At 67.7% G+C, this 219449-nt stretch carries 224 protein-coding genes, 1 tRNA gene, 1 other RNA gene, 1 pseudogene and 3 riboswitches (1 of these 230 running past the window's edge); of the genes and pseudogenes, 108 read left to right on the top strand and 119 right to left on the bottom strand.

The annotated features are described in order from the left end of the window. Positions 1 to 122: 122 nt before the first annotated feature. Genes carB through L1088_RS00040 form a run of 8 tightly spaced genes read left to right on the top strand, consistent with a single transcriptional unit; the run spans position 123 to position 8587 of the window. Positions 123 to 3230 (top strand): carbamoyl-phosphate synthase large subunit, encoded by a 3108-nt coding sequence (gene carB / locus L1088_RS00005; RefSeq protein ID WP_234553176.1) that lies wholly within the window; start codon positions 123 to 125, stop codon positions 3228 to 3230. Positions 3231 to 3255: 25 nt separating this feature from the next. Further along, complete coding sequence (locus tag L1088_RS00010; RefSeq protein WP_038046736.1) at positions 3256 to 3585, top strand: cyclic-di-AMP receptor; 330 nt, start codon at positions 3256 to 3258, stop codon at positions 3583 to 3585. Next, entirely contained in the window at positions 3582 to 4439 is an 858-nt protein-coding gene (locus L1088_RS00015) for a DsbA family protein (protein WP_234553177.1), read from the top strand. Before L1088_RS00010 ends, L1088_RS00015 begins: the two co-directional genes overlap by 4 nt. Positions 4440 to 4449: 10 nt before the next feature. After that, positions 4450 to 5214: a tRNA (adenine-N1)-methyltransferase gene (locus L1088_RS00020; RefSeq protein ID WP_234553178.1), complete on the top strand. Its 765-nt coding sequence runs from the start codon at positions 4450 to 4452 to the stop codon at positions 5212 to 5214. Then, positions 5199 to 6752: an Rqc2 family fibronectin-binding protein gene (locus tag L1088_RS00025; protein ID WP_234553179.1), complete on the top strand. Its 1554-nt coding sequence runs from the start codon at positions 5199 to 5201 to the stop codon at positions 6750 to 6752. The genes L1088_RS00020 and L1088_RS00025 overlap by 16 nt, the downstream gene beginning before the upstream one ends. A gap of 23 nt (positions 6753 to 6775) precedes the next feature. Next, entirely contained in the window at positions 6776 to 7126 is a 351-nt protein-coding gene (gene panD, locus L1088_RS00030; protein ID WP_234553481.1) for an aspartate 1-decarboxylase, read from the top strand. Beyond that, positions 7123 to 7971 (top strand): menaquinone biosynthesis prenyltransferase MqnP, encoded by an 849-nt coding sequence (gene mqnP / locus L1088_RS00035; protein WP_234553180.1) that lies wholly within the window; start codon positions 7123 to 7125, stop codon positions 7969 to 7971. The genes panD and mqnP overlap by 4 nt, the downstream gene beginning before the upstream one ends. A gap of 25 nt (positions 7972 to 7996) precedes the next feature. Continuing rightward, entirely contained in the window at positions 7997 to 8587 is a 591-nt protein-coding gene (locus L1088_RS00040; protein WP_234553181.1) for a TIGR01440 family protein, read from the top strand. Here L1088_RS00040 and L1088_RS00045 read toward each other — a convergent pair. The 8 genes from L1088_RS00045 to L1088_RS00085 are packed head-to-tail and all read right to left on the bottom strand — an operon-like array spanning position 8550 to position 16518. Further along, a complete protein-coding gene (locus tag L1088_RS00045; protein WP_234553182.1) occupies positions 8550 to 9608 on the bottom strand; it encodes a pyridoxal-phosphate-dependent aminotransferase family protein in 1059 nt (352 codons plus the stop codon). The genes L1088_RS00040 and L1088_RS00045 overlap by 38 nt on opposite strands. Positions 9609 to 9618: 10 nt before the next feature. Continuing rightward, positions 9619 to 10407 (bottom strand): NADH-quinone oxidoreductase subunit B family protein, encoded by a 789-nt coding sequence (locus L1088_RS00050; protein WP_234553183.1) that lies wholly within the window; start codon positions 10405 to 10407, stop codon positions 9619 to 9621. Between the two features lie 7 nt (positions 10408 to 10414). Continuing rightward, a complete protein-coding gene (locus L1088_RS00055) occupies positions 10415 to 11725 on the bottom strand; it encodes a hydrogenase large subunit (RefSeq protein ID WP_326490740.1) in 1311 nt (436 codons plus the stop codon). Then, positions 11713 to 13059 carry a proton-conducting transporter transmembrane domain-containing protein gene (locus tag L1088_RS00065; RefSeq protein WP_267960879.1) on the bottom strand — a complete coding sequence of 449 codons (1347 nt, stop codon included), beginning with the start codon at positions 13057 to 13059 and terminating at the stop codon, positions 11713 to 11715. The genes L1088_RS00055 and L1088_RS00065 overlap by 13 nt, the downstream gene beginning before the upstream one ends. Before the next feature lie 3 nt (positions 13060 to 13062). Further along, positions 13063 to 13695 carry a hypothetical protein gene (locus L1088_RS00070; RefSeq protein WP_234553184.1) on the bottom strand — a complete coding sequence of 211 codons (633 nt, stop codon included), beginning with the start codon at positions 13693 to 13695 and terminating at the stop codon, positions 13063 to 13065. Then, the gene (locus L1088_RS00075) at positions 13683 to 14537 is read right to left on the bottom strand and encodes a respiratory chain complex I subunit 1 family protein (RefSeq protein WP_234553185.1); all 855 of its coding nucleotides are present in this window, start codon (positions 14535 to 14537) and stop codon (positions 13683 to 13685) included. Before L1088_RS00075 ends, L1088_RS00070 begins: the two co-directional genes overlap by 13 nt. Beyond that, a complete protein-coding gene (locus L1088_RS00080; RefSeq protein WP_234553186.1) occupies positions 14534 to 16192 on the bottom strand; it encodes a proton-conducting transporter transmembrane domain-containing protein in 1659 nt (552 codons plus the stop codon). The genes L1088_RS00075 and L1088_RS00080 overlap by 4 nt, the downstream gene beginning before the upstream one ends. Continuing rightward, positions 16189 to 16518 carry an ArsR/SmtB family transcription factor gene (locus L1088_RS00085; protein ID WP_234553187.1) on the bottom strand — a complete coding sequence of 110 codons (330 nt, stop codon included), beginning with the start codon at positions 16516 to 16518 and terminating at the stop codon, positions 16189 to 16191. The genes L1088_RS00080 and L1088_RS00085 overlap by 4 nt, the downstream gene beginning before the upstream one ends. 107 nt (positions 16519 to 16625) lie before the next feature. Between L1088_RS00085 and L1088_RS00090 the strand changes: the two genes are divergently transcribed. Continuing rightward, positions 16626 to 17486 carry a hypothetical protein gene (locus L1088_RS00090; RefSeq protein WP_234553188.1) on the top strand — a complete coding sequence of 287 codons (861 nt, stop codon included), beginning with the start codon at positions 16626 to 16628 and terminating at the stop codon, positions 17484 to 17486. Here L1088_RS00090 and mscL read toward each other — a convergent pair. Further along, positions 17440 to 17820 carry a large conductance mechanosensitive channel protein MscL gene (gene mscL, locus L1088_RS00095; RefSeq protein ID WP_038042274.1) on the bottom strand — a complete coding sequence of 127 codons (381 nt, stop codon included), beginning with the start codon at positions 17818 to 17820 and terminating at the stop codon, positions 17440 to 17442. The two genes, L1088_RS00090 and mscL, sit on opposite strands and share 47 nt — an antisense overlap. A 142-nt stretch (positions 17821 to 17962) precedes the next feature. Between mscL and L1088_RS00100 the strand changes: the two genes are divergently transcribed. From L1088_RS00100 to csaB, 4 genes are all read left to right on the top strand, one after another. Further along, entirely contained in the window at positions 17963 to 19093 is a 1131-nt protein-coding gene (locus tag L1088_RS00100) for an ABC transporter ATP-binding protein (RefSeq protein ID WP_234553189.1), read from the top strand. Between the two features lie 131 nt (positions 19094 to 19224). Further along, positions 19225 to 19863, top strand: a complete 639-nt coding sequence (gene udk / locus L1088_RS00105) for a uridine kinase (protein WP_234553190.1) — start codon at positions 19225 to 19227, stop codon at positions 19861 to 19863. Next, positions 19860 to 21560, top strand: coding sequence for a DUF5693 family protein (locus L1088_RS00110; RefSeq protein ID WP_234553191.1), 1701 nt, complete (start codon positions 19860 to 19862; stop codon positions 21558 to 21560). The genes udk and L1088_RS00110 overlap by 4 nt, the downstream gene beginning before the upstream one ends. Continuing rightward, complete coding sequence (gene csaB / locus L1088_RS00115; protein ID WP_234553192.1) at positions 21545 to 22537, top strand: polysaccharide pyruvyl transferase CsaB; 993 nt, start codon at positions 21545 to 21547, stop codon at positions 22535 to 22537. The genes L1088_RS00110 and csaB overlap by 16 nt, the downstream gene beginning before the upstream one ends. On the opposite strand, the gene L1088_RS00120 is transcribed toward csaB, so the two are convergent. From L1088_RS00120 to miaA, 4 genes are read right to left on the bottom strand one after another with little or no spacing between them, the layout of a single operon-like run. Beyond that, positions 22512 to 23618, bottom strand: coding sequence for a hypothetical protein (locus L1088_RS00120; RefSeq protein WP_234553193.1), 1107 nt, complete (start codon positions 23616 to 23618; stop codon positions 22512 to 22514). The genes csaB and L1088_RS00120 overlap by 26 nt on opposite strands. A gap of 1 nt (position 23619) precedes the next feature. Then, positions 23620 to 24363 (bottom strand): 3'-5' exonuclease, encoded by a 744-nt coding sequence (locus L1088_RS00125; RefSeq protein WP_234553194.1) that lies wholly within the window; start codon positions 24361 to 24363, stop codon positions 23620 to 23622. Beyond that, a complete protein-coding gene (gene gatA, locus L1088_RS00130) occupies positions 24363 to 25778 on the bottom strand; it encodes an Asp-tRNA(Asn)/Glu-tRNA(Gln) amidotransferase subunit GatA (protein WP_038046786.1) in 1416 nt (471 codons plus the stop codon). The genes L1088_RS00125 and gatA overlap by 1 nt, the downstream gene beginning before the upstream one ends. A gap of 7 nt (positions 25779 to 25785) precedes the next feature. After that, positions 25786 to 26694, bottom strand: coding sequence for a tRNA (adenosine(37)-N6)-dimethylallyltransferase MiaA (miaA, locus tag L1088_RS00135; protein ID WP_234553195.1), 909 nt, complete (start codon positions 26692 to 26694; stop codon positions 25786 to 25788). Positions 26695 to 26712: 18 nt separating this feature from the next. On the opposite strand from miaA, the gene L1088_RS00140 reads away from it, so the two are divergent. Further along, positions 26713 to 27141 (top strand): Hsp20/alpha crystallin family protein, encoded by a 429-nt coding sequence (locus tag L1088_RS00140; protein ID WP_234553196.1) that lies wholly within the window; start codon positions 26713 to 26715, stop codon positions 27139 to 27141. Here the strand turns inward: L1088_RS00140 and L1088_RS00145 are convergent. From L1088_RS00145 to L1088_RS00155, 3 genes are all read right to left on the bottom strand, one after another. After that, positions 27135 to 27713 (bottom strand): thymidine kinase, encoded by a 579-nt coding sequence (locus L1088_RS00145; protein WP_234553197.1) that lies wholly within the window; start codon positions 27711 to 27713, stop codon positions 27135 to 27137. The genes L1088_RS00140 and L1088_RS00145 overlap by 7 nt on opposite strands. Positions 27714 to 27795: 82 nt before the next feature. Next, complete coding sequence (rpmE, locus tag L1088_RS00150; RefSeq protein ID WP_026234242.1) at positions 27796 to 28011, bottom strand: 50S ribosomal protein L31; 216 nt, start codon at positions 28009 to 28011, stop codon at positions 27796 to 27798. 161 nt (positions 28012 to 28172) lie between these two features. Then, positions 28173 to 28355 (bottom strand): hypothetical protein, encoded by a 183-nt coding sequence (locus tag L1088_RS00155; protein WP_234553198.1) that lies wholly within the window; start codon positions 28353 to 28355, stop codon positions 28173 to 28175. Between the two features lie 43 nt (positions 28356 to 28398). On the opposite strand from L1088_RS00155, the gene rnpB reads away from it, so the two are divergent. The 22 genes from rnpB (at position 28399) to L1088_RS00265 (ending at position 46974) form a co-directional block, all read left to right on the top strand. Next, positions 28399 to 28767: RNase P RNA component class A (gene rnpB / locus L1088_RS00160), an RNA gene on the top strand. A gap of 190 nt (positions 28768 to 28957) precedes the next feature. Then, entirely contained in the window at positions 28958 to 29392 is a 435-nt protein-coding gene (gene mraZ / locus L1088_RS00165; protein ID WP_038049470.1) for a division/cell wall cluster transcriptional repressor MraZ, read from the top strand. A 6-nt stretch (positions 29393 to 29398) separates the two neighbouring features. Then, the gene (rsmH, locus tag L1088_RS00170) at positions 29399 to 30259 is read left to right on the top strand and encodes a 16S rRNA (cytosine(1402)-N(4))-methyltransferase RsmH (protein WP_234553199.1); all 861 of its coding nucleotides are present in this window, start codon (positions 29399 to 29401) and stop codon (positions 30257 to 30259) included. Further along, positions 30256 to 30501, top strand: coding sequence for a hypothetical protein (locus tag L1088_RS00175; RefSeq protein WP_234553200.1), 246 nt, complete (start codon positions 30256 to 30258; stop codon positions 30499 to 30501). Before rsmH ends, L1088_RS00175 begins: the two co-directional genes overlap by 4 nt. After that, positions 30498 to 31817: a peptidoglycan D,D-transpeptidase FtsI family protein gene (locus L1088_RS00180; protein ID WP_234553483.1), complete on the top strand. Its 1320-nt coding sequence runs from the start codon at positions 30498 to 30500 to the stop codon at positions 31815 to 31817. Before L1088_RS00175 ends, L1088_RS00180 begins: the two co-directional genes overlap by 4 nt. After that, complete coding sequence (locus L1088_RS00185; RefSeq protein ID WP_234553201.1) at positions 31801 to 33111, top strand: UDP-N-acetylmuramoyl-tripeptide--D-alanyl-D-alanine ligase; 1311 nt, start codon at positions 31801 to 31803, stop codon at positions 33109 to 33111. The genes L1088_RS00180 and L1088_RS00185 overlap by 17 nt, the downstream gene beginning before the upstream one ends. Next, positions 33099 to 33800 carry a hypothetical protein gene (locus L1088_RS00190; RefSeq protein ID WP_234553202.1) on the top strand — a complete coding sequence of 234 codons (702 nt, stop codon included), beginning with the start codon at positions 33099 to 33101 and terminating at the stop codon, positions 33798 to 33800. The genes L1088_RS00185 and L1088_RS00190 overlap by 13 nt, the downstream gene beginning before the upstream one ends. Next, entirely contained in the window at positions 33791 to 34645 is an 855-nt protein-coding gene (locus L1088_RS00195) for a phospho-N-acetylmuramoyl-pentapeptide-transferase (protein ID WP_234553203.1), read from the top strand. Before L1088_RS00190 ends, L1088_RS00195 begins: the two co-directional genes overlap by 10 nt. Then, positions 34642 to 35892 carry a Mur ligase family protein gene (locus L1088_RS00200; protein ID WP_234553204.1) on the top strand — a complete coding sequence of 417 codons (1251 nt, stop codon included), beginning with the start codon at positions 34642 to 34644 and terminating at the stop codon, positions 35890 to 35892. The genes L1088_RS00195 and L1088_RS00200 overlap by 4 nt, the downstream gene beginning before the upstream one ends. Further along, positions 35874 to 36929: an FtsW/RodA/SpoVE family cell cycle protein gene (locus tag L1088_RS00205; protein ID WP_234553205.1), complete on the top strand. Its 1056-nt coding sequence runs from the start codon at positions 35874 to 35876 to the stop codon at positions 36927 to 36929. Before L1088_RS00200 ends, L1088_RS00205 begins: the two co-directional genes overlap by 19 nt. Further along, positions 36917 to 37936 carry a UDP-N-acetylglucosamine--N-acetylmuramyl-(pentapeptide) pyrophosphoryl-undecaprenol N-acetylglucosamine transferase gene (locus L1088_RS00210; protein ID WP_234553206.1) on the top strand — a complete coding sequence of 340 codons (1020 nt, stop codon included), beginning with the start codon at positions 36917 to 36919 and terminating at the stop codon, positions 37934 to 37936. Before L1088_RS00205 ends, L1088_RS00210 begins: the two co-directional genes overlap by 13 nt. Continuing rightward, complete coding sequence (locus tag L1088_RS00215) at positions 37933 to 39273, top strand: UDP-N-acetylmuramate--L-alanine ligase (protein ID WP_234553207.1); 1341 nt, start codon at positions 37933 to 37935, stop codon at positions 39271 to 39273. Before L1088_RS00210 ends, L1088_RS00215 begins: the two co-directional genes overlap by 4 nt. Then, entirely contained in the window at positions 39263 to 40060 is a 798-nt protein-coding gene (locus L1088_RS00220; RefSeq protein WP_234553208.1) for a UDP-N-acetylmuramate dehydrogenase, read from the top strand. The genes L1088_RS00215 and L1088_RS00220 overlap by 11 nt, the downstream gene beginning before the upstream one ends. A 33-nt stretch (positions 40061 to 40093) precedes the next feature. Then, positions 40094 to 40678, top strand: coding sequence for a cell division protein FtsQ/DivIB (locus L1088_RS00225; RefSeq protein ID WP_234553209.1), 585 nt, complete (start codon positions 40094 to 40096; stop codon positions 40676 to 40678). After that, entirely contained in the window at positions 40675 to 41925 is a 1251-nt protein-coding gene (ftsA, locus tag L1088_RS00230) for a cell division protein FtsA (RefSeq protein WP_038046817.1), read from the top strand. Before L1088_RS00225 ends, ftsA begins: the two co-directional genes overlap by 4 nt. A gap of 28 nt (positions 41926 to 41953) precedes the next feature. Next, the gene (gene ftsZ / locus L1088_RS00235; protein WP_234553210.1) at positions 41954 to 43009 is read left to right on the top strand and encodes a cell division protein FtsZ; all 1056 of its coding nucleotides are present in this window, start codon (positions 41954 to 41956) and stop codon (positions 43007 to 43009) included. Positions 43010 to 43042: 33 nt separating this feature from the next. Further along, entirely contained in the window at positions 43043 to 43543 is a 501-nt protein-coding gene (locus L1088_RS00240; RefSeq protein ID WP_234553211.1) for a crossover junction endodeoxyribonuclease RuvC, read from the top strand. 118 nt (positions 43544 to 43661) lie between these two features. Beyond that, positions 43662 to 44201: a hypothetical protein gene (locus L1088_RS00245; RefSeq protein ID WP_234553212.1), complete on the top strand. Its 540-nt coding sequence runs from the start codon at positions 43662 to 43664 to the stop codon at positions 44199 to 44201. Continuing rightward, the gene (locus L1088_RS00250) at positions 44198 to 44656 is read left to right on the top strand and encodes a DUF6992 family protein (protein ID WP_234553213.1); all 459 of its coding nucleotides are present in this window, start codon (positions 44198 to 44200) and stop codon (positions 44654 to 44656) included. The genes L1088_RS00245 and L1088_RS00250 overlap by 4 nt, the downstream gene beginning before the upstream one ends. Next, on the top strand, positions 44653 to 45318 hold the full coding sequence (locus L1088_RS00255; protein WP_234553214.1) for a DUF4397 domain-containing protein: 666 nt from the start codon (positions 44653 to 44655) through the stop codon (positions 45316 to 45318). Before L1088_RS00250 ends, L1088_RS00255 begins: the two co-directional genes overlap by 4 nt. Positions 45319 to 45367: 49 nt before the next feature. After that, positions 45368 to 46081, top strand: coding sequence for a methyltransferase domain-containing protein (locus L1088_RS00260; RefSeq protein WP_234553215.1), 714 nt, complete (start codon positions 45368 to 45370; stop codon positions 46079 to 46081). Between the two features lie 17 nt (positions 46082 to 46098). Further along, the gene (locus tag L1088_RS00265) at positions 46099 to 46974 is read left to right on the top strand and encodes a R2-like ligand-binding oxidase (protein ID WP_234553216.1); all 876 of its coding nucleotides are present in this window, start codon (positions 46099 to 46101) and stop codon (positions 46972 to 46974) included. Positions 46975 to 47023: 49 nt separating this feature from the next. On the opposite strand, the gene L1088_RS00270 is transcribed toward L1088_RS00265, so the two are convergent. From L1088_RS00270 to L1088_RS00280, 3 genes are read right to left on the bottom strand one after another with little or no spacing between them, the layout of a single operon-like run. Next, the gene (locus L1088_RS00270; protein ID WP_234553217.1) at positions 47024 to 47647 is read right to left on the bottom strand and encodes a response regulator transcription factor; all 624 of its coding nucleotides are present in this window, start codon (positions 47645 to 47647) and stop codon (positions 47024 to 47026) included. Beyond that, positions 47644 to 49332: a histidine kinase gene (locus L1088_RS12515; protein WP_234553218.1), complete on the bottom strand. Its 1689-nt coding sequence runs from the start codon at positions 49330 to 49332 to the stop codon at positions 47644 to 47646. Before L1088_RS12515 ends, L1088_RS00270 begins: the two co-directional genes overlap by 4 nt. Beyond that, entirely contained in the window at positions 49329 to 50165 is an 837-nt protein-coding gene (locus L1088_RS00280) for a PhnD/SsuA/transferrin family substrate-binding protein (RefSeq protein ID WP_234553219.1), read from the bottom strand. The genes L1088_RS12515 and L1088_RS00280 overlap by 4 nt, the downstream gene beginning before the upstream one ends. Positions 50166 to 50301: 136 nt before the next feature. Between L1088_RS00280 and L1088_RS00285 the strand changes: the two genes are divergently transcribed. From L1088_RS00285 to L1088_RS00310, 6 genes are all read left to right on the top strand, one after another. Beyond that, entirely contained in the window at positions 50302 to 51147 is an 846-nt protein-coding gene (locus tag L1088_RS00285; protein ID WP_234553220.1) for a 4Fe-4S dicluster domain-containing protein, read from the top strand. A 9-nt stretch (positions 51148 to 51156) separates the two neighbouring features. Then, positions 51157 to 54342, top strand: coding sequence for a molybdopterin-dependent oxidoreductase (locus tag L1088_RS00290; protein ID WP_234553221.1), 3186 nt, complete (start codon positions 51157 to 51159; stop codon positions 54340 to 54342). Between the two features lie 83 nt (positions 54343 to 54425). After that, positions 54426 to 54863, top strand: coding sequence for a hypothetical protein (locus L1088_RS00295; RefSeq protein ID WP_038042231.1), 438 nt, complete (start codon positions 54426 to 54428; stop codon positions 54861 to 54863). A 12-nt stretch (positions 54864 to 54875) separates the two neighbouring features. After that, positions 54876 to 55319, top strand: a complete 444-nt coding sequence (locus L1088_RS00300) for a hypothetical protein (protein WP_038042230.1) — start codon at positions 54876 to 54878, stop codon at positions 55317 to 55319. 13 nt (positions 55320 to 55332) lie between these two features. Then, positions 55333 to 55887, top strand: a complete 555-nt coding sequence (locus L1088_RS00305) for a DOMON domain-containing protein (RefSeq protein WP_234553222.1) — start codon at positions 55333 to 55335, stop codon at positions 55885 to 55887. A 102-nt stretch (positions 55888 to 55989) separates the two neighbouring features. Beyond that, on the top strand, positions 55990 to 57249 hold the full coding sequence (locus tag L1088_RS00310; protein WP_234553223.1) for a YeeE/YedE family protein: 1260 nt from the start codon (positions 55990 to 55992) through the stop codon (positions 57247 to 57249). Here the strand turns inward: L1088_RS00310 and L1088_RS00315 are convergent. The 3 genes from L1088_RS00315 to carH are packed head-to-tail and all read right to left on the bottom strand — an operon-like array spanning position 57184 to position 59468. Next, the gene (locus tag L1088_RS00315; protein WP_234553224.1) at positions 57184 to 58047 is read right to left on the bottom strand and encodes a complex I NDUFA9 subunit family protein; all 864 of its coding nucleotides are present in this window, start codon (positions 58045 to 58047) and stop codon (positions 57184 to 57186) included. The two genes, L1088_RS00310 and L1088_RS00315, sit on opposite strands and share 66 nt — an antisense overlap. Beyond that, positions 58048 to 58635, bottom strand: a complete 588-nt coding sequence (gene ldrP, locus L1088_RS00320; RefSeq protein ID WP_038046849.1) for a transcriptional regulator LdrP — start codon at positions 58633 to 58635, stop codon at positions 58048 to 58050. Then, complete coding sequence (gene carH, locus L1088_RS00325) at positions 58632 to 59468, bottom strand: HTH-type transcriptional repressor CarH (RefSeq protein WP_234553225.1); 837 nt, start codon at positions 59466 to 59468, stop codon at positions 58632 to 58634. Before carH ends, ldrP begins: the two co-directional genes overlap by 4 nt. Before the next feature lie 109 nt (positions 59469 to 59577). Between carH and L1088_RS00330 the strand changes: the two genes are divergently transcribed. The 9 genes from L1088_RS00330 (at position 59578) to fni (ending at position 68199) form a co-directional block, all read left to right on the top strand. Beyond that, positions 59578 to 60426 (top strand): phytoene/squalene synthase family protein, encoded by an 849-nt coding sequence (locus L1088_RS00330; protein ID WP_234553226.1) that lies wholly within the window; start codon positions 59578 to 59580, stop codon positions 60424 to 60426. Between the two features lie 25 nt (positions 60427 to 60451). After that, complete coding sequence (phr, locus tag L1088_RS00335; protein WP_234553227.1) at positions 60452 to 61711, top strand: deoxyribodipyrimidine photo-lyase; 1260 nt, start codon at positions 60452 to 60454, stop codon at positions 61709 to 61711. Between the two features lie 44 nt (positions 61712 to 61755). Continuing rightward, positions 61756 to 61935 (top strand): hypothetical protein, encoded by a 180-nt coding sequence (locus L1088_RS00340; RefSeq protein ID WP_234553228.1) that lies wholly within the window; start codon positions 61756 to 61758, stop codon positions 61933 to 61935. Between the two features lie 9 nt (positions 61936 to 61944). Further along, the gene (locus tag L1088_RS00345) at positions 61945 to 63108 is read left to right on the top strand and encodes a cytochrome P450 (RefSeq protein WP_234553229.1); all 1164 of its coding nucleotides are present in this window, start codon (positions 61945 to 61947) and stop codon (positions 63106 to 63108) included. Beyond that, entirely contained in the window at positions 63105 to 63806 is a 702-nt protein-coding gene (locus tag L1088_RS00350; protein ID WP_234553230.1) for a lycopene cyclase domain-containing protein, read from the top strand. Before L1088_RS00345 ends, L1088_RS00350 begins: the two co-directional genes overlap by 4 nt. Beyond that, a complete protein-coding gene (locus L1088_RS00355; protein WP_135342849.1) occupies positions 63803 to 64471 on the top strand; it encodes a lysophospholipid acyltransferase family protein in 669 nt (222 codons plus the stop codon). The genes L1088_RS00350 and L1088_RS00355 overlap by 4 nt, the downstream gene beginning before the upstream one ends. Continuing rightward, positions 64468 to 65499 carry a glycosyltransferase family 2 protein gene (locus tag L1088_RS00360; protein WP_234553231.1) on the top strand — a complete coding sequence of 344 codons (1032 nt, stop codon included), beginning with the start codon at positions 64468 to 64470 and terminating at the stop codon, positions 65497 to 65499. The genes L1088_RS00355 and L1088_RS00360 overlap by 4 nt, the downstream gene beginning before the upstream one ends. Before the next feature lie 175 nt (positions 65500 to 65674). Then, positions 65675 to 67195 (top strand): phytoene desaturase family protein, encoded by a 1521-nt coding sequence (gene crtI / locus L1088_RS00365; RefSeq protein ID WP_326490744.1) that lies wholly within the window; start codon positions 65675 to 65677, stop codon positions 67193 to 67195. Continuing rightward, positions 67192 to 68199 (top strand): type 2 isopentenyl-diphosphate Delta-isomerase, encoded by a 1008-nt coding sequence (gene fni / locus L1088_RS00370; protein ID WP_234553233.1) that lies wholly within the window; start codon positions 67192 to 67194, stop codon positions 68197 to 68199. Before crtI ends, fni begins: the two co-directional genes overlap by 4 nt. On the opposite strand, the gene L1088_RS00375 is transcribed toward fni, so the two are convergent. The 3 genes from L1088_RS00375 to L1088_RS00385 all read right to left on the bottom strand — a co-directional run bounded on the left by L1088_RS00375 (position 68106) and on the right by L1088_RS00385 (position 72562). Continuing rightward, positions 68106 to 69173 carry a YbgA family protein gene (locus L1088_RS00375; RefSeq protein ID WP_234553234.1) on the bottom strand — a complete coding sequence of 356 codons (1068 nt, stop codon included), beginning with the start codon at positions 69171 to 69173 and terminating at the stop codon, positions 68106 to 68108. The genes fni and L1088_RS00375 overlap by 94 nt on opposite strands. A gap of 308 nt (positions 69174 to 69481) precedes the next feature. Then, complete coding sequence (locus L1088_RS00380) at positions 69482 to 72067, bottom strand: arsenate reductase (azurin) large subunit (RefSeq protein WP_234553235.1); 2586 nt, start codon at positions 72065 to 72067, stop codon at positions 69482 to 69484. A 12-nt stretch (positions 72068 to 72079) separates the two neighbouring features. Beyond that, positions 72080 to 72562 carry an arsenate reductase (azurin) small subunit gene (locus L1088_RS00385; RefSeq protein WP_234553236.1) on the bottom strand — a complete coding sequence of 161 codons (483 nt, stop codon included), beginning with the start codon at positions 72560 to 72562 and terminating at the stop codon, positions 72080 to 72082. 167 nt (positions 72563 to 72729) lie between these two features. Here L1088_RS00385 and L1088_RS00390 point away from each other — a divergent pair, with 167 nt between their 5' ends. The 9 genes from L1088_RS00390 (at position 72730) to L1088_RS00430 (ending at position 81018) form a co-directional block, all read left to right on the top strand. Beyond that, positions 72730 to 73068, top strand: a complete 339-nt coding sequence (locus L1088_RS00390) for an ArsR/SmtB family transcription factor (protein WP_234553237.1) — start codon at positions 72730 to 72732, stop codon at positions 73066 to 73068. Positions 73069 to 73143: 75 nt separating this feature from the next. Next, a riboswitch (cyclic di-GMP riboswitch) is annotated at positions 73144 to 73227 on the top strand. A 72-nt stretch (positions 73228 to 73299) separates the two neighbouring features. Then, a riboswitch (cyclic di-GMP riboswitch) is annotated at positions 73300 to 73385 on the top strand. Positions 73386 to 73465: 80 nt separating this feature from the next. Then, the gene (locus tag L1088_RS00395) at positions 73466 to 73801 is read left to right on the top strand and encodes a hypothetical protein (protein ID WP_234553238.1); all 336 of its coding nucleotides are present in this window, start codon (positions 73466 to 73468) and stop codon (positions 73799 to 73801) included. Positions 73802 to 73940: 139 nt separating this feature from the next. Beyond that, a complete protein-coding gene (locus L1088_RS00400) occupies positions 73941 to 74549 on the top strand; it encodes a hypothetical protein (RefSeq protein ID WP_234553239.1) in 609 nt (202 codons plus the stop codon). 74 nt (positions 74550 to 74623) lie between these two features. Next, positions 74624 to 75361 carry a COG1470 family protein gene (locus L1088_RS00405; protein ID WP_234553240.1) on the top strand — a complete coding sequence of 246 codons (738 nt, stop codon included), beginning with the start codon at positions 74624 to 74626 and terminating at the stop codon, positions 75359 to 75361. Further along, a complete protein-coding gene (locus tag L1088_RS00410) occupies positions 75346 to 75927 on the top strand; it encodes a hypothetical protein (protein WP_234553241.1) in 582 nt (193 codons plus the stop codon). The genes L1088_RS00405 and L1088_RS00410 overlap by 16 nt, the downstream gene beginning before the upstream one ends. Before the next feature lies 1 nt (position 75928). After that, positions 75929 to 78382 (top strand): thioesterase domain-containing protein, encoded by a 2454-nt coding sequence (locus tag L1088_RS00415; RefSeq protein WP_234553242.1) that lies wholly within the window; start codon positions 75929 to 75931, stop codon positions 78380 to 78382. 19 nt (positions 78383 to 78401) lie between these two features. Beyond that, the gene (locus tag L1088_RS00420; protein WP_234553243.1) at positions 78402 to 79310 is read left to right on the top strand and encodes a DUF72 domain-containing protein; all 909 of its coding nucleotides are present in this window, start codon (positions 78402 to 78404) and stop codon (positions 79308 to 79310) included. Positions 79311 to 79334: 24 nt separating this feature from the next. Then, on the top strand, positions 79335 to 79994 hold the full coding sequence (gene mntR, locus L1088_RS00425; protein WP_234553244.1) for a manganese-dependent transcriptional regulator MntR: 660 nt from the start codon (positions 79335 to 79337) through the stop codon (positions 79992 to 79994). A 4-nt stretch (positions 79995 to 79998) separates the two neighbouring features. Beyond that, the gene (locus tag L1088_RS00430; protein WP_234553245.1) at positions 79999 to 81018 is read left to right on the top strand and encodes a threonine aldolase family protein; all 1020 of its coding nucleotides are present in this window, start codon (positions 79999 to 80001) and stop codon (positions 81016 to 81018) included. Here L1088_RS00430 and L1088_RS00435 read toward each other — a convergent pair. The 6 genes from L1088_RS00435 to L1088_RS00460 are packed head-to-tail and all read right to left on the bottom strand — an operon-like array spanning position 81003 to position 85914. Next, complete coding sequence (locus tag L1088_RS00435; protein WP_234553246.1) at positions 81003 to 82166, bottom strand: serine hydrolase domain-containing protein; 1164 nt, start codon at positions 82164 to 82166, stop codon at positions 81003 to 81005. The two genes, L1088_RS00430 and L1088_RS00435, sit on opposite strands and share 16 nt — an antisense overlap. A 23-nt stretch (positions 82167 to 82189) precedes the next feature. Further along, positions 82190 to 82927 (bottom strand): SDR family oxidoreductase, encoded by a 738-nt coding sequence (locus tag L1088_RS00440; RefSeq protein WP_234553247.1) that lies wholly within the window; start codon positions 82925 to 82927, stop codon positions 82190 to 82192. A 45-nt stretch (positions 82928 to 82972) separates the two neighbouring features. After that, a complete protein-coding gene (locus L1088_RS00445) occupies positions 82973 to 83308 on the bottom strand; it encodes a hypothetical protein (RefSeq protein WP_234553248.1) in 336 nt (111 codons plus the stop codon). Continuing rightward, a complete protein-coding gene (locus tag L1088_RS00450) occupies positions 83289 to 84041 on the bottom strand; it encodes an ABC transporter ATP-binding protein (protein WP_234553249.1) in 753 nt (250 codons plus the stop codon). The genes L1088_RS00445 and L1088_RS00450 overlap by 20 nt, the downstream gene beginning before the upstream one ends. After that, positions 84028 to 85056 carry a FecCD family ABC transporter permease gene (locus L1088_RS00455; RefSeq protein WP_234553250.1) on the bottom strand — a complete coding sequence of 343 codons (1029 nt, stop codon included), beginning with the start codon at positions 85054 to 85056 and terminating at the stop codon, positions 84028 to 84030. Before L1088_RS00455 ends, L1088_RS00450 begins: the two co-directional genes overlap by 14 nt. Before the next feature lie 3 nt (positions 85057 to 85059). Further along, complete coding sequence (locus L1088_RS00460; protein ID WP_234553251.1) at positions 85060 to 85914, bottom strand: ABC transporter substrate-binding protein; 855 nt, start codon at positions 85912 to 85914, stop codon at positions 85060 to 85062. A 131-nt stretch (positions 85915 to 86045) separates the two neighbouring features. Further along, a riboswitch (cobalamin riboswitch) is annotated at positions 86046 to 86204 on the bottom strand. Positions 86205 to 86324: 120 nt separating this feature from the next. On the opposite strand from L1088_RS00460, the gene L1088_RS00465 reads away from it, so the two are divergent. The 4 genes from L1088_RS00465 to L1088_RS00480 are packed head-to-tail and all read left to right on the top strand — an operon-like array spanning position 86325 to position 90680. Next, a complete protein-coding gene (locus L1088_RS00465) occupies positions 86325 to 87518 on the top strand; it encodes an ROK family transcriptional regulator (RefSeq protein WP_234553252.1) in 1194 nt (397 codons plus the stop codon). After that, positions 87475 to 88710 carry an ABC transporter substrate-binding protein gene (locus L1088_RS00470; protein WP_234553253.1) on the top strand — a complete coding sequence of 412 codons (1236 nt, stop codon included), beginning with the start codon at positions 87475 to 87477 and terminating at the stop codon, positions 88708 to 88710. Before L1088_RS00465 ends, L1088_RS00470 begins: the two co-directional genes overlap by 44 nt. Before the next feature lie 54 nt (positions 88711 to 88764). Further along, a complete protein-coding gene (locus L1088_RS00475) occupies positions 88765 to 89874 on the top strand; it encodes a carbohydrate ABC transporter permease (protein ID WP_234553254.1) in 1110 nt (369 codons plus the stop codon). Further along, on the top strand, positions 89874 to 90680 hold the full coding sequence (locus L1088_RS00480; protein ID WP_234553255.1) for a carbohydrate ABC transporter permease: 807 nt from the start codon (positions 89874 to 89876) through the stop codon (positions 90678 to 90680). The genes L1088_RS00475 and L1088_RS00480 overlap by 1 nt, the downstream gene beginning before the upstream one ends. 98 nt (positions 90681 to 90778) lie before the next feature. Here L1088_RS00480 and L1088_RS00485 read toward each other — a convergent pair whose 3' ends face one another. Beyond that, positions 90779 to 91378 (bottom strand): protoglobin domain-containing protein, encoded by a 600-nt coding sequence (locus L1088_RS00485; protein WP_038046921.1) that lies wholly within the window; start codon positions 91376 to 91378, stop codon positions 90779 to 90781. A gap of 44 nt (positions 91379 to 91422) precedes the next feature. On the opposite strand from L1088_RS00485, the gene L1088_RS00490 reads away from it, so the two are divergent. Then, positions 91423 to 92331, top strand: coding sequence for an NADPH:quinone oxidoreductase family protein (locus L1088_RS00490; RefSeq protein WP_234553256.1), 909 nt, complete (start codon positions 91423 to 91425; stop codon positions 92329 to 92331). Here the strand turns inward: L1088_RS00490 and L1088_RS00495 are convergent. Further along, a complete protein-coding gene (locus tag L1088_RS00495; protein WP_234553257.1) occupies positions 92328 to 93152 on the bottom strand; it encodes a Rossmann-fold NAD(P)-binding domain-containing protein in 825 nt (274 codons plus the stop codon). The genes L1088_RS00490 and L1088_RS00495 overlap by 4 nt on opposite strands. 9 nt (positions 93153 to 93161) lie before the next feature. Between L1088_RS00495 and L1088_RS00500 the strand changes: the two genes are divergently transcribed. Next, on the top strand, positions 93162 to 94064 hold the full coding sequence (locus tag L1088_RS00500) for an AEC family transporter (RefSeq protein ID WP_234553258.1): 903 nt from the start codon (positions 93162 to 93164) through the stop codon (positions 94062 to 94064). Here the strand turns inward: L1088_RS00500 and L1088_RS00505 are convergent. The 5 genes and pseudogenes from L1088_RS00505 to L1088_RS00525 form a co-directional block, all read right to left on the bottom strand. Next, positions 94023 to 94412: a hypothetical protein gene (locus tag L1088_RS00505; protein WP_234553259.1), complete on the bottom strand. Its 390-nt coding sequence runs from the start codon at positions 94410 to 94412 to the stop codon at positions 94023 to 94025. The genes L1088_RS00500 and L1088_RS00505 overlap by 42 nt on opposite strands. 65 nt (positions 94413 to 94477) lie before the next feature. After that, a pseudogene (locus L1088_RS00510) lies at positions 94478 to 95152 on the bottom strand (16S rRNA (uracil(1498)-N(3))-methyltransferase); the annotation flags it as partial. Positions 95153 to 95154: 2 nt separating this feature from the next. Then, the gene (locus L1088_RS00515) at positions 95155 to 95919 is read right to left on the bottom strand and encodes a 50S ribosomal protein L11 methyltransferase (protein WP_234553260.1); all 765 of its coding nucleotides are present in this window, start codon (positions 95917 to 95919) and stop codon (positions 95155 to 95157) included. Positions 95920 to 95923: 4 nt separating this feature from the next. Continuing rightward, the gene (locus tag L1088_RS00520; protein WP_038046940.1) at positions 95924 to 96520 is read right to left on the bottom strand and encodes a helix-turn-helix transcriptional regulator; all 597 of its coding nucleotides are present in this window, start codon (positions 96518 to 96520) and stop codon (positions 95924 to 95926) included. 1 nt (position 96521) lies between these two features. Beyond that, on the bottom strand, positions 96522 to 97574 hold the full coding sequence (locus L1088_RS00525) for an Mrp/NBP35 family ATP-binding protein (RefSeq protein ID WP_234553261.1): 1053 nt from the start codon (positions 97572 to 97574) through the stop codon (positions 96522 to 96524). Between the two features lie 82 nt (positions 97575 to 97656). Here L1088_RS00525 and L1088_RS00530 point away from each other — a divergent pair, with 82 nt between their 5' ends. Then, positions 97657 to 98262 carry a hypothetical protein gene (locus L1088_RS00530; RefSeq protein ID WP_234553262.1) on the top strand — a complete coding sequence of 202 codons (606 nt, stop codon included), beginning with the start codon at positions 97657 to 97659 and terminating at the stop codon, positions 98260 to 98262. Here the strand turns inward: L1088_RS00530 and L1088_RS00535 are convergent. Further along, positions 98232 to 98792: a Uma2 family endonuclease gene (locus tag L1088_RS00535; protein ID WP_234553263.1), complete on the bottom strand. Its 561-nt coding sequence runs from the start codon at positions 98790 to 98792 to the stop codon at positions 98232 to 98234. The two genes, L1088_RS00530 and L1088_RS00535, sit on opposite strands and share 31 nt — an antisense overlap. A gap of 42 nt (positions 98793 to 98834) precedes the next feature. On the opposite strand from L1088_RS00535, the gene L1088_RS00540 reads away from it, so the two are divergent. Beyond that, positions 98835 to 101423, top strand: coding sequence for a valine--tRNA ligase (locus tag L1088_RS00540; protein WP_234553264.1), 2589 nt, complete (start codon positions 98835 to 98837; stop codon positions 101421 to 101423). Here the strand turns inward: L1088_RS00540 and L1088_RS00545 are convergent. The 5 genes from L1088_RS00545 to trpC are packed head-to-tail and all read right to left on the bottom strand — an operon-like array spanning position 101407 to position 105775. After that, positions 101407 to 101970 carry a DUF6812 domain-containing protein gene (locus tag L1088_RS00545; protein WP_234553265.1) on the bottom strand — a complete coding sequence of 188 codons (564 nt, stop codon included), beginning with the start codon at positions 101968 to 101970 and terminating at the stop codon, positions 101407 to 101409. The two genes, L1088_RS00540 and L1088_RS00545, sit on opposite strands and share 17 nt — an antisense overlap. 12 nt (positions 101971 to 101982) lie before the next feature. Then, positions 101983 to 103977, bottom strand: coding sequence for a single-stranded-DNA-specific exonuclease RecJ (locus tag L1088_RS00550; RefSeq protein WP_234553266.1), 1995 nt, complete (start codon positions 103975 to 103977; stop codon positions 101983 to 101985). Beyond that, entirely contained in the window at positions 103974 to 104288 is a 315-nt protein-coding gene (locus L1088_RS00555) for a LapA family protein (RefSeq protein WP_038046959.1), read from the bottom strand. Before L1088_RS00555 ends, L1088_RS00550 begins: the two co-directional genes overlap by 4 nt. 19 nt (positions 104289 to 104307) lie before the next feature. Next, complete coding sequence (hisA, locus tag L1088_RS00560) at positions 104308 to 105006, bottom strand: 1-(5-phosphoribosyl)-5-[(5-phosphoribosylamino)methylideneamino]imidazole-4-carboxamide isomerase (protein WP_234553267.1); 699 nt, start codon at positions 105004 to 105006, stop codon at positions 104308 to 104310. Positions 105007 to 105010: 4 nt separating this feature from the next. Continuing rightward, on the bottom strand, positions 105011 to 105775 hold the full coding sequence (trpC, locus tag L1088_RS00565) for an indole-3-glycerol phosphate synthase TrpC (RefSeq protein ID WP_234553268.1): 765 nt from the start codon (positions 105773 to 105775) through the stop codon (positions 105011 to 105013). Between the two features lie 22 nt (positions 105776 to 105797). On the opposite strand from trpC, the gene L1088_RS00570 reads away from it, so the two are divergent. Next, positions 105798 to 106637 carry a patatin-like phospholipase family protein gene (locus L1088_RS00570; RefSeq protein WP_234553269.1) on the top strand — a complete coding sequence of 280 codons (840 nt, stop codon included), beginning with the start codon at positions 105798 to 105800 and terminating at the stop codon, positions 106635 to 106637. Here L1088_RS00570 and L1088_RS00575 read toward each other — a convergent pair. From L1088_RS00575 to L1088_RS00600, 6 genes are read right to left on the bottom strand one after another with little or no spacing between them, the layout of a single operon-like run. Then, positions 106600 to 107040 carry a hypothetical protein gene (locus tag L1088_RS00575; protein ID WP_234553270.1) on the bottom strand — a complete coding sequence of 147 codons (441 nt, stop codon included), beginning with the start codon at positions 107038 to 107040 and terminating at the stop codon, positions 106600 to 106602. The two genes, L1088_RS00570 and L1088_RS00575, sit on opposite strands and share 38 nt — an antisense overlap. Before the next feature lie 3 nt (positions 107041 to 107043). Further along, on the bottom strand, positions 107044 to 107787 hold the full coding sequence (locus L1088_RS00580) for an amino acid ABC transporter ATP-binding protein (protein WP_267960882.1): 744 nt from the start codon (positions 107785 to 107787) through the stop codon (positions 107044 to 107046). After that, positions 107784 to 109757 (bottom strand): TRAP transporter permease, encoded by a 1974-nt coding sequence (locus L1088_RS00585; RefSeq protein ID WP_234553271.1) that lies wholly within the window; start codon positions 109755 to 109757, stop codon positions 107784 to 107786. Before L1088_RS00585 ends, L1088_RS00580 begins: the two co-directional genes overlap by 4 nt. 54 nt (positions 109758 to 109811) lie before the next feature. Continuing rightward, positions 109812 to 110762, bottom strand: a complete 951-nt coding sequence (locus L1088_RS00590) for a TAXI family TRAP transporter solute-binding subunit (protein ID WP_234553272.1) — start codon at positions 110760 to 110762, stop codon at positions 109812 to 109814. A 60-nt stretch (positions 110763 to 110822) separates the two neighbouring features. Next, positions 110823 to 111611 carry an amino acid ABC transporter permease gene (locus tag L1088_RS00595; RefSeq protein WP_234553273.1) on the bottom strand — a complete coding sequence of 263 codons (789 nt, stop codon included), beginning with the start codon at positions 111609 to 111611 and terminating at the stop codon, positions 110823 to 110825. A 55-nt stretch (positions 111612 to 111666) separates the two neighbouring features. Beyond that, the gene (locus L1088_RS00600; protein WP_234553274.1) at positions 111667 to 112434 is read right to left on the bottom strand and encodes an ABC transporter substrate-binding protein; all 768 of its coding nucleotides are present in this window, start codon (positions 112432 to 112434) and stop codon (positions 111667 to 111669) included. 109 nt (positions 112435 to 112543) lie between these two features. On the opposite strand from L1088_RS00600, the gene L1088_RS00605 reads away from it, so the two are divergent. Then, complete coding sequence (locus L1088_RS00605; protein ID WP_234553275.1) at positions 112544 to 113281, top strand: cytochrome c; 738 nt, start codon at positions 112544 to 112546, stop codon at positions 113279 to 113281. A gap of 45 nt (positions 113282 to 113326) precedes the next feature. On the opposite strand, the gene glgP is transcribed toward L1088_RS00605, so the two are convergent. The 15 genes from glgP to ychF all read right to left on the bottom strand — a co-directional run bounded on the left by glgP (position 113327) and on the right by ychF (position 129892). Further along, entirely contained in the window at positions 113327 to 115783 is a 2457-nt protein-coding gene (gene glgP / locus L1088_RS00610; protein WP_234553276.1) for an alpha-glucan family phosphorylase, read from the bottom strand. 29 nt (positions 115784 to 115812) lie between these two features. Beyond that, positions 115813 to 117285: a TrkH family potassium uptake protein gene (locus tag L1088_RS00615; RefSeq protein WP_234553277.1), complete on the bottom strand. Its 1473-nt coding sequence runs from the start codon at positions 117283 to 117285 to the stop codon at positions 115813 to 115815. Next, positions 117257 to 118594, bottom strand: a complete 1338-nt coding sequence (gene trkA / locus L1088_RS00620; RefSeq protein ID WP_234553278.1) for a Trk system potassium transporter TrkA — start codon at positions 118592 to 118594, stop codon at positions 117257 to 117259. The genes L1088_RS00615 and trkA overlap by 29 nt, the downstream gene beginning before the upstream one ends. Positions 118595 to 118606: 12 nt before the next feature. Further along, entirely contained in the window at positions 118607 to 119911 is a 1305-nt protein-coding gene (gene rimO / locus L1088_RS00625; protein WP_234553279.1) for a 30S ribosomal protein S12 methylthiotransferase RimO, read from the bottom strand. 60 nt (positions 119912 to 119971) lie between these two features. After that, entirely contained in the window at positions 119972 to 120865 is an 894-nt protein-coding gene (locus L1088_RS00630) for a RodZ domain-containing protein (RefSeq protein WP_234553280.1), read from the bottom strand. Between the two features lie 4 nt (positions 120866 to 120869). Next, on the bottom strand, positions 120870 to 121715 hold the full coding sequence (locus L1088_RS00635; RefSeq protein WP_234553281.1) for a pseudouridine-5'-phosphate glycosidase: 846 nt from the start codon (positions 121713 to 121715) through the stop codon (positions 120870 to 120872). A 136-nt stretch (positions 121716 to 121851) separates the two neighbouring features. Further along, complete coding sequence (locus L1088_RS00640; protein WP_038046998.1) at positions 121852 to 122613, bottom strand: DUF4388 domain-containing protein; 762 nt, start codon at positions 122611 to 122613, stop codon at positions 121852 to 121854. After that, positions 122589 to 123377: a fructosamine kinase family protein gene (locus L1088_RS00645; RefSeq protein ID WP_234553282.1), complete on the bottom strand. Its 789-nt coding sequence runs from the start codon at positions 123375 to 123377 to the stop codon at positions 122589 to 122591. Before L1088_RS00645 ends, L1088_RS00640 begins: the two co-directional genes overlap by 25 nt. Further along, complete coding sequence (locus L1088_RS00650; protein WP_438948054.1) at positions 123340 to 123834, bottom strand: low molecular weight protein-tyrosine-phosphatase; 495 nt, start codon at positions 123832 to 123834, stop codon at positions 123340 to 123342. Before L1088_RS00650 ends, L1088_RS00645 begins: the two co-directional genes overlap by 38 nt. 18 nt (positions 123835 to 123852) lie before the next feature. After that, complete coding sequence (locus L1088_RS00655; protein ID WP_234553284.1) at positions 123853 to 125400, bottom strand: sensor histidine kinase; 1548 nt, start codon at positions 125398 to 125400, stop codon at positions 123853 to 123855. Beyond that, positions 125387 to 126121, bottom strand: coding sequence for an RNA methyltransferase (locus L1088_RS00660; protein ID WP_234553285.1), 735 nt, complete (start codon positions 126119 to 126121; stop codon positions 125387 to 125389). Before L1088_RS00660 ends, L1088_RS00655 begins: the two co-directional genes overlap by 14 nt. A gap of 10 nt (positions 126122 to 126131) precedes the next feature. Further along, on the bottom strand, positions 126132 to 128231 hold the full coding sequence (locus L1088_RS00665; protein ID WP_438948056.1) for a transglycosylase domain-containing protein: 2100 nt from the start codon (positions 128229 to 128231) through the stop codon (positions 126132 to 126134). 4 nt (positions 128232 to 128235) lie between these two features. Then, positions 128236 to 128613, bottom strand: a complete 378-nt coding sequence (locus L1088_RS00670; RefSeq protein WP_234553286.1) for a response regulator — start codon at positions 128611 to 128613, stop codon at positions 128236 to 128238. A gap of 43 nt (positions 128614 to 128656) precedes the next feature. Continuing rightward, positions 128657 to 128730, bottom strand: a tRNA-Gln gene (locus L1088_RS00675). 55 nt (positions 128731 to 128785) lie between these two features. Further along, entirely contained in the window at positions 128786 to 129892 is a 1107-nt protein-coding gene (ychF, locus tag L1088_RS00680) for a redox-regulated ATPase YchF (RefSeq protein WP_234553287.1), read from the bottom strand. A 73-nt stretch (positions 129893 to 129965) separates the two neighbouring features. On the opposite strand from ychF, the gene deoC reads away from it, so the two are divergent. Genes deoC through minC form a run of 7 tightly spaced genes read left to right on the top strand, consistent with a single transcriptional unit; the run spans position 129966 to position 135827 of the window. Then, positions 129966 to 130625 (top strand): deoxyribose-phosphate aldolase, encoded by a 660-nt coding sequence (gene deoC / locus L1088_RS00685; protein ID WP_038047013.1) that lies wholly within the window; start codon positions 129966 to 129968, stop codon positions 130623 to 130625. Further along, positions 130615 to 131754, top strand: a complete 1140-nt coding sequence (locus L1088_RS00690) for a phospholipase D-like domain-containing protein (RefSeq protein WP_234553288.1) — start codon at positions 130615 to 130617, stop codon at positions 131752 to 131754. Before deoC ends, L1088_RS00690 begins: the two co-directional genes overlap by 11 nt. Beyond that, the gene (locus L1088_RS00695) at positions 131730 to 132299 is read left to right on the top strand and encodes a Maf family protein (RefSeq protein WP_234553289.1); all 570 of its coding nucleotides are present in this window, start codon (positions 131730 to 131732) and stop codon (positions 132297 to 132299) included. Before L1088_RS00690 ends, L1088_RS00695 begins: the two co-directional genes overlap by 25 nt. Further along, a complete protein-coding gene (mreC, locus tag L1088_RS00700; protein ID WP_234553290.1) occupies positions 132296 to 133084 on the top strand; it encodes a rod shape-determining protein MreC in 789 nt (262 codons plus the stop codon). The genes L1088_RS00695 and mreC overlap by 4 nt, the downstream gene beginning before the upstream one ends. After that, positions 133081 to 133542 (top strand): rod shape-determining protein MreD, encoded by a 462-nt coding sequence (mreD, locus tag L1088_RS00705; RefSeq protein ID WP_234553291.1) that lies wholly within the window; start codon positions 133081 to 133083, stop codon positions 133540 to 133542. The genes mreC and mreD overlap by 4 nt, the downstream gene beginning before the upstream one ends. Next, positions 133539 to 135290: a penicillin-binding transpeptidase domain-containing protein gene (locus tag L1088_RS00710; protein ID WP_234553292.1), complete on the top strand. Its 1752-nt coding sequence runs from the start codon at positions 133539 to 133541 to the stop codon at positions 135288 to 135290. Before mreD ends, L1088_RS00710 begins: the two co-directional genes overlap by 4 nt. A gap of 9 nt (positions 135291 to 135299) precedes the next feature. Beyond that, positions 135300 to 135827: a septum site-determining protein MinC gene (minC, locus tag L1088_RS00715; RefSeq protein WP_234553293.1), complete on the top strand. Its 528-nt coding sequence runs from the start codon at positions 135300 to 135302 to the stop codon at positions 135825 to 135827. Here the strand turns inward: minC and L1088_RS00720 are convergent. The 9 genes from L1088_RS00720 to L1088_RS00760 all read right to left on the bottom strand — a co-directional run bounded on the left by L1088_RS00720 (position 135814) and on the right by L1088_RS00760 (position 142467). Beyond that, complete coding sequence (locus L1088_RS00720; RefSeq protein WP_234553294.1) at positions 135814 to 136251, bottom strand: DUF420 domain-containing protein; 438 nt, start codon at positions 136249 to 136251, stop codon at positions 135814 to 135816. The genes minC and L1088_RS00720 overlap by 14 nt on opposite strands. Beyond that, positions 136248 to 136523, bottom strand: a complete 276-nt coding sequence (locus tag L1088_RS00725) for a hypothetical protein (RefSeq protein ID WP_234553295.1) — start codon at positions 136521 to 136523, stop codon at positions 136248 to 136250. The genes L1088_RS00720 and L1088_RS00725 overlap by 4 nt, the downstream gene beginning before the upstream one ends. Positions 136524 to 136551: 28 nt before the next feature. After that, on the bottom strand, positions 136552 to 137124 hold the full coding sequence (locus L1088_RS00730; protein WP_234553296.1) for a hypothetical protein: 573 nt from the start codon (positions 137122 to 137124) through the stop codon (positions 136552 to 136554). 110 nt (positions 137125 to 137234) lie between these two features. Next, the gene (gene argJ / locus L1088_RS00735; RefSeq protein ID WP_234553297.1) at positions 137235 to 138380 is read right to left on the bottom strand and encodes a bifunctional glutamate N-acetyltransferase/amino-acid acetyltransferase ArgJ; all 1146 of its coding nucleotides are present in this window, start codon (positions 138378 to 138380) and stop codon (positions 137235 to 137237) included. Continuing rightward, a complete protein-coding gene (gene argC, locus L1088_RS00740; protein ID WP_234553486.1) occupies positions 138371 to 139408 on the bottom strand; it encodes an N-acetyl-gamma-glutamyl-phosphate reductase in 1038 nt (345 codons plus the stop codon). Before argC ends, argJ begins: the two co-directional genes overlap by 10 nt. Positions 139409 to 139433: 25 nt before the next feature. Further along, a complete protein-coding gene (argF, locus tag L1088_RS00745; RefSeq protein WP_234553298.1) occupies positions 139434 to 140339 on the bottom strand; it encodes an ornithine carbamoyltransferase in 906 nt (301 codons plus the stop codon). A gap of 53 nt (positions 140340 to 140392) precedes the next feature. After that, entirely contained in the window at positions 140393 to 141076 is a 684-nt protein-coding gene (gene bshB1 / locus L1088_RS00750; protein ID WP_234553299.1) for a bacillithiol biosynthesis deacetylase BshB1, read from the bottom strand. Next, positions 141069 to 141674 carry a glycerol-3-phosphate 1-O-acyltransferase PlsY gene (plsY, locus tag L1088_RS00755; RefSeq protein ID WP_234553300.1) on the bottom strand — a complete coding sequence of 202 codons (606 nt, stop codon included), beginning with the start codon at positions 141672 to 141674 and terminating at the stop codon, positions 141069 to 141071. The genes bshB1 and plsY overlap by 8 nt, the downstream gene beginning before the upstream one ends. A 10-nt stretch (positions 141675 to 141684) precedes the next feature. After that, positions 141685 to 142467 (bottom strand): ABC transporter permease, encoded by a 783-nt coding sequence (locus tag L1088_RS00760; RefSeq protein ID WP_234553301.1) that lies wholly within the window; start codon positions 142465 to 142467, stop codon positions 141685 to 141687. A 23-nt stretch (positions 142468 to 142490) separates the two neighbouring features. On the opposite strand from L1088_RS00760, the gene L1088_RS00765 reads away from it, so the two are divergent. Genes L1088_RS00765 through L1088_RS00775 form a run of 3 tightly spaced genes read left to right on the top strand, consistent with a single transcriptional unit; the run spans position 142491 to position 144797 of the window. Next, a complete protein-coding gene (locus tag L1088_RS00765; RefSeq protein ID WP_234553302.1) occupies positions 142491 to 143492 on the top strand; it encodes an ABC transporter ATP-binding protein in 1002 nt (333 codons plus the stop codon). Beyond that, a complete protein-coding gene (locus tag L1088_RS00770; protein WP_234553303.1) occupies positions 143489 to 144265 on the top strand; it encodes an ABC transporter permease in 777 nt (258 codons plus the stop codon). The genes L1088_RS00765 and L1088_RS00770 overlap by 4 nt, the downstream gene beginning before the upstream one ends. Before the next feature lie 7 nt (positions 144266 to 144272). Next, positions 144273 to 144797 (top strand): Uma2 family endonuclease, encoded by a 525-nt coding sequence (locus tag L1088_RS00775; RefSeq protein ID WP_234553304.1) that lies wholly within the window; start codon positions 144273 to 144275, stop codon positions 144795 to 144797. Here L1088_RS00775 and cimA read toward each other — a convergent pair. The 6 genes from cimA to L1088_RS00805 all read right to left on the bottom strand — a co-directional run bounded on the left by cimA (position 144778) and on the right by L1088_RS00805 (position 152426). Beyond that, the gene (gene cimA, locus L1088_RS00780; RefSeq protein WP_234553305.1) at positions 144778 to 146358 is read right to left on the bottom strand and encodes a citramalate synthase; all 1581 of its coding nucleotides are present in this window, start codon (positions 146356 to 146358) and stop codon (positions 144778 to 144780) included. The two genes, L1088_RS00775 and cimA, sit on opposite strands and share 20 nt — an antisense overlap. Positions 146359 to 146473: 115 nt before the next feature. Continuing rightward, positions 146474 to 148030 carry a 2-isopropylmalate synthase gene (locus tag L1088_RS00785; RefSeq protein WP_038047056.1) on the bottom strand — a complete coding sequence of 519 codons (1557 nt, stop codon included), beginning with the start codon at positions 148028 to 148030 and terminating at the stop codon, positions 146474 to 146476. Positions 148031 to 148086: 56 nt separating this feature from the next. Next, positions 148087 to 149100, bottom strand: coding sequence for a ketol-acid reductoisomerase (ilvC, locus tag L1088_RS00790; RefSeq protein WP_234553306.1), 1014 nt, complete (start codon positions 149098 to 149100; stop codon positions 148087 to 148089). Further along, positions 149097 to 149609 (bottom strand): acetolactate synthase small subunit, encoded by a 513-nt coding sequence (ilvN, locus tag L1088_RS00795; protein WP_038042849.1) that lies wholly within the window; start codon positions 149607 to 149609, stop codon positions 149097 to 149099. Before ilvN ends, ilvC begins: the two co-directional genes overlap by 4 nt. Then, positions 149606 to 151294 carry a biosynthetic-type acetolactate synthase large subunit gene (gene ilvB, locus L1088_RS00800; protein WP_234553307.1) on the bottom strand — a complete coding sequence of 563 codons (1689 nt, stop codon included), beginning with the start codon at positions 151292 to 151294 and terminating at the stop codon, positions 149606 to 149608. Before ilvB ends, ilvN begins: the two co-directional genes overlap by 4 nt. Positions 151295 to 151460: 166 nt before the next feature. After that, complete coding sequence (locus tag L1088_RS00805; RefSeq protein ID WP_234553308.1) at positions 151461 to 152426, bottom strand: YpdA family putative bacillithiol disulfide reductase; 966 nt, start codon at positions 152424 to 152426, stop codon at positions 151461 to 151463. 36 nt (positions 152427 to 152462) lie between these two features. Between L1088_RS00805 and L1088_RS00810 the strand changes: the two genes are divergently transcribed. The 3 genes from L1088_RS00810 (at position 152463) to L1088_RS00820 (ending at position 155311) form a co-directional block, all read left to right on the top strand. Beyond that, positions 152463 to 153206, top strand: coding sequence for a TerC family protein (locus L1088_RS00810; RefSeq protein ID WP_234553309.1), 744 nt, complete (start codon positions 152463 to 152465; stop codon positions 153204 to 153206). A gap of 21 nt (positions 153207 to 153227) precedes the next feature. Then, complete coding sequence (gene fumC / locus L1088_RS00815; protein WP_234553310.1) at positions 153228 to 154625, top strand: class II fumarate hydratase; 1398 nt, start codon at positions 153228 to 153230, stop codon at positions 154623 to 154625. Between the two features lie 71 nt (positions 154626 to 154696). Further along, on the top strand, positions 154697 to 155311 hold the full coding sequence (locus tag L1088_RS00820) for a superoxide dismutase (RefSeq protein WP_234553311.1): 615 nt from the start codon (positions 154697 to 154699) through the stop codon (positions 155309 to 155311). A gap of 36 nt (positions 155312 to 155347) precedes the next feature. Here L1088_RS00820 and mqnB read toward each other — a convergent pair whose 3' ends face one another. The 6 genes from mqnB to infC form a co-directional block, all read right to left on the bottom strand. Then, positions 155348 to 156001: a futalosine hydrolase gene (gene mqnB / locus L1088_RS00825; protein ID WP_234553312.1), complete on the bottom strand. Its 654-nt coding sequence runs from the start codon at positions 155999 to 156001 to the stop codon at positions 155348 to 155350. Next, a complete protein-coding gene (locus L1088_RS00830) occupies positions 156001 to 157662 on the bottom strand; it encodes a glycerol-3-phosphate acyltransferase (RefSeq protein ID WP_234553313.1) in 1662 nt (553 codons plus the stop codon). The genes mqnB and L1088_RS00830 overlap by 1 nt, the downstream gene beginning before the upstream one ends. After that, the gene (locus L1088_RS00835; RefSeq protein WP_234553314.1) at positions 157659 to 158123 is read right to left on the bottom strand and encodes a COG2426 family protein; all 465 of its coding nucleotides are present in this window, start codon (positions 158121 to 158123) and stop codon (positions 157659 to 157661) included. The genes L1088_RS00830 and L1088_RS00835 overlap by 4 nt, the downstream gene beginning before the upstream one ends. A gap of 70 nt (positions 158124 to 158193) precedes the next feature. Beyond that, positions 158194 to 158550: a 50S ribosomal protein L20 gene (gene rplT / locus L1088_RS00840; protein WP_234553315.1), complete on the bottom strand. Its 357-nt coding sequence runs from the start codon at positions 158548 to 158550 to the stop codon at positions 158194 to 158196. An 11-nt stretch (positions 158551 to 158561) separates the two neighbouring features. Then, positions 158562 to 158759: a 50S ribosomal protein L35 gene (rpmI, locus tag L1088_RS00845; RefSeq protein ID WP_234553316.1), complete on the bottom strand. Its 198-nt coding sequence runs from the start codon at positions 158757 to 158759 to the stop codon at positions 158562 to 158564. An 89-nt stretch (positions 158760 to 158848) separates the two neighbouring features. Beyond that, a complete protein-coding gene (gene infC, locus L1088_RS00850; RefSeq protein ID WP_234553487.1) occupies positions 158849 to 159364 on the bottom strand; it encodes a translation initiation factor IF-3 in 516 nt (171 codons plus the stop codon). A gap of 93 nt (positions 159365 to 159457) precedes the next feature. Here infC and L1088_RS00855 point away from each other — a divergent pair, with 93 nt between their 5' ends. The 4 genes from L1088_RS00855 to L1088_RS00870 all read left to right on the top strand — a co-directional run bounded on the left by L1088_RS00855 (position 159458) and on the right by L1088_RS00870 (position 162749). After that, on the top strand, positions 159458 to 160219 hold the full coding sequence (locus tag L1088_RS00855; protein ID WP_234553317.1) for an enoyl-CoA hydratase/isomerase family protein: 762 nt from the start codon (positions 159458 to 159460) through the stop codon (positions 160217 to 160219). Positions 160220 to 160269: 50 nt separating this feature from the next. Beyond that, complete coding sequence (locus L1088_RS00860; RefSeq protein WP_234553318.1) at positions 160270 to 161916, top strand: glutamine--tRNA ligase/YqeY domain fusion protein; 1647 nt, start codon at positions 160270 to 160272, stop codon at positions 161914 to 161916. Between the two features lie 160 nt (positions 161917 to 162076). Then, entirely contained in the window at positions 162077 to 162391 is a 315-nt protein-coding gene (locus tag L1088_RS00865; protein ID WP_234553319.1) for a nucleotidyltransferase family protein, read from the top strand. Next, a complete protein-coding gene (locus L1088_RS00870) occupies positions 162381 to 162749 on the top strand; it encodes a HepT-like ribonuclease domain-containing protein (protein WP_234553320.1) in 369 nt (122 codons plus the stop codon). The genes L1088_RS00865 and L1088_RS00870 overlap by 11 nt, the downstream gene beginning before the upstream one ends. Before the next feature lie 47 nt (positions 162750 to 162796). Here L1088_RS00870 and L1088_RS00875 read toward each other — a convergent pair whose 3' ends face one another. After that, positions 162797 to 163225: a hypothetical protein gene (locus tag L1088_RS00875; protein WP_234553321.1), complete on the bottom strand. Its 429-nt coding sequence runs from the start codon at positions 163223 to 163225 to the stop codon at positions 162797 to 162799. Next, complete coding sequence (locus L1088_RS00880; RefSeq protein ID WP_038047101.1) at positions 163218 to 163529, bottom strand: DUF3234 domain-containing protein; 312 nt, start codon at positions 163527 to 163529, stop codon at positions 163218 to 163220. Before L1088_RS00880 ends, L1088_RS00875 begins: the two co-directional genes overlap by 8 nt. A 17-nt stretch (positions 163530 to 163546) precedes the next feature. Between L1088_RS00880 and L1088_RS00885 the strand changes: the two genes are divergently transcribed. Further along, positions 163547 to 164254, top strand: a complete 708-nt coding sequence (locus tag L1088_RS00885; RefSeq protein WP_234553322.1) for a TlyA family RNA methyltransferase — start codon at positions 163547 to 163549, stop codon at positions 164252 to 164254. On the opposite strand, the gene L1088_RS00890 is transcribed toward L1088_RS00885, so the two are convergent. The 4 genes from L1088_RS00890 to L1088_RS00900 all read right to left on the bottom strand — a co-directional run bounded on the left by L1088_RS00890 (position 164241) and on the right by L1088_RS00900 (position 167392). After that, positions 164241 to 165236 carry an aspartate-semialdehyde dehydrogenase gene (locus L1088_RS00890; protein ID WP_234553323.1) on the bottom strand — a complete coding sequence of 332 codons (996 nt, stop codon included), beginning with the start codon at positions 165234 to 165236 and terminating at the stop codon, positions 164241 to 164243. The genes L1088_RS00885 and L1088_RS00890 overlap by 14 nt on opposite strands. 72 nt (positions 165237 to 165308) lie before the next feature. Beyond that, positions 165309 to 165530 (bottom strand): DUF4926 domain-containing protein, encoded by a 222-nt coding sequence (locus L1088_RS00895; RefSeq protein WP_038047110.1) that lies wholly within the window; start codon positions 165528 to 165530, stop codon positions 165309 to 165311. After that, a complete protein-coding gene (locus tag L1088_RS12520) occupies positions 165527 to 165853 on the bottom strand; it encodes a DUF6883 domain-containing protein (RefSeq protein ID WP_326490741.1) in 327 nt (108 codons plus the stop codon). Before L1088_RS12520 ends, L1088_RS00895 begins: the two co-directional genes overlap by 4 nt. A gap of 18 nt (positions 165854 to 165871) precedes the next feature. Continuing rightward, a complete protein-coding gene (locus tag L1088_RS00900) occupies positions 165872 to 167392 on the bottom strand; it encodes a glycine--tRNA ligase (protein ID WP_234553324.1) in 1521 nt (506 codons plus the stop codon). Positions 167393 to 167618: 226 nt separating this feature from the next. Here L1088_RS00900 and L1088_RS00905 point away from each other — a divergent pair, with 226 nt between their 5' ends. From L1088_RS00905 to L1088_RS00915, 3 genes are all read left to right on the top strand, one after another. Beyond that, the gene (locus tag L1088_RS00905) at positions 167619 to 169829 is read left to right on the top strand and encodes an ATP-dependent Clp protease ATP-binding subunit (RefSeq protein WP_038049508.1); all 2211 of its coding nucleotides are present in this window, start codon (positions 167619 to 167621) and stop codon (positions 169827 to 169829) included. Between the two features lie 61 nt (positions 169830 to 169890). Further along, positions 169891 to 171180: a DNA repair protein RadA gene (gene radA / locus L1088_RS00910; RefSeq protein ID WP_234553325.1), complete on the top strand. Its 1290-nt coding sequence runs from the start codon at positions 169891 to 169893 to the stop codon at positions 171178 to 171180. Further along, positions 171177 to 172184: a PIN/TRAM domain-containing protein gene (locus L1088_RS00915; protein WP_234553326.1), complete on the top strand. Its 1008-nt coding sequence runs from the start codon at positions 171177 to 171179 to the stop codon at positions 172182 to 172184. The genes radA and L1088_RS00915 overlap by 4 nt, the downstream gene beginning before the upstream one ends. 16 nt (positions 172185 to 172200) lie before the next feature. Here the strand turns inward: L1088_RS00915 and L1088_RS00920 are convergent, their stop codons facing one another. Next, positions 172201 to 172794, bottom strand: coding sequence for a hypothetical protein (locus tag L1088_RS00920; RefSeq protein WP_234553327.1), 594 nt, complete (start codon positions 172792 to 172794; stop codon positions 172201 to 172203). A 99-nt stretch (positions 172795 to 172893) separates the two neighbouring features. On the opposite strand from L1088_RS00920, the gene sucC reads away from it, so the two are divergent. Continuing rightward, positions 172894 to 174030, top strand: coding sequence for an ADP-forming succinate--CoA ligase subunit beta (sucC, locus tag L1088_RS00925; protein ID WP_038047126.1), 1137 nt, complete (start codon positions 172894 to 172896; stop codon positions 174028 to 174030). After that, a complete protein-coding gene (sucD, locus tag L1088_RS00930; protein ID WP_234553328.1) occupies positions 174027 to 174893 on the top strand; it encodes a succinate--CoA ligase subunit alpha in 867 nt (288 codons plus the stop codon). Before sucC ends, sucD begins: the two co-directional genes overlap by 4 nt. Positions 174894 to 174938: 45 nt before the next feature. Here the strand turns inward: sucD and malQ are convergent, their stop codons facing one another. The 5 genes from malQ to L1088_RS00955 all read right to left on the bottom strand — a co-directional run bounded on the left by malQ (position 174939) and on the right by L1088_RS00955 (position 181435). After that, positions 174939 to 176441, bottom strand: a complete 1503-nt coding sequence (gene malQ / locus L1088_RS00935; protein WP_234553329.1) for a 4-alpha-glucanotransferase — start codon at positions 176439 to 176441, stop codon at positions 174939 to 174941. A gap of 830 nt (positions 176442 to 177271) precedes the next feature. Beyond that, positions 177272 to 178144 (bottom strand): 3-hydroxybutyryl-CoA dehydrogenase, encoded by an 873-nt coding sequence (locus L1088_RS00940; RefSeq protein ID WP_234553330.1) that lies wholly within the window; start codon positions 178142 to 178144, stop codon positions 177272 to 177274. Positions 178145 to 178160: 16 nt separating this feature from the next. Next, entirely contained in the window at positions 178161 to 179021 is an 861-nt protein-coding gene (locus tag L1088_RS00945) for a DMT family transporter (protein ID WP_135259398.1), read from the bottom strand. Then, positions 179011 to 180231, bottom strand: a complete 1221-nt coding sequence (locus L1088_RS00950) for a M16 family metallopeptidase (protein ID WP_234553331.1) — start codon at positions 180229 to 180231, stop codon at positions 179011 to 179013. Before L1088_RS00950 ends, L1088_RS00945 begins: the two co-directional genes overlap by 11 nt. Further along, on the bottom strand, positions 180221 to 181435 hold the full coding sequence (locus tag L1088_RS00955; protein WP_234553332.1) for a M16 family metallopeptidase: 1215 nt from the start codon (positions 181433 to 181435) through the stop codon (positions 180221 to 180223). Before L1088_RS00955 ends, L1088_RS00950 begins: the two co-directional genes overlap by 11 nt. A gap of 15 nt (positions 181436 to 181450) precedes the next feature. On the opposite strand from L1088_RS00955, the gene recG reads away from it, so the two are divergent. Together recG and L1088_RS00965 are read left to right on the top strand one after the other, a co-directional pair. Then, complete coding sequence (gene recG, locus L1088_RS00960; protein WP_234553333.1) at positions 181451 to 183775, top strand: ATP-dependent DNA helicase RecG; 2325 nt, start codon at positions 181451 to 181453, stop codon at positions 183773 to 183775. A 53-nt stretch (positions 183776 to 183828) separates the two neighbouring features. Next, positions 183829 to 184614, top strand: coding sequence for a hypothetical protein (locus L1088_RS00965; RefSeq protein WP_038047153.1), 786 nt, complete (start codon positions 183829 to 183831; stop codon positions 184612 to 184614). Here the strand turns inward: L1088_RS00965 and L1088_RS00970 are convergent. From L1088_RS00970 to L1088_RS00990, 5 genes are all read right to left on the bottom strand, one after another. After that, on the bottom strand, positions 184568 to 185557 hold the full coding sequence (locus tag L1088_RS00970) for a pectin acetylesterase-family hydrolase (RefSeq protein WP_234553334.1): 990 nt from the start codon (positions 185555 to 185557) through the stop codon (positions 184568 to 184570). The genes L1088_RS00965 and L1088_RS00970 overlap by 47 nt on opposite strands. 118 nt (positions 185558 to 185675) lie before the next feature. Then, a complete protein-coding gene (locus tag L1088_RS00975; RefSeq protein WP_234553335.1) occupies positions 185676 to 186053 on the bottom strand; it encodes a CBS domain-containing protein in 378 nt (125 codons plus the stop codon). A gap of 141 nt (positions 186054 to 186194) precedes the next feature. Continuing rightward, positions 186195 to 189062 carry an AAA family ATPase gene (locus tag L1088_RS00980; RefSeq protein ID WP_234553336.1) on the bottom strand — a complete coding sequence of 956 codons (2868 nt, stop codon included), beginning with the start codon at positions 189060 to 189062 and terminating at the stop codon, positions 186195 to 186197. Beyond that, the gene (locus L1088_RS00985; RefSeq protein WP_234553337.1) at positions 189037 to 190164 is read right to left on the bottom strand and encodes a metallophosphoesterase family protein; all 1128 of its coding nucleotides are present in this window, start codon (positions 190162 to 190164) and stop codon (positions 189037 to 189039) included. The genes L1088_RS00980 and L1088_RS00985 overlap by 26 nt, the downstream gene beginning before the upstream one ends. Positions 190165 to 190222: 58 nt before the next feature. Continuing rightward, positions 190223 to 191239: a YibE/F family protein gene (locus tag L1088_RS00990; protein WP_234553338.1), complete on the bottom strand. Its 1017-nt coding sequence runs from the start codon at positions 191237 to 191239 to the stop codon at positions 190223 to 190225. 57 nt (positions 191240 to 191296) lie between these two features. Between L1088_RS00990 and L1088_RS00995 the strand changes: the two genes are divergently transcribed. Beyond that, the gene (locus L1088_RS00995; RefSeq protein WP_234553339.1) at positions 191297 to 191665 is read left to right on the top strand and encodes a zinc uptake transcriptional regulator; all 369 of its coding nucleotides are present in this window, start codon (positions 191297 to 191299) and stop codon (positions 191663 to 191665) included. Here the strand turns inward: L1088_RS00995 and L1088_RS01000 are convergent. From L1088_RS01000 to L1088_RS12390, 8 genes are all read right to left on the bottom strand, one after another. Continuing rightward, a complete protein-coding gene (locus tag L1088_RS01000; RefSeq protein WP_234553340.1) occupies positions 191662 to 192270 on the bottom strand; it encodes a DUF2202 domain-containing protein in 609 nt (202 codons plus the stop codon). The genes L1088_RS00995 and L1088_RS01000 overlap by 4 nt on opposite strands. A 92-nt stretch (positions 192271 to 192362) precedes the next feature. Next, entirely contained in the window at positions 192363 to 192761 is a 399-nt protein-coding gene (locus tag L1088_RS01005; RefSeq protein ID WP_234553341.1) for a DUF4258 domain-containing protein, read from the bottom strand. A gap of 56 nt (positions 192762 to 192817) precedes the next feature. Next, positions 192818 to 193432: a ComF family protein gene (locus L1088_RS01010; RefSeq protein ID WP_234553342.1), complete on the bottom strand. Its 615-nt coding sequence runs from the start codon at positions 193430 to 193432 to the stop codon at positions 192818 to 192820. Further along, positions 193413 to 194405 carry an S-methyl-5-thioribose-1-phosphate isomerase gene (gene mtnA, locus L1088_RS01015; protein WP_234553343.1) on the bottom strand — a complete coding sequence of 331 codons (993 nt, stop codon included), beginning with the start codon at positions 194403 to 194405 and terminating at the stop codon, positions 193413 to 193415. Before mtnA ends, L1088_RS01010 begins: the two co-directional genes overlap by 20 nt. A 10-nt stretch (positions 194406 to 194415) precedes the next feature. After that, on the bottom strand, positions 194416 to 195477 hold the full coding sequence (locus L1088_RS01020) for a PQQ-dependent sugar dehydrogenase (RefSeq protein ID WP_234553344.1): 1062 nt from the start codon (positions 195475 to 195477) through the stop codon (positions 194416 to 194418). Between the two features lie 101 nt (positions 195478 to 195578). Beyond that, positions 195579 to 196610, bottom strand: coding sequence for an L-threonine 3-dehydrogenase (gene tdh / locus L1088_RS01025; RefSeq protein WP_234553345.1), 1032 nt, complete (start codon positions 196608 to 196610; stop codon positions 195579 to 195581). 12 nt (positions 196611 to 196622) lie between these two features. Further along, positions 196623 to 199442 carry a translocation/assembly module TamB domain-containing protein gene (locus L1088_RS12525; RefSeq protein ID WP_326490742.1) on the bottom strand — a complete coding sequence of 940 codons (2820 nt, stop codon included), beginning with the start codon at positions 199440 to 199442 and terminating at the stop codon, positions 196623 to 196625. After that, a complete protein-coding gene (locus L1088_RS12390) occupies positions 199358 to 204619 on the bottom strand; it encodes a hypothetical protein (RefSeq protein WP_326490743.1) in 5262 nt (1753 codons plus the stop codon). Before L1088_RS12390 ends, L1088_RS12525 begins: the two co-directional genes overlap by 85 nt. A gap of 101 nt (positions 204620 to 204720) precedes the next feature. On the opposite strand from L1088_RS12390, the gene L1088_RS01040 reads away from it, so the two are divergent. Then, positions 204721 to 204981, top strand: a complete 261-nt coding sequence (locus L1088_RS01040) for an acylphosphatase (protein ID WP_234553346.1) — start codon at positions 204721 to 204723, stop codon at positions 204979 to 204981. On the opposite strand, the gene hflX is transcribed toward L1088_RS01040, so the two are convergent. Further along, positions 204969 to 206618 (bottom strand): GTPase HflX, encoded by a 1650-nt coding sequence (gene hflX / locus L1088_RS01045; protein ID WP_234553347.1) that lies wholly within the window; start codon positions 206616 to 206618, stop codon positions 204969 to 204971. The genes L1088_RS01040 and hflX overlap by 13 nt on opposite strands. Before the next feature lie 39 nt (positions 206619 to 206657). Between hflX and L1088_RS01050 the strand changes: the two genes are divergently transcribed. Continuing rightward, positions 206658 to 207242 carry a YdcF family protein gene (locus tag L1088_RS01050; RefSeq protein ID WP_438948055.1) on the top strand — a complete coding sequence of 195 codons (585 nt, stop codon included), beginning with the start codon at positions 206658 to 206660 and terminating at the stop codon, positions 207240 to 207242. Here the strand turns inward: L1088_RS01050 and L1088_RS01055 are convergent. From L1088_RS01055 to L1088_RS01065, 3 genes are read right to left on the bottom strand one after another with little or no spacing between them, the layout of a single operon-like run. Then, a complete protein-coding gene (locus L1088_RS01055) occupies positions 207184 to 207636 on the bottom strand; it encodes a DivIVA domain-containing protein (protein ID WP_234553349.1) in 453 nt (150 codons plus the stop codon). The genes L1088_RS01050 and L1088_RS01055 overlap by 59 nt on opposite strands. Positions 207637 to 207644: 8 nt before the next feature. After that, positions 207645 to 208280: a YggS family pyridoxal phosphate-dependent enzyme gene (locus tag L1088_RS01060; RefSeq protein WP_234553350.1), complete on the bottom strand. Its 636-nt coding sequence runs from the start codon at positions 208278 to 208280 to the stop codon at positions 207645 to 207647. A gap of 3 nt (positions 208281 to 208283) precedes the next feature. Then, positions 208284 to 209111: a purine-nucleoside phosphorylase gene (locus L1088_RS01065; protein ID WP_234553351.1), complete on the bottom strand. Its 828-nt coding sequence runs from the start codon at positions 209109 to 209111 to the stop codon at positions 208284 to 208286. 45 nt (positions 209112 to 209156) lie between these two features. Between L1088_RS01065 and L1088_RS01070 the strand changes: the two genes are divergently transcribed. The 4 genes from L1088_RS01070 to L1088_RS01085 all read left to right on the top strand — a co-directional run bounded on the left by L1088_RS01070 (position 209157) and on the right by L1088_RS01085 (position 212774). Beyond that, a complete protein-coding gene (locus L1088_RS01070; protein ID WP_234553352.1) occupies positions 209157 to 211622 on the top strand; it encodes a BamA/OMP85 family outer membrane protein in 2466 nt (821 codons plus the stop codon). A 158-nt stretch (positions 211623 to 211780) separates the two neighbouring features. After that, entirely contained in the window at positions 211781 to 212089 is a 309-nt protein-coding gene (locus tag L1088_RS01075) for a DUF503 domain-containing protein (protein ID WP_038047197.1), read from the top strand. 39 nt (positions 212090 to 212128) lie between these two features. After that, a complete protein-coding gene (locus tag L1088_RS01080) occupies positions 212129 to 212434 on the top strand; it encodes a nucleotidyltransferase family protein (protein WP_234553353.1) in 306 nt (101 codons plus the stop codon). After that, positions 212421 to 212774 carry a HepT-like ribonuclease domain-containing protein gene (locus tag L1088_RS01085; RefSeq protein WP_234553354.1) on the top strand — a complete coding sequence of 118 codons (354 nt, stop codon included), beginning with the start codon at positions 212421 to 212423 and terminating at the stop codon, positions 212772 to 212774. Before L1088_RS01080 ends, L1088_RS01085 begins: the two co-directional genes overlap by 14 nt. On the opposite strand, the gene L1088_RS01090 is transcribed toward L1088_RS01085, so the two are convergent. Next, on the bottom strand, positions 212771 to 213961 hold the full coding sequence (locus L1088_RS01090; RefSeq protein WP_234553355.1) for a thiolase family protein: 1191 nt from the start codon (positions 213959 to 213961) through the stop codon (positions 212771 to 212773). The genes L1088_RS01085 and L1088_RS01090 overlap by 4 nt on opposite strands. A 786-nt stretch (positions 213962 to 214747) precedes the next feature. On the opposite strand from L1088_RS01090, the gene L1088_RS01095 reads away from it, so the two are divergent. From L1088_RS01095 to L1088_RS01115, 5 genes are all read left to right on the top strand, one after another. Continuing rightward, positions 214748 to 215584 carry a hypothetical protein gene (locus L1088_RS01095; protein WP_234553356.1) on the top strand — a complete coding sequence of 279 codons (837 nt, stop codon included), beginning with the start codon at positions 214748 to 214750 and terminating at the stop codon, positions 215582 to 215584. Then, positions 215581 to 216018, top strand: a complete 438-nt coding sequence (locus L1088_RS01100; protein WP_234553357.1) for a GspH/FimT family pseudopilin — start codon at positions 215581 to 215583, stop codon at positions 216016 to 216018. Before L1088_RS01095 ends, L1088_RS01100 begins: the two co-directional genes overlap by 4 nt. Next, on the top strand, positions 216015 to 216461 hold the full coding sequence (locus L1088_RS01105) for a type II secretion system protein (RefSeq protein ID WP_234553358.1): 447 nt from the start codon (positions 216015 to 216017) through the stop codon (positions 216459 to 216461). The genes L1088_RS01100 and L1088_RS01105 overlap by 4 nt, the downstream gene beginning before the upstream one ends. Further along, positions 216458 to 217069 (top strand): prepilin-type N-terminal cleavage/methylation domain-containing protein, encoded by a 612-nt coding sequence (locus L1088_RS01110; RefSeq protein WP_234553359.1) that lies wholly within the window; start codon positions 216458 to 216460, stop codon positions 217067 to 217069. Before L1088_RS01105 ends, L1088_RS01110 begins: the two co-directional genes overlap by 4 nt. A gap of 222 nt (positions 217070 to 217291) precedes the next feature. Continuing rightward, on the top strand, positions 217292 to 217642 hold the full coding sequence (locus L1088_RS01115; protein WP_234553360.1) for a prepilin-type N-terminal cleavage/methylation domain-containing protein: 351 nt from the start codon (positions 217292 to 217294) through the stop codon (positions 217640 to 217642). A 75-nt stretch (positions 217643 to 217717) separates the two neighbouring features. On the opposite strand, the gene L1088_RS01120 is transcribed toward L1088_RS01115, so the two are convergent. Genes L1088_RS01120 through L1088_RS01130 form a run of 3 tightly spaced genes read right to left on the bottom strand, consistent with a single transcriptional unit; the run spans position 217718 to position 219369 of the window. After that, positions 217718 to 218245 (bottom strand): IS630 family transposase, encoded by a 528-nt coding sequence (locus L1088_RS01120; protein WP_234553361.1) that lies wholly within the window; start codon positions 218243 to 218245, stop codon positions 217718 to 217720. Beyond that, positions 218242 to 218790 (bottom strand): winged helix-turn-helix domain-containing protein, encoded by a 549-nt coding sequence (locus tag L1088_RS01125; RefSeq protein WP_234553362.1) that lies wholly within the window; start codon positions 218788 to 218790, stop codon positions 218242 to 218244. Before L1088_RS01125 ends, L1088_RS01120 begins: the two co-directional genes overlap by 4 nt. Before the next feature lie 27 nt (positions 218791 to 218817). Then, positions 218818 to 219369: a Uma2 family endonuclease gene (locus L1088_RS01130; protein WP_234553363.1), complete on the bottom strand. Its 552-nt coding sequence runs from the start codon at positions 219367 to 219369 to the stop codon at positions 218818 to 218820. Between the two features lie 47 nt (positions 219370 to 219416). Between L1088_RS01130 and L1088_RS01135 the strand changes: the two genes are divergently transcribed. Continuing rightward, positions 219417 to 219449, top strand: partial view of a CCDC90 family protein gene (locus L1088_RS01135; protein ID WP_234553364.1) — the 5' portion only. Its footprint extends 339 nt past the window's final position; only the first 33 of its 372 coding nucleotides appear in the window; the start codon lies at positions 219417 to 219419; its stop codon lies off the right edge, out of view.

A 219449-nucleotide genomic window follows, 5' to 3' on the forward strand; every position in this document is an offset into this window, starting at 1 on the left:
TACCAGATACGGGCTGCGCCCGCAAGGGGAGATTTACCACGAAACGGAGATGTGGGTAAAGTCCTGGTATTCTCCTTGGACAACCCGGGCCAAGTATGTTATCCTCGCCCATTGGGTGCGCGATGCCGCCGAGAAGAGACCTCAAGAAAATCCTCATCATCGGTTCCGGGCCCATCACCATCGGCCAGGCTGCGGAGTTCGACTACTCGGGCACCCAGGCGGTGAAGGCCCTCAGGGGAGCGGGGTACGAGGCCATCCTGGTGAACTCCAACCCCGCCACCATCATGACCGATCCCGAGCTGGCCGAACGCACCTACCTGGAGCCCCTCACCCTGGAGTACTTGGAAAAGGTTATCGCCAAGGAGCGCCCGGATGCCCTTCTCCCCACCTTGGGGGGGCAGACCGCCTTGAACCTCTCCATGGCCCTTCACGAGGAAGGGGTCCTTGCCCGCTACGGGGTGGAGCTTATCGGGGCCAAGGCCGAGGCCATCAGAAAGGGAGAGGACCGGGAGGAGTTCCAAAAGGCCATGCGCAAGATCGGCCTCGAGGTGCCTCGAGGCCAGATGGTGTCCAGCGTGGAGGAGGGCCTCCACTTCGCCCGGGAGGTGGGCTACCCTGTGGTGGTCCGCCCCTCCTTCACCCTGGGGGGCACCGGGGGCGGCATCGCGCGCAGCGAGGCGGAGCTCAGGGAGGTCCTGGGCCGGGGACTCCTCCTTTCCCCGGTACACACCGCCTTGGTGGAGGAATCGGTTCTGGGCTGGAAGGAGTTTGAGCTGGAGGTGATGCGGGACCATGCGGACACCGTGGTCATCATCACCAGCATCGAGAACGTGGACCCCATGGGGGTCCACACCGGGGACTCCATCACCGTGGCCCCCGCCCAGACCCTCTCCGACGCTGACTATCAGCGCATGCGGGACGCGGCCAAGGCGGTGATCCGGGAGATCGGGGTGGACACCGGGGGCTCCAACATCCAGTTCGCCGTGAACCCCAAGACGGGCCGTCAGGTGGTCATCGAGATGAACCCCCGGGTTTCCCGCTCCAGCGCCCTGGCCTCCAAGGCCACGGGCTTCCCCATCGCCAAGATCGCCGCCCTCTTGGCGGTGGGCTACCGCCTGGACGAGCTCCCCAACGACATCACCCGCAAGACCCCCGCCTCCTTTGAGCCCACCATCGACTACGTGGTGGTGAAGATCCCCCGCTTTGCCTTCGAGAAGTTCCAAGACCTTCCCAACACTCTGGGAGGTCTCAAGGACGAACTCGGCACCCAGATGCGCTCCGTGGGGGAGGTGATGGCCATCGGCCGCACCTTCAAGGAAGCCCTCCTGAAGGCCCTGAGGGGTCTGGAACGTGACGTCAGGGCCTTGGCCCAGGTGCGCACCGAGGACCTGGAGCGAAAGCTCTACCCCAACCCCGACCGCATTTACGCCGTCTTGGAACTCCTCCGGCGAGGAATGAGCGTGGAGGAGCTCCACCAGGCCACCCGCATCGACCCCTGGTTTTTGCATCAAATCCAGGAGATTGTGGAGGCCGAGGAGTGGCTCAGGTCCCACCCCCCCAAGGACCGGGAGGACTGGCGCTTTTACAAGGGCCTGGGCCTCACCGACGCCCGCATGGGGGAGCTTCTGGGTAAAGGGGAAAGGGAGGTTCGCAGGGAGCGGAAGGCCTTGGGCGTGGCCCCCGTGTACAAGACCGTGGACACCTGCGCTGCGGAGTTTGAGGCCTACACCCCCTACCACTACTCCACCTACGAGCTGGAGGACGAGGTCTGGCCCACCCAGAAGCCCAAGGTGGTGATCTTGGGCTCCGGGCCCATCCGCATCGGCCAGGGAGTGGAGTTCGACTACGCCACCGTGCACGCGGTCTGGGCCCTGAAGGAAGCGGGGTACGAAACCATCATGGTGAACTCCAACCCCGAAACGGTGTCCACGGATTACGACACCGCCGACCGCCTTTACTTTGAGCCCCTTACCCTGGAAGATGTCCTGAACCTGGTGGATCACGAGAAGCCCCTGGGGGTCATCGCCACCCTGGGCGGGCAGACGCCCCTAAAGCTGGCCAAGGGGTTGGAGGAGGCCGGGGTGAAGCTCCTCGGCACCCCCTTCGCCGCCATCCACCGGGCGGAGGACCGCGAGGAGTTCAACCGCCTCTGCCGGGAGCTTTCCATCCCCCAGCCCGAGGGAAGGGTGGCCGCCACCCCCGAGGAAGCCCTAAGGCTTGCGGAAGAGGTGGGCTACCCCCTCCTGGCCCGGCCCAGCTACGTGCTGGGGGGACGGGCCATGCGGGTTCTCTATAGCCAAGAGGAGCTGGTGCGCTACCTGGAGGAGGTCTACGAGCCCCTCCAGGAGAGGCCCTCTATCCTCCTGGACCGCTACCTGGAAGGGGCCGTGGAGCTGGACGTGGACGCCCTCTCAGATGGAGCGGAGGTGATGATCGCCGGGGTGATGGAGCACGTGGAGCGGGCCGGGGTCCACTCCGGGGACTCGGCCACGGTCCTTCCCCCGGTCCACCTCTCCCCTGAGGCCCTGAGCAAGGTGAAGGACTACACCCGCAAGCTGGCCCTGGCCCTGGGGGTGCGGGGGCTTCTCAACGTGCAGTACGCGGTGTTGGGGGAGGAGGTCTACATCCTCGAGGCCAACCCCCGCGCCAGCCGCACCGTGCCCTTCGTGTCCAAGGCCATCGGGGTGCCCCTGGCCAAGCTGGCGGCCCTCATCGCCGTGGGGAAGACGCTAAAGGAGCTCGGCGTCCAAAACCTGGACCCCGTGCCCCCCTACTACGCCGCCAAGGAGGTTCTCATCCCCTGGATCAAGTTCCCCGGGGTGATCCCCGTCCTGGGCCCGGAGATGCGCTCCACGGGAGAGAGCATGGGCATCGATGAAGACCCCTACCTGGCCTACTACAAGGCGGAGCTGGGGGCCGGGCAAAGGCTTCCCCTAACGGGCCGGGTGCGCTTCCTGGCGGACGGCTTGCCGGAAAAGGAGGCCGGGCGGCTGGAGGAGCTCCGCCAAGCGTACCTGGAAGCGGGCTTCACCCTGACCGAGGCGGACTACGACCTCCTCATCAGCCCCACCCCCCACCCCGAGCTGAGGCGGGCGGTGGAGCGGGGGCTTCCCTTCATCACCACCCTGGAGGGGGCCTGGTGGAGCCTAAAGGCCATCCTGAGGGCCCGGGAAAAGGGCATGGAAGCCCGCAGCCTCCAGGAGTGGCACGGGGTCCTGCGGGGAGCCTGAGCCCTAGGTGTAGAATGACGAGCAAATGAAGCTCATCGTGGCCATCGTGCAGGACACCGACGCCCCTGGGCTCACCAAGGCCCTCCTGGAACGGGGCTTGCAGTCCACCAAGCTGGCCTCCACCGGGGGCTTTCTCCGGGAGGGGAACACCACCTTGCTCATCGGCCTCGAGGACGAGCGGGTGGAGGAGGTCTTGGACCTCATCCGGGAAAAGTGCCGCACCCGCACCCGGCTGGTCACCCGGGGCTTCCCACTCTCCGAGGCCCCGGACCCCTTCCTGGCCCAGCCCGTGGAGGTGCAGGTGGGCGGAGCGGTGGTCTTCGTCCTGCCGGTGGAGGGGTTTTTCAAGGTATGAGGGCCCTGGTCCCCCTCCTCTTCCTGGGGCTTGCCCTGGCCCAGGTAGCCAAGCCGGTGGAGACCTTCCAGAAAGCCCTGGGATCCCTGCCTCCAGGGGGCAAGGTGGAGGTAGAAAGCCGAAACGGCCGCCTCCTGGCGGCCACCTACCAGGGCCCCAAGAACGCCGCTTTCCTGGCCCAGATGGTGGAGAAGGCCACGGGGGAAGCCTTTGGCCCTGCCCTCCTAGACTGGTACGCCAAGAACGCCAAGGCCCTCGAGGGCCAGCGCCTGGTGCTGAACCTGGGGGAGGCCTACACCCTGGAGCTCGCCCTCACCGAGCCTATGCGGGCCCGCATCGCCCCCAAGCAGGTGTCGGAAAGCGCCTTCGGCCAGGACCGGCTGGTCCTGGGAAAGGGAGGCCCCCTCTTAAGGGTCTTCTCCGACTTCCAGTGCCCCTACTGCCAGCGCCTGGCGCAGACGGTCCTTCCCCGGCTCAAGGCCCTGGCGGAAAAGGGAGAGGTGCGGGTGAGCTACCGCCACTTCCCCCTCAAGGAGATCCACCCCGAAGCCTTGCCCGCGGCCATGGCCTCCGAGTGCGCCCACCGCCAGGGGGCCTTCTGGGCCTACCACGACCGCCTCATGCAAGGCCGCCTTGGGGACTACCTGGGCCTAGCCCGATCCCTCGGGCTCGATGAAAAGGCTTTCTTGGCCTGCCTGCAGGACCCGAAGGTCAAGGAAGAAGTGGAGGGGGAGCGGGCTCTTGCCCTGCGCCTGGGCCTGCGGGGCACGCCCACGGTCTTTGCTGGGCCCTTCCGGGTGCCGAACCCCTTTGACCTAGAGCAGGTGCTGGACTACCTGGCCCTCGCCCGCTAAAGTGGGCGGGGTGGAGGGCGAGCTTTTTCTCCTCAAGGACGGCAAAGGCCGCGCCTTCCTGGTGCGCCTCCGAGCGGGTGGGGTCTTCCACCACCACCGGGGGACGGTCACCCACGACGCCATCGCCCAGGCAGGCCCTGGGGGGAGGGTCTACACCCACCTGGGCGAGCCCCTCTCCGTCCACCGCCCCACCCTGGAGGAGTACGTCCTGCACATGCGCCGAAGCGCCACCCCCACCTACCCTAAGGACGCCAGCGCCATCCTCACCCTCTTAGACCTCACCCCGGGGATGCGGGTCCTCGAGGCGGGCACGGGCTCAGGGGGCCTCACCCTCTTCCTGGCCCGGGCGGTGGGCAAGGAGGGGCTGGTGGAAAGCTACGAACGGCGCCCCCAGCACCTAGCCCAGGCGGAGCAAAACGTCCGCGCCTTCTGGCAGGTGGAAAACGTCCGCTTCCACCTTGGGGGCCTGGAGGAGGCCGAGCTGGCGCCTGAAAGCTTCCACGGGGTGGCCCTGGACCTCATGGAGCCCTGGAAGGTCTTGGAAAAGGCCACAAGCGCCCTCATGCCCGACCGCTTTCTGGTAGCCTACCTGCCCAACATCACCCAGGTGCTGGAGCTGGTACAAAGGGCAGAGGGCCTGCCCCTCAAGCTGGAGCGGGTCCTGGAGGTGGCCTGGCGGGAGTGGGAGGTCCGGCTTCCCGTGGCCCACCCCCGCTTCCAACAGGTGGGGCACACGGCCTTTTTGGTGGCCTTTAGGAAATGGAAGGGCTCCTGATCCACGCCCTGTTGCGGGAGCTCGCCCCCGAGCTCCCCGCCCAAAACCTGGGCCTGGCCTTCCCCGACGAGGGGAGCCTGGCCGTCCTCCTCAAAGGCCGCTCGGGGCGCATCTTCAACCTGGTCCTCCGTTACCGCCCCCCAAGCCCCAGCCTGGTCCTGGAGGAGGGCACCCTTCTCGGGGAGCCCAAAACCCCCTTCCAGCGCCAGCTTTGGGCCCGGGCGAAGGGGCCCCTGATGGAGGCAGAGCAGCTCAAGCTGGACCGGGTGGTCCTCCTCCGCTTCGCCGGGGAGAAGGGCTTCGTGGACACCCCCCCTTCCACCCTGGTCTTTGAGGCCACGGGCCGGAACGCCAACCTCCTCCTCCTGGACGAGGCGGGCCGCATCCTGGGGGTGGACCGGGTCATCACCCAAGAGGTGAACCGCTACCGGGAACTCAGGCCCGGCCTCCCCTACACCCCTCCCCCCCCTTACGAGAAGCTGGACCCCCGCACCCTGAAGGCGGAAGACCTCAGGCCCCTCCTGGGCCGGCCCCTCAAGGAGGTGGTGCGCCACGTGGACGGGGTGGGCCTCGAGCTCATGCGGGAGCTGGCCCGCCGGGCGGGCCTCACCCCGGAAACCCCCCTGGACGAGGCCGCCCTGGAAAGGGTCTTCCAGGCCCTTAAGGGCCTGGTGGAAGACCCCGCCCTGCGCACCGCCTTGACGGAGGAGCTCCGGGCGAAGTGGGCGGAGGAGGAGAAGGAGGCCCTGAGAAAGCCCCTCCTCGAGGCCCTGGAAAGGGAGCGGAAGACCCTTTTGGCCCGGCTCGCCGACTACCAAAGGGCCCTGGACCGCCTGGAGGAGGCGGCAGCGCTCCGCCAAAAGGCCGACCTCCTCCTGGCCCGGCTTAAGGAGGTGCCCAAGGGGGCCGAAAAGGTGGTGCTGGAAGGGTTCGACGGGAAGCCGGTGGAGGTTGCCCTGGACCCCACCCTCTCCCCCCAGGAGAACGCAAAGAAGCTCTACGAAAGGGCCCGGCGCCTGGAGGCGCTGGCAGAAAGGGCCCTGGACCTCATCCCCAAGACGGAGGCCAAGGTGCAGGCCCTCGAGGGGGAGATGGCCCGCCTCCGCCAGGCGGACCTCGCCGAGCTTCTCGCCCTCACGCGAAAGCCCAGGGAAGGGAAAGGCCCCAAGGTGGGCCTGCGCTACACCTCCCCTTCAGGCTTTGCCGTGTGGGTGGGCAGAAACGCCAAGGAAAACGACCTCCTCACCACCCGCATGGCCCACTCCGAAGACCTGTGGTTCCACGCTCAAGGGGTGCCGGGAAGCCACGTGATCCTGAAGGTGGAAGGCCAAAACCCACCCCTGGAGGACCTCCTCTTCGCCGCCAGGCTGGCCGCCTACCACTCCAAGGCCCGGGGAGAGGCCCAGGTGCCTGTGGACTACACCCGCAAAAAGCACGTGTGGCGCCCCAGGAAGGCGGCACCCGGCCAGGTGCTCTACACCCACGCCAAGACCCTCTTCGTGGAGGGGGCGCTTCCTCAAGAAGGAGGCGAAGGGTAAACTTGACCTTTGTGAAAAGGGTCATGTTCCACGCCAAGATCCACCGGGCCACGGTAACCCACGCAGACCTACACTATGTGGGCTCGGTTACCGTGGACCAGGATCTTTTGGATGCCGCCGGCATCCTGCCCTACGAACAGGTGGATATCTACGACATCACCAACGGGGCCCGGCTCACCACCTACGCCTTGCCCGGGGAGCGGGGCTCGGGAGTGGTGCAGATCAACGGAGCCGCCGCCCATCTGGTGCGCCCTGGGGACCTGGTGATCCTGGTGGCCTACGGGGTCTTCGAGGAGGAGGAGGCCAAAGGCCTCAAGCCCAAGGTGGTGCTGGTGGACGAGAAAAACCGCATCCTGGAGGTGCGCGAAGGGTGAGGCGCCTCCGGCTCTACCTGGAGCTTTTGCGCTTTGAGCACACCCTCTTCGCCCTCCCCTTCGCCTACGGGGGGATGCTCCTGGCGGCGGGGGGCTGGCCCGGGGGGCGCACCTTTCTCCTGGTCACCCTGGCCATGGTGGGGGCCAGGACCATGGCCATGGCCCTGAACCGCCTGATCGACTGGCGGATCGACGCCCTGAACCCCCGCACGCAAAACCGCCACCTGCCCCAGGGGCTGGTGAAGCCTGGGGAAACTCTTTTCCTGGCCCTCTTAGGCCTTGCCCTTCTGGTCTACGCGGGCCTGGCCCTGAACCCCCTCACCGCCAGGCTCCTTCCCGTAGCGGTCTTTTTCCTCACCCTCTACAGCTACACCAAGCGCTTCACCTGGCTCTGCCACTACGTCCTGGGCCTCACCATTGGGGCGGCGGCCGCGGGGGGGTGGATCGCGGTCACGGGGAGCTTCCACCCCACCGCCTACGCCCTTTGGGCCGGGGTGGGGCTTTGGATCGCGGGGTTCGACATCCTCTACGCCACCCAGGACTACGCCTTTGACCGGGCCTACGGGGTGAAGAGCATCCCCGCCCGCTTCGGCATCCCCTTGGCCCTCTGGATCGCCCGGGCCACCCACCTCCTGGCCTGGCTGGCCTTTCTCTTGGCGGGCCTGGGCTACGGGGCGGGGGCGTGGTACTACCTGGGCCTGGTTCTGGTGGGCCTCCTCTTGGTCCTGGAGCATCGGCTGGTCTCCCCCGAGGACCTCTCCCGGGTGGACGTGGCCTTCTTCCAGGCCAACGTGGGGGTGAGCCTGGGGATGTTTCTCTTTATCGTCCTGGACCTCTTTCTCTGAGGGCGTCCCGGGGTAGGCTGAGGGCATGGAGGGGATCCGCAAGGCCGCAGAGAGGGCCATCCGGGAGTACCTGGAGCTCTTCCCCATGGAGCGGGGAAGCCTCTTCGTTCTGGGGGGCTCCACCAGCGAGGTTTTGGGGGAGAAGGTGGGGACGAGGCCGAGCCTCGAGGCCGCCGAGGCCATCCTGGAAGGCCTCCTTCCCCCCTTGTTGGAGCGGGGAATATGGGTGGCGGTCCAGGGGTGCGAGCATCTGAACCGGGCCCTGGTGGTGGAGCGGGAAGCCGCCCGGGCCTATGGTCTGGAGGAGGTCACGGTCTATCCCCACCCCAAGGCGGGGGGTAGCCTGGCCACCGCCGCCTTCTTGCGCTTCCAAGACCCGGTGATGGTGGAATCCCTCAAGGCCCAGGCCCACGGGGGGATGGACGTGGGCGGGGTGCTGATCGGCATGCACCTGCGCCCGGTGGCCGTGCCCCTCCGGCTTTCCCAGCAGCGGATCGGGGAGGCGGTGCTCCTCGCCGCCAAGACCCGGCCCAAGCTGGTGGGCGGGGCCAGGGCGGTCTACACCCGGGAGGAGATGCTCAGGAAGCTGGAAGAATATCGGCAAAGGCTTCGCTGAAAAGGGCCGCCACCCCCAGGGCTTCGTAGCGGTCGTAGTGGCCCATGAGGGAAAGGCGGAAGATCTTGCCCTTGAGGGGCCCCTGCCCCCCGGCGATGACCGCGTGGCGGCGGGCGAAGGCCTCCTTTACCGCCTTGTAAGGCACCCCCTCCGGCAGGTGGAAGGCGGCCACCGCCGGGCTCCTCGCCTCGGGCACCGCCAAGAGGCCCAGCTCCTCCCCCACCTGGTAGAGGAGGTCGTTCTGCCAGGCCTTGAGGGCCAAGTGCTCCTCCAGCCGGGGCAGAACCTCCTCCAAGACCGCGGCCACCGCCCCCACCAGGTTGATGGCCGGGGTCCAGGCGCTCTCCCCTTCCCGCTGGGCCTTGAGTTCCCGGGAGAGGTCCAGGTAGTAGCCCCGAGGGCGCAAACGTTCCAAGGCCCTTGGGCTTAGGGCCACGAAGCCGAGCCCCGGGGGGCACATGAGGCCCTTCTGGCTCCCGGAGGCCGCGGCGTCTACTCCCCAGGCCTCGAGGGCCACCTCCCGCACCAAAAGGCTCGTGACCATGTCCGCCCCCACCAGGCCCCCGGGGTTAGCCTCCTTGAAGGCCTGGGCCAGGGCGGGAAGGTCGGCCAGGGCCCCGGTGGAGGTCTCGGAGTGGACCAGGAGGAGGCCCGCATACCCTGGCCTAGCCACCCTCTCCGGGGTGGGCACCTTTCCGTAGGGAAGCTCCAGGCGGTCCACCACGAGGCTGGCGCTTTCCGCGATCTCGGCGAAGCGCTCGGAGAACTTGCCGTAGACGGGCACCAGCACCCTTTCCCCAGGGGCGAAGAGGTTCAGGACCAAAGCCTCCATGGCCAGGGTACCGCTTCCCGTGAGGATCAGGACCTCTCCTTGCGTGCGGAAGGCCTCCCGGAGGAGGGTGCGGGCCTTGAGGAAAAGCTCCCGGGCGGGCTCGGTGCGGTGGTGAAGCTGGGGGCGGGCCAGGGCCTCCAGGGCCTTGGGGTGGAGCCTGACGGGTCCGGGGGTGAGGAGCCAGTCCATGGGGAAAAGCTTAGCGCAAGACCCCGCCCACCAGGCGCTGGCGCACCCGGCCCGCCAGGAGGAGGAGGCCAAAGAGGATGGCCCCAGGGCGCGGGGGGTCGCCGGGCACGTAAACGTCCACAGGCACCACCCGGTCCACCCCGCCCACCACCTCGGGGCTACCCGCAAACACCCCGCCGGAGATAGCCTCGTTGCCCACGGCCACCACCCCCTTGGGCTCGGGCACGGCCTCGTAGGTGCGCCGGAGGGCCTCAGCCATGTTGCGGCTCACCGGGCCCGTGACCAAGAGGGCGTCGGCGTGCCGGGGCGAGGCCACCACGGAAAAGCCGAACCGCCCCATGTCGTTGAAGGGGTTGCCCGCAAGGGCCACCTCCGAGTCCGCAAGGCCTGTGTCCCCAGCGCTCACCTCCCGGAAGGCCAGGGTAGGGAGGGCCAGCTCGGGGCGCGGCGGGGGCGGGGGACCGGGGTCCAGGAAGGTGCCGCGCTCCAGGTCCACCCGCTGAACCAGGTCCTCCTTACGGGTCACGGCCACCTCCAGGCGCTTCATCTCCCCCACCGCCTCGGGGCGGGCCAGGGCGCAGCGCCCGCAGCCCACACAACGGGCCAGGTCCAGGCCGAAGGTCCGCCCCTCCCGGAAGAAGGCCCCGCTGGGACAAAGGCCAAGGAGCGCCTCCTGTGCTTCCTCCGTGAGGCCCTCGGGGCGCAGGAGGGGGTAGCCGAAGGCGTGGTCCGGCACCCTGAGGAGGTCCTCGAGGGACCGGGCCAAACGACCGATGCGCAAGGTTTGCATTAGGCTCATATTCCCCCTAAAGGTCGTTGCCCGCGTAGGACAGGTCGAAGGACTTGTTGCAGAGGGGAAAGTCGGGCAGGCCTTCCCCCCGTACCGCCAGCTCCAAGGCCCGCCAGTTCTTGAAGGAGGGATCCACCCCTTCGGCCAAGGCCACCTTTCCCCCCGCCACCCGCACGAACCAGAAGACCTCCCCCCGCCCCGCCTCCACCCGGGCCATGGCCTCCCCGTCCCCGGGGGGCAGGTCCTGGGCCAAAGGGCCCTCGGGAAGATGGGTGAGGAAGTGAAGGGCATAGTCCAGGGCCTGCAGGGTTTCCTCCGCGTAGACCTGGGCCCGGGCCAGGACGTCCCCCCCCTGGCGCACCACCGGCTGGAAGCTCAAGTAGGCGGGGTCGTCCTGCCGGAGGTCGCGGGCCACCCCGCTGGCCCGGGCGGTGGGCCCCACGAAGCCCAAGGCCTCGGCCTCCACCCGGCGCACCACCCCTACGTAGCGCATCCGGTCCAGCACCTGGGGGTGCTTGAGGAGCCGGGGCAGGAGGCGGGCCAGCTCCTCCCGGTAAAGAGCCAAGGCGGAGAGGTCGGGCCGCCCTTCCCGCCACACCCCTCCCACCCGGAGGAAGTTGCGCCCGTAGCGGTGTCCGGTGAGGCGGTCCAGCTCCCCTTGGAGGAGGGCCCGGATGCGCCCCACCTGGGTGGACCCGTAGGCGTAGCCGATGTCGGTGAAAAGCCCCGCCAGGTGCCCAAGGTGCCCGAAGGCCCGCTCCAGCTCCAAGGCCGCCCGGCGCAGGGCATGTGCCCGGGGCGGAGCCTTCCGCCCCAAGGCTTCCTCCCAGGCCTGGGCGAAGGCCAGAGCGTGGGCCAGGGGCTCACTCCCTGCGCGCTCCACCAAGAGGAGGGCGGCCTCAGGACCCTTGCCCGGGAGGAGGGCCAAAAGGCCCCGGTGCTGGTAGCCCAGGCGGATTTCCAGGTTCACGATCCGCTCCCCCAGGACGCTGAAGCGGAAGTGGCCAGGCTCAATGATGCCGGCGTGCACCGGACCTACGGGCACCTCGTGCAGTTCCTTGAACGCGCGGAAGGCGAAGGGCAGGTCGTGCCGACGCAAGGGCTTTGGGTTCGGATGCCCTTCCGGGGTGTACCCCCGCTCCCAGAGGGCCCGCTCCCACCAGTCCATGGCGGGGAACTCCGCGGCCAGGCTGGGGAAGCGCCTTCCCTCTCCCAAGTGAAACACCCTCACGTCCCGCCCCACCTCCGCCACCAAAACCACCCCCTCCCCGTCGGGAAAGAGGGCCACGGGGCGCCCCTCCCTCAAGGCTTCCTTCACCGCGTCCACAGCACCACCTCCAGGGCCTGGAAGACCTCCACCGGCGGGCGGACCCCCAGGAGGAAGAGCACCGCCAGAAGCAGCCACAACGCCCACAGGTCCAGCCCCTGGGCTTTCCAGGGGCGGCCCGGCCCAAAGCCCATCTGGGTCATGGGGCCGAGGAGGCCCGCAAAGGCCAAGCCCAGCCCCACCAGGTACCAAGCCGCCAGCAGAGGGTAGCGCATGGCGGCCTCCACCGCCTTGAACTCCGCAAAGAAGAGGGGGAAAGGAGGAAGCCCCCCCAAGGCCGCCAGGGCCAGGACGAAGGGTACCCCCAAAGCGGGGAGGGAACGGAAAAGCCCCCCCACCCGCCCCACCTCCTTGGCGTGGCTGAGGGCCAGGATGCCGCTTGCGCCCAGAAAGGCCAGGGTCTTGGCCAGGGAGTGGGCCAGGGTGTGGAAGAGGGCCAGCCAAGGCAGGCCCAGGCCCAGGGCGAAAACCGCCAAGCCCATGTGCTCCATGCTGGAGTAGGCCAGAAGGCGCTTGTACTCCTTCTGCCCGTAAAGGAAAAACCCCGCCGCCAGAAGGCTCAGAAGGCCGAAGGCCAAGAGGAGGCCGGAGGCGAAGGGAAAGAGCCCTGCGGCCTGCATGAGGGCGGTGTAGCGCAAGAGGGCGTAGAAGGCCACGTTGAGGAGGGTTCCGGAAAGCAGGGCCGAGGCCGGCCCTGGGGCCTCGGCGTGGGCGTCTGGGAGCCAAGCCTGCAGGGGGAAAAGCCCCACTTTGGTGCCGAAGCCCACCAGGAGGAGGGCGAAGGCCAGCTTGAGCCCCTCAGGGTTGGCGCTCCCCACCAGGGCCCGGGCCTCCCGCCAGTCCAAGGTGGCCCCCGAGAGAAGGGCGTAGACCAGGATCACCCCGATCAGCCCCAGGGCGATGCCCACACTCCCCAGCATGAGGTACTTCCAGGTGGCCTCGAGGGCCCTCGCTCCCCCCTTGTGGTACACGAGAAGGGCCGAGGCCAGGGTGGAGCCCTCCACGAAGATCCAGAGCACCCCCAGGTTGTGGGCCAAATAGGCCCCGTGGGCCGCCCCCAGAAAGAGGCCCCCCGCCCAGTAGAAGCGCCAGGCCTCCTCCTCGCTGAAGTAGCCCCGGGCGAAGAGGGCGATGAGGGCGAAAAGAAGGTCGGTGAGCATGAGGTAGAAAAGGCCCACCCCATCCAGCCGGAAGGGGCCCGCCATCTGGCCCAGAAGGAGGGGGGCCAGGAGGGCGGAGAGGATTGGGAGCAGCACCGAAAGCCGCACCAGCGCCCCCTTATCCCGGCGGCCCAGGAAGACCAAAAGGGGTAGCAACAGGAGCCCGTAGAGCATCCCCTACCCCCTCAGGGCCCGCATGCGGGCGGTGTCCACGTGGCCCATCTCCCCCTTGATGCGGAAGATGAGAACCCCCGCCAGGAAGACGGCGGCGAAGGCGTCCAGGGCTACCCCCAGCTCCACGAAGAGGGGCAGGCCGTGGCTCTCGGAGAGGGCCAACAAGAAAACCCCATTCTCTAGGGCCAAAAAGCCCAACACCTGGCTGATGGCCTTCTTCCGGCTCACCATGGAGAGCATCCCCAGGAGGACCAGGGAGAGGGCCACCGGAACCCCTTGGGGCAGGGGGGCCTCCGGCAGGACAAAAACCGCTCCCACCCGAAAGGCCAAGGCTATGAGAAGGCCTGCCAGAAGGAGGGAGAAGGAAACGGAAAGGTACCCCTCTACCTCGTGGCTCACCTCGAGGCGGTCCAGGAGCCAGAAGAGGTACCAGGGAATGGCCACCCCCTTGAGGACGAAAAGGGCCAGCCCCGCCAGCACGAAGTGGAGCTCCCCCTTGGCCAGTCCAAAGGAAACCAGAGCCAAGAGCACGTTCTGCAAGGCGTAAAGGCGGATGACCGCATCCAGGCTCCTGCGGCTCACCATCAGGAAGCCCGTGGCCAACACCGCCAGCACCAGCGTGTTCACAACTTCCATATCGCCCCCAAAAGCGCCAGCACCCCAAAGAGGGTGTTGTAGGAAAGAAAGTCGGGAAGCCTCAGGTAGCGGAGCTTCACCCCAAAGGTTTCCAAGTAGCCCAAGGCCAGCGCCCAGGCCAAAACCACCCCCATGAAGACCAAGACCTTGGGACCGGGAAGCAGGAGGGCCATGAGGCCCGCGTAGAAGAGCATTTTCACCGAGGCGGCCAGCTCGTAAAGGGCCAGCAAGGGCCCCCCGTGGTCCAGGAGCTGGGCCTCGTGGACCATGGTGAGCTCCAAGTGGGTGGTGGGATCGTCCACGGGCATCCGCGCCCCTTCCGCCAGCAGGGCCACCGCCAAGGAGGCCAGCACCAGGAGGAGGACCAGGGCGTTCTCCGGCCCCAGCACCGGCAGGCCCGCTAGGCCTAAGCCCTCTCCCGCCAACGCCGCCGCTCCCAAGGCCATGAGGGTCCCCGGCTCCGCCAGGATGGTCACCAAGCCCTCCCGGTAGCTTCCCTGGGCCCCGAAGGCGCTCCCCGTGTCCAAGGCGGCCAGCATCTGGAAAAACCGCCCCAGGTTGAGGAGGTAAAGGGCCACCAGGAAGTCCCCGGCGAAGCTTAGGCCGGGAAGCAGGGGCAGGAAGAGGGCTGCGGCCAGGGCGCCCAAAAGGGCTAAGGTGGGCCCCAGGAGGAAGACCGGGGTGCTGAGGCCAGGCCTCACCCAGGCCTTGCTCAGAAGCTTAGCCAGGTTGCGGTACTCCAGAAGGGGGCTTGCCCCCTGTCGGTGGGTGAGCCGGGCCTTCAGCCACTTCACGCTCCCGCTGAAGAGGGGGGCCAGAAGGAGGAACAAAAGCGCCGTCATAGGAGCACCACCCCCATCACCACCACCAGGGTGAGGAGCTGCAGGAGAAGGTAAAAGTGCAGGCTTCCCGACTGCAGGGCCTGCACCAGGCGGGTGGCCCAGCCAAACCCCTCCCCCACCCCCTGGTAAACCCGCTCCAGGGGCTCGTCCAGCTCTGGCCTCTCCCCCACCTTTAGGCGCAGGAAGGGAAAGAGGCGCAAAGCGGGCTCGGAGAAGCCCAGGGCGTTTGGCTGCATCCTGGGGGTCAGGGGTTGGAAGCCGCAGTCCCAGGTGCCGTAGGAGCGGCTGGGCCTGGGGTCAAGCCAGCGGTAAAGCCCAAAGGCAAGCGCCAGGAGAACCCACAGGGCCCAGCTGGGGTAAAGCCCCTGGCCCAGGGGGCGCAGGAACTCCTGCGGGAAGAGGCTCAGGCCCACAAGGATAACCGCCAAGACCAGGAGGCCGAACCTCATGCCCGGGCCCAGGTGCAAGGCTACGTTTCCTCGGGGTGCGCCCAGAAAGGCCAGCCCGAAAAGCCGCACGTAGAAGTAAAGGGCCAGAGCCCCCACCAGGGCCAAAGCCCCCACGCCCAGGGGGAGGAGGCCCGGGGCAAAGAGGAACCCCTGGTAGAGGAGCCACTCTGCGGCAAAGACCGCTCCGGGAGGCAAGCCCGCCCCCACCGCCATACCCAGCAAGACGAGACCTCCCAAAAGGGGCATCCGGTGCCAAAGCCCCCCCAGGCGGGAGACCTGCCTTTCGGACAGGGCCCCCGAGCCGAGAAAGAGAAGCCCCTTGAAGAGGGCGTGCCCCACCTGGTGCAGGAAGAAAGCCCCCAGGAAGAGGACCTTCCCGGTGAGGAAGTACCCCCCCAGGGCGGCCAGCATGAGCCCCAGGTTCTCCACGCTGGAGTAGGCCAGGGCTCCCTTTAGGTCTTCCTCCGCCAGACCCCGTACCAAGGCGTACACCGCCCCAAAGAGCCCCAGGAGAACCAGGGCAAAGCCCACCCACACCGGAGGAGGACCGAACCAGGTTTGGGCTTGGAAGAGGCCGTAAAGGCCCAGCTTGGTCATGGCCCCAGAGAGCAAGGCGGAAACTGGGCTGATGGCCACGGGGTGGGCCCGGGGAAGCCAGAGGTGGAAGGGAAAAAGGGCGGCTTTGACGCCGAAGCCCACCAGGAGGCCCGCCCAGATCCAGTCAGGTCCCAGATGCCCCTGCCCCAGAAAAGCCAGGTACAGCCCGGCCCCGGAGAGGCGGCTGGCCAGGAAAAAGGCCCTGGCCCCTGCCTGGGCCTTGGGCCCCTCGAGGGCCACCAGGAGGTAACCCAGCAGGGCCATCCCCTCCCAGAAGAAGAGGAAGGGTAACCCAGGGGGCGCCTGGGCCACCCCCACCATGGCCAAGAGAAAGAGGGGCACCAAGAAGGCATAGACCGGGGCCTCCTTGGGGTGGTGGCCCAGGTACTCGGGTACGTAGGAGGCAAGGGCCATGGTGAGCAGGCCCAGTAGGTGCAGGAAGACCCCGGCGGCGCTCCCATCCCCATACCACATGCCCCCCCCTGCCTGCACCAAGGTGGCCCCACCCAGCCCCAGCAGGAGGGCGTAGCCCCCGCTCCCCCAAGCGCGCAGGCCCACGAGGGAGGCCCCCACCAGGGCCAAAGCGCTGACCATCACCCCCTCGCTCACGCTTCCTCCTTCAAAGCGGCCAGGCGGTCCCTCTCGGCCTCGAGGTGCCGCGCGAAGATACGGCGCCCCAAATCCAAAAAGGCGTAGACCTCGGGGTCCCGCGGGCGGTAGTAGACCATCTGCCCCTCTCGCCTAGCCTCCACCAGCCCCCTTTCCCTCAGCAGGGCCAGTTGGCGGGAAAGAGCGGACTGGGGCACCGAAAGCTCCCGCTGAAGGGAGGACACCGACCTCTCGCCTTCCCGAAGAGCGTCCAGGATGGCCAGGCGCAAGGGATGAGCCAGAGCCTTGAAGAACTCCGCCTTGTACCGGTGGAGGGCGCTAGGCATATAGCCTCCTATGGTTATATGCGCATAGCCACATATCTATAACCTTAGGTTCCCCTGTCCCCTTCGTCAAGGCAAGCGGTGGTATCATGGCCCTCTAGCGGTCCACCATGAGCGCATCGGCCTTCCTCCTGCGCACCCGCGCCCCTGGCCCCCAAGAGGTCATCCTCCCCTTGCCCCAGGATCTTCCTGGCCAAAGGGTCTGGGACCTCGCCCTCTCCAAGAAGCCCTTGGAGGCCTACGACCACCGGGGCAACCTCCTGGCCCGTTTCCAACTGGAGCCTGGCGAGGTGCTGGAAGCCCGCTTCCGCCTCGAGGCCTCCCCCCTCCGCTCCGCCCCCCCTTGGCGGGACCTCCTCCTGCGGGAACCCCCCGAGGCCTGGCCGGGGATCCTGGCCCACCGGGGGCACCGGGTGGAGCGGGCCCTGGGCTTCCTCCTCTCGGGAAGGCCCCACGCCTGGTTCCTGGTGGACGGCCTCCCCCTGGACCCCCTCCTCTTCCAGGAACTGGGGGAGAACCCCGCCCGCCTCCTCCCCCTGGGGGTGGCCCCCGACCCTACCCTCTACCTGGGAGGACACGAGGGGAAGAGGCTTCTCCTCCTCCGCGCCCCCTGGCCTGGGGAGGCGGAGGCCCTTTGGCAGGAGCTCCGCCCCCTGGGATGGGACCCCTTGCCCCTGGCCCGGGGTCTGGCCTTCGCGGCCCTGGGGCTTTCCGCCCTGGGCTTCCCCACCGGTCCTTGGCCCTACCTGCCCTATCTGGGACTTCTTGCCCTGCGCCAGGGAAGGCCCTTGAAAGAGCTTTTCCTGCGAAGCCCGCGCTTCGCTTTGGAAAGCCTCTTCTTCCACGCCTTCGCCCTCTCGGTAACCATGAACCCCAGGCCGGAGCTCGGCCTGGGGTACTTGGCCCTCTTCCTCTTGAACCGGCTCACGCCTTCTTCCGGAGCTCCTGGAGGATCTCCCGAAGAAGCTTGACCTCCTCCGGGGGCTCGGGCGGCGGGGGCGGGGCGGCCTCCGCCTCCTTCTTGAGGCGCTTTTGCACCTCCTGCATGGGCACCACCACCAGGAAGTAGATGGCCGCCGCCACCACCACGAAGTTCACCAGGGCGTTGATGAACTTGCCTATGGCCACGGGACCCAGCTTGAGGGCGGAAAAATCCGGGGCACCCCCCAGGGCGCCGATGAGGGGGGTGAGCACATCCCCCACCAGGGAGTTCACCACCTGGCCAAAGGCCCCGCCGATGATCACCGCCACCGCCAGGTCCACCACGTTGCCGCGCATCAAAAAGTCCTTAAACCCTTTCAGCATAATGCACCTCCCCAAACACCAAAGGCCCCATGCTCCGGGCTTTCCCATTATATGAAGCAACCCGGTGAAAACCCTGTTAAAATCGGGCCGTACCCCCGATGGGCCTTAAGGTGCTCAAAGCGTGGGGTTAAGGAGGTCAAGCATGGCCAAGGTGAAGCTGGAGCACGTGTGGAAGCGCTTCGGCAAGGTGGTGGCGGTCAAGGACTTCAACTTGGAAACCGAAGACGGGGAGTTCGTGGTCTTCGTGGGGCCTTCGGGCTGCGGCAAGACCACCACCCTGCGCATGATCGCTGGGCTTGAGGAGATCTCCGAGGGCAGGATCTTCATCGGCGACCGCTTGGTGAACGATGTCCCCCCCAAGGACCGGGACATCGCCATGGTCTTCCAGAACTACGCCCTCTACCCCCACATGAACGTTTACGAGAACATGGCCTTTGGCCTGCGCCTCCGGCGCTACCCCAAGGACGAGATCGACCGCCGGGTGAAGGAGGCCGCCCGCATCCTCAAAATCGAGCACCTTTTGAACCGGAAACCCAGGGAGCTTTCCGGCGGGCAGCGCCAGCGGGTGGCCATGGGCCGGGCCATCGTGCGGGAGCCCAAGGTCTTCCTCATGGACGAGCCCCTTTCCAACCTGGACGCCAAGCTCCGGGTGGAGATGCGCGCCGAAATCGCCAAGCTGCAAAGGCGCCTTGGAGTCACCACCATCTACGTGACCCACGACCAGGTGGAGGCCATGACCCTGGGCCACCGCATCGTGGTCATGAAGGACGGGGAGATCCAGCAGGTGGACACCCCCCTAAACCTCTACGACTTCCCCGCCAACCGCTTCGTGGCGGGGTTCATCGGCAGCCCCTCCATGAACTTCATCCGCGCCCGGGTGGAGGCCCAGGGGGACAAGCTTTACCTCACCGCCCCTGGCTTCCGGGTGCGGGCCAACCCGGTCTTGGCCCAGGCGGTTAGGCCCTACTCGGGCAAGGAGGTCTGGATGGGCATCCGCCCCGAGCACCTGGGCCTGAAGGGCTACACGGTGATCCCCGAGGAGGAGAACGTGATCCGGGGGGAGGTGGAGGTGGCCGAGCCCCTGGGGGCGGAAACCGAGATCCACGTGAGCGTGGACGGCACCGTTTTGGTGGCCAAGGTGGACGGCCACGCCCCGGTGAAGCCCGGGGACAAGGTGGAGCTTCTGGCAGACACCTCCCGCCTGCACGCCTTCGACGTGGACACGGACGCCACCATCGGCCACTCCCAGGAGAAGGCAGCGGTGGCCCGCTAAGCACCTGCTGCGGAACAAGCCGCGCGGGGGCCTTAGAAAGGGTTTGCCGATGAAATAACCTTCGTGCACGGGCATTTGGTCGCAAAGCGGAAGGGGCGGGAAGGAGGCTCCCCGCCCCTTATCATGGAGGGGTGAGCGGGTTTGCCAAGCCCTTTGTGATCGGCATCGCCGGGGGAACGGCCAGCGGCAAGACCACCTTGGCCCGGGCCTTGGCCCAGGCCTTGGGGGAGCGGGTGGCCCTCCTGCCCATGGACCACTACTACCGGGATCTCACCCACCTCCCCTTCCCCGAGCGGCTCAAGCTGAACTACGACCACCCGGAGGCCTTTGACCTCCCCCTCTACCTCGCGCACACCCGGGCCCTGCTCCTGGGGCAGGCCGTGGACATGCCCGTCTACGACTTCAAGGCCTACACCAGAAGCCCAAAGACCGAGCGAATCCTGCCCACCCCGGTGGTGATCCTCGAGGGCATCCTGGTCCTCTACCCCGAGGAGCTCCGGGCCCTCATGGACCTCAAGGTCTTCGTGGACGCCGACGCCGACGAGCGTTTCATCAGGCGACTTATGCGGGACGTGGAGGAGCGGGGGCGCAGCCTGGAGAGCGTGGTGCGGCAGTACCTGGAAGGGGTGAAGCCCATGCACCTGGCCTTTGTGGAGCCCAGCAAGCGGCATGCGGACGTGATCCTGCCCGGTGGAGGGCAGAACCCCGTGGCCCTGGAGATGCTGAAGGCCAAGGCCCTGGCCCGCCTGGCGCAGATGGGGGTGGCATGAAGCGCCTCTTAAACCTCCTGATCCTCCTGGCCCTGGCGCCTTCCCTCCTCGCCCTCCTGCCCCGTCTGGGGGCAGAACACCCCGGCCCCGTGGTGCTCCTCATGGACGCGGAAGCCCTGCGGGAAGAGGCCCGGGCCCAAGGGAAGGACCTCCTCGCTGTCCTGGAGGCCTACCGGCCTCTGGGCGTGGAAGGAATAGCCTTCCCCGAACGCTTCGTCAAAGACTGGGTGGCCCAGGGGGCGCTCCTTTACCGGACGGGCCGGGAACTTTTGGAGGCGGGCCTTCCCGCCAAGCCCGGCTGGTATTACCTGAAAGGGGAAGCCTGGCTTCTGGACCTCCTGGCCCAGGCCTACGACCTCCCCACGGAGCGGCTTGGCCCCTGGCTCGGCTTTCCCCTGGACGTCCAGGCCTTCCCCGCCTTCTACCCCTTGAGCGAGATCCAGGCCGCCAAGGAAGCTGGGTTTTTCGTGGCGGTCCGCCCCATCAACCAGCGTTACCGGCGCCTGGACCCCTCCTTACCCATTGTTCCCAAGGAGGCGGACGCCGTGGTCTTCGCCGGCCTCGAGGCCCTGGGCTACCCCTACCGCCTGGAGGAAGCCCGAGAGCTGATACCGGTGCCCGTGGCCCTCATCGAGGGCACTCCCCAGCCCGGGCTTGCCGCCTACCGGGAAAAGGGCATCCTGAGGCTGTTTAGCCTGCGGTACGAGTGGCAGCTCACCCTGACCCCCGAGGAGGCGGCGGACAAGTATGTGCTGGCCGCCCGGGAACGGGGCCACCAGCTCCTCTACCTCCGGCCCTACCCCTACCGCCAGGACACGGAGCGCCTTCTCCAGCGGATCCAGGAGGGCCTAAAGGCCAGTCACATTCCCCTGGGCCACCCCCAGCCGCGGGCGTTTACCCCAAGCCCCCTGCGCCTGGCCGCTTGGGTGGGGGTGCTCGCGGGCCTCGGCCTCCTGGCCCTGGGCCTGCCCGTCCACGGACCCCTGGTGGCCTTGCTGCTCCTCCTCCTCGCCCTGGGCTATGCGGGGGGCCAGGCGGGCGCCCTCCTGGCGGCGCTGGTCTTCCCGGTCCTGGGCTTCCTGGGCCCTAGGAACGGCCTTTGGATGTGGCTCCGCACCCTGGGCTACGCCCTGGCAGGGGCGGTCTTCCTCTCCGCCCTGGGCTCCACCCCCGCCACCCTCCTGGGCCTCCAGGCCTTCAAGGGGGTTTCCCTCACCCTGCTGGTACCCCCCCTCCTGGTGGCCTTCAGCTTCCTGGAGCGCCACTACAAGGAGGCCCTCACCCGCCTCTTCCTCCACCCCTTGCGCTTGGGAGAGGTGGCCCTCGCGGCCCTAGCCCTCCTCCTCCTGGCCCTGGCCCTCCTGCGCCGGGGAAACGACGCTCCGGTGGTGCCTGAGCTGGAACTGAAGCTCCGGAGCCTCCTGCAGGACGTGATGGTGCGCCCCCGCTTCAAGGAGGTCTTCGGCCACGCCCTTTTCCCCCTAGCCCTCCTTCTCCCCTGGCCCAAGTGGGTGCAAAACGGCCTTCTCTTCCTGGCCGCCTTAGGGGTGGCCTCCATCCTGAACACCTTCAGCCACTTCCACACCCCCCTGTTGATCTCCTTCTTCCGGGTGGCGAACGGAGCCCTTCTGGGGCTCCTTCTTGGGCTTCTCGGGGTTATCCTGGTAAGGAGGCTCAGGGCATGGTGGTTGGGGTAGCGGGCTACTACGGGTTCAAGAACGCGGGGGACGAGGCCATCCTCGAGGCCATTGCCCGGGAGCTCAAGGCCCGGGGCCACCAGGTGCTGGCCCTCTCGGGTGACCCCAAGCGGACGGCGGAAGCGCACGGCATCCGGGCCGCCCACCGCCTGAACCCCTTGGCCCTGCTTCAAGCTGACCTCTGGCTTCTGGGGGGTGGCGGCCTCCTGCAGGACGCCACCAGCTCCCTTAGCCTCCTCTACTACCTCTCCGTCCTTCGGGCCGCCCGCTTTTTCCGCAAGCGGGTGGTGGTCTTCAACCAGTCCTTGGGACCCCTCTCCCCATGGGGAGAAAGGCAGGTGCAGCGGGCCCTCCGGGGCATACCCCTCATCCTGCGGGATCAGGACTCCCTAGACTACGCCAAGCGCCTGGGCCTTCCCGCCACCCTAGGCGCCGACCCCGCCCTCCTCCTCACCCCCCCGCCGGTGAAGCGGGAGGAGGACCTGGTCCTGGTCATCCCCAGGGCGGGGGTGGAGCCCGAGGCCATCAAGAACCTCTACATCACCGCCAACCACCTCTTCCACGAGGGCAAGCAGGTGCTGGTCCTCCTGCTCCAGCCCGGCTACGACGACGCCATCGCCAAGGAGTTTTACCTGCACCGCATCGAGGCCACCTCGGACCCGAGGCGGGTCCTCTACCTGGCCGCCCAGGCGGGGTACGTGATCTCCATGCGCCTGCACGGCCTCATCCTGGCCGCGGCCGCCGGCACCCCCTTCGCCGCCCTCTCCTACGACCCCAAAGTGGCCGCCTTCGCCAAGGAGACCGGGGCCTACTACCAGGAGCTCCCCGGGGACCCCATCAAGCTTTCCAAGGCCGCCATGTACGGCCGCTACCCCGACTGGGATAAGGTGGCCCTCTTGAAGGAAAGGGCCCGCCGGAGCTTCGACCTGGCCCTGGGGGAGGGGGAACCCGTCAGGCGCTCCCGCGAACGCGGCTGAGGCGTTCCTTCAACCCCTGGGCGAAGGCCTGGAGGTCCGCAAGGGCCTCCTCCACCTCCTGCCGGAGGAGGAACTCCCCGGGGGCAAGGCGCTTCAACACCAGGAAGGGCGGCTGGGCAAGGAGCTCCACCCCCTGGCGGACCACCTCGGGGATGAGGCCCTCCTCCAGGGCCTCGGCCTCGAGGTCCGAGAGCAAGAAGACCTCACCCAAGCGCTTTTTCGCCAAAAGGAGGAGGAGCGCGGCGAACGCCCCCCTTTCGGAAAGCTCCGCCACCAGCCGGTCCTCCAGGGCCTCCACCGCCTCCAGGTCCACCCGCCCGGCGCGGAGCAGGTCTTCTAGGTCCAGAGGCGAGAGGGGAAAGCGCGCCTTCAGGCGCACCAAGCGGTTCACCGCCTCCGGGGAGAGGTAGCCCACCCCTACGGGCACCGCCTCTTTCTGGGACTCGGGGGCCAGCACCACCCCATACGCCCCCTGCTGGCGGTAGGGCTTGAGCAACGCGGGCTCCCCCTCCCCCAGGCGCAGCACCGCCAGAACCACCTGCCGCCGGCCCAAGGCCGCCTTGTACACCCAAGGCAATCCCACATCCCTGGTCCCGGAAGGGCCCAAGTCCAAAAAGAACCCAAGGCGGCGGAGGTCCTCGGTGATCCCCGGGGGCTCGAGGGCCTTGGGCTCGTGGGGGAAGAGCACCTCCTTGGGGTAAGGAGTAACCCGCACCCGGCGCTTTTCCTGCCGGGGCTCCTCCTTCCCCGTCTCCTTCGGCTCGGCGCGGCCCACCTCCCGCGCCTCCCCCTGGGAAGCCGTGCCTTTGGCGAAGCTCCGGGGAGCGGCCTTAAGCTCTACCTCCTCCCCCCGGAAGGTCAGGAGTATAGTCTCGTTCACGGAAAGGCGGCGCTTCTGGTAGTAGTGCAGAAGCCCCCGCACCACCCCGCCCTTCCAGTCCACCTCCACCTCGTACGCCTCCCCGTCCTCGTCCACAAAACGCGCCCGCTCCCGGCCCAAAAGGCGCTCCCGCAGGGAGCGGGTGAGGGTCATGGTCCCATTCTGAATACAGGTGCTGGTCAGAACATAGCGCGCGGTCATATCACCTCCCAAGTTCCCACAAGGGACGGGGCCTACCTGAAGTGAGCATATAATACACCTCGTAGGCCACGGCAAGGGTCCGCTCCACGTCGCCAAGCGCCCGGTGCTCCGCCCGGGGCGGGAGGAGAAGCGCTTCGGAAAGGGCGTCCAGGCCGTAGCGCCTTAGGCCCTGCATGGCCTTCTTGGCCAGGCGCAGGGTATCCACCACCGGGTTCTCCAGGCGGTGGCCCAGGCCCTCGAGGGCCGGGCGGAGGAAGGCGAGGTCAAAGGGGGCGTTTTGGATGACCAGGGTAGCCCCCTCCAGGAGGGGCCAGGCTTCCTCCAGCACCGCCTCCCAAGGCGGGGCCCCTTCCAACTCCCACGTCCGGATCCCCGTGAGCCTCTGGATGAAGGGGCTAGGAGGCCGCAAGGGACGCACCAGGCTTTGGAAGGCCCGGCGCTCCCCTCCCTCCAGCCGCACAAGGGCCAGCTCGATGACCTCGTTAAGCCCTGGGGCCAGGCCGGTGGTCTCTAGGTCCAGCACCACCACCGCCTCCCCTTCCGGGGGAAAGGGGTAGTGCCACTCCCAAAGGCCCACCTCCCCTTCGGGAACAAAACGCCCGTCCAGGAGGGGCCTGAGGATGGGCTCCACCGGACCCCTAAGCCCCAAGGTTTCCCCCAAGGCGGGCAGGGGCAGGGGCCGCCCCTCAGCCCTCAGCCTTTGGGCCATGCGGGTGGCCATCCGGTAGCGCAGGACCGCTTCCACTAGAGGGCCTCGCCCATGGGGGTCTTCACGAACGCCCGTTCCGTGGCCTCCTCAAAGGCCAAGGCCGCCCGCAAGAGCGCCTCGTCCCGTCCCCAGGGGGCCAGGAGCTGGAGGCCCAGAGGAAGCCCCTCCTCAAAGCCCGCGGGGAAAGAAAGGGCCGGGAGGCCGGTGAGGTTAGCCCCCACGGTGTAGAGGTCCTCGCGGTACATGGCCAAGGGGTCGGGCCTTCCCCCCAGGGGGAAGGGGGGGTGGGGCGCGGTGGGAAGGAGGAGGAGGTCCACCTCGGCAAAAAGCGCTTTGGCCTCGGCCCTTAGCCGCTGGCGGAAGGCCTGGGCCCGGCCGTAGTAGGCCTCGTAGTAGCCGCTGGAGAGGACGAAGGTGCCCACCAGGATGCGGCGCTTCACCTCGAGGCCAAACCGGGCCCGCGTCTCCTCCACCACCCGCCAAAGCTCCTCCCCCTCCGCCCGGAACCCGTAAAGGGTGCCGTCGTAGCGGGCCAGGTTGGAGCTGGCCTCCGCAGGGGCCAGGATGTAGTAGGCGTTTAGGGCCAGGGGCAAGGAAGGCCAGGACACCTCCTTGACGGAGAACCCCAGCCCCTGGAAGACGGAAAGCGCCTCCTCCAGCGCCCTCTCCACCCCCGGGCTGTTGCCCGCAAGCCCTTCCCGCACCACCCCCAGGCGCAAGGGGGGCAAGGGCGCCTCCAAGGCTTCCTGGAACCGGGGCGGAAGGTCCAGGCTGGTGGCGTCCAGGGGATCCGCCCCGGCCACGGCGTCCATGAGGAGGGCCAGGTCGCGCACCGAGCGGGCCAGGGGGCCGATCTGGTCCAGGCTGGAGGCGTAGGCGATGAGGCCAAAGCGGCTCACCCGGCCGTAGGTGGGCTTCAAGCCGTAGACCCCGCAGAAGCTCGCGGGCTGGCGCACGCTGCCCCCCGTGTCCGAGCCCAGGGCCAGGGGGGCCAGGTCCGCGGCCACCGCCGCCGCACTCCCCCCGCTGCTGCCTCCCGGTACCCGGGAGGGGTCAAAGGGGTTCTTGGTGGGGAAAAAGGCCGAGTGCTCCGTGGAGGAGCCCATGGCGAACTCGTCCAGGTTGGTCTTGCCCAGGACCAAAGCCCCCAGGGCCTTCAGCCGGGCCACCGCCGTGGCCTCGTAAGGGGGCACGAAGTTCTCCAAGAGGCGGCTACCCGCAGTGGTGGCCAGCCCCTTGGTGACGATGTTGTCCTTGACCGCCACCACCAGGCCCGCCAGGGGCAAGGAGGGGTCCACCCTTTGGGCTTCCTCCAGGAGGGCTTCGTTCAAGCGGAGAAAGGCCCCCAGACCTGGGTCCAAGGCGCGGACCCGTTCCAGGTACGCCTGCGCCACCTCCAAGGGGGAAACCTCCCCCCGCGCCACCTTGGCGCGGATCTCGTGGGCCAACATGCCCCCACTATAGCCCGAAGTGCAGGTTCAGCCAGTCCCGGAAACCCGAGTATGCTTCTGCCCCACCCCGGGGCAGGTAGGTCACGTCCCCAGGCTCACGGCGGAACCAGGTGTACTGCCTCTTGGCGTAGGCCTTCACCGCCCGGATGTCCCGCTTGAGGGCTTCCTCCAGGCTGTATTCCCCCCGAAGGTAGCCCACCACCTCCTTGTAGCCGATGGCCTGAAGGGCGGTGGGCAGGGTGGGGTAGCGCTCCAGAAGGGCCCGCACCTCCTCCACCAGCCCCCCGGCGAACTGACGCTTGGCCCGTTCCTCCAGCTTGGGCCAAAGCCAGTCCCGCTCGGGCCAGAGGACCAGCTTCCGGTAGCGAAAGCGGGGTAGACGCCGAGAAAAACGGGCGGGGGGTATCCCCGTGCGCCTCAGGACCTCCATGGCCCGCACCAACCGCCTAGGGTTCCGGCCCACCCGGAGGGCGTCTTCAGGGCTCTGCTGGGCCAACTCGGCCAAGAGGGCCTCGAGGCCCTTGACCCCAAGCTCCTGCCAGAGTTGCGCCTGCACCTCGGGCTCAGGGGGAGGCAACTCGTGTAGCCCCTGGGAAAGGACCCGGATGTAGTAGCCTGTCCCCCCCACCACCAAGGGCACCTTTCCGCGAGCCAGAATATCGGCCACCGCCGCCTCCGCCAGGTCCAGAAAGCGGGCCACGCTCATGGCCTCGGAAGGCTCCAGCACGTCCACCAGGTGGTGGGGCACCCGCGCCCGCTCTTCTGGGGTGGGCTTGTCGGTGCCCACGTCCATCCCCCGGTAGACCATGGTGGCGTCCGCGGACACCACCTCCACCGGAAGCTCCTCGGCCAACCGGAGGGCCAAAAGGGTCTTCCCGCTTCCCGTGGGCCCTGCCAGAACGGGCACCGCCTCCACGTCCCTTATGCTAAGGGCATGCTGGACCGCCCCGACCACCTGGAAACCCTGCGCAAGCTCAAAGAGCTGCAAGAGCGCATCGCCGAGCTGGCCTACCAGCTCACCGGTGCCCTCCCCGAGGGCCAACCCCTGGAGCCTGCCGCCTGGGTGCCCCGGGTGGACCTCCTGGAAGACGAGGAGCACTACGTGCTCCTGGTGGACCTGCCCGGGGTGCGCCCGGAGGACCTGGAGCTCCTCGAGGAGGGAAGCCGGGTCACCCTAGCCGGGGTGCGCCACCCCCTTCCCGGCACCTACCTCCTGGAAGAACGCCCCATGGGCACCTTCCGCCGCACCCTGGAACTCCCCGGGCCCATCGAGGAGGGCACCGCCCAGGCCAGCCTGCGCCAGGGGGTCTTGGAAATCCGCTTCCGCAAACGCGAGGGGGCCAGGCTGCCCCTGGCTCAGTAGCGCACCTGGTGGCAGGCCCGGCAGCGGGGCTCGTACCGCTCCTGGGCCCCTACCAAGATCACGGGGTCGGAATACCGGGCGGGAAGGCCGTCCACCAAGCGCTGGGTGCGGGTGGCGGGAGCCCCGCAGCGCACGCAGATGGCGGTGAGCTTCTCCACGAACTCCGCCCGGGCCAGGAGTTCCGGCATGATGCCGAAAGGCTCCCCCCGGAAATCCAGGTCCAACCCCGCCAGGATGACCCGCACCCCCTGCCCAGCCAGCCCCTCGGCCAGGGCCACCAGACCCTGGTCCAGGAACTGGGCCTCGTCCACCGCCACCACCTGGGGTAGGGGCGTGAGGTAGGGCTCCATCTCCAGGGCGCTCTCCACGGGAATGGCCTCCACCCGCTCCCCATCGTGGCTCACCACGTGGGCCTCGTGGTAGCGGTTGTCCAGCCTGGGCTTGAATACGGCCACGCTCTGCTTGGCGATGAGGGCCCGCTTCACCCGGCGGATCAGCTCCTCGCTCTTTCCGGAAAACATGGGCCCCACGATGACTTCAATCCATCCTTGCCGGTGAAGGGTGGGCGGCATCGCTCCTCCGGGGGCATTCTACGGAAGCCTCCGGCAAAAGCAAAGCCCGGGGGGACCCAGCCCCCCGGACGCCGACGCCGCCCTAACGGCCCTTGCGGTACGAGTCGCCGAAGCGGCGCTGGAAGCGCTCCACGCGGCCCTCGGTATCCACGAAGCGCTGCTGGCCCGTGTAGAAGGGGTGGCACTTGCTGCACACCTCCACGTGGATCTCCGGCTTGGTGGAGTAAGTGTGGATGACGTTGCCGCAACCGCAGATGATGCGGGCGGGCACCAGCTTGGGGTGAATGCCTTCTTTCACGCTCGCCTCCTCCCGCACGGTCTTGGCCGTGCAGAAACCACTACCCAGTTTAGCCGCCCGCCGCGGTTCCCGCAAGCCCAGGCGAGCCTCGGCCAAAGATGAGGCCACTTGGCCGTGGCCCTTTGAGGGCACCCGTTGCGGCCCATGCCGCCATGGAAGCCTCAAGGAGGCGGCAGGCGGCGCCACCTAGGGCCCAAAAGCCTGCGCTGGAGGCGCTTCCAAGCCCAGTAAAGGGTACCCGCCGCCACCCCCAAAGTGGCCAGAAGCCAAAGGAGCCCCAAAACCCCAAGCCCCACCAAGGCCAGGAAGAGGAGCACCAGGGGCAGGTACCAAGGCCACCGCACCCCTTCACTTTACCCCGCAAATGCGCTAAACTGAAGGTTGCCCCAGGACAGGGGTGCGGTCGCGCTCGAGGGCCAACCGCCTCGGGTGAGGAAAGTCCGGGCACCGTAGGGCAGGGTGCCAGCTAACGGCTGGGCGGGGTAACCCGACGGAAAGTGCCACAGAGAAAAGACCGCCAGCGGCCGGACCCCAGGTCCGGTGCGGGCAAGGGTGAAACGGTGGGGTAAGAGCCCACCGCGCTCCCTGGAGACAGGGGCGGCACGGCAAACCCCACCCGGTGCAAGGCCCAGTAGGCAGGGAGGGCTTGCCCGGCCCGCCATAACCTGCGGGATGGGCTGCTTGAGGCCGGTGGCGACACCGGTCCCAGAGAGATGACCGCAAAAACAGAACCCGGCTTACGCCCTGTCCTGGAAGCCCCCGAGCTTGAGCTCGGGGGCTTTCCTTTTCCCCGGGGAGTGGGACCTGGGTGGGTCACAGGTGGGACATGGTGGAAATCTGTGGGGAAAGCATGGTATACTTCCGCCCGAAAAGCCCTTCCCGGGTGCGGGCCATCGCCCCAATGCAGCCCAAGGCCAGGGCCCTGGAAGGTGGGAGTGGGTGGGAGATGCCCTTCGGCGAGTACCAGTACAGCCTGGACGACAAAGGACGGGTGGTGATCCCCGCCCCTTTCCGGGACTTCCTCGAGGACGGCCTGGTGCTCACCCGCGGCATGGAGGGCTGCCTCTACGTCTTCCCCTCGGACCGCTGGCGCAAGATCGAGGAGCAGCTGGTGAACCTCCCTCTCACCGACGCCCAGGCCCGCGCCTTCGTGCGCTTCTTCTACTCTGGTGCCCACAAAACCCGCATGGACAACGCCTCCCGCGTCCTCATCCCCCCACCCTTGCGCCAGTTTGCCGGCCTTCAGGAAGGGGGCGAGGTGGTCATCGCCGGGGCTCCGGGAAGGCTGGAGATATGGAGCCAGGAACGCTGGTGGAAGGCCATTGAGGAGATCATGCACAACCCGCCGGCCCCCGAGGCCTTGCGGGGGCTTATTGGATAGGTATTTATGGAAGCCATTACCCAGCACATTCCCGTCCTCTACCAAGAGGCTTTGGACCTCCTGAGGGTAGAACCGGGGAAGGTCTATGTGGACGCCACCCTGGGGGGGGCGGGCCACACCCGCGGCATTTTGGAGCGGGGCGGCCTGGTCATCGGGCTGGACCAGGACCCGGAGGCGGTGGAGCGGGCCCGCGCCCTAGGCCTTCCAGGGCTTCGGGTCTACCAAACGAACTTCCGCCGCCTCAAAGACGTCCTTGCCGAGGCGGGGGTGGAGCAGGTGGCGGGCATCCTGGCGGACCTCGGGGTTTCCAGCTACCACCTGGAAGACCCAAACCGGGGCTTCAGCTACCAGAAAGAGGGCCCTTTGGACATGCGCATGGGCCAGGAAGGCCCCACCGCCGAAGAGGTGGTGAACCGGCTTCCCCTGGAGGAGCTCTACCGCATCCTGCGGGACCTGGGGGAGGAAAAACAGGCCTGGCGCATCGCCAAGGCCATCGTGGCCGCCCGGGAAAAAGCTCCCATCCGCACCACCACGGAGCTCGCCGAGGTGGTGCGGCGGGCAGTGGGCTTCCGCAAGGCCGGCCACCCGGCCCGCAAGACCTTCCAGGCCCTGCGCATGTACGTAAACGACGAGCTGGGCGCCCTGGCCGACTTCCTGGCCCAGGCCAAGGAGGTCTTGGCCCCTGGGGGGCGGCTGGTGATCATCACCTTCCACTCCCTGGAAGACCGCCTGGTGAAACACTTCCTGAGGGAAAGCGGGTTAAGGGTGCTCACCAAGAAGCCCCTCACCCCGAGCCCGGAAGAGGTGGCCAAGAACCCCCGGGCCCGCAGCGCCAAGCTGCGGGCGGCGGAGAAGGAGGCGGCATGAGGACCGCCTGGCGCTACGGCCTCCTCTACCTGCTGGCCCTCCTCTTGGTCTTCGCCGCGGGCCACCGCAACCAGGTGGAGCGGGCCCACCTGCGCGCCCTGGAGGCCCAGCTGGCCCGGCTAGAAGCCCGGGAGGAGGCCCTGCGGCAGGAGGGCTGGCGGCGGACCCAGCCCCACCGGGTGCTGGAGTGGGCCAAGGCGCACGGCTTCGTGCCCATGAGCCAGGGGAGGTGGTCGCCGTGACCGCGGGGGTGAGCCGCGTTCCCTTGGTCTTCCTGGGGCTCGCGGGCTGGCTCCTCCTCTTCGGCCTCGGGGTCTACGCCTTGGTGGCCCACGCCCCTAGGCCATCGCCCGCCCCCCCACCCCCCGCGGCGGTAAGGGGCACCCTGTACGCCCAAGACGGCACCCCTTTGGCCCTGAGCCTTAAGGAAGGCCGCCACTACCCCTTGGGGACCAGCGCCAGCCAGCTCGTGGGCTTCGGGGAACGGGGGTCAGGAAGGGGACTGGAGGGGCTGGAACGCGATCTGAACGCCGCCCTCGCGGAAGGGCGAAGCTTCACCCTTACCCTGGACCCCTGGGTCCAGGCCCTGGTGGAGCAGGCCCTTTGGGAGGGCCTGGCGCGAAGCCGGGGTGCCTTCGCCACCGCCATCGTCCTGGACCGCCAAGGACGCCTAGTGGCCGTGGCCAACGGCCCGGCATTTGACCCCATGGCCCCCCGTAAAGACCCGGAGGCGGACATCTCCTGGCGCAACCACGCCTTTTTGGTGCCCCTGGAACCCGGCTCCACCATGAAGGCCCTCAGCGCGGCGGTGCTCCTGGAGGAGGGCGTCGCCAGCCTCACCACCCGGGTGGAGGCCCCGTCCTACCGGGTGGTGGACGGGTGGACCATCCGGGACGCGGTGCCCCACCCCCCGGTCCTGACCCTGGCCGAGGTGCTGAAGTACTCCTCCAACGTGGGGATCAGCTCCTTAGCCGAGGCGGTACCCATGGGGGTCTTCTTCACCTACATGCAACGGCTGCACCTCACCGACCCCGAGCCCCTTCCCGGGGTGCGGGTAGCCCCGCCCCTGGTCAAGCCTCCCAGAAACTGGAGCAAGGCGGCCTACGCCAACCACACCTTCGGTCAGGGCTTCCTCATCACCCCCTTGCACCTGGCCGCCGCCTTTGCCACCCTGGTGGACGGGATCTACCGCTCCCCCCAACTCTTTCAAGGACAAACCCCCCGCAAGGAACGGGTCTTTTCCCAAGCCACCGCCCAGGCCGTGCGCAAAGCCCTCCAGGAAGGCCTGGCGCCCCGTGCCCACCTGGAGGGGTATCCCCTGGCAGGCAAGACGGGAACGGCGCAGGTGGTGGTCCGGGGCCGTTACTCCCGGCAGGTCTTCACCGCGTGGTTCGCCGGCTTCGTTCCCGGGGATCAGCCCCTTTACACCGTGGTGGTGGCGGTGCACCACCCCAAGGGAGAGGTCCACGGCAGCCAGGTGGCCGCCCCCATCTTCCGCGAGATCGCCGCTGGCCTCTTGGCCTACCGGGGCGTGCCCCCCTATGCTGAAGGGCGGTGAGGGACTTGTGCATCTTGCGCATGTTAGGGAAATAACGCCGGAGTGGGTGGCCGAGGCCGCGGGGGGGCGGTTGCACCCGGGGGGGAGGCCCGTGAGCGATCTTTTCTGGGACAGCCGGGAGGTGGCCCCGGGCAGCCTCTTCGTGGCCCTCCCCGGCCAGCGGACCCACGGCCGGGCCTACGCCCTCGAGGCCCTGGCCAAAGGCGCCCACCTGGTGCTTTCCGACCGCCCGGGAGAGGCCACGGTGGAGGTCCAGGACACCCACCAGGCCCTCCTCCGCTTGGGGAGGGCCCTGCGGGACCTCTTCCCGGGGCCGGTGGTGGCGGTGGGGGGGAGTTCGGGCAAGACCACCACCAAGGAGGCCCTGGCCCAGGGCTTGGGGTTTTCCGCCCCTCCCGGCAACCAGAACACCGCCCCGCCCCTGGCCCGCTTTTTCCTCCGCCTGGACCCCGGGGCCCAAGGAGGCGTGGTGGAGCTGGGCATCGACCGGGTGGGGGAGATGGCGGAGCTCATGGACCTGGCCCGGCCCACCCTTTCCGTGCTCACCGCCTTGGGGGAGGAGCACCTCCTGGCCTTTGGGAGCCTCGAGGGGGTGGTGCGGGAGGAGGCCGGGCTCCTCCAGTCCCCCCAGGCCCTGGTGAGCCTGCAGGCGGCAGAGGTCCTCTCCCGCCTGGGCTACCCCCAGGCCCATCCCACCTACGGCTTCGGCGAGGCCACCTTCCGGGGCGAGGACCTGGAGCTTTTGCCCGCGGAAACCCGCTTCCGCTACCGAAACCTTAGGGTGCGGCTTCCTTATCCCGGCCTGGGACCGGCGCTGGCAGCCCTGGCGGCTTTGGCGGCGGCGGAGCTCCTTGGGCAGGACCCTCAGGAGGTGGCGGAGCGGCTTGCCTCCCTCAGGCTTCCCCCAGGCCGCATGGAGCGCAGGGAAAAGGGAGGGGTAGTCTTCCTGAACGACGCCTACAACGCCAACCCCCTCTCCGTGAAGGCCGGGCTCCGCTGGCTGGCGGCCCAGCCCGGGCGGAAGTGGGCGGTGCTGGGGGAGATGCGGGAACTGGGGGAGGAGGCCCGAAGGCTCCACCTAGAGGTGGCGGAGGAGGCCGTGCGGCTGGGCCTGAGCCCCCTTTACCTGGGGCCTTTCGCCCGGGAGCAGGCGGCCTTTGGCGGCGAGGCCGCCGAGACCCTGGAGGAAGCCCTGGCCTGGCTGAAGGCACGGGTGCGGCCCGGGGACCTGGTGTACCTCAAGGCCTCGAGGGCCATCACCCTGGAACGAATCCTGGAGCTATGGGACGCCTGAACCCCCTCCCCTACCTGGCCTTGCTGGCGGCCTGCGCCCCCATGGGGGTTGCACCCCAGCCTCTCCCCTACCCTGGGGGCTTCGCCCTAGGGGGGTTGGTCACCGGGCGCTTCCAAGGGGTTCTGCCCGGCAACCCCCTCTTCCTGGACGCAGATGGAGAAGCCCTTTACGCCGCCTACCCCTACCAGCTTTTGGTCCTCAAGGAAGGCCGCCTGGAAAGCCTCCCCCTCCCCGGGGTGCCCCGCTTCCTGCGGGCAGGGGCCAGGCCGACCGTGGGGCTGGGGGCAGGGGTCTGGACCCCAGAGGGCCTCCTCCCCTATCCCGCCCTGGACGCCTTTTGGTCCCCAGAAGGCCTCTACTGGGTGGATGGGGAGGGGCTTCACCGGGAAAGCGCCCTGCTCCAGCGGGGCCGCTTCCGCCAGGTGGTGCCCTGGCCAGGAGGCGCCACCGCCCTCGGCCAGGAGGCGTTTTTCTCCCCAGAAGGGCGGTCCATCCCCCTGCCCCATCCCGTCCGCAAGGCCCAATCCGGGGCCTGCGGGGTAGTGGCCCTGATGGCCGGGGTCTACCTGGTGCGGCCCGATGGGGCCAAACCCTTGGCCCCGGCGGAAGACTTTGCCGCTTGGGAGGAGCAGGTCTACCTCACCCCTGGCCAACGGGTGGTTTCCTGTAAGGAGGTGGTATGGCCCTAGGCATGCTCCTTTCCTGGTTCCTCACCGCGGTCTGGATCGGCCTCATGAAGAGCCTGGGCCTGGGCAAGAAGGTGCGGCGGGACGGCCCTCAGACGCACCTCGCCAAGGAGGGCACCCCCAGCATGGGCGGGGTGGCCTTCCTGCTGGCCGCCTTCTTGGCCTACCTCCTGGGGGAAAAGGACGGGCTTGTGGGCCTCTGGCTTCTGGCGCTGGGCTTCGCCCTCTTGGGCCTTGTGGACGACCTGGGGGGAAGCGCCTCCCGCCCCTTGAGGGCGCGGGAGAAGCTGGCCCTGCAGGCCCTCATGGCCCTGGTCTTCGCCCTCTGGGCGGTGCGGCAGGTGGTCTACACCCCTTGGCCCATCCTGGACGTCTTCCTCATCGCCTTTGCGGTGGTGGGGGCGGCCAACGCCTTCAACTTCACCGACGGCTTGGACGGGCTCCTGGCCAGCGTGACCGCCATCCTCCTCCTGCCCTTCTACCCCTACCCCTTCGCCCAAACCCTCCTGGGAGCGGTTTTGGGCTTCCTCTGGCACAACGCCCCCAAGGCCAAGGTCTTCATGGGGGACACGGGCAGCCAGGCCCTGGGGGCGACGGTAGCGGGGCTTTTCGTCCTCACGGGAAAGCTTTGGCTCCTGCCCCTGGCGGCCATCGTGCCCGTCTTGGAGGTGCTCTCCGTGGTGGCCCAGGTCCTCTATTTCCGGCGCACGGGCAGGCGGCTTCTGCGCATGAGCCCCCTGCACCACCACTTTGAGCTCTCGGGGTGGGAGGAGGCCAAGGTGGTCTTCCGCTTCGCCCTCCTCACCGCCTTGGCTACTGTCATCGCCTTTAGGGGAGGGATGCCGTGACCCTGGTCTACGGCCTGGGGAGAAGCGGCCTCGGCGTCTTGGCCTTCCTCAGGAGGAGGGAGCTTCCCGCCCGCTTCTACGACGACCGGCCCAAGGAGGCCGAGGTGGCCGAGGCGCTGGCCCTGGGCTTCGCCCCCGACTGGGAGCTTTCCGGGCAGTACGAAGAGGTGGTGGCCGCCCCCGGGGTGCCCCTCACCCATCCCCACCTGGTGCGCCTCCGGGAAGCGGGGTCGCGGGTGCTGGGGGAAGCGGAGCTGGCCTACCGCCTTTCCCCTACCCCCATCCTCGGTATCACCGGCACCGCGGGGAAGACCTCCACCACCCTCTTCACCGCCCACCTCCTCCAGGGCCAGGGTCTTCGGGCCTTGCCCGGGGGCAACATGGACCCCCCCCTGGTGAGCGTGGTGGACGAGACCGAGGTGGCGGTGGCTGAGCTTTCCAGCTTCCAGCTGGAGCGGGTGGACGCCTTCCGGCCCAAGGTGGCGGTCCTCCTCAACCTGGGGGTAGACCACCTGGACCGGCACGGGAGCCTCGAGGCCTACCACCAGGCCAAGCTCAACCTCCTGAAAAACCTCACCCGGGAAGAGGCCCTGGTCTACAACGCCCAGGACCCCAGGGTGCTGGCGGCGGCCGAGACCTCCCCTGCCCGCCTCTACCCCTTTACCCCCGGCGAAACTCCGAGGGAGAGCAACCTGCAGGCCGCCCTCCAGGCCACACGGGCTTACCTGGACCTCCTGGGAAGGCGGCTGGACCCGGAGGCCCTCCGGCAAAGCCTGCAAAGCCTCCCCACCCCACCCCATCGCTTCCAGGTTTTCGCCCGCAAGGGGGAGGTGGTCTTCATCGACGACTCCATCGCCACCCGCACCCCCTCCGTGGCCGCCGCCCTCCGGGCGGCCCCCGCCCCCATCGCCTGGATCCTGGGGGGCGAGGACAAGGGGGCCGACTTAGAGCCCTTGAAGCCCCTGCTTCCCCGGGTGGCCGTGGTGCTGGCCATTGGCCGGGACGGATCCCGAATGGCCCGGGCCCTGGGGGAAGGCCCCGAGGTGGTGGAGGTCCTCGAGGCCGATGGCCGAGAGGCCCTCAAGGCCGCGGTGGCAGAGGCCCTCAGGCGCCTGGAGCGGGGAAGCGTCCTCCTGGCCCCCCTGGCCGCCAGCTTCGACCAGTTCCGGGATTACAAGGACCGCGCCCAGGCTTTCCGGGAAGCGGTCTTCGCCCTGGGAGGTGAGCCGTGGACCCCCTCCTCCTGAGCGCCCTCCTCCTCATGGCCTTCGGCCTCCTCGGCGTGGGGGTGGCCGAGCCCAGCCTTCTCCAGGGGCACCTCCTGCGGATTGGGCTCTCCCTCGTGGCCCTCCTCCTGGGCACCCTCCTCCCGCCCAAGCTCTACCTCCGCCACGCCCGCCTCCTCCTCGTAGGCACCCTAGCCCTTCTGGTCCTGGTCCTCTTCCTGGGGGACGGCCCGGGAGGGGTGCGCCGCTGGTTCTACCTGGGGCCCTTAGGCTTCCAGCCCTCAGAGCTGGCCAAGGTCGTTCTGGTCTTTTACCTGGCCTCCTTCGTGGGGCGCAAGGGGAACGACTACCCCATCGTGGGGGCGGCGGTGCTGGCGGCGGCCGCCGCAGGCCTGGTCCTGGTGGAGCCGGACTTCGCCACCGCCCTCTTCCTCGTCACCCTGAGCGCCCTCCTCTTCGTCTTCGCCGGGGTGCCCTGGCGCCGGCTCTTCTTCGTGGGGCTGGCGGGGCTTCTGGCCATTTTGCCCTTCTCCGGCTACTACCTCGCCCGCTTCCGCTACGTTTCAGAGCGCTTCACAGGTTTTCTAAATTATCTCCAGGGTGAAGCCAGCCCCGACCGCACCGCGTACCAGGTGCTCCAGGCGCAAAAGGCCCTGTTGCTGGCAGGTCCTTTCGGCCAAGGCCCTGGCGGGGTCCTACCCCACCTGCCCGAGGCCCACAACGACATGGTCTTCGCCAGCGTGGTCTTTGCCACAGGCTGGCTGGGAGGGTTAGTGGTGCTCTTCCTTTACGCCCTCCTCTTCCTGCGGGGCCTTTCCTTGGCCCTCACCCTGAAGGGACCGGAGAGCCTGGTGGCCCTGGGCCTCACCCTCTACCTCACCCTGCAGGCGGCCTTGAACATCGGCGTCACCGTGGGCTTCCTGCCCGTGACCGGGGTGCCGCTACCCCTGGTTTCCTACGGGGGAAGCTCCCTCTTGGTCTCGGGCTTCGCCGTGGGGGTGCTCCTGCGGCTTGCGCGGGAGGCCAAAAGGAAGGAGGTGCAGGCGTGGTCCTCCTGACGGGCGGCGGCACCGGGGGCCACCTCTTCCCCGCTTTGGCGGTGGCCGAGGAACTCGGGCGCCGGGGGCATCCCGTCTTTTACCTGGGGGCGGAAGGGGGCCTCGAGGCCCGCCTCCTCCCCACCACCTCCTTGCCCCACGCCCTCATCCCCGCCGGAAAGCTGGACCGTAGCGCCCTTCGTCCCAAGGAGGCCTGGAAGGTTCTAAAAGGGCTCCTGGCGGCCCGGGCCCTCCTGCGGCGGGTCCGCCCCAAAGCCATCCTCTCCACCGGGGGCTACGCGGGCTTCCCCGGGGCCCTGGTGGGGGAGCTCGCCAAGGTCCCGGTCCTCCTCCACGAGCAAAACGCCAAGCCGGGCCTGGCCATCCGCCTCCTGGCCCCCCTGGCCAAGGGCCTGGCCCTCTCCGTGCCCACGGCGCTTCCCCCCTGGATGGCCCGCAAGGCCCGGATCACCGGCTACCCCGTGCGGGAGGTGCGCCACCCCCAGGCCGAGGCCAAGGCCCGGCTGGGCTTTGACCCTAAGAAGCCCCTCCTCCTGGTGCTGGGGGGAAGCCAGGGAAGCCTGGAGCTCAACGAAAAGCTTCCGCCCCTTCTCAAGCCCCTGGGCCTCCCCGTGCTCCACCAGGTGGGGGAGCGCTGGGTGGAGCGCTACCGCCACCTGGAAGGGGAGGCCTACCGGGTAGCGGGCTTCGTGGACGCTCCCCTGGCCATGAGCGCCGCCGACCTCCTCCTGGCCCGCGCCGGGGCGGGCACCCTGGCGGAGGCGGCCTTTCACCGCCTTCCCGCCCTCCTCTTCCCCCTCCCTGCCTCCCTGGACGGCGGGGCACAGGCGGCCAACGCCCGCACCTACCGGGAGGCGGGAGCGGCGGAGCTTGGGGACTACGGGCGCCTGGCAAAGCAGGTGGAAGGGCTTTTGGCCCGCCCCGAACCCTACCGCGAGGCCATGGCCCGCCTCTCCCCCGAAGGCGCCGCAAAGCGCCTCGCAGACTGGCTGGAGGAGTACCTATGAAGCGCGTGCACGTCATGGGCATGGAGGGCGTGGGCATGAGCGCCCTGGCGAAGCTTTTGCAGGGAGAAGGGGTGGAGGTGACGGGGTGCGACCTCCGGCCCGGCAGACGGGCCCAGGCCCTGGGCGTGCCGGTCTTCCCCGGCCACGACCCCGCCCACCTGGGGCAAGAGGACACCCTGGTGGTGCCCACCCCCATTCCCTTGGACCACCCCGAGGTGCGGGAGGCCCAGAGGAGGGGGATGCGGGTCTTGCGGCGCATGGAGCTCCTCGCCCACCTCCTGGCGCAGAAACCCTCCTTGGGGGTGACGGGCACCCACGGCAAGACCACCACCACGGGGATGCTGGCCAGCATCCTCCTGGCGGCGGGCCTGGACCCCTGGGTCCTTCTGGGCGGGGAGCTCTCCCTCCTGCCCGGCAACGCCCGCTACGGGGAGGGCCCCCGCCTGGCGGAGGTGGACGAGTCCGACCCCCTCTTCCAAGGGGTGCGGGTGCGGGTGGCGGTGGCCACCAACCTCGAGGCCGACCACATCGCTCCCCCAGGCCAGAAAGCCCCCAACTACCACGGGAGCTTGGAGGAGCTCGAGGCCGCCATGAGGGGCTTCCTGGCGGGGGCGGAGGTGGCGGTGGTCCCGGCCTTTGACCCCCGCCTCCTCGCCCTTTCGGAGGGGCTTCCCCGGAGGCTGTTCGGCCAAGGAGGGGAGCTTTGGGCTGAGGAGGTGCGCCTGGAACCCGAGGGAAGCCGCTTCCTCCTGGTGCACCGGGGGGAGGCGCTGGGGGAAGCCCGGTTGCGGGTGCCGGGGGCCCACAACGTCCGAAACGCCCTGGCCGCCGCCCTGGCCGCCTTGGCCTTCGAGGTGGAGAAGGAGGCCATCCTGGAAGGCCTGGCCCGCTTCCCCGGGGTGGGGCGGCGTTTTCAGAGGGTGGGCCAGGTGCGGGGAGCCCTGGTGGTGGACGACTACGCCCACCACCCCACGGAGGTAAAGGCCACCCTCGAGGCCGCCTCCCTCCTTGGGCTACGGGTGCGGGTTCTCTTCCAGCCCCACCGCCTCTTCCGCACCCTGGAGCTCTGGGAAGCCTTCGTGGAGGCCCTACAAGGGGCCGAGGAAGTGGTGGTCCTCCCCGTGTACGCCGCGGGGGAACGGGCAAACCTGAGCCCGGAAGAACTCTCCCAGAGGATCGCGGAGGGCCTTCTTGCCCGGGGCACCCCCGCCCGCTTTCTCTGCCAAGAAGAGGCCTTGACCTACGCCCGCTCCACGGCCTCCCCAGGAGAGGTCTGGCTGGCCCTAGGGGCGGGGGATGTGACCGAGCTGGCCTGGAGGCTTGTGCATGAGGGTTGAGCGGGTGCTCCTCAAGGACTACACCACCCTGGGGGTGGGCGGCCCGGCGGAGCTCTGGACGGTGGAAACCCGGGAGGAGCTCCTGCGGGCCACCGAAGCCCCCTACCGCATCCTCGGCAACGGCTCCAACCTCCTGGTCCTGGACGAAGGGGTGCCGGAAAGGGTCATCCGCCTGGCGGGGGAGTTCCAAGCCTACGACCTGCGGGGCTGGGTGGGGGCCGGGGCTCTGCTGCCCCTTTTGGTGCAGGAGGCGGCCAGAGAAGGGCTTTCCGGCCTCGAGGGGCTTCTCGGCATCCCCGCCCAAGTGGGGGGAGCGGTGAAGATGAACGCGGGCACCCGCTTCGGAGAGATGGCCGACGCCCTGGAAGCGGTGGAGATCTTCCACGAGGGCCGCTTCCAAACCTACTTGCCGGAAGAGTTGGGCTTCGGCTACCGCCAAAGCCGCCTCCCCCCTGGGGGCATCGTGACCCGGGTGAAGCTCAGGCTCAAGGAACGCCCCCTGGAGGAGATCCGGCGGCGCATGGCCGAGGTGGACGCCGCCCGCAAGGGCCAACCCAAGAAGAAAAGCGCTGGCTGCGCCTTCAAAAACCCCCCCGGCCAGTCCGCAGGCCGCCTCATCGACCAGCGGGGCCTGAAGGGCCTTAGGGTGGGGGACGCCATGGTGGCCCTGGAACACGGAAACTTCATCGTGAACCTAGGCCAGGCTACTGCCAGGGACATCCTGGAACTTCTAAAGCGCATCCAGGAGGAACTTCCCCTGGAGCTGGAGTGGGAGGTGTGGCCGTGAGTCTTCGCCGATCTTTCACAGATGGGGGATAAGATGGGGGCCATGAGAACCCTGCTGGCCATGCTCGTCCTCGCCACCTTGTACGTGGCCAGCCTGGTGCTCTTCCCGGTGGAGCGCGTGGAGGTGGTGGGGCTAAAGCGCCTCAAGGAGGAGGCGGTTTTGGCCCGCACCCGCCTTCTGCCCGGCGAGCCCTGGCTTTGGGTGCTCCCAAACCGCTTGCACCCCCTTCGGCAAGACCCATGGGTGGCGGAGGCCCACTTAGAGAAGCCCCGGGTGGGCCAGGTACGCTTGGTTCTCCGGGAGCGGGAGCCCTTCCTGCCCCTGGAAGGCGGGGCCGCCTTGGCCACCGACGGCACCCTCCTCCCGGGCGGGGCCGTCTGGGCCCCCGGCCCGGAGGTGAAAGGGAAAGGACCCCTTCCCACCCAAGCCCTCTTGGCTTTGGCCCGCGCCTATCCGGAAGCCAAGAGGCTCCGGTACACCCCTGCGGGCTTCTGGGTGGAGTGGGAGAGGGGAAGCCTCTTCGCCCCCACGGCGGAGCTTCTGCTAAAGTATGCCCAAGCTGGGCGGCCCGAGGGCAAGGTCTTCTTGTATTCTTGGGGGGTGAGCGTAAGCCCATGATTATCGCAGGATTGGACGTAGGCAGCAGCAAGGTCACCACCGTGATTGGGGAGCTGGCCCCCGATGGGGTGCTGGACATCATTGGGGAAGGCACTGTTCCCTCCCAAGGCCTGAAGCGGGGCGTGGTGGTCAACCTGGAGCGCACCACGGAGGCCATCCGGCAAAGCGTCTACCAGGCGGAGCGGGTGGCGGGGGTCAAGGTGGAGCGGGTGATCCTCGGGGTGGGGGGGCCCCACCTCAAGAGCGTGACCAGCCACGGCCTGGCGGCCATCCGGCGCGGGCAGAGCATCGCCGCCGCCGATGTGGAGCGGGCTATCGAGCAGGCCAAAGCCTACCCCTTTGACGCCGAGCTGGAGCTCCTCCACGCCCTGCCCCTGGAGTTCAAGGTGGACGGCCAGGAGGGCATCAAAGACCCCGTGGGCATGGCCGGGGTGCGCCTCGAGGTGGACGTCCACCTGGTGGCCGCAGGCCGGGGACCTTTAGCCAACCTGCGGCGGGCGGTGGAGGAGGCAGGGCTGGACATCGAGGCCCTGGTGGCCCAGACCCTGGCCAGCGGCCTGGGGGTCCTAGGTCCGGAAGAGGAACACATGACCGTCCTCCTCCTGGACGTGGGCGGGGGCACCACCGATGTGGCCGTCTTCCGTGAGGGTAGGCTGGCCCACTCCTCCGTCCTGCCCTTGGGCGGAGACCACGTGACCCAGGACATCGCCCAGCTTCTCAAGATCCCCTTTGAGGAAGCGGAGCGGGTGAAGCGGAAGTACGGGGCGGCCCTGCCGGAGCTGGCCGACCCGGAACTGGTCCTGGAGATCAACCAGGAGGGTGGGTCCTTAGGGGAGGTACCCGCTCCTGAGCTCGCCCGCATCATCCGCCCCCGCCTGCGGGAAATCCTGCACCTGGCCCGCCAGTCCGTGGACGAGGCCCTGGGGCCTTTGGAGATCAAGGTAAACCGGGTGATCCTCACCGGGGGGAGCGCCCTTCTCCGGGGCTTCGACCTGCTGGCCCGCCAGCAGTACGGGCTCCCGGTGCGGGTGGGCAAGCCCCACGGGGTTTCCGGCCTCACCGACGTGGTGGCCACCCCCGCCCACGCCACCGCGGTGGGCCTTGTTCGCTACGGGAGCACCTTACCGGTCCAGACCCCGGAACCGCGCCGGGCTTCCCGGAGGGAAAAGCGCCCGGGGGATGGGGAAAAGGCAAAGAGCGAAGGCATCTGGGCGCGCATCAAGGAAATTTTCAACAACCTGTTCTGAGATGGGGGTATCCTTGAGGGAGGGGCAGATGGAAGGAGCGGTCATCAAGGTCATCGGACTCGGGGGCGCGGGGAACAACGCGGTCAACCGCATGATCGAGGCGGGGCTTTCCGGGGTGGAGTTCATCGCCGCCAACACCGACGCCCAGGTCCTGGCTAAGAGCTTGGCGGACGTGCGCATCCAGCTGGGGGAGAAGCTCACCCGGGGCCTGGGGGCTGGCGGCAACCCCGAGATCGGGGAGAAGGCGGCCCTTGAGACCGAAGACCTCATCGCCGAGGCCCTGGAGGGGGCCGATCTGGTCTTCCTCACCGCCGGCATGGGAGGTGGCACGGGCACGGGAAGCGCCCCGGTGGTGGCGGAGATCGCCAAGCGGCTTGGGGCCCTCACCGTGGCCGTGGTCACCCGTCCCTTTAGCTTCGAAGGCCCCAAGCGCCTCAAGGCGGCGGAAGAGGGCATCCGGCGCCTCAAGGAAAAGGTGGACGCCATGGTGGTGGTGCAAAACGACCGCCTCCTCTCTGCGGTGGACAAGAAGGTAAGCCTCAAGGACGCCTTCCTCATCGCCGACCGGGTCCTGTACCACGGGGTGAAGGGTATCACCGACGTCATCAATCTCCCCGGCCTCATCAACGTGGACTTCGCCGACGTGAAAACCCTTTTGGAAGGGGCAGGTCAGGTGCTTATGGGCATCGGTGCGGGACGGGGCGAAAACCGCGTGGAGGAAGCCGCCAAAACCGCCACCCACAGCCCCCTCCTGGAACGTTCCATTGAGGGTGCCAAGCGGCTTCTCCTCAACGTGGTGGGCTCCGAGGACCTCTCCCTCATGGAGGCCGCCGAGGTGGTGGAGCGGGTTCGGGAAGCCACCGGCCACGAGGACGTGGACATCCTCTACGGGGTCACCTACGACGACCGGGCCCAGGACGAGCTTCGGGTGATCCTCATCGCCGCAGGGTTCGGGGAGAGCACCGTGGTGCCCAGGCCCGTGCGCCCCCTGGACTTCCCCACCCACGCCGACCCCTATAACTTCGACATCCCGGCCTTCATCCGCTATGGGGACGGGGACTACCCACCCAGGAAAGGAAACTGAGGTAGCCCCCACCCCGGTCTTTCCCTCGCGCCCATGATCGTGGCGGGCGTTGATCCTGGCATCACCCATTTGGGCTTGGGGGTGGTGGAGGTGGAGCCTAGGGGAAGCCTGAGGGCTCACCTCCTCCACGGGGAGGTGGTGAAAACCTCCCACCAGGAACCGGCCAAGGAACGGGTGGGCCGCATCCACGCCCGGGTGAAGGAGGCCCTCCTGCGCTTCCGCCCCGAGGCTTTGGCGGTGGAGGAGCAGTTCTTCTACCGGCAAAACGAGCTGGCCTACAAGGTGGGCTGGGCCCTGGGGGCGGTGCTGGTGGCCGCCTTTGAAACCGGGGTACCGGTCTACGCCTACGGCCCCATGCAGGTGAAGCAGGCCCTGGCGGGGCACGGGCACGCTAGCAAGGAAGAGGTGGCCCTCATGGTGCGGGGGATGCTGGGCCTGAAGGAAGCCCCCAAGCCCAGCCACCTGGCGGACGCCCTGGCCATCGCCTTGACCCACGCCTTTTACGCCCGCCTCGAGGCGGCCAAGCCCCTCTGAGAACCCCTCGCCCCCTTCCCCTGGCGGAGGCCCTGGGTGCCCCTTCGCCGGGACCCCCTCCCCGGCCCCTGGGGCCCAGGCCACCCTCTGGCCCCGGGGCTGGGGTTAGGCTGGGCCCATGGTCAAGCGCCTCTTTGGAACCCTGGTCCTGAGCAGCCTCCCGGCCCTGACCCACCAGCCCTTTTGGAATCCCGGCTCCCCGAGCCCCGAGGCCGCCTACCCCGTGGCCCGCCCCGAGGTGGCCCAGGCCCTCTTGGGCCGCCTGGGGCCCGGGGAGTGGGCCTTCTTCCGCCTTGAGGTTCCGGAGGGCTTCCCCTTGAGGGCTTCCCTCTTCGTGGGCGGGGGCTGCCCTGAGGGCTTCCGCCCCGTCCTTTGGCTCCTGGGGCAGGGGCTCGGAGGGGAGGCCCCCCTTCCCCTGCCCCCGGGGTGGGGGGGCCTGAGGCGGGAGGCGGTGGCCTGGACCCCTTACCGGGGCTACGGCCTCCGGGCCCGGCGGGGCCCCCGCCTGGAGGTGGAGTTGCGGGGGGGCACGTACCTCTTGGCGGTGGAGGCGGGAATGGGAGAGGGGTACTACCTCCTCTCCTTGGACGGACTGGAGGTGCCAGGGGGGAGCTTGGAGGGCCTAGCTGCCATCCCCCGCTTCAACCGCTGCCGATGACCGCCCTAGCCCAAGGCCTCCTCCTCTGGGCCCTCCTCTCCCTGGGGACGGCCCTGTTCGGGCTCTGGTGGGCCCAAAGCCCCTTTTGGCGGAGCTTTTTCTTTATGAACGGGGCTTGGGGGCTGGTGGATGGGGCCCTGGGTCTTTACGCCCTGGGGCGGGAAACCCCGGAAAACCTATGGGGGATCCTCCTCTTCAACGCGGGGCTGGACGTCCTGTATCTCCTGGCAGGCGTTCTCCTCTTCCTCCGGGGCAGGAAAGCCCCCTACCGGGGCTTTGGCCTGGCCATCCTGGTGCAGGGGGGGGTTCCTCCTGATCTTCGACCTGGGGCACGCCCTGCGTACCCTTCCTTGAAAACCCTGCTGTCCAAAGATTGCTCGCAATCTATTCGTAGGCTAGACAAAGGTTCTACAAACCAACCGCCCCTATGCTGGCCGTGGGAGGTGAAAGCATGAAAAAGTTTTTCGGTTTGCTGTTGGCGCTGGCGGTAGGCGGTCTGGCTCTGGCCCAAGGGGCGATGGTACGGGTGGCCCATCTTTCCCCCGACGCCCCGGCGGTGGACATCCTGGTGAACGGGCAGCGGACCATCACAGGGCTAGCGTTCAAAGAGGTTACCCCTTACCTTCCCCTGCCCGCGGCTAAGGTGCGCGTGCAAGTGGTGCCCACAGGGCAAAGCAGCCCGGTGGTCATTGACGCCGAGCTGGACCTACGGGAGGGGATCTACTACACCGTGGCCGCCACCGGCTTCCTGGCCCAAATCCGGCCCCAAGTTTACACGGACGCTCTGGCCGGCCTCTTCCCCCGGGCGGGCTACGCTCGGGTGAGGGTGGTGCATACCTCCCCCGACGCCCCAGCGGTGGACGTGGCCGTGAAGGGCGGACCGGTGCTCTTTGGCAACCTCCCCTTCCCCCGGGCCGGCCAGTACCTGGTGGTGCCCGCAGGACGGTATGACCTCGAGGTCCGGGTGGCGGGAACGAGCACCGTGGCCCTGGACCTTCCCGGAGTGGTACTGGAAAGCGGCAAGACCTATACGGTTTTCGCCGTGGGTAGCGTCAAGGCAGGCACCCTCACCGTGGTACCGGTGGTGGATGCGGCCGCTTTGGGCGGGAACCGCTGAGGAAAGGCCGCTGGCCCCCCGGGCCCTCCGGGGGGCCTCCCTTGTTGCCGTGGCATCCCTTCCCCCCTGGCTCCTCCCCCTCCTGGCCTGCCCCCGCTGCCGGGGGCCCTTGGAAGTGGGGCGTCAGGCCCGTTGCCTCGGTTGCGGGGCCCGCTACCCCTTCCGGGGGGGCTTCTTGGACCTGCGGGCCGGACGGGAGAGGCCCCACCTCTGGCTGACGAACCGCCCCCCCATCCCCCTCCTCTACGACGCGTGGCGGCGGCGCTCCACGGGCCTTCCCTCCGGGAAAAAGCTCTCCCATGCGGAGGAGCCCGTCCACCTACGGGAATGGCTCCTGCCCACCGGGGGACCTTTTTTGGACGTGGGCACCGGCACCGGGGTCTACCGGGAGGCGCTAGGGAATGGCGCGGTGGGCCTGGACCCCTCCCCCACCTTCCTCCAGGTGGCCCGGTGGCGGCGGCCTGGGGCCTACCTCCTGGGCCATGGGGAACACCTCCCCTTCCGGACGGGGGCTTTCGGGGATATGGCCATGGGCCCCACCTGGAACGAGTTCTGGGACCCCCTGAGGGCCGCCCAGGAGGCCCGCCGGGTACTCCGGCCCGGGGGGCGGCTTTTCGGCATGCTCCTCTTGGGGCCAGGAGCCACTTTCGGCCTCTTCCGCCCCAAGGAGGAAGAACTCCTGCACCTCCTGGAAAGGGCGGGGTTCCGTCCCCATCTGGAGCGGTTCGGTGCCCTCGGCCTCCTACGGGCCGAGGTAAGCTGAGGACGAAGGAGGCACGCATGCGCACCGGCTTCCACACGGTGGAAAGGGGCCTTCGGGAGGGGTTTCCCCTGCGCCTTTACCAGAAGGCCAAGCGGCTCTTTTGGGACCCAGCCACCCTGGACTTCCAGCAGGACCGCGCCACCTTCCAAAGCCTGCCCCCTGAGGGCCAGGACCTGGTGTTGCACCTGGCCAGCCTTTTCTTGGGAGGGGAGGAGGCGGTGACCCTGGACCTCCTGCCCCTCCTTCAGGCGGTGGCCCGGGAGGGACGGGTGGAGGAGGAGATGTACCTCACCACCTTTCTCTTGGAAGAGGCCAAGCACGTGGAGTTCTTCGCCCGCTTCCTGGCGGAGGTTGGGGGGCAGAAGGGGAACCTGGCCCGGTACCACGGCCCCTACTACCGCCGGATCTTCCAGGAGATCCTGCCGGAGAGCATGGAGCGGCTCTGGCAGGATGGAAGCCCCGAGGCCCAGGTGGAAGCCGCCCTCACCTACAACGTGGTGGTGGAGGGCGTGCTGGCGGAAACGGGCTACCAGGGCTTCTACCGGCTGGCAGAACGGCTGGAAGCGGCCGGCCAGGCTATGCCGGGAACCTTGGCGGGCATCCGCAACGTCCAGAGGGACGAGAGCCGCCACATCGCCTACGGCCTCTACCTGATCGCCCGCCACCTGGGGGAACACCCCGGGCTTTGGGGGAGGGTGGAAGGCCGGCTGGCCCTCCTCCTCCCCGAAGCGATGGGGGTGGTGGGGGAGCTCTTCGCCGCCTACCCGGAGGGGGCCCCCTTAGGCCTCTCCCCGGAGGAGTTTTTCGCTTACGCCTCAGGCCAGTTCCAGGCCCGGATGCGCCTTTTGGAAAAGGCACGGGCCGTAGGGACCGCGGCGTTGGAAGACCTGTAGCCCAGGCCCTGGCAGGGGCTCCCCGAAGGGGTAACCCCTCACCTCAACCCTACAACCACCCTCGCCGCGCCGCGTAACGCAAGAGATCGCTCCGGGTCCTGAGCCCCAGCTTCTCCATCCCCCGTTCCCTGTAAGTGGCCACGGTTTTCTCCGAAATGGCTAGGCGCTCCGCCACCTCCTTGTGGGAAAGCCCTTGAGCCAAGAGCCGGAGCACCTCCTCCTCCCTAGGGGAGAGGGCCACCTCCTTCGCCTCTTCCCGCACCATTTCCATGGCCAAGCGCATGGCCAAGGAAGGGTTCAGGTACCGCTCCCCCCGAGCCACGGCCAAGACCGCGTCCAGGAGCTCGTGGTCTACCGCGGCCTTGCTCACGTAGCCCTGGCCCCCCGCTTGCAGAAAACCCTTCACGTACTCCAGGTCCTCGTGCATGGAAAGGGCCAGCAGGCGAAGACGGGGTTGGCGTTCCTTCAGCGCCCGGCAAAGGTCAATCCCCGTGCCGTCGGGAAGGGACACATCCAGGATGGCCACGTCGGCCTCCACCCTCTCCAGGAGGGCAAGGGCCTCTGCTACGCTGCCCGCCTCTCCCACCACCTGGACAGGGCCCCGGGCCTCGAGGAGGTGGCGGATCCCCGAGCGCACCAGCACGTGGTCCTCCACCAGCACCACCCGGATCACGCCGCCACCTCCAGAGGAAGCCTCACCTGCACCCGAGTTCCCTCCCTAGGGGCGCTTTCCAGGAGAAGCCTCCCTCCCACCAGCTCCACCCGCTCCCGCATCCCCACAAGCCCCTGGTGGCCCAAGCCCACCTTCCGCAGGTCAAAACCCCGGCCCTCGTCCTCCACAAAGACCCGCACCTCCCCTTCCACCTCCAAGACGCCCACTGCCGCCTTCGGGCTCCCCGAGTGGCGGGCTACGTTGGTAAGGGCCTCCTGCACCACCCGGTAGATGACCGTTTCCAACTCCGGGGAAAGGGGCCGGGAAAGGTGAAAGGAGAGGTCCACCTCGATCCCCGTGCGGTCGGAGAACTCCCGCACGTAGCGGCGCAGGGCGGCCTCGAGGCCCAAGTGGTCCAAAACGCTGGGCCGAAGGTCCAGGGCCAGCCGCCGCACCTCGGCGAGGGTGTAGCGGGCCAGCTCCTTCAAGGCTACAGCCTTCTCTCCAGGGAGCCCCTCCAGCCCCAGGATGAGACCCGTGAGGGCCTGGCCCACCTCGTCGTGCAGCTCGCGGGCGATGCGCCCCCGCTCCTCCTCTTGCGCCTTTAGCCAGGCCCTTAGAAGCTCAGCCCTCTGCGCCTCCTTCTCCTGCAGAAGGCCGTAGAGCCTGGCGTTTTCCAAAGCGGTGGAGAGAGGGCCGGAAAGCGCGGTAAGGAGCTCGCGGATCCAGGCCTCCTCCCCCGAAGGCGGTCCGTACAGCACCAACGCCCCTCGGGGAGGGACGGGCACAACCACGCTCTGCCCCCGCCAAAGAACCTGGCCCAGGCGCAAGGCTTCTTCCGCCAGCCCCTGGACCTCATCCAGCGGGCACAGGGCTTGGCAGGTGCGGCAGCGGACCACCCGTCCCTCCACCCAGAGATGCCCGCAAACGAAGGCCAACTCCCTCACCAAAAGGGAGAGCACCCGCTCGGCCAGCTCCTCCACCCTCAGAGCGTGGCTTTCCGCAAGGACCCGGTTGAGTAGGGAAAGCTGCCTCTGCCGCCTTTCCACCTCTTCCTCCATGCGGTTCAGCGCCCGCCCCAAATCCCCCAGCTCGCTCTTGGGCTCCGGGAAGCGCACCCTTTCCCCTCGCCCCAGAAGAGCGGCTCCCTCCGCCATCCGAGCCAAGGGCTCCAAAGCCTGGGTAAGGAGGAGGTAGCCAAGCCCCACCCCCAGACCCACGGCCCAAAGGAGGCCGAAGAGCCCCGTACGCACCACCTTGCCTACCTCTTCCCAAAGGGGTGCCTGGTAAAGGGCGAGGCGGACGGTCCCTGCCCGGCCACCATAAATCCCAGCCTCGGCCTGGTAGACCACCTTGCCTTCCAGGCGAAAGCTCCTCTCCCCCGGAAGGCCCAAAAGCGCCTCCGGGACCCCCTCGGGAAAGGTGTGGGCCAAGACCCGCCCCTCTGGGTCCAGGACGTAAGCGAAGGCAAAGCCTGGATAGCGGGCCGAAGCGCTTCCCAGCTTGGTGCGCACGGCGAGGAGATCCCGCAGCAGGAGATCATCCGTAAGAAGGGTGGCCAGGTCCTGGACCCCCGCCCGCGCCTGCTGCCATAGGGTCTTTTCTCCCTCGGCAAAGAGAAAAGCGCCGCCTCCCAGGATCAAGACGCTTCCCGTGGCCGTGGCGGCGAAGCACACCGTGAGGAGGAGCTGTAAGCTGAGCCTCACGGCAACACCTCCTTAGCCCTCTGGAACACGGCCCGATAGGGCTCCTCCTCTGCCGGACGGAAGCCCCTGAGGCCCAAGGCTCTTAGGGCCTTCTGGCCCTGCGGCGTGGCCCCATGCCGCAAGAGAGCCCGCACGAGCCGGGACCTGAGCTCCGGGTCCAGGTCTCTCGGCACCACCACCGGGGGCGGCGGGTCCACGGGACCTTGGGCCACCACCCGCAAGCCCCGCACCCCCAGGCTTTCGTAGACCACCCGGTCTACCGCTGCCCCCTCCGCCAGCCCGCCAAGAACCGCTTCTAGGGCCCGGTCGTGGCTGTAGGTGAAAAAGGCCTGGGCGAAGAAGTCCTCTCCAAGACCACGGGCCAACAGCCTAGGCCAAGCGTGGCCGGTGTTGGAAAGGGGGTCGGTAAAGGCGAAGGGCATCCCCCGCAACTCGGCAAGCTCCCGGTAGGGGGAGGCCTCCGCCACCACAATCAGGCTCTGGTACGGGACCAGGGTCTCCCCCGCCAAGACCACATCCAAGAAGCCCTCCTCAACCCCCAAACCCGCCGCCAGGGTGCAGAGAAAGCCCATCTCCGCCTCGCCTCGGCGCAGGACCTCGAGGACCTCGGCATAGGTGCGCCGCCCGAAGGCCTCTACCCGCTCTCCCAGATGCTCTTCCAGCCCCCCGAGGAAGACCCGGTAGGGCTCGGCCCCCTCGGGAGAACGCATCCCCGCCACGACCACCCGTACCCCTGCGGTATGGGCCACAGGGGCGTAAGGAGGTTCCACCCCCACCTCAGGCAGGGGTTGGCAGGCGCAAAGCAGGAACAGGAAGGCGCCAAGAAGCCTCACCCACCCCAGCATAAGAGGGGCTCAGGGGTATGGATGTCCCTAACCCGTCGGCAGACTTACCGACAAGGTGTCCTCTTCTCCACGGCTTTCTGGGCCCAGGAATGCCCTCTAGCTTGGAGAGGAAAGGAGGTGGGCGATGTCTACAGAACCTCCCACCGGCAAAGCAACGAAAGAGGCTCGCCGGCACTTCTTGGCCAAGATGGCCAGCGCGGTTTTCGCCTCCTTGGTGGCCCCGGGCCTGGCCCAAGGGGCGCCCCAGCCTCAGCCCTCCGCCGCCCCTGAGGAGGACGTTCTTTTGAGGTTGCAAAAGGACCTGGAGCGGGCGCTTAAGAACCCGAACCGCAGGTGGGGCATGGTCATCGACCTGCGAAAATGCGTGGGCTGCCATGCCTGCACCGTGAGCTGCATGGCGGAAAACCGCCTGCCGCCCGGTGTGGTCTACCGGCCGGTGAGCGAGGAGGAAGTGGGCACCTTTCCCCACGTCACCTACCGCTTCGTGCCCCAGCCCTGCATGCAGTGCGACGATCCACCCTGCGTTCCTGCTTGTCCCTACGACGCCACGTGGAAGCGCAAAGACGGCATCGTGGAGATCGATTACGAGAAGTGCGTGGGCTGTGAGAAGTGCATCCCCCCATGCCCCTACAATGCCCGTCACAAGGACGAGGGGGACTATTGGACGGAGGGCACCCCTGGAATGGGCAGGATGCCTTACGAGGAGCTCCCCGTCTACGAGTGGGGCAAGAGGGTGAGCCGCGAGGACGAGGCCGGGCCCATCGACAAGGTGCGCAAGTGCCACTTCTGCCTCCACCGCATCGAACGCGGGCTTTTGCCCCAGTGCGTGGTCACCTGCATCGGACGGGCCACCTACTTCGGGGACCTCGAGGACCCCTCCTCCCTGGTCTCCGAACTCGTCCGCCAGCCCAACGCCACGCGCCTCAAGGAAGAAGCGGGAACCAAACCCCGTGTCTACTACCTGGTCTAGGAGGTGGTTATGGAAAAGCTTTCCCGGCGCAATCTGCTGAAACTCTCCGGTGCAGGCGCCCTGCTGGGCTCCCTGGGGACCGCCCTTCAGGAAGCCAGCGCCCAAGGCTTGGAAACGTACGAGGTCCAGCTTCCCGAGAACACCATCTACTCCTCCTGTCTGCAGTGCAACACCGGATGCCCCATCAAGGTGAAGCTCTACGAGGGGGTGGCCAGCAAGATCGACGGCAACCCCCTCTCCCCCTGGACCTTCCACCCCCACCTACCCATGAACACCGACGTCACCACCCTGGCCAAGGTGGACGGGGCCCTTTGCCCCAAGGGCCAGGCGGGCATCCAAACCGCTTACGACCCCTACCGCATCCGCAGGGTGCTGAAGCGGGCGGGGCCCAGGGGAAGCGGCAAGTGGGAGGAGATCCCCTTCCATCAGGCGGTGAAGGAAATCGTCGAGGGAGGCAGGCTCTTCGCCCATCTGGGGGACGAGCGGGTCTACCCCTGCCTGAAGGAGCTCTGGGCCCTGAAAGACCCCGAGGTCATGGCCCGCATGGCCCAGGCGGTAAGGGCTATCTGGGCGGAGAAGGACCGCCAAAAGAAAAAGGTCCTGGTGGAGAAGTTCAAGGAAGACTTCAAGGATCACCTCCACGCCCTCATCGACCCCGATCATCCCGACCTGGGCCCCAAGAACAACCAGGTGGTCTTTGCCTGGGGACGCCTCAAAGCAGGCCGCTCGGATTTCATCCGCTGGTTCTTCAGCCAAAGCTTCGGCACCGTCAACCTCCACGGCCACACCACCGTCTGCCAGGGCTCCATGTACTTCATCGGCAAAGCCATGAGCGAGCAACCCACCTTTGACGCCTCGGGCAAGCTCTCCTGGTCGGGCGGCGCCAAGTTTTACTGGCAGGCGGACCTCTCCAAGGCCCGCTTCGTGGTCTTCGTGGGGGCTAACGTCTTTGAGGGGAACTACGGCCCCCCCTTGCGCGTGGGCTGGATCACCGAGCGGGCCAGCAAGGGAGAGCTGGAGTACGCCATCGTGGATCCCAGGGCGCAGAAGGCGGTGAAGGGTGCCAGCCGCTGGATCGCTCCCAAACCTGGCCATGACGCCGCCATCGCCATGGGGGTGATCCGACTCCTGATGGAGTGGGGCAAAATAGACAGCAAGTTCCTCTCCGCCGCCAATAAGGCCGCCGCCAAGGCCATCGGGGAAAGCAGCTGGACCAACGCCACCTGGCTGGTCAAACTCAAAGACGGCAAACCGGAAAGGCTTCTCAGGGCCAGTGACCTTGGCCTTGCCAAACCCAAGGCCAAGGTGGGGGATAAGGAGGTGGAGCTGGACGCTCCCGTGGTGCTCCACTTAGGCCAGCCCGTGGCCTTCAACCCCAACGACGAAGTCCAGGCGGTCTTTGGGGATCTCTGGGTAAACACCACCCTGGGGGGCATCCCGGTAAAAAGCGCCCTCCAGCTCATTAAGGAGGAGGCGTTCCGGCATCGGGTGAGGACCTGGGCCGCCTTTGCCGGCGTGGAGGAGGAGGACATCCGGTTCCTGGCGGAAAAAATGGCCCAATATGGCAAGAAGGCCGTGGTGGACGTGCACCGCGGCGCTAGCCAGCACACCAATGGCTTCTACAACTGCTTCGCATGGTTCACGGTGAACGCCCTCTTGGGCAACCTGGACCACCAAGGCGGTTCCGTGCAACCCAGCACCTACGACATCACCGGCGGCAGAGCGGGCGGCCCTTTCCCTCTAAGCAAGCTCCACCCCAAACCCCTGACGCCTTTCGGCATCAGCCTCATTCGCCACGAGACCAAGTACGAGGACACCACTCTCTTTGAAGGGTTCCCTGCCAAGCGGCCTTGGTACCCCCACGCCTCCGACGTCTACCAGGAGATCCTACCCTCGGCGGCCCAAGGCTACCCTTATCCCATCAAGATCCTCTTCCACTACATGGGGTCGCCCGCCTACGCCCTGCCGGGAGGCCAGGAGCAAATCCGGGCTATGCTGGACCCGGACAAGATTCCCCTCATCGTGGCCTTTGACATCGTGGTGGGGGATACTTACCTTTATGCGGATTACATCATCCCCGACCTCTCCTACCTGGAGCGCTGGGAGTTCCAGGGCAGCCACCCCTCCATCATCTGGAAGGTCCAGCCCGTGCGGCAACCCGCTATCCCCCCCATCCCCGAGGAGGTGGAAGTATTCGGCCAGAAAATGCCCATTTGCTTGGAAAGCTTCCTTTTGGCTTTGGCGGAACACCTGGGTCTGCCTGGAGCCGGGCCTAGGGGCTTCGCCAACGGCATGCCCTTCACCCATCCCGACCACTTCTACCTAAAGCTGGCCGCCAACCTGGCTTTTGGGGAGAAGGCGGACGGCTCGGACGCCCTGCCTGAGGCGGACGAGCGGGAACTCGCCGTGTTCCGCCAAGCCCGGAGGCACCTGCCTCCCTCCGTTTTTGAGGAGCAACGCTGGAGGGAAGCGGTGGGCGATGAAAGCCTCTTCCGCCGCACCGTCTACCTTCTGAACCGCGGGGGCCGCTTCCAGGAGTTTGCCAAAGCGTATGCCCAGGGCGACCTGGTGGCCAACCGCTACGCCCGTCAGGTCAATCTCTTCCTCGAGAAGCAAGCCCTCTCCTTGAACCCCATGACCGGGAAGCCCTACTGGCCTCTGCCCGCCTACTTCCTCCCCTACCGGGACGTCTTGGGCAACCCGCTCCGCGACCCTGGTTACGGCCTTACCCTCCTCACCCACCGAAGCATCCTGCAGACCAAGAGCCGCACGGTGAGCAACTACTGGCTCCTGGCGATCAAGCCGGAAAACGAAATCCTGGTGAGCGCTTTGGACGCCGAGCGCCTAGGGCTTAAAGAAGGCCAATGGGTCAAGGTGGTCTCCGCCACCAACCCCAAAGGGGAGTGGGATCTGGGGCCCTTCGGCCGGAAACCCATGGTGGGTAAGGTGAAAGTGGTCCAAGGCATGCGCCCCGGATGCGTGAGCTTCGCCCTAGGCTGGGGGCATTGGGCCTATGGGGCCAGCGATCTGGTGATAAACGGCCAGAGGCTGAAGGGCGACCCCCGTCGAGGCCAGGGGCTTCACGCCAACGCCGCCATGCGCCTGGACCCGTACTTGAAGGACATGGCCCTGACAGACGTGGTGGGCGGAAGCGTGGTCTTCTACGAAACCCGGGTGAACCTGCTCCCTGTCTAAGGATGTCCCCCCGGGGCCTCCGGGGGGACATCTTTCCCATGCATACCTATGATAGGGTTTAGGCAGGGGTAAGGAGGCGAACGGTGATACCCGCACTCCGAAACGCACAGAACCAAGTCCAGTGGGCCCTGGAGTTCATCCGGCTGGTGATGCTTCTGCTCTGCCTGGTGGGGTGGGTCATGTACCCCCTGGAGCTCCTCCTCCTGGACCACTGGGCGGAGAGCTGGCAGAGCAAGATCCCCTTCTTCGTGGCGGTGCCAGGCTTTGCCCTCACCCTGTGGGTGCTCTTTGACCGCAAGACCCCTTGGGTGCGCTGGGCTTTCATCCTCACCATGTGGGCCTCGGTGCTGACGGGGGTCTTGGGGGCCTACTTCCACCTCCTTTGGAACTTCGAAGGGGAGGTGGACTGGGAGTTTGAGGCCGCCATGGAGGCCATGGCGGGGAGCAGGCCGGTGCTGGCGGCTCTGGCCTTCACCCACATGGGGGTGACCGGGCTTCTCGCCATATACCGGGCGAGGTAAGGGAGGTAAGGCATGGTAGAGGCCCTCATCAAGGCCCAGACGGAAGAGGAGAGGGTGCTGGAGTTCCTGCGCTCCACCTTCCTCCTCATCGCCCTGGTGGGCTTCGCCTTCTACGGCATGGAGCACTGGGTGCTGGACCACTGGATGGAAAGCTGGCAGAGCAGGATCCCCTTCTTCGTTTCCCTGGTGGGCTTTCCCCTAACCCTCCTCATGTTCTTCCACCGGGGCAAGTGGGTGCGCTACCCCTTCCTCCTTTGGATGCTGGTGAGCGTCCTCACCGGGATCGTGGGCGCCTACTACCACCTCCTATGGAACGCCCAGGACGCTGAGGTGAGCCTTTGGAGCCTCAAGGGGTTCCTAGAGGCCTTTGAGGGAAGCCGCCCGGTTCTGGCGGCCTTGGCCCACACCCACGTGGGGGCGGTGGCCTTCGTGGTGGGAATAACCATACGCGACTAAAGGGAGGTAAGCGATGAAAAAGGCTCTGGTCTGGCTTCTGGTTCTGGCCCTAGGCGCGGCGCTGGCCCAAGCGCCCAAGGTGGACGGCAAGATCGCTGGGGGCGAGTACGCCAAGAGCTTCAAGCACGAGAAAAGCGGCATCACCCTCTACTGGAGCGTGGTGGGGGATACCCTCTACTTGGCCCTCGAGGGCGAGAGCAAGGGCTGGATTGGCATCGGCTTCCTGGCGGAGAAGACGGACAAGAAGAAAGGGGCTGACCAGTACCTCTTCTACATGGAAGGGGGCAAGCTGGTGGCCCTGGACATGTACCAAACCAAGCGCACCGGTGCCCCTGTGGCGGACGAAAGGGAAGGGGGCAAGAACTCCATCCTCGCTGCTGCAGCCACCTACGAGGGCGGCAAGTGGACGGTGGAGTTTAGCCGCAAGCTGAAGACCGGGGAGCCCACCGACGTGGACATCGTTCCGGCCAGGAAGACGATCGTCATGCTGGCCTACGCCTCCAAGATGGACCCCAAGGAGGAGCACAAGAAGACCGAGCGCTGGTACCTCGAGGACTTCGTCTTCTGAGGGCTCCAAAGGGGCTTGAACCCCAGGGGAGCTACCCTGGGGTNGCGGGTGCTTAGGCCCATATACCCTTGACTTTTACACACTCATGGGTACCATGGAGGCATGGAACGGACGGAGCGACCCCAACCTTTACCCCTCCTCCTCTTTTTCCTGGTCGCTGGAGGGCTCTCTTGGGCGGTTTACCAGGCTTCAGGTGTAAGGCTCCTTGCAGCCTTTTGGGTGGCGGTGCTCCTTGGCATGGCCCTCTTCCACGCCAAGTTCGGCTTCGCCTCGGGCTTCCGCCGCTTCCTGCTCACGGGGGAAAGCAGGCTCCTTAGGGCCCACTTCCTCCTCTTCGCCCTGGCGTGCCTTCTCTTCTTCCCCTTCCTGGCGCAGGGGGAGGCCTTCGGCCAGCCGGTGCAGGGCTTCGTGGTGCCCGTGGGGCTGGCCCTCCTGGTGGGGGCCTTCCTCTTCGGCGTTGGGATGCAGCTCGGGGACGGCTGCGCCTCGGGAACCCTCTACCACACGGGGAGCGGGGACACCCGCGGCATCCTGGTTCTCCTGGGTTTCATGGTGGGCTCCCTCCTCGGGGTCTTCCACCTGCCCTTCTGGCAAGCCCTCCCCGCCTGGGCCCCGGGGAGCGCCCTCACCTGGTTCCCCTCCCCCTACCTGGGCCTGGCCCTCTGGCTGGGGCTCCTGGGCCTCCTCTACCTGGTGGTGGCGGGGGTGGAGCGGCGGCGCACCGGGAGGGTGGAACCCCTCCTCCGCAAGGAGGCCACCCACCCCCTCTTCGGGCCCTGGAGCCTGGTGGGAGGGGCCGCCGTCTTGGCGGTGGGAAGCCTCCTTCTCCTCCTGCTCCAGGGAAGGCCCTGGGGGGTGACCGCGGCCTTCGCCCTCTGGGGGGGCAAGCTGGCGGAGGGCCTAGGCTTTCCCGTGGTGGAGTGGGCCCTCTTCCACAACCCCGCCTTCGCCGAACGGCTCCAGGAGAGCGTCCTCAAGGACCCCACCAGCGTAACCAACTTCGGCCTCTTTCTGGGGGCCTTCCTGGGAGCCGCCCTAGGGGGAGGGCTGCGCTTCCGGGACCTGCGGCGCATCCCCTGGACCACCCACCTGGGGGTCTTCCTGGGCGGGGTCCTCATGGGCTACGGGGCCCGCCTGGCCGCGGGGTGCAACATCGGGGCCTACCTGGGAGGCACGGCCTCCTTCAGCCTGCACGGGCCCCTCTGGGGGATCTTCGCCCTCCTGGGCACGGCCCTAGGGGTGCGCCTCCGCCCCGCCTGCCGCCTAGAAAACGAACGCGCCCCGCAAGGAAACTCCCTAGCACCTGAGGTAGGTGGGGAGAACCTCCTCCAAGGACTTGGGGGCCGGAAGGAGATCCCTTAGGGCCTCGGGGAAGGGAGCGGTGTTTCCTTCCTTCAGCATGAGGTACTGGTCCCGGGTGATGGGGGCGAAGGGCAGGGGGGAAAGGAGGGGCACCGCCAGGTCCATGAGGGGGAGGGGAATGGGCAGGAAGGGCTTTTTTCGGCCCACGGCCGCCATGGTGAGTTCCAGGAGCTCCCGGAAGGTGTACTCCTTGGGCCCCACCAGGTCGTAGGTGCCCTCGAGGCCCCGCTCCAAGGCTTGGGCAAAGGCCTCGGCCACATCCCCCACGTAGACGGGGCGGAAGGGGAAGCGGCCGTCGCCGATAAGGGGCACGAAGGGCAAGGGGGAGCAGACCAGACTCCGTAGAACCCCACCGAAGAACTCATCCCCGGGGCCGAAGATAAGGCTCGGGCGGAAGATGGTCCAGGAAGCTCCGCTGGCCCGCACCAGCTCCTCGCCCTCCGCCTTGGTCTCGTAGTAACGGCTACCCGTCCCCTTGCGGGTCCCCAGGGCGGACATGTGGAGGAGCCTTCCCCCCCCAGTCCGCCGCATCCCCTCCAGCAGGTTCTTTACCCCTTCCACGTGCACTGCCCGGAAGGTCTGCCCCCGCTCCCGGATGATGCCCGCCAGGTAGATGGTGGCTTCCGCCCCCTTTAGGTCCGGCACCTCTCGGGTGATGTCCCCTGGCAGGAACACCGCCCCGGGAGGCAGGTCCCTAGGGGTGCGACCCAAGACGAGGGGGGTATGCCCTCCTTGGAGGAGGCGGGCCACCAGGGCCCGCCCGACAAAGCCCGTGCCGCCTACGACCAGAACTCGCATTCAGGCCGCTTCCAGAATACCCTCCGCCTCCCGCTCCAAGGCCAGCAGGTCGAGGAGGTAGACCTTGCGGTAGGCGGTGGCGATGAGCCCCTCTTGGCGCATTTCCGAAAGGATCTTGGAGACGGATTCCCGGGTGGAGGCGGTGGCGTCGGCGATCTCCTCGTGGGAGGCGGTTACATAGAGGCCCCGCTCATCCCGGAAGGAGGCCGGGGTGTCGGAGAGGAAGAGGAGGTAGCGGGCGATGCGGGCCCGGAGCTCTCCCGTCTGGAGGTGGGTTTCGTAAGCCTGCACCCGCCGCATCTGCCGCGCCAGGTTCCTAGCCACCTGGTGGAGCTCCTCGTGGGACATCCCCTTGGGGTCAAAGCCCCGCACCGCCGCCTCGGTCATGGCCTCGGCGGCGTAGCGGTAGCGCTTCCCCTCCAAGGCCTCCTCGCCAAAGTAGTCCCCGGGCAAGACGTGGCGCAGGGTGAGGGTGCGACCATCGGGCAGGAGCTCCACAATGCGCACCAGGCCCGACTCCAAGCGGTACAGGGTGTCAGCCCGGTCACCGGCCAAATAGACCACTTCCTTGCGGGCAATCCTCTTCATCCTTCCTCCTCTAAAACCTTAGGCAAGGCCTCCAAACCCTCCACATACTGGGCGCCCAGCCTTTGGGCCGCCTCGAGGCTAGCCCCCGTACCCCCTACCACCACCTTAGGAGCAAGGGAGGCCAGGGCCCCGTCGGGCAAGGCCTCCAAGGACTCGGCCAGCAAGACGGAAAGCACCACGGCTCGCGCGCCCAAGGCTTCCGCCAAGCCCTTGAGATCGGGAAGAGGGGTATCAGGGCCCAGGTAGAGGGCAGGGAAACCCCGGCGGCGCAGGTGGTAAGCGGCCAGCATGGCCCCGATCTCGTGCCGTTCCCCAGGGGGCGTGGTCACCAGGATGGGTGCCCCCCGGGGGTAGCCCGCCAGGTCCAGGAGTTCCTGCAGGCGGGAGCGGAGAAACTGGGTGGCCAGGTGCTCCTGGGCCACGCTCACCTCACCCCGGTGCCAGCCTTCGCCAAACTCTCGCAGCACGGGAACGAGGAGGCTTTGCACCGCCCCCTCGGGCCCCAGAAGGCGAACCCCCCGCCGGAAGGCGGCCTCCGCCCGGGGAAGGTCGGCCTCCAATAGGGCTTGCTTGACCTCCAAACCCAGGCCCTCGGGATGGGTTTCCTGGGCCAGGTACCTGCGTATGGCCGCCTGCGGGGTGGCCCCTTCCTCCAGCCAGCGGCGGATCTGCCTCAGAGCCTCCACCTCCTCTTCCCGGTAAAGGCGGTGGCCCCCAGGCGTTCGCTCGGGACGGGGGAAGCCATAGCGGCGCTCCCACTGGCGGAGGACCTCCGCCGAGAGGCCGGTCATGGCCTCCACCTCAGCGATGGTGTACACCCCGGGCCTGGTCATGCCCTTAGGGTAAGCGGCTGAAGACCTTTTGTCAAGGTATTGTACAGCTTGTAGGAGTGTGGGCGGGACAAAAGTCCTACCCCCGTGCTAAGCTGACAGTAGATAGCGTATGGAGCCAGACTGGAAAGCCCTGGTGGGCATCCTCCGCCGGTATTCCACCACCTTTTACGTGGGGAGCCTCCTCTTTCCCCCCGAGGCCCGCAAAGGGGCGTGGGCGGTGTACGCCGCCTGCCGCCTGGGGGACGAGGCGGTGGATGGGCCGGAGGGCGGGGCAGCAGCCCTGAAGGCGTGGTGGCGGGGGGTGGTAAGGGCCTATGAAGGAAGGCCTAAGGAGGAGTGGGAAAAGGGCCTGGCCTGGGCCCTGGAGCGCTGGCCCATCCCCCTCGAGGCCTTCCGGGACATGCGGGAGGGCTTCCTCACCGACCTGGGTCCCGTACGCCTAGGCACGGAAGACGACCTCATGGTCTACTGCTACCAGGTGGCGGGGACGGTGGGCCGGATGATCGCCCCCATCGCAGGGGGTGGCCCGGAGGTGGAGGCCAAGGCCGTGCGCCTAGGGCAGGCCATGCAGCTCACCAACATCCTGCGGGACGTGGGGGAGGACCTGGAGCGGGGCCGGGTGTACCTGCCCACGGAACTCCTGGACCGCTTTGGCGTAACCCTCTCGGACCTGCGGGAGGGGCGCATCACCCCCCAGTACCGGGCCCTCATGGCCCACCTGGAGGCCAAGGCCCGAGACCTCTACCGCGAGGGGCTTTCCGGACTCTCCGGGCTTAAACAGGGCCGCGCCGCCATCGCCATGGCCGCCCTCCAGTACCAGGGCATCTTGGACAAGCTCCGCCTCTTCGGCTACGACAACCTGCGCCACCGCGCCCATCTGGGAACCTGGGAACGGCTCCGGCTTCTTCCCAAAGCCCTCCTCCTCTCGCGAAACGGGGTGCCGGCTACGGAAGCCTAGGGCGAAGCCCCGCTAGGCTGGGTGCATGTTTCTGGTCTGGCACCGGGCAGACCTTCGGCTAGCCGACCACCCAGCCCTCTGGGAAGCCCTCCGTTCGGGTCCCCTTGTGGGGCTCGTGGTCCTGGATCCCAACAACCTGGCCACCGCCTCTCCCAGGCGCAGGGCCTGGTTCCTGGAAAACGTGCGGACCCTGCGGGAGGCCTACCGGAAACGGGGAGGAAGCCTCTGGGTGCGGCAGGGCCTTCCCTGGGAGGAAGTGCCTAAGGCGGCGAGGGCGCTTAGGGCCAAAGCCGTCTACGCCCTGAAGAGCTACACCCCCTACGGCCGCCACCGGGACCAAAGGGTGCGGGAAGCCCTCCCCATTCCCCTCCACCTCCTCCCCGCCCCCCACCTCGTTCCCCCTGACCTCCCCCGGGCCTACCGGGTCTACACCCCCTTTAGCCGGAACTTTCAAGGGGTCGAGCCGCCCCTCCCTGCACCGGAGGCCCTACCCTCAGGACCGGAAGAAGGGGAAATCCCCAGGGAAAGCCCCGATATCCCCCTGCCCGAGCCGGGGGAAGGAGCGGCTTGGGAAAGGCTCCTAAGTTTCCTCGAGGACAAGCTCCTCCGCTACCCCCAGGAGCGGGACCGGCTGGATGGGGAGGGAGGCTCGCGGCTTTCCCCCTACTTCACCCTGGGGGTTCTCTCCCCCCGGCAGGCGGCCTGGGAGGCCCTGAGGCGGGGGGGCGAGGGGGCGAGGAAGTGGGTCAGCGAGCTCCTGTGGCGCGACTTCTCTTACCACCTCCTCTACCACTTCCCCTGGATGCGGGAAAGGGCGCTGGACGCGCGCTATGAGGCCCTGCCCTGGCAGGAGGACGAGGAGCTCTTCCTGGCCTGGTACCTGGGCAAGACGGGCGTGCCCCTGGTGGACGCCGCCATGCGGGAGCTCCACGCCACGGGCTTCCTCTCCAACCGGGCCCGGATGGCGGTGGCCCAGTTTGCGGTGAAGTACCTCCTCCTCCCCTGGCAGAAGGCGGAGGCCCGCTTCAGGGACCTGCTCCTGGACGGGGACACCCCCCAGAACCTCCAGGGCTGGCAGTGGGCGGGGGGCCTGGGGGTGGACGCCGCTCCCTACTTCCGGGTCTTCAACCTGGTGGAGCAAGGCCGGCGGCACGACCCCGAAGGAGCCTGGCTCCGGCGCTGGGCCCCGGAATACCCTTCCTACGAGCCCAAGGAACCCCTAGTGGACCTCGGGGAAGCCCGCAGGCGCTACCTGGAGTTGGCCCAAAGGCTGGTCCGAGGGTAGGCCGGGCCACACCCTCTGGGGATGCGGCAGGATAGGCTCGGGCCATGTTCCGGGTGAGAAACCCCCAAAATGCCCTCCGGACCATAGCCCTGGTCCGCTACAGCCTGGCGGCCCTCTTTCTCCTCTTGGCCCTTTTGCGGGAGGAAAGGCTCCTCTTCCTGGGCCTGGCCCTCCTGGCCTTCCTCATGGCCCGCACGGGCTACTGCCCCCTCATCCGCCGCTAGGATAGCCCCATGACGGCCGTCCTAGACCTTAAACGGGCCTTGCCCGACCTAAGGCGCCTCCGGGAAGACCCTTTGAGCACCCTCCTGGACTGGGGTAGGGCCCATCCCCGGCTGCGCCTCCCCCTGCCGGGCATGCCCCTACACCTGGTGTTTGACCCGGAGGGCGTGGAGCGGGTCCTCCTGGGGCCGGATGTTAAGGCCACCTTCCAGTACCGGGAACTTTCCCGCCTCACGGGTCGGGGCCTCCTCACCGACTGGGGGGAGGACTACCAAAAGGCCCGCAAGGCCCTCAAGGACCCCTTCCTGCCCAAGGCGGTGGCCGCCTACCGCCCGGCCCTCGAGGCGGAGGCCGAGGGGTTCTTCGCCTCCTGGCAGCCTGGGGAACGCCGGGACCTGGACCGGGAGATGCTCCACCTCTCCCTGCGCTTCCTGGGACGGGCCCTTTGGGAAAAACCCCTCCCCGAAAGGATCGCTGAGCTGGCCCTCTCCGCCCTGGAGCGGATCATCGAGCGCATGCAGAACCCCTTCTCCCGGCTGAACCTCCTGGCGGAGGGGCGCTTCCACCAAAACAAAAGGGCGCTGGAAGAAGCCGCCCTTCCCCTCCTGGAAGAGCCTCCCCTCTCCGCCCTTCCCCGGGAGCGGGCCCTGGCCGAGGCCAAAACCCTCCTGGTGGCGGGGCACGAGACCACGGCCAGCGCCCTCACCTGGAGCCTCTTCCTCCTTTCCCAAAGGCCCGAGTGGCAGGAGAAGGTGGCCCAAAGCGAGGCCCACGCCCTGGCCGCCTTCCAGGAGGCCTTGAGGCTCTACCCCCCCGCCTGGATCCTCACCCGCAAGGCGGAAGCCCCCCTGGACCTGGGGGAGGAACAGGTGCCCGCGGGCACCAAGGTGGTCCTCTCCCCCTACGTGACCCACCGCCTCTATTTCCCCGATGGGGATGCCTTCCTGCCCGAGCGGTTCCTGGGGCAAAGGGGCACGCCTTCCGGGCGCTACTTCCCCTTCGGCCTGGGGAAGAGGCTCTGCCTGGGGCGGGACTTCGCCCTCTTGGAAGGACCCGTGGCCCTCAGGGCCTTCTTCCGCCGCTTCCGCCTTCCCCCTCTCCCCGCCCCCAAGGTGCACGCCGGGGTCACCCTGCGGCCCCAAGGGGGCCTTTGGGTTACCCTGGAGGGGGCATGACCTACCTGGAGTTCCACCTGGTCTTCGTCCTGCCCCCCCTCCTCCTGCTCCTCCTCTGGGCCCGGCCCAGGGCCCCAAGGCTTTGGGCCTACCTCCTCATGCCCCTCATCGCCTTTCTCTACACCACCCCCTGGGACAACTACCTGGTCTGGAAGGGGGTCTGGGGCTACCCCGAGGGGCGGGTGCTCCTCCGCATCGGGTACGTGCCCTTGGAGGAGTACCTCTTCTTCCTCCTCCAGCCCCTTCTCACCGGGGCCCTCCTCCTCCGCCTGGCGGGGGAGCCTCCAAGCCCCGGCCCGGGCCTTGCCCGGGTGGTGGGGGGTGGGCTCTGGCTCCTCCTGACCGCCTTGGGCGTGATGCTCCTGGCTCTCGGGGGGCCCTACCTCTACCTGGGCCTCATCCTGGCCTACTTCGCCCCGGTCTTCGTCCTCCAGTGGGCCTTCGGGGGGGACCTGCTTTGGGCCTGGCGGAAGCCCCTCCTCCTGGGGGTCCTCCTCCCCACCCTCTACCTCTGGTTCGCCGACTTCTGGGCCATCACCCGGGAGGGGATCTGGTGGATCTCCGAGGCCTACACCCTGGGGGTGAAGGCCTTCGGCCTGCCCCTGGAGGAGATGGCCTTCTTCCTCTTCACCAACCTGGCGGTGGTGCAGGGCCTCCTCCTGGCCTGGCACCCCGAGGCCCTGAGGCGCCTGCGATGAGGCTTAGCCCGGAACGCCCCTTTGCCCGCCTGCTCAAGACCCTGGTGGAAGGGATGCTCCAGGCCTCCCTGAGGCGGAGCCTCCGGGGGGTCTATCTGCGGGGAGAGGTGCCGCCCGGTCCCCTGGTCCTGGCCATGAACCACCACAGCTACTTTGACGGCCACCTGGTCTGGTTTCTGGGAAAGCGCCACCGCCACTCCCTGAGCCTCTTGGTGGCGGAGGAAAACCTCAAGGCCTTCCCCATTCTGGCCCTGGCGGGGGCCCTCGAGGCGGGGCGGGTGCGGGAGGCCCTAAGGCGCCTGGCCAGGGGCGAGTGGGTGGCGGTCTTCCCCGAAGGGGCCCTGCGCTACCCCGGCCCCCTGGGCCCCTTGCGCCCTGGGGCCTCCTGGCTGGCCCGCAAGGCCGGGGTGCCCCTCCTCCCCGTGGCCTGCCGGGTGGCCTTGCGGGGCTTCGAGCACCCCGAGGCCTTCCTGTGGGCAGGGGAACCCCTCCCCCCCGAGGGGGACCTGGAGGGGGCCTTGGGGGAGCTCCTTGCCCGGCTGGACCGCCTCCTGGCCCAAACCCACCCCCGGGAGGTGCCAGAAGGCTTCCGGGAAGCCTTTCGGGGGCGGCGGAGCCTGGAGGAGCGGGTGCGGCCCCTGGTGGAGGCCGTGAGGCGGCTATGACCCCTCCTGCCGACTTCTTCTTCGGGGTCTTCCTCTTCCTCCTCCTCCGCCTCCTCGCCCTCCTCCACAACCTCCTCCGCTTCCCCCGCCTCGCCCCCAAGCCCACCTCCAAGCGGCCCACCGCCTCCCTCCTGGTGCCCGCCCGCAACGAGGCGGAAAACCTGAGGCGCACCCTCCCAAGCCTCCTGGGGCAAGGGGCCCTGGAAGTCTTGGTGCTGGACGACGGCTCGGAGGACGAAACCGCGGAGGTGGCCCTGAACCTGGGCCAGGGCCACCCCGGCTTCCGCCTCCTCCAGGGCAAGCCCCTGCCCCCAGGCTGGACCGGGAAAAACTGGGCCTGCTGGCAGCTGGCCCAGGAGGCCCGGGGGGAGGTCCTGGTCTTCACCGACGCCGACGTCCTTTGGCAGGCGGGAGCCCTGGGGGGGCTTCTGGAGGGGCTGGGGGAGGCCGACCTTCTCTCCGCCTTGCCCCGGCAGGAGGCCCGGGGGCTTCCGGTGGCGGCCACGGTGCCCTTTGTGATGGGAGGCCTCTTCTCCTTCCTGCCCCACCCCCTCCTGGAAGCCCTGAGGGTGGCCAACGGCCAGGTGCTAGCCTTCCGCCGGGAGGCCTACTTCGCCTCGGGAGGGCACCAGGCGGTGCGGGGGGAGGCGCTGGAGGACGTGGCCCTGGCCCGGCGGGCAGGGCGGTTCCGCCTGGCCCTGGGCACGGACCTCTTCGCCGCGGCGATGTACCGGGGCTACCGGGAGGTGGTGGAGGGTTTCGGAAAAAATTTCCTGGAGATCCACCTCAAGAACCCCGCGGTCCTCCTGGGAAGCGCCTTCTACCACCTCTCCCTCTACACCCTGCCCTGGCTTTTCGGGCGCTTTGAGCTAGGGCTTTTGGGCCTAGCGGAGAGGCTTCTGGTGCAGGCAGCCCTGGGGGGCCCCCTCTGGCCCGCCCTCCTCACCCCCCTGGCTCCCCTTTTCCTCCTCCCCGTGTACCTGCGGGCCCTCCTCCCGGGCAAGCGCTGGAAGGGGCGGGTCCTCTAACCCCCCTGGCCAAGGGGTAGGGCCTGGCCCCGGGTTCCGGCAGAGGGGGAAGGGTTCCGTGCGAAGGGGCATGGCTTTCCCGATAGGACGCCCAAGTACCCGCCCGCAAAGGTCGCCCCATCGGCCAAAGCCAAAGCGGCGCGCTTATGGCCCCTTTGGGGCCCCCCCCCCCGNCATACGCCTGGCGGCCATGGGCCTCGAGGTCCTGGTCCTGGAGAAGCTGGACGGGCCCGGGGGCAGGGCCCGGGTGCACCGGGCGGAGGGCTTCACCTTCGACATGGGGCCCACGGTGATCACCGTGCCCCAGTTCCTGGAGGACCTCTTCGCCACCCGTCCCGGGGAGCCTAGGCTCTACCCCGACTTCCCGGCGGAGGAGGACCTGCGGCACACCTCCCAGTACGTGCAGATCGTGCCCCTGGACCCCTTCTACCGCATCCACTTCCCCGATGGCACCCACTTCGACTACAACAACGACCGGGAACACCTCCTTTCCGAGATCCGCCGCCTGGCCCCGGAGGACCTCGAGGGCTACCTCCGCTTCGAACGGGATGCCCGGGCCATCTTCCAGCGGGGCTTTTTGGAGCTGGGCTTCACCCACTTCGGAAGCCTATGGGACCTCCTCCGGGTGGCCCCGGACCTCCTCAGGCTGGACGCGGTCCGTCCCCTCTTCTCCTTCGTGAAGAAGTACTTCCAAAACCCCAAGATGCGCCAGGTCTTCTCCTTTGAAAGCCTCCTCATCGGGGGAAACCCCCTCTTGGTCCCCGCGATTTATGCCATGATCCACTTCGTGGAGCGGAACTGGGGGGTGCACTTCGCCATGGGGGGCACAGGGGCCCTGGTGCGGGGGCTGGTGCGGAAGCTGGAGGAGCTGGGGGGAAGGATCCGCTACGAAGCTCCCGTGCGCCGCATCCTCACCCGGAAGGGGAAGGTGGTGGGGGTGGTGCTGGAAAGCGGGGAGCGGCTGGACGCCGAGGTGGTGGTCTCCAACGCCGACTACGTGCACACCTATGGGGAGCTTTTGGCCCCGGAAGACCGCTTTTGGCATGGGGACTGGCGCCTAAAGCGCACCCGGCTTTCCATGAGCCTCTTCGTGGCCTACTTCGGCTTCCGCGCCCGGGGGGACGAGGGGGAAAGACTCCGCCACCACAACGTCCTCCTCTCGGAGCGCTACGAGGGGCTTCTCAAGGACATCTTCCACCGGAAGGTCCTCCCCGAGGACTTCGCCCACTACCTCCACCTCCCCACCCTCACCGACCCCTCCCTGGCCCCCCCGGGGCACCACGCCGCCTACACCCTGGTGCCCGTGCCCCACAACGGGAGCGGCCTGGACTGGCGGGAGATCGGGCCCCGGTACCTGGAAAAGGCCCTCCGCTACCTGGACGAGGCCGGCTACCTGCCCGGGCTTATGGACCGGCTGGTCTACACCCACTTCGTCACCCCAGACTACTTCCAGTGGACCCTCAATAGCCACCTGGGGAACGCCTTCGGCCCCGAGCCCGTCCTTTGGCAGACGGCCAGCTTCCGCCCCCACAACCGCTCTGAGGACGTCCGGGGCCTCTACCTGGTGGGCCAGAGCTACCAGCCGGGGGCGGGCCTGCCCAGCGTGATGATGTCGGCCAAGATGACCGCCAGGCTCATCGCCCAAGACCTGGGCCTGGAGCGGGCCCCCAGGGCCCTCCTGGAGGCTAGGGCTTGAGCACGCTAGAGAGGAAGCGGAAGCACCTGGAGGCCTGCCTCCACGGGGAGGTGGCCTACCAGAGGACCACCACCGGCCTGGAGGGCTTCCGCCTCCGCTACCACGCCCTGGCGGGCTTGGCCCTAGAGGAGGTGGACCTCACCACCCCCTTCCTGGGCAAGGTCCTGAAGGCCCCCTTCCTCATCGGGGCCATGACCGGGGGGGAGGAAAACGGGGAGCGGATCAACCTGGCCCTGGCGGAGGCGGCGGAGGCCCTGGGGGTGGGGATGATGCTGGGCTCGGGGCGCATCGTCCTGGAAAGGCCCGAGGCCCTCCGGAGCTTTAGGGTGCGGAAAGTGGCCCCCAAGGTTCTCCTCATCGCCAACCTGGGCCTAGCCCAGCTTAGGCGCTACGGACGGGAGGACCTCCTCCGCCTGGTGGAGATGCTGGAGGCGGACGCCCTGGCCCTCCACGTGAACCCCTTACAGGAGGCGGTGCAGCGGGGGGACACGGACTTCCGGGGACTCCTGGAGCGCCTGGAAGCCCTCCTTCCCCTCCCCTTCCCCGTCCTGGTGAAGGAGGTAGGGCACGGGCTTTCCCGGGAAGCCGCCCTGGCCCTAAGGGGGCTTCCCCTGGCGGCGGTGGACGTGGCCGGGGCCGGGGGGACCAGCTGGGCCCGGGTGGAGGAGTGGGTGCGCTTTGGGGAGGTGCGCCATCCGGAGCTCTGCGAAATCGGCATCCCCACCGCCCAAGCCATCCAGGAGGTGCGGGAGGTCCTGCCCCATATCCCCCTCATCGCCTCCGGGGGGGTGTACACGGGAACCGATGCGGTGAAGGCCCTGGCCTTAGGGGCCGACCTGGTGGCGGCGGCCAGGCCCCTCCTCAGGCCCGCCCTCGAGGGCCCTGAGGCGGTGGCCGCCTTTCTCGCCGACTACCTGGGGGAGATGCGCACCGCCCTCTTCGCCATCGGGGCCAGGACCCCCAAGGAGGCCCGGGGGCGGATTGAGCCCTGGCCGCCTAAGTAGCCGCACGCAAAGGCTGCCCCACCGACCAAAGCCAAAGTGGCGTGCTTATGGCCTCTTTGGGGCCCCCGNTCGAAGAGGGCCTGGGCCTGGAGGTAGTCCTCCCCAAAGCGCAGGGCCCAGGACTGGAGAAGGACCAGGAGGGCCTCGAGGGGCACCCGCTCCTCCCGAAAGTCCGCTAAGAGGTCCAGGAAATGGGCCTTCTCCTTGGGGGAAAGGGCCTTTTTGAAGTACCCAAAGGCATGGAGCAGGGCATCGGCCATGGCCGGCAGGCGGAAGAGAAGCCGGGTAGCTTGCAAGAAACCCTCCTCATAAGCCTGGCGTACTTGGTCAAACGGCTCTCCCCTGGCCTCTGCCAGAAGCCTTCCCAAAGCCTTGGTAGCCTCCTGGTGGTGGGCGTGGAGGAGGAGCTTGTAGCGGGCGTGGAAGGCCATGAGGCCGGGGAGGTCCTCCACCGCCCTAAGCCGCGCCAGGGCGAAGATGCGGGTGAGAAAGTGAGCCCGGATGCGGGCGTTGGTGAGCCTCCCCTCATCCTCCTTGGGAAGGAGGGGAAAGGCCTTTTCCGCCGCTTGGGCAAAGAGGCCAGCCCCCTTGCCCACCACCCCACCGCCCTCGGCAGAGGCGTAGACCTTGGCGTCTTTGAGGGCACAGGAGGGAGAGCGGTTTTTCAGGATGAACCCCTCCACCCGCCCCAGGGAGGCGAGGAACCCCTGGCTGAAGCGCTCCATCCTCTCCGTCAGGTCCTCCCCGGTTTGGGGCTGAAGCATGCGCACCCCTTCCCCCGCCCGTACCAGGCGCACCGTGGGCCTCGGCACCCCCAGGCCGATCTCCACTTCCGGGCACACGGGGATGAAGTCCACATGCTCCCGCAAGGCAGCCACAATCCGATCTGGTATCAGTTCCCCCGAGTAGCGCACGGCGGCAAAGCCCAAGCAGGCGCTCACCACCACCTTCGGCCGGGGCCAAAAGGCTTCCATGTTTCCATTGTCTTACGGAACCCAAGGGGGAAACGTAGCCCTCGCCATTTCAAAACCCCCTCTTGAAACGAAGCACCCGCACGCAAAGGTTGCCCCATTAGCCAAAGCGGCTTGCTTATCGCCTCTTCGGGGCCCCCCCCCCGGGCNGCTCCCCCGCACGATCAACCTGGATCCATCCGGAAAGCAGCCTGCAGCGATCCGCCAAAACCCGGGCCGCCACATGACCGAGTCCTGACACCCCCAGGTCGGGTCCGGAGGAAAAGGAGGCCCCCGCCCCCTGTGGGGCGGGGATAGGCGAGCGTTAGGGCTTAGTCAAACTTGTTCTGTTGCAGGAGGCTAGCCGTCTGCAGCACCGAAGGAATGGCCCCTGCCACCTTGCGGAGGTTGGCCCGGGTGCCCTTGTACCAAGGAATGGTGGTCTTGGGATCGGTGTAGCCCGAGACCAGGGAGTTGGAGGTACCCCGCCAGTGGTACATGACCAGGAAGAGCATTCCCGGCTTCACCGCATCGGTCACGTAAACCATGAAGGTGCCGTTGCCTTCTTCGTTGTAAACCTCCACCAGGTCCCCGGACTGGAGGCCGAGCCGCTTGGCATCCTGCGGGTTGACCTCCACATACGGCAAGGGGAGAGCCCTGGACTTCTCGGGCAGACGGCGGTCGTGGTAAGCAGTCTGCCAGATGGTTTGGGCCCGCCCCGTGGTGACCCAGAAGGGATACTGGTTGGTCTTCTCCCCTTCCAGGTATTTGGCAACCTCAACGGGATAGCCCTCCCAGTCATCGGTGCCGTACCACTTGAACTTGCCGTCGGGGGTGCCGAACTTGTGGGTGTAACGGCGCACGGTGCCCACCAGCTTCCCGGTCTTGGGATCCCGGCGAACAGGGGTTTGGATGCCCTGCTGGCCCACCTCCTTCAGGAACTTGTAGGTGACCCCTTTGTAGTTCTCCGGCTCCAGCTTGGCCTCGTCCTCCTCGCCCACCCGGTTGTCGCCGAACTCCTCCGCCCCGGCCAGGAAAACATCCTCATCGGTTTTCCAGTTTTTGCCGAACTCGAACTTGGCCGCCTCCTGGGTCTTGCCCTCGGCCCGGTAGAGCTCGGCGATTCGCAAGCCCACCCACTTGAAGATCTCCCAGTCGGGCTTGGCCTCGCCGGGCGGGTCCATAAACTTTTCGTAGAGGCGCAGGAGGCGGCTGTTGCAGTTGATGGAGGTGTCGTTGGCTTCGCCCCAGGCGGCCGCGGGCAGGATCAGGTGGGCGTCGCGGGCGGTTTCCGTCATGTAGATATCCTGGACCACCATGAAAAGGGCATCGGGGTCGGAGTAGAGCACGTCCAGGATTTTCTTCACCCGTTCCTGGATGGTTCCAGGCTCCCCACCCGCACCCAGGGCCTTGGTGAGCTTCTCCGTGCGCTCGTGGATGCGCTTGCGGAAGACCTGGGCGTTTGGCGTGGACAAATAAGGGTCGTTGGCGATCACCCAGTAGAACTTGCCCTTGCCATCCGTGAGGAACTTATCCACGTTGACAGGGGGGCCACCCCGGTAGATGGAGCCCGGGGTGGGGGCAGGAGGCCGCACGTACCCCTCCTGGTGCCCGCCCTGACGGCCACAGCCCGTGCCCGGGCGGCCGATATTGTGGGTGAGGACCGCCAGCTGCACGATGGCCGCCACCTGGTCGTAGTTCTTCATGTTCCAGATGATGCCCTTCTCGTAGATGGTGAGGGTGCGGCGCTTGAAGCGGCCCGCCTTGGGCTTGGCGATCCAGTCCGCAGCCTTCTCAATCTGGGCCCGGGGCACCCCGGTAATCCGCTCCACCTGGGCCATGAACTCGGCATAGGGCACCTGAAGCTTGAGGCTCTTCTGCTTGTACTCCTCAAAAAGCTTCATGTCGGTGCGGGCCTCTAGGTAGGCCATGTCGTAATAGCCCCGCTCCCAGACCACGCGGGCGATGGCGTTGGCCAGGATGTAGTCCGTGCCCAGGTTGGGCTGAAGGAGAAGGACCCGGTCCTTGGCTACGGTTTCGGCGATGGTGTAGGAAGAGGTCTTCCGCGGGTCGATCACGATCAGGTAGCCTGGCTCTGCCGGCTCACCCCGGTCGAAGGCTTCCTGCTTCTCCGCTACCGTGTTCCCCTGGATGTTGGGGAGCATGTGCTCGGCGTAGAACACCGTAGCGGTTTCATAAGTGTTAGCCCCCCAGAGAACAATGGTGTCGGCCAGCCGGGCGTCCTCATAGGTGTAGTTGAGCTCGTGCACCCCCCGCTCGCGGCTGCCCCACACCTCGGAGTTATAGGCAGGCCGGTTATGGATGGCGATGTGCTTCACCGAAAGGGCGCTGAAGAAGAGCTTACCCGCCCCGTAGTTGTCCTCAAACCCTTGGCCCGAGCCCCCGTGGTCGTAACACTTCACGGCGATGTTGTCGTCGTTGCCGTCACGGTCGCGGATGCCCTTGATGACCCCGGCCATTAGGGTGAGGGCGTCCTGCCAGGTGATGGCCTGGAACTGATCTCCTACTCGGAGAAGGGGATACTCAAGCCGGTCCTGAGTGCCCCGGTCCAGGCTCCAGACTGTGAGGGCGTTGGTGCCGCCCCGGATGGAGTAGTTACCCCGGTTGATGGGGCTGTCCTTGGCGGGAACAATCACCACGTTGTACTGGCGGCCGTCCTTACCCACGGTGATGGCGTGCATGGTCTCCGTGTAGCTCTGGCCGGCCAAGGGCGGCTGGGCCTGGGAGAGGTCCAGGCCAAAGGCGTTCTGGTTGGGCTTCAAGCCGCCCTGCTCGCCCACGGGCCAAACGTACACCTTGTAGCCGCAACCCACGTTGCAGTACTGGCACACCGTGTTGTGCACCCGAGCGTTCTTGGGAGGAATGGGAAGCTGGTCCCTTCGAGGAATAAGCGCCATACCCTACACCTCCTACACGTTCTTGACCCGGCCCCAGATGAGACCGGCCACAGCCACCGCGTAAATATCACCCTTGCCGTCTATGCGCAAAGGAATCTGGGGAAGCCAGGAGCTGGCCAAGCCCTGGTAGGTCTGCCCGGCCTTGGCGGGGTCGAACATGGAGTAGTGGCAACGACAGAGAAAGCGGCCATTCTCGTACTGCACAGGGCAGCCCATATGGGTGCAAAGGGCTGAGAAGGCCACGATGTCCCGCCCAGGCCCTACCCCCCCGATGGCCGGCCTGCCCAGCTTGACCAAGATGGCCGGGGTAGAGGCATCAGGGTAGCTGAAGCCGATGGGCTGACCCGTGCGGATCTGCCCAAGGTTGGCCACCTTGACCGCCGGATAAGTGAGACTCGGAGCATACCACAGTTGGGCCCGGCCTCCCGCGGTAAAGACCGCGGTGGCGGCAACGGTCACCTTCACGAAGCGCCTGCGGGTCAACGTTTGCGTCATATGCTTTCACCCCCTTTGGGTGGTTCGATTTGAACTATATCAAACAGAAGGGACACTTGTCAACTCCTATCGCAATCCTTCTACATTACCCCTGTAAGGTATGAGGCGGCGACGCTCCCCGGGCTTTGCCCCTGCTCCTACGTTCCTTGCCGGCTATACTGGCAACCGTGGACCTCACCCTGCGCCGCCTCGAGGCCCTGGCCCACCCCGCCCGGATGGCCATCGTCCGCCTCTTGGCGGAACTCCCCGACGAACACACCGCCTACGACCCTCGCTGTGGCACTGCCTATGGGGTCTGCTTTTGCCATCTGAAGGAGAAGACTGGCCTCTCGGGCCCCACGGTGAGCCACCACCTGAAGCTCCTACGGGAAGCGGGCCTTGTGGAAGGAGTTCGGGTGGGGCGCTGGACCTACTTCCGCCTGCGCCCTGGCGCCCTCGAGGCTCTCGGGCATGAGCTCCTCAATCTGGCCCACCATGCCGCCAAGGTATCGACCAAAGCGGTCTAGGCTGACCAGCATCCCGTGGATTTGCGGGTCTTCATAACATCCATGTATACTGAAAGCAAGGGGCGGTAGCCCCCTAAAGACCTCGGAGGCGTTGAAGCCTGTCCTGTATGTGGGCGCCTGGGACAGGCAGAGCTAGTGGCGCAACCGGCCGAGGTAAAGCTAGATTTCCTCTCTTCCCCTTGGGCTTTGACCTCAGCTGGCCAGGCGCCCAGCCTGGCCCTAAGGCTTTTTAGGGCGTTCGGAGGCGAAGAACCGTGGAACCCAAGATGGGCGCCAAGGGACACGGGGAGCCAGTGGCGCAACCGGCCGGACGCTGGGATATGTTCACCGCGCCGACCCTTGCGCCACCTCCCCCAAGGAGCCGCGTCCAGCGGCGTGTTTGTGGGAGGTGGTGGGCGTGCTTAGGCTCCTAACGGTGCTTCTGGTGCTGGTGGCCTGTGGAAGCTGGGGATCCCAGGGGGATGGCCATACCCTTTCGATCCGCATCCCCCCCATCCTTCACCTCGAGGTGAAGGAATTGGGTCTGCGGGTGGACGCCCTGGCACCCCATCCACCCCTGATCCTCGGCGAAGGCCACTACACCGTGAGGGTAGTGGCCAACACCGCCTGGACTTTGACGCTGGAGGGGCCCCCCCATCTAGCCCAGACCCTCGAGGGCCGGGGCCGCCTCGAGGTTGCCGTCACCGTGCCCCCGGGGGCGGAGGTCCGCCTCGTGTTGCGTCCAAAGGGCTGAACCTTCACACGGCTTTCACATGACTTGCTAACATGAAACCTGTAGGGGAGGTGTGGATCCCTCGCATCCCAACATGGGCGCCAAGGGACGAGGGGGAGCCAGTGGCGCAACCGGCCCCGAACCTTTTTGGAGGTGGAGCATGCGCAAGCTGGTTGCACTCATGGCCCTCTTGGCAGGTCTGGCCCTGGCCCAGACCACGGACAGCCACACGGTGTCGGTCACCATTCCCTCCATCCTCAGCCTGGAGATCGACGCCAGCGACTTCATCTTCGACTTCAGCAACGGCAGCCTGACCGGGAACGAAAAGGTGACGGTAAACGGTAACGACTACACCAAAGCCTCCTTTGCCGCCTACAACGCCTTCATCGACACCGCCACAGGCACCCAGACCTTCGCCCCCACCAGCGTGACGGGGGCGGGGAGCAACGACTACGCCACCGCCACCGTGCGCACCAACCGGGCGCAGTGGACGGTGAGCATCTCCAGCATCGGCGGCTCCCTGGCAGGCCCCCTCAGCAACAGCCGGGTGAGCGTGTTCGCAGAGAAGGATAGCGGCAAGGGAACTTCCCAGACTTCTGCGCTCACCACGCTGAGCGCTCCCCTGACTCTCTTCAAAGCTGACGCCGGCGGCCAGGGCAGGTCGGTTTACAAGATCTACTACCTGCTCCAGATGGACATCAACGACGACATCCCCCTCACGGGCTACAATTCCCAGATCACCATCAACTACACCCTCACCAGCCCCTAAGCGGACCTCAGGCATGAGCGCGCCCCCAGACGCCCCCTGGCCCTGGGGGCGCTTGCCGTAGGATGGAGGGAGCCATGCGGAAAGCCTTCGTGTTCGCCTTCCTTCTCACCACCGCCCTCGCCCAGGTAAGCCTGACCCTCTCCCCCGCCAGGGTGGAGCTTTCCCTGGCCCCCGGCGAAGCCTTCTCCTTCCCCGTGCAGGTGCAAAACGGCCTCCCCCGGGAGGAGCCCTTGACGGTGCGCCTCTCCCCCTTCCGGGTGCGGGAGGACGGGGGCGTGGAGGAGCTTCCTGCGGGAGGCGAGCTGTGCCGGGCCCTCCAGGTGCGCCCCACCGCCTTCACCGTGCCCCCTCAAGGCCGGGCCGAGATGCTGGTGGAGGGGAAGGCCCCTGAGGGCCAGGGAACCCTGGCCTGCCTGGTGGTTTTCACCGCCCAGCCCCGCCTGAGCCGCCAGGGCGGGGTCCAGGTGGCCCTGCGCCCGGAGATCGGCCTGGCGGTGTACGTGACCCTGCGGGGCACGGAGAAGCCCGCCCTGCGGGTGGGGGTCGGAGGCGAAGGGGGGAGCCTGCCCGTGGTCCTGGAAAACCCCGGCAACGTCCTCCAGCGGGTGAGCGGGGAGGCCCTGGTCCTGGACGGGGAGGGAAAGGAGGCGGCCCGCCTGCGCCTGGAGGAGGTGCCCGTGTGGCCTGGGGGGAGGAGGAAGCTCACGCTGGAACCGGACAAGCCCCTATCCCCAGGGCGCTACCGGGTGGTCCTGGTACTGGAAAGCGCCCACGGGCGCTACGCTGCGGAGGGAGTATGGGTCGTGCCTTAGCCCTTCTCCTCTTCCTCCTCCCCGCCCTGGCCCAGACCTCCGTCACCTGCGACGCCACGGAGGTGCGTTTTGACTTTTCCGACCCAGGCCCCCTCACCTTCCTCAACGGCTACCCCGTGGCCAGCCTGGCGGGCTACCTCCACCTCCTAGACCTGGGAAGCGCCCTCAGCTTCCTTCCCACACAGGTGGTGGGGGAAAGGGGACAGGCGGTTTCCTGCCAGGTGCGCACCCGGAACAAGGGCAAGAGAGGGACGGTCTGCGGGGCGGGAAACACCTACTGCCTGCGCCTCTCCGGGGTGTCGGGGAGCCTGCCCCTTCCCCTCACTGCCCCCGATCGGCTTCTGGTGCAGGTCCAGGTGGTAAGCGGCACCCTGGCCGTCAACCACGCCCCAACCCCCACGCCCATCGGCAACTTGCCCGACAACGGGGGCCTGGCCAGCGTGGGGCCCAACAGCACCGTTTCCCTTGCCCTCTGGCTTTACCTGCGCCTGGACCCTGGCGACGCCTTCCCCACCCTCCCCACGGGCGGCAGCCTAAGCCTGACCTACGTCCTGGAAGGGGACTGAGATGCGCTTCCTCCTCCCCCTCCTCCTGGCCCTGGGCCTCGCCCTGGGAGAAGGCCTCCCCGCCGAGCCGGGCAAGGCCCTGACCCTGGTCTTCCCTGGCCTGGGGGAAGGCCCGCTGTCCTGGCAGGTGGAGCTCTTCCGCCCCCTCCTCCTCCCGGAAAGGGCCGAGGGCTTGGCGGTGGCGGTCCTGGAGGTGCCCCTGGAGGTGCCCCCTGGGGCCTACCCCGTCTGCCTCCGCCAGGGGGAGGTGGAGCGGTGCCAGGAGGTGCGGGTGCCGGAGGTGCGGAGGCTTTTGGCGGAGGTGCCCGCCAAGGCCCAAGGGAGCCTGGCCGTGGCCTTAGAAAACCGGGGCAACGTGCCCCTACGGGTACGCCTGGCCTCCGCCAGGGAGAGTGCGATCTTCCTCCCGCCCCAGGAGGTGGCCCTGGCCCCAGGGGAGAAGCAGGTGGCCTTCTTCTCCGGCCTGGAGCCGGGGGAACTCCTTCTCCTCCTCTCGGACGGGCGGGAGGAGCGGCGGTACCTGGTGCGGGTGGAGGGGGAGGGCGGGCCACCCCCCTACCGCCTGGCGGGGCTCCTGGAGGGGGGCTTCCCTGGGCCCTGGGGGGCCTTCTCCCTGCAAGGGGCCCTGGCGCGGGAGGCTTCCCTCGCCCTGCGGGTGGAGGCGGAAAGCGCGCTTTCCGCCAGGGTGGGCCTGGCCCTGGGGCCCTACGCCCTCGAGGCCAGCACCCTGCCCGCCTTGGCCCTCCGCTACCGGGAAGGCCCCTTCTCCCTGGGCCTGGCCTACCCCTGGGCCCTGGAGGGGGAGTGGCGCCAAGGGGGGGAGGTGGTGCGCCTCGAGGCCTCCCCAGTGGCCCTGAAGGGGGCCTACGCCCGCCCAGGGCTCTCCCTCCAAGGGGCCTTCGCCGGAAGCCCTTCCTTCCGCCTGGAGTACCTGGAAGGGGATGCCCTCTACCGCCTGGCCTGGGAGGGAGGGCTGGTCCTGGGGGCGGGCCTCCCCGGCCTCTCCTTGGAGGCCTTCCTCTACCCGGAGTGGCGCCTGCGGGCCCTGGCCTACGGGCGCTTGGAGGGGCTTCCCTACCACGGGGAGGTTCTCCTGGGCGCGGGCAGCTTCGGCCTTTCCGGCGGGGTGGCCCTCCCCCTGGAGGGGCTCACCCTGGGCCTCAGGGGGGGCCTGGGGACCGCTTTGGGCCTGAGCCTCTCCTTGGGGGGAGGCGCGGGGGATTTCGGCTTCCAGGTGGGGGCGGGGCTCTCCCCTGCCGGGGCTTCCCTGGAGGGGCGCCTCGCCTACGGGGAAGGGCCCTGGTCCTTGCGGCTTGCCGGGGCCCTGGGCCCGACAGGAAGCCGCTTGGAGGTTTCCGGGGCCTACGCCTTAAGCCTCCCCGTGCCGGAGGAGGTGTCCCTGGCCCTGGGGGGTGGGGAGTGGCTCCCCGCAGAGGGGGTGGTGGAGGTGCTGGGGAGGCCCCTCCCAGGGGCCAGGGTCACCGGGGGGTACCGCCTGGCGGTGAGCGACGGGGAGGGGCGGTTCCGCCTCTACCTGCCGCGGGGCGGGGCCAGGGTGCGGGTCCAGCCGCCTCCGGAGTCCCTTGCCCTGCCGGGGGAAGCCCTGGCCCTGCCAGGGGAGCCCCTGCGCCTCTCCCTGCCCCCTGGGGCCCTCCTCGCCCTCGCCTGCGAGGGGGAGGGGCGGGGAGCCCACGTCCTGGGAGGGGTGGGAACCTTCCTGCCCTGCGGGGGGCAGGCCCTCCTGCCCCCAGGGCGGTACCGCCTCCTGCCCGAAGCCGCCCCCGGCTTCCTGGGGGAGGAAGCGGAGGTGGAGCTTCCCCCCCTGGAAAGGGTGGAGGCGCAGGTGCGCTTCGCCCCCAGGCCCCTGGAGGTTCCCGAAGCTCCCCTGGCCCCGGAGGTGGCGGTGGAGCCCCAGGTGGCGGCCCCAGGGGAGGTGGTCCGCCTCCGCTGGCAAGGAGGGGCTTCCCCCGGCCTCCTGGAGGTCTACGAGGGGGAGGCCCTCCTCCTGCGAAAGGCCCTCCGGGGGGAGGAGGCCTTGGCCTTCCAGGTGCCCTGGGAAGCGGAAGGCCCCTTGCGCCTGCGCCTGAGGGGGGAGGGCTGGCAAAAGGAGGTGCTCCTGCCCGTGGACGGGAAGAGACCCCTCTTGGAGGTCCGCCTGGACCCTCCCAGGGCGCTCCCTGGGCAAGGGGTTCTGGTGGGGGTGCGGGCCCGCTTCCCCGCGGAAGGGGCGGAGGTGGTCCTGCCGGGAGGCAGGCACCTTCCCCTCTCGCGGGCGGAGGGGCTGGGCGAGGACGGAGGAGTCCTTTTCCAAGGCACCCTGGTCCTCACCCCCGAGCTCCTCGCGGAGGCGGCGGCGGTGAGCGAGCGCTGGTGGGGCCTGAGCCTTTTGGTGAGCGCCTGGCAGGGGGACCGCCGGGTGCAGGTCCAGCTCAGGCTCCTGGTCAGCCACCCCTAGGGCCTACACTAAGGGCAAGGTGAATGTGCGCGTGGGCACCGCCAGCTGGACGGACGAAACCCTTCTGGCCTCCGGCTGGTACCCGCCCGAGGTGCGCAACCATCCGGAAAAGCGCCTCCGCTATTACGCGGAGCACTTCGACACCGTGGAGGTGGACAGCACCTTTTACGCCCTGCCCCGCCTCGAGGTGGTGGCCAAGTGGGCCGAAAGGACGCCGGAAGGCTTCCTCTTCCACGTGAAGGCCTACTCCGCCTTCACGGGGCACGGCCTCGAGGCCCAAGCCCTCCCGAAGGACCTGCGCGCCCTCCTGCCCCGCAGGGAGGGCCACCTGGCCCAGCGGGAGGTGCCGGAGGAGGTGGTGGAGGAAGCCTGGAACCGTTTCTTCGCCGCCCTCTCCCCCCTCCGGGAAGCAGGCAAGCTGGGCTACCTGCACTTCGGCCTTCCCCCTTGGACCGAGCCCAAACCCCGGAGCTTCCAGTACCTGGAGCACCTGGCGGAAAGGACCCAAGGCTACCTGGTAGCGGTGGAGTTCCGCAACCCCAAATGGTACGTGGCCTGGGGCTTTGTGCGGCGGGAGCTGAAGCGTCTGGGCCTGGTCCACGTGAGCGTGGACGCCCCGCCCCACCCCGAGGCCCCGCCCCGGGTGCTGGAGCCCACCCACCCCGTGGCCGTCCTGCGGTGTCACGGCCGGAACGCCGAGGCCTGGAAAGGCCCTCACAGCAAACCTTACGAGCGCTTCAACTGGCGCTACTCGGAGGAGGAGCTTCAGGACCTGGCCCAGGCCACCCTCACCCTGGCGGAGCGAGCGGAAAGGGTCTACGTCACCTTCAACAACAACTACGGCACCCAAGGGGTGGAGGCCGCCTTGGGCCTCAAGCGCCTGCTCGGCCTAGGGCCCCCGCCGTGGCCCAAGGGCCTTCTGCCATAAGGTCTTCGTGCTACCTTGAGGGGAATGGCGCGCCCTCCCCTATCCGAAGCCCAGGAGGACTACCTGAAGCAGCTCTTCCTCCTGGAGGCAGAGCGGCAGGGCCCGGTGCCCACCCAAGCCTTGGCCCACCGCCTGCAGGTCAAGCCCCCTTCGGTGACGGAGATGCTGAAAAAGCTCGCCGCCCTGGGCCTGGTGGTCCACGTCCCCTACCAAGGGGCGAATCTAACGGAGGCAGGGCGCAGGGTGGCCCTCGAGGTGCTGCGGCACCACCGGCTCCTGGAGGCCTACCTGCACCGGGCTTTGGGGTACGGCTGGGAGGAGGTGCACCAGGAGGCGGAGCGCCTAGAGCACGTGATCAGCGAAGCCTTTGAGGAGCGCATCGCCGAGCTTCTTGGCCACCCCCCCTTTGACCCTCACGGGGACCCCATCCCCACCCGGGAGCTGGCCCTGCCCGAGGTGCGGGCGCTTCCCCTCCCGGAAGCCCCCTTGGGGGAGGCCAAGGTGGTGCGGGCCTTGGCCCAAGACCAGGGAACCCTGAACCTTCTCCGGCGGCTCGGCCTGGTTCCAGGGAAGCACCTACGCATCCTGGGAAAGGAGGGCGGGGTGCGGGTGGAGGTGGCGGGGGAGGTCTACCTGCTACCCACCGAGCTGGCCCAGGCGGTGGGAGTGGAGGGGGTAGCCTAGGAGCATGAACCCCATAGACCTGCGCAGCGACACCCTCACCCGCCCCACCCCGGCCATGCGCCGGGCCATGGCTGAGGCGGAGGTGGGCGACGACGTCTACGAGGAAGACCCCACGGTGAACCGCCTCCAGGAGTTGGCGGCAGAGGTGCTGGGCTTTGAGCGGGCCCTGTTCCTCCCCACGGGCACCATGGCCAACCAGGTGGCCCTGCTCCTGCACCTGCGGCGGGGAAGCGAAGTCCTGGTTCCCGAAGGGGCCCACCTCTACGAGTACGAGCTGGGTGCCCCCGCCCTGCTTTCCGGCGCCCTGGTGCGGCCCGTGCCCGCCCCACGAGGGGTGCCAGACCTCAGGGCCTTGCAAAACGCCATCCACCTGGGTCCTTTCCAGGCCCCCACAGGCCTTTTGGCCCTGGAGAACACCCACAACCTGGCGGGGGGCACCGTGGTGCCCCTGGAGGTGCAGGAGGCCTTCCTGGCCTTGGCCCAAGCCCACGCCCTCCCCACCCACCTGGACGGGGCCCGCCTGCACAACGCCGCCGCTTACCTGGGGGTGGAGCCCGCCCGGCTGGCCCGGGGCTTCACCACGGCCATGGTGTCCCTTTCCAAGGGCTTGGGGGCCCCAGTAGGGAGCCTCCTCCTCCTGCCCAAGGCGCTGGAAGCCGAGGCCCGGCGCTACCGCAAGCTCCTGGGGGGTGGCTGGCGGCAGGCGGGGGTGCTGGCGGCGGCGGGGCTCATCGCCCTCACCGAAGGGCCCAAGCTCCTCAAGCGGGACCACGAGATGGCCCGGGCCCTGGCCCAAGGCCTCCACCGGCTGGGGCTTGGGGTGGACCTGGAAGCAGTGCAGACCAACATGGTCTACGTCCAGGTGGAAGACCCCCAAGGCTTCCTGGAGCGCCTCGAGGCCCACGGGGTCCTGGCGGGAGCGGTGGGGGGACGGGTGCGCTTTGTGACCCACCGGGACCTAAAGGACGAAGACATTCCCGAGGCCCTGACCCGCATCGAGGCCGCCCTTCAAAGGGCGGCGTAGACCAGGGTGCGGAAGGCGAGGCCAAGCCTCGCCCCAAGCCGGGAGTGGAGGGCCCTCTCCGGCTCCAAAACGGAAAGGAGGCTAGGGGCTTGGGCCAGCAGGAGGGCCGTGAGGCCAAAGGCGGGGTCCACGAAGAAGAAGGTGCCGGCAAACCCCCACCAGTACCAGTCCCCAGGGCTTCCAGGGGCCAGGCCCGCCTCCCCTAGGCGCACCGCCACCCCCAGGCCGAAGCCGTAGCCGGGGCCCGGGCCATACTCCAGGCCCCGGTGCATGCCCGCCTGGGCCAGGGGGCCCAGGTGGTCCTGGGTCATGAGGCGGGCCAAGCGGGGGTGGAGGAGCCCTCTTCCGGTGCGCAAGGCCTCGAGGAAGCGCAGGTAGTCCCAAGCCGTCCCCACGCCCCCCATCCCCCCGGCATACCGGGGTGGGGGCATTTCCAGGGGGAGGAGGCGGATGGACCTCCCCGTTTCCGGGTCCTTGGGGAAGGGCTGGGCCAGGCGGGCGGGGTCTTGGGCCTGAAACCCCGAGTCCCGCATCCCCAAGGGGCCGAAGACACGCTCCGCCAGGAGGTCCGCCAGGCTCTTGCCGGCAAGGGCCTCGAGGAGGTGCCCCAGCACGTCGGTGGCCATCCCGTACTCAAAGGCCTCCCCCGGCTGGAAGCGGAGGGGGAGGGCGGAAAGGCGCTCCAAAAACTCCTCCCGCGTCAGGTCAAACCGGTCCACCCCCGCCTCCAGGTAGAGCCTTTTCACCGGGGAGCGGAAGAAAACCCCGTAGGTGAAGCCCGCCGTGTGGCGCAGAAGGTCATAAACGGTAACCGGCGCTCTCAGGGGCTCGGGCACCACCTCCTCCCCCGCCTCCCGCCCCACGTGGAGCCGGGAAAACTCGGGCAGGTACCGCTCCACAGGGTCCAGCAGGGAAAGCGCCCCCTCCTCCACGAAGCTGAGGGCCAGGGAGGAGACCCAGGGCTTGGTCATGGAGTAGAGGCGGAAGAGGGCGTCCTCCCGCATGGGCAGGCCCTTGCCAGGGTCCAGGTACCCTCCCACACCCTGGTAGACCACCTCGCCATCCCGGGCCAACAGGGCCACGTACCCCGGAAGAAGCCCCTGGGCGACTTGGTCATTTAAGTAAGCCTCCAGACGGGAGAAGTCCACGGTTCCCCCCAGAGGCCTTCCCCTCAGGCGGGCGCCGCCCCAAGGGTCCTGCCCCCGTCCACGAAGAGCACCTGGCCGGTGATGAAGCTGGACTCCTCGGAAACCAGGAAAAGCGCGGCGTAGGCCACCTCCAGGGGCTTCCCCGTCCGGCCCAAGGGGGTGGCGGCAATGGCCTTCTCCCGCACCTTCTCCGGCACCTTGGCCGTCATGCGGGTCTCGATGAACCCGGGGGCCAGGGCGTTCACCCGGATGCCGTACCGCCCAAGCTCCAGGGCCAGGGTGCGGGTGAGCCCCACCACCCCCGCCTTGGCGGCGGCGTAGTTGGCCTGCCCCAGGTTGCCCAGGTAGACCCGGGAGGCGGTGAGGACGATGGAGCCGGGGTTTTTCTCCCGCATGGCCTCGCTAGCCGCCTTGGCCACCAGGAAGCTCCCCGTGAGGTTCACCCGGATCACCGCCTCCCAGTCCTCCAGGGGCATCTTCCAGTGGAAGTTGTCCCGGGTGATACCGGCGTAATGCACCACCCCATCCAGGCGGCCCAGCTCCCCCAAGGCCCGGGCAAAGCCCGCCGCCACTGAGGCCGGGTCGGCCACGTCCATGACCACGGGCAGAGCCCCCGTGGCCTCCGCCGCCTCCTTTAGCGGCCCCTCCTCCAGGTCGCAGGCCACCAGCCTGGCCCCCTCCTTGGCAAAGAGCTCCAGGGTGGCCCGGCCGATGCCGTGGGCTGCTCCGGTGATGAGAACCACCTTGTCCTTGAGCCGCACGCGCCACCTCCTCACGACCGAACGGTCGGTAAGGCCACCCTACCCTTACCGGGCCTTAGGCGTCAAGGCCGACACCCGCCAGGCGAAGTAGGGGGTTTCCACGAAGGGCGGCGCGCCCCCCAGGTACACCCGGAGGCCCGGTAGGACCAGGGTTTCCCCCTCCCACTCAAAGTCCAGGGGGTCCACGGCCAGGGGGTAGTGGAGAACCCCTTGGCGGGGCAGGCCCAGCCTGAGGGCCTCCACCGGGGAGAGCCGTCCCACCAGGAGGTAGCGGGCCCTCCGAGGGCCGCTTTCGGTGTAGAAACCCACCTCCTCCCCCAGATCCAGCAGAAGGACCCGGCCCCGCACGGTGAGCCTGGCCCTATCCGTCCAAGTAGACATGGGGTCTACCCTCAATGAGGCGCACCCGCACCTGGGGACCGTAAAGGGACCGCAAAAAAGGCTCGGTGAGCACTGCCTGAGGCTCCCCTTCCGCAATAACCCTCCCTCCCTTGAGCACCGCCACCCGGTGGGCCAAGGCCGCCTGGTTGGGATCGTGGAGGACGGAAAGCACCCCCACCCCCATGCGGGAAAGCCCCCGCAAGAGGGCGAGGACCTCTGCCTGGTGCTCCAGGTCCAAAAAGGTGGTGGGCTCGTCCAGGAGAAGGTAGCGGGGCCTGGCCGCCAGCGCCCGGGCCAGGAGAACCCGCTGTCGCTCCCCTCCGGAGAGGGTGCCCAGGAAGCGCTGACGGAGGGCAGCGGTACCGGTCACCTCGAGGGCCCACTCCACCGCCTCCCAGTCCTCCCGTCTTTCCCGTCCCCAAAGCCCCTGGTGGGGGAGCCTCCCAAGACGCACCACCTCCTCCACCAGGAGGCCCTCGGGATACGGCCCGTTTTGGGGCAAATAGCCCAAGAGGCGGGCCCGCGGGTAGCTTCCATAGGCCCTGAGGGGCTTCCCCTCCAACCAAACCCTGCCCTCCCCAGGGCGGAGGAGCCCGGCTAGCACCCTAAGGAGGGTGCTCTTCCCCGAACCGTTCGGCCCCAAAAGGGCCAACCACTCCCCCGGCCTTACGGCCAGGTCCACCCCCAGGAGGGCGAACGGCCCACGGATCCCCTTGGCCTCAAGCCCTTTCACGCCGCCTCCAGAGCAGGTAGAGGAAAAAAGGCCCTCCCAAAAGGGTGGTGACCACCCCCACGGGGAGCTCCGCCGGCCGGGTCAGGGTGCGGGCCAGGAGGTCGGCCAGCGCCAAAAGGGCCGCTCCCCCCAAGGCGGATGCAGGAAGAAGTAGGCGGTAGTCCTCCCCCAGGAAGCGGCGAAGGAGATGGGGGGTGATGAGGCCCACAAAGCCGATGATGCCCGCCTGGGCCACCGCCGCGGCGGTGAGGAGGCTTACCGCCGAGAGGAGGAGGAGCTTCACCCCGGTGAGGGGCACCCCCAGGCTCCGCACCACCTCCTCCCCCAGCTGCAAGGCGTTCAGCACCCGGCCCAGAAAGAGCAGGGGGGGGAGCGCCAGGACCAGGAAGAAAAGGAGAAGCCGCACCGCAGGCCAGCCCAGAAAGGCCAGGTTGCCCAGGGTGTAGGCGAAGACCGCCCGCACCCGGTCCGCGTCCTGGAGCATCAGGTACGTGGTAAGCCCGGTAAGGACGCTCCCCACCACCACCCCGGCCAAGACCAGCTCCCCGGTACGGGCCACCCCCCCGGCCAGAAGCACGGTGAGCAAGGTGGCGAGGAGGGCACCCAGGAAGCCGCAGAGCGTGGCCGAGAAGGGCAGGGACTGGAATACGGCATGCTGGGCAAAAGAGGGGGAAAGCCCCCCGAGGAGCGTGGCGAAAAGGGTCACCCCGAAGGCCGCCCCCGAGGCGGAGCCCATGAGGTAGGGGTCGGCCAGAGGATTGCGGAAAAGCCCCTGGAAAGCCGCCCCCGCCACCCCCAAAGCCGCCCCCACCAGCATCCCCCCCAGGACCCGGGGCAGGCGCATCTCGGTGACAATGGGGTTTTCCCGCTGGCCCAAGAGGGCCTGAACCACCTCGAGGGGAGAAAGGCTAACCGTGCCTAGGGCCACCCCCAGCACCAGGGCCACAAGCAGAAGGAAAACCAGCCACAGGAGGACCAGGCTCCGCCTAAGGGCCAAAGGAAGGGCCTGGGTCATGGCCTAGCGTCCATGGAAGCAGTCCACCAGAAGCCTAAGCCCCTGGGCCACCCGGGGGCCTGGGCGGGACAGGAGGCTGTCTTGGCCCCCAGTGAACACGCAGATGCGCCCCGTCTGGACCGCCCGCACCCGGCTCCATCCAGGCCTCGTCCGGATGGTTTCCAGGGCACCTGGGTAGGTGGCCACGATCACCTCGGGGTTCTTCTCCACCACGAACTCCGGGGCGATCTTGGGGAAAAGACCCAGCTCCTTGGGGACGATGTTCACCCCCCGGGCCTTCTGGATCAAGACCCCGATGAAGCTCTCCGGGCCCACGGTGTAGGGGGTGGGGTCGATCTCGTAGTAAACCCGGGGCCGGGTCGTGGCCTTGGCCGCACGGGACTCCTCCTGGTACACCTCCCGCTGGATCTGGGCCACCAGGCGCTCCGCCTGGCCCTCGAGGCCCAGGAGCTTCCCCAAGGTGCGGGTGGTGCGGAAGATGTCCTCGTAGGTCTCCGTACGCACCGCGTACACGGTAAGACCTGCCCGCTCCAGGGTCTCGTAAAGCCGGCCGTACTTGGAAACCAGCACCAGGTCCGGCTTAAGGGCCACGATGAGCTCGGGGTTGGGGTTGTAGAGCCCCCCGGCCTTGGGCAGGGCCTTTACCCGCTCGGGCCAGTCGGAGTAGTCGTCGGTGGCCACGAGGCGGTCGCAGGCCCCCAGGGCGCACACCGTCTCGGTCACCGAAGGAAGCATGGTGACGATGCGCTTGGGGGGTGCCTTGAGGGTGACCGTGCGCCCCAGGTCGTCGGTGAGGGTCAGGGGAAAAGCGAAGGCCAGCGCCAGAAGGACCGTCAGAAACGGCAGTAGCTTCTTCATGCCTACCTCCCTAAGGCCGCTAGGACCAGGCCCGGGGGAGGTAGGGAAAGCCCCTGCCGGAAAGCGGCAGGGGCTCAAAAGGCTCTTAAGCCCCCATCGCTCCCCCATCCGCGTGAGGTGCCCGCCTTGGGGTCTGACGGGCGGCCCTGGCAGGTATTCGGGCTTCCGGCCTGCGAAGCGAGCCACGGAGCTTGGCCGGTTACCGTTGCGGGACAGCGCCGGACTTGCACCGGACTTCCCCACTTTAAGCCTGGACTACGCGCCCAGGCACCAGGGCAACGGGACCTGGCTTTGGGGCCCTAGCGGGCCTTAGGGAAAGGCTAAGGCCTAAGGCCGGGAACTGGCAAGGCCTTGACGCCAGGACACGCCCGTGCTTTACTTAGTGCCGAGAACGAACTAAAGGGGGGTGTGTGCGCAAGGGCGACACGCAGGAGATCCGCAGGCTGAACCGCAGGGCCATCCTGGGATACCTGCGCAAGAGCCCCCTCACCCGGGCCGACCTATCCCGCCTCACAGGCCTGGCCAAGAGCGCGGTGAGCCGCCTGGTGGAGGAGCTCCTGCAGGAAGGCCTGGTGGCGGAAGGGGCTTCCACCTCTCCCCCCTTGGGCCGCCCCGGAACCCTCCTGCACCTCAGGCCCCGGGCCCGCTTCGCCCTGGGAGCGGAGCTCGGGGTGGAGGGGACAGTGCTCCTGGCCCTGGACTGGCGGGGGGAGGTCCTGTGGGCCAAGGAGTGGCGCCACCCCCGGGAGGCTGGTCCCAAGGAACGTCTGGAACGGCTTCTTGCCGAGGTCTGGCCCCACGTGCCTGGGCCCTTGGGCCTGGGGTTCACCCTGCCTGGGGTGGTGGTGGAAGACCGCCTCCTTCTGGCCCCCAACCTGGGCTGGCGTGGCCTGGACCTCAAGCCTCTCCTCCAGGAGTTTCCCCTTCCGGTGGCTGCGGAGAACGACGCCAAGGCCTCGGCCCTTTCTGAGGTCTTCTTCCACGGGGAGGCCAACCTGGCCTACCTGGTCCTGAGCACCGGTTTGGGGGTGGGGGTGGTGGCCGAAGGCCGCCTCCTCCGGGGAGCAGGCGGGGCCGCAGGGGAGGTGGGCCACTGGCTGGGCCAGGGGGAAAAAACCTGCTCTTGTGGCCGCAGGGGGTGCTTGGAAACGGAGCTGGGATTGGGCAACCTCCTGGCCCACCACCAGGCCCTGGGAGGCCAGGCGGAGGACCTCGAGGCCCTCCTCCAGCAGGCCAAGGAGGGGGAGGCCAAGGCCCTCGAGGCCGTCCGCCACCTAGGGGAGGCCTTGGGCCGCTTCCTGGCCAACCTGGCCGTGGCCTACGACCCCGCCTTGGTGGTGGTAGGGGGAAAGGCGGCGGAGTTCTTCCCGTACCTGGAAGGCCCCCTGCGTCAGTCCCTTCGGGCCCACGCCTTTTTGGAGGCCCACCAGGACCTCCCCGTGCGCCCTTCGGTCTACGGCCACCTGGCCCCAGCGGTAGGCGGGGCCAGCCTCTTTTTGGCGAGGTTTTTTGAGCTGGGCGGCCTGTGGGCGGAACGCCCACGTCGCAATGGAGGTCGGTATGAGGAAGTGGCTTTTGGCGATCGGCGTGGCCTTGGGGCTTAGCACCCTGGCCCAAACGGGCAAGCTGGAGATCTTTTCCTGGTGGGCAGGGGACGAGGGTCCGGCTTTGGAAGCCCTTATCCGGCTCTACAAGCAGAAGTACCCCGGGGTGGAGGTGATCAACGCCACTGTGACCGGCGGCGCCGGGGTCAACGCCAAGGCGGTGCTGAAGACCCGCATGCTGGGCGGCGACCCGCCCGACACCTTCCAGGTGCACGCGGGACAGGAGCTCATCGGCACCTGGGTGGTGGCCGACCGCATGGAGGACCTCACCGCCCTCTTCAAGCAGGAGGGCTGGCTCCAGGCCTTCCCCAAGGGGCTCATTGACCTCCTCTCCTACAAGGGCGGCATCTGGAGCGTGCCGGTGAACATCCACCGCTCCAACGTCATGTGGTACATGCCCGCCAAGCTCAAGGAGTGGGGCGTGACCCCGCCCAAGACCTGGGCAGAGTTCCTCGCCACCTGCCAGACCTTGAAGCGGAAGGGCCTCGAGGCGCCCCTGGCCCTGGGGGAGAACTGGACCCAGCAGCACCTCTGGGAGAGCGTGGCCCTGGCCACCTTGGGCGCGGACGGCTGGGCCAACCTCTGGAGCGGCAAGCTGAAGTTCACCGACCCCAAGGCAGTGGCGGTGTGGGAAACCTTCGGCAAGGTGTTGGACTGCGCCAACAAGGACGCCGCCGGCCTCTCCTGGCAGCAGGCGGTGGACCGGGTGGTGCAGGGCAAAGCCGCTTTCAACATCATGGGCGACTGGGCCGCAGGCTACATGAGCACCACCTTGAAGCTCAAGCCCGGCACCGACTTCGCCTGGGCCCCTTCCCCCGGCACCTCCGGCATCTTCATGATGCTCTCCGACTCCTTCGGCCTGCCCAAGGGGGCCAAGAACCGGCAAAACGCCCTCAACTGGCTTAAGCTGGTGGGCTCCAAGGAAGGGCAGGACGCCTTTAACCCCCTCAAGGGCTCCATCGCCGCAAGGCTGGACTCTGACCCCGCCAAGTACAACGCCTACGGCCAATCGGCCATGAAGGACTGGAAGACGAACCGCATCGTGGGCTCTTTGGTGCACGGGGCGGTGGCACCCGAAAGCTTCATGAGCCAGTTCGGCACGGTGATGGAGATCTTCTTGCAGAGCAAGAACCCGCAAGCGGCGGCCAACGCCGCCCAGGCCATCGCCAACCAGGTGGGTCTGGGCCGCTAGGGGCCCTTGGCCCGTGGGGGCTTTAGCCCCCACGGGCTTTTCCCCAAAGGACTTATGCGCGACCGCATCACGGCCTTCTTGGTCCTCCTCCCCTCCTTGGTGGCGGTGGGCATCTTCGTCTACGGCTTCATCGGGCAAAACGTCTGGGTTTCCCTCAGCGACTGGGGGAAAAACCCCGCCCAGGCCCTGGCCCTAAGGCCCGAACTCCGCTTCGTGGGCCTGGAGAACTACCGGGAGCTCTTCACCGGCTTCGTGGACACCCGCTTCCGCCAGAGCGTGGTGAACCTCATCTTCTTCACCCTCTTCTTCATGGGGGGGAGCCTGGGCCTAGGCCTCCTCTTGGCGGTGGCCCTAGATCGGGGGCCCAAAGGGGAAGGCTTCTTCCGCACCGTCTTTCTCTTCCCCATGGCCCTTTCCTTCGTGGTCACCGGCACCATCTGGCGCTGGCTCTTGCAGCCGCAGGGGGGCGTGAACGTCCTGCCCACCCTCTTCGGCCTACCCCCCCTCGGCTTTCCCTGGCTCACTACCCGGGCGCAGGTCCTGGTCTTTGACTGGAACCAGCTTCCCCTCTACACCGCCTTCGTGGTGGGCCTGGTCCTCCTTTACCTGGGCTGGCAGGCCCACCGGGCAGGGGAAGGGAAGCGGCGCTTCTGGAGCCTCCTCTCCGCAAGCGTGCTCCTCCTTTGGGCCTTCACGCTAGGGCGGCACGTCCAGCTTCTGCCCTACCCCGAGCCCCACGGCTTCAGCCTGGCCCTGGTGGGGGTGATCCTGGCGGCGGTGTGGCAGATGTCGGGCTACACCATGGCCCTCTACCTGGCGGGGCTACGGGGCATCCCGGTGGAGGTGCTGGAGGCGGCCAAGGTGGACGGGGCCAGCGAGTGGCAGACCTACCGCCACGTGATCTTCCCCCTCCTCGCCCCCATCACCCTTTCGGCCATGATCGTCCTGGGGCACATCGCCTTGAAGATCTTTGACCTCATCTTCGCCATGGCCGGGCTGGACTACGCCCCCACGGATGTGCCCGCCATCTACATGTACCTCCTGGCCTTCCGGGGGAACCAGTTCGCCAAGGGTGCGGCCATCGGCATCCTGCTCCTCCTCCTGGTGGCGGTGGTGGTCATCCCCTACCTGGCGAGCCAGCTCCGAAAGGAGGTGCGGCGGTGATGGGGCGGATCCTCCTTTACAGCCTTCTCCTCCTCGCCACCCTCTTCTTCCTGCTCCCCGTGTACCTGGTGCTCCTCACCGCCCTCAAGGAGCCTGCCAAGATCACCCTGGACACGGTATGGCGCTGGCCGGACCCAGTGTACTGGGAAAGCTTCAAAGTCGCCTGGGAAGCCTTCCGGCCCAAGTTCCAAAACAGCGCGGTCCTGGCCCTCTCGGCCACGGCCCTTTCCGCGCTGGTGGGGGCCCTCAACGGCTACGTTCTGGCCAAGTGGCCCTTCAGGGGCTCCAACCTCCTCTTCGCCCTCATGCTCTTCGGGATGTTCATCCCCTACCAGAGCATCCTCATCCCCCTCTTCCAGTTCGTGAAGGCCATCGGGCTCTACGGCACCCTCTGGGGGCTCATCCTGGTGCACGTGGTCTACGGGATCCCCATCGTCACCCTGATCTTCAAAAACTACTACTCGGAGATCCCCGACGAGCTGGTGGAGGCCGCCCGCATCGACGGGGCGGGCTTCTTCGGCATCTTCCGCCACGTGGTCCTGCCCCTTTCCGCCCCCGCCTTCGTGGTGGTGGCCATCTGGCAGTTCACGCAGATCTGGAACGAGTTCCTCTTCGCCGTGACCCTCACCCGCCCCGAGAGCCAGCCCATCACCGTGGCCCTGGCCCAGCTGGCGGGGGGCGAGGCAGTGAAGTGGAACCTGCCCATGGCCGGAGCCCTCCTGGCCGCCTTGCCCACGCTTCTGGTCTACATCTTCCTGGGACGGTACTTCCTGCGGGGGCTTCTGGCAGGGTCGGTGAAGGGCTAACTACCCCGTTGTGGCGTAAGCCACGACGGGGGCCCCAAAGAGGGCATGAGCAAGCCGCTTTGGCTTTGGCCGATGGGGCAACCTTTGCGTGCGGATGCTTAGGTGGGACTAAGCTTGGCCAAAAGCTGGGCGGCAACCTCCTGAGCCTTGGCGACGAAGGCGCGGGGGTCCTCGCCCCAGGTGAGGGCCAGGGCCTCGAGGTACGCCTCCAGGTACTCCTCGGCGATGAGGGCCATGACGGTAAACGCCAAACGGCGCCAGGCGTCCTCTAGGGCCCGGGCCTCCTCGGGCGGAAGGCTCTCCCGGGCCCTCTTGGCCACCTCCCCCGTGACCCAGTTCCACATGGCGGCCATCATGGCGTTGGTTACCCCGCGGCGAAGGTGCACCAGGCCCACCAGGGCCTGCCAGGCGAAGTACTGGCCGTTGAAGGGGCCCCTAAGGGTGCGCAGGTACCAGTCCCTTAGGGTCTTCTCCCGCGCCGGGCGCTCCCCCTCCCGGAAAACCCTGGCGGTGGCCGGGTGGGCGAAGAGGGTGTCGTAAAAGCCCTGCACCAAAGGCTCGGTCCAGCCCTCCATCAGCGCGGCGTGGCGGGCCAGGACCTTGCCGTCCTCCAAAGGGCGGAACCGGGCCTGGGGAGGAAGCTGGCTCCAGACCTCCTGGGCGGCCTGGTAAAACCGGGCCAGGTTCTTCTCAGTCATGCTCCCGAGGATAGCAGAAGGTCAAAGGAGGGTAAACTCCCCCCATGAAGGCTTGGGTGCAAGAGCGGCTCCGAGGCCCCATGGCCCTGAAGGACCTCCCCGATCCGGTTCCAGGGCCGGGAGAAGCGGTTTTGGAGGTGGAGGCGGTGGGGCTGAACTTCGCCGACCACCTCCTGCGCCTGGGCGGGTACCTGACCCGGGTCCACCCGCCCTTCGTGCCGGGAATGGAGGCCGTGGGGCGGGTGTGGGGAAGGCGTTACGCCGCCTTGGTGGGGCACGGGGCCCTGGCGGAGAAGGTAGCCGTACCGGAGGCGGACCTTCTTCCCGTACCCGAGGGGCTTTCCCCGGAGGAAGCCGCCGCCTTCCCCATTTCCTTCCTCACCGCCTACCTGGCCCTGGGGCGGGCCGAGGCCCGGCCCGGGGAATGGGTCTTGGTGCAGGCGGCGGGCGGAGCCCTGGGCACGGCGGCGGTTCAGGTGGCGCGGGCCCTCGGCCTAAGGGTGCTGGCGGCGGCCTCGAGGCCCGAGAACCTGGCCTTGGCCCAGGGTTTGGGCGCTGAAGAGGGGGTTACCTACGAGGAACTCCCCAAAAAGGCCAAGGCCCTGGGCGGGGTGGACATCGTCTTGGAGGTGCGGGGGAAGGACCTGGAGGAAAGCCTTTCCCTCCTCAGGCCCGGGGGGAGGCTGGTCTACATCGGGGCCGCCGAGGGGGAGGTGGCCCCCCTCAACCCCTTGCGCCTCATGCGCAAGAACCTGGCGGTCTTAGGCTTTTGGCTCGCCCCCCTCCTGCGGGAGCGAACCCCTGTGGAAGAGGCCCTGGCCTTCCTCCTCCCCCGCCTGGGCGGGGAGCTAAAGCCGGTGGTGGGGGCGGTCTTCCCCTTCCTCGAGGCCGAACGGGCCTTCCAAGCCCTCCTGGACCGGGGGCACCGGGGGAAGATCGTGGTCCGCCTTTAGCCCAGGCCCAGATAAGCCCGCGCCGCCGCCAGGTCAAAGAGGGCATGGCCCACGCTCTTGAAGAGGACGGGGTCCCCTTCCGCCCGTCTCCCCAAAAGGGCCTCCTTCAGGGTGACCACCGGCTTCCCTAGCCCCTGGAGCTCCCCCGCCTCGGCTAGGGCGTCTTCCGTGTCGCAGTAGACTGCCGCCCTTTGCACCAACCCCTCCGGCACCTCCTGCATCTCCGGGCGGAAACTCCCCACCGCAGCGAGGAAGACCCCTTCGGGCACCCTTTCGGGAAGGACCGGGGTGGGGCTGGGGGTGGCGGTCACGAGGAAGGCCACGTCCTCGGGCACCTCGTCCTCCACCCACTCTTCGGCGGCAAGACCCATCCCCCGGGCCTTCTCCAACAGGGCCCTTACCCTTTCCCGCCCCCTTCCCCGCACCAGGACCCGGGTGAGGGGAAAGCCCTCGGCGAAGGCCTCGAGGTGGGCCTCCCCCTGCGCCCCTGGGCCCACGAGGAGAAGGGCCCCCTCCCGCCTGGGGGCCAGCTCCCGGGCAGCCAGGAGGGAGAGGGCGGCGGTGCGCCGCTTGGTGAGCTCCTCTCCGGGAAGGTGGAAGACCTCCCCGGTATCCAGCCTCTTGGCCCAGACCTCAGCCTGCACGCTGGGGTTCTTCCCCAGCTCCACCGTCACCAATTTGCAGAGGGCCACCTCGAGGTCGGCGGCGGGCATCACCAGAAACTGCCCCCCGGGGATGGGAAGCACCTGCCGTCTGGGGGCCTCCGCCCCCCGGAGGAGGACGCCCCGGATGGCCTCGGCCAAGGCAAGGTAGGAAACCATGCCCTTAGAATGCCCCACATGCAGGCCCTCCTCAACACCGTCCTCCCCGTGGCCCTGGTGGTCCTGGCGGGGTACCTCTTGGGCAAGCGGGTGCCCATGGACCTCACCACCTTAAGCCGCCTCACCCTCTACCTCCTGGTGCCCGCCCTCATCTTCGACGCCATGTACCGGGCGGAGTACTCCCGGGAAGGGCTTTTGGGCCTCACCCTGGGTTTCGCCCTCACCTACGGGCTCCTCTACCTCTTCATCGCCTTAGCAGGCCGCCTCCTCCGCCTCTCCCCCGAGGCGGCCAAAGGGCTTTTGGTATGCGCCCTCTTCCCCAACTCCGGCAACATGGGCCTCTCCCTGGTCTACTTCGCCCTGGGGGAGGAGGGCCTGAGGCGGGCGGTGGTCTATTTCATCCTCTCCAGCGCGGTCATGTTCGGCTTGGGCCCGGCCTTCATCCGGGGAGGAGGCCTTAGGGAAGGCCTTCTGTTCACCCTGCGCCTCCCCCTCTTCTACGCCCTCTTCCTGGGCCTCCTCCTCAAGGCCATAGGGATCGCCCTCCCTTTCCGCTTGGACGAGGGCGTGCGCCTCATGGGCCAGGCGGCCATCCCCGTCCTCCTCCTCACCCTGGGGATGCAGATGGCCAAGACCCGCTTCCAGGTGGGCGCCTTTGAGGGCGTGGCCAGCGGCCTAAGGCTCCTCCTCGCCCCCCTCCTAGCCTACGGGGTGGGGGCCTTGCTGGGCCTTCCCCGGCTGGAGCACCAGGTTTTGGTCCTCCAGTCCGCCACCCCGGTGGCGGTGAACGCCTTCCTCATGACCCAGGAGTTCGGGGGGGACGCCGTGAGGGTGGCCCGGAGCGTGGTGGTTTCCACTTTTTTGGCCTTCCTAACGGTGCCCCTGGTCCTCTACCTGGTCGGGGTCCGGTAGAACAGGGGTGCCCAGGTCCAGCTGGAAGAGGGGAGCCCCCTCCCAAAGCCCCACCAGGCGGTGGTAGCCCTCGGCCAGGGGGAAGCTGGCCGTGTAGGTCCCGGGGCCCTCGAGGAAAAGGGCCTTCTCGGCCACCAAGCCTTCCTCCCGGAACCACTTGAGGTGCAAATAGCCGGGGCGGGAGAGCCGTTCCACCCGCACCTCCGCCCGCGCCTCCCCCCCAGAGGGCAGAAGCCGGGCCACCACAAAAGGCCGATCCGGGGGAAGGGGCCTGCCGGGGTCTAAGGGCAAAAAGGTGTAGCGGCACCCGGAAAGGAGGGCCAAGAGGAGCAAGGGCCAAACCCGCATGGCCAAACCTCTCCCCACGCTACCGGGGCCCCCCCCCCCCCCCCCCCCCCCCCCGGGGGGGGNTCCCCCGCGGTGCAGAGGGCGAGAAGGGTCAGGGCCGCTGTTTCCGCCCGCAGGATCCTCCGCCCCAAGGTCACCGGGGTAAAGCCCCGCTCCCGGAGGAGCTCCACCTCCTCCTCAGCGAACCCTCCCTCGGGCCCCACCGCCAGGGCCAAGGGCTTCCCAAGGTCCAGGACCTCCCGCACCAAGGCTCTTGCCCCCACGTGGGCCACCAGACCCTGGGCCACCTCGGGCACCTCCCTTAGGGGAATGGGGGGAAGCACCTCAGGCACGAAAAGCCTCCCCGACTGCTTGGCCGCCTCCACCGCAATGGCCTGAAGCCTTTTCAGCTTCCCCTCCCCCATCGCCTTGGGCACAGCGTGGCGGGTGATGAGGGGCTGGATGCGGGTGGCCCCGAGCTCCGTGGCCATGCGCACCACGTCCGCCAGTTTGTCCCCCTTGAGGAGGGCGGGGTAGAGGATCACCTCCACCCCTACCTCCCGCTCGGGCCGCCGCTCCTCCAGGATGCGGTAGCGCACCGGCGGCCCCAGGTCCACCACCTCCGCCAGGGCCTCCCTTTCCGCGTCAAACACGGTGAACCGGTCCCCCACCTTGGCCCGCAGCACCTCCAGGAGGTGGTGGCTTTCCCGCAAGGAGAGGACCCCGGTGAGGCCGGGGCTATAGGCGCGGTGGGGGCGCACCTTTACCTCCGGTAGGCCAGGAGGACCCAGTCCCCCTCGGCCACCTCCTCTAGGGGCTTAAGGCCTGCCTCCCCCATAGCCCCGCGCACCCCCTCGGCCTTCTCCCGCAGGATCCCCGTGAGGAGGAGCCTGCCCCCCGGGGCCAGGGCCTGGGGGTAAAGGGGAGCAAGGTCCTGGTGAAGTTCGGCGAAGAGGTTGGCCACCACCAGGCCGAAGGGGCCCAAGGGCAGGGCTTCCTCCAGGCTCCCCAGGAGGAAACGCACCTGGACGCCGTTCCTCCTGGCGTTTTCCTCCGCCTGGGGCAAGACGCTTGCGTCCACGTCCACCCCCACCGCCTCCGCCCTCAGCTTGGCGGCGGCGATGGCCAGGATGCCGGAACCCGTCCCCAGGTCCAGCACCTTATCCCCTGGGCGCAGGTGGCGGGCCAGGGCGGCGAGGGCCAGGCGGGTGGTCTCGTGGTGCCCGGTGCCGAAGGCCATGCCGGGCTCTATCACCAAGGGGATGCCCTCTTCCTCCTTTGGGTGCCAGGGGGCCAGGACCAGGAAGGGCCCGGCGCGCACCGGCTTGAGGTCCCGCCGCCAGGCTTCTATCCAATCCTCGTCGGGGAGCTCCTCCCAGCGCCCGCCAAAGGGCAGGTCCAGAGGGGTGGGGAAGTAGGCTAAGACCTCCCCTTCCCGCTCCTCGAGGCCCCGCGCCCCCTTAGCGAAGAGCTCGGGGATGAGGGGATCCAGCTCCCAGGCGGTGCCCTTTAGGCGGTAAACCCACACCCCGCTATTCTACAAGGTAGCGGCAGCAGCTTCCCCCCTCGGCGATGCGCTCCTCCCGCAGAAGGGGAAGCCCCAGAAGCTCCTGGTAGGCCAAAAGCTCGCTCTCGCAGAGGGCCTGGTGCTCCCGGGAAAGGGCCAGCTTGGGGCAGCGCCTTTGGCAGAGGTAGAGGTGCCCCCCCTCCTCCACCACCTCCGCCTCGTAGCCCCGATCCCGCAAAAAGGCCGCCAAACGGGCAAGCTTTTCCCGCAGGGGAAGGCCCCCAAGGTTCAGGGGAGCGAAGAGGGCGCGGTTCCGCTCCAGGAGGAGTCCCACCACCCCCTCCCGCCCTAGGGCGGCCTCCAGCCCCTTGAGCACATCCCCGCAAAGGGCCGCATAGGGGGACTCCTCATCCAGCGCCTGGTAAAGGCGGTAGGGACGGCCCCGGCCCCCGCACTTGCGGAGCTCGGAGCGCACCAGACCCCGAGCCTCGAGGTCCTGGAGGTGCTTCAGGATGGCCGCCCGGCTCACCCCCAGGGCCTCCGCCACCTCCTTGGCGGTGCGGGGCCTCGCCCGCAAGAGGTCTAGAACCCGCTCCTTGGTGCCTTCCAAAAGGAGGGCCATGTTAGGCCATGGGCAAGGAGATGAAGGCCTGCACGCTGAGGGCGGCGGCCAGCTCCCGGGCCGCCTTGCGGAAGGCTTCCGCCTCGAGGCCCTCGGGGGCCTCCACCAGGATGGGCCGCCCGCGGTCGCCGCTTTCCCTAAGGGGGAGGGTGAGGGGGATCTCCCCCAGGAAGCGGGTCTTGAGCTTCTCCGCAAGCCGCCTTCCCCCCCCTTCCCCGAAGATGGGGGTGGGCTTGCCGCAGTGGGGGCAGAGGAAGGAGGACATGTTCTCCAAGACCCCCAGGACGGGCACCTGCACCTTCTTGAACATGTCCGCCGCCCTCTCGGCGTCGATCAGGGCCACCTCCTGGGGCGTAGTGACGATGACCCCGCCCGAAACCCGGGTGAGCTGGGTGAGGGAAAGCTGCACGTCCCCGGTGCCCGGGGGGAGGTCCACCACCAAATAGTCCAGCTCCCCCCAGTTCACGTCCTCCAAAAACTGCTTGATGGTGCCGTGGAGGATAGGCCCGCGCCAGATCATGGCCTGGCCCGGGGGAACGATGTTGGCGATGGAGAGGACCTTAAGGCCGTAGGCTTCCAGGGGAAGGATGCGGCGGTTCTGATCCACCTTAAGCCTCTCCCCTTCCAGCCCGAACATCTTGGCCTGGCTGGGCCCGTAGAGGTCCGCGTCCAAAAGCCCCACCTTGGCCCCCTCCTGCAAGAGAGCCAAGGCCAGGTTAGCGGCCACGGTGCTCTTGCCCACCCCGCCCTTGCCGGAGCCCACCGCCACCACGTGCTTCACCCCGGGGATGGGGTACTGCTCGGGGGCCTTCACCCCGCCGCCGAAACGCACTCGCACCTCAGACACCCCCAAGGGCTGGAGAGCCCGGCGGATATCCGCCTCAATCTGGCCTTTGAGGGGACAGGCGGGGGTGGTGAGCTGGATGAGGAGGTCCACCCTGTTCCCCTCCAGCCGCACCTCGCCCACCATGCCCAAGGAGACCAGGTCTTTGCCCAGCTCGGGGTCCATCACCGTGCGCAGGGCCTCGAGGACCCGCTCTTCGGTCAGCGCCATACCGGGCTCAGGGTATACCCGGATATAGTTTTGGGCAAGAGGTGAAGGCACAATGAGAGGCCCTGGGGCCTATACTGGTCCCGTGTACCCCGAGTGGCAAAAACATCGCTTCTACGAGCTCCACCTGGCCTGGCTGGTGCAGGGGCCAAGGGGGTACGACCTCCTTTTCAAGGTAAACCCCTACAGCCTCTACAAAACCCGTGAGAAAGCCCTGGAAGCGGCCAAGACCCTGGTGCAGGGAGGGGCCTTGGACCAGGACCCCAAGGTCGGGCCCCACCGGGCCCCCGTCCGGCTTTCCCCAGAAGACCAGGAGCGCTTCCTAGTGCTCTTGGAAAGCGGAAAGGCCTTCCTCCCCTTAGACCGCTACGCCCTCTTGGGCGAGGTGGCCGAGGTGGAGGAAAGGCTCCTCCACCGCGCCCCCTTCCAGGACCCCACGAACGTGCTGCATAGCCTAAAGGGCCTTCCCGTGCGCCTCCTCTACACCCCCCTCAACGACCCCGAGGCGGAAAGCCAAGAGCTGGCCCAGGGCACCCTTACCCTCTCCCCGGAGGGTCTGGCGGTAGGGGCCGTGCGCCTCGCCCTGCCCCCGGAAACCCTGGTGGAAGGCCTGGCCTACGAGGAGGCCTTCTTCACCCTGGGGGAAGGGCGCTACTACCTCTACGCCCTTTCGGGCTCCACGCCCTCGTAGAGGGCCTCGAGGTCCAAAAGCGCTTCCAGGCAGGGCAGAGGCACCCGCCCCGCCGCGTAAACCTCCAGGCAGAAGCCCGCCCCTTCCCGGCGGTAGACCTCCACCCGGGGCTCCCGGGTGCTCACCAGCAAGTAAGCCTCCAAGGCAGCGAGACGCAGGTAGTTGTGACGCTTCTCCCCCCGGTCAAGGCGCTCCGTGCTAGGGGAAACCACCTCGGCCACCAAACAGGGGTTCTCCTCATAAAGGGGGTGCGGGGTGCCCGCCCCACAGACCACCATGAGGTCGGGGTAGTAGACGGTGTGCTCGGCCAAGCGGAGCTTGACCGTCTCCACATAAAGGCGGCAACCCCGGGCGCGGGCCGCCGGGCGCAGGAGGAAGGCCAGGTTCTGCACCAGGAGGTTGTGGGCCTTGCTGGCCCCCGCCATGGCGTAGGGGATGCCCTCCAGGAGCTCATGGCGCACGGGGCTTTGTGCCTCCATCTCCAGGTAGGCGGCAAGGCTCAGGGGTAAGGTCCTGGCTGCCTCGCCCATGTGCCCACATGGTAGCACCTCTTGGGTAAAGTGGTGGGTAGCATGGACCTGCCCAAGGCCTATGATCCCAAAGCGGTGGAGCCCAAGTGGGCGGAGCGGTGGGCGAAAAACCCCTTTGTGGCCAACCCCAAAAGCGGCAAGAAGCCCTTCGTCATCTTCATGCCGCCCCCCAACGTCACGGGCTCCCTCCACATGGGCCACGCCCTGGACAACTCCCTGCAGGACGCCCTCATCCGCTTCAAGCGCATGCAGGGGTTTGAAGCGGTCTGGCTCCCCGGCACCGACCACGCCGGCATCGCCACCCAGGTGGTGGTGGAGAGGCTCCTCCTCAAGGAAGGCAAAACCCGGCACGACCTGGGGCGGGAGGCCTTCTTGCAAAGGGTCTGGCAGTGGAAGGAGGAGTCTGGGGGGACCATCCTGCGCCAGCTCAAGCGCCTCGGGGCCAGCGCCGACTGGAGCCGGGAGGCCTTCACCATGGACGAGGCCCGCTCCAAGGCGGTGCGCTACGCCTTCAGCCGCTACTACCACGAGGGCCTGGCCTACCGCGCCCCCCGCCTGGTGAACTGGTGCCCCCGGTGCGAGACCACCCTTTCGGACCTCGAGGTGGAAACCGAGCCCACCCCGGGCAAGCTCTACACCCTGCGCTACGAAGTGGAGGGCGGGGAGGCCATCGCCATCGCCACCGTGCGCCCGGAAACGGTCTTCGCCGACCAGGCTATCGCCATCCACCCCGAGGACGAGCGCTACCAAGGGCTCATCGGGAAGAAGGCCCGCATCCCCCTCACGGATATCTGGATCCCCATCCTGGCCGACCCCGCCGTGGAGCGGGACTTCGGCACCGGGGCCCTCAAGGTCACCCCTGCCCACGACCCCACGGACTACGAGATCGGCCTCCGCCACGGCCTGGAGCCGGTTTCCGTCATCGACCTGGAAGGCCGAATGGTGGGCGAACGCGTGCCCGAAGCCCTTAGGGGCCTGGAGCGCTTCCAGGCCCGGAAGCGGGCGGTGGAGCTTTTCCGCGAGGCGGGCCACCTCTTAAAAGAAGAGGACTACACCATCCAGATGGCCACCTGCTCCCGCTGCGGCACGCCCCTGGAGTACGCCATCTTCCCCCAGTGGTGGCTTGCCATGAAGCCCCTGGCGGAAAAGGTCATCCAGGGCCTGGAGCGGGACGAGATCGCCTTCGTGCCCGAGCGCTGGAAGCGAGTAAACCTTGACTGGCTTAGGAACGTCAAGGACTGGAACATCTCCCGCCAGCTCTGGTGGGGGCACCAGATCCCCGCCTGGTACTGCCAAGACTGCGGGGCGGTGAACGTGCCGCCCCCTGAGCGCTACCTGGAAGACCCCAAGGCCTGCCAAGCCTGCGGAAGCCCGAACCTCAAGCGGGATGAGGACGTCTTTGACACCTGGTTCTCCTCGGCCCTTTGGCCCCTTTCCACCCTGGGCTGGCCCGAGGCAACGGAAGACCTCAAGGCCTTCTACCCCGGGGACGTCCTGGTCACGGGCTACGACATCCTCTTCCTCTGGGTTTCCCGCATGGAGGTTTCCGGCTACCACTTCTTAGGGGAAAGGCCCTTCAAGACCGTGCTCCTCCACGGCCTCGTCCTGGACGAGAAGGGGCAGAAGATGAGCAAGTCCAAGGGGAACGTCATCGACCCCTTGGAGATGGTGGAACGCTACGGGGCGGACGCCCTCCGCTTCGCCCTCACCTACCTGGCCACGGGGGGGCAGGATATAAGGCTGGACCTCCGCTGGCTGGAAATGGCCCGGAACTTTGCCAACAAGCTTTACAACGCTGCCCGCTTCGTCCTCATGAGCCGGGAAGGCTTCCAGGCCAAAACCGAGGCCCCCACCCTAGCGGACCGCTTCATGCAAAGCCGCCTCGCCCGGGGGGTGCGGGAAATCACCGCCCTCTTTGAGGCCCTAGACCTGGCCCAGGCGGCCAGGGAGATCTACGAGTTGGTCTGGAGCGAGTTCTGCGACTGGTACCTGGAGGCCAGCAAGCCAGCCCTCAAGGCAGGGAATGCCTTTACCCTACGCACCCTCGAGGAAACCCTCGCCACCCTCCTCAAGCTCCTCCACCCCATCATGCCCTTCCTCACCAGCGAGCTCTACCAGGCCCTCACGGGCAAGGAGGAGCTGGCCCTGGAGCCTTGGCCAGAAGACGGCCAAGAGGACCCGGAGGCCGAGGCCCGGTTTGAGGCCCTGAAACAGGCGGTTTCGGCGGTGCGGGCCTTGAAGGCGGAGGCCGGGCTTCCCCTGGCCCAGGAGGTGCGGGTGTACCTGGAGGGGGAGGTGGACGCCGTCCTGGAGAACCTGGAGGCCTTCCGCTTCCTGGCCCGGGCCGAGGTCCTTGGCGAAAGGCCGGACAAGGCCCTGGTGAAGGCCATGCCCAAGGTGACGGTGCGCATGCCCCTGGAGGGGCTTTTGGATGTGGAAGAGTGGAAGCGCCGCCAGGAGAAGCGCCTAAAGGAGCTTCTCGCCCTGGCGGAGCGGAGCCAGAAGAAGCTTTCTGCCCCCGGCTTCCGGGAAAAAGCCCCCAGGGAGGTGGTGGAGGCGGAGGAGCTACGCCTCAAGGAAAACCTGGAGCAGGCGGCCCGGTTGCAGGAAGCCCTCAGCCAAATAGGGTGAGCCTGGGGTCGTGGGCCTCGCCAGGGGCCTCGGCCACCGCCTCAGCCAGGCGCAGGTTCACGGTGACGAAGGGGAAGGTTTCCTGGGGTGGGAGTTCCACAATGGGGCGATCCGGGGCGAGGGTGTACAGCTTGGCCTCGAGGAGGGTCTGGAAGGGCTTGGCCTGGGAAAGGTGGTCGGAAAGCCGCACCCCCCGGGGCACCAAAAGCTCCCCCGCCAAGAGGTAGTCCCCAAAGAGGAAGGCCAGGCGCTTGCGCTCCAACAGGCTGGGGCTGGTGCGGGGCTCGCTGGGCCTCCCTCCCACCATCCACTGGATGCGCTCCTTGCGCAGGGCCAGAAAACCGGTGCTGGCCTTGAGCTCCTTGGTCTCGGGGGGGTGGGCGTAGCCCGGGGTGTAGATGAGGGCTCCGGTCACGGGGAGGTAGGGCTTCTCGTGGTTCAATAGGTCGGCGGTGCCGGTGGTGGGCACCAGGTAGACCATACCGTACACCCGGTACGCCTGGGTGTAGATCCGGGCCTCGTGGGCTTCCCGCGGCTGTTTGTACATGGGTTCCCTCCCTCAGGTCAGAGCGCTGCTGGGGGTCAAGGCCTCCCAGTAAGCCAGGAGGGCCTCGCTGAAAAGGCCGGCATGCCCCCGTTCATAGGCCAGGAGCAAATGGCGGCGGAGGAGGTGCTTCAGCCGTTCCTCCCCGGTGTTCAGAACGGGGGGCTTCCCCAGGCGCTCCCGCAGGAGGGCCCCCAAGGCCACCTCCACCCGCCCCACCTTGACGGGAAAAGGCGGAAGGCCAAGCCAAAGGGAAGCCTCCTCGGGAGGAAGGAGGCGGAAGCCGGCCTTTTGAGCGTAGGCCAGGCCCTCGAGGTTGTCCTCGGGCACGTACACCCCCTCCCCCATCCGGGCCCGGGCCAGGGCCTCGGGGAAGGGAATGGGTATGGCAAAGGGCTCCACGCCCCCTAGGAGTTGCCCCGGCTCCCGGAAGTCCACCGCCTGGGCCTCGTAGCTCACGGTGCCGTTCCAGCGGTTTTCCACGAGGGCCGCCGCCACCTCCACCGCCTCCGGCACCGCCCGCTCCCCCATCCGCCAAGCCACCACCCGCACCCCGCCCAGGCGGAAGGCCAGGTGCCGCCCCTCCCCCATGGCCCGCACGCCCTCAGCCTCCCCGAAAAGGAGGAAGAGGGGCTCCTCGTTCCCCGCCCCGAAGGGCTCCAGGGCCTTTAGCCCCTCATGAACCTCCGGGAGGAGGGAAGGAGGCGGGAGAAGCCCCAGGAGGGGTACCTCCCGCAGGGGATCGGGGAACTGGGCGGCAAAGGCTTGGATGCGCTTTTGGAACTCGGGGAAGCGGGCCTCGTCCAGGGCGAAGCCCGCCGCTTCCCGGTGGCCGCCGTAGCGCAAAAGGAGGTCCTCTGCGGCCTTGAGGGCCTCCACGGCGCTCACCGGGGGGAGGCTCCGCACCGTCCCTTTCCCCTGGGCCACGATGAAGACCGGGCGCAAGGTGGCCTCGAGGATCCGGCTAGCCACAATGCCCATCACGCCCGGGTGCCCCTCCGGGTCGTGGAGGACGATGGCCTTGGCCTCGGGGTCGGCCTGGGGAAGGAGTCTCCTCAGCATCTCCTCCTCTATGACCTGACGGCGAGCGTTCAGCCGATTGAGCTCCTCCACCAGACCCCTAGCCTCCTCCTCGTCCTCGGTGAGGAGGAGCCTCAAGGCCTTTTCCGCCTGGCCCAGGCGGCTTGCGGCGTTGATGCGGGGGGCGATGCGGAAGGCCACCTCCACCGCCTTGCCCGTATAGCCCACGCTCTCCGCCAAAAGCCTTAGGCCCAAGGTGGAAGAGGTGGGAAGGCGCCAAAGGCCCTCCCGCACCAGGGCCCGGTTCCAGCCCCAAAGGGGAGCCACGTCGGCGATGGTGCCCACCGCCGCCAGGTCCGCGTACTCCAGGGGCGGGGGAAGGCCGAGGCGCTCACGAAGGGCCCAAAGGAGGAGAAAGGCCACCCCCGCCCCCGTGGGGTGCTCCCCCAGGCCCGGGGTGTAGGCGGGGTGGAGGACCACCCCCGGGGGCGGGCCCCCTTTGGGGGTGTGGTGGTCCGTGACCAGAACCTCCACCCCGTTTTCCACCAGTTCCCGCAGCTCTGCGTGGTTGGCGATGCCGCAGTCCACGGTGAGGAAGACCTCGGCCGCCTCCAGGTGTTCGGGAACCCGGTGGGGGTGCACCCCGTACCCCTCCTCGAGGCGGTGGGGGATGAAGGGGTGAGCGTCTGCCCCCAAAGCCCAAAGGCCCCTGAGGAGGAGCGCCGTGCCCGTGAGACCATCCGCATCGTAGTCCCCGTGGATGCGGATCCGCTTCCCCTCCCGAATGGCCCTCTGGAGGAGGTCCACCGCCTCGGACAAACCCTTCAGGGGCAGGAGCCTAAGGGGCGGGTCCAGGTCCTCCCGCGCCCTCACCCCCCGGTGCCAGTAGGCCAGGGCCACCTCCGGCCCCACCCCAAAGGTCTCCATGAGGGCCCGCCACTCAGGGAGGGGCGGCAGGGGGAGGAGCTTCCAGCGGGTGCGGTCCTTCATGCCTCTTCCCTATCGGGGATTTTGGGGATCTCCTCAATGCGCTCCCGCTTCAGGGCGTTGACCTCCCCCTGAAGCCGCCGCACCTCCCGGAGCAGGGCCCGCCGCTCGGCGAAGGCCCCCCACCCCATCGCCAAGGCGTAAAGCCCTCCCACCAGGAAGCCCAGGGCGTAGGCCCCGGGGAGGAGGTAGTAAAGGGGCCAGGGGCCCCAAGGCGTGGGCACCTCCAGGAAGGGCAGGGCAACATAGAGGTAAAGGGAAGCCCCCGCCACGCCCAAAGAGGCAAGCAGGAAGACCCAGTGGGCGAGCTTCATACGCCTCCAGGATATCCCTTTAGGCGAAGTCCCGCAGGCGGATGCGACCCTCGTAAAGCGCCTTGCCCAAAAGGGCGTCCTCCACCCCCAGGCGCTTTAAACCCAGAAGGTCCTCCGGGCCAGCGATCCCCCCGCCCGCAATGAGCTCATGGGGCCAGGCCTCCCGCACCCGGGCCACCACCTCCAGATCCAAGCCCTTTAGGGTTCCATCCCGGCGCACGTCGGTGTAGATGACCGTGCGCACCCCCATGGCCTCCCAGGTGCGGAGGAGGTCCAAGGCGGAGAGGGAAGCCTGCTCCTGCCAGCCGGAAACCACCACCTCGAGGCCCTTCGCATCCAGGGCCACGGCCAAGCGCTCAGGCCCTGCCTCCTCCAGCATTCTCTGCAAAAGGAGAGGGGCCTTCACCGCCACCGTGCCCACCACCGCCCGGCTGGCTCCCAAGGCCAGCACCTCCTTCAGCACCTCTAGGGAGCGCACCCCACCCCCCACCTGAAAGGGCACCCGAAGGGCCTCAGCGATGCGGCGGATGGCCTCTTGGTTCTCCCCCAAGCCCAGGGCCCGGTCCAGGTCCACCAGGTGGAGGAGCTTGGCCCCCTCCTCCTGCCACCTTAGGGCCAGGGCCACCGGGTCCCCGTAGACGGTCTCCCGAGCGGGGTCCCCCTCGTAGAGCCGGACCGCCTTGCCCCCCTTCAGGTCCACGGCGGGAATCAACAACATGGGGCTATCCTACCAGCGCCCTCAGGGCTTCCTCCAGATCGGGGCTTCGCATGAAGCTGGTGCCGATGAGCACCGCATCAAAAAGCCCCTCTAGGGGTTTCAGCTCCTCCCGGCTGGAGTACCCCGACTCCGCCACCAAGACGCCCTGGAAGCCCCGCGCCCGGGCCAGGCGGCCCAGGCGGGGGGCGGTGGCGAGGTCGATGCGCAAGGTGGCAAGATCGCGGTTGTTGATGCCGAGGATCTCCGCCCCCGCCTCCAAGGCCACCTCCAGCTCCCTTTCCGTGTGTACCTCCACCAGGGCCTCGAGGCCAAGCCGCCGGGCTTCCTCCAGGTAGGCCCCGGTGAGCTCCCCCAAGAGGGCCACGATGAGGAGGGCGGCGCTCGCCCCATGGGCCCGGGCCTCCTGAAGCATAAAGGGGTCCACCACGAAGTCCTTGCGCAACAGGGGCAAGGCCACTCCCTGGCGCACCCGCTTTAGGTCTTCCAGGCTCCCCCCGAAGCGGTGGGGTTCGGTGAGGACGCTCACCGCCCTGGCCCCACCCCGCGCGTAGGCCTGGGCGGCCTCCACAGGGTCCATGTCCCGGATGGCTCCTTCGGAGGGGCTTGCCCGCTTCACCTCGGCGATGACGGAAAGCCCGGGCAGGAGGAGGGCTTCTCGGAAGGAGGGAACGGGTTCGGGCTCGGGCAAGGGATAGGGGGCCACCTCGAGGGCCCTTTGCCGGGCGATCTCCCCCAAAACCCCCGGCACCCCGGCAAGGTCGGGCCTCATGGGAGCATTTTATGATGAGAGGGTGCGCGGTGTGGCTCTCGCCTTAGGCGGCGGCGGGGTGCGGGGGTACGCCCACCTGGGGGTGCTGGCTGTCCTGGAAGAAGCGGGCGTGCCCCTCCGGGGCCTTGCGGGCAGCTCCGCAGGGGCCTTGGCCGCGGCGGCCTACGCCTTCGGCCACAAAGACCCCTGGAAGGTGCACGAGGCCATCTTCGACGAGGAGGTGGCCCGCCTGCGGCAAGCGGGACGCCTGCGCACCCTAGCCCGGCTCTTCTCCGCCTTCCGCCGCCCTGCCCTGGCGGAAACGGAGCGGGTGGCGGAAGGGCTAAAGCGTCTTTTCGGGGAGGCCCGCCTCGAGGAAAGCCCCCTACCCCTAGCCGTCCAGGCCGCAGACCTCCTCAGCGGGGAGAGCGTGGTCCTGCGCCAAGGCCCGGTGTGGCGGGCGGTTTTGGCCAGCATGGCCATCCCCGGCCTCTTTCCCCCCGTGGAGTGGGAGGGGCGGCTTCTGGTGGACGGGGACGTGGCGGAGAAGGTGCCGGTGCGGGCGGCCAAGGCCCTCTTCCCCAAGGTGGTGGCCGTGGACGTGTCCAACCCCCCGCCCCAAGAGGGGCCGAAGACGGCCCTCGAGGCCGCCCTCCTGGCCGGGGAGGCCAGCCGCAGGCGCCTCAAGGAGCTGGCCCTAAGGGAGGCCGACCTGGTCATCGCCCTGGAGCCGCCCTTTCCCATCGACACCTTCGACCACGAGAAGCTCCCCCTGGTCTATGAGCTGGGGAAAGCCCAGGCCCAAAAGCGCCTGAAGGAAGTGCAGGCCCTCTCCCAAGTACGCCTCAAGGACCTGGCCCGGGCGCTCCGCTTGGCCCCTTGAGGGCCCCTTCCGACCGCCGCACCAGGTGGAGGAAGCCCATCACCCCCAGGGGAAGGAGGCCAAGCCCCCAGGGCCGGAGGAGGAGGCCCATCACCCCCAAAAAGAAGAAAAGCCCCGCCCCCAGACCCACCGCCACCAAGGCTCCCAAGGGACCCCCCTCCCTTAGGGCCATGAGGGCCTGGAGGAAAAGCCACCCCGCGCCCAGGAACGCCAGGGCAAGAAGCAGGGGATGCCAGGCCCGGGGAAGGAACGGGGCCAGGAGCAGGAGCCCCGCCCCTTGCAGGAGGAAGAGAAAGCCCGCATAGACCCAAAGCCCCCGCCGACGCTTCTCGGAAGCGGCCTTGGGGTCCAAAAGGGCGCGCAACTCCCCCCAGGGGAATTTCTCCCGAAAAGGACCACCCATGGCCTAATGGTGCAGGACGCGCTGCAGGAAGCTTCGGGTGCGCTCCTCCTTGGGGGCGGTAAAGATGGCCTCCGGCCTCCCCTCCTCCACGATCTGCCCCCCATCCATGAAGATCACCCGGTCCGCCACCTCCCGGGCAAACCCCATCTCGTGGGTCACCACCAGCATGGTCATACCCCCCCGGGCCAGGTCCCGCATCACGTCCAGCACCTCCCCCACCATCTCCGGGTCCAGAGCGCTGGTGGGCTCGTCAAACAGCATCACCTTGGGCTCCATGGCCAAGGCCCGGGCGATGGCCACCCGCTGCTGCTGGCCCCCGGAAAGCTGCCCCGGGAACTTCCGCGCCTGGTCCAGGATCCCCACCCGCTCCAAAAGCTCCAGGGCCTTCCCCTCGGCCTTCTCCTTGGGCCAGCCCCGCACCCGCATGGGGGCCAGGGTGATGTTCTCCAGCACCGTCATGTGGGGGAAGAGGTTGAACTGCTGGAAGACCATCCCCACCTCCCGCCGCACCTCCGCGAGGGCGCGGTCGTCCTTGACGTTCCGCCCGTCCACCACCACCTCGCCCTCCTGGAAGTCCTCCAGGCGGTTGATGCAGCGGATCAGGGTGCTTTTCCCTGAGCCCGAGGGGCCGATGATCACCAGCTTCTCCCCAGGGGCCACCTCCAGGTGGATGCCCTTCAGCACGTGCAGGGGGCCGAACCACTTGTGCAGGTTGTGGATGCGGATGATGGGGTCCACTGCCCTCATTTTCGCATCCTCTGGAAGGCGTAGACCATCAGGAAGAGACCCAAGCCCACCAGGTCGGTGAGAAGCCCGGGCACCACCAGACTCAGGGCCGCGGCCATGAGCAAGGCCCGCTCCCAAAGAAGCGCGCGCTTGTGCAGGAAGCCCACCAGGCTGGCGCTGAAAGCGGTCATGCCCAAAAGGGCAGAAAGGACGATCCAGGCCCCCTCCAGGACGCTCCCCACCCCGAGGAGGAGGAGCTTGGGGCTGAAGAAGAACATATAGGCCAAAAGGGCGGTGCGGAGCTCATACACGAAGCCCTGGACCGCCGTCTTCCAGAAGTCGGACTTGGCGATGGCGCTGGCGGCATAGGCGGCCAGGGCCACGGGAGGGGTGGAGTCGGCCATGATGCCGAAGTAGAAGACGAACATGTGGGCGGCCACGGGCGGCACCGCATAACCCGCCTTCTCCGAAAGCTGAAGCACCACCGGCACCACCAAGGAGGCCATGACGATGTAGTTGGCGGTGGTGGGGAGGCCCATGCCCAAGAGGAGGCTCGTGAGCTGGGCCAGGACCAGCACCAGGATGAGGTTCCCCCCGGAAAGGCGCTCCACGATATCCGTGAGGCCAAAGCCAATGCCCGTCATGGTGACGATACCCACAATGACCCCGGCGCTGGCGGTGGCCAGGGCGATGCCCACCATGCCCCGAGCCCCGGCCTCGAGGCCCTCCAAGATGAGCCTCCCCCCCCTAAGGAGGCCAAAGCCGACCCCTGCACCGCCCCTATATGAACGCCAAACCTCCTGGGCCAAGATGAGGAGGAGCATGAAAAAGATGGTGTTCAAGGCCGCCCGTTCGGGGGTGAGCCGGAGAGCCACCAGGGCGTAGATCAGGTAGGCCAAAGGGAGCAGGTAGTGGAACCCCGTGCGCAGGATAGGGCCCAAAGGAGGGAGCTCCGAGCGGGGCACCCCTTTGAGGCCCAGCTGGAGAGCCTCCAGGTGCACCGTGATGAAAAGGGTGGCGTAGGCTAGGAGGGCAGGGATGAGGGCGATCAGGATGAGCTGGCTGTAGGGGATGCCCAAAAACTCCGCCATGATGAAGGCCGCCGCTCCCATGACCGGGGGCATGAGCTGGCCGTTGGAAGAGCTGGCCACCTCCACGGCCCCCGCCTTCTCCGGGGGGTAGCCCACCCGCTTCATCAGGGGAATGGTGAAGGTGCCGGTGGTAACCACGTTGGACACCGAGCTCCCCGAGACCACCCCCGTGAGGGCGCTGGCCACCACCGCCGCCTTGGCTGGTCCCCCGCGGAAGTGGCCCAGGAGGGCGTAGGCCACCTGGATGAAGAAGTGCCCTGCCCCCGCCTTCTCCAAAAGGGCCCCAAAGAGGACGAACAGGAAGACGAAGGTGGCGGAAACCCCCAGGGGCACCCCCCAGATGCCCTCAGCGGTGGTGTAGAGCTGGCCCATGAGCTGGCCCCACTGGCTGCCCGCGTGGAGCTGCAGCCACGGGGGAAGGGTGAAGGGCAAAAGCCCCTTGGGACCGGTGAGGGCGTAGAGGACGAAGACCGAGGCGATGATGGGCAAAGCCGGCCCCACCACCCGCCAGGCGGCCAGGAAGAGGACCAAAAGGGTCAGGCTCCCCAAGAAGACGTCCCTCCCGCTGGGGATCCCCCCCCGGAGCTGGGTGATGCCGTAGTAGTCCAAAACCACGTAGAGGGCCCCCAAAACCCCCAGGAAGGCCAGAATCCAGTCCAGGAAGGGGATGCGATCCCTAGGCCCTCGCCTCCCGGGGTAGGCCAGGAAGGCCAGGGCCAGGGCGAAGGCCAGGTGCACCGCCCTCAGGCGCATGGGGTCCAAGGTTCCCATCTCCGTGGCCCAGAGCTGGAACAGGCTCCAGACCACTCCCAGGGTGAAGAGCAGGTGGCGGCCAAACCCCCTAGGCTTCCGCCCCCCTAGCTCGCTTTCCTCCACCAATAGGGAAACATCCTTGTTCATGCTCCTCCCAGGCAAAGGGGGCCCCGCCTGGGGCCCCCTGGGCTCCACCTGAGCTTACTTCAAGACGCCGATCTCCTTGTAGAACCGCTCCGCCCCAGGGTGCAGGGGGATGGGCAGGCCCTTCACCGCCTTCTGCAGGCTGAAGAAGCGCTCCAGGTTGGGGTGGATCTTCTTGAAGGCCTCCTGGTTGCCAAAGACCGCCTTCATGAACTTGTATACAGAGTCGGCGGAGAGCTTCTCCGAGGCGATGAGCATCGCCTGCACCGCCACCGTGGGCGTGGTCACGTCCACCCCCTTGTAGGTGCCGCCGGGGATGTTGAAGCCCACGTAGAAGGGGTACTTCTTGGCAATGGTCTGCACCTTCCCAAGGTCCACCGCCACCAAGCTGATGGGCGTGGTCAAGGCCAGCTGCTGGATGGCACTGGCCCCCAAGCCCACGGTGTAGAAGAGGGCATCGGCCCGCTTATCCTGCATGAGCTGGATGCCCTGGGTGGCGCTCACCCGGATGGCCTGCCCCAGATCCTCAAAGCGCAGGCCGTAGGCCTCGAGGATTTGCCGGGCGTTTTGCTCGGTACCCGAACCCACATCGCCCACCACCACCCGCTTGCCCTTGAGGTCCGCCACCGTGCGGATCCCGGCATCCTGCCGGGACACGATGTGGATGACCTCAGGGTAGAGGGCCGCCAAGGCGCGGATGCCCTTCACCGCTTTGCCGTCAAAGGCGGCGATGCAGCACCCCTGGTAGGCGTAGTAGGCGATGTCGTTCTGGGCCAAGGCCATCTCAAACTCCCCGGCGGCGATGGCGTTGATGTTGGCCACGCTGCCGCCGGTGGAGCGGGCGTTGGCCCTAAGGCCCACCCCTGCGTCGTTCACCAGCTTGGCCATCCCCGTGGCCACGGGGAAGTACACCCCCGTGGTGGAGCCGGAACCGATGGTGATAAACTCTTGGGCCATCCCCAGACCCAGCAAGGCCATAGCCACCAACAACACGCTCTTTACTCGCATAACCTTGCACCTCCTTGACGCCTTAGTGAGTATACCCATACCCCCTGACGGCCACAAGCCCTAGCGCCCCGCCACCTTGAGCCGCCGCTCCAAAAGGTTGGTGAAGAAGGTGAGCACCGTGGTGAGGAGAAGGTAGATGGCGGCCACCGCCAGGTACACCTCCACCGGGCGGAAGGTGGCGGAAATGATGCGCTGCCCGGAAAGGGCCAGCTCGGTGAGGGCGATGACGCTGGCCAGGGAGGAGTCCTTCAAGAGGGCCACCACGTTGTTGACCAAAGGGGGCACCACGATGCGCAGGGCCTGGGGCAGCACCACAAAGCGCATGGTATCCACCGGGGAGAGGCCTAAAGACCAGGCAGCCTCCCACTGCCCCTTGGGGATGGCCTGGATTCCCGCCCGCACCACCTCGGCGTTGTAGGCCCCCACGTTGAAGGAAAGGGCGATAAAGGCCGCCCAGTAGGGGGTGAGGGCCTGCTGGGCCTCGGGCCAGAGGGGCTGAAGCAGGAGGGGCAAGGCGTTGTAAGCGAAGAGGATCTGCACCAATAGGGGCGTGCCCCGGGTCACCCAGATGTAGAAGGTGGCGGGAAGCCGCACCCAAGCCCGGCCGGAAAGGCGGAACATCCCCGCGAATACCCCGATGAAAAGCCCCGCTAGGCCGGAGATCAGGGTGAGCTTGAGGGTGATCTCCGCCCCCAGGGCCATGGCCTCTGAAGCGGAAGCTGCCCGCTCTGGACCGAAACCCGTCAGGAGAAAGTACCGTTCCAAGGCCAGGCCCAAGAGGGCGAACAGGCCGAAGTACCCCGCCAGCACGAGGGCGAGGAGGAGGAATGCCCGCAACCAGGAAGGCATGGTTTAGGCAGGGAAAAGGCCCAGGGTTAAGCTTGATCCCTGGGCTCCGGTAAGGCTACTTGCAGCGCACGTCCTCCCCAAACCACTTCTTGGAGATCTGAGCGTAGGTGCCGTCTTTCATCAGGTCCGCTAAAGCCTTGTTTAGGGCGTCCAAGACGCTCTTGTTCCCCTTGGCCACCGCCATGGCCACCCGCTCCTGGAAGACCAGCTCCCCCAGTTGCAGGGTACTCTCCAGCTTCCTTTCCTTGATAGCCTCCTTGGCCACGAAGCGGTCGGTGATCCAGGCGTCCAGACGGCCCGCCAGGAGGTCCTGAAGGGCGTCCGGGTCCTTCTGGTAGGTGCGCACCTGCTTGACCCCGGGGATTTTCTGCGCCGCCTCCATGTAGGTGGTGCCGATCTGCACCCCCACCACCTTGCCCGCCAGGTCCTTGGCGGTCTTGGGACCGCCCTTCTTGCTCACGATGACGCCACCCGTGCAGTAGTGGGGGTTGGTGAAGTCCACGGCCTTGGCCCGTTCCTCGGTGATGCCGTGGGAAGCGATGACGAAGTCAAAGCGACCTTGGTTCAGCTGGATGAGGAGGCTGTCAAAGGCCTGGGTGATCCAGACCGGCTTCAGGGCGAGCTTTTTGGCGATGGCGTTGCCCAGGTCGATCTCAAAGCCGGTGAGCTGGTTCTTTTCGTTAAAGTAGTTGAATGGGGGGAAAGCGCCTTCTGTACCGATACGCACCTCCCCAGCGCTCTTGATCTGGTCGAAAGTACGCACCTGGGCCAAGGCCGCTCCAAGGGCCAGCACAACCAGGGTAAAGATTATGCGCCTATTCATGCCCACCTCCTTTAACGGGGCGATTATACACGGCGCAGGGGCGCAAGCCCCAGGATGGTACATTTGTCCCAAATCATTCTGGTAAAATCCCGAGAGAGGAGGAAAGGGTATGCTGGCAAAGCGTGGATTGATGGTCTTGGCCTTTGGCTTGCTTCTGGGGGTCCTCGGGCAAAACGCCCCAGATCCGTGGCGCATCCAACGGGGAGGGCAGCTTTACGATCACTGGATCAAGGCCAAGGGCGTGGAAGCCCCTGCGGGCGACCATCCCCTTTGGGCCTTGCAGAACACCAACACCCGCAAGGGCACGGACACCTGGCGGTGCAAGGAGTGCCACGGCTGGGACTACCTGGGCAAGGACGGGGCTTACGGCTCGGGCTCCCACTTCACAGGCTTCGCGGGCGTTCTCCAGGTACGGGACAAGAGCCTTGAGGAGATCCTTGCCCTGCTAAAGGGCTCCAAAAATCCCAAGCACGACTTCACCCCCTACCTCAGCCAGGAGGACCTCGAGGACCTAGCCCTCTTCCTCAAGTACGGCACCTGGGACCCCAGGACCGCCGTGGACTACAAGGCGAAGAAGCCCCTTAAGGCCAACCCCGACCTATCCCAAGGCCGGAGCATCTACCGCGTATGCGCCTCTTGCCACGGGGAGGATGGCAAGAACATCAACTTCGGCACCGAGGAGGCCCCGGAGTACGTGGGCACGCTGGCCAAGGACAACCCCCAGGAGATCCTCCACAAGATCCGCATCGGCCAGCCCGGCAACTTCGTCATGCCTGGCTTCAGCTTCCTGAGCCTGGACCAAATGCAGGACCTCTTGGCCTACCTGCAGACCTTGCCCAGCAAATAGTCCTGGTGGAGCGTGGGCCTCGGCTCGGCCGGGGCCCACGCCTCTTTACGCCCAGCGAGCCCACAGCACCCGGCCGGTGAGGGGGTGCTTGAGGGCCAGGCGGATGCCGTAGGCGTAGCTCCCAGGGCGTGCCGGGCGGTAGCTAAGCTGGTACCCTTCGGCCCCGGGCTCCATGGGCACCAGCTCCAGGGAGCCGCTGGAGCGACGCACCACCAGCTGCACCTCCAGAAAAGGCCGCAGAGCAACGGGCATCTCCCCTTCCACGAAGGCCCGCACCGACATGGGAACCCCGTTCAGGGTAAGGTCCCCTGGCGTCTCCGCCCGCAGGGCGAGGCGCTCCAAGGCGGGCAAGGCGCGGTAGAACTCCTCTAGGAGGGTCTTCTGCTCCCAGGCCTCCCGAGCCCAGCGACCGCCCCTCTCGTAAAGCTCCGCATAGTCCCGCACCATGCGGGCGGCGCTGAAGCGGGGGCCCACGGTGCGCAGGCTCTCCTGGACCATGGAGAGCCAGCCGGAGGAGTACCCTTCCGGCCCCTTGGCGTAGAAGAGGGGAAGCACCTCCCCTTCCAGGGCGTCGTAAAGCGCCTGAGCGTCCGCCATGTCCTGGGCTTCCTCGCTCTCGTAGGTGCGCTCGTCCCCGATGGCGAAGCCGTTTTTGCCGTTGTAGGCCTCCGCCCACCAGCCATCCAGAACGCTCAGGTTAAGGACCCCGTTGATGGCCGCCTTCATGCCGCTGGTGCCCGAGGCCTCCATGGGACGACGGGGAGTGTTGAGCCACACGTCCGAGCCGTGGACCAAGACCCGAGCCAGGTACATGTCGTAGTCCTCCAGGACCACCATGCGGTCCTCGAGGCCATACTCCCTGATCTTGGCGAAGAGCTCCTGCAAGTAGGCTTTCCCCGGCTCGTCCTTAGGGTGGGCCTTGCCGGCGAAAACGAACTGCACGGGGTAGGGCCCGCGGAGGATGCGCAAGAGCCGCTCCGGGTCCTTGAAGAGGAGCACCCCCCGCTTGTAGGTGGCGAAGCGCCGGGCAAAGCCAATGGTGAGCACCTCGGGGTCCAGGATGCGCTCCGCCTCGCGGAGGCGGCTTGGGCTTTCCCCGTTCCGGCGGCGCTGCTCGTAAAGCCTTGCACGCACCTCCCGCACCAGCTCGGCCCGGAGGTCCTTGTGGATGCCCCAGAACTCCTCGCCAAGCCCCTCTGCCTTCCAGGTGGCCGGGTCTTCCGGGCGGGTGAGCCACTCCGGACCGAAGACCTCCGCGTAGTGCTTGCGGAGCCTGGGGTGGAGGAAGGTCCAGGTATGGACCCCATTGGTCACGTGGCCGATGGGTACCTCCTCTAGGAGGAGATCTGGCCAGAGATGATGGAACATCTCCCGGGACACGTGCCCGTGGAGCCGGGACACACCCCCCGCCTGGGCGCTGGTCTTGAGGGCCAGGTTGGACATGGAGAAGACCTTGCCCCAGGGCTTCTCCTCGAGGCCCAAGGCCAAAAAACTCTCCCGGTCGGTGCCCATCCTCTCCCAGAACCCCCCCAGGTAGCGCTCCACCAGGTCCAGGGGAAAGGCGTCGTGCCCCGCGGGCACCGGGGTGTGGGTGGTGAAGAGGGCCCCAGCCCGGGCCAACTCCAACGCCACAGGGAAGGGGTGCCCCTCAGCCACCAGTTCCCGCACCCGCTCCAAGCCCAAAAAGGCGGAGTGCCCCTCGTTCATGTGGTAGACCTCCGGGGCAAGGCCCAGGGCCCGCAAAAGCCGCACCCCCCCGATCCCCAGGACCATCTCCTGCTGGATGCGCATCTCCAAGCCGGGGGCGTAGAGTCTGGCGGTGATGGCCTGGTCCTCGGGCGCGTTCTCCGGCAGGTTCGCGGTGAGCAGATAAACGGGAACGGCCCCCACCTGGACCCGATAAGCAGCAAGCCAGACCGTGCGCCCCGGAAACTCCACCCCCACCCGCAAAGGGCGGCCTTCCCGGTCCTGCACAGGCAGGAGGGGAAGCTCCTCGGGGTGGAGGGTCTCGTAGACCTCCACTTGCGCCCCTTCCTTGGAGAGGCGCTGGTGGAAGTAGCCCTCGTGGTAGAAGATCCCCACCCCCACCAGGTTCAGGCCCAGGTCGCTGGCGGCCTTCACGTGGTCGCCCGCCAGCACCCCAAGGCCGCCGGAATAAATGGGCAAGGAGCTGTGGAAGCCGTACTCCGCGGAGAAGTAGGCGGTGAGGGGCCCCCGCTTGACCTCCCGGGCCTTCAGGTAGGCCCTCAAGGCGGCCACCACAGCCTGCACCCGGGCAGGGTAGCTGGTGGCGGTGAGGGCCTCGAGGCGGGCGGGGTCGGCTTCCAGGAGAAGCTTCACCGGGTTTCCCCGGAAGCGCTTCCACAACAAAGGATCCACTTCCTGGAAGAGCTCAGCCGCCTCTGGATTCCAGCTCCACCAGAGGTTGTAAGCAAGCTCCTTAAGCCCCCAAAGGGGCTCGGGAAGCTGCGGCATGGCAGTGATATGGCCAAGAATCCTCACGAAAAGAGATTATACCCCCAAGGCCCTCCTCAGCGGAGCCGCCGCCAGAGCTCCGGGCTGAAGAGGAGCACCACCGGTAGTATCTCAATGCGCCCCGCCCACATCTGCAGGATCAGCACCCCCTTGGAAAGGGGGTGGAGGTCGGCGTAGGAGGCCATGGGCCCCACCGCCCCCAGGCCGGGGCCGATGTTCCCAATGGCCTGAGCGCTGGCGGTAAAGGCCACCACAAAGTCCCCCTCCAGGAGGGTGAGCACCATCACCCCCGCCCCAAAGAGCACCGTGTACAAGAAGATGAAGACGGAAACCTGCCTCAGGGCTTCTTCCGACACCACCCGCTGTCCCAGGCGCAGGGGCAGCACCGCCTGGGGGTGCAGGGTGCGGGTGATCTCCCGCCGTAGCAGGCCGAAGAGGAGGAGCCAGCGCACCACCTTGATGCCGCCAGCCCCCGAGCCGGCGCTACCGCCCACAAACATCAAAGCCACCAGGATGGCCTGGGCCGGAACCACCCACTGGGCGAAGTCCACGCTGGCAAACCCGGTGGTGGTCACGATGGAGATGACCTGGAAGAAGGCGTGGCGCAGGCTGGCCTCCACCCCATAGAGATGGTGGGTGTAGAGGTAAAGGGCCAACAGGGCCGAGGCCAGCACCACCAAGAAGGTGTAGGCCCGAAACTCCGCGTCCCGCAGCACAGGCTTTACCTCCCGGCCAAAGATGAGGCGGTACTGCAGGAGGAAGTTCACCCCCGCCAAAAACATGAAGAGGCTCCCCAGCCATTGGGCCAAGGGGGTGTACTGGGCGAAGCTTTGCGGGTTAGGGCTAAACCCCCCGGCGGGCGTGGTGGTGAGGGCGTTGGCCAGGGCCTCGAAAAAGGGCACCCCAGCGCCCCAGTAGGCCAAGATACCCAGCGCCGTGAGGGCCACGTATACCTGCAAGACGGCCTGGGCGGTGTGGCGTAGCCGGGGGGTGAGCTTCTCCTTTTCGATCCCCGTGCTCTCAGCGAAAAAGGCCTGGCGCCCCGCCACCTGCAACTGGGGGAAGACCACCAGGAAGAGCACCACGATCCCGATGCCCCCCATCCACTGGGTGAAGCTCCGCCAGAGGAAAAGGGCCCTGCCAAACTGGCTGAAGTCCGCCAGGATGGTGGCCCCAGTGGTGGTGAAGCCGGAAACCGCCTCAAAGAGGGCGTCCAAGTAGGGCAAGCCTCCGGAAAGCCAGTAGGGCACCGCCCCCAGGGCCGGGACTAGAACCCAGAGCAGGGCCACGCTGGCGAAGACCTCGGCCCGGCGGGGTTGGACCTCGGGGTGGCCCAGAACCTGGAGCAACCTCCCCAGCCCTAGGCCTAGAACCGCTCCCAGAGCGAAGCCCCGCACGTCCTCCTGCCAAGCCAGGGCCAGGAGGGAAAAGGCCACCAGGATCAAGCCGAAGCCCTGGTAGGTGAGCCCCAAAAGGTAGAGGCTGGAGCGGAGCCCCTGCTTAACCGACGATGCGGGCCAGGGCTTCATCCGCCACCTCCCGGGCGGCCACCAGGAAGAGCCGATCCCCGGGGAGGACCTCGAGGTCCTCCCGATAGAGCATCACCCGGTGGTTGCGCTCCACAGCCACGGGGGCCACCTCAGAACTGGCCAGGGCCTTCAGGGGCTTGGGCTGGAACCCCTCCACCAGCTCTACCTCCAAGAGCTCGATGTTCTCGTCCATGGTGGACACATGCTCCACGTTCTCCGGGCCCAAAAAGTCCAAGACCGCCCGCACCGCTGACTGGCGGGGCGTGAGGGGCAGGTCGATCCCCACCTGCTCGAAGAGCCTGCGGGTCTCGGAACGGGAAACCCGGGTGATGACCTTGCTCACCCCTAGCTGCTTGGCAAGAAGCGAAGCGAGGAGGTTTTTCTCGTCGTTGTCGGTCACGGCCACCACGGCGTCCGCCTCCTGCATGCCCTCCGCCTCCAAAAGTTCCAGGTCGGTGCCGTCCCCTTGGATGACCATGGCCCCCGGCAGCTCTTGGGCCAGCCACTCACACCGCTCCCGGTTGGGCTCGATGATCACTACCTCCAACCGCCGCTTCAGGAGCTCTTGGGCCACCATAAAGCCCACGTTGCCCCCACCGATGACCATCACCCGACGCACCCCCCGGCCGCTGGCGAAATAGGCCTCCAGTTCGGGGAATGCCCGCAGGGTGGTCACGAACAGAAGCTTGTCCCCAGGTTCTAGGACCAGCTCGGGGTAGTCCGCATGGGCGAAGCTCAGAAACGCGCCGTCCCGCACCACCCCCACCACCAGCACCCCTTCCGGCCAGGAAAGCTCGGAGAGGAGGCGGTGGGCGTAGGGACCCCCTTCCTTCACCCGGTACTCCACGAAGCGCAGGCGGCCCCCTGCCAGCACCTCGGTGTCCACCGCCCCCGGCACCAGGATGACCTCCACGATCTCCCGGGCCATGGCCCTTTGCGGCCAGAGGACCTTGTCGATGCGCGTACCCAGGATCTCCGCGGTGCGGGGATCGGTGAGCACCTCCACGTACCCCCCCTTGCCCACGAAGCAAAGGGTCTGTTTGGCCCCCAGGCCCTTGGCCAGGAGGGAGGCTAAAAGGTTGATCTCGTCGGAATCCGTGCTGGCAATGAAGAGGTCGGCCCGGTCCACCCCCGCTTCCCTGAGGGTGTCGGGGTCGGTGGCCCCGCCCACCACCACTTTCACGTCCAGGTGGGCAAAGCGCTCCTTGGATTGCGGGTTGCGGTCGATGACCACCACCTCGTGGGCCTTTTCCAGGGTGCGGGCCACTTCCCCGCCCACCTCCCCGCCCCCGGCGATGACGATGTACATACCGAACCTATCCTAAGCCTGGACCCCGTGGAGGTCGTAGGTGTCCGCACGGGTGATCCGCACCTGTACCCTCTCCCCCACCCTCACGGTCCCGTCCGTTTCCACGTAGACCACCCCATCGATGCCAGGAGAGTCCCGGTAGCTGCGGCCCACGGCCAAGCCCGGCTCGGGGAGTTCGTCCACCAGGACCTCGAGGACCTTGCCCAGGAAGCGCTGGTTCTTGCGCAGGCTGACGCGGGCTTGGAGCTCCAGAAGCCGCGCCTTCCGCTCCTCCTTGACCTCTTGGGGCACGTGGCCCGGCAGGGCGTTGGCCTCGGCCCCCTCCACCTCCGAGTAGGTGAAGACCCCCACCCGGTCCAGCTCCGCCTCCTCCAAAAAGTCCAGAAGGATCTGGAAGTCCTCCTCGGTTTCCCCCGGAAAGCCCACGATGAAGGTGGAGCGGAGGGCCAGCTCGGGCACCACCTCCCGCCAGGCCCTAAGGGTCTTGAGGTGGCTTTGGTAGCCCCCGGGGCGGCGCATGAGGCGCAGGATGCGCTCCGAGGCGTGCTGCAGGGGCACATCCAGGTAAGGCAGCACCCGGCCCTCAGCCATGAGGGGGAGCAAATCCCGCACGTGGGGGTAGGGGTAGACGTAGTGAAGCCTTATCCAAGCCCCAAGCTCCGCCATGTGGCGGAGGAGGTCCTTGAGCTCCGCTTTGACCAGGCGGTCCCCCCAGAGGCTTTCCCGGTGGCGAAGGTCCACCCCGTAGGCGGAAAGGTCCTGGGCGATGAGGAGAAGTTCTTGGGTGCCCGTGGCCACCAGCCGCGCCGCCTCCGCCAGCACTTCCCCCGCGTCCCGGGAGCGCAAGGGGCCCCGCAGCTTGGGGATGATGCAGAAGCTGCAGCGGTGGTCGCACCCTTCGGAAAGCTTCAGGTAGGCGTAGTGCCGGGGGGTGAGCTTCACCTGGGGGGGCACGAGGTCCAAGAAGGGATCCCGGGGGGCAGGCAGCACCGCCTGCACCGCCTCCAGCACCCGCTCCACCTCCCCCGGACCCGTCACGGAGAGCACCTGAGGGTGCCTTTCCAGGATGACCTCGGGCTTGGCCCCCAGGCATCCCGTGACCACCACCTTGCCGTTTTCCTTGAGGGCCTCCCCGATGGCCTCGAGGCTCTCCTCCACCGCAGGGGTGATGAAGCCGCAGGTGTTCACCACCACCAGCTCCGCCTCCTCATAGGTGGGGCTCGTCTCGTAGCCCAAAGCCTTGAGCCGGGAAAGGATTTGCTCCGAGTCCACCAAGGCCTTGGGGCAGCCCAGGCTTACAAAGCCGATCTTGGCCATAGACCTCCCGGAGCCCGCGCTCCAACAAAGAAAGAGTATAGCCTCTCCAAGAGGTTCCCGCTAGGGGAAGCTCCGGGTGAGGGGCTTCCCCGGCTCCCCCAAAAGCCCCTGGTCCTGGCCGTCCAGGAAGACGCGCACCGCCCCAGGGTTGCCCGCCCGCACCTCCACCGGGGGTTCAAAGGCGAGCTCGGCCCCCACCTCAGGGATGCCCTCGTAAAGGCGCTTCTCCCCCTGCATCACCCTGAGCCAGCTCCGGCCCTCCAGCTTCAGCACCAGCCGCCCTTGGGGGAGGGCCTGGGGCGCCTGGGCCGGGGGCGCCTGGGCCGGGGGCGCCGCCTGGGGCTCCGCGGGCCTCGGCGCCAAGCGGTAGCGGAGGGCCAGGGGCCGGTCCAGCACCACCTCCTCTTCCACGGGAGCATACCCCGGCAAGTCCAGGCGGAGGTGGCGCTTGCCCCCCTCCAGGGGCGGGGAGCGCAGGGGGGTCTGGCCCAGGTAGAAGCCATCCACATAGACCCGGGCCCCAGGAGGGTCACTCTCCACCTGGAGCGGGTAGCGCTCTGGGGACTTGGGCGGGGCTTCGGGTGGCAGGCTCACCACCTGGGCAGGAGCAGGGCGGAGCCAGAGGTACGCCCCGTACCCCATGGCCCCCAGCACCAGCACTGCCAGCGCCCAGGCCCAAAGGATCCCCTTGCCCCGGCGCCGGGGCGGGGGGGTAGCCTCCTGGGGGGAGGCCCCAGGGTAGAGGGCCAAGAGGGGCTCAGGGTCCAGGCCCAGGAGCCGGGCGTAGCGCCGCAGGTAGCCCCGGGCCAGGGCGGGCTCGGGAAGCTCCGCAAAGCGGCAACCTTCCAGGGCCTCCAACACCTGGACCTTAAGGGCCAGCCGCTCCGCCGCCTCCCTCAGGGAAAGCCCCCGCTCCTCCCGGGCCCGGCGCAGCCTCTCCCCCAGCTCGCACACAAGGCTATTCTAGCCCGGCCAGGGCCAAGGCTACCTGGGCCGCCAGCCGGGCATTCTCCAGGAGAAGGCGCTCGTTCACCCGGTCCGTCTCCCCCCCGGAAAGCTGCGAAAGGCGCCGCAGGAGGTAAGGGGTGAGGGCCTTGCCGAAGACCCCAGCCCGAGCGGCTTCCCCGTTGGCCTCCTCCACCCAAGCGGCCACCTGCTCGTAGGGCAAGCCCCGGGAAACGGGGTTCACCAGGAGAACCGCCCCCAGACCCAGCTCCCTGGCCTTGCGGTAAACCCGGGCGGCCTCGAGGGGGCTCTCCACCCGGGCAGGCACCGGGAAGGGCGAGTCAGGGGAAAAAAAGGCGGGCAGGCGGTCGGTGCGGTAGCCCACCACGGAAACCCCCAAGGTCTCCAGGCGCTCCAAGGTAGCCCGCAGGTCCAAGATGGCCTTGGGTCCCGAGGCAACCACCAAGAGGGGGGAGCGGGCCAAGGCCATGAGGTCCGCGCTCTCGTCAAAGGGCTCAGGGTGCACCCCGCCGATGCCTCCGGTGGCGAAGACCTCTATCGCGTGGCGGTGGGCCAGGTGCACCGTGGCCGCTACCGTGGTGCCCGCGCTTTTCCCCTGGGCCAACAGGGCCGCCAGGTTCCAAAGGCTGGCCTTCTCCACCCCCCCTTGGGCCAGGATCTCCATTTCCCCTGGGGAAAGCCCCACCCGCACCTCCCCCTCCACCAGGGCAATGGTCTTGGGGATGGCCCCCTCCCTGCGCACCGCCTCCTCCAAGGCAAGGGCGGTGCGCAGGTTCAAGGGGTAGGGCAGGCCGTGGGTGAGGACCGCCGACTCTAAGGCCACCGACGCTTCCGCCATGGGGGCAGGATACCACCCCAAGCGACTCTCCTCAGGCCCTTTTCCGCTGAACCCTTCGCTCCCCTTCCGAAACCCAAGGCCATGCCCCACCCGCTCGCCGGAGCCCCCGCGCGGACTTCTTCCGCGCGGGGCGGGATCAGACCTCCGGCCACACCAGCACCTCCTCCCCCACTTTGAACCCGTGGAAGAGGAGAAGCTCAGGGGATAGCCTCAGCTCCACCCCAAGCCCCTCGGCTCCCTCGGCCTCCAAAACCACCTCCCGTCCCCCCTTGACCCGCACTTGGCGGAAAGGCCCGTAGTGGGCCCGCCAGGTGGCGAGGAGCAAAGCCTCCACCTGAGCCCCCTTGCGGCCCAAGGTAACCCGGAGCCTGGCGGTGCGGGGAACGCGGGAATGGACCTCCAGAAGGCGCAGGCGGGCCAGGTGCCCAAGCCGCCTCACCACCTCCCCCAAGGGGAGGGAAAGCTCCGCGGCCAGGTCCAAGGGGCTCTTCCCGGGACCCAGGGCCAGGAGGAGGGAAAGCTCCACCGGGTCCAAGGTGGCCTGCACCGCCTGAGCCCGGGGGTCAGGGCGCACCAGGTCGAAAGGACCCACCTCCACCCCCTCGTCCAAAAGGCGCACCGCCTGCAACAAGTAGGCCTCGAGGGGACCCTCCAAGGAACCCAGGGGCGGGCGCACGGAGAGCAGAAAGCGAAACCGCCCCTCCTTGAGCCCCAGCACCTCCAAAAGGGCCTCCCGGCCTACCCTGCCCCGAAAGACCGCATGGACCGGCCTCCCCCGCTCCAGGTAGACCTCACCCCGCTCCCCTCCCGCCTCCACCTCAAAGACCCCCGTCCTGCCCCCTTGGGCCAGGAGCTGGAGCAGGTCGATGGGGCCTAAGAGGCGGAAATCGCCTTCCATAAGGGACCAAGATACCCTTCACCGAAGAAGTATACGTGGGCCAGCAGGTAGCACACCTGGTAGCGGGGCAGAGCCCGCTCCACCTCCTCCGGGATGGGGTAAAGGGCCCGGTAGGCCCGCCAGAAGGCCTCGGGAAACCCCCCGAAGAGGCGCATCATGGCCAGGTCCACCCCCCTCTCCCCCACGAAGAAGGCGGGGTCCAAAAGGGCGGGCCCCTCCTGGGTAAAGAGGACGTTGCCGCGCCAAAGATCCCCGTGCAAGGGGGCAGGGCCCTCGGTGGAGAGGGGCCTGCGGTAGAGGGCCTCCACCTTGGGGCCAAGCCCCTCGAGGCGCCCCCAGGTGGCCTTCAGAAAGGGCTCCACGCACCGTAGGAAGAAGAACTCCGTCCAGCCGCCCCCTTCCCGGCCGGGAAGGGGAAAGGTGCCCAGGAAACCCGGCTCCGCCCAGTAGCGGTCCTCCCGCCTACGGTGCAACCGGGCCAGCATCTCCGCCAGGGCTTCCCAAGCCTCTGGGCCCTGCGGCAGGTATTCCAGGACCAGCCCCTCCTCCGCCAGAAAGAGCACCCGCGGCACCCTCACCCCCCTCGCCGCCAAGGCGGCAAGGCCCTTGGCCTCTGCCAGGAAGAGGCCGGGAGGAGCCCCTTCCGCTACCTTGACCACGTAAGGGCCCGCCCGGAACACCCGGGAGATGTCCCCCCCGTGGAGGGGGTGGAAGGGGCCTTGGGCCTCAAGCCCCGCCCGGCGAAGCAGTGCCTGGGGATCCATCCCGCTCCAGGTGGTCCAAAAACGCCCGGCAGGCCGCCTCCACCGTCCAGTAGGCCTCCAAGCAGTCCTGGAAATCCCCGTAGTAAGGGTCACCCACCTCCCCCCCGCCCAGGTAGTCCATGAGGAGCTGGGCCTTGCCCCGGGCCTCGGGGAAGCGCCGCAACACCTCCCGCAGGTTCTCCTGGTCCATGACCAGGATGTGGTCGTACAGGAGGGCGTCCTCCCGCGTCATCTGCCGGGCCACGTGGGGGAAGTAGGCCCCCTCTTGCTCCAAGACCTTCCGGGCCCGGGGGTCCATGGGTTCCCCGGCGTGCCAGGCCCCCGTGCCCGCGGAGTCCACCTGGAAGCGGTCCTCGAGGCCCCGCTCCCTTAGGAGCTTGCGGAAGGCCCCTTCGGCTAAAGGGCTTCGGCAGATGTTCCCCAAGCAGACGAAGAGCACCCGTACGGGCCGGTCCATGCCTCCCATGATAGGCCCTCAGTAGGGCACCTCCGCCCCCACCTCCGTGCCCTTTCCCGGCGCGGAGCGCACCCAGAAACGCCCTCCACGGGCCTCCACCCGCTCCCGCATCTGGGTCAGGCCGAAGCCGCCTAGCCCCTGGGCCTCGGGGTTTTGGAAGCCCTTCCCGTTGTCCCGCACGGAAAGCCTGGCCCCCCGCTCCCCCAGGGGCTCCAAGACCACCTCCACCCGGGTGGGCTTGCCGTGCTTGGCGGCGTTGGTGAGGGCCTCCTGCAGAACGCGGAAGAGGACCAGCTCGCTGGCCTGGGAGAGCCCCACCTGCTCGGGTAAGGAGAGCTGCACCCGAAAACCCGCCTGCTCCGCAAAAGCCTGGGCGTAGCGGCGCACAGACTCCAAAAAGCCATAGCGCTCCAGATCGATGGGCCGAAGGGCGAAGATGCTCCGCCGGACCTCGCGGATCTGGCCCCGCAAGGTTTCCTTCACCTCGGAAAGAGCCTTGAGGGCCGCATCCCGGTCCTTGTCCAAGAGCCTCTCCACCAAGTCCAGCTTCAGGGCCATGAAGGCCAGGCTTTGGGCGATGCCGTCGTGGATCTCCCGGGCGATGCGGGAGCGCTCCTCGTTGATGGCCAGCTCCTCGGCCCGGAGGTAGGCCTGGGCGTTGCGCACCGCCAGGGCCACCTGGGAGGCCAAAAAGGAGAGGAAGGGGATGCGCCGGGAGAGGTCCTTGCCCTTCACCACCAAGACCCCCACGGGCTCCCGGGCCTTGAGGGGCAGGGCCAGGGTACCCTCGACCACGAAGAGGGGCCCCTCCAAAGCCCCCTTCCACGGGCCTTCCGGCAGGAAGGGGTGGCCCGGAAGGGAAAGCCCCCGCACCACCCGGGGCACCAGAAACCCCTCCTCGTCCAGGAGGAGCACCCCGGCTCCCTCCGCCTCTGCCCAGGCGCGGATCCTTTCCAGCAGGCCCTCCAAAAGGCGGTCCAGATTGGCCTCGGCCTTCAGGGCCTGGTCCACCTCAAAGAGGGTGAGGCGGTCCCGGCTCCGGGCCACCACCGCCTGCAAGGCCCCGGCCAACTCGTGGGCCAGCACCTCCAGAAAAGCCCGCTCGGGCTCGGGGGGGCAGGCCTCCAGGAAGCCCTTAAGCCCCGGCAGCTCCACCCGCACCCCTCCGCACTCCTCCCCTGCGCGCACCCCTTCCGCCTCGAGGGCCACCGGGTACCCCAGGCTTTCCCGCAGGGCCTGGGCCATGCGGTGGACCGCTTCCTCCAGGTTCTCGCTTTCCAAAGCCTCGCGAAAGACCCGGCCCGCGGCCTGCAGGCGCCGGTTGGCCTCCTCCAGGGCCCTTTCCGCCCGCACCTTCTCCAACACTTCCTGGGCGATCCACTCCAAGACGGCAAAGGTCACCAAAGGACCCACCAGCCCGTAAAAGCCCAGGCGGAGCCAGAGGACGCTGTCCACATGGCGGTAAGGCAGGAGGGCCAGCTCAAAGACCACCACCACCCCGGCGATGAGGGGCGGAAGCAACCGCTGGGCCAGGCGGATCAGGCGGTACAGGTTAAGGCTCGCCATCCTTCTTCTCCATGGCGTAGCGGCTCTGGTGGAGGAGCCCCCTCAGCAGCTGCACCTCCCCCGGGGTGAGCCGGGCTTTGTGGAAGATGCGCCGCAGGCGGCGCATGGCATAGCGGTGGCGGTGGGGGTCGGTGAAGCCCGTTTCCAGGATGTACCGCCCCAGGTCCTGGAAGAACCCCTCCAAGGCCCCCACCTCCGCCAGAGCCTCCCCTTTCCCCACCTCCCCGCCCGAGGCCGCCTTGAAGAGCTCGTAGGCGAAGACCACCACCGCCTGAGCCAGGTTCAAGGAGGGTTGCTCGGGGGCCGTGGGGATGGTGCCGACGAGGTGGGCTAGGTCCAGCTCCTCGTTGGTGAGGCCGAAGGTTTCCCGGCCGAAGACCAAGGCCACCTCCCCCCTTACCGGCAGGACGTGGCGGGGCACCTCCCAAACGGGCACCACCGGGGCCGGGTAGAGCTCCCGCGGCCTGCCGGTGGTGGCCACCACCAGGTGCACCCCCGCGAGGGCGTCTTCCAAGGTGCTCACCGCCACCGCCCGGTCCAAGACCTCTTCCGCGTGAACGGCGAGCCAGTAAGCCTCCCGGGCCCAGGGAGGGCCCACCCGGGGGGCGGGGTTGACCAGGTAGAGCCGGGAAAACCCGAAGTTCCGCATGGCCCGGGCCACCGCCCCCACGTTCATGGGCTCCTGGGGTTCCACCAAGACGACGCGCACGCGGCTCAGCATGGTTCCTCCTCTAGGGGGACTCCGGTTCTGGGGGCGGGGGCACCCCTTCCGGGGCAAAGGCGCCCGATGCCGCCCCCTCCCCTGAAGGCAGGGCCGCTGGGGGCACCTTGTCCTGCGGCAGCCAGACCTCGAGCCCTTGGCTGCTGGGGGCACCGCTTAGGAGGTCCAGACGCGCCTTCACCAGGCCGGGTGGCGGCGGGAAATCCCCCCCTGGCCGCCCCCGCAGGGCCTCGGCCACGAAGGCCCGCCAGATGGGGGGGTTGACCACGGAGCTGGAGGGCTCCCTCCCCCCCATCCTGAGGGGCTGGTTGTCGTCCCGGCCGACCCAGACCACCGCGGAAAGCCCCCGGGTCACCCCGGCGAACCACAGGTCCCGGGCCTCGTTGGTGGTGCCCGTTTTGCCCCCCACCACCCGCCCGGGAATGCGGGCCCCCTTGGCCAGCCCCTTTTCCCCCAGGTCATACACGTAGCCCTTGAGCAGGTCCCAGCCCTGGTAGGCCGCCAGGGGGTCAAAGAGGCGGCGGCGCTCCGGGACGGCCTCGTAGAGCACCTGTCCCCTGGCGTCCTCCACCCGCCGCACGAAAAGGGGGGCCACCCGGTAACCCCCGTTCACGAAGGCGGCGTAGGCCGCCGCCAGGTCCACCGGGGTGATGGAGGCCCCCCCGATGGCGATGGCCAGGGTGGGGTACTTCACGGTGAAGCCCGCCTCGGAGAGCTTCCTGGCCACTTTATCCACCCCGATAGTCTGGGCGGTGTAGATGGCGGGGAGGTTTAAGGAGAGGTCCAAAGCGTAGCGCACGCTCACCTCCCGGTTCAAGAAGGTGCCGGAGAAGTTCTTGGGGCGCCAGATGCCTCCGGGCTGGCTGGGGTCGGGGAACTCCAGGGGGCGGTCGGGGACCAGGGTAGCCTGGGTAAACCCCTCCTCAAAGGCGGTGGCATAGACGAAGGGCTTCACCGCGCTCCCCGGGTTCCGCAGGGCCCGGGTGGCCCGGTTGTACTCGTCCTCCTCCCGCCGCACCCCTCCCACCAGGGCCAAGACCTCCCCCGTATCCGGGTCCAGGCCCACCAGGGCGAGTTCAGCCCCCTGGGGTAGCTGGGCCCCCTGGGCTGCGGCTTCCGCCGCCCGCTGCATGACGGGGTCCAAGGTGGTGTAGACCTTGAGTCCCCCCTCGCCGTACACCTTGTCCTTGCCGAAGCGGGCTTCCAGGAAGCGGCGCACCTCGAGGACGAAGTGGGGCGCCATGCGGAAGGAAAGCTGCCTGAGGATCCGGGCCTCCGGGTCCACCAGCTCGGCCTCCAGGAGGTTTCCCTCCTCGTCGTAGCGCACCTTCCACCCCTTGGGGGCTAGAGGCTCCCGCCAGGCGGCCTCCGCTACCTCTTGGCTCACCCAGCCCTCGGCTACCATCTGGTCCAGCAGAAGGCGCATCCGTTGCCTAACCCCGGCCAGGTCTTGGTAGCGGGCGTTGGGGGCGGGAACGATGGAGGCCAGGTAAAGCCCCTCCGCCAGGGTGAGGGCCGCGGGGTCTTTGCCGAAATAGGCTTCCGCCGCCCCTTTGATGCCCACAGCGTTCCCGCCCCAAGGCACCACGTTCAGGTACATCTCCAGGATCTCCGCCTTGGTGTAGCGCCTTTCCAGCTCCAGGGCCAGGGCCCACTCCTTAAACTTCCGCTCCAAGGAGCGGGCCTGGGCCAGCTCCTTCAACAGGGTGTTCTTGATGACCTGGGTGGTGATGGTGCTTCCCCCCTGCAAATCCCCCCGCAACACGGCATAGAGCGCCCCGAAGAGGCGCACGAAATCCACCCCGTAGTGCTGGTAAAAGCGGCGGTCCTCCGAGAAGACGATGGCGGCCACCGCCGCCGGGGACACCTCGGAAAGCCGCACCAGGCTGCGGTGGATGGCCCGCCCCTCCTCCACGCTGGCGATCTGGGCCAGGGGGGTGCCGTCCCGGGCGTAGAGGGTGGAGGTGGCGGTGAGGCGCAGGCGGTCGAACTGGGAGAGGTCGGGGAGGTCGCGGGTGTAGGCGTAGGCCAGGTAGCCCAAGCCCAGCCCCACCCCCACCGCCAGGCCTCCCGCCAGGAGAAAGAGGAGCCGCAAGACCCGCACGGCCACCAGTTTACCCAAGGGATCCCTCGGGGTTGAGACCCAGAAAGCGCAGGAGCTTCTCCCGGGTAAGGGGCTTCTCAATGGAGGAAACCCGCACCACCTCCGCGGTGGTGCGGAGCCTCTCCGAAGGGCTGATGAGGACCGCCAGGGGCACCTCCTTCAGGCGCTTCACGTGGCGGATGCGGGCGGCCACGCTAAAAGGATCCACATCCAGGTCCTCGTCCAAGAGGATGTACCGCGGCGTGTGGTCCACGAGCCAGAACAAGCCCTCCCGGGCCAGGTCAAAGTGGCGGACGGGAATGTTCCGATCGGAGAGCACCAAATCCACGTAGGCCCGCAGGGCCTCGTTGCGGCTTAATAGGAGTAGCCCCGGATAGTCCGCCGCCACGGGGCGAGTTTACCGAAAGCGTGCGAAAGCGCTGTGAAAAAAATGGCTGGGGCGCGTGGACTCGAACCACGACCGGCGGATCCAAAGTCCGCTGTCCTGCCATTAGACGACGCCCCAGCGTCCAAGGGGATTGTAGGGCAAGAAAGCCGGGCCGTCAAATACCCCCTCGGCCTCAGACGTTGAAGAGGATGTAGAGCACATCCCCGTCCTGAACCTCGTACTCCTTGCCCTCGAGGCGCACCCAGCCCCGCTCCTTGGCCCTGGCCCACCCCCCGGCCTCCACCAGCTTCTCCCAGGGGATGACCTCTGCGCGGATGAAGCCCTTTTCCATGTCGGAGTGGATTTCCCCCGCAGCCTCGGGGGCCTTGGCCCCTCGAGGCACGGTCCAGGCCCGGACCTCCTTCTCCCCCGCGGTGAAGAAGGTGAGGAGGCCAAGGGCCCTGTACCCCGCCTGGGCGAGGCGCTGGAGGCCGCTTTCCTTTAACCCGTAAGCGGAAAGGAGCTCTTGGGCTTCCTCCTTGGGAAGCTCCACCAGCTCCGCTTCCAGCTTGGCGGAAACCACCACCACCTCCGCCCCCTCGGCCCGGGCCTTTTCCCGCACCGCCTGGACGTGGGGGTTGCCCTCGCCCTCCGGCAGGTCCTCCTCGGCCACGTTGGCCACGTAGATCACGGGCTTAGCGGTCAGGAGGGGGGTTTCCTTGAGGAAGCGGCGAACCTCCTCCGAGGGAGGGAAGGTGCGGGCGGGCCTGCCCCCTTGCAGGTGGACGTGAAGCCCCTCCGCCACCTCCAGCAGGGGGGCCATCTCCCGGTTCGCCCGGGCCTCCTTCCGGAGGCGCTCCAGGCGCCTTTCCAGGGTGGCGAGGTCCGCCAGGAGGAGCTCGGTCTCCACCACCTCGGCGTCCTCCAGGGGGTCCACCCGGCCCATGACGTGGACCACGTTGGGGTCGGGGAAGCAACGCAGCACATGGGCGATGGCGGAGACCTCGCGGATGTGGGCCAGGAACTGGTTGCCGAGACCCTCCCCCCTATGGGCCCCCTTCACCAGCCCGGCGATGTCCACGAACTCCACGTGGGTGGGGACCACGGGGGGCACCCTTTCCCCTTTGGTGAAAACCCGCTGCAAGGCGTAAAGCCTCTCGTCCTCCAGGGCCACCACCCCCACGTTCTTGTCGATGGTGGCGAAGGGATAGTTGGCCGCCAGGGCGTTCGCCCGGGTGAGGGCGTTGAAGAGGGTGGACTTGCCCACGTTGGGTAGACCGACGATTCCGACTGCCAGCATCTTGACCTCAAAAAAAGCCCCTTGCCGGGGCCTTTCTCCATCCTATCACGCCCGTTGCGTATGATGGCAGGGTATGGACCTGGCCGCCCACATTGACCACACCCTCTTGAAGCCCACCGCCACGCCGGAGGAAGTCCTGAAGGTGGCGGAAGAAGCTCTGGAGCACGGCTTCTTTGGCCTCTGCATCCCCCCTTCCTACGTGGGCCTGGTGCGGGAGAAGTACCCCCATGCCCCCTTCCGCCTGGTCACGGTGGTGGGCTTTCCCCTGGGGTACCAGGAGACGGAGGCGAAGGCCCTCGAGGCCGCCTTGGCCTACGCCCGGGGAGCGGACGAGGTGGACATGGTGATCCACCTGGGCCGGGCCCTCGCCGGGGACCTGGCCTACGTGGAGGCCGAGGTGCGGGCTGTGCGCCAGGCGGTGCCGAGGGCGGTGCTCAAGGTCATCCTGGAAACCGGCTACTTCTCCCCCGAAGCCCTGGAAAACCTGGCCGAGGCCGCCATCCGGGGCGGGGCCGACTTCTTGAAAACCTCCACCGGCTTCGGCCCCCGGGGGGCCAGCCTGGAAGACGTGGAGCTTTTGCTGCGGGTGGCCCGAGGGCGGGCCCAGGTGAAGGCGGCGGGGGGCATCCGCGACCGCAAGGCCGCACTGCAACTCCTGCAGGCGGGGGCCACCCGGCTGGGCACCTCCAGCGGGGTGGCCCTGGTGCAGGGCGGAGAAGGGCATGGGTACTAGGAAAAGAAAGCGCAAGCCTGCCCTGGCCGGGCTCCCCAGCTACCTGGTCCTCCTAGCCCTGGTCCTCCTCTGGCTCCTCCAGGAGTTGAGGCCCGCCCCCCCTCCACCCCCGGCAGAAGCCGGGGGGGTAGAGGCCTTCTTCATGCCCCAAGATGGGGAAAGGGCTAAGGCCCGCCTCATCGCCCTCATGGACGGAGCCAAACAAAGCCTGGAGGGGGCGTTTTACGAGTTCCGCGACCTGGAAATCGCCCAGGGCCTCCTCCGGGCCCAGGCCCGGGGGGTACGGGTACGCCTCTATGGGGAGAGCGACTTCCGCGAGGACTTCCGCCGCTACCTGGTGGGGGCAGCCTTGGGGCAGGGAAGCGAGCCCCCCAGGGTGCCGCGGGAAGCGCTGAGAGCACGGGTAAGGCCCATCTCCTTAGACTGCGAAGAGATCGCGGGGATCCCCGTCTGCTACGACGAGCGGGAAGCCTTCATGCACCACAAGTTCCTGGTGGCGGACGGGAAGGCCGTCTGGACGGGGAGCACCAACATGACTTGGAACGCTTTCGCTAGAAACAACGAAAACAGCCTCCTCCTCCCCTCCCCCACCCTAGCCCAGGGCTACGGGGAGGAGTTCGCCGCCCTTTTCAGCGGCACTAAGGAGGGTCTGGGGCGATCGGTGACCTTCGCCCTGGCCGAGCCTTCGCTAGAGGGCACGGCCTACTTCAGCCCCAAAGGCGGGGAAGCCGCCCGGAAGGCCCTTTTGGAACGCCTGCAAGAGGCGCGGGAAGAGGTGCTGGTGGCGGCCTTTGTCCTCACGGACCAGGAGGTGGTGAGGGCCCTTGCTCAAGCCAAGGCCAGGGGAGTCAAGGTCCGGGTCCTTTTGGAAACCCGAAACCTTAAGGACAGCCGCTACCGCGACCTTGAAGCGGCCGGCATTGAGGTGCGCCAGGACGGCAACCCCTACACCCTGCACCACAAGGTTATGGTGGTGGACCGCACCTGGGTGGTCACGGGAAGCTACAACTTCTCGGCGCGGGCCTGGCAGGCGAACAACGAGAACCTCCTTGTTCTGAAAAGCCCCTCTTCGGCAGAGCGCTACCGGGAGGAGGTCCTGCGGCTATGGGAGGAAGGGAAGCCCCTCTAGTCCTCACCCTGGCCTCGGGAAGCCCCAGGCGGCGGGCGCTCCTCGAGGCCCTGGGCTACCCCCTAAGGGTGGTGCCCCCAGGGGTGGTCGAGGAACCCCTGGCTTTGCCTCCCCAGGAGCTCGCCTTGGCCTTGGCCCGGCGCAAGGGGGAAGCCGTGGCAGGGGAGTGGGTGTTGGCCGCGGACACGGTGGTGGAGCTGGAAGGCCGGTCCTTGGGCAAGCCCAAGGACCTGGAGGAAAACTACACCTTCTTGCGCTGGCTCTCGGGACGGGAGCACCGGGTACACACCGCCCTCTACCTGCGCACCCCCAAGGACCTGGTGGTGGAGGTGCACACCGCCAAGGTCCGCTTCCGCCCGCTCTCCGAGGAGGAGATCGCCTGGTACGTGGGAAGCGGGGAGGGGCTGGACAAGGCGGGAGGCTACGGCGCCCAGGGCCTGGGGATGGCCCTTCTGGAAGGGGTTGAGGGGGATTTCTACACGGTGGTGGGCCTTCCCGTGGCCCGGGTCTTCGCCCTGCTGTGGGCAAGGGGGTTCCGGCCGTGAGCGAGGTGGCCCTGAGGCGGCTTCTCTTCCTCATTCTCCTTGCCCTGGGCCTGGGCTTGGCCGCCCTGACCCGGCCCTTGGCCCCCAGGGTGAGCCTTGTCCTCTCCCCCCTCACCGCTCCCCTGCCCGCTTTGGGCCACCGCTTGGGCCAGAACCTCCGGGCGGGTCTGGCCATCCTAACCAACCGCCAGGACCTCTACGGGGAGAACCAAGCCCTACGGACCAAGGTGGCGAGCCTCGAGGCGGAAAACCGCAGGCTCCGGCTAGAGGTGGATCGCCTTTCCCGGGCCCTGGAGGTGCGCCGGGCCCAGGCTCCTGGCGTGGTCGCCGTGGCCCGGGTGGTGGGGGAGGACCTCTCGGGTCTCTACCGCCGCCTGGTCCTGGACATGGGGCAGCGGGACGGCCTCCGCCCCGGAATGCCTGTGACCGCCCCCGAGGGTCTGGTGGGCCTCATCGTGGAAGTGGGGGAACGGCAGGCCTTGGTGCGCACCCTCCTGGACCCGGAAAGCCAGGTGGGGGTCCGTCCGGAGAGGTCGCTGGGCAGAGGGGTGGCCCGGGGAGCCCCCCCTGGCCACCTGGTGGCGGAGTTCCCCCCCACAGTCAAGGTAGCCCCGGGGGATCTCCTGCTCACCGGTGCGCCCCTGGGCCTCTTTCCCGACGGCATTCCCGTAGGCCGGGTGGAGCGGGTAGAACGGGTGCAGGGAGGTCTCAAACAGCGGGTCTGGGTTAGGCCCTTGGTCGAGCTTTCCCTCTTGGAAGAGGTCATTGTGCTGAGGCCTTTATGAAAGCCCTGGCCGCCCTTTTCCTTACCCTCCTCTTCTCTGGACTTCTCGGCGCCCTGTGGCCCTCGGGTCTGATGGAGCCAGACCTGTTTTTGGTGCTGGCCCTCGGCTACGCCCGCGCCAGGCCCTACTACCTGGGCCTCCCCGCCGCCTTCCTCCTGGGCTTGCTGCAGGACCTCCTGGGCTTCGGCCTTTTGGGGGTGCACGCCATCGGGCTCCTGAGCGCCAGTTACGCCTTCTACGCCGCCAGCCGCCGCCTGGTGGCGGGAGAAAGCCTGGGGGCGCTTTTCGCCTTTCTTTGGGCCTTCTTCGCCAAGTGGCTGGGCTACTTCCTGGTAGCCTACTGGCTGCGCCTGGACCTCCCCCCTTTGGCCCCCTTGGACCTCATCCTGGAGGGCCTTTTCACCCTGCCCTTTGCCCTTTGGGCCTTGCGCTTGGCAGGGCCGCGGACCCAGCCATGACAGGCAGGCTCTACGCCCTCATGCTCTTTTTCCTCATGGCCTTTGGCCTTCTCGGCCTTAGGGCCTGGCAACTCCAGGTGCTGGAGCACGAGCGGTACGCCTTGCGGAGCCAGGGCAACTACCTGAAAACCGAGGGCATCCCCGCCCCCCGGGGGCGCATCCTGGACCGCAAGGGAAGGGTCATCGCCCAAGACCGCCTGGTGGTGGACCTGGTGTACCTGGGGGGCGAGGTGGCTTTCAAGGAGCGCCTTCTGCCCCTCCTGGGCTTGCAGGCCCTGCCTGAGGCCAACGGACCCGTGGTCCTCAAGACCGGGGTGCCGGAGCACCTTCTCCCCACCCTGGCCGAGCTCACCGCAGGACAGGAAAACCTCAGGCTGGTGGAGCGCATCGAGCGCCACTACCCAAACCCCATCTCCGGCCCGGTGCTGGGTTACGTCCTCCAAGCCAATGCCGAGCAGGTGAAGCGGGGCTACAGCCCCGACGAGCAGGTGGGGCAGGCGGGCCTCGAGGCCGCCCTGGAGCCCTACCTCCGGGGAAAGCGAGGGGTTAGGGCGGTGGAGGTGAACGTCCGCGGCGAGCGGCTCCGGGAGAGCATCCTAGAAGAGCCCCTTCCCGGACAAGACGTGGTCCTCACCTTGGACCTGGACCTGCAGCGGGCGGCAGAGCGGGCCCTCGAGGAAGCCCTGGCCGACATCAACGCGGGCCGACGCCTCCACGGCCTCCCCCTGGCCACCCGGGTAAAGGGGGCCATCGTGGCCCTGGACCCCCGCACCGGGGAGGTCCTGGCCATGGCCAGCGCCCCCTCCTTCGACCCGGGCCTCTTCGCCCACCGCCCTGTGCCCCAGGAGGCCCAAGCCCTTCTCCAGGACAAGGACCTGCCCCTCCTCAACCGGGCGGTGCAGCCCTACACCCCGGGGTCCACCTTCAAGCTGGCCACCAGCTACGCCCTGCTGGAAGAGGGCTACGTGAACCCCTCCACCACCTACCGCTGTAGCCCCTATATCGTGTTCGGGGGCCAGATACGGCGCAACTGGGCCACCCGGGACATGGGCCCCATGACGGTGAAGGAGGCCATCGCTTGGAGCTGCAACACCTGGTATTACCAGGCGGTGGCCCAGGACCCCGTGGGAGTGGTGGATCGCCTGGCCCAGCGGGCCCGGCTTTTAGGCTTGGGGGAGGCCACGGGCCTAGAAATCGCCGAGCGTACAGGCCTGCTCCCCACCCGCGCCTGGAAGCGCCAGGCTCTTGGCGAACCTTGGTACCCGGGCGAGACCCTCTCCCTGGCCATCGGCCAAGGTCCCGTGCTGGCCACCCCTGCGCAAATCGCCCGCATGTTGGCCACCTTGGTCAACGGCGGGCAGAAACCCGACCTTCACCTGGTCAAGCGCTTGGGCCAGAAGGAGGTATACCCCCAGCTGGAAGGGGTTCCTGGACGGTTCTGGCAGACGTTGCAGGAGGGGCTCCGCAAAACGGTGCGCGAGGGTACGGCCCGCCACGTGCTGGGTAGCTTCCCCGTCCCCACGGGAGGCAAGACGGGCACAGCGGAGACCCCGGGGAAGCGGGCCGGGCTGGAGCATGCCTGGTATATGGGCTACGGCCCCGCCGAGCCCGGCACCCCTTACCCCCCCCTGGTGGTGGTGGCCTTCTTTGAAAACGGCGGGGAGGGAAGCCGGGTGGCCCTGCCCGCGGTGCGCAAGGTCATGGAGGCCTACTGGGGCCTGGGCAAGGGGGACGGGGCAACCCAGTAGAATGGGCCCATGCGGCTCCGCGCCACCCCTAAGGCCCTGGCCCTGCGCCTGGACGGGGGCGAGACCCCGGAAGAGGTTCGGGCTCTGAACCTTCCCGAAGGCCTGCCCCTGGAGGTGGAGGTGGCCGGCCCGGTGGCCCAGGAGGTCCTCGAGGCCCTCCTGAGCCTAGGCCGTCCCGTCACCTTGGTCCCTCCCCGAAACCGCCCCCAGGTGGGCACCTTGGTCGCCAGCAAAACCCTGCGCTCCGGGGAACGGATAGAGCACCCAGGCACCGTGGTCGTCTTGGGGGACGTGAACCCTGGGGCCGAGGTGGTGGCCGGGGGGGACGTGATCGTGGTGGGCAAGCTCCGCGGCCTGGCCCACGCGGGGGCGGGGGGAGACACCAAGCGCTTCATCTTCGCCCTGGAGCTTGCCGCCAAGCAGGTGCGCATCGGACCCCACCTGGCCCAGGCTCCTGAAGGCGAAGGAGGAAGGGGTCCAGAAGTAGCCCGTCTTCAGGACGAGCAGGTCGTGGTGGAGCCCTTTAAAAGGCGATAGTACCGGTTTCCGTGCCGTAGCGCTGCAACACCCAGTAGATGAGCCAGCCTGTGAGGGCCACGTACAGCCACACGGGCACCAGCACCTTGGCCCAGCGCTTATGCAGGGAGAACTCCCCCCGGAAGGCCCGCCAGATCACGTAGAGGGCCAAGGGGCCATTCAAGGCTGCCAGCAGGGTGTGGGTCAGGAGGACGAAGTAGTAGGCTCCCCGCCAGGCCTCCGGGCCCCCATAGGCCGTGGTGCCGTGGAGGGCCCATTTCGCCAAGTAGAACACCAGGAAAAGGGCAGCTAGGACCGTGGCGGTAAGCATGGCCCGGTGGTGGGCCACCCGGTTTCCCCGCTTAATAAGCGCCACCCCCACCAGCAGCGCTATCCCCGATAGCACGATGGACCAGACCGCCAGAAGCCCCAAAGCCTCCTTCATCTTCCCTCCCCCAGACGCTCCCCCAAAAGCCGCACCCGCTCCAGCCGCGCGGTGCGGGCGTAGCTGTAACCCCTCAGATAATCCTCCTCCTGGCCCAGAAGCTGGTACAGGCGCAGGTAGGCCACGGCCAACAGCCCATCCCGCTCCCTTCCGGGAGGTAGGCGGTGCAGGAGCTTGGCGATGGCCCGAAGCCTAGGAACCTGGCCCGCCTCGAGGGGGGTTTCCCTCAAGGCCCGAGCCAGCTCCGCCAGGGTTTCGCCGAGGCCCTGCATACTGCCAGGCAGTCTAACACAGGACCCCTCACGGAATAGACCGCACCGCCCGGTTCCCTGCGGCGTCCACCGCCACCAACCGGGCCCCCGTCGGGGCCTCCGCCAAAAAGACCACGGAGGCCTCTTTGGGCAGGGAAAGCGGGGTGAAGCGACCGCCCGCCTCCACCGCTACCCAGTCCACCCGCACGTTGTCCTCCACCCGGCCATAAACCCGGTACAAGCCCCCCTCCCGTTCCACCCGCTCCACCACGATCCGAGGGGGCGCTGCATCCAGCACCAGGGGAACCCGGCGCTCCCCCCGGTTGCCCTTGGCGTCCTCCGCCTCCAGGAGGAGTTCCACCTGTCCCGAGGTGGGGGCCTGCAAGCGGAAGCGGAACCGGACCAGCCTCTTGCCGCTCTCCCCAGCCGCAAGCACCTCCTGGCCGCCCACCCGCACCCCCACCACCCCCGAGGGGTCAAAGGCATAGCCCTCCACGCTCAGGGTTCGCCCCGGGGCCACCGCCCCTCCTAAAGGCTCCACCAAGCCCATCTCCGGCGGGGCGGTGTCAGGCCGTGCACACGAGGATAGCAGCGCAAGGAACAGAAGGGGATGCCAACGCATCCCCTCCATCTTAGTCCAGCTCAACGGAAGATGATGCCAGCCCTGCCCGCAAAGTCAGGGGCAACACCCCGCCAGCCCGCCAAGTCGCCGAGGCCAATGCCCAAGCACCTTCATGTGGTGTAAAGCGCGTTGATACGCACGTACCCCTCGGTGAGGTCGCACCCCCAGGCCACCCCCTCCGCCTGGCCCTCCCCCAGGTCCACCAAGACCTCCACCTCCTCCACCCGCATGGCCTGGCTGGCCGCCTGGCGGTCAAAGGGCAGGGCTGCCCCAGCGTAAAGGGGGATGCCCTGGACAAAGACGCGCACCCGGAAAGGGTCAAACCGGGCCCCGGAGTTGCCCAGGGCGGCCAGGATCCTTCCCCAGTTGGGGTCGTTGCCGAAGAGGGCACTCTTCCAGAGGGCGCTCCCAGCCACCGCCCTGGCCGCCCGGCGGGCCTCCTCCTCCGTGGCCGCTCCCACCACCCGCACCGTCATGAGCTTGGTGGCTCCCTCCCCGTCCCGCGCGATCCGGCGGGCGAGTTCCCGGGCCACCCCCTCCACCGCCTCCACGAAAGGCTCCAAGGGCACCTCGCCATAGGCCCCGTTGGCCATGAGGAGGGCCAGGTCGTTGGTGGAGGTGTCCCCGTCCACGGTCACCTGGTTGAAGGTGCGGTCCACAATGCCCCGCCAGGTTTCCCGCAAAGCCTCTTGGGGAACAAGGGCGTCCGTTACCACAAAGGCCAGCATGGTGGCCATGTTGGGGTGGATCATGCCGCTGCCCTTGGCCACGCCCACGATCCGGACCCCCGCCACCTCCGCCTCCGCCACCTTGGGCACCAGGTCCGTGGTGAGGATGGCCTCGGCGAAGGCGTCCACCTCGGAGGTGAGGGCAATCTGGGGCAGGCCCTGCTCCACCTTCTCCACCGGCAGGGTCACCCCGATGACCCCGGTGGAAGCGGTGAGGACCTCTTCCGGGGGAAGCCCGAGGCGGGTAGCCGCGGCCTGGGCCATCCGCTGGTCGTCCGCAAAACCCCTCTCCCCCGTGGCGCAGTTGGCGTTCCCCGCGTTCACCACCACCGCTCTAAGGGCCCCCCCGGAGGCGTAAAGCGCCCGCCCCCGGTGGATCGAAGGGGCAGCAGCCCGATTCTTTGTGGCGGCGTAGGCCCAGGCGGCAGGGAGCCCCGAGACCAAAAGGGCCAGGTCCGGCTTTCCGGAAGGCTTGATGCCCGCCCGGGTGGCCCCGGCGCGGAAACCCCTTGGAAGCTTCACGGCCATACCCCCTCCTTGGGAAGCGCAAGCACTTCGGGAAATCCCATCATCAGGTTGAAGTTCTGTACCGCCTGGCCAGCCATGCCCTTGACCAGGTTGTCCAGGGCGGCGAAGAGCAGAACGCGGCCTGTTCGCTCCTCGTAAAGGGGCTTTACGTCCACCCGGTTGGAACCCAGGGTGCCCTTGGTCTCGGGCAGGCGGTCCAAAACCCGCACAAAGGGCTCCTCAGCATAGAAGTCCTGGTAGAGCTCCTGCAAAAGGCCCTGGCGCCAATCCCCCTCCACCTCCGCCTCCGCGGTCACCAGGATGCCCCGGGTCATGGGCACCAGGTGGGGGGCAAAGGAAAGGCGGACCTCCCGGGCTTCCCCGTGGGTCCGCACCGGGCGGCCCTGGGCCAAAAGGCGGCCCAGGTTTTGCTCCATCTCGGGGATGTGGCGGTGGGTGCCCCCTACCTTGTAGGGCTTGAGGTTCTCGTTGACCTCGGCAAAGAAGGTGCCCTCCCCTTCCCGCCCAGCCCCGGAAACCCCGCTCAGGCCCACCACGAAGGCGCCCTTCAAGGCTCCTTCCGCCGCCAAGGGAGCGAGGGCTAAGGTGGCCGCGGTCACGTAGCAGCCGGGGTTGGCCACAAGCCTTGCCCCCTTGACCTCGTCCCGGTGGAGCTCCGGTAGGCCGTACACGGCTTGCCCGTAGAACCCCGGGCTCTGGTGGGGGATGCCGTACCAGGCCTCGTAGACCTCAGGGGGAAGCCGGAAGTCCCCGGAGAGGTCAATGACCCGCTTGCCTGCGGCCAGGGCCTGGGGGGCAATCCCCATGGCCAGGCCGTTGGGCAAGGCCAGGAAGAGCACCTCTGCCTCCTCCAGCACCTCGTCTTGGGAGGCAAAGGGGCGCTCGTCCCAAAGTTGCGGCCAGGCGGCAGACAGGGGCTTCGCCTCGTGCTTGCGGCTGGAAAAGCCCACCAGCTCCACCCCAGGGTGGGCCTTAAGAAGCCGGAGGAGTTCCCCTCCCCCGTAGCCCGAGGCCCCCAGGATGCCCACCTTTACGCGGTGGTGCCCCATACCCCTAGCCTAGCAAGGCCAGGAGAACGGCCTTGGCGGTGTGAAGGCGGTTTTCCGCCTGGTCAAAAACCCGGCTCCTGGGGCCATGGACCGCCTCTTCGGTGGTTTCCTCCCCGTAGTGGGCGGGGAGGCAGTGGAGGAAAACGCCTTCGGGATGCAGCAGGGAAAGAAGTTCCCCGTTGACCTGGAAGCCCTGGAAGTCCCGCAGGCGCCGCTCCCGCTCCTCTTCCTGGCCCATGCTGGTCCAGACGTCGGTGTAGAGGGCATGGGCTCCCAAAACCGCCTCCTTGGGGTCGTTGGTGAAAAAGGCACCTGCCCGGCGCAGGAGGTCGGGGTCCGGTTCGTAGCCTTTAGGGGTGGCCACCCGAAGCTTCAAACCCACCAGGGGGGCTACCTCCAGGAGGGAATTCAGCACGTTGTTCCCATCCCCCACCCAGGCCACCTCGAGGCCCTCCCATCCCCCGAAGGTCTCCTTCAGGGTAAGGAGGTCGGCCAGGGCCTGCAGGGGGTGAGCCCGGTCAGAGAGGGCGTTCACCACCGGCACTCCCGCGTAGCGGGCCAGGGCCTCCACGGTCTCGTGCCGGTACACCCGGGCGGCAAGGCCTTCCACAAAGCGCCCCAGGTTCTTGGCCACGTCCTTCACCGGCTCCCGTTCGCCGATGCCCACCTGCTTCTGGTCTAGGTAGACCGCGTGCCCCCCCAGGTGGAGCATGGCCACCTCGAGGGTGGTGCGGGTGCGCAAGGAGGGCTTCTCGAAGAGTAGGGCCAGGACCTTGCCCTTCAGGTCCTCCCCCCGGTAGCGTGTGCGCTTCAGCTCCTCCGCCGAGGCTAGGAAGGCTTCCACCCCCTTGCGGTCGTAAGCCGAAAAGTCCAAAAGGTGTCTGGGCCGGGTGAGGGCGTCTCCCGCCATGAGGCTTATAGAATACCCCAGGCCTGCAAACTTATGCAAGGCCTGCGGCCGCCTCACGCCCGGCTCCAGGGCACATAGAGGAGGGGCAAGGGACTCACAAAGGGCTCGGCGTAGTCCACCCCCAGGTAGTTGCCAAAGTAGCGCCTAAGGGCCTTCCTGGCCTCCACCCCCTTGGGCCCCACGGTTTCGCTTACCCCCTCCCCGGCGAATTGGCTACGGTAGGCCAAAACGGCAGCCTCCCACTGGTCGATGAAAGCGGAGATCTTCACCAGGAAGCTCGGGGTAAAGGGGTGGTTGCCCGGGTAGAAGAAGAGCCGCTCCACCCGGTGGGGCTCAGCCTCCAAAGGGGCCTTCCTGAGGCCTGCCAGGTGCACCGCGGCCACCGCCAGGCGGCTTGCCGCGGTGTGGTCGGGGTGACGGTCGGCCTCGAGGGGAGCCAGCACGATCCGGGGGCGAAGCCACCTCAGGGCCTCCGCCAGGCGAAGCCTCTGCTCCGCCACATCGGCAAGCCCCCCGTCCGGCAGGCCCAGGTTGCCCCTATAGTCCAGCCCCAGGATGCGGCTGGCCTCGGCCACCTCCTTTTCCCGCTCCTCTGGGGTACCCTTGGTGCCCATCTCCCCCCGGGTGAGGTCCAAAATCCCCGTGGAAAGCCCCTCCGCCTTCGCCCGGGCCAGGGTGCCCCCACACCCTAGCTCCCCATCGTCGGGATGGGGGGCGATGACCAAAAGGTCAAGCATCCCGCACCTCCGCCTTCTCCCCCAGCCGCCTCTCCGTGCCTGCCTGAAGCCGCCTCAGGTTCTCCCGGTGGGTAAAGAAGATGAGGGCGGCCATCAGGGCCACGGTGAGCACCTCCCACGGGGGCCGCCCCAGGGCCAGGGCCAGCACCGTGGCCGCCACCCCGCCGGTCATGCTCCCCGCGGAGACATACCGGGTGAGGAGCATCACGGAAACCCCGATGGGGAAAGTCCATAGGGCCAGGACCGGGTCCAGCACCAAGAGGGTGCCGAAGCTGGTGGCCACCCCCTTCCCCCCCCGAAAGCCCAGGAAGACCGAGTAGTTGTGCCCTAGGACCGCGGCCAGGGCCACCCCCCCTAAAAGCGCCCCCTCGATCCCCACGGCCCGGGCGATGAGGACGGCGATGCCCCCCTTGAACACGTCAAAGAAGGCCACCACCAAGGCCGGACCCGGCCCCAAGGCCCGGAGCACGTTGGTGGCCCCGATGTTGCCTGAGCCCACCCTGCGGATGTCCACCCCGTAGGTCCTGGCCACCAGAACCCCAGCGGGGATCGAGCCAAAGAGGTACGCCACCCCAAGGACCAACACCGCGGACGCCATAGGGGGGATTTTAACTGCTGGCGGAGGTGTAGCTCCTGAGGGCCAGGCGGAAGAAGCCCCGCGCCAAGAGGAAAAGCAGCGCCGCCAAAACCAGGGCCAGAAAGGTCCCTTCTCCCCGGCCCAAGGCCATCTCCGCGGGCACGGTGGTGAGAAAGGCCACGGGCACCACGAAGGTGAAGAAGACCCGATAAAGGGCGGGATACGCCCCCACGGGGAAGCGTCCCGCCTCCAAAAGCCCCCTCAGGACCTCGGTGACGTTGTAGATCTTCACGAACCAGATGCTGGTGGTGGCTAGGAGAAACCAGAGGCTATAGAGCATCAAGGCCCCCAGCAGCCAGTACCCGGCGAAGGCCCCGTAGTCCCAAGGCCCTAGCCCAAGGCGCACCCCCGCATAGAGGAGAAGGCCCAACCCCAGGAGGACATCCCCAAGACCCCAAGGGGAAAAGGCCCTTAGGGAAAGCCAGAACTGGGGGTCCAGGGGCTTCAGGAGCACGAAGTCCAGGGTGCCCTGCTGCACGTGCTCCACGATCTTGTTGAGGTTGGGGGCCAAAAGGGTGCTCCCCAGGCCCTGGAGCAAGGTGAAGGCCGCCAGGACCACAAGGGCCTCCTCAAAGGCCCACCCCCCGGGCCGGTACCCCCCCTGGTAGAGGAGGAGAAGGCCGAAGAGGGCCCCCAACAGGGTGAGGGCTGAGGAGAGAAGGCCCAGGAGGAAGTTCAGGCGGTACTCCATCTCCGCGGCCAGGCTGAGGCGCAGAAAGAGCAGGAAGACCCGCAGGTAGCGCACAAGGACCATTACACCACGGGTAGACTGAAGGGGTGCGTGAGCCGCCCGTCATCCTCGCCCAAGACCTAACCAAGCACTACCGGGTGGCCTTGAAGGAGGAAACCCTGCTCGCCACCCTGCGCCACTTCTTCCTCCGCGAGTACCGCACGGTGCAGGCGGTGGAGGGGGTGAGCTTCCAGATCGCAAAAGGCGAGGTGGTGGGCTTCCTGGGCCCCAACGGGGCCGGCAAGACCACCACCTTGAAGATGCTCACCGGCCTGGTCCACCCCACAAGGGGCCAAGCCCTGGTGGGGGGGCATGTGCCCTGGCGGCGGGAGAAGGCCTTTTTGAAAAAGATCACCTTGGTGATGGGCAACAAGCAGCAGCTCATCTGGGACCTGCCCGCCATGGACACCTTCCGCCTCAACGCCGCCATCTACGAGATCCCCGAGGCCGAGTTCCGCAAGCGGGTTCTGGAACTCGCTGAGATGCTGGCCCTTACGGAAAAGCTCCACCAGCCCGTGCGCAAGCTCTCCCTGGGGGAGAGGATGAAGGCCGAGCTCCTGGCCGCCCTCCTCCACCGCCCCGAGGTCCTCTTCCTGGACGAGCCCACCCTGGGCCTGGACGTGAACGCCCAGGTGGCGGTGCGGGAGTTTGTGCGGGAGTACAACCGCCGCTATGGGGCCACGGTCCTCCTCACCAGCCACTACATGGCGGACATCGCCGCCCTGGCCGAGCGGGTCCTGGTCATCCACCAAGGAAGGCTCCTCTACGACGGGGCCTTGGAGGGGCTTCTGGACCGCTTCGCCCCTTACCGGGAGGTGGGGCTCACCCTGAAGGCGCCCCTCCCCCAGGAGGCCCTGGCCCCCTTCGGGGAGGTGCGGGAGCTAGAAGGGCGGGAGGCCAAGCTCCTGGTGCCCCGGGAAAGGCTCACGGAGAGGGTGGCGGAGATCCTCAGGAGGCTTCCCGTGGAGGACCTCGAGGTCCGGGAGCCCCCCCTAGAGGAGGTCATCGCCCGGGTCTTCCAGAGCCCAGTCCCGGCGGAGGAGGCATGAGGAAGGCAAGAACCCTCCTTTCCGTGTACCTGGCCTACATGCTGGAGTACCGGGCGGAGCTCTTCCTTTGGGCCTTGGCGGGGGCCCTGCCCCTCATCCTCCTCGGGGTCTGGACGGAAGCCGCCCGGAGCGGGGATTTCCCCTTAAGCCCCGGGGAGTTCGCCCGGTACTTCCTCATGGTTTTCCTGGTGCGCCAGGCCACGGTGGTCTGGGTGGTGTGGGAGTTCGAGCGGGACGTGGTGGAAGGGCGGCTTTCCTTCCGGCTGTTAAGGCCCCTAGACCCCTTTTTTGACCATCTGGCCGCCCACGTGGCCGAGCGCCTGGCCCGGCTTCCCTTTGTCGTGCTCCTCACCCTGCTCTTCTTCTGGCTCTTCCCCGAGGCCCGCTTCCTGCCCGACCCTAAGCCCTTCCTCCTGGGGCTTCTTTTCACCCTTTTGGCCTTCCTCCTCCGCTACCTGATGCAGTACACCACCGCCATGCTCACCTTCTGGAGCGAGCGGGCCTCGGCGGTGGAGGAGGTCTTCTTCCTCCTCTACCTCTTCCTCTCGGGGACCATCGCCCCCCTCGAGGTCTTCCCCGAGCCCCTGAGGGCCCTGGCTCTCCTCACCCCCTTTCCCTACCTGGTCTACCTGCCCGCAGGGCTCCTGGCGGGGCAGGAGGTGGGCCTCTTTCCCGGCGTCTGGGTGATGCTCTTCTGGGGCCTGGTCTTCCTCCTCCTCTGGCGGCTTCTCTGGCGCTTGGGCCTAAGGCGCTACTCGGGGATGGGGGCATAATGAGCCTATGGCCACCCGCTACCGCTTCCGCGTGGAGGAGTTTGAGCGGGCCTTCCGGGATGTACCCCGGGTGGAGCTCCTAAAGGGAGAGGTCTACCAGATGAGCCCCATTGGACCCAAGCACTTTCTTGCGGTGATGCGCCTCGACCATAGGTTGAAGGAGGCCCTCCAAGGAAAGGCCTTGGTGGCGGTGCAGTCCCCCCTTTACCTTTCGGAGGATTCCGAGTCCGAACCCGATCTCCTGGTGCTTCAACCTCCCCTGGAACGCTACGAGGGCCGGCTCCCCCGCCCTGAGGATGTTCTCCTCCTTGTGGAGGTCGCCGACACCTCCTTGGCGTTTGACCGGGAGGTGAAGCTTCCCCTCTACGCCGAGGCCGGCATCCCCGAGGTCTGGCTGGTGAACCTCAAGGAGAACCTCCTGGAGGTCTACCGGGAGCCCAAGGAGGGGCGCTACCGGGCCATCCGCCTCCTTTCCCCCTCCGAGACCGTAAGCCCCTTGGCCTTCCCCGAGGTCAGCCTGCCCTGGGCGTAGCCTCCCGCACCGGGTAGAGGAGGGCGTAGGCGTAGCCGTCGGTGAGGGCCTTTAGGGAGGCCTCGAGGATGTTCTCGCTGGCCCCCACGGTGGCGAAGCGCTCTTCTCCCCGCTTCATCTCCACCATCACCCGCACCCCGGAGTTGGTGCCCGCCTCCTGGCCCGCAAGGATGCGCACCTTATAGTCGGCAAGCTCCACGTCGGCAAGCTCCGGGTAAAACTGCAAGACCGCCTTGCGGAAGGCCTTATCCAGGGCGGAAACCGGGCCGAAGGGGCTTTCCGCCGCCGTGTGCTGCAAGCTTTCCCCCACCCTCACCCGCACCGTGGCCTCGGCCCAGGCGGTGGAGAGGCCCGAGCCGTGCACGAAAACGGAAAACCCCTCCACGGCAAAAGGCAAGCTACCCCCCTTGAGGCGGTGGGCCAGGAGGTAGAAGCTGGCCTCGGCCCCCTCAAAGGCGTAGCCCTCGTACTCCAAGGCCTTCACCTCGTCCAGGAGGCGCTTGGCCTCCTCCTTGGAGAGGTCCACCCCCAGCTCCTGCAGCTTGGCCAGGAGGTTGGAGCGCCCCGCCACATCGGAAACCAGAAACCGGCGGCTATTCCCTACCCAATCAGGAGGGATGTGCTCGTAGGTGCGGGGGTTCTTGAGGACGGCGGAAACGTGCACCCCCGCCTTGTGGGCAAAAGCCGACTCCCCCACGTAGGGGGCGCGGCGGTTGGGGGTCTGGTTGGCCCGCTCGTCCACGAAGTGGGAAAGCTCCTTCAGGCCCTTGAGCCGCTCCGGGGGGAGGGCGGGGATGCCGTACTTGAAGACCAAGGCGGGGAGGAAGCTGGTGAGGTTCAGGTTGCCGCACCGCTCCCCGTACCCGTTGATGGTGCCCTGGGCGTGGGTGGCCCCGGCCCGCACCGCCGCCAGGGCGTTGGCCACCGCCAGCTCGGCGTCGTTGTGGGGGTGGATGCCGATGCGCACCCCAGGAAAGCGCTCCACCACCGCTTTGGTGATGGCATAGACCTCCTCGGGCAAGGTGCCCCCGTTGGTGTCGCAGAGGACCAGGGTGTCGGCCCCCCCCTCCCGGGCGGCCTCGAGGGTTTCCAAAGCGTACCCAGGGTCCTCCTTGTACCCGTCGAAGAAGTGCTCGGCGTCGTAAATGACCCGCTTGCCCCGCTGGGCAAAGAAGGCCACCGTGTCCTGGATCATGCGGAGGTTCTCCTCCAAGGAGGTTTCCAAGGCCTCCAACACGTGCAGGGTCCAGCTCTTGCCGAAGAGGACCACCACCGGGGTTTCCGCCTCCAAAAGGGCCAGGACCGAGGGATCCTCCTCGGGAAGGAGGCCCTTCCGCCGCGTGGCGCCGAAGGCGCAAAGCCGGGCCTCCCCCAGGTCCACCCCCTTCATGCGCTGGAAGAACTCGGCGTCCTTGGGGTTGGACCCCGGCCAACCCCCCTCGATGAGGTGGATGCCGAAGGCGGCAAGCCGCCGGGCAATGGCCACCTTGTCGTCCACGGAAAGGCTGATGCCTTCCCCTTGGGTTCCGTCCCTCAGGGTGGTGTCGAGGATTTCCACCATCGCTTCCTTCCCCCTAAGGCCCCTCGCCCAACCAGGGGCCTCATCCTTTCGTCCAACGCCTCCTTCCGCCCCTCGGTGGAAGGCCCCACCCCGACGACGTCAGGGTGGGGTGGCCTCAAACCCCTCGCTGGACCTCCTCGATGGAGGGGGGGTGACGGGTGGCGCGGCCTGAGGCCAGCTTGCCCGCGGCGTCCAGGAAAGCCAGGGCGCTGGCCTCGATGATGTCGGGGGAAACCCCCACCCCCACCGCCTGGAGCTCCCCCAGGCGCAGGCGCACCGTCACCTGGCCTAAGGCCTCGGTGGAGCCGGTGATGGCCTCCACCCGGTAGAGCTCCAGCTCGGGCCTGAGGCCGATGGCCTCCTCCAAGGCCTTGTACACGGCGTCCACGGGGCCATCCCCGGTGTGGGTGGCCACCCGCACCCCATCGGGGGTCTTCACCTTCACCGTGGCCGTGGGCAGAAGGCCGGAGCCGGAGAAGAACTGCACGTGCTCCAGGGCGAAGAACTGGGAGGCGGGCTCCCGCTCGCTCTCCACCAGGGCCTGGAGCTCCTCGGCGGAGAGGGGGCCTTTCTTCTCGGCAATCTCCTTGAAGCGGGAGAAGAGGACCTTGAGCTGATCCTCGGTGAGGTCCTTGTAGCCCAGGTCCTCGAGGGCCTTCTTGAAGGCCGCCCGCCCCGAGTGCTTGCCCAGGACCAAAACCGCAGGCCGCCGCCCGATGAGCTCGGCGTCCATGATCTCGTAGGTGGAGCGGTGCTTCAGGACGCCATCCTGGTGGATCCCCGACTCGTGGGCGAAGGCGTTGTCCCCCACGATGGCCTTGTTGGGGGGCACGGGCATGCCGGTGTAGCGCTCCACCAGCCGGGAAACCCGGTAGATCTCTCGGGTGTTGATCTGGGTCTTGGCCTTGTACCAGTCCCGGCGCACGTAAAGGGCCATGACCACCTCTTCCAAGGAGGTGTTGCCCGCCCGCTCGCCGATGCCGTTAATGGTGCACTCCACCTGGCCCGCGCCGTTCTCGATGCCCGCCAGGGCGTTGGCGGTGGCCAGGCCCAGGTCGTCGTGGGTGTGGGTGGAGATGATCACGTTCCGGCCCCGCACCACCTCGTCGCGGATGCGGCGGATGAGGGCCCCGTACTCATTGGGCGTACCGTACCCCGTGGTATCGGGAATGTTGATGGTGGTGGCCCCGGCCTCGATGGCCACCTCGTAGAGGCGCTTCACGAAGTCCCAGTCCGCCCGCATCACGTCCTGGGCGGAAAACTCCACGTCGTCCACGTAACGCCTAGCGTAGCGGACCATCTGGTCCGCCATCTCCAAGACCTCCTCCTCGGTCTTCTTCAGCATGTATTCCAGATGGATCTTGGAGGCGGAGGTGAAGACGTGGATCCTGGGCTTCTCCGCCTTCTCCAGGGCCTTGGCCGCCTGGTCGATGTCCAGGGTGTGGGTGCGGGCCAAGGCGGCGATGATGGGCCCCTTTACCTCGGCGGCGATGCGGCGTACCGCCTCAAACTCCAAGGGCCCGGATACGGGGAAGCCCGCCTCAATGATGTCCACGTTGAGCCGGGCCAAAGCGTGGGCGATCTCCAGTTTCTGGTCCAGGGAAAGGGCCACCCCTGGGCTCTGCTCCCCATCCCTCAGCGTGGTGTCAAAGATCCGGATGTGCCTTTCCATTTCTCCCTCCCCAAAAACGCACCAGGCCCCCCACCTGGGGGGCCTTTTTGCCCAAGCTAGCCTACCTCCTCCAATACCCTTGCCCGCAGGAAGGGCATCATGGCGCGAAGCCTCGCCCCCACCTCCTCGATGGGGTGCTCCTTCCAGCGCTTGCGGTTCGCCTCCAAAACGGGCTGGCCCACCTGGTTTTCCAGCATCCACTCCCGGGCAAACTCCCCGGCCTGGATCTGCCGGAGGATCTCCCGCATGCGCCCCTTGGTCTCCTCCACCGGCACGGCCACCTCCCCCCGGGTGTAGTCCCCGTACTCGGCGGTGTTGGAGATGGAGTAGCGCATCCCGGCGAAGCCCGCCTCGTAGATGAGGTCCACGATCAGCTTCACCTCGTGCACCGTCTCGAAGTAGGCCATCTCCGGGGGATAGCCCGCCTCCACCAGGGTCTCAAACCCCGCCTGGATGAGCCGGGTCAGCCCCCCGCAGAGCACCGCCTGCTCCCCGAAGAGGTCGGTCTCCGTCTCGTCCTTGAAGGTGGTGGGGATCACCCCCGCCCGGGCGGCCCCGATGGCCTTAGCGTAGGCCAAGGCGGTGGGGAAGGCGGCTCCCGAGGCGTCCTGGTGCACCGCCACCAGGGCGGGCACCCCGCTTCCCTTCACGTACTCGCTCCGCACCAGGTGGCCCGGCCCCTTGGGGGCCACCATCCACACGTCCAGGTCCTTACGGGGTTTGATCTGGCCGAAGTGGACGTTGAAGCCGTGGGCGAAGGCCAAGGCCGCCCCCTCCCTTAGGTTGGGCTCGATCTCCTCCCGGTAGACCTTCCCTTGGGTTTCGTCGGGGAGGAGGACCATGACGATGTCCGCCTCCCGCACGGCCTCCGCCACGGGCAGCACCCTAAGCCCCGCCGCCTCCGCCTTGGCGAAGCTCTTGGAGCCGGGCCTGAGCCCCACCCTCACGTCCACCCCCGACTCCTTAAGGTTCAAGGCGTGGGCGTGACCCTGGGAGCCGAAGCCCAATACCGCCACCTTCTTGCCTTGGATGAAGCCTAGGTCCGCGTCGTGCTCGTAGTAGATCTTCATACCGCCTCCCGTTTTTCCCTGACCTTAAGGGTGCGCTCCCCCCGGCTCATGGCCACCGCACCGGTGCGCATGACCTCGAGGATCCCATAAGGCCTAAGGGCCTCGATGAAGGAGTCTACCTTTTTGGAGTCCCCGGTGAGCTCCAGGATCAGGCTCTTCTGGGCCACATCCACCACCCGGGCCCGGAAGGCCTCCTGGATGTCCTTCACCGCCAGCCTCTCCTCTACTCCAGCCACGTGCACCTTCACCAGCGCCAGCTCCCGCTCCACGTGGGGCTCGGAGTGGTCGGTCACCTTCAAAACCTCGATCAGGCGGTTCAGCTGCTTCTCCACCTGCTCCAGGGTGTGGTCGTCCCCGGAGACCACCAGGCTGATGCGGGAAAGCCCCGGCACGTGGGTGGTACCCACGGCCAGGCTCTCCAGGTTGAAGCCCCGGCGGGCGAACAGGCCGGTGATGCGGTTCAGCACCCGGGGGTGGTCCTGGACCAGGACCGAGATCACATGCCTCACGCCTCCACCTCCTCCCTTTCTGCAGGGTGCTCCAGGATCATATCCTCCGCGGCACCCCCCGCAGGGATCATGGGGAACACCCCCTCCTCGTGGTAGACCTTGAACTCCGCCACCACGGGGCCATCGGCGGAAAGCACAGCCTCCACCCCCTTCATCAGATCCTCCTTGCGCTCCACCCTAACCCCCTTGATGCCGTAAGCCTCGGCCAGGCGGGCGAAGTCGGGGTTGGAGTCCGCCAGGTAGACCTCGGAGTAGCGCCGGGCGTGGAAGAGGTCCTGCCACTGGCGCACCATGCCCAAGTAGCCGTTATTCAGGATCACCACCTTCACGTCCAGCCGGTACTTCACCAGGGTGGCCAGCTCCTGCAGGGTCATCTGGAAGGAGCCATCCCCGTCGAAGTCGATGACCAACTCCTCGGGGCGGGCCACCTTGGCCCCGATGGCGAAGGGCAGACCCACCCCCATGGTGCCGAGGCCCCCGCTGGTGATGAAGCTCCTGGGTCGGGACACGGGGAAGAACTGGGCGGCAAACATCTGGTGCTGCCCCACCCCGGTGGTGACGACGGCCTGTCCCCCCGTGGCCTCGTGGAAGGCCCGGATCACCTCCTGGCTCTGCAGGTGGGGCCGGGGGCGCCAGCGCAAAGGGTGCCGGGTGCGCCACTCTTCCAGCTCCCGCCACCAAGCGGCCAGCTTGAGGGGCTTAGCCCCCTTCAAGAGCTCCCGGAGAACCAGCTTGGCATCCCCCACAATGGGCACGTGGGTGCGCACCACCTTGCCGATCTCGGCGGGGTCGATGTCCACGTGGATGATGGTGTGGGCGTGGGGGGCGAAGCGGGAGACCTTCCCCGTGACCCGGTCGTCGAAGCGGAGGCCGATGGCCAGGATCACGTCCGCGTGGTGGATGGCCCGGTTGGCGGCCACGGTGCCGTGCATGCCCGGCATCCCCAGCCAAAGGGGGTGATTGCCAGGGAAGGCCCCCAGGCCCATGAGGGTGGTGATCACCGGGATGCCCGTCCGCTCGGCAAAGGCCAGGAGCTCCCCATGGGCGTGCTGGGCCCCACCCCCCACCATGAGGATGGGCCTTTCCGCCTTCTCCAGGGCATCCAGGGCCCGCTCGATCTGCTTGGGGTGGCCCTTGGTGGTGGGCTTGTAGCCGGGAAGGTCCAGCTCCACGTCAAAGGTACCGGTGAATTCCGCCAGCTGCACATCCTTGGGCAGATCGATCAGCACCGGCCCTGGCCTTCCCGTGGAGGCGATGTGGAAAGCCTCCCGCACCACCCGGGGGATGTCGTTCACCTCCTGCACCAGGTAGTTGTGCTTGGTGATGGGCATGGTCACCCCGGTCACGTCCGCCTCCTGGAAGGCGTCGGTACCGATGAGGGCCCGGGGCACGTTCCCGGTGATGGCCACCACCGGGGTGGAGTCCATGAAGGCATCCGCCAGGCCGGTCACCAGGTTCAAGGCCCCGGGACCGCTGGTGGCCATCACCACGCCCACCCGCCCCGAGGCGCGGGCGTAGGCGGTGGCCGCGTGAATGCCTCCCTGCTCGTGCCGCACCAGGATGTGGCGGATCTTGCTGTCGTAGAGGGCGTCGTAGGTGGGCATGATGGCCCCGCCCGGATGACCGAAGATCACCTCCACCCCCTCCCGCTCCAGCGCCTTCAAAAGTGCCTCCGATCCCTTCATCTCCCCCTCCTAAACCAAAACCCCCCGGGTTCTCCGGGGGGTTTTGGATGCGCCCTAAAACGCTACACCCTACCCCCCGCTGGCCCTACGATTAGGACCAGGCCTAGGGATAGGACGAGGCCGAAGCGCATCTTGGGCTTTATCCTAGCCCTCTTTGTGAAGGGTGTCAAGAGCCCAAGCGGCGGGCAATGGCGGCTATCGCCACTCTTGCGTGCTCCCGGCCGTTTTCGATAAACACCGTGCGGGTGTCCGGTCCAAAGGCACTGGAGCCGATGGCGAAAAGCCCCTTGCGGGAGGTTTCCCATTCCGGGGAAAGCCAGGGTTTCTCCCCCTCGTAGCGCACCCCGGCCCGCCTAAGGAGCTGGTCTTCCGCCCGGTAGCCGATCTGGACCAGAACAAAGTCCGCCTCCAAAAAGGCTTCTCCCTGAGGCGTGTCCAGAAGGAGCCCTTCCTGGGTGATGGCCCGCACCCGGGCCTCCATCACCGCTCCTATGCTTCCCTCCTTCACGCGGTTTTCAAAGTCGGGCAGGAGCCAGTACTTCACGCTGGGCCGGACCCACTTCCCCCGGTGCACCAGGGTGACCCGAGCCCCGGCCCGGTACAGGTCCAAGGCCGCCTCCACCGCGGAGTTGCTCCCCCCCACCACCGTTACCCTTTGCCCGAAAAAGGGAAAGGCCTCCTCGTAGCGGAAAAGGACGTGGGGAAGCTCCTCCCCCGGCACCCCCAGGCGGTTGGGGTTGCCGAAGTATCCCGTGGCCAGAACCACGTAGCGGGCGGCGAAGGCCTTTTCCCCCTTGCGGTCCCGCGCCCAAACCCGAAAGGCCCCCTCCTCCCCCTCCACCCGCAGGGCCTCGGTGTAGGGCAACACCCGCAGCCCCTCCCTTTCCGCCACCTGCTGGTAGTAGCGCAGGGCCTCGAGGCGTGTAGGCTTGGGCCCCTGGGACACCAGGGGATGGCCCCCGATCTCGATGTTTCGGGACTCGGAGAAGAAGACCATTTGCCGGGGAAAGCGGTAGATGGTCTCCGCCACCGCCCCCCGCTCCAGCACCAGGTGGGAAAGCCCCAGGCGCTTGGCCTCCAAAGCCGCCGCCAGGCCAACCGGTCCCGCCCCCACCACCAGCACGTCCACCATGCCCTAGAGTCTAAGGGACCTTGTAGACTTTCTCCCATGGAGTGGCTCACCAACCCCGAGGTCTGGCTGGCCCTGGTCACCCTCACGGTCCTGGAGGTGGTGCTGGGGGTGGACAATGTCATCTTCATCAGCATCCTGGCCTCCAAGCTTCCCAAGGAAGAGCAGGACCGGGCCCGGGTGGTGGGCATCTCCCTGGCTGCGGTGACCCGCATCCTCGTCCTCCTCTCCATCGCCTGGATCATGGCCCTCAAGAAACCCCTCTTCGCCTTCTTAGGCCACGAGATCACGGGCAAGGACCTGGTGCTTGTCAGCGGGGGGCTTTTCCTCATCTACAAATCGGTGAAGGAAATTCACGAGAAGCTGGAAGGCGAGCCCGGCCACGCCGTGAAGAGGGTAGCCCCTTCTTTCGCCGCGGTGATCGGCCAGGTGCTCCTCCTGGACATCGTCTTCTCCATCGACTCCGTCATCACCGCCGTGGGCCTCACCCGCTTCGTACCCGTTATGGTGGCGGCCATCCTCCTCTCCGTGGCCATCATGCTCTGGGCCTCCAAGGGCATCTACGCCTTCGTGAACCGCCACCCCACGGTGAAGATGCTGGCCCTCTCCTTTCTCCTCCTCATCGGCTTCACCTTGGTGGCCGAGGGGACAGGGGTGCACATCCCCAAGGGCTACATTTACTTCGCCATGGCCTTCGCCGTCTTCGTGGAGTGGCTCAACCTGCGCGCTGGGCTTAGGGGAAAGCCGGTGAAGCTCCACGAGCCCTACGAGGAGGAGGCGTAAAATCGGGGTCGGAGGTGTTTTATGGAATACCGGATCGAGCGGGACACCATGGGCGAGGTCAGGGTGCCGGCGGATCGCTACTGGGGAGCCCAGACCCAGCGCTCCCTGGAGCACTTCAAGATCGGGGCCTACCGTTTCCGCATGCCCCTAGAGGTCATTAGGGCCTACGGAATGCTGAAGAAAGCCGCCGCCCGGGCCAACTGGGAGCTGGGGGAGCTACCCGAAGAGATCGCCAAGGCCATCATCCAAGCGGCCGAGGAGGTCATCCAGGGCAAGCTGGACGACCACTTCCCCCTGGTGGTTTTCCAGACCGGTTCGGGCACCCAGACCAACATGAACGTGAACGAGGTCATCGCCAACCGGGCCTCAGAGCTCTTAGGGCACCCTTTGGGCTCCAAGTACGTCCACCCCAACGACCACGTGAACCGGGGGCAGAGCTCCAACGACACCTTCCCCACCGCCATGTACGTGGCCACCGCCCTTGCCCTCCACAGGCACCTCTACCCGGCGGCGGAAGGCCTCATCGCCACCTTTGAGGAGAAAGCCAAGGTCTTTGACAGCATTGTGAAGGTGGGGCGCACCCACCTCATGGACGCGGTGCCCATCACCCTGGGCCAGGAAGTAGGGAGCTGGGCGGCCCAGCTTAGGAACACCCTAGCCATGGTGAAGGAGGCGGAAAAAGGCCTCTACAATCTGGCCATCGGAGGCACGGCGGTGGGGACGGGCCTGAACGCCCACCCCCGGTTCGGAGAAAAGGTGGCCCAGTACCTGGCGGAGGAGACCGGCCTCCCCTTCCGGGTAGCCGAAAACCGCTTCGCCGCCCTGGCGGCCCACGACGAGCTGGTGCACGTCATGGGAGCCCTCAGGACCATGGCCGGGGCCCTCATGAAGATCGGCAACGACATCCGCTGGCTGGCCTCGGGGCCCTACGGGGGCATCGGGGAGCTCTTCATCCCCGCCAACGAACCTGGAAGCTCCATCATGCCTGGCAAGGTGAACCCCACCCAGGTGGAGGCCCTCACCATGGTGGCGGTGCGGGTTTATGGCAACGACCACGCGGTGGCCTTCGCCGGCAGCCAGGGGAACTTCCAGCTGAACGTCTACAAGCCCGTTATGGTGGACGCGGCCCTCGAGTCCATCAAGCTTTTGGCCGATGCCATGGAGTCCTTCAACGAGCACCTGGCCAAGGGCATGGAGCCCAACCTGGAGCGGATCGAGGAACATCTCCAGAAGAACCCCATGCTGGCCACGGCCCTCAACAAGGCCATCGGCTACGATAGGGCAGCGGAGATCGTCAAGAAGGCCATCAAGGAGAAGAAGACCCTGAAGCAGGCCGCTTTGGAGCTGGGTTACCTCACGGAAGAGGAGTTCGACCGCATCGTGGTGCCCATGCGGCTGGCCAAGCCCCACGAGGGCTAGGCGCCTCCCTTTGTGAGAAGGCCCACCTCGCCCGGAGGTGGGCCCATTATAGTAGGGGCTGGAGGTGCGTTATGCCGTATCCGTTCAAGCTTCCCGATCTGGGCTACCCCTACGAGGCCCTCGAGCCCCACATCGACGCCAAGACCATGGAGATCCACCACCAGAAGCACCACGGGGCCTACGTGACCAACCTCAACGCCGCTTTGGAGAAGTACCCCTACCTGCACGGGGTGGAAGCGGAGGTTCTCCTGCGCCACCTGGCCGCTCTCCCCGCCGACATCCAGACCGCGGTGCGCAACAACGGGGGTGGCCACCTGAACCACAGCCTCTTCTGGGAGCTCCTCACCCCAGGCGGCGCCCAGGAGCCCGTGGGGGAGCTGAAGAAAGCCATTGAGGAGCAGCTTGGCGGCTTCCAAGCCCTTAAGGAGCGGCTCACCCAAGCGGCCATGACCCGCTTCGGCTCCGGCTGGGCCTGGCTGGCCAAGGACCCCTTCGGCAAGCTCCACGTCTTCTCCACCGCCAACCAGGACAACCCGGTGATGGAAGGCTTCACCCCCATCGTGGGCATCGATGTGTGGGAGCACGCCTACTACCTGAAGTACCAAAACCGCCGGGCCGACTACCTGCAGGCCATCTGGAACGTGATCAACTGGGACAAGGCGGAAGAGATTTACAAGCGGGGCTAAGCCTAACCTCTTCGGCCCGGGGCCCTGGGCCCCGGGCTACTTCTTTAGAATGCGCTTCACCGCCTCCTCCAAGGCCTCCACCGCTTCCCGCACCCGCCAAGCTCTCTTTTCCCGCACCCCGGCGGGGTTGGAGATGGCCCTAAGCTCCACCCCCCGCACCCCCAGGGCCAGGCAGGCCCGGGCAAAGGCCGCCCCCTCCATGCTCTCCACCTGAGCCCCCCACTGCCGGGCGAGGGCCTCCGCCTCTTCCGGGCCTTCCGAGACCAGGTCCCGGGTGAGGCCCACCACCACCTTGAGGCCCAGGGCCTGGGCGAGTTCCTGGGTGAGGCCAGGGTCCAGGGGAAATCGGTTGTAGTAGCGCCTTTCCCCCACCTGCAAAGCGGGGAAGCCTAGGGGCTCCAGGCCCGCCCTCAGCCCCAGGTCCGCCTCCACCTCCTCCCCTACCAGGACCACGGCCCCGGGGGCAAGCCCCGTACCCGGGTAGGCCCCGGCGACGCCGAAGAGGAGGGCCTTCTCCACCGGGTTTTGGCCGGCCCAGGCCGCCAGGGTGAGGGTGGCGTTCACCTTGCCGATGCCGGTTTCCAGGTAGAGGAAGCCCTCACCCCTGAGCCCTTTGCGCCCCAGAAAGGTAAAGGGCTCACCCCGGAGGAAAGGGGCCTCGAGGGCCGTGGGGGAAAGGAGGAGCCACACTACTCCACCACCTTGAACCCCAGGGCCTCGGCCCGCTCCACGAAGAACTGGATGTTCTCCCCCTTCACCTCACCCCCCAGGCTCTTGCGGTCGAAGGCCTCCTCCGCCGCCAGGATCATGGTCTCCGCCAGGCAGGCGGGCACCTGGTCAGGGGCGCCGAAGTGGAGGTCCAAGGTGGCCCTGGCCGCCCCGGGAAGCCGCACCACGCCGCCGGGGATGACCCGCACCCCCGGCACCTCCCGCACCGAGGGGTGGACGTCCGGGGGCACCCCCTCGTCGTAAATCCAGGCCCCGGGCTTCACGTGCTGGGGGTAGATGACGGCCCCTGGGTCGCTGGTGGCGGTGAAGACCAGGTCGGCTTCCCGGATGGCCGCCACCTCCGTGGTCACCAGGATCTCCGGGGCCTGGCCCTTGCGCTCCAGGTTGCGCTTCAAGCTCTCCGCCGCCCGTTCCAGGCGCTCCCTATCCCGGCCCACCAGGATGAGCCGGCCCACCAGGGGGGCGATCTGGCGGGCGATGCCGAAGGCCACCACCCCGTTGGCCCCCACCACCGCCGCTGTGGTCTTCTTCAGGTCCTTGCCGCTTCCGGCGAAGTGGGCCAGGATGGCGGGGATGGCGGCTTTCACCGTGCCCGCGGTGTAGGCCCCGCCGTTGGTCACCTCGATCCCCGGCACCGCCTCCTGCACCGCCTTCCCCTTCTCCCCCACCACACTCCAGAAGGCCCCAAGGCCCACCACCGTGGCCCCAAGCTCCTGGGCGAGCCTTGCCCCCTGGATGGCCCTCTTCACCGCCAGCTCCGGCTTGCCCTTGATCTGGTGGGGCAGGAGGGGGGCGGAGATGAGGTGGCAGAGCACCTCCCGGCCGTCCGCGGTCTTCACCCCCCGCACCTCCCCCACCTTCATGGGGCGGAAGCGCTCGGCCAAACGCTCCACCCACGCCTGCGGGAGAAGACCCAGGCGCACCAAGGGCCTCGCCCAGCGAAAGCGGGGGCTCTGCCAGAAGTCCTCGAGGGTCAGGGGATGGATGAGGAAAGCGCAGACCACCTGCTTTTCCGAAGGCAGGGGCAAGGGGTTTCCCAGCTTGGGCTCGGTGCCCTCCAGGATGCGCCCCAGGTTCTCCTTGTAGCGCCAAAGGGCAAGGAGGAAAAGGAGGCCGGAAAGAAGCTTCTCCTGAAGCCCAAAACTCCCGAAGAAAGCGACCCCCAAGAGGCCCAAGGGAAGCCCCAAAGCCCCCAAGGAGGCATAACCCGTGAGGGCATAAAGGGCGATGGCCAGGGCCACGGGCACCATGCCCAGGGCCGGCGCCAAGGGGAGGCCCGCCAAAATCCCCAGGAGTACCCCTGCCCCTTTGGCCCTTAGGGGCCAGGGGTCGCGGAAGAAAAGGGGGTAGAGGTGGCCTAGGTAAACGGCCACCCCCAGGGCCAAAAGCTCCGGGAGGCCAAGGCCCAGGGCCCGGCCCAGAAGGAGAGGCAGGAAACCTTTGAGGAAGTCCAGGAGGAAGGCCAGCAGGGTTAGCCCCAGGCCGAGGTGCTTCAAAGCGCTTTCCAGGCCCAGGGTGTAGGGGCTCGCCGTGCGCGGGTCCACCCCGCGCCTTTGGGCCAGCCAGTACCCCAGGGGCAAGGAGCCCACGGCATAGGCAAGAGGCAGGAATACAGCCGTCATCGCAGGTAGTTTAGCCCGGCCACTGCCCCGCCCGTGAGGAGGAGAACGATGAGCCCTGCCGCCAGGACTCCTAGGGAGATGGCCAGGAAGGCGTAGCGACGTTTCAGACCCAAGATCACGGCCAAAATGGCTCCGCTCCAGGCTCCGGTGCCGGGAAGGGGCACGGCCACGAAAAGGAAAAGGCCCAAAGCTCCAAGCCGCTGCACCTGCTCCTCTCCCCGGAGGCGGACGCGGGCCTCGAGGGCCTCCCAGGCCCGCGCCAGAACGGGCACCCGCGTGAGGACCCCCACCGCCCAGGGCAGCAGGGCCAAGGCCAAGGGGGCCACCAAGAGGTTGCCGAGGAGGCTCAGCCAAAACGCCTTGGCCAGGGGCATCCCCATGGCCACCCCCAAAGGGATGGCTCCCCGGAGCTCCACCACCGGCAAGGCGGCCACCAACATCACGTAAAGCTCAGGCGGCATAAAGGAAAAGGCCTGCCGCCCCTTCCAGCCCCAAGCGGACAAAAGACGGCAGGCGAAGCGTCAGCACCCTTCAGGCCCGGGCTGCTTTAGCCTTCTCCACCAGCTTGGCGAAGGCCTCAGGCTCCCGAACCGCCAAGTCGGCCAGCACCTTGCGGTCCAGCTCCACCCCCGCCTTCTTGAGGCCGTTAATGAAGCTGGAGTAGTTCATGCCGTGCTGGCGGCAGGCGGCGTTGATGCGTACGATCCAGAGCTTGCGGAAGTCCCGCTTCTTGCGCTTGCGGTGGGCGAAAGCGTAGTTACCCGCGGCGAAGAGGGTTTCGCGGGCCTTGCGCACACTCTTGGAGCGCAGGCCCCAGTAGCCCTTGGCCAGCTTCAAAATCTTCTTGTGCTTCCTGCGGCGAACGACACCGGTCTTGGCGCGCGGCATCCTCTACCTCCTCACACGTAGGGCAAGAGGAGCTTCAGCCGCTCCGCCTCGGCCTTGGCCAGGGTGAACTTCCGCCCCTTCTCGCGGATCTTGCTCCCCGACTTGTGCCAGTTCAGATGCCGCTTGCCGGTCCGCATGGCCACCACCTTGCCCGAAGCGGTCACCTTCACCCGCTTCTTGGCGCCCTTATGGGTCTTCATCTTCGGCATGGTTCTCCTCCGCCCTGGGAAGCGCCCCCAATAGGGGTCTTGGGTGCTCCCCAAAGCCCTCACACTATACCAAAAGGGCTCGCCAACGTCTAGGCTGACACCTTGGCCGGGGCCAGGAGCATGTTCATGTCGCGACCCAAAAGCTCCGGCTTCATCTCCACCACCGCCAACCCCTTGAGGTCCTCGGAGACCCGCTCCAAGAGCCTCTCCCCCAGCTCGGGGTGGCTCATCTCCCGACCCCGGAACATGATGGTCACCTTGACCTTGTGACCTTCCTCCAAGAAGCGCTTGATATGGTTGAGCTTGGTCTGATAGTCGTGGTCGTCAATCTTCACCCGGAACTTGATGGACTTGACCTCGGTGCGCTTGGCCTTTTTCCGGGCTTCCTTCTCCGCCACCTGCTGCTCGTAGCGCCACTTGGAGTAGTCCATGATGCGCGCCACCGGAGGATCGGCGGTGGGGCCCACCAGGACCAGGTCCAGGTCCTGTTCCCGCGCCAGGCGCAGGGCCTCCCGGGTGTCCATGATGCCGAGCTGCTGGCCATCGGGACCGATGACCCGCACCTGCCGTGCACGGATGCGTTCGTTGGTCAGGTACTCCTTTATCTACATCACCTCCCAGCCCGCGGGTCTTTTCGGAGAAAAGCTTGCGGGCTAAAGGGAGTGTAGCAGGAAGGCGCCCCCGCCTACAATGGGGGCATGGTCCAGGTGGAGCGCGGCCGCGTGTACCAGGTCTTCCTCAACGACCCCGAGCGCCGGAACCCCCTCTCCCCCGAGATGGTGGAGGGGCTGATGGCAGCCCTGGAGGAGGCGGAGAAAGACCCCGAGGCCCGGGCCCTGGTGCTTTCCGGCAGGGGCAAAGCCTTCAGCGCCGGGGCCGATTTAGCTTTTCTGGAGAAAGTAACGGAGCTGGGGGCTGAGGAGAACTACCATCACTCCCTTTCCCTCATGCGCCTTTTCCACCGCCTCTACACCTTCCCTAAACCCACGGTGGCGGCGGTGAACGGCCCGGCGGTGGCAGGGGGAGCGGGCCTGGCTACCGCCTGCGACCTGGTGGTGATGGACGCCGAGGCCAAGCTGGGCTACACCGAGGTCAAGATCGGCTTCGTGGCCGCCTTGGTCTCGGTGATCCTGGTGCGGGCCGTGGGGGAAAAGGCGGCCAAGGACCTCCTCCTCACGGGAAGGCTCATCGGGGCAGAAGAGGCCAAGGCCCTGGGTCTGGCCAACCGGGTGGCCCCGCCGGCGAAGGCCCTCGAGGAGGCGGTGGCCCTGGCGGAGGAGGTGGCCAAGAACGCCCCCACCTCCTTGCGCCTCAGCAAGGAGCTCCTATTGGCCCTCCCGGGAATGGGCCTGGAAGACGGCTTCCGCCTGGCGGCCTTAGCCAACGCCTGGGTGCGGGAAACGGGGGACCTCAAAGAGGGCATCCGGGCCTTTTTTGAAAAGCGCCCGCCCCGGTTTTGAGGGCTCACCGGAGGCTGGGCAGGGGCTTCCCTTCGCCGTAAACTCTTCCCATGGGTATCGTCCCCGAGTGCTTCATCACCGAGATCGTGGAAAAGGACCTGCGGGAGGGGAGGTACGAAAAGCTCCGCACCCGCTTTCCCCCAGAGCCCAACGGCTACCTGCACATCGGCCACGCCCGGAGCATCGTGCTGAACTTCGGCCTGGCCCAGGACTTTGGCGGGGAGTGCAACCTGCGCTACGACGACACCAACCCGGAGACGGAAAAGGAGGAGTACGCCCGGGCCATCGAGGAGGACGTGCGCTGGCTGGGCTTCACCCCAGACCGGGTCCTCTACGCCTCCGACTATTTTGAAAAGATGTACGAGTGCGCCCTGGTCCTCATCCGAGAGGGCAAGGCCTACGTGGACGACCTCCCCGAGGAGGAGATGAGCCGCCTGCGGGCCGAGGGGAAGCCGAGCCCCTACCGGGACAGGAGCGTGGAAGAAAATCTGGAGCTATTCCAGCGCATGGCCCAGGGGGAGTTCCCCACGGGCAGCCGGGTGCTCCGGGCCAAGATCGACCCCACCCACCCCAACTTCAAGCTGCGGGACCCGGTCCTTTACCGCATCGTCCACGCCCCCCACTACCACGCCGGGGACCGGTGGGTGGTCTACCCCATGTATGACTACGCCCACCCCCTCGAGGACTTCATCGAAGGCGTGAGCCACTCCCTCTGCACCCTGGAGTTTGAGAACAACCGGGCCATCTACGACTGGGTCATCGAGAACCTGAAGGGGAAGTGCGGCCTCCCCGAGAGCCCCAGGCCCTACCAGTACGAGTTCGCCCGCCTGGACCTGAGCCACACGGTGCTCTCTAAGCGCAAGCTCATCCGGCTGGTGGAGGGGGGGTACGTCTCGGACTGGGATGACCCCCGCCTGCCCACCCTGAGGGCCCTAAGGCGGCGGGGCGTGCGGCCCGAGGCCATAAGGGAGTTCGTGCGGCGCACGGGAATCTCCAGGAACGAGGCCCTCATCGAGATGGAGCTCTTGGAGGAGGTGGTGCGGGACGACCTGAACCCCATCGCCCCCAGGGTTTTGGGGGTTTTAGACCCCTTGAAGGTGGTCCTCACCAACTACGACGGGGAGGAGTGGGTCCAGGCCCCCTACTGGCCCCGGGACATCCCCAAGGAGGGCGCAAGGCCCCTTCCTTTCTCCTCTGAGCTCTACATCGAGCGGTCCGACTTCAGCCTAACCCCTCCCAAGGGCTGGAAGCGCCTGGCCCCTGGGCAAAGGGTGCGCCTGCGCCACGCCTACGTCATCGAGCTGGAGGACGTGGTGGAGGAAAACGGGGCGGTAAAGCTTCTGAAAGCCCGCGTCGTTCCCGGCACCCTGGGGGCCAATCCTGAGGAGGGCCCCAAACCCAAGGGTGTGATCCACTGGGTTTCCGCCCACCATGCCCTCCCCGTGGAGTTCCGGCTCTACAACCGGCTTTTCCTCACCAAGGACCCCGAGGAGGGCGGGGACTTCCTAAGGAACCTGAACCCCCTGGCCCTCGAGGTCCGGCGGGGCTTTGTGGAGCCCAGCGTCCTCCAGGACCCCAAGGACACCCGCTACCAGCTGGAGCGCCTCGGCTACTTCTGGCAGGACCCGGTGGACTCGAGGCCCGAAGCCTTGGTGATGAACCGCATCGTGCCCCTCAAGGAGGGGTACCGGGCGTAATGGGCCCAGGCAGCACAAGTGCTCCGTCGTAGCAAGGTGCGAAGGAGTCCCTGAAGGGCCACAGGCAAGGCTGTCTCAGCCTTTGCCGAGAAGGCAACCTCCGCACGCGGGCACTTAGCCGTGGAAGGTGCAACGCCCCGCCCCCCTATACTAGGGGCAGATGACCCGGGAAGCGGCCCTCGCCAAGCTCACTTCCCCGGAGGTGCGCTCCCTTCTGGAGCAGCACCGGGTGCGCCGCCTCCACCTGGTGGGTTCCCACGCCCGGGGGGAGGCGGGGGAAGGAAGCGACCTGGATCTTTTGGTGGAGTTTTTCCCCATGCCTCCCGAAGAGCACGCGGCGGCCTACCTGGGGCTCCTTTTGGACCTAGAGGTCATCCTAGGGTGTCCGGTGGACCTCTTGGAGGTAGGGGCGGTACAGAACCCCTTCCTCCAGGCAAGCCTCCTCAAGGACAGGCAGGAGGTGTATGCCGCGTGAACTGGGAACCTACCTTTGGGACATCCTGCAGGCAGGGCGGGAGGTTCTGACCTTCGTGGGGGAGATGGACTTTCCTTCCTTCGCCCAGGATCCCCTCCTGAGGGCTGCGGTGGAGCGGAAGCTGGAGATCATCGGCGAGGCCCTGGCCCAAGCCCTAAAGCACTTTCCCGACCTCCGGGAGTCCTTTCCCGAAGCGCCAAAGGTCATTGCCATGCGAAACCGCCTCATTCACGCCTACGCCCAGGTGGACCCGGCGGTGGTGTACGGGGTGGTGCGAGGGCACCTGCCCAAGCTCCTGGTCAAGGTGGAGGCCAAGCTACAGGGTCTGGGGGAAGCACGGGATATAGACACACCGTAAAGTCCCCACCGCCTTCTCGCAGCCCTCATTAGTCCTTACAGAGCCTCTCAGAGCCCCACGCTCAGGCCCACCGCCCCCCCGAGGCCGAAGCCCGGAGCGGGAAGCAGGTAGTACACGGGGTGGAGCTCGGCGTAGACCCCCACCAAGGGCAGGGGCAGGTTGAGCCAAGTGCCTAAGACCGCCCGCACGCCCCCCTGGCCCCGAGCCTCCTGGGGCAGGGTGAGGGCAGGACCGGTGCCGTAAAAGGCCCCCAGACCCAGGTAGAGGTCGGTGAGGGGCACCTTGAGGAGGAGGTCCGCCCCGCCTCCCAGGGCCTCGAGGCCTGCTCCCCCGTAGACCCGGCCATCCAAAAGGAGGGGCACCAGAGGGAAGCGCAACCCCCCCTGCACCCCGAAGGGGCTCCCCGCGCTCACCTCCGCCCGCTGGGCCAGGGCCAAGGCCAAGACCACCGCCAAAACCGCCAGCACCCTACGCATGGCGCATCACCTCCAAAAGAGCCTCCACCCGGGCCATCCTCGCCTGGTGCACCCCGGGTTGGTAGTCCACGAGAACCGCCTCCACCTTCAGCATGGCCAAAGCCCGTAGGAAGGCCTCCTTCAGGGCAGGGCTTTCTAGGGAGCTCACCCGCATACCCAGGTCCGGGTGGCGGGCCAGGAAAGCCTCGGCCAGAGCCTGGGAGGTCCAGATGCCGGAAAGCCGCTGCCCCAGCGCCTCCATGACCAGGTGCTCCCCCGGCTCCCCCTCCAGCACATACCAGGTGCCCGAAAGCTCAGGCTCCACGGGCCCATAATACCCTTGTGCGCTTGGACCGCTACCTGGTGGAACGGGGCCTGGTGGAGAGCCGGGAGAAGGCGAAGAGGCTCATCGAGGCGGGCCGGGTGCAGGTAGGGGGCAAGGTGGTGGTTAAGCCCAGCTTCGCCGTACCCGAAGGGGCAGAGGTGGAGCTCCTCGCCGAGGAGCGGTACGTGGGCCGGGGGGCCTACAAGCTCCTGGGGGCCTTGGCCGCCTTCCCCGTGGACCCCCAGGACAAGGTGGCCGCCGACCTTGGGGCCAGCACCGGGGGCTTCACCCAGGTGCTCCTGGAACGGGGGGCCCGGCGGGTCTACGCCGTGGACGTGGGCCGCGGCCAGCTCCACCCCTCTCTGCGCCAGGACGCGCGGGTGGTGGCCCTGGAAGAACAGGACGCCCGCACCCTCCAGCTCCCTGAGCCCGTGGATCTGGTGGTCATGGACGTGTCCTTCATCTCCTCCACCCTCCTCCTCCCCAAGGTGAAGGAACTCCTCCGGCCTGGCGGAGAAGCCCTGGTGCTGGTGAAGCCCCAGTTTGAGCTTTGGCCCGGGGCCCACCGGGGGGTGGTGCGGGAGGAGGCCTTGAGGCGGGAGGCCTTGGAGCGGGTCAAGGGAAAAGCCCTAGGGCTGGGCTTCCAAGTGCTGGGCGAAGCCGAAAGCCCCTTGGCGGGCAAGGAGGGAAACCGGGAATTTTGGCTTTGGCTCAGGGCCCCTTGAGCCACTCCTCCGCGATCTGCACCGCGTTCAAGGCCGCCCCCTTCAGGAGCTGGTCCCCCACCACGAAGAAGTCTAGGCCGTTTTCAAAGGCCAGGCTCTGACGGATGCGCCCCACCTCCACATTCCACTTGCCGCTGGCGGTGAGGGGCATGGGGTAGCGCTTGGCCAGGGGCTCGTCCACCACCTCCACCCCGGGGGCCTGGGCTAGGACCTCCCGGGCCGCCTCCGGGGAAACAGGACGCTCGAACTCCACGCTCACCGCCTCCGCGTGGGCCCTTAGGGTAGGCACCCGCACCGCGGTGGCGCTGATGCGGAGGGAGCTATCCCCGAAGATCTTGTGGGTCTCCCAAACCACCTTCATCTCCTCACGGGTGTAGCCGTTTTCCTGGAAGGCGTCGATGTGGGGGATGACGTTGAAGGGCAGGGGGTGGGCGAAGACCTCCGCCTTAGGGGCCGCCCCGTGCAGGTAGCGGTGGGTTTCCGAAAGAAGCTCCTCCATCCCCTTGGCCCCGGCGCCGCTCGCCGCCTGGTACGTGGCCACGATGACCCTTTTGGCCCGGAAAGCCTGGTGCAAAGGCCAGAGGGCCATGGCCAGGATGGCGGTGGTGCAGTTGGGGTTGGCGATGATGCCCTGGTGGCGGAAGATCTCCTGGCGGTTCACCTCGGGCACCACCAGGGGCACGTGGGGCTCGTAGCGCCAGGCGCTAGAGTTGTCCACCACCAGGGCCCCGCCTTCTGCCCAGGTTGGGGCCAAGGCCTTGGAAAGGGAACCTCCGGCGCTGGCCAGGACCAGATCGGCGGGTAGGGACCCCTCGGGCAGGGGTTCCACGGAAAGCTCCTCTCCCCGGAAGGGAAGCCGCACCCCAGCGGAGCGGGGGGAGGCGTAGAGCCTAAGCTCGGAAAGGGGAAAGTTTCTGGCCTCGAGGACCTTGAGGATCTCCCGCCCCACGGCCCCCGTGGCCCCAACCACGGCTACCCTCACCTTATCTCCTCCTTGCTGGCTATCCAGAAGGCCACCATGCTCTCGTCTCCCAGACCTTCCTCACCCAAAGGGCTACCCCAGCACCTTGGCCCGCAGAAGGGCCGGACCCCGCAGGGGAAGGACCTCGTCCTCCTTTAGATCCAGCAAAGCCACGGTGTTTCCCTCATGGTCCACAAACTCAACCATGTAGCCACCCTTGGGATAGACCAGGACCACCGTACCCACATCCCCCGCTTCGAGGCCCACTTCCCTGTGGTCGTGCTTAAGAACCACCAAATCGTGCTCGCGGATCATTTCTCCCTCCACGGGTAGGCGGTCACCAAGCGAAAGGTATCCTCTCCCTCCCCACGATACCAAACGCTTTGCAGGAGAACTGGACCCGTGGGGCAGACCAAAGGGCCCCTTAGGATCAAGACCTCCCCATCCCCGTATAGCCCCGGGCGCCTTTGGACTTCTTGCGCCGCCTGGGCATGCAGCAAAAGCGCGAGCTCCAACACCTCCGGTGCATCCACGGGAAAACCCCTGGACAGAAAAAACCGCGCCTTGCTCCCCCCTTCTGGATGCCTGGGGTTAAGCAGGTACTCCGTCAGCTTGGACCGGGGCACGAGAAAGCCCATTCCTGCCAGTGCCCTCCCCTACCACCTAAGCTTCTCCCGCAAAAACCCCTCCAGCTCGTCCACATGGAGCCTTATCTGCTCCATGGTGTCCCGGTCCCGCACCGTCACCGTGTCCTTGAGCCTTGTGGTCCCGTCCTTGCTCTGGCCGATGGTGTCGTAGTCCACGGTGATGGCAAAGGGGGTGCCCACCTCGTCGTGGCGGCGGTAGGCCTTGCCGATGTTGCCCGTGTCCTCGTAGAGAATGCGCCCAAGGCCCAAGGCCTGGAGGCGGGCCTTCAGGGCCTTGGCGTAGCCGGTGATCTCCGGGCGGTTTCTGGCCAGGGGGATGACCGCCGCCTTGATGGGGGCGAGCTGGGGCTTGAGCTTGAGGACGATGCGCTCTTCTCCGCTCGGAAGCTCCTCCCGGGTGAAGGCCTCGGCCAAGAGGGCCAGCACCCCCCGGTCCACCCCAGCAGAGGGCTCGATGACGTAGGGCACGAACCACTTGCCGGTGTCGGGGTCGCGGTAGGCCAAGCGGGCGGTGGAGTGCTCATTCCTGAGCACCTTGGCGCTGATACCGAGCTCCTCTTGGTCCTTGGTGTGGCTTCCCAGGTCGAAGTCCGTGCGGTTGGCGATGCCCTCCAGCTCCTCCAACCCATGGGGGAAGCGGTAGAGGAGGTCCACGGTGGCCTTGGCGTAGTGGGCGAGCTCCTCCTTGGGTTGCTCGTAGGGCACTAGGTTCTCCCGGCTTAGGCCCATCTCCTGCCACCACCGAAGCCTTTCCTCCACCCAGTAGCGGTGCCAGTACTCGTCCTCGCCGGGACGGACGAAGTACTCGATCTCCATCTGCTCAAACTCCCGCACCCTAAAGATGAAGTTCCTGGGGGTGATCTCGTTGCGGAAGGCCTTGCCGATCTGGGCGATGCCGAAGGGGAGTTTGCGACTGGTGCTGTCCAAGACGTTTTTGAAGTTGATGAAAATGCCCTGGGCGGTTTCCGGGCGCAGGTAGGCGAGAGCGGCCTCCTCCTCCACCGGACCCACGTAGGTCTTGAACATCATGTTGAAGTAGCGGGGCGGGGTCCAGTCCCCGGGTTCCCCACTTGCGGGGTCCAGGACCCCGGCAGCGGTCATGGCCCCGCCGGCCCGCTCAGGGGCCTGCATCATGGCCTGGACCAGGGCGTGCAGGTTCCCCTCCTCCACCTCCATGGCCCGGAAAAGCCGCGCCAGGACCTCCTCAGGCTGGTCCTTCAAAAGATGATCCAGGCGGTAGCGCTTCTTGGTGAGGCGGTTGTCCACCATGGGGTCGGCGAAGGTGGCCTCGTGGCCCGAGTAGTAAAGCACCATGCGGTGGGTAAGGATGCTGGCGTCCAGGCCCTCCATGTCGTCCCGCTCATAGACATTTCGCCGCCACCAGGCCTGTTTCAGGTTGTTCTTGAGCTCCACACCCAAAGGCCCGTAGTCGTAGGTGCCCTGCAGGCCCCCGTAGATCTCGGAGCCCTGAAAGATGAACCCACGCCGCTTGCAAAGCGCTACCAGTTCGTCAAGGGTGCTCGCTGGCATTCGTCCTCCCACCAAGGGGCGCGCGCCCCCGATTACAGGGCATCTTACAGGAAGATGCCCGTACACGGTGGCTGCCCCATGGGCATATGCCGAAGCGGCTTGCCCATGATCTTTTGCGGGTCCAGGTCGCCGCGCGAACCCCGACAGGGTGCTTAGGCCCAAGGTGAGCCGGGGCGCAAACCCCCTCGGGGGGAGAGCTTAGGCTAGAATGTGGGAAGAGGGGAGCATGAACAGGTACGACGATCGCGCCAGGCTGGTCTTTCACTACGCGAGGGAGGAGGGAAGCCGCTTAGGCCACTCCATGATCGGCCCGGAGCACCTCCTCCTGGGCCTGATGCGCGAGGGGGGCACCGCAGCCCGCATCCTCCAGGAGTACGGGGCGAGCCTCGAGGCCATGCGCCGCATGGTGGAGGAGCTGGTGGGCCGGGGCGAGGGAAGCCGCACCGGGGAGCCCCCAGCCATCACCCCACGGGCCCGGAGGGTCATGGAGCTGGCCAGCGCCGAGGCCCGCAACATGGGGGCCCAGGTGATCGGCACCGAGCACATCCTCCTGGGCATCATCCGCGAGGGGGACGGGATCGCCTACCGCATCCTCTCCCACTTCGCCAAGGACGTGGACGCCATCCGCTGGCGGGTGCTTTCCATGGCCGAGGGCCGGGAGCGGGAAAAGCCGGTGAACACCCCCTTCCTGGACGAATATGGCCGCGACCTCACCAAGGAGGCCCGGGAAGGGAAGCTAGACCCGGTGATCGGAAGGCAGGAGGAGATCAACCGGGTCATCCAGATCCTGGCCCGGCGCACCAAAAACAACCCCGTGCTCATCGGGGATCCTGGGGTGGGCAAGACCGCCATCGTGGAAGGGCTGGCCCAGGCCATCGTGGAGGGGCGGGTGCCCCCCATCCTGCGGGGAGCCCGGGTGGTGGCCATCGACCTGGCCGGGGTGGTGGCGGGCACTAAATACCGGGGCGAGTTTGAGGAGCGCCTGCGCCAGATCATTGAGGAGCTCAAGAACGCCAAGGTCATCGCCTTCATCGACGAGCTCCACACCCTGATCGGGGCCGGGGGGGCCGAGGGCACCCTGGACGCCGCCAACATCCTGAAGCCCGCCCTGGCCCGGGGGGAGATCCAGGTGATCGGGGCCACCACCACCGGGGAGTACCACCGCTACATCGAAAAGGACGCCGCCCTGGAGAGGCGCTTCCAGCCGGTGATCGTCCTGGAGCCCTCCCCGGAGGAGACCCTGGAGATCCTGAAAGGCCTCCGTCCCCGCTACGAGGCCCACCACGGGGTCATCATCCCCGATGAGGTGCTGGAGCTTTCCGTGAAAATCGGCATCCGCTCTCTGCCGGGCCGCAACTTCCCCGACAAGGCCATCGACCTCATCGACGAGGCGGCGAGCCGGGTGCGCCTCAACGCCTCCTTGGGCCTGCCCGTGGCCGAGGAGGAGGACGGCACCCCCATCGTCACCCGGGAGGACATCGAGGCGGTGGTGGACTCCTGGGGTGGGGTCTACGTGGACGATAAGGACGACGAGAAGCTCATGCATCTGGAGGAGGAGCTCAAGAAGCGGGTGGTGGGCCAGGAGGAGGCCATCCGCGCCCTGGCCAGCGCCCTCCGCCGGGCCCGGGTGGGCCTTGGGGGAAGGACCCGGGTGGCCGCCAGCTTCCTCTTCGTGGGGCAAAGCGGGGTGGGCAAGACCCAGCTGGCCAAGGCCCTGGCCGAGGTGCTTTTCGGCTCCGAGCGCGCCCTCATCCGCTTCGACATGTCGGAGTTCCAAGAGCCCCACTCCATCTCCAAGCTCATCGGGGCCCCTCCGGGCTACGTGGGCTACGAACAGGGCGGGCGCCTCACGGAGGCCGTGCGCCGCCAGCCCTTCAGCGTGGTCCTCCTGGACGAGATCGAGAAGGCCCACCCCGACGTGTACAACACCTTCTTGCAAGTCTTGGACGAGGGCCGCCTCACCGACGGCATGGGCCGGACCGTGGACTTCCGCCGGGTGATCCTCATCATGACCTCCAACACCGGCTACAACGTGGGCCCAGCCATCGGCTTCACCAGCAAGGAGGTGGATACCGAGTCCCCCCTCAAGGCCCTCTTCACCCCCGAGTTCCTGGACCGGCTGGACGAGGTCATCCGCTTCCGCCCCCTCACCGAGGAGGAGCTGGTCCAGGTGGCCCGGCTCATGCTGGAAGATATCCAGAAGGAGCTCCAGGGCCGGGACATCGCCGTGCGCTTCGCCCCAGAGGTGGCCCGCTTCGTGGTGGATCAGGCCCCCAAGACGGGAAGCGCCCGGGCCATCCGCAGCGTGATCCGCGAGCGCATCGAAGACCCCCTCTCCCTGGCCCTCCTGAAGAAGCCCAGCGGCCACCTCTACGTGAACGTGGAGGAAGGCCACCTCACCTTCCACGAGGTGGAAGGGGAGGAGCTTCTCGTCTAGATGCCCGGCAAAAGGCCTTTCCCCCAGGCAACCTGGCCTCAGGGGAGAGGCTGATCCCGGTATGGCCAAGACCCACTACGCCTGCGTGGAGTGCGGCTACCGCACCCCCAAGCCCCTGGGGCGTTGCCCCTCCTGCGGAGCCTGGGGCAGCTTCCAGGAGGTGGCCCCCTTCCCCCACTCCCCCACCCGAGCGGCAAGGGGCAAGCCCCAGGCAGAGCCCACCGCCCTTCTTTCCCTCTCCCAGGTGGACGAAGCCGAGGATAGGCGCTTCTCCTCGGGGCTAGCTGAGGTGGACCGGGTGCTGGGCGGGGGGTTCGTGCCGGGGGAGGTGGTTCTCCTGGGGGGCGAACCCGGGGTGGGCAAGAGCACCCTCCTCCTGGAGATGGCCAAGCGCATGCCCCAAAGGGTCTACTACCTGGCGGGGGAGGAGTCCCCGGCCCAGATCAAGCTCAGGGCCAAAAGGCTTGGGATGGAGGACCTCCTCCTCCTCAGGGAAACCCGCCTCGAGCCCCTCCTCGCCCTCCTGGAGGCCGCCCCGCCCGAGGTGCTCTTCGTGGACTCGGTGCAGACCCTGGAGGCTGGGGGGAGCCCGGGAAGCCTGGTGGCGGTGCGGGAGGCCACGGGCGCCTTCGTGCGCTTCGCCAAGGCCAGCGGCACGGCGGTGGTCCTGGTGAGCCACGTGACCAAGGAGGGGGTGGTGGCGGGGCCTAAGAGCGTGGAGCACGCGGTGGACGCCACCTTATACCTGGAAACCGCCGGGGTCTACCGGGTCTTGCGGAGCGCCAAGAACCGCTTTGGGCCCGTGGGGGAGCTCGGGGTCTTCCGCATGGAGGAAGAAGGCTTGGTGGAGGTGAAAAACCCCTCGGAGGCCTTCCTCTTGGAGAGGCCCCTGGGGGTGCCGGGGAGCGCCATCGCCCTGGCCCTGGCCGGGGAGCGGGCCTTGGCCCTCGAGGTCCAGGCCCTGGCCGCCAAGACCCCCTTTCCCGCCCCCCGCCGGGTGGTGCAGGGGCTGGACCCTAGGCGGGTGGACATGGTCCTGGCGGTGCTGGAAAGGCGGCTCGGCCTTCCCCTGGGCAACCTGGACGTCTACGTGAACCTGGCGGGGGGGCTTAGGGTCTTGGACCCGGGGCTGGACCTGGCGGTGGCCCTGGCGGTGTATTCTGCGGTGGTGGGCAGGCCTTTGCCCCCCGACCTGGCCCTGGTGGGCGAGGTGGGGCTTTTGGGGGAGGTGCGGAGCGTGGTAGGGCTGGAGCGGCGGCTTAGGGAAGGGGAACGGGCGGGCTTCGCCCGCTTCCTGCACCCGGGGAACACCCGGGCCTTGGGCGAAGCGGTGGAGCAGTACCTGGGATGAACCTCCGCCTCCCCTTCTACCTCTTCTTCGCCCTCCTGGGTTACGGGCTGGCGGTGGGCCTCGAGGGCCTGGGCCTCCTCCCCCGCTCCGCAGGCCTCCTCTCCCTGAACCGGCTCTACCTGATCGCGGCGGGCTTCCTCTCCGGGGTGCTCCTGGCCCCCCGGCTGGAAGCCCTCCTGGAACCCCGCCTCCGCGCCTTGCGGGAACTCCCCCCAGAGGTGCCCGTGGCCCTCACCCTGGGGGCCACCTTGGGCCTCCTCTTCACCGTCCTCCTCACCACCCTCCTCTCCCAGGTTCCTGGCTTCTCCCCCTACCACAGCCTCTTTCTGGCCCTTTTCCTGGTGGGGCTGTTCTCCTACCTGGCCCTGGGCTACAAAGACTACCTGCGCCTGCCCCAGCGAGGGCCCCGGCCCCAGGGAGGCAAGGTGCTGGACACCAGCGTCCTGGTGGACGGCCGACTGGCAGAGGTGGCAGCTACGGGCTTCCTGGAAGGCCCCCTTTATGTGCCCCACTTCGTGCTGAAGGAACTCCAGCACTTCGCCGATAGCCAAGACCCCCTAAAGCGGGCCAAGGGCCGCCGGGGACTGGAAACCTTAGAAAGGCTAAAGGAACTCCTCCCCCTGGAGGTGCTGGAAGAAACCCCCAAAGGGGAAAGCGTGGACGAGAAGCTCCTTTTCCTGGCCCGCTCCCTGGGAGGAGCTCTGGTCAGCAACGACCTGGCCCTTTTGCAGATGGCCCGCATCTACGGGGTGAAGGCCCTTTCCGTGCAAGCCCTGGCCCAGGCCCTAAGGCCCCAGCTCCAGGTGGGGGACACCCTGAGGCTTTTGATCCTGAAGGAAGGCAAGGAGCCCCACCAGGGGGTGGGCTACCTGGAGGACGGCTCCATGGTGGTGGTGGATGGGGGCATCCGCTACCGGGGCCAGGAGGTGGAGGTGGTTATCACCCAAGCCATCCAAACCCAGGTGGGCCGCCTCTTCTTCGCCCGGCCCGCCGCCGAGGCTTAGCGCCACGACGGGGCACCTAGCCCTTGCCCACGCTCCGCCAGAGGAGATAGGCCCCGGCCCCCACCAAGGCCAGGGGGAAGGCGTAGGCCAAGAGGCCCTTTAGCCCCTCGCTGGCGAGGCCCAAGGGCACCAGCACCCCCAAGGCGGGCCAGAGGGCCCAGCGTTGCCCCAGGAAGAAGAGAAGGCCAAAGGTGAGGGCAAGGCCCACGAAGAGGAACCATCCCGCCTCCACCCCCAGGAGGCCCTCCACCAGGGCCACCAGGGCCAGGGTCAGGAGAACCCCGCCCGGGATGACCGCCCACCAGTGGTCCCGGTGGACGGCGAACACCGCCCAGAACCCCAGCCCAAGCCCAAGGAGGAAAAGGGCCCCGCTGACCGCGCCTTCGCCCAGAAGAAGGGCAAGCCCCAGGCCCAAAAGGCCAAAGCCCGGAATGAGGGCCCACCAGAGCCCCCGGTCCTGCCCATAGGCCACCAGGAAGCCGCCCCCGCCGCCCAGGAGGAGCACCCCCAACAGCACCCGCCCCAAGGCCAACCCCAGGTTTTGCAAGAGGAGAAGCACCCCCAGGAGAACCAGGGTCAGCCCCAGCACCCACCCGCCGCCCTTAGCCACCTTCGGCCTCCTTTCCCCTCCAGCCTAGGCCCTTAGCCTGCCAGGAGGAAGGGTATAATGCCCCTTGGCCTTGGCCCGCCAAGGCCAAGGAGGTGGAGCTTGAACCTGCACGAGTATCAAGCCAAGGAGATCCTGGCCCGCTACGGGGTGCCGGTGCCCCCCGGCAAGGTGGCCTACACCCCGGACGAGGCCAAAAGGATCGCCGAGGAGTTTGGCAAGCGGGTGGTGATCAAGGCCCAGGTACACGTGGGCGGCAGAGGCAAGGCCGGGGGCGTGAAGCTGGCGGACACCCCGGCCGAAGCCTACGAGAAGGCCCAGGCCATCCTGGGCATGAACATCAAGGGCCTCACGGTGAAGAAGGTCCTGGTGGCCGAGGCGGTGGACATCGCCAAGGAGTACTACGCCGGCCTCATCCTGGACCGAGCGCAAAAGCGGGTGGTCCTCATGCTCTCCAAGGAGGGGGGCGTGGACATCGAGGAGGTGGCCGCCGAGCGCCCCGAGGCCATCCACAAGTTCTGGATCGACCCCCACAAGGGCTTCCGCGCCTTTGAGGCCCGGGAGATGGTGAAACGGGCGGGCCTCGAGGGCAACCTCAACAAGCTGGCCCAGGTGCTGGTGGCCCTCTACCGGGCCTACGAAGGGGTGGACGCCTCCATCGCCGAGATCAACCCCTTGGTCATCACCGCGGACGGCCAGGTGGTGGCCGCCGACGCCAAGATCGTCCTGGACGACAACGCCCTCTTCCGCCACCCGGATCTGGCGGAGCTCAGGGAGATCGAGGCCGAGCACCCCCTGGAGGTGGAGGCCAGCAACTACGGCTTCGCCTACGTGAAGCTCCAGGGCAACATCGGCATCATCGGCAACGGGGCGGGCCTCGTCATGTACACCCTGGACCTGGTAAACCGGGTGGGCGGAAAACCCGCCAACTTCCTGGACATCGGGGGCGGGGCTAAGGCGGAGGTAGTCTATAACGCCCTCAAAGTGGTCCTTAAGGACCCCGACGTGAAGGGGGTGTTCATCAACATCTTCGGCGGCATCACCCGCGCCGACGAGGTGGCCAAGGGGGTGATCCGGGCCCTGGAGGAGGGCCTCCTCACCAAGCCCGTGGTCATGCGGGTGGCGGGCACCGCCGAGGAGGAGGCCAAAAGGCTCCTCGAGGGCAAGCCCATCTACATGTACCCCACGTCCATTGAGGCGGCCAAGGCCATCGTGGCCATGGTGGGAGGTGCGGCGTGATCCTGATCAACCGCGAAACCCGCGTCCTGGTCCAGGGCATCACCGGCCGGGAAGGGCAGTTCCACACCCAGCAGATGCTCGCTTACGGCACCAAGGTGGTGGCGGGAGTGACCCCAGGCAAAGGGGGCACGGAGGTCCTGGGCCTCCCCGTCTACGACACGGTGAAGGAGGCGGTGGCCCACCACGCCATCGACGCCTCCATCATCTTCGTGCCCGCCCCCGCGGCAGCGGACGCCGCCTTGGAGGCCGCCCACGCAGGGGTTCCCCTCATCGTCCTCATCACCGAAGGCATCCCCACCCTGGACATGGTGCGGGCGGTGGAGGAGATCAAGGCCTTAGGAAGCCGCCTCATCGGCGGGAACTGCCCCGGCATCATCAGCGCCGAGGAGGCCAAGATCGGCATCATGCCCGGCCACGTGTTCAAGCGAGGCAAGGTGGGGCTCATCAGCCGCTCCGGCACCCTCACCTACGAGGCGGCGGCCGCCCTCTCCCAGGCGGGCCTGGGCACCACCACCACCGTGGGGATCGGGGGCGACCCCGTCATCGGCACCACCTTCAAGGACCTCCTTCCCCTCTTCAACGAGGACCCCGAGACCGAGGCCGTGGTCCTCATCGGGGAGATCGGCGGCTCCGACGAGGAGGAGGCGGCGGCCTGGGTGAAAGCGCACATGAAGAAACCCGTGGTGGGCTTCATCGGCGGCCGCAGCGCCCCGAAGGGCAAGCGCATGGGCCATGCTGGGGCCATCATCATGGGGAACGTGGGCACCCCGGAGTCCAAGCTGAAGGCCTTCGCCGAGGCGGGCATCCCCGTGGCCGACACCATCGACGAGATCGTGGAGCTGGTGAAAAAGGCCTTGGGTTAGACCACACCCCTTTTCCCCGCCGTGGCCTGCACCACGGCGGGGCGTTTATACCCTCCCCGTGGCCTCGGCCATCCGCAAAAGCCTCTCCCCGTGCCCAGGGGTAAGCTCCCCCGGCCTAAGCCGCCAGGCCCAGTTCCCCGAGGGGCGTCCGGGGTAGTTCATGCGGGCCTCGCTGCCCAAAGCCAGGACGTCCTGGACCGGGTAGACAGCCAAAGCGGCCCTCGAGGCCATCCCCAGGCGCATGAGGGCCCAGGGCACCTCTTCCTCCCCCCGGAAGGCAATGCCCCAGTCCGCCAGGTAGCGCTCCAGAAAGGCCCGCTCGTGGGGGGTGGCCGTGCGATACCAGCCCAAGGTGGTGTCGTTGTCGTGGGTGCCGGTGTAGACCACCACCCGGCCGTGCTCCGGGTAGTTGTGGGGCAGGAAGGGGTTTTCCATCCCGTTGTCAAAGGCGAACTGCAAAACCTTCATCCCCGGCAGGCCAAAGCGGTCCCTAAGGGCCTCCACCTCGGGGGTGATGACCCCCAGGTCCTCCGCCAGGATGGGGACCTTCCCGAAGGCCTCTTGGATGCGTTCAAAAAGCCTCTCCCCCGGGGCCTTCACCCAGCGCCCCTCCACCGCCGTGGGGCAGGAAGCGGGGATCTCCCAGTAGGCCTCAAAGCCGCGGAAGTGGTCGATGCGCACCAGGTGGAAAAGCTCCAGGGCCTTGCCCAGGCGCTCGATCCAGAAGGAAAACCCCTCTCCCTCCAAGACGTCCCAGCGGTAGAGGGGGTTCCCCCAGCGCTGCCCCGTTTCCGAAAAGTAGTCGGGGGGCACCCCAGCCACCACCGTGGGGCGGCCTTCCCCGTCCAGGTGGAACCACTCGGGGTGGGCCCAGACCTCCGCCGAGTCCTCGGCCACAAAGATGGGCATGTCCCCGATGATCTCTAGACCTAAAGCCTCCGCCTCCCCTTTCAAGGCCTCCCACTGCCGGAAGAAAAGCCACTGGGTCCAAGCGTGGAAGGCCACCTCCTGAGAGAGGGCCAAAGACGCTTCCCTTAAAGCCCTTTCCTCCCTCAGGCGTAGGGGCATGGGCCAGCGGTTCCAGGGAAGGCCCCCGTGGTGGGCCTTCAAGGCCATGAAGAGGGCGTAGTCATCCAACCAGCTCCTTTCTTGGTCCCAAAAGGCCTGGAAGGCCTCCTTTTCCTCCCGGCCAGCCCGCTCCTGGAAACCCCGGAAGGCTTCCCTAAGCGCCGGCCACTTCCAGGCGTAAAGCCCCCCGTAGTCCACCCGGCCCTCGGGGAAGCCGGGATCCTGCAAGCGCAGGTACCCCGCCTCCGCCAGGGGGCGGAGGTCGATGAGGTAGGGGTTCCCGGCGAAGGCGCTGAAGGACTGGTAAGGGGAGTCTCCGTACCCTGTGGGGCCCAGGGGGAGGACCTGCCAGTACCTTCCCCCCGCCTCCTTGAGGAAGCGGAGGAAGGCCCGGGCTTCTTCCCCAAGGACACCCACCCCGTAGGACCCGGGAAGGCTTGTAGGGTGGAGGAGCAGGCCGTAGGCGCGCGGCAGTTCCATGCCCCGAGTCTACTCCCCTGCTGGAAGAGCTTCCAGAGGCAAAAGGCCCACCCCCATGGGGCAGGCGCACCGTTTCGGCCTCGAGGGCCTAAGTGTCCGCACGCAAAGGTTGCCTCTTCGGCTAAAGCCAAAGCAGCTTGCTCATGGCTTCTTTGGGGCCCCCCCGCNAAGAAGGTCCGGGTCTCCGAGTTGAGGAGGAAGCCGCTTTCCAGGCCCAAACGCAGATCGGGGGAGATGGCGCTTAGGGTGAAGTTAATGCCCAAGGCAACACCAGGGTGCACGAAGAAACGCCCTTCCTCCTTAGCTCCCCCACCCGTGCGGTTCAGGTAAGCATAGCCCACGTAGAGCCTAGGAGCCAAGTACGCTTCCCCCACCTGGGTGGGAATGGGGAAAGGATAAGCCAGGTCCAAAGCGTAGCCCCACCGCCGCTCCTCGTAAGGCGTACAGGTTTGGGTGCTAGGATCCCAGTCGCACCCTGAGTAATAGTCGGAACCCAGGCCCAAACCCAAGGCCACCTCACCCCGGTAGCCCGCCTCCAAGTAAGCGCCCAACCCCACGGGGGCCACGCTCAAATAAAAACTATCCCTCGCTACCCCCAGGGACAAGCCCACAGCGGTAGCCGTGACGTGGAAACCATCCTTAGTGGAACGGGCATGGAGGGGTGTCCCTGGGAAAGGAGCCGTTAGCCTCCCCTGGGGCGCAGGATAGACCGCCGAAGGAGCACATCCCGCCAAGAGCGCCGCCACTCCCAAAACCACAGCCAGACGCTTCTTCATAGCAAAATTAAGCTACCAGGTTTCCCTTAAAGGCTTCAAGTTCTCCGCAACACCTTACCCTACTTTGTTTCCCTTCTCGTCGTAAACGTAAAAGCCCCGGCCCGTCTTGCGGCCCAAAAGCCCCGCCTGCACCATGCGGCGGAGGAGGGGCGAAGGACGGTACTTGTCGTCCCCGAAACCCCGGTGGAGCACCTCCATGATGGCCAGGCAGGTATCCAGCCCGATGAAGTCGGCAAGCTCCAAGGGCCCCATGGGGTGGTTCATCCCCAGGCGCATGATGCCGTCGATGGCCTCCTTGGTGGCCACCCCTTCCCTTAGCGCCTCCACCGCCTCGTTGATCATGGGCATGAGGAGGCGGTTGGAGATGAAGCCGGGGTAGTCCTGGACCTCGAGGGGGGTCTTCCCCATCCGCTTGGCCACCGCCACCACCACGTCCCGAGTTTCCTCGGAGGTGAGCTCCCCGCGGATCACCTCCACCAGGGCCATAAGGGGCACGGGGTTGAAGAAGTGCATGCCGATGAAGCGCTCGGGCCTTCCCGAGTAGCGGGCCAGGGCGGTGATGGGGATGGAGCTGGTGTTGCTGGCCAAAATGGCCTCTGGTTTAGCGATGGCCGCCAGGCGCTCAAAGAGGCGGCGCTTTTCCCCCTCGTCCTCCACGATGGCCTCCACGATGAGGTCCGCTTCCGCCAACTCCTCCAAGCGCAGGCTGGTGCGGATACGCCCCAAGGCCTCGTCGTGGGCCTCCTGGGTTAGCTTGCCCTTCTCCAGGAACTTGCCCAAAGAACGCCGGATGGCGGCGAGGCCCCGCTCCAGGAAGCTTTCCGCCACATCCACCAGCACCACCTCAAAACCCGCCTGGGCCGCCACCTGGGCGATCCCGCTTCCCATCTGCCCTGCGCCCACCACGCCAATCCTCTTAACCTCCATACCGCACCTCTCCGGGCTATTTTACGCCCCGGAAGTTCACGAGAAGAACGCCAAGGAGAGCTAGCCCTCCTCCCAGGAGGGAGAGGGGGCTCGGCACCTCGCCCAACCACAGGTAGGCGATGAGGATGGCCAGGACCGGGGAGAGGTAGAGGAAGCTGGAAAGGCGGGAGGCCGGGGTGCGGGAGAGGGCGTAGGTCCAGGTGAGGTAGGCCAGGGCTCCGGGAAAGGCACCGAGGTACAAGGTGGCGAGGAGGGCAGGCCGGGGAGCGGTGCGGAGGGCCTCGGGAAGCCCCGGCAGGAAGAGGAGGAGGGGCAGGGTGCCCAAGACCAGGGTGTAAACGGTCATCTCCCGGCTGTCGTAGCGGGCGAAGAGGGGCTTTTGCAGCACGAAATAGAAGGAGGTGGAAAGGGCGGAGAGGAGGATGAGAAGGGCCCCTGGGCTGAAGGCGAACCCGCCGCCCTCCCCGAAGCCGATGAGGGCGGCCCCCAGCAGGGCCAGGCCGAACCCCAAGACCCCCAAGGGCCTGAGCCGCTCCCCAAGGAGGAGGTAGGAGAGCAGCGCGGTGAAAACCGGCCCCGTGGCGATGAGGAGGCTCGCCGCCCCCGCGCTCACCCAAAGCTCCCCGTAGACCAAAGCCGTGTGGTAGAGGGTGATGCCCAAAACGCCCAGGAGGAAAAGCCGGGGCAGGTCCTCCCTCCGGGGGGGGCGGAGGCCTGTGGCCCTGGCGTAGAGGAGGAGGAGGGCGCTGGCGGTGAGGAAGCGGAGGAGGACCAGGTGCCCTGGGGAAAGCCCCTGGAGCCCCGCCCGGATCCCCGCGAAGGCGCTGGCCCAGAAAAGGATGGTGAAAAGGGCCGCCCCTAAGGCTCTAGGCTCCATGGGGAAGCACCAGATAGTAGAGCCCTTGCTTCAGGAAACCCCGCTCCAGGAGGGCGTTCACCTCCCTCGCCCCCACCTTCTGCACCCGGTCCTTCACCTCCGCCAGGGAGAGGTAGCGGCCGGTGTAGAGGTACTCCATCCCCAGGTGGAAAAGCCGCCCCATCGGGGTCTCCCCGGCGAAGACCAGGCCCGTGGCCAGGGGGGTCTTGGCCCTTTGCACCTCCTCCTCTTTCACCCCTTCCCGCTCCAGGCGCGCCAGTTCCCCGTGCAGGGCCTCGAGGACCGCCTCCTTATGGGCGGGGTCGGCTTGCACGTAGGCGTGGAAAAAGCCCGCCCCATCCGCCTCCTCGTGGCCGAAGGAGGCCGTCTCCGCGAGGCCCGTGTCCACCAGGGCGAAGTGGAGCCGCCCCGAGCCCTCCTCCCCCAGGAGGTGGGCCAGGACCTGGGCGGCAAAGCGTTCCTCCTCCTGGTAGCTTACCCCGGGGAAAAGGCCCACCAAATAGAGGGCCCGGGCCTTCTCGTAGGGATGCTCCTCCATCCCCTGGACCGGGTTTAGGGTCGGGTAGACCCTCTCCGCCTCCCCTAAAGGCCAATCCTCCGTAAGCCTTTCCGCCTCGGCCACCAGGGCCTCGAAGTCTACCTTTCCCGTGGCGGCCAGGACCATGTTCCCAGGAAGGTAGCGCCTTGCGTGGTACTGGGCCATCTGGTCCCGGGTGAGGGCCGTGATGCTTTCCACCGTCCCCAGCACGCTATTTCCCAAGGGGTGGCCGGCGAAAAACCGGGCCCGGGCCCAGTCGTAGGCCATGAAGCCGGGGCGGTCCTGGTAGCGGGCGATCTCCTCCAGGATCACCTTCTTCTCGGTGTCAAAGTCCTCCTGGCGCAAGGCGGGGCGCATGAGCCTGGAAAAGAGTTCCAGAAGGGGAAAGGCGAACTCCGGCAACACAGCCCCGTAGAAGACCGTGGCCTCCTCGGAGGTGAAGGCGTTGTACTGGGCCCCCATCCGGTCAAAGGCCAGGTTCACCGAAAGGGCGTCCATCCCCTCGGGCCCCTTGAAGACCATGTGCTCCAGGAAATGGCTGACCCCGCTCTCCTCGGGGGCCTCGTCCCGGGCCCCGGTCTTCACGAAGTAGCCCAAGGCCACGCTCCTGGCCTCCGGCACCACCTCGGCGATGACCCGGAGGCCGTTTTTGAGGCTTGCCTCACGAAACATGCGCCACCTCCCCCAAAAGCCCTACCCACGGGTTCCGGTAGGGATGGGATCGCAAGAAGGCGTTCACCGCCTCCAGCGTGGTTCCCTCTATGGCCGCCTCGATCTCCGCAAGGGGCCGCACCCGCCCCAGGGCGAAGAGGTCGCGGGCCATGGAGCCCGCGCGGGCGCGGACCGACTCGTCCGCCATCACCAAGGCGGTCTTGAGGCCCACCTTGGCCCGGGAAAGCTCCTCCTCCGTAACGCCTTCCGCCAGGCGCTCCATCTCCGCCAGCATGACCCTTAGGGTTTCCCCGGCCCTCTCCTTGGTGGTGCCCCCGTAGGCCATGAGAAGACCCTGGCCCCGCACCCCGGCAGGAAAGGCGCTCACCGCGTAGACCAGTCCCCGCTTCTCCCGCACCTCGGTGAAAAGGCGGCTACTCATGCCCCCAGAAAGGACCTCGAGGGCCAACCGGGCCGCATAGAAACCAGGGTGGTCCGGGCCCACGTCGGGATAGGCCAGGCCGATCTGCACCTGGGCGGTGGGTCGCTCCACCTGGAAGCGGTGGGGCTCGGAAAGCTCCGGCGAGGGGTAAAAGGCCTCCTCCCCTTCCCAGGCCAAAAAAGGCTCCAAAGCGGCCTGAAGCCTTTCCCAGGAAACCCCACCCGCCACCGCCAGGATGGCCCCTTTGGGGGTGTAGCGCCTTCCAAAGTCCTCCCGCAACTCCCCCGCCGCAGCCCCCTTGAGGTCCTCCTCCCGCCCCACTGGATCCCGCCCGTGGGGGGAGCGGAAGACCCGGCGCCGGAGCTCGGAGAAGAGCTTCCTTGCAGGCTGGTCCTCCTGGGAGAGAAGGGCCTGCAAGGCCACACTTTTCACCGCCTCCAGGGCCTCCTCAGGGAAGCTGGGACGGGTGAGGAGAAGGGCGTAGAGGCGGAAAACCTCCTCCAGCACCTCCGGCAAAAAGGCGGCGGTAAAAAGGGTGTACTCCAGCCCCGCCCCGCTTTGCCGCCTGACCCCTAAGGCGTCTAGGGCCTGGGCCAGGCCCTGGGCGTCCAGCTCCCCCGCCCCCTTCCAGAGCCAACCCTCTATGAGGGTACTGGCCCCCAAAAGCCCCTCAGGCTCGTTCACCGCCCCGGCGGGCACCAAAAGCTGGAAGGCCACCCCGGGGTAGTCCCGCTCCTCCAGGGCCACCAGAAGCCCATTGGGCAATCGCTCCACGCGGCTCACAGGGCTAAGGGTATCATGGGGAGCGTGAGGGAAGGGGAACTCAGGGAAAGGCTCCTTAGGCCCATCCTGCGGGAGATCAAGGACGGGGCCAAGGACCAGGTGGTGGTGGGGGGCCTCGAGGGCCTCATCCAGAACCTGGCCCGGCCCTTTCCTCACCTCCAGCGCCTCTTCCAAGGCTACGGGGAGAAGACCCCCCAGGAGCGCCTTCCCATCCTGGAGGAAGCCCTCCGCCTCCTGACGAACGGTGCTCCCCCTCCCCAGGCCACTCCCTCGGCCCCTGGGCGGCCCCCCTCGGGAAAGCTCTCCCCCAAGGACCCCGCCCACCTCCTAACCCCCCCGCAAAGCCGCAAGAAACTCTCCGAGCTAGCCCTGCACACGGTGCGGGATGTCCTTCACTACTACCCCCGCCGCTACGAGGACCGAAGGGCCCTCCCCGGGGTGCGCTATCTGGAGGAAGGCCAGAAGGCCACCCTTTTCGTGAAGGTACTCTCCAAGGAACTGGTCAAGACCCCCAGGAAGGGGATGCAGGTGGTGCAGGTGCGAGCCCAGGACGCCTGGGGCTGGCGGCTCACCCTGGTCTGGTTTAACCAGCCCTGGGTCCTCTCCCAGATCCAGGAGGGCGCCACCCTCATCGTCACCGGAAGGGTGCAAAGGCGGGGCGGGGTGCAGCTTTATGTAGAGCACTTTGAGGACGAGGGCACGGAGTCCCTCTCCACCGGGCGCATCGTCCCCATCTACCCCGCCAAGGAAGGGGTGGGTCAGGCCTTTTTGCGCCGCACCGTCCACCGGGCCCTGGAGATGGCCCTCCCCCTCCCCGACCCCCTGGAGCCCTACCGGGAGGAACACCGCCTCCTGGGCTACACGGAAGCCCTAAGGGCCATCCACTTCCCCGAGGACGAGGAGGCCCTGAAAGGGGCCCTCCTCCGCCTCAAGTTCGACGAGTACCTCCTCCTGGAGCTCAAGGCCCTGCTGGACGCCGGGGGCATGGTCCTGGGGCGCAGCTTTCGCGTGGAAGAGGCTTGGGTGGAAGCCTTCAAGAAGGCCCTCCCCTTCCCCCTCACGGGGGCCCAGGAACGGGTCATGGCGGAGATCGCCAAGGACATGCAAAGCCCCCGCCAGATGGCCCGCCTCCTCCAGGGGGATGTGGGCTCGGGGAAGACGGTGGTGGCGGCCTTCGCCCTCTACCTGGCGGCCATGAACGGGGCCCAGGGGGCCCTCATGGCCCCCACGGAGATCCTGGCCAAGCAGCACTACCAAAACCTCACCCGCTACCTCTTCCCCCTGGGGGTGCGGGTGGAGCTCCTTTTGGGCTCCATGAGCCAGAGGGAGAAGGAGGCGGCCACGGGGAGGCTCCTTTCGGGGGAAGCCCAGGTGGCGGTGGGCACCCACGCCCTCATCCAGGAGGGGGTGGGCTTCCGAGACCTCGGCCTCGCGGTGGTGGACGAGGAACACCGCTTCGGCGTCCTCCAGCGGCGGGCCCTGCTGAAGCTGGCCAAGGTTCCCCCCGATGTTCTGGTGATGTCCGCCACCCCCATCCCCCGCTCCCTGGCCCTGACCCTTTACGGGGACCTCGAGGTCAGCATCCTGGACGAGATGCCCCCGGGGCGCAAGCCCGTGAAGACCAAGGTCCTCCCCCACCGCCTGCGCCTCCAGGCTTACGCCTTCGCCCGGGAGGAGGTCAAAAGGGGGCACCAGGTCTTCGTGGTGGCCCCGGCCATCGAGGAGTCCGAGGAGCTGGACCTGAAGGCGGCCACCGCCCTTTACGAGGAGCTTAAAGGGCTCCTCCCCGAGGTGCGCATGGCCCTCCTCCACGGCCGGATGCCCGCCCGGGAAAAGGACGGGGTGATGGAGGCCTTCCGCCAAGGGGCCTTTGACCTTTTGGTGTCCACCACGGTCATCGAGGTGGGGGTGGACATCCCCCGGGCAACCCTCATCATCGTGGAAAACGCGGAGCGCTTCGGCCTGGCCCAGCTTCACCAGCTGAGGGGCCGGGTGGGGCGGGGGGGCCTTCCGGGCTACGCCATCCTCGTGGCCGGGGAAGCGGGCCAGAAAACCCTCAAGCGCCTGCGGGTGCTGGAGGAGTCCACGGACGGGTTCTACATCGCCGAGATGGACCTGAAGCTAAGGGGCCCTGGGGAGCTCAGGGGCACAAGGCAGTCGGGGTATCCGGAGCTCAAGCTGGGGGACCTGGCGGAGGACACGGAGGTAATCGAACGGGCCCGGGCCCTGGCCCGGCGCATCCTGGAAAAGGACCCCGACCTCTCCTTGCCGGAGCACCAGGCCCTAAAGGAAGAGCTCAGGGCCCAGGCGGAGCGCATCGGCTTCCGGGAAGTCATTTGAGGCCCTCCCTGCCCTGGCGAGGCCAGAGCAGGGCCCCCAAAGGAAGGCATCCCATGGCCCACCTCAAAGCCCTCCCCCACCCCCACCTGCCCGCCTTCGCCTCCGAAGGGGGTACCTTGCGGGCGGAGGGCTTGCGGGCGTACCTCCTCGCCCTGCGGGAGGTTTACCTCCCCTACGCCCCCGTGCCCCCGGTGGTCCTCTACGTGCTCTCGGAGCGGGACTGGCGGGCCCGGCTTCCCCATCCCTACGGCCTTCCCTTCCAGCGGAGCGAGGGGGGCACCCTCGCCCTCTACGCCCCCCTCCGCTACCCCGAAAGGCTCCTCCACCGCCTGCGGGAGGTCCTCCTCTCCCTGGGGCCGCCCCCGGGGGAGATCCCCGCGTTCTTGGACCTGAACCTGGGCCACGAGTACGCCCACGCCCTGCAGGTGGCCTGGCGCCTGCGCACGGGGGCCAGGTGGCTGGACGAGTTCTTTGCCAACTACCTCTTTCTCCTGGGCCTAGAAAGGGCCAGGCCAGAGTTAGCGAAGCACCTCCTCTCCTGGAGCGCGTACCTCTCGCGCCTAAGCCCTGCCACGCGTAGCCTTTCCAGCTACGAAAGGCGCCGGGGGAGCCTGGAAAGCGCCCTGTGGTTCCAGGCCCAGTTCACGCTAAAGGCCCAGGCGCTTTTGGAAGAGGACGGGGACCGCCTCCTCAACGCCTTCCTGGAAGCAGCCCCCTTGGACCGGAAGAAGGGGCACCGCCTCCTCCTGGCCCTCTACCCCGAGCTGCGGGATTGGTTCGCCGCTTTCGGCCTCAGGGGCGCACCCGGGTCGGGGTCTGCCCTTCCGCCAGGTTCCTAAGCCACTCCAGGAAGGAGACCTCCCCCACCTTCAAGGTGTAAAGCTCCGGCCGAGGCAGGATGCAGTGCTGGCTCCCAGGGGCCAGGTAGAAGGTGTAGTTTTCCGCCTGGGCAGGGGCGGAAACCGCCCGCAAAGCCCCTTCCGCCCACTCCCGGGCGGTGGCCTCGCTGGGGGCGCGCTCCCCCTTCATGAGGCCGTAGAAGAAGATCTGGGTGCCGTCCAGGAGGGTGGTGTACTGGGCGAGGCGGGCCTTGGGGAAGGCCTGGGCCAGGGCCAGGTAGATTTCCGCCACCTGGGGGTTTGGGGAAAGGCCGGGAAGCTCGGGCAAACGGGGGTTCCACACCTGAAAGCCCGGGAAGCCCTCGGTGCGCACCCCCACCCCCGCATCCCCGCAGACCGCCACCTGGGCGTTCTTATAGGTGGCGAGCACCTTGTCCGCCCAGAAGACCGCCCCATAGGCCCCGGCGGAGCAGCCGGTCACGAAAACCCGCTCGGCGTTAGTGTGGTTGCGGAAGGCGTATTCCAGGGCCGCCAGAGCGTTCCTGGCCCCCTGGTGGTACACCTTAAAGCCCCCGTAGTCCACGGTGGCCCGGCCCACGTGCAGATCGCCGGTGCAGTAGGGCACGAAGATGTGGGTCCAGCCCTGGAAGGGGTTGGCCACGCTCAAGCGGTTGTAGATGCCCTGGGCCAGGAGGAGCTCCTGCACGTCCACCCGCTTGCGGTAGGTCTGGCTCTCCGGCCCACAGGTGGCCGCATTCCAGCAGGCCCCTCCCCCCTGGAAGTCGATGACCACCTTCTTAGGGTCTCCCGGGCTCACGTAGAAGCGGTAGGGGGACCCGTCGGCGCAGACACCCCCAGGAACCTCCACCGCTTTCCAGATGGCCTCGAGGCCCTGGGCCAAAGCTAAGCCCAACAGCAACAAGAAGGCAAAAAGCCGCTTCACTTTCCACCTCCGCCCCGAGTCTATAGAAGCGCTTGGACCAGGTCAAGCAAAAGGGCCACAAGGTGCCTAAACAAGTACCCGGTTGCGGCTTGCGCCGCAACCGGGGCCCCTAAGGGAGCTAGAAGACCGCCTTGTGCAGGATGTCGGTGACGGAAACGATGCCGATGACCTCGCCCTGGATCACGGGGGCGCGGCGGATGCCGGTGTTGGCGAAGAGGCGGGCCACGTACTCCACCGCCAGGTCGGGGTTTACGGTGATTACGGGCTTGGTCATGATCTCGTGGACCTGTACCGTGGCCGGGTCCTTGCCGTAGGCGATGACCTTGTAGACGATATCGGTTTCCGTGACGATGCCGTAGGCGTCCTCCTCGCTGCGGCGCTCCACAATAAGGGCGCGGAGGCCTGTTTCCTTCATGAGGTTGATGGCCTCCTTCACCGTGGCCGAGCCCTGGATCTTCACCACCTCGGTGGACATGATGTCCTTCGCCTTCTTCACGACACACCTCCTTGCCCGGGAGGAGGCAGCTTGGGCTTTCCGGGCAAATCTAACATACCCCGAAGGGTATCGGGCGCTGTAGGGACAAACCTCCCTTTCCTTTGATGCAACAAAAGCATCCCATAAGCCCTTTCCCCGCCCTCACGCCCACTCCGCCCGGCTTCCCGAGGGATGCTTGCGCACCAACAGCCTTGCGGGAAGCCGCTCCGCCAAGGCCTCCACGTGGGTAACGATGCCCACCAACCGCCCCCGGGTCGGGAGGCTTTCCAGGATCCCCGCCACCCCCTCGAGGGCCTCCGGGTCCAGGGTGCCGAAACCCTCGTCCAGGAACAGCGCCCCCAACCGCCCCCGGGAGAGCTCCTCGGAAAGGGCCAGGGCCAGGGAGAGGCTGGCCAAAAAGCTTTCCCCCCCAGAGAGGGTCTTGACCGAGCGCTTGGCCTCGGTCCAGAGGTCCAGCACCACATACTCGTCCCCCTGGGAAAGGAGGCGGTAGCGCCCCTGGGAGAGGGTGGCCAGAAGCTCGTCCGCACGCTCCACCAGGCTCCGCTGCCTGAGGCCCAGAAGGTAGGCCGGGAAGTTGTGCTGCTGCAGATCCAGGGCAAGCTTTTCCCAGAGGGCCACCTCCCGCACCACCTCGGCCACCCGCCCCTCCAGTACCCGCTTCCGCTCCAAGAGCCCCTCCAGCTTCCCAAGCCGCTCCCGGAGCACCGCCTCCTCCTGCCGTAGGCGCAGGGCCTGGGCCTGGGCCGCTTCCAGGTCCTTCTGCACCTGCCGCCACCGGACCTCAGCCTGCGGTAAGGGCACTTCCCTTTGAGGAGGCAAAGCCCGGAGCTCCGCCTGCACCTGGCGAAGCTCCTCCTCGTGGGCCCTCAGGCGGGCCTCCAGGGCCTGGCGCTCCTCGGGGGACAGGTGGAGGGCCAACGCCTCCGCCTCGGGCATCAGCCCCTCCACCCGCTCCCGGGCCTCCGCCACCGCCTTGGCCTGCTCCTCCTCCCGGGCCTTGAGGGCGGAAAGGGTCCGCTCCAGGCCTTCCAGCTCCGCGGCCAAGGCCCGGTCCCGCTCCTCCTTGGCCTCCAGGCTCCTGAGCTCCCCTTTGAGCCCTGCCAAGTAGTCCGCCACGGGCCGCCCCCCGGTGCGCTCCTCCAGGTAGCGGTACAGCCCTGCCGCCAGGGCCCGCTTCTCCTCTTCCAAAGCGGCGAGCGCCGCCTCCACCTCGGCCAGCTCCGGGGCCTTCGGCCCCCGCCTGCGCCGGGCCTCCTCGGCCTTCAGGTGCTCCACCTCCCGCTCCAGGGCCTTCGCCTCCCCCAAAGCGGTGCGGTAGCGGTCGCGAAGCTCTTCCAAGCGCGCCCTGGCCTCGTCCACCAGCCTGACCAAGGCGGCCTCATCCCCGGGGACAGGTTCCGCCCCCAAAGTGGCCAGGGCCTCGGCCTTGGCCGCCCACTCCCCCGCTATCTGCCCCAAGCGGCCCTCCACCCGGCGCAAAGCCCCCTCCAACTGGCGGCGCTCCCCGGAAAGGTCCCTCCCCTTTGGCCTGGGAGGCAGGGCGTGAACCACCCCCCCGCAGAGGGGACAGGGCTTCCCTGGCTCCAGGAGGTCATGGTAGGCGAGGAGGCCAAGCCGCCGTTCCTCCTGGACCAGCTCCGCTAGGGCCGCTTCCAGGCTCCTGCGCTCCTCTAAAAGCTCCTGGCGCTCCCGCTCCAAGGCCGTCAGGGCCTCGTGCAGGCGGTGGGCCTGGGCGGCCTTCAAGGCCGCTTCCTGTTGCTCCAGACGGGCCCTGGCCTCCTTTCCCTCCTCCTCCAAAGAGGCCAAAAGCGCCCTTAGGGCCGCCAACGCCTCCTGCTTTTCGGAAAGCCGTGCCCTTACCTCCCGCCACTCCCTAAGGGCCTCCGCCTCCAGCCGCAGGGGAACCTCCCGCTCCAGAAGGTTCTCCAGGGCCTCGGGGTCCACGCGGGGCGAGGGGTGCTCCCTAACCCCCACCCGCCGCCAGAGGCGCTCCAGGGCCACAAGGCCCTGGGCCTCCAGCAAGGCGGTGCGCAGGCGTTGCAGGGCCTCGAGGTCAAAGGCCAAGGAACGCCGCTCCCGCAGGAGGGCTTCCCTGCGGGCTTCCTCCCGCCGAAGGGCCTCCTGGGTAGCAGCTAAGGCCCGCTCCCTTTCCCTCAGCTGCCGCCAGAGGGGCAAGGCCCGCTCCGCCTCTTCTGCCCGCTCCAGGCGGCGGCGCACCTCCTTTAGGCCCTCCGCCTCCCCCTCCAGCCGGGCCAGGCGGGCCAGGAGTTCCTGGCGGCGACGGGCCGTCTTCCACTGGTCTTCCGCCTCCTTAAGCGCCTGTTCCAGGCGCCTAACCTCGCCCTCCCACCGGGCCACCTCCCCCTCCACCCGCGCGAGCTCTGCCTCCAGGGCCGCCTTGGCCTCCGGGGATGCCGCCTCCAGGGTCAAAAGCTCCCCTTCCAGCCGGGCCTTCTCCTCTGCGAGGGCCGCCTTCCGCTGCGCCGCCTTCTCCCGGGCCCGTTCCAGCCGGGAAAGCTCAAAAAGGTCCAGAAGGAGCCGCCGCCGCTCCTTGGCCTCTCCCTTCAGAAAGCGGTCAAACTCCCCCTGGGGCAGGAGCATGGCCCGGGTGAAGGCCTCGTAGGAGAGGCCCAGGAGGTCCTGGAGGGCCTCGTTGAGCCGGTCCAGGGTCTCCAGGGGCACGAGCCGCTCCCCCTCAGGGCGCACCTCAAAGAGCCTGGCCTCGGTCTTCTTCCCCCGGGCCCGCTCCACCCGGTAGACCCGCCCCCCCACCTGGAAGGCCAGGGCCACCCGGGCCTCGAGGGCCGCCGGGTGCTTGAGCTCGGCCACGGTGTGCCCAAGCCGGGGCACCCGGCCGTAGAGGGCGTAGGCAAGGGCGTCCAGGAGGGTGCTCTTTCCGCTGCCCGTGGGCCCGGTGATGGCGAAGAGCTCCACATCGGAGAAGTCCACCTCCTGCCGCTCCCGGTAGGGGCCGAAGCCCTCAAGGGTTAAGCGCAAGGGCCTCATGCTCCACCTCCTCCAGCACCTGGGTGAAGCGCTCCACGAGGGCCTCCTCCTTGCGGCCCCGCTCCTCCAGATACTTTCCGTAGGCTTCCACGAAGCCTGCTTCCTCCGTTTGGCCCTCCCCGCCTTCCTCCACCAGGACGCCCGAGGTTTCCACCGAGAGCAGGCGGGGCAGGGAGGCGAACAGCCGCTCTTTGACCACTGGGGCCAGCCGCCCCTCCACCACCAGGCGCAGGTAGCCGGGAAACCCCTCCACCTCGGCCAAGCGGGCGTCCAGCTCCTCGGGGCGGAGCCTAAGGGTCTTGAGGGGCCTGCCCCAGCGCTCCCGGATGGGGTGCACCCGGGCAAGGCCCGAAAGGGGAAGCTCCACCAAAAGCGCGCCCCGCTCCGCCTCCTCCCCTTCCCCGAAGTCCAGCTGCACCAGGCTCCCCGGGTACCAGGCCAGGGGGGCCTCGGCCACCTGCTGCTGGCGGTGGATGTGCCCCAGGGCCAGGTAGCGGGCGCCAAGGGGCAAGGCGGCGTGGGGGACCGCGTAGCTCCCGGTGAGGTGAAAGACGAACTCCCCCGCCCCCGGCCTGGCCCCCTCCACGGCGAAGTGGCCCAGCATCAGGGGGCTTTGCAGGTTGGCCAGGATGCGGCGCATGGCCTCCCCGTAGCTGCGGTGGCGCTCCCCCTCCTCCTGGAAGATCTTCTTCACCAGGACCCGCTCGGAAACGAAGGGGAGGAGGGCGGCCTCCAGCCCCCCCTTTAGCGGCACCACGCCCCCCTCCTCCCGCAAAAGGGGCCTCCCCCGCACCTCCGCCCCCGCCAGGGCAAAGAGGGGGGCAAGGGCCTCGAGGCGCTCCTTGGGATCGTGGTTCCCCGCAATGACCAAAGCCGGCACCCCAAGCTCCCTAAGCCGCAGGAAAAACTCCACCGCATGGGCCTCCGCCTCCGAGGAAACCTGGGGGCGGTCAAAGAGGTCGCCCGAGACCACCACCAGCTCCACCCGTTCCTCCCTCACGATCTCCAGAAGGCGCTTGAGGGCCTGTCCAATCTCGGGGGTCCGGTCCACGCCCCTTAATACCTTTCCCAAATGCCAGTCGGCGGTGTGCAATAGGCGCATACGCTCTCCCTATGCTACCCTGGTCCTCCTTTTCTGGACGGCCAGGCCCCCTCAGGCCCTAGTGCGCGTGTCCGTGCCCCTCCCCCGGCCCCCCCTTCCCCCCCTGGAAGGCCCAGGCGGCCACCAAGGTGGTGAGGGGCACCGCCAAAAGAAGCCCCAAGGAGCCTAAGACCATGCTGGCGATCTCCGCGGCGAAGGGCTCGGTGTTGAGGAGGAAGCGCAAGGGGGTAGGGTCCTTGGTGAGGAGGAGGAACAGGGGCAAGGAGCCCGCGGCGTAGGCCAGGACCAGGGTGTTCACCAGGCTCCCGATGTGGTCGTAGCCCACCTCCATCCCCCGGCGGTAAAGCTCCCCAAGGCCGAAGCGGGGATTGGCGTGGCTCAGGGCCTGGACCACCGCCGCCTGGGTCACGCTCACATCGGTCAAGGCCCCCAGGGTGCCCACCACCACCCCCGCCAGAAAGAGGGAGAGGAGGTCCACCCCGCCCCACTGCCGGAGGAGGAGGGCTTCCTCCGAGGCCAGGCCGGTGAAGGCCATGGCCCGGGTGAAAAGGAGGGCAAGGAAGAGCACGAAGGCCACGGAAAGCAGGGTACCCAGCAAGGCCGCGGTGGTCTTCCGGTTTACCCCGTGCACCAAGTAGATGGTGAACAAGAGAACCCCCACGCTCCCCAGAAAGGCATAAAGGAGGGGGTTGCCCCCCGCGGCCACGCTGGGCACCACCCAGTAGACCACCACCAAGAGGCTCAGGAAGGTGCCCATAAGCCCCCTCACCCCCTTGCCCCGACCCAAAAGGGTGGCCAGAAGGACAAAAAGCCCTAAGAGCAAGCCCATCCAGGGCAGGCGGTCGGGCTCCGTGACGTAAAGCCTCCCCCCCTCCCGGTAGAGGAGCACCCGCTCTCCCGGGCGAAACCCACCCCCGTCCGCAGGGAGCTGGGCCCACTCCACCCTCCCCCCCACCTCCACCTGGGCCAGGCCCCGCTCCGTTTCCAAGAGCAGCACCCGGCCCAGCAGGTACTCCCCACCCCCTTGAGCCCAGGCGGGCAGAAGCCAGAGGAAGGCCAGGAGGAAAAGCCGCATGCCCCCACTCTACCCGTCCCGCATGAAAACTTCTTCTCAAGTTGCTATCCTGGGGGCATGGAGCGCTCCACACGGCAGCGGCGGGCCATCCGGGAGGCCTTCCTCGAGGCGGGCCGTCCCCTATCCCCCCAGGAGGTGCTGGAGCTGGCCAAGCAAAAGGTACCCTCTTTGGGCCTGGCCACGGTTTACCGCACCCTGAAGGGACTGGTGGAGGAGGGCTTTCTCACCCCGGTGGCCCTTCCCGGCGAACCCTCGCGCTACGAGCCCGCGGGCCGGGAGCACCACCACCACTTCCTCTGCCGCCTCTGCGGCAGGGTGTTTGAGCTTTCCGGTTGCGACCTGACCCTGGAAAGCCACCTGCCCCCCGGCTTCCTGGCCGAGGGGCACGAGGTGACGGTTTACGGCCGTTGCCCGGACTGCGCCTAGGGGCGACCTGGGGAACGCTTCAAGGCCGCATCCACCTCCGCCTGGGAGAGCAGCTGGGCCCGGTAGGGCTCCTTGGTGATGGCCGAAAGGTTTCCCGCAAAGGCCCTCAGGTGGTTCCAGGAACCTTGCATGAGGTTCTGGTACACCGCCACGATATCGGGCCGCTGGGTCTGCGCCAAACGCACCCGCAGGTCTTGGATGTCCAGCTCTTCTATGTAGGCCCCCACCGCCAAGGCGGCTTGGAGGGAAGCCTGCCCCTTGGCCACGAGCTCCTGGTACAGCCGGGCCAGCTCGGGGTTGCTGAACTCGCCCACGCCCTTACCCTGGGCAGGATCGGGCAGGCCGTAGGCCGCGAGCAGGCGCGCCACCGCGGCCATGTGTTGCTTCTCGCTGTGGGCAATGTTCTGGAAGGCCGGGATGGGGTAGAGCTTGCCCAAGGTCAGGTACACGTCCCTCGCCAGCTTCTCCTCCTCCCGCATCCACAAAAGCCCCTCGCGCTCTTGGGGCGTCAGGGTGGGGGCGGGGGAAGCACCCACCTGCGCCGCACCCACGCCCAAGACCACCGCCACCGCCGCTGAAGTTAACGTCCAAAGCATGCCTCGCATCTGCACTCACCTCCCGGCCCTAGGGCCGAACCCCAGCCTGCGGGAAGGGCGGTGAACCGGGTAGCCTCGCCCTGTGAACCCATCATGAACGCCTACTCCCAGGCTGGGTAGAGGTGCCAAGGCTGGCTCCAACGGACCTCCTCCAGGGCCCCGTCAAAGCGCACGATGGCGGCCAGCCGGGCCCGCGAGTAGACCCGGTGGGGCTCCTTGGGGATGAAGGCGGTCACGATGTCCACATGGCGAGGGGCGGCGTACTCCAAAACCACGTGCAGGGGAAGCCTTAAGCGCGGAGGAAAGACCATGTACCCCAGGACCAGCATCCTTTGGTCCTCAGGGTAGATGGCCAGCTCCCGCCCCCACTCCAAAGCGCGGAGCACATCCAGCTCGGTAAAACCCTCCTGGAGCATGTGCTTGGCCACGTGGGGCCCCAGGCGGTAGCGGCCTTCCCGGAGGTGGGGGAGAAGGTCGGCTAACCTACGCAGCTTCCTCACGCATACCCACCCCCTTTGCCCCAGTCTAGGACCAAGGGCAGGGAGAAGTGTGGGCTTCAGCGGTATGGACCCAGGGCCCCAGGGTCCCGCACCGCCAGGAAGGCCCCGTACACCCGGCTCGCCCCGGCCTCGAGGAGGGCCCCTTTGGCCCGCAAGAAGGTGGCCCCGCTGGTGAGGACATCGTCCACCAGGAGCCAGGCCCCCGCCACCTGGGCCTGGGGAGCGAAGAGGTCCTGGGGCAGGTAGGCGCGGCCCCGCCCCCGGGTGGGCTGGCTGGGAGCGTAACGTACCCGCCGGAGGACCCGCCGGTAAGGGAGCCCCAGAAGCCGGGCCACCTCCTTGGCCAAGAGCTCGGGGGGGTTGTAGCCCCGAAGAAGGAGGCGGGGCAGGAGGGTGGGTACCGCCGTGACCCCAGCCAGCTTCCAGCCCCGTTCCCGCACGCCAAGGGCCAAAGGCTCCGCAAGGAGGGGGGCCAGGCCAAAGCGCCGCCGGTACTTGAGGGCCCGGGCCACCCCCCCCACCCGGCCGTAAAGGCCCAGGTAGACGGCATCCCCAGCGGCCAAGGCCCGGAGGCCTGCCCGGCAACGGGTGCAAAGCAGGGGGGCGTCCAGCCTCCCCCCGCAGCCTGGGCAAGCGTGGCCTAAAAGCCCCTCAAGTAAGCCCCAGGGCATCCCGAAGAGCCTCTTCAAAGGGGGGGTAGAGCACCCCCTTCTCCGTGATGATCCCCGTGAGGAAGCGGTAGGGCGTCACGTCAAAGGCCGGGTGGTAGGCGGGAAAACCCGGGGGGGCCAGGCGCACCCCCCTTAGCTCCAGCACCTCCTCCGGGGGCCTTTCCTCAATGGGGATGCCCTCGCCCGTGGAGAACTTGGGGTCCACCGAGGCCAGGGGCAAAGCGGCGTAAAAGGGTACCCCGTGGTGGTGGGCCAGCACGGCCAGGGCGTAGGTGCCGATCTTGTTGGCGAAGTCCCCGTTTAAGGCCATGCGGTCCACCCCCACGATGACCGCATCCACCCGGCCCTGGGCCATGAGGAAGCCCGCCATGTTGTCGGTGATGAGGGTGGCGGGAACCCCCGCCTTCTTTAGCTCGTAGGCGGTGAGGCGGGCTCCCTGCAGGTAGGGCCTGGTCTCGTCCACCCAGACGTGGGCCACCCGCCCCTGGCGGTGGGCCTCCACGATGGCCCCCAAGGCGGTGCCGTACCCCCCGGTGGCCAGGGGGCCGGTGTTGCAGTGGGTGAGGACCTGGCCCCTTAGCACCTTGGCCCCGTGGAGGCTGATGGCCTTTTCCGTGGCCTCCACCTCCCGCCAAAGGGCCCAGGCCTCCTCCAGGCTCCCCTCCAGGTCCCCCCAGTGGGCCCGCATGCGGTCCAGGGCATGGAAGAGGTTCACCGCCGTGGGGCGGCTTCGCCGCAGGAGCTGGTCCGCCTCCTCCGGGTTTTCCCCCCTAAGGTGGGCCAGGACCATGCCGAAGCCCGCGGAAACCCCAATGGCTGGGGCCCCCCGCACCACCATGGCCCTTATGGCCTCGGCCATCTCCCTTGCGGTGCGCACCGGCACCCAGACCTCCTCCAGAGGGAGCTTCCTTTGGTCCAGGAGCCAGAACACTCCCTCCTTTTCCTCAAAGCGGAAGGGCAGGACGCGCTCCACGGCCACAAGCTTACCGGAGGCGGAGGACCTTGTCGTCATTGGGGCGCACCCGGCCGCGCCCGTCCCGGTTGGAGGTGGTGACCCAAAGGGCCCCGTCCGGGCCCAGTTGCACCTCCCTCAGGCGGCCATAACCCGATAGGGCGGTTTCCACCCGCACCACCCGCCAGTGGCCCTTTTCCCCCTCGAGGACCAGGCGCAGGAGGGCCTCCCCCCTCAGGCCCGCCACATAAAGCACCCCCCGCCAAAAGGCCAGGTTTCCCGGGGGGAAGCCCTGGGGCCAGAGGTAGAGGGGGTCTTGGTAGCGGGGATCGTTCCCCCGGCCCACCACCCTGGGCCAGCCGTAGTTCCCCCCAGGCAGGATGCGGTTCACCTCGTCGTGGCCGAAGCCCTGCTCCCCGCTCGGCCCGTGCTCGCTGGAAAAAAGCTCCCCCGTTTCCGGGTGCCAGGCCAGGCCCTGGGGGTTGCGGTGGCCGTAGCTGTAGATCTCGGGCCGGGCGCCGGGCCGCCCCAGAAAGGGGTTCCCAGGTGCCGGGGCCCCTTCGGGGGTGATCCGGAGGATCTTCCCCCCCAGGGAGGCGAGGTCCTGGGCCAGCTCCCGCTCGTACACCTCCCCCGTGGTCACGTAGAGCATGCCGTCGGGGCCAAAGGCAATGCGCCCCCCGGAGTGCAAGCCGTGGGCGCGGGCGGGGATGCCGTCCAGGATGACCCGGTCCAGGACGCCCCTTTCCCCGTGGTGCCTTAGGCGCACCACCTGGTTCCGGAGGCCTCCTTCCTCCACGGTGCGGTAGGCGTAGAGGTAGGGCTCCTGGGGGAAGCGGGGGTGGAGGGCGATCCCCAAAAGCCCCGACTCCCCCCGGGCGTAGACGGAAAGCTCCGCGTAGAGGGAAGCCCTTCCCCCCCACACCAGGCGGATGCGCCCAGGCCGCTCGGAAACCAGAAAGCCGCCATCGGGCAGGAAGGCCAGGGCCCAGGGCACCTCGAGGCCCCCCACCACCTCCTCCGCCCTAAGGCCCTGCCCCTGGGCAAGCCCCAGGCCCAAGAGCCCCGCCAGCACCCGCCTCCGCGTGAGCATCCTTTCCCCCTTGCCCCCCAGGCTACCCCAGCTCCAGGCTTCTTCCCAGAATGGAAAGCACATTCGGGCCCCTGGCGGGGCCCGAGGGTGCCCAAGCGGCGTTAGGCCCTGGGGTCCAGGATCACCTTCACCCCCTGGCCGGAGGCAAGGAGGGCGAAAGCCTCCTGGTAGCGGCTCATGGGGAAGCGGTGGGTGATGAGGGGCCTCAGGTCCACCCGGCCCGAGTAGACCAGGGCGGTGCCCTGCATCCAGGTCTGCCAGAGCCTCCGGCCGGCGATGCCGTAGGCGGTGACCCCCCGCATGACCAGCTCCCCCGCCAGGTCAAAGCGGATGGGGTCCGAGGGGATGCCCAAAATCCTCGCCTCCCCCCCGGGGATGAGGGCCTGAAGGCCCTGGTGGATGGCCGCCTCGTTACCGGAAAACTCCAAAAGCACCTCCACCCCGCTCCCCGTGACCTCCCGCACCACCGCGAGCACGTCCTCCTCCCGGGGGTTGATGAGCCGGTCGGCGTAGGGTTTGGCAAAGGCCAGGCGGTAGGGATTGGGGTCGGAGATGAGAATGGGGCCCGCGCCGCTGGCCCGGGCCACCATGGCCGCCATGAGGCCGATGGGCCCCGCCCCGGTGATGAGGACGCTTTTGCCGGAGACCCCGCTTCCCGCGTACACCGTGTGCACCGCATTGCCGAAGGGCTCCAGGATGGCCGCCACCTCAAAGGGCAGCTCCCTCGGGTTCACCCAAGCGTTCTCCGCGGGCACCACCACGTACTCGGCGAAGCCCCCGTCCCGGTCCACCCCCAGGATCTGGGTGTTCAGGCACACGTGGTAGTTGCCCGTGCGGCAGGCGGGGCAAGTGTGGCAGACGATGTGGCTCTCCAGGCTCACGTGGTCCCCCACCTGGGGCCTTTTGACCCCAGGGCCCACGGCCTCCACCACCCCGCTGAACTCGTGTCCGGTGACGATGGGGGGGCGGACCCGACCCTGGGCCCAGGTGTCCCAATTCCAAATGTGCAGGTCGGTGCCGCAGATGCTCACCGCCTCCACCCGCACCAGGATCTCCCCCGGGCCCGGCTCGGGCACGGGGCGCTCCACCAGGGTTAGGCCTGGTTCCGAGGACAGCTTGGCCAGTGCGCGCATACCTGGGCCATGCTACCACCGGTAGAGGGCGCCCACGCCGAAGCGGGTGGTGTCGGCGGCCTCGAGGCTGAAGCTCAAGCCCAAAGCCGGGGTGAGGTCGTACCCCAGGGTGAAGGTGAAGCGGGCAAGCCTGCCATCCCCTGGCAGGAAGGTGGAGCCCAGGGAAAAGGTCAGGCCATCCCGGCGGTACTGGGCGCTGAGGGTCTGCTCCCCTCTTAGGTCCAGCTCATAGCCCAAGAAGAGCTCAGGGCTCAGGTACTTGCCCACGGAAAAACGGGTTTCCTGCAGGTCCCCTCCCTGGAGCACGGGAAGCTGCACCTGGAACCGATCCAAACCCAGGGAACGGGCCAACTCCCTTTCCAGCTGGCCCAGCACCAGGTTCTCCAAAGCGGCCCCCAGGGCCGCCTGGGGCAAGGTTTCCGCTAGCCGGGTGACATCGGGGGTACCCAGGGTGAGGAGGGCGTAGATCTCGGGTTCAGTGAGGGGTGGGTCCGAGGTGAAGTGGGGATCGAGGCGCACCTTCACCCGCCCGTTTTCCCGCAAAAACTCCCCCGTGGCCTCCAGGAAAACCTTGTGGCCCCGGGTTTCCGCCTGGGCCTTGAGTTGGAACTGAGGCAGGATGCCCCGGTCCGGGGAAAAACGCAGGAAGCTCCCCGCGAGATCCAGGGCAAAGAGGGAATCCCACAGGCGGAAGTTACCCCATAAGGCCTCCACCTGTCCGGACAGGTAGGGGTCGGCGTAGCTCCCTCCCAGGAACACCTCCCCCTTAAGCTCCCCCTGGGCCAGGCTTTCCTGCACCAGGATGCCCCGCTCCGCGTACAGGCGCACCCCGTCAAAGAAGAGAGGAAAGGGGCTCGGCCTGGCCCCAGCCCCCACCTCCACCCCCTCTTGGGAGAGCTCCTTGGCCCGGGCTTCAGGCAGGGCCAGGCGGGCCTTGAGCACCTCGGCGTTGCCCGTGAGGCGGTACGTGCCCTTTTCCTCGTAGAGGAAGAAGCTCTTCACGTCCAGGAGGCCTTCTTGCAGGTAGTACTGGGGATAGGAGAGGGGAAGGCGGCCATAGCCCGCCAAACGCAAGGGGAAGAGGGTTCCCTGGGCCTGGGCCTCCCCCAGGCGGATCTCCACCCCGTAGCCCGGGTAGCGGAAGGCCACTTCCGCCGGGGTGGCTTCCTTGAGGCCGGGAAGGGAAACCTCCCCCTTGGCGGTGACCCGGAAGTCCTCCAACTGGCCCTCGAGGCCCAGCCGGGCCCGCCCCGGGAAGGGGGCGGAAAGGAGGAGCTCCCCCTCCGCCTTGGCCCCCCCGTTCAGGGAAAGGAGGCCCTGGGGCAGGTACCCCTCCACCGGACCCAGGCGGAAGCGGAAGTCCTGGAAATCCGCCTGGAAGCCTTCCCTCCGCAAGCGGAGGGTGAGGCTCCCCGAGCCCTCCGGGCGGTAGGGCTTGAGGGCGGGCACCACCTGGAGCACCGGGGTGAAGACCGTGTCCTTGAGACTCAGGTAGAGGTCGCTCCCCTCCCGGCTCCAGTACCCCCCGCCTTCCCAGGTGCCCCGACCGGTGAGGCGCAGATGGTCCACGTAAAGCCGCCCGTCCTGGAAGCGGAAGGCCGCCTGCCCCTTGAGCTCGTCCCCCGCCCCCACGAAGCGCAGGGCCTCCCCCACCAAGACCCCCTCCCCCCTCCAGGGATCGGCCAGGGGAAGCCTTAGGCGCACGGCTCCCGTCCAGTAGGCCTCCCCCTCAAGGGGCCCCGCCATCGCCATGAGGAGGAGGTGGAGGGGGAAGGCCCGGGGAGAAGCGGATAGGTCCAGCCGCCCCTCCTTCAGCTCCACCCGGAAGGGGCTTTCCCCGAGCCGCCCCTCCGCGGCGAGGCGCCCGGGCGCGAAGGTGCCGGAGAGGGCCAAAGGTAAGGCCGTGCCCGCCACCTCGGCCCGCCCCTCCAAGCTCCCCCTGGCCGCCTGCCCCTCCACAAGAAGCCGCCCCGAAACCCGCCCTTTGATGTAGGGCACATAGCGCCCAAGGAAATCCTCCAAAACCGCTTCCTTAAGCTCCAGGGATCCGGACAGGGGAAGGAGCCGCCCCTGCACCCCCACCCGGCCCACGCCTCCCTCCAAGGCGCCCTCCACCTGATAACCCTCGCCGTACACCCGCCCCCGGAAGCGGCTTGCCAAGGGGGGAAGGGGCAGGTCCAGGGAAAGTTCTCCCGCAGGTGGGTAGGCCAGCTCCCCCACGAGGTAGGGGCCCGCGGCCTTCAGGTGGGCCTCGAGGCGCCTCCCGGAAAGCGTCACCACCTCCTCCCCCGCCCGGTAGGTGACCCGGTAGGCGCCTTGGAGGTCCACCTCCCCCTCCAAGCCTCCTGCCCCCGCCGCCCACCAGGGCCAGGCTGGGTGTGCTCCTAAAAGGTGCACCCGCTCCCCCTCCCCCACAAGGCGCAGGGCGAAGCCCCTGAGGTCCAGGCTCAAGGCGCCCTCCACCTTCCCAGCGGCGTAGCGCAGGGCCCCCTCCCCTTCCGGGCTCATGAGGGCCAAGGAGAAATCCCCGAGGTCCAGGGTCCCCTCCAGGGGAAGCTCCATCCCCGGCACCCGGTAGGCCAGGCGGAGCTGCTCCCCCGCGCCCTCCACCTGGAGCCCCCCAGGCACCAGGCCCGCCAGGAGCCGCCCCCCCCCCCAGGCCACCCGCCCGGCCAGGTCCAGCCGCACCCCCCCCACCTCCAGCACCGGCCAGAGGAGGCGCACCCTTTCCCCCAAAACCTCCCCCGCTAGGCCCGGCACCCCCTCCCCAAAGAGCTCCAAGGCGCCTTCCCGGAAGGCCAGCCTGCCCCCCCAGCTTCCCTTCCAGGCCACCTCCCCCCCGAGGGCCCCCCGCCGAAGGCCTGAAGGCCCAGGGAAAGCCCCACCGCCCCCCAGGGCCCCTCCGCCTGTCCGGAAAAGCGCAAGGGGCCGTAGCTGAACCCCTGGGCCCCTAAGGAAACCCCTTCGGGGCCCACCTCCCCGGAAAGCCCCTCGCCGTTTACCGCCACGCGGAAGCCGGGAAGCCCCTTAAGGGCAAGCTCCACCTCCCCGTAGCGGTAGCGCCCTGCAAGCCACTCCCCGGGGTAGACTCCTTCCGCCCAAAGCTCCCCCAGGCCCCGGGGCAAAGGGCCCCCGTAGCGGTAGGCCAGGCGGAAGGGGGAAAGGTCCAGCCGCCCCCATAGGGGAAGCCCCTCCCCCACCAGGTCCAGCCCCAGCCCCTGGCCTTTGACGGCCACCTGCCCCCAGGGGGTGGACACCCGCCCCTCCCCGGAAAGTGCCCCCAGGTAGCCCGCCTCCGCCCGGTAGCGGTACGCCCCTTGGAAGGCCGCTTCCCCGTAGGCCACCTCCCCCGAAGCCTCCGCCTGTAGGCCCGGGCAAGCCCCCAAGGGCGCGGGCAGGCAGAAGGCTCCAAGCACCTCCCCCTGCCACGCCCCCTCCCCCAGGAGGCGGAAGGCCCCCTTCCCCAGGTCCACCTCCCCGGCCACCCCCCCGCCGGGCAGGGGGTAACGGAAGGCTAGGGCCCCGGAAAGCCCCTCCCGGTAACGGGCCTCGCCCCGCAGGCGGGGCCCCGCAAAGCGCACGATGGCCCCTTCCCCCCCGTAGGTCCCCGCCACCTCCTCCCCCAGCACCTCCCCGGAAAGCTCGGCTCGCAAAGGCCAAAGCCACACCTGGCCGGAAAGCCTGCCCTCCGCCCGCTCCAGTACCACCCCGATGGGCCCATCCCAGGGACCCTCCGCCTGGCCCCGGGCCCGGAGGGGAAGCCCAAAGGGGCTTAGGTCCTTATCCAGCTCTAGGGAAAGCCTCCCCCCCTTCAGGTCCAGGCGGAAGCCCGGGGCCTGGCCCCGGAGGACCAGGCCCTCGAGGTCCAGGGGGCCGCCTTCGTAGGCGTAGGCGAAGCGGAAGGGCAGGCTTTCCCCCTCCCCCGCCACCGACCCTTCCCCCTCCAGGAAGAGCCGGGGAAGCGCCCCTTGCAGGTGGGCTGCCGCCTGGAGGCGCGCCTGGCCCAGGGGGAGGACGTAGCGGGCCTCCCCCGAAAGGCCAAGCCCCTCCAAGGTGCCCTCCGCCCGCACCTCCCCTGGGAGATCCTCCCCCACGAGGGAAAAGCGCAAGGAACCCGCCCCCTCCCCCAGGAGGCGGAGGCCCCGGCCCTCCCCCTCGAGGGTCCCCTGGTACCCCTCGGGGCCGTAGGCCAGGTCGGCCCGCACGCGGAAGCCCTCCACCTCCCCTTCCCCCCGCACCCCTATGCGCCAGGCCCCGTCGTAGCGGGCGGCGAAGGCCAGGGGGGCCTGCCAAGCCGCCTCCACCTTGGCCCCTTCGCCCCAAAGGCGCAAGGGGCCCTCCTGCTCCAGGTACCGCAGGCCCCGCAGATACCCTTCCCCCTGGTAGCGGGCTCCCTCCCAAAAGAGGTGTAGTTCCCCTTCAGCGTAGGGGGAGGCGAGGTAGAGCTGGCCCTCTCCCTTCCGGGCCCAAAGGTCCAACCGCCCGGCCCAACGGGCCTCCCCTAAGCCCTCCCGAGCCAGCCGCACCGCTATGGCCAGGTCCGAGAAGGGGCCTTCCAGCCTGGCCTCCACCTCCCGGTAGCGGAAGGCGCCCGCCACCTCCCCCTCCAGGCCCGGCCCCAAGCGCAGGCGGCCTTCTCCCTGGAGTTCCTCCAGGCCCCAAAGCCGACCCTCCCGCACCGCCCAGGCCAGGCCCAAGGCCCTTTGCGGCAGGAGGAGGCTCAGGGTACCCCCCCGGTAGTCCACCGCCACCGCCTCCTCCCCGTAGCGGAGCCGGGCGGAAGCCTCCCCTTCTCCCCCCAGGGTGAGCCTCCCCGAGGCTTCCCCGGAAAGGGGAAGGCCCAAAGGGGCCGCCAGGGGAGCCACCTCCTTTAGGGCCAAGCGCACCTCCTGCCCCCGAAGGGCCGCCTCCCCCCCGGAATACTCCACCCGCAGGAAGGGCTCCCTTTCGTACCCGCCGCGGAAGGCAAAGGGAAGGTTCTCCCAAGTTCCCTCTCCCGCCGCCTCCACCCTGAGCCCCTCCCCCGAGAAGCGCCCCTCGAGGCGCCCCGCCTTGCCCAAGAGGGCAAAGGGCAGGGCAAAGCTCCCCTGGTAGCGGAGACCCTCTCCCGCAAGGCGCACCGGCCCCTCCAGGGTGTAGCGCACCCCGCCCTCCGTCCAAACCCGGCCCCGGAAGGGCACCGGCTCTAGATAGGGCACCCAGGCGTCCCCAAAAAGGGACAGGGACAAGGCGTTCCACGGCCCGCCCCCCTCCGCAAGGAGGCGCACCGCCACCCCGCCCGCCTCGTAGGCCCCCTGGAGGGCCAGGGAAAGCCCCTTCGGGGAAGCCTGCCCTTCCCCCTGGAAGTAAGGCCCGGAAAACCTGGCCCTGGCTTCCAGAAGCTCCTCCCCCGTCAGCAGAGCCTCCCCATACGGAGAGGTAAGCCTAAGCCTCCCCCCCCGGGTGCCCCAGGTGCCCGCCGCCCTCACGGGCAGGCCCAGGGGGGCGAGGTCGTAGCCCTCCGCCGAGAGGAGAAGGGAAAGCCCCCCCTCGTACCCCCCGAGAACCCTCAGGCCGGGCGCCCCGCCGGAAAAGTGCACCCGCGCCCCCTTCCCCTGGAAGGCCAGGCGCAGGCCCAGCCGCTCCAGGTGGGCCTCCCCCCGGTAGGCCAGCCCCAGGAGGTCCAGGCGCCCCAAAAGCCGCCCTGGCCCCAGGGTGGGCACCTCCAGCCCCCCGGATAGGGCCAGGTCCCGCCAGGGGCCCCGCCCCTCCACCTCCCCGTAAGGGGTGGAAAGGCGCACCTCGCCCCCCTCCAGGTTCCCCTTTGCCCAAAGCCCTCCCTCCAAGCCCTGGTAGCGGAAGGGAAGGGAAAGGGCAAAGGGGAAGCCCCCCTGGAAGGCCACCCGCCCCACCCCGAAGACCTCGAGGCCCCCTCGGTCCAGGCGGAAGGCCAAGGGGGGAAGCTCCACCCCTTCCGGCAGGGGCGGCCGCAGGGTGCCGGAAAGCCGGAGCTTTGGGTACACCTCCCCCTTCCCCTCCACCCGCCCGGAAAGGGCGAGGGAAAGCCTTCCCCCCTCCCCGCGCACAAGGCCCCGCACCCCGTAGACCTCGGCCTCGGCCCAGCCGGAGAACCCCGGCCCGTAGGCCAGGTCGGCAGAAAGGCGCACGGGCCCCAAGGCTACCCGCCCCTGAAGGCGCAGGCCCTCCCGGTAGGTGAGGCGAAGGTCCTGGCTCCTCAGGGCCAAGCCCACCCCGGGGTCATAGGCCCCTTGGAAGGGCAGCGCCCCCAGGGGGGTCTGGAACCGCCCCCCAATCTCCGCCCCCAGGCGGCGCAGCCTGGCCTCCGCCTCCAGGTAACGTCCCTTTAGGAAAAGCCTTCCCGAAAGCCCCCCTTCCCGGTAAAGGGCCTGTCCGGAAAGGCGGAACTCGTCCAAGGCGCGGATGGGGAGGTCGCGCAGGCGGAGGGCCAAAACCCCGCCCCGGTACTCCCCCTCCCCGTAGGGGCTGAGGAGGCGGAAGCCCCAGGCCTCCTGCAGGACCCGCAGGGGAAAGGCGGCGTAGGGGGAGGCGTAGCGGAGATCGGCCTGGAGCCTGCCCGCCAGGAGGCGCCCTTCCCCCTCCACCGCCCCCACCGCCAGGGGGGTGGGGGAAAGGCGGAGGACCAGGGCATTCCAGGGGCCAGATAGGGCCAGGGGTCCAAGCCGCCCCCAAACCTTATCCCCCTCCCCCGCCACCTCCCCGGAGAGGTCCATGGGAAGGAAGGGAGGAAGGGCCACCCCAGGGCTTCGCACCCGGGCCTGCCAGCGGCTTCCCTGGCTTTGGAAAGCCACCTCAGCCCATCCCTCCAGGGGCTTGGGCCAGGCCAAGCGGCCTTGGGCCTCCGTGCGGCTTCCCTCCCCCTTCAGGAAGACCCTGCTTCCCAAGGAGTCCTCGAGGCTCGCCCGGTAGCCCTGCCCCTCCAGGCCAAAGGCCAGCCGGTAGGCGCGGTCCCAAAGCCTCCCTTCCGCCTCCGCCCGCAGGGAGAAGACCCGGTCAAAGGCAAGGGTCCCCCGGTGGCGGAAGGGTTGGGAAAGAAGCCGCCCCGCCCCCTGAAAGCGGCCCTGGATGCGCACCGCCTCCCAGCCATCCCCCTCCAGGAAGAGGTCCCCATCCCCCTCCACGGGCAGGGAGAGGCCAAAGTGCCTGGCCAAGGCGGAAAGCCGGGGGCGGCCCGTGAGGGCAAAGCGGTAGCGCTCCCCCTTCAGGTCCACCTCGGCCTTGGCGGCCAGGGGCCCCTCGAGGCCCACGCCCTTGAGCTCCGCCTCCACCCGGTCCTCCTTTAGGCGGATGGGCCCCGCCACCTGGGCGAGGGTGAAGCCCACCAGCTCCACCACCCCCCCCGCCACCTGCGCCTCCCCCTCCACCCCTCCAGGCCCCAGGCGGAAGGTTCCGGAAAGCGTCCCCCCCTGAAGCCCCCCGTAGAAGAAGGAAAGCCCCCGCACCTCCCCCCGGAAGGCCACCTCCCAGGCCCCGAGGTCCGGGGCCAGGGCCCGGGCCTCCCCGCGGAAGCTCCCCCCGGGAAGCCGGGCCAGGAAGGCGTAGGGGTTCTCCCCCTGGAGGGTGAGGCGCAGGGGAGGGAGGAAAAGCCGCTTTCCCTTGGGGAGCTCCACCTGGGCGTCCTCCAGCACCAGCTGGCGGAAAACCACCCGCAGGGCAGGGGGCGGCCCCGGCTTCTCGGGGATCAAGGCCTCCCAGGTGGGTTTGAGCCTGGCCCCCTTCAAGCGCAAGGCCAGGGGAAGCTCCCGGCGGAAAAGGCCCAGGAGGTCATAATGGAGCTCCACCTCCTCCGCCTCCAGGGCCAGGCCCGGCCCCACCAAGGCCACGCGGGAAAGGCGCAGGCCCACGGGGAGGAAACCCCGCACCTCCCCCACCCGCCCTTGGAAGCCCGAAAGGGCCAAGGCCCCCTCCACCGCCTTCCGCAAGAGGGGGGGCCAGGCCAGGAGCGGCAAAAGGAGGAGGAACAGGCCCAGAAGGAGGAGCCCCCGCCGCATCCTCCTCAGGATAGGCAAGGGAGATGAAAAGCGCGTGGCAAGCCCCCTAAGTGCCCGCACGCAAAGGTTGCCCCCCTGGCCAAGGCCAACGTGGCGTGCTCATGGCCTCTTTGGGGCCCCCCCCCCCCCCCANGGGAGTGGGGTACCGGGCCTTCGCCCAGAGGAAGGCCTTGGAACTGGGGCTTTCCGGCTACGCGGAGAACCTGCCGGACGGCCGGGTGGAGGTGGTGGCCGAGGGCCCCGAGGAGGACCTGCGGGCTTTCCTCCACCACCTCAAGCAGGGCCCCCGCCTGTCCCGGGTAGAGGGCGTGGAGGTGCAGTGGGCGGAGGAAACCGGCCTAAGGGGGTTTTACGTGTACTGAGCCCAGGCCTGGGGCCTGACCCCGGAGGCCAGAAGGGTCTGGGCCAAGGTTTCCTTGAGCTCCGCCAGCCCCGTGCCCTTCACCGCGGAAACCGGCACCCCCCCAAGCCGCTCCCGCAGGTAGTAGACGTCGTAAGGGGCCGCCCGGTCCGCCTTGGAGAGGGCCAGGACCCTGGGGGCCTCCACCCCTAGCTCCCGCAGGAGGTCCTCCACCACCCGGTAGCGCTCCAAGGGCCCCTCTTCCGAGGCGTCCAGCACGTGGACCAGGAGGTCGGCCTCCCGCACCTCCTCGAGGGTGGCCCGGAAGGCGGTGAGGAGCTCCGCGGGCATCTGGCGGATGAAGCCCACGGTGTCGGTGAAGAGGACCTCCCCCACCCCCGGCAGGAAGCCCCGGCGGGTGAGGGGCCTTAAGGTGGCGAAGAGCTTGTCCTCCCCCGGCTCCCCGCCCCGGGCGAGGGCGGAGAGGAGGGTGGTCTTGCCGGCGTTGGTGTAGCCCACCACCGCGATGAGGGGCACCCCCCGGCGCTTCCTTTGCCTCCTCGCCTCCTCCCGGCGCCGGGTGAACTCCTCCAGCTTGTGGCTCAGGTGGGTGATGCGCTCCTGGAGCCTTCTCCGGTCCACCTCCAGCTTGGTTTCCCCCGGCCCCCGGGTGCCGATCCCACCCCCCAGGCGGCTCATCTCCTTCCCCTTCCCCACCAGGCGGGGGAGGAGGTAGCGGAGCTGGGCCAGCTCCACCTGGGCCTGGGCCTCGGGGGTTTTGGCGTGCAGGGCGAAGATGTCCAGGATGAGCTGGGTGCGGTCCAGGACCTTGAGGCCCGTGGCCCGCTCGATCTCCCGGGCCTGGGTGGGGGTGAGCTCCAGGCCGAAGATGAGGGTGGAGGCGTTTTCGTGGTAGGCGAGGCTCTTGAGCTCCTCCAGCTTGCCCAGGCCCACCAGATACCGGGGGTCCAGGTGGGGGCGGAAGACCAGGACCTTCTTGACCGGCACCCCTCCCGCGGTTCGGGTGAGCTCGGCGAGCTCGGAAAGACCGGCCTCCGCCTCAGGGCCCTCCCCTAGGTCCACCCCCACCAGGATGGCCCGCTCCCCGCTCCCATCCACAAGCTCCCGCACCCGAGCCTGGCGGGCCAGCTCCTCCTCCAAAGCCGCCACCTCCCCTCTCAGGTCCAGGTCGAGGTACTGGAAGTAGGGCTTAGGGGGAAGGATGCGCCAGTCCTCTTCCTGGGCCTTGGGCGGGGAGAGGAAGGCCAGGTGCAAGGTGGTGGGCCGCCCTTCCTCCACCTCGAGGGCCGCCAGGTTGTCCAGGCGGTTCAGGAAGAGCACGGAGAGGTCCGGCCGGGATAAGCCTCCCTTGGCCAGGTGGGTGTGGAGGAGGCGGAAGCCGGAAAGCCGCCTCTCCGCCCTGGCCCCTTCGGGAACGGGGAGGTCCTTGGCGTCCCCCACGCCCACCCGCACCACCCGGCCCTCCCGGTCCAGGAGGAGGCTGATGGGCCTCCCGATCTCCTGGGAAAGCCCGGCCAAGGCCTGGGCCAGCTCCGGGGTGAGCACCCTCTCCTTGGGCACCCGCCTGCGGTACAGATTGGAAAGCTTCTTGAGCTCGCTCTTCTTGAGCCCTTCCGTCCTGCCAAAGATCTTCTCCAATGCCCCCTCAGTATACCAAAGCGCAGCCCCTGGCGTAGAGTGGAGGCTGTGCGCGGGCTCGCCCTCGCCCTCTTCCTCTCCGCCGCCTTCGCCCAAGGGGGCTACGCCTTCCTCGTGGTCCTCGGGGCTGCCCAGTACGGGGGAAGGCCCTCCCCCGCCCTAGAAAGGCGCCTCGAGGCCGCCCTCGCCCTTTACCGCCAGGGCCTGGCCCCCCGCATCGCCGTGGCCGGGGGTAGGAGCCCGGGGGACCGCTTCAGCGAGGGGGAGGTGGGCTGCCGCTACCTCGAGGCCAAGGGCGTGCCTAAAGAAGCTCTCCTCTGCGAGACCCGCAGCCAAAACACCTACGAGAACCTTCTCTTCCTCAAGCCCCACCTCCGGGGCAAGGTGCTTCTGGTCACCGATGCCCCCCACCTGCCCCGCGCCCTCTTCCTGGCGCGCCTCCTGGGCCTGGAAGCCGAGGGCCACCCCGTGCCCGGCCCCTACCCTTGGGCGTACTGGATCCGGGAAGGGCTCTACCGCCTTTGGCTCTACCTGGGCCTCAAGCCCCTCCCCGGGGGGAAGGGCCTCAAGACCCTCCCTCCAAGCGCCGCACGGAGTCCAGATAGCCCTCCAGCAAGGCCCTAAGCTGGCCCAAAAAGAGGGCCTTCTCCTGCTTGGCCCGCTCCACCTCCCCCCTAAGACGCCTGAGCTCCTCCGCCGCCTCGCGGAGCACCTGCTCCTTGGCGGCCAAGGCCTCCTTACGGATGAGCTCCGCCTCCCGCTCCGCCTGAGCCTTGAGCTCCCGGGCGATCTTCTCCGCGGCCACCACCGCCCGCTTCAGCTCCCCCTCCGCCTCCTTCAGGCGGGCGTTTTCCTCCTCCAGGGACTTCACCCGCTCCCGAAGGTCCTCGTTCTCGCGGATGAGACCCTCCATGACCTCGGCCACCTGGGCCAGATAGGTCCGCACCGCCTCCTTCTGGTAGCCACGAAGCCCCGTGGGAAACTCCTGGTAGCGCACGTCTAGGGGGGTAAGGTCCATGGTGTCCCTCAGTCTACAAAAAGGGCCCGGCCCACCCGGACCAGGGTGGCCCCCTCCTCAATGGCGATGGGGAAGTCGTCGGACATGCCCATGGAGCGCTCCGGAATGCCAAAGCGGTCGGCCAGCCGCGAAAGCCTCCGGAAGATGGGCCGCACCATACCTTCCGGCCCGATGGGGGGCACGGTCATGAGGCCCAGGACCTCCAGGTGAGGCATCTCCCGCACCCGGGCCAGGGCCTCGGGCAGTTCCTCCTCCAAAAACCCGTGCTTCTGGGGCTCCCGGCCCAGGTTCACCTCCACCAGGACCCTAAGCCTCACCCCCACCTTCTCCCCCACCCGGTCCAGGGCCTCCGCCAGGCGCAGGGAGTCCAGGGAGTGGATAAGGGCGAACCGGGGGGCGAACTTGGCCTTGTTGCGCTGCAAGGGCCCGATGAGGTGCCACTCGGCCTCTAAAAGCTCCATCTTCCCCAAGGCCTCCTGCACCCGGCTCTCCCCCAAGGGGAAGGCGCCGTAGCGCAGGACCTTCTCCTGGATCTCCTCCACGCTCCTGCCCTTGGTCACCGCCACCAGGCGCACCTCCTCCAGCCGCCGCCCCGCGCGGCGGCAGGCGGCTTCCATGGCCTCCAAAACCTGGGGCAGGCCCATGGGCTAAAGCTCGGCCAGGATGCCCCGCACGAAGCGGCGGAAAATGGGCCCGGTCTTGGCCGCCACCGCCAAGACCTCCTGCTCCGTGGCGTGGTGCTCCCTCTCGGGCACCGCCATGTCGGTGATGGTGGAAAGCCCCAGCACCCGGGCCCCCAGGTGGCGCAAGGCAATGACCTCAGGCACCGTGGACATGCCGATGGCGTCCGCCCCCAGCTCGCGGAGCATCCTGAGCTCCGCCCGGCTGGCGAAGCTGGGCCCCAGGAACCAGGCGTAGACCCCCTCGAGGAGGTGCAGGTCCTGCTTCCGCGCCACCTTGCGGGCCAGCTCGTTGAGCTCCGGGTCGTAGGCCTCGAACATCACCGGGAAGCGGGGGCCGAGCCGCTCGTCGTTCTTCCCCCGCAAGGGGTTGACCCCAGCCACGTTGAGGTAGTCCAGGTGAAGCATGATCCCCCCCGCCTGGAACCTGGGGTTGAGCCCCCCCGCCGCCGAGGTAAGAATAAAGGTCTTGGCCCCGAGGAAGTACCCCACCCGCACGGGGAAGACCACCTCCTCGGCGGAGTAGCCCTCGTAGTAGTGGACCCGGCCCTGGTAGACCAAGACCCGCCTGCCCTCAAGCTCCCCCAATACCAGCCGCCCCACATGCCCGGGGGCGGTGGAAAGGGGGAAGTGGGGGATCTCCCCGTAGGGGATCTCCACCTCCAGGGCCACCTCCTCAGCCAAGGGGCCAAGCCCCGAGCCCAGGACGATCCCCACCTCGGGCACGAAGCCGGTCTTGGAGCGGATGTAGGCCACGGCCTCCTGGATCTTCTCGTAGACCTCCATGCCCGCCATTCTACTCTCACGCCCCCTTCACCGGCCTCTGGTAAGCTTCCCGCCATGAAGCGGCTTTTTGCCTTGGTGTTCCTAGGCCTTCTGGCCCTGGCCGCCCCCCTCCGCGAGGTGGTGGTGGAAGGGGGCGACCCCGTGCTGCAGGCCTTAGCCCGGGCGGCCCTGCCCTTCGGGGTGGGGGACGAACCCGGGAACCTGGAAGAAGCCCGGAAGGCCCTCCTGGCCACGGGCTACTTCCAGCAGGTGGAGGTGCGCCTGGAGGGAGACCTCCTGAGGGTGCTCCTCACCCCCTACCCCCCCATCGCCGAGGTGAAGGTGGAGGCCAAGGCCTTCCCCCAGGAAGTCCTCCTGCGCTTCCTGGAACAGAACTTCGCCATCGGCCAGGAGGCTACCTACAATCCCCTAAGGGCCCAGGAGGCGGCCCAGGGCCTGGCCCAGGCGTACCGGCAAAACGGCTTCCCCTTCCTGCCCAAGGTGTCGGTGGAGGCCAAGGAGCAAGGGGGAAGGATGGTCCTCACCTTCCGGGTGGACGAAGCCCCCGAGGTCAAGGAGGTGCGCCTTGCGGGGGCAACCCTGCTTCCGGAAGGGGAGCTCTTGCGGCTCCTGGAGCCCCTGAAAGGCCCTTTCGACTTCGGCAAATACCAGGAGGCCCTAAAGGGCATCGCCCTCCGCTACGAGGGGGCGGGCTACCGCTTTAGTGGCCCTGACCTCGAGGGGAGCACCCTCCAGGAAGGGGTTCTCACCGTGCGGGTGCGGGAGCTCAAGGTGGTGCGGGTGGAGGGGGAGGGCCTGGACCTCTCCCTCTTCCCCTTAAAGCCGGGGGATTATCTGCGCTACGACCGCCTGCTGGAAGGGGTGCAGGCCCTTTCCAAAGGGCTTTCCCGGGTGGTGAACTTCACCCTGGCCCCGGAAGGGGAAGGGGTGGTGGTGCGCCTGGAGCTGGGCCTGGAAGGGGGCAGGATCGAGCGGGTGGAGATCACGGGGAACACGGCCTTTACCACCGAAGCCCTGCAGGCGCTTTTGCGGCTTAAGCCGGGCGAGGTCTACACCCCAGCCCTGGCCCAGGAGGACGCGAGGCGCATCGCCAGCTTCTACCAGGAGAAGGGCCTCGAGGTGGCCGACGTGCGCTTCGGCTTCCAGGACGGGACCTTCCGCCTCCAGGTCCTGGAGCTCAAGATCGGGGGCTACCGCCTGGAGTGGCAGGGGCAGCACCGCACCCAGGAGGAGGTCATCCTGCGGGAGCTTCCCAAGCCGTGTAGCCTCTTCAGCGTCCAGGCCCTTCGCCAGGGGATCGCCCGGCTCATGGCCACCGGGCTCCTGGCCGAGCCCCCCGGGGTGCGCCTAGCCCCCGGGGAGAAGGAGGACCAGGTGGTGGTGGTCCTTTCCCTGAAGGAAGCCCGCACCGGCCTCTTCCAACCCGCCATCGGCTGGAGCTCCCTGGAGGGCTGGTCGGGGAGCCTGAGCTTTAAGGAAACCAACCTCTTTGGCCTGGCCCACCAGGTGAGCCTGGACCTGTCCTTCCTGCAAAACGAGGCCAAGGACAACCTCTCCCTCTCCCTCTCCTACACCGTCCCCTGGCTCTACCTGGACTACTGGGACCTCAAGGAGGTGCGCACCAGCGTTTCCACCGGCCTCTTTTCCACCCCCATCGGCAACAACAAGCTCCTCCAAGGCAGCGCGGACACCGGCTGGGAGTACACGGAAAGGCGTACCGGGGGCACCTTAAGCCTCTCCCGCCCCCTCGCCAAGGACCTGGAGAACCTGCGCCTCTCCCTGGGGCTTTCCGCCCGGCGGTCCACGTATGCCCTCGAGGTCTATGACCCCAACGCCCCCTGCGACCCCGCGGTCACGAACCCCGCCGACCCCAAGTACTGCGACGGCAACGGCTACAAGGACCCCTCCCTGGCCCAAAGCCTCCTCCCCACCCCCGGCTGGACCCTCCGGCTGGACACCGGGGTAAGCTACCTGGAGGTGGACGACCCCCGCTTCCGCACCCAGGGCTACGAGGCGGGCCTCTCCACCGGCCTCGGCCTCTCCCTCCCGGACACGGGAGGCCGCAGCTTCTTCGTGCCGCTGGTGGCCACGGGCAAGACCTATTTCGGCCTGGACGAGGAAAGGCGGCAGGCCCTGGCCTTCAGGGTGTCCGCAGGCACCCTCCTCGGCTTCCCCCCGGAAAGCGAGCGCTTCTTCCTCTCCGGGGGCGGGGCCGAGGCCTTCCTCCTCAGGGGCTACGAGGATCGCAAATATGGGGGGCTTTCCTTCGCCACCGGAAGCCTGGAATACCGCTACAACTTCAACCTCTCCCCCCAAGGTGGCACCAACCTCTACGGCATCCTCTTCGCCGACCTGGGCATCGCCGACAACACCGGCGGCGTGAAGTGGGGCGCGGGCATTGGCTTCCAGCTGGACCTGGACGTCTTCGGGGCCCTCCTCCCCTCCTTACGCCTGGACTACGCCTTCAGCCCGGAAAGCCCCACAGGCCGGCTCCACTTCCGCATCGGCCCCATGTTCTAAGCACCCCGTGGGGGCTTGCGCCCCCACGGGGGCCCCAGAAAGGGCTTTGGGCATCGGTCCTTTCTCTGCCCATTCGGCAACCCCCACGCATGGACCCTTGGTTGCGCCAAGGCGCGGGCTAACGCAAACTGTTCTTGACGCCGCCCGGCGTTTCTGCCATGAAAGCCTACCTGGGCCTCTACACCGCCAGGCTGGAAACCCCGGCCCGGAGCCTCAAGGAAAAGCGGGCCCTCATCAAGCCCGCCCTGGAAAGGGTAAAAGCCCGCTTCCCCGTCTCCGCCGCCCGGCTCCACGGCCTGGACGCCTGGGGCTTTGAGGTGGTGGGCCTGAGCGTCTTGGGCAACGACCCCGCCTGGGTGGAGGCCACCTTGCGCGAGGCCGCCCGCTTCCTGGCCCTGCAGGGGGATTTTAGGGTGGCCCTGGAGGAGTTCCGCCTCGAGGCCTTCGAGCTGGATGGCCTGGTCTAGGGACACGCCCCCGGAAGCTAGCGGGGTAAGATGGAAGGGGTGAACCTTAGCCTTCTACCCACCACCGATCGAGAGCGCCTCCAGGAGCTTTGTCAGCGCTACGGCGTGCGCCGGCTCCTTCTCTTCGGCTCCTTCGCCCGGGGAGAGGCTTCGGAGGCAAGCGACCTGGACCTGTTGGTGGAGTTCTTCCCCGGCCAAGTCCCGGGCCTGGGCTTCGTGCGCCTGCAAGAGGAGCTCTCCCGCCTGTTCGGGAGGCAGGTGGACCTCCACACCGCGAAGAGCCTCAGCCGCTACTTCCGCGAGGAGGCCCTAAGGGAGGCCCATCCCCTTTATGAGGCCGCCTAGGGTTTCGGATAGGGTCCGGCTCCTGCACATGCGGGACGCGGCGCAAAGGGCCCTGGAGCTGGGGCAAGGGAAGAACCTGGCCTCCCTCCCCCCAGAGGACACCACCGCCTTGGCCGTGGTGCGCCTCCTGGAAATCCTAGGGGAGGCCGCCAGGGGCCTGTCCCAAGAGCTCAAAGAACGCTACCCCGAGGTTCCCTGGCGGGAGATCGCCGACACCCGGAACCGCTTAATCCACGAGTACTTCGACGTGGACATGGAGGTGGTGGGAGCCATCGTGGAGCAGGACCTCCCCCACCTCCTCACCCGCTTGGAGCAGATTCTAGAGGAGCTGGGCGCCTAAACCAGTTCCACCCCAAAGGCCGTGGACCCCCCGGTGCCGTGGCAGATGGCCGCCAGGCCCCTTTCTTCCCCCTTCTGCCTTAGGGCGTTCAGGAGGGTGACCAGGATCCTGGCCCCACTGGCCCCGATGGGGTGGCCCAGGGCCACCGCCCCCCCGAAGACGTTGAGGCGCTCGTAGGGCACCCCCAGAAGGCGGCGGAAGAGGACGTTGTTGAGGGCGAAGGCCTCGTTGTTCTCAAAAAGGCCGAAGTCTTCAATCTGCATGCCAAGCCGGTCCAGCAGACGCTTCACCGCGGGGATGGGGGCCTCGGGGAAGCGCCAGGGCTCCCCCGCCGCCCAGGCCCCGCCCAGCACCCGGGCCAGGGGCTTCAGGCCGTGGGCCTTCACCGCCTCCTCCGAGGCCAAAAGAAGGGCCGCCGCCCCGTCGGAGATCTGGCTGGCGTTCCCCGCGGTGAGGATGCCGTCCTTCCGGAAGGCGGGCCTAAGGGCGGCCAGGGACTCCAAGGTGGTCTCGGGCCTTATCCCCTCGTCCCGGTCCACCACCACCGGCCCCTTCTTCCCGGGAAGCTCCATGGGGGCGATCTCCTGGGCGAAGAACCCCTTCTCCGTGGCCTCCGCCGCCCTCTTATGGGAGAGGAAGGCGGCCTCGTCCACCTCCTCCCGGCCCACCCCATAGTCCTGGGCGAGCCTTTCCGCCTGCTCCCCCATGGCCTCGCCCGAAAAGGGGTCGGAAAGCCCGTCCCTTAGGAGGATGTCCTGGAGGTTTTCCGGCGCCCCCATGAGGAACTTGTACCCCCACCTTGCCCGGTGGGAGAGGTAGAAGCCCGCCTGGCTCATGGACTCCATCCCCCCGGCCAGCACCAGGTGCGCCTCCCCCGTGCGCAGGAACTGCACGGCATTCATAACGGCCATCATCCCCGAGGCGCAGACCATGTCCACCTGGTACCCGTCCACCTCCTTGGGGATGCCCGCCTTGAGGGCCGCCTGCCGGGGAAGGAGCTGCCCGTGCCCAGCCCTTAGCACGTTCCCGAACACGTAGAGGTCCAAATCCTTCCCCTCCACCCCCGCCCAGGCCAAAGCGGCCCGCATGGCGTGGGCTCCAAGCTCCACCGGGCTCACATCCTTCAGCGCCCCCCCGAACCGGCCGATGGGGGTGCGCGCCGCGGAAACGATGTAGACCTCGCCCATAGGCCCATCATACCCCCCCATATGGGGGATGCGCGCCGCCTCAGTAAGGAGCATCCTGAAGATGCCATGCGGAAAGGTATAGCCACGCCAATTACCCTGATCGTACTCCTGGTGGTGTTCGTGAGCCTGCTGGCAGCCACCAGCTACATGGCCCTGGGCGCCCTAAAGGGAACGGCCACCGAACGGGCGGTCTACCAGGCTTTCCTCATCTCCGAAAGTGCCCTGGACGCCCTACCGGTACTCTTGCGAAAGGCAGGGTGTGGGGGCAATGCCCCAACCGACTACACCCTTCCAGCTCAGGGTGGCCCCGCGGCCCAAGCCACCTACGTGTACAAAGCGGGAACCCTCCAGGAGAACGGCATTCCCAAGCTCCCCCAAACCGGTGGCACCATCACGGTGGAAGCGGTAGCCGAATACGGCGGGGCGAAGGCCAGGCTGGAAAAGAGCTTCCAGGTGGGATGCGGTATCCTGGGAGCTATACCCGCCGCCCTCACCTCGCGTCCTAGGGTGGAAGTCCGGGGTAATGCCAAAGTGATAGGGGAGAACTTTGCCACTAGCACTGGCGTGTTGCCCCGGACATTTCCCGCTTCTGGCCTGACTCAGGTCGTCATAGGGAGTAACACGCAGTTGCTTGTACCCCCTGAACAGAATGGGAAGCGGCAAACCTTTACCCTGAGCGTGGCGGATGCCAGCCTTATTCCCGTGGGTGGCTATATTCAAATTCCCACGGGAGGCACAGCCAAGACCTACCGAGTGGAAGCCAAGTCCGGGAATACCCTCACCCTTTTGCCCTTATTTTCCCCTAGCGCAACCGATGTCATCCTGCCCCTGGCTCCCGTGGGCCTGGTGGAGTATGGGGTGAAGGACTACGACGCGGCCACCAAGACCTTTACCCTAAGCGAGGTGCGCGGTCTGGTGGTAGGGCAGAAGTTCAAGGTGGGCGGGTACGAGGGAACCATCCAAGGGATCAACCTCGAGGCCAAACGCATCACCGTTTCGTGGACCACTTCCGAGCCCTCGCCGAGCCAAATAGGGGAGGGAACTCCCTTCATTCCCCAAGTGGTGGGTGTGGCCAGCCATCTGGGAATCGACACCGATGGCGGGGCCAACATCCAAAACGGACAACTCCCCAACTCCCCCCTTGTCCCCGCTGACCGCGACCAGCTCTTCCAAAGGGTTTTTGGCATGAGCAAACAGGAATTTCTCCGCCTTTACCCGCCTTCCAGCTCGTTCAACGGCAACCTCAGCAACTGGGAGCTCAAGGTGGTGAACGGCCCCTTAAACCTCACCGGAAACAGCTCCATCTGTGGCCAAGGTATCCTGGTGGTTTTTGGGGAACTCACCGTAAACGGCTCGTGCGGAAGCGGTTTCCAGGGGCTCATCTACGTGGCCGGGGATTACGATCAGCAGGGGAATGCCTCCATCACTGGGGCCGTGGTGGTGGAAGGCAAAGCCGATATCGGGTGCAGCAGCGAAGACTGCGAAACGAAAATTGCGGGTACCCAGGCGAAAAACCAGGAGGGTAAGATTGAATACAGCGCCCTGGTCCTACACCGGCTCCGCATGGCTTCCGCTGGCACGGTCAACGTAACCCCCATTGCCGGAACGTGGAGGCGGCGGTGAGGCGAGGTTTTTCCCTCTTAGAGGTCCTGATCGTTCTGGGGATCATAGGTGTGCTCCTGGCCCTGGTGGCACCCAACTACCTTCGCTGGCGGGCCCAAGCCCAGCTGGATGAGGCCGCCCGCTCCCTGGCCTGGACCCTGCAACAGGCCCGGGCAGAGGCCAAGCGGAGCAACAGCTCTCGCTGCGTTAAGGTTTTCCAAAATGGCTGGGCCTCCGGCACCAACTGCGACAACCTGAACCAACCAAGCACGACCCTCAAGGAAATCACCATCAGCACCAACTATGCCAACACACCTCCCCTCTCGGTGGTGTTCCACCCTCCCTACGGCACCACCGACGCTCCCCTGAAGAAATTCACCCTCACCCACCAGCGCGCCCAGCTGCAGCGCTCCGTTCACGTGGTCGGCGTCATCGGAAAGGTGATCGTGCGATGAAAAAGGGTTTTTCTCTAGTAGAAATCCTCGTGGCTCTGGCCATCTTCGGCCTCCTCAGCGGCATAGTCCTCTCTTCGCTTTTGGGTCTGTTTCGCGTGAACCAAAGCGCAGGCCTCGAGGCCCGCGCCGTGGTGGTGGCCAAGGACTTCCTGGAACGGGCGGTGAAGGAGTCCAGCTACACGGCCTCGGGGACCAGCTACGTACTCAACGTTCCCAAGCCGGCGCAAACCCAGGGCTTCAGCGTGAGCCTGAAGGCGGCCGGGCGCATGGACACCAGCGCCGCCCTAACGTTCTCCTCCTGCACAGACGCAGGGTCAACGTACACCTGCACCGTGACCTGCAACCAAAACAACACCCCCGTGGCCTGCCGTCTGGTGGCCCTCGAGGTCCAACTCAAGGACAGGGGCAGGACCTTCACCTTTTACCGGGAGTGGGCGCCATGAGGAAAGGCTTCACCCTGTTGGAAATCCTGGTGGCCATCGCCGTTTTGGGCATCTTCACCGCCGCTCTGCTTTCCTTCATGCAAAGCACGCTGGCCGCCAACCGAACCGCGCGGGTCCAGGCCCAGCTTCTGGAGGAGCTCAAAGACGCCTCAGGCTACCTCGCCGATACCCTCCAGGAGGCCAAAGCGGTCCTCACTTCCGCCCAGGTGAACGGCCAAACCTGCGCCCCCCCTTCCTGCCTTGCGGTGCTGGTGCCCGAGAGCGCGACCAGCTGCGCCCTCCGGGCCTACCGCCTGGAAAACCGAAGCGCCGTGGGCGACGACTACAAGGCCCCTGACCCTTGGGCGGACGCCAATACCCGCATGCTCCGGGAGTACCGCCTGGGCGGCCAATCCTGTACCGCCACCTCCTTCACCAACGCCCAACCCTACGTGGTCCTGGACCTGGTGGACAACGACTCCAACCTGAGCTTTTTCCAGGTAGACACGAACCCCACCCGGATCACCCTCAACATCCGATTGAAAGCCCGCGAGAGAACCCGCATCGTGTACGTGCCGGGGAACAACCAGGCCTACCAGGTGCGCATCTACCCCAGGAACGCTCCCTAAGTTTTCACACCCCTTTCACACCCCCCTGCCATCCTGAGACTGACCCCCCAAACGGGGGGGTTGACAAGGGCAGGAGAAGCCCCCGAGAATGGCGGGCGAGAGGAGGTGAGAGCAGGGTTAGAGATAGAAGGTAAAGCGGTGAAGGCAGGTCGGCAATAGGCAAAAGGCACTCATGGCCGCGCAATACATGAAGGCGCGGGAAAACCTTAAGGAGATAGAGGTATGCGGAACGCAAAAGGCTTTACCCTGATTGAGCTCCTGATCGTCATTGCCATCATCGCCATCCTGGCTGCGGTTTTGATCCCCAACGTGCTGAACGCCCGTAAGCGGGCCACGGACAGCGCCGCCCAAGCCTTCGCCCGGCAGGTGGTTACCTGGATTGCCGCCGCCGACACAGCGGGCATAGATGTCACTGACGTAACTTCTTGTACTGATGCCAAGCTCCAAGCCGAAGGAGCCCCGAATAAGTTGCCTAACGGGGTAGCTGATTGCAGCGTGGCCTATGACGGTCAGGGGAAGTGGACCGTAACGGTCGAATCCCAGGCGGGTAACACATTCACGGCCACGTATTGACTCTGGTAACTACCCCCCGCCTTGGCCTTGCGCCGAGGCGGGGTTTCCTTTCTGGCCCCTTTGTCTCATACCCTTTCACGCAGAACCCTTCGCCCCGGGCCACCAGTGGAAGAGGGTGTGCCTCCTGAGGAGCTCCCGGTCCCGCTGCAGGGCCAACCACCGCCTCTCCACCGCCTCCATCAAGGCCTCCAGGTCCGCAAAGTACCGGTTCGCCACCGCCTCGTTCACCAAAGGCCACACCCGCTCCACCGGCTGCAGCTCCGGGGAGTAGGGAGGCAAAAACACCAGCCGGATGCCCTCGGGCACCTCCACCCTCGGGGACACGTGCCACCCCGCCCGGTCCAAAACCACCCACACCTCCCCCTCCTCCTCCCCAAGCCACCCGCGAAACTCCCGCAAGGCCCAGCTCATCACCTCGGTGTCTATCCCATCCACCAGAAGGCTCAGGCTCTCCCCCGTCTCCGGCTCCACGAAGGTGCACAGGTAGAACCACCGGTACCGGTGCGCCACCACCGCCTTGGGCCTCTCCCCCCGCCGGGCCCACACCCGCCGGTACACCGGCTTCAGCCCCAACCGGTGCTCATCGTAGGCAAATACCCTCACCCTTCGCCCCGCTGCCCGGGCCGCCTCCACCTCTTGGCGGAGTTTTTTTTGAACGCCTCCTGCGCCTCCCTCTCCGCCTTCCGGTGCACCGGGCGCGGTACCCGCAGGGCAAACCCCGCCTCTTGGAGTAGGCGGTAGATGGGGGTCAAGATACGAGCTCCGCTCGTGACGAGGGAAAGCCGCTTCCCCAAATGTTCCGCCACCCACCGCTGCAGCTTGGGCCCCGTCCACAAGCCCCCGTCGGGAGGGGGACCCTCCAGGGCCTCCAGCACCTTTAGGGTCTCCTCCGGGGTGAGCTTGGGCTGGGCTCCGGGGTTGGAGTGCCGCCCATCCCGCAGGGCCTCGGGGCCCAGGAGGTTGTACCGGCGCACGGTGGCGTGCACCCAGCGGGGGGTCTGCAGGGTGATGCGGGCGATCTCCCTGGCGGAGAGGCCCTTGGCCGCGTGGTAGACGGCTTGGAAGCGGGTCTTTTCCACCGGGTCCTTGGCCTTTTTGTACCTGCGCTCCAGTTCCCTCAAGGTCAGGTGACGGGCTACCTGGGGCATGGAAGAAGAGGGTGCGGAATGAGGGCCCTACTGGAGCACTTCTCTGTAGATTTCCTCCAAGGCAATCCCCACCCCCAGGCAGGGCACCTCCACCTCTCCCCCCTCAAAGACCCGGTAAAGCCACCCCTCCGCGCCCCGGAAGTACCCCTCCACCCGCCGGGTGCGGCTGTCCACCAGGAGGTAGCCCTGGAGGGAGGGAATCTCCCGGTAGCGCCAGAGCTTCTCCCGGCGGTCCGTGGCCTCCGTGCCCTCGGAGAGCACCTCCACCACCAGGCAGGGGCGTTCCTTGTAGAGGGGGTGGGGGTCCTCGCCGCAGACCACCATCAGGTCTGGGTAGTAAAAGGTGCGTTCGGAAACCCGCAGGCGCATGTCGGAGAAGAAGACCCGGCACCCCCGCGCCTGGGCCGCAGGGCGCAGGAGGAAATAGAGGTTCCCCACCAAAAGGTTGTGGGCCTCGCTAGCCCCGGCCATGGCGTAGGGTACACCCTCCAGGAGCTCGTGCCGCTCCTCCTGGGAGGCCTCCCAGGCCAGGTACTCTTCGGCCCCCATGGGGCGGAGAAGCTTGGCGGCCTCTCCCACGGGCCCCATTCTAACCCCGCCCGCGACATGCTACCCTAAGGGCAGGCATGACCACCGAGGAACGCCTCTACAAGCTGGAG

The sequence above is a fragment of the Thermus caliditerrae genome (genome assembly GCF_021462525.1).
GTDB classification, from domain to species: Bacteria; Deinococcota; Deinococci; order Deinococcales; family Thermaceae; genus Thermus; species Thermus caliditerrae.

Bases quoted from the DNA above. Each gene is read 5' to 3' on its own strand.
- carB (WP_234553176.1), top strand. From the start codon at position 123: ATGCCGCCGAGAAGAGACCTCAAGAAAATCCTCATCATCGGTTCCGGG.
- L1088_RS00010 (WP_038046736.1), top strand. From the start codon at position 3,256: ATGAAGCTCATCGTGGCCATCGTGCAGGACACCGACGCCCCTGGGCTC.
- L1088_RS00015 (WP_234553177.1), top strand. From the start codon at position 3,582: ATGAGGGCCCTGGTCCCCCTCCTCTTCCTGGGGCTTGCCCTGGCCCAG.
- L1088_RS00025 (WP_234553179.1), top strand. From the start codon at position 5,199: ATGGAAGGGCTCCTGATCCACGCCCTGTTGCGGGAGCTCGCCCCCGAG.
- panD (WP_234553481.1), top strand. From the start codon at position 6,776: ATGTTCCACGCCAAGATCCACCGGGCCACGGTAACCCACGCAGACCTA.
- L1088_RS00040 (WP_234553181.1), top strand. From the start codon at position 7,997: ATGGAGGGGATCCGCAAGGCCGCAGAGAGGGCCATCCGGGAGTACCTG.
- L1088_RS00045 (WP_234553182.1), bottom strand. From the start codon at position 9,608: ATGGACTGGCTCCTCACCCCCGGACCCGTCAGGCTCCACCCCAAGGCC.
- L1088_RS00050 (WP_234553183.1), bottom strand. From the start codon at position 10,407: ATGAGCCTAATGCAAACCTTGCGCATCGGTCGTTTGGCCCGGTCCCTC.
- L1088_RS00065 (WP_267960879.1), bottom strand. From the start codon at position 13,059: ATGCTCTACGGGCTCCTGTTGCTACCCCTTTTGGTCTTCCTGGGCCGC.
- L1088_RS00070 (WP_234553184.1), bottom strand. From the start codon at position 13,695: ATGGAAGTTGTGAACACGCTGGTGCTGGCGGTGTTGGCCACGGGCTTC.
- L1088_RS00075 (WP_234553185.1), bottom strand. From the start codon at position 14,537: ATGACGGCGCTTTTGTTCCTCCTTCTGGCCCCCCTCTTCAGCGGGAGC.
- L1088_RS00085 (WP_234553187.1), bottom strand. From the start codon at position 16,518: ATGCCTAGCGCCCTCCACCGGTACAAGGCGGAGTTCTTCAAGGCTCTG.
- L1088_RS00090 (WP_234553188.1), top strand. From the start codon at position 16,626: ATGAGCGCATCGGCCTTCCTCCTGCGCACCCGCGCCCCTGGCCCCCAA.
- mscL (WP_038042274.1), bottom strand. From the start codon at position 17,820: ATGCTGAAAGGGTTTAAGGACTTTTTGATGCGCGGCAACGTGGTGGAC.
- L1088_RS00100 (WP_234553189.1), top strand. From the start codon at position 17,963: ATGGCCAAGGTGAAGCTGGAGCACGTGTGGAAGCGCTTCGGCAAGGTG.
- L1088_RS00110 (WP_234553191.1), top strand. From the start codon at position 19,860: ATGAAGCGCCTCTTAAACCTCCTGATCCTCCTGGCCCTGGCGCCTTCC.
- csaB (WP_234553192.1), top strand. From the start codon at position 21,545: ATGGTGGTTGGGGTAGCGGGCTACTACGGGTTCAAGAACGCGGGGGAC.
- L1088_RS00120 (WP_234553193.1), bottom strand. From the start codon at position 23,618: ATGACCGCGCGCTATGTTCTGACCAGCACCTGTATTCAGAATGGGACC.
- gatA (WP_038046786.1), bottom strand. From the start codon at position 25,778: ATGTTGGCCCACGAGATCCGCGCCAAGGTGGCGCGGGGGGAGGTTTCC.
- L1088_RS00140 (WP_234553196.1), top strand. From the start codon at position 26,713: ATGCTGGACCGCCCCGACCACCTGGAAACCCTGCGCAAGCTCAAAGAG.
- L1088_RS00145 (WP_234553197.1), bottom strand. From the start codon at position 27,713: ATGCCGCCCACCCTTCACCGGCAAGGATGGATTGAAGTCATCGTGGGG.
- mraZ (WP_038049470.1), top strand. From the start codon at position 28,958: ATGCCCTTCGGCGAGTACCAGTACAGCCTGGACGACAAAGGACGGGTG.
- rsmH (WP_234553199.1), top strand. From the start codon at position 29,399: ATGGAAGCCATTACCCAGCACATTCCCGTCCTCTACCAAGAGGCTTTG.
- L1088_RS00175 (WP_234553200.1), top strand. From the start codon at position 30,256: ATGAGGACCGCCTGGCGCTACGGCCTCCTCTACCTGCTGGCCCTCCTC.
- L1088_RS00185 (WP_234553201.1), top strand. From the start codon at position 31,801: ATGCTGAAGGGCGGTGAGGGACTTGTGCATCTTGCGCATGTTAGGGAA.
- L1088_RS00190 (WP_234553202.1), top strand. From the start codon at position 33,099: ATGGGACGCCTGAACCCCCTCCCCTACCTGGCCTTGCTGGCGGCCTGC.
- L1088_RS00195 (WP_234553203.1), top strand. From the start codon at position 33,791: ATGGCCCTAGGCATGCTCCTTTCCTGGTTCCTCACCGCGGTCTGGATC.
- L1088_RS00215 (WP_234553207.1), top strand. From the start codon at position 37,933: ATGAAGCGCGTGCACGTCATGGGCATGGAGGGCGTGGGCATGAGCGCC.
- L1088_RS00220 (WP_234553208.1), top strand. From the start codon at position 39,263: ATGAGGGTTGAGCGGGTGCTCCTCAAGGACTACACCACCCTGGGGGTG.
- L1088_RS00225 (WP_234553209.1), top strand. From the start codon at position 40,094: ATGGGGGCCATGAGAACCCTGCTGGCCATGCTCGTCCTCGCCACCTTG.
- ftsA (WP_038046817.1), top strand. From the start codon at position 40,675: ATGATTATCGCAGGATTGGACGTAGGCAGCAGCAAGGTCACCACCGTG.
- ftsZ (WP_234553210.1), top strand. From the start codon at position 41,954: ATGGAAGGAGCGGTCATCAAGGTCATCGGACTCGGGGGCGCGGGGAAC.
- L1088_RS00240 (WP_234553211.1), top strand. From the start codon at position 43,043: ATGATCGTGGCGGGCGTTGATCCTGGCATCACCCATTTGGGCTTGGGG.
- L1088_RS00245 (WP_234553212.1), top strand. From the start codon at position 43,662: ATGGTCAAGCGCCTCTTTGGAACCCTGGTCCTGAGCAGCCTCCCGGCC.
- L1088_RS00250 (WP_234553213.1), top strand. From the start codon at position 44,198: ATGACCGCCCTAGCCCAAGGCCTCCTCCTCTGGGCCCTCCTCTCCCTG.
- L1088_RS00255 (WP_234553214.1), top strand. From the start codon at position 44,653: ATGAAAAAGTTTTTCGGTTTGCTGTTGGCGCTGGCGGTAGGCGGTCTG.
- L1088_RS00265 (WP_234553216.1), top strand. From the start codon at position 46,099: ATGCGCACCGGCTTCCACACGGTGGAAAGGGGCCTTCGGGAGGGGTTT.
- L1088_RS00285 (WP_234553220.1), top strand. From the start codon at position 50,302: ATGTCTACAGAACCTCCCACCGGCAAAGCAACGAAAGAGGCTCGCCGG.
- L1088_RS00290 (WP_234553221.1), top strand. From the start codon at position 51,157: ATGGAAAAGCTTTCCCGGCGCAATCTGCTGAAACTCTCCGGTGCAGGC.
- L1088_RS00300 (WP_038042230.1), top strand. From the start codon at position 54,876: ATGGTAGAGGCCCTCATCAAGGCCCAGACGGAAGAGGAGAGGGTGCTG.
- L1088_RS00305 (WP_234553222.1), top strand. From the start codon at position 55,333: ATGAAAAAGGCTCTGGTCTGGCTTCTGGTTCTGGCCCTAGGCGCGGCG.
- L1088_RS00310 (WP_234553223.1), top strand. From the start codon at position 55,990: ATGGAACGGACGGAGCGACCCCAACCTTTACCCCTCCTCCTCTTTTTC.
- L1088_RS00315 (WP_234553224.1), bottom strand. From the start codon at position 58,047: ATGCGAGTTCTGGTCGTAGGCGGCACGGGCTTTGTCGGGCGGGCCCTG.
- ldrP (WP_038046849.1), bottom strand. From the start codon at position 58,635: ATGAAGAGGATTGCCCGCAAGGAAGTGGTCTATTTGGCCGGTGACCGG.
- carH (WP_234553225.1), bottom strand. From the start codon at position 59,468: ATGACCAGGCCCGGGGTGTACACCATCGCTGAGGTGGAGGCCATGACC.
- L1088_RS00330 (WP_234553226.1), top strand. From the start codon at position 59,578: ATGGAGCCAGACTGGAAAGCCCTGGTGGGCATCCTCCGCCGGTATTCC.
- phr (WP_234553227.1), top strand. From the start codon at position 60,452: ATGTTTCTGGTCTGGCACCGGGCAGACCTTCGGCTAGCCGACCACCCA.
- L1088_RS00340 (WP_234553228.1), top strand. From the start codon at position 61,756: ATGTTCCGGGTGAGAAACCCCCAAAATGCCCTCCGGACCATAGCCCTG.
- L1088_RS00345 (WP_234553229.1), top strand. From the start codon at position 61,945: ATGACGGCCGTCCTAGACCTTAAACGGGCCTTGCCCGACCTAAGGCGC.
- L1088_RS00350 (WP_234553230.1), top strand. From the start codon at position 63,105: ATGACCTACCTGGAGTTCCACCTGGTCTTCGTCCTGCCCCCCCTCCTC.
- L1088_RS00355 (WP_135342849.1), top strand. From the start codon at position 63,803: ATGAGGCTTAGCCCGGAACGCCCCTTTGCCCGCCTGCTCAAGACCCTG.
- L1088_RS00360 (WP_234553231.1), top strand. From the start codon at position 64,468: ATGACCCCTCCTGCCGACTTCTTCTTCGGGGTCTTCCTCTTCCTCCTC.
- L1088_RS00380 (WP_234553235.1), bottom strand. From the start codon at position 72,067: ATGGCGCTTATTCCTCGAAGGGACCAGCTTCCCATTCCTCCCAAGAAC.
- L1088_RS00385 (WP_234553236.1), bottom strand. From the start codon at position 72,562: ATGACGCAAACGTTGACCCGCAGGCGCTTCGTGAAGGTGACCGTTGCC.
- L1088_RS00400 (WP_234553239.1), top strand. From the start codon at position 73,941: ATGCGCAAGCTGGTTGCACTCATGGCCCTCTTGGCAGGTCTGGCCCTG.
- L1088_RS00405 (WP_234553240.1), top strand. From the start codon at position 74,624: ATGCGGAAAGCCTTCGTGTTCGCCTTCCTTCTCACCACCGCCCTCGCC.
- L1088_RS00410 (WP_234553241.1), top strand. From the start codon at position 75,346: ATGGGTCGTGCCTTAGCCCTTCTCCTCTTCCTCCTCCCCGCCCTGGCC.
- L1088_RS00415 (WP_234553242.1), top strand. From the start codon at position 75,929: ATGCGCTTCCTCCTCCCCCTCCTCCTGGCCCTGGGCCTCGCCCTGGGA.
- mntR (WP_234553244.1), top strand. From the start codon at position 79,335: ATGGCGCGCCCTCCCCTATCCGAAGCCCAGGAGGACTACCTGAAGCAG.
- L1088_RS00430 (WP_234553245.1), top strand. From the start codon at position 79,999: ATGAACCCCATAGACCTGCGCAGCGACACCCTCACCCGCCCCACCCCG.
- L1088_RS00445 (WP_234553248.1), bottom strand. From the start codon at position 83,308: ATGTCTACTTGGACGGATAGGGCCAGGCTCACCGTGCGGGGCCGGGTC.
- L1088_RS00455 (WP_234553250.1), bottom strand. From the start codon at position 85,056: ATGACCCAGGCCCTTCCTTTGGCCCTTAGGCGGAGCCTGGTCCTCCTG.
- L1088_RS00460 (WP_234553251.1), bottom strand. From the start codon at position 85,914: ATGAAGAAGCTACTGCCGTTTCTGACGGTCCTTCTGGCGCTGGCCTTC.
- L1088_RS00470 (WP_234553253.1), top strand. From the start codon at position 87,475: ATGAGGAAGTGGCTTTTGGCGATCGGCGTGGCCTTGGGGCTTAGCACC.
- L1088_RS00475 (WP_234553254.1), top strand. From the start codon at position 88,765: ATGCGCGACCGCATCACGGCCTTCTTGGTCCTCCTCCCCTCCTTGGTG.
- L1088_RS00480 (WP_234553255.1), top strand. From the start codon at position 89,874: ATGGGGCGGATCCTCCTTTACAGCCTTCTCCTCCTCGCCACCCTCTTC.
- L1088_RS00485 (WP_038046921.1), bottom strand. From the start codon at position 91,378: ATGACTGAGAAGAACCTGGCCCGGTTTTACCAGGCCGCCCAGGAGGTC.
- L1088_RS00490 (WP_234553256.1), top strand. From the start codon at position 91,423: ATGAAGGCTTGGGTGCAAGAGCGGCTCCGAGGCCCCATGGCCCTGAAG.
- L1088_RS00495 (WP_234553257.1), bottom strand. From the start codon at position 93,152: ATGGTTTCCTACCTTGCCTTGGCCGAGGCCATCCGGGGCGTCCTCCTC.
- L1088_RS00500 (WP_234553258.1), top strand. From the start codon at position 93,162: ATGCCCCACATGCAGGCCCTCCTCAACACCGTCCTCCCCGTGGCCCTG.
- L1088_RS00505 (WP_234553259.1), bottom strand. From the start codon at position 94,412: ATGCGGGTTTGGCCCTTGCTCCTCTTGGCCCTCCTTTCCGGGTGCCGC.
- L1088_RS00520 (WP_038046940.1), bottom strand. From the start codon at position 96,520: ATGGCCCTCCTTTTGGAAGGCACCAAGGAGCGGGTTCTAGACCTCTTG.
- L1088_RS00525 (WP_234553261.1), bottom strand. From the start codon at position 97,574: ATGGCGCTGACCGAAGAGCGGGTCCTCGAGGCCCTGCGCACGGTGATG.
- L1088_RS00535 (WP_234553263.1), bottom strand. From the start codon at position 98,792: ATGGGCGAGGCAGCCAGGACCTTACCCCTGAGCCTTGCCGCCTACCTG.
- L1088_RS00540 (WP_234553264.1), top strand. From the start codon at position 98,835: ATGGACCTGCCCAAGGCCTATGATCCCAAAGCGGTGGAGCCCAAGTGG.
- L1088_RS00545 (WP_234553265.1), bottom strand. From the start codon at position 101,970: ATGTACAAACAGCCGCGGGAAGCCCACGAGGCCCGGATCTACACCCAG.
- L1088_RS00550 (WP_234553266.1), bottom strand. From the start codon at position 103,977: ATGAAGGACCGCACCCGCTGGAAGCTCCTCCCCCTGCCGCCCCTCCCT.
- L1088_RS00555 (WP_038046959.1), bottom strand. From the start codon at position 104,288: ATGAAGCTCGCCCACTGGGTCTTCCTGCTTGCCTCTTTGGGCGTGGCG.
- hisA (WP_234553267.1), bottom strand. From the start codon at position 105,006: ATGTTGTTGATTCCCGCCGTGGACCTGAAGGGGGGCAAGGCGGTCCGG.
- trpC (WP_234553268.1), bottom strand. From the start codon at position 105,775: ATGAGGCCCGACCTTGCCGGGGTGCCGGGGGTTTTGGGGGAGATCGCC.
- L1088_RS00575 (WP_234553270.1), bottom strand. From the start codon at position 107,040: ATGGGTGGTCCTTTTCGGGAGAAATTCCCCTGGGGGGAGTTGCGCGCC.
- L1088_RS00580 (WP_267960882.1), bottom strand. From the start codon at position 107,787: ATGAGGGCAGTGGACCCCATCATCCGCATCCACAACCTGCACAAGTGG.
- L1088_RS00585 (WP_234553271.1), bottom strand. From the start codon at position 109,757: ATGAACAAGGATGTTTCCCTATTGGTGGAGGAAAGCGAGCTAGGGGGG.
- L1088_RS00590 (WP_234553272.1), bottom strand. From the start codon at position 110,762: ATGCGAGTAAAGAGCGTGTTGTTGGTGGCTATGGCCTTGCTGGGTCTG.
- L1088_RS00595 (WP_234553273.1), bottom strand. From the start codon at position 111,611: ATGCCTTCCTGGTTGCGGGCATTCCTCCTCCTCGCCCTCGTGCTGGCG.
- L1088_RS00600 (WP_234553274.1), bottom strand. From the start codon at position 112,434: ATGAATAGGCGCATAATCTTTACCCTGGTTGTGCTGGCCCTTGGAGCG.
- L1088_RS00605 (WP_234553275.1), top strand. From the start codon at position 112,544: ATGCTGGCAAAGCGTGGATTGATGGTCTTGGCCTTTGGCTTGCTTCTG.
- L1088_RS00615 (WP_234553277.1), bottom strand. From the start codon at position 117,285: ATGAAGCCCTGGCCCGCATCGTCGGTTAAGCAGGGGCTCCGCTCCAGC.
- trkA (WP_234553278.1), bottom strand. From the start codon at position 118,594: ATGTACATCGTCATCGCCGGGGGCGGGGAGGTGGGCGGGGAAGTGGCC.
- rimO (WP_234553279.1), bottom strand. From the start codon at position 119,911: ATGGCCAAGATCGGCTTTGTAAGCCTGGGCTGCCCCAAGGCCTTGGTG.
- L1088_RS00635 (WP_234553281.1), bottom strand. From the start codon at position 121,715: ATGGCGGAAGCGTCGGTGGCCTTAGAGTCGGCGGTCCTCACCCACGGC.
- L1088_RS00640 (WP_038046998.1), bottom strand. From the start codon at position 122,613: ATGGAAGGCGATTTCCGCCTCTTAGGCCCCATCGACCTGCTCCAGCTC.
- L1088_RS00645 (WP_234553282.1), bottom strand. From the start codon at position 123,377: ATGGATCCCCAGGCACTGCTTCGCCGGGCGGGGCTTGAGGCCCAAGGC.
- L1088_RS00650 (WP_438948054.1), bottom strand. From the start codon at position 123,834: ATGGACCGGCCCGTACGGGTGCTCTTCGTCTGCTTGGGGAACATCTGC.
- L1088_RS00655 (WP_234553284.1), bottom strand. From the start codon at position 125,400: ATGGCGAGCCTTAACCTGTACCGCCTGATCCGCCTGGCCCAGCGGTTG.
- L1088_RS00660 (WP_234553285.1), bottom strand. From the start codon at position 126,121: ATGCTGAGCCGCGTGCGCGTCGTCTTGGTGGAACCCCAGGAGCCCATG.
- ychF (WP_234553287.1), bottom strand. From the start codon at position 129,892: ATGCTGGCAGTCGGAATCGTCGGTCTACCCAACGTGGGCAAGTCCACC.
- deoC (WP_038047013.1), top strand. From the start codon at position 129,966: ATGGACCTGGCCGCCCACATTGACCACACCCTCTTGAAGCCCACCGCC.
- L1088_RS00690 (WP_234553288.1), top strand. From the start codon at position 130,615: ATGGGTACTAGGAAAAGAAAGCGCAAGCCTGCCCTGGCCGGGCTCCCC.
- L1088_RS00695 (WP_234553289.1), top strand. From the start codon at position 131,730: ATGGGAGGAAGGGAAGCCCCTCTAGTCCTCACCCTGGCCTCGGGAAGC.
- mreD (WP_234553291.1), top strand. From the start codon at position 133,081: ATGAAAGCCCTGGCCGCCCTTTTCCTTACCCTCCTCTTCTCTGGACTT.
- L1088_RS00710 (WP_234553292.1), top strand. From the start codon at position 133,539: ATGACAGGCAGGCTCTACGCCCTCATGCTCTTTTTCCTCATGGCCTTT.
- minC (WP_234553293.1), top strand. From the start codon at position 135,300: ATGCGGCTCCGCGCCACCCCTAAGGCCCTGGCCCTGCGCCTGGACGGG.
- L1088_RS00720 (WP_234553294.1), bottom strand. From the start codon at position 136,251: ATGAAGGAGGCTTTGGGGCTTCTGGCGGTCTGGTCCATCGTGCTATCG.
- L1088_RS00725 (WP_234553295.1), bottom strand. From the start codon at position 136,523: ATGCAGGGCCTCGGCGAAACCCTGGCGGAGCTGGCTCGGGCCTTGAGG.
- L1088_RS00730 (WP_234553296.1), bottom strand. From the start codon at position 137,124: ATGCGTTGGCATCCCCTTCTGTTCCTTGCGCTGCTATCCTCGTGTGCA.
- argJ (WP_234553297.1), bottom strand. From the start codon at position 138,380: ATGGCCGTGAAGCTTCCAAGGGGTTTCCGCGCCGGGGCCACCCGGGCG.
- argF (WP_234553298.1), bottom strand. From the start codon at position 140,339: ATGGCGGGAGACGCCCTCACCCGGCCCAGACACCTTTTGGACTTTTCG.
- bshB1 (WP_234553299.1), bottom strand. From the start codon at position 141,076: ATGCTTGACCTTTTGGTCATCGCCCCCCATCCCGACGATGGGGAGCTA.
- plsY (WP_234553300.1), bottom strand. From the start codon at position 141,674: ATGGCGTCCGCGGTGTTGGTCCTTGGGGTGGCGTACCTCTTTGGCTCG.
- L1088_RS00760 (WP_234553301.1), bottom strand. From the start codon at position 142,467: ATGGTCCTTGTGCGCTACCTGCGGGTCTTCCTGCTCTTTCTGCGCCTC.
- L1088_RS00770 (WP_234553303.1), top strand. From the start codon at position 143,489: ATGAGGAAGGCAAGAACCCTCCTTTCCGTGTACCTGGCCTACATGCTG.
- L1088_RS00775 (WP_234553304.1), top strand. From the start codon at position 144,273: ATGGCCACCCGCTACCGCTTCCGCGTGGAGGAGTTTGAGCGGGCCTTC.
- cimA (WP_234553305.1), bottom strand. From the start codon at position 146,358: ATGGTGGAAATCCTCGACACCACCCTGAGGGACGGAACCCAAGGGGAA.
- L1088_RS00785 (WP_038047056.1), bottom strand. From the start codon at position 148,030: ATGGAAAGGCACATCCGGATCTTTGACACCACGCTGAGGGATGGGGAG.
- ilvC (WP_234553306.1), bottom strand. From the start codon at position 149,100: ATGAAGATCTACTACGAGCACGACGCGGACCTAGGCTTCATCCAAGGC.
- ilvB (WP_234553307.1), bottom strand. From the start codon at position 151,294: ATGAAGGGATCGGAGGCACTTTTGAAGGCGCTGGAGCGGGAGGGGGTG.
- L1088_RS00805 (WP_234553308.1), bottom strand. From the start codon at position 152,426: ATGGTGGACGTGCTGGTGGTGGGGGCGGGACCGGTTGGCCTGGCGGCG.
- L1088_RS00810 (WP_234553309.1), top strand. From the start codon at position 152,463: ATGGAGTGGCTCACCAACCCCGAGGTCTGGCTGGCCCTGGTCACCCTC.
- fumC (WP_234553310.1), top strand. From the start codon at position 153,228: ATGGAATACCGGATCGAGCGGGACACCATGGGCGAGGTCAGGGTGCCG.
- L1088_RS00820 (WP_234553311.1), top strand. From the start codon at position 154,697: ATGCCGTATCCGTTCAAGCTTCCCGATCTGGGCTACCCCTACGAGGCC.
- L1088_RS00830 (WP_234553313.1), bottom strand. From the start codon at position 157,662: ATGACGGCTGTATTCCTGCCTCTTGCCTATGCCGTGGGCTCCTTGCCC.
- L1088_RS00835 (WP_234553314.1), bottom strand. From the start codon at position 158,123: ATGCCGCCTGAGCTTTACGTGATGTTGGTGGCCGCCTTGCCGGTGGTG.
- rplT (WP_234553315.1), bottom strand. From the start codon at position 158,550: ATGCCGCGCGCCAAGACCGGTGTCGTTCGCCGCAGGAAGCACAAGAAG.
- rpmI (WP_234553316.1), bottom strand. From the start codon at position 158,759: ATGCCGAAGATGAAGACCCATAAGGGCGCCAAGAAGCGGGTGAAGGTG.
- L1088_RS00855 (WP_234553317.1), top strand. From the start codon at position 159,458: ATGGTCCAGGTGGAGCGCGGCCGCGTGTACCAGGTCTTCCTCAACGAC.
- L1088_RS00860 (WP_234553318.1), top strand. From the start codon at position 160,270: ATGGGTATCGTCCCCGAGTGCTTCATCACCGAGATCGTGGAAAAGGAC.
- L1088_RS00865 (WP_234553319.1), top strand. From the start codon at position 162,077: ATGACCCGGGAAGCGGCCCTCGCCAAGCTCACTTCCCCGGAGGTGCGC.
- L1088_RS00870 (WP_234553320.1), top strand. From the start codon at position 162,381: ATGCCGCGTGAACTGGGAACCTACCTTTGGGACATCCTGCAGGCAGGG.
- L1088_RS00875 (WP_234553321.1), bottom strand. From the start codon at position 163,225: ATGCGTAGGGTGCTGGCGGTTTTGGCGGTGGTCTTGGCCTTGGCCCTG.
- L1088_RS00895 (WP_038047110.1), bottom strand. From the start codon at position 165,530: ATGATCCGCGAGCACGATTTGGTGGTTCTTAAGCACGACCACAGGGAA.
- L1088_RS12520 (WP_326490741.1), bottom strand. From the start codon at position 165,853: ATGGGCTTTCTCGTGCCCCGGTCCAAGCTGACGGAGTACCTGCTTAAC.
- L1088_RS00900 (WP_234553324.1), bottom strand. From the start codon at position 167,392: ATGCCAGCGAGCACCCTTGACGAACTGGTAGCGCTTTGCAAGCGGCGT.
- L1088_RS00905 (WP_038049508.1), top strand. From the start codon at position 167,619: ATGAACAGGTACGACGATCGCGCCAGGCTGGTCTTTCACTACGCGAGG.
- radA (WP_234553325.1), top strand. From the start codon at position 169,891: ATGGCCAAGACCCACTACGCCTGCGTGGAGTGCGGCTACCGCACCCCC.
- L1088_RS00915 (WP_234553326.1), top strand. From the start codon at position 171,177: ATGAACCTCCGCCTCCCCTTCTACCTCTTCTTCGCCCTCCTGGGTTAC.
- malQ (WP_234553329.1), bottom strand. From the start codon at position 176,441: ATGGAACTGCCGCGCGCCTACGGCCTGCTCCTCCACCCTACAAGCCTT.
- L1088_RS00940 (WP_234553330.1), bottom strand. From the start codon at position 178,144: ATGGAGGTTAAGAGGATTGGCGTGGTGGGCGCAGGGCAGATGGGAAGC.
- L1088_RS00945 (WP_135259398.1), bottom strand. From the start codon at position 179,021: ATGGAGCCTAGAGCCTTAGGGGCGGCCCTTTTCACCATCCTTTTCTGG.
- L1088_RS00950 (WP_234553331.1), bottom strand. From the start codon at position 180,231: ATGTTTCGTGAGGCAAGCCTCAAAAACGGCCTCCGGGTCATCGCCGAG.
- recG (WP_234553333.1), top strand. From the start codon at position 181,451: ATGGGGAGCGTGAGGGAAGGGGAACTCAGGGAAAGGCTCCTTAGGCCC.
- L1088_RS00965 (WP_038047153.1), top strand. From the start codon at position 183,829: ATGGCCCACCTCAAAGCCCTCCCCCACCCCCACCTGCCCGCCTTCGCC.
- L1088_RS00980 (WP_234553336.1), bottom strand. From the start codon at position 189,062: ATGAGGCCCTTGCGCTTAACCCTTGAGGGCTTCGGCCCCTACCGGGAG.
- L1088_RS00985 (WP_234553337.1), bottom strand. From the start codon at position 190,164: ATGCGCCTATTGCACACCGCCGACTGGCATTTGGGAAAGGTATTAAGG.
- L1088_RS00990 (WP_234553338.1), bottom strand. From the start codon at position 191,239: ATGCGGCTTTTCCTCCTGGCCTTCCTCTGGCTTCTGCCCGCCTGGGCT.
- L1088_RS00995 (WP_234553339.1), top strand. From the start codon at position 191,297: ATGGAGCGCTCCACACGGCAGCGGCGGGCCATCCGGGAGGCCTTCCTC.
- L1088_RS01000 (WP_234553340.1), bottom strand. From the start codon at position 192,270: ATGCGAGGCATGCTTTGGACGTTAACTTCAGCGGCGGTGGCGGTGGTC.
- L1088_RS01010 (WP_234553342.1), bottom strand. From the start codon at position 193,432: ATGCCCTGGGGCTTACTTGAGGGGCTTTTAGGCCACGCTTGCCCAGGC.
- L1088_RS01020 (WP_234553344.1), bottom strand. From the start codon at position 195,477: ATGCTCACGCGGAGGCGGGTGCTGGCGGGGCTCTTGGGCCTGGGGCTT.
- tdh (WP_234553345.1), bottom strand. From the start codon at position 196,610: ATGCGCGCACTGGCCAAGCTGTCCTCGGAACCAGGCCTAACCCTGGTG.
- L1088_RS12390 (WP_326490743.1), bottom strand. From the start codon at position 204,619: ATGCGGCGGGGGCTCCTCCTTCTGGGCCTGTTCCTCCTCCTTTTGCCG.
- L1088_RS01055 (WP_234553349.1), bottom strand. From the start codon at position 207,636: ATGGACCTTACCCCCCTAGACGTGCGCTACCAGGAGTTTCCCACGGGG.
- L1088_RS01060 (WP_234553350.1), bottom strand. From the start codon at position 208,280: ATGGGCCTGCCCCAGGTTTTGGAGGCCATGGAAGCCGCCTGCCGCCGC.
- L1088_RS01065 (WP_234553351.1), bottom strand. From the start codon at position 209,111: ATGGCGGGCATGGAGGTCTACGAGAAGATCCAGGAGGCCGTGGCCTAC.
- L1088_RS01070 (WP_234553352.1), top strand. From the start codon at position 209,157: ATGAAGCGGCTTTTTGCCTTGGTGTTCCTAGGCCTTCTGGCCCTGGCC.
- L1088_RS01075 (WP_038047197.1), top strand. From the start codon at position 211,781: ATGAAAGCCTACCTGGGCCTCTACACCGCCAGGCTGGAAACCCCGGCC.
- L1088_RS01085 (WP_234553354.1), top strand. From the start codon at position 212,421: ATGAGGCCGCCTAGGGTTTCGGATAGGGTCCGGCTCCTGCACATGCGG.
- L1088_RS01090 (WP_234553355.1), bottom strand. From the start codon at position 213,961: ATGGGCGAGGTCTACATCGTTTCCGCGGCGCGCACCCCCATCGGCCGG.
- L1088_RS01105 (WP_234553358.1), top strand. From the start codon at position 216,015: ATGAAAAAGGGTTTTTCTCTAGTAGAAATCCTCGTGGCTCTGGCCATC.
- L1088_RS01110 (WP_234553359.1), top strand. From the start codon at position 216,458: ATGAGGAAAGGCTTCACCCTGTTGGAAATCCTGGTGGCCATCGCCGTT.
- L1088_RS01115 (WP_234553360.1), top strand. From the start codon at position 217,292: ATGCGGAACGCAAAAGGCTTTACCCTGATTGAGCTCCTGATCGTCATT.
- L1088_RS01125 (WP_234553362.1), bottom strand. From the start codon at position 218,790: ATGCCCCAGGTAGCCCGTCACCTGACCTTGAGGGAACTGGAGCGCAGG.